This window comes from Nitrospira sp. (assembly GCA_024760545.1).
Taxonomy (GTDB): Bacteria; Nitrospirota; Nitrospiria; order Nitrospirales; family Nitrospiraceae; genus Nitrospira_D.
On record CP060501.1, the window covers coordinates 1,140,515 to 1,371,200 of the forward strand.

At 56.3% G+C, this 230,686-nt stretch carries 212 protein-coding genes, 1 tRNA gene, 1 other RNA gene, 1 pseudogene and 1 riboswitch (2 of these 216 cut by a window edge); of the genes and pseudogenes, 107 read left to right on the top strand and 108 right to left on the bottom strand.

Annotated elements, in window-relative coordinates; genetic code table 11:
• The 3 genes from H8K03_05480 to H8K03_05490 all read left to right on the top strand — a co-directional run.
• Positions 1-361 carry the 3' portion of a CHAP domain-containing protein gene (locus H8K03_05480; protein UVT21363.1) on the top strand. It extends 449 nt beyond the left edge of the window, so only the last 361 of its 810 coding nucleotides appear in the window; its start codon lies beyond the left edge, outside the window; the stop codon is at positions 359-361.
• A gap of 201 nt (positions 362-562) precedes the next feature.
• A complete protein-coding gene (locus tag H8K03_05485; GenBank protein ID UVT21364.1) occupies positions 563-994 on the top strand; it encodes a hypothetical protein in 432 nt (143 codons plus the stop codon).
• A 278-nt stretch (positions 995-1,272) separates the two neighbouring features.
• Positions 1,273-1,905: a hypothetical protein gene (locus tag H8K03_05490; protein ID UVT21365.1), complete on the top strand. Its 633-nt coding sequence runs from the start codon at positions 1,273-1,275 to the stop codon at positions 1,903-1,905.
• Between the two features lie 41 nt (positions 1,906-1,946).
• Here the strand turns inward: H8K03_05490 and H8K03_05495 are convergent, their stop codons facing one another.
• Positions 1,947-2,384 (bottom strand): DUF5069 domain-containing protein, encoded by a 438-nt coding sequence (locus H8K03_05495; GenBank protein ID UVT21366.1) that lies wholly within the window; start codon positions 2,382-2,384, stop codon positions 1,947-1,949.
• A 190-nt stretch (positions 2,385-2,574) separates the two neighbouring features.
• On the opposite strand from H8K03_05495, the gene H8K03_05500 reads away from it, so the two are divergent.
• The 5 genes from H8K03_05500 (at position 2,575) to H8K03_05520 (ending at position 7,653) form a co-directional block, all read left to right on the top strand.
• Positions 2,575-4,005, top strand: coding sequence for a cyclic nucleotide-binding domain-containing protein (locus H8K03_05500; protein ID UVT21367.1), 1,431 nt, complete (start codon positions 2,575-2,577; stop codon positions 4,003-4,005).
• Between the two features lie 2 nt (positions 4,006-4,007).
• Complete coding sequence (locus tag H8K03_05505; protein ID UVT21368.1) at positions 4,008-5,666, top strand: FAD-dependent oxidoreductase; 1,659 nt, start codon at positions 4,008-4,010, stop codon at positions 5,664-5,666.
• Positions 5,667-5,677: 11 nt separating this feature from the next.
• Positions 5,678-6,226 (top strand): DsbA family protein, encoded by a 549-nt coding sequence (locus tag H8K03_05510; GenBank protein ID UVT21369.1) that lies wholly within the window; start codon positions 5,678-5,680, stop codon positions 6,224-6,226.
• Between the two features lie 4 nt (positions 6,227-6,230).
• A complete protein-coding gene (locus H8K03_05515) occupies positions 6,231-7,205 on the top strand; it encodes a VTT domain-containing protein (GenBank protein ID UVT22380.1) in 975 nt (324 codons plus the stop codon).
• 220 nt (positions 7,206-7,425) lie between these two features.
• On the top strand, positions 7,426-7,653 hold the full coding sequence (locus H8K03_05520) for a hypothetical protein (GenBank protein ID UVT21370.1): 228 nt from the start codon (positions 7,426-7,428) through the stop codon (positions 7,651-7,653).
• A gap of 173 nt (positions 7,654-7,826) precedes the next feature.
• Here the strand turns inward: H8K03_05520 and H8K03_05525 are convergent, their stop codons facing one another.
• Both H8K03_05525 and H8K03_05530 read right to left on the bottom strand, forming a co-directional pair.
• Positions 7,827-9,131, bottom strand: coding sequence for an ammonium transporter (locus tag H8K03_05525; protein UVT21371.1), 1,305 nt, complete (start codon positions 9,129-9,131; stop codon positions 7,827-7,829).
• A gap of 287 nt (positions 9,132-9,418) precedes the next feature.
• Positions 9,419-10,567 carry an agmatinase family protein gene (locus H8K03_05530; protein ID UVT21372.1) on the bottom strand — a complete coding sequence of 383 codons (1,149 nt, stop codon included), beginning with the start codon at positions 10,565-10,567 and terminating at the stop codon, positions 9,419-9,421.
• A 270-nt stretch (positions 10,568-10,837) separates the two neighbouring features.
• Between H8K03_05530 and H8K03_05535 the strand changes: the two genes are divergently transcribed.
• The 4 genes from H8K03_05535 to H8K03_05550 all read left to right on the top strand — a co-directional run bounded on the left by H8K03_05535 (position 10,838) and on the right by H8K03_05550 (position 14,776).
• Positions 10,838-11,803 carry a hypothetical protein gene (locus H8K03_05535; GenBank protein UVT21373.1) on the top strand — a complete coding sequence of 322 codons (966 nt, stop codon included), beginning with the start codon at positions 10,838-10,840 and terminating at the stop codon, positions 11,801-11,803.
• Positions 11,804-11,810: 7 nt separating this feature from the next.
• Positions 11,811-12,611: a bifunctional hydroxymethylpyrimidine kinase/phosphomethylpyrimidine kinase gene (gene thiD, locus H8K03_05540; protein ID UVT21374.1), complete on the top strand. Its 801-nt coding sequence runs from the start codon at positions 11,811-11,813 to the stop codon at positions 12,609-12,611.
• Between the two features lie 10 nt (positions 12,612-12,621).
• The gene (locus H8K03_05545; protein UVT21375.1) at positions 12,622-13,947 is read left to right on the top strand and encodes a hypothetical protein; all 1,326 of its coding nucleotides are present in this window, start codon (positions 12,622-12,624) and stop codon (positions 13,945-13,947) included.
• A gap of 73 nt (positions 13,948-14,020) precedes the next feature.
• Positions 14,021-14,776, top strand: coding sequence for an alpha/beta fold hydrolase (locus tag H8K03_05550; GenBank protein ID UVT21376.1), 756 nt, complete (start codon positions 14,021-14,023; stop codon positions 14,774-14,776).
• Positions 14,777-14,826: 50 nt separating this feature from the next.
• Here H8K03_05550 and H8K03_05555 read toward each other — a convergent pair whose 3' ends face one another.
• On the bottom strand, positions 14,827-15,615 hold the full coding sequence (locus tag H8K03_05555) for a 3',5'-cyclic-nucleotide phosphodiesterase (protein ID UVT21377.1): 789 nt from the start codon (positions 15,613-15,615) through the stop codon (positions 14,827-14,829).
• A gap of 327 nt (positions 15,616-15,942) precedes the next feature.
• On the opposite strand from H8K03_05555, the gene H8K03_05560 reads away from it, so the two are divergent.
• The 5 genes from H8K03_05560 to H8K03_05580 all read left to right on the top strand — a co-directional run bounded on the left by H8K03_05560 (position 15,943) and on the right by H8K03_05580 (position 27,108).
• Complete coding sequence (locus tag H8K03_05560) at positions 15,943-17,709, top strand: C-type lectin domain-containing protein (protein UVT21378.1); 1,767 nt, start codon at positions 15,943-15,945, stop codon at positions 17,707-17,709.
• A 113-nt stretch (positions 17,710-17,822) separates the two neighbouring features.
• Positions 17,823-20,882, top strand: coding sequence for a filamentous hemagglutinin N-terminal domain-containing protein (locus tag H8K03_05565; GenBank protein UVT21379.1), 3,060 nt, complete (start codon positions 17,823-17,825; stop codon positions 20,880-20,882).
• A gap of 35 nt (positions 20,883-20,917) precedes the next feature.
• Positions 20,918-22,681, top strand: a complete 1,764-nt coding sequence (locus H8K03_05570) for a ShlB/FhaC/HecB family hemolysin secretion/activation protein (protein ID UVT21380.1) — start codon at positions 20,918-20,920, stop codon at positions 22,679-22,681.
• Between the two features lie 19 nt (positions 22,682-22,700).
• On the top strand, positions 22,701-25,088 hold the full coding sequence (locus tag H8K03_05575) for a CHAT domain-containing protein (GenBank protein UVT21381.1): 2,388 nt from the start codon (positions 22,701-22,703) through the stop codon (positions 25,086-25,088).
• A gap of 76 nt (positions 25,089-25,164) precedes the next feature.
• Positions 25,165-27,108, top strand: coding sequence for an adenylate/guanylate cyclase domain-containing protein (locus tag H8K03_05580; protein ID UVT21382.1), 1,944 nt, complete (start codon positions 25,165-25,167; stop codon positions 27,106-27,108).
• Between the two features lie 104 nt (positions 27,109-27,212).
• Here H8K03_05580 and H8K03_05585 read toward each other — a convergent pair whose 3' ends face one another.
• Positions 27,213-27,977, bottom strand: coding sequence for a DUF928 domain-containing protein (locus tag H8K03_05585; GenBank protein UVT21383.1), 765 nt, complete (start codon positions 27,975-27,977; stop codon positions 27,213-27,215).
• Positions 27,978-28,503: 526 nt separating this feature from the next.
• Here H8K03_05585 and H8K03_05590 point away from each other — a divergent pair.
• Positions 28,504-29,148, top strand: a complete 645-nt coding sequence (locus H8K03_05590) for a Crp/Fnr family transcriptional regulator (GenBank protein ID UVT21384.1) — start codon at positions 28,504-28,506, stop codon at positions 29,146-29,148.
• A 54-nt stretch (positions 29,149-29,202) separates the two neighbouring features.
• Here H8K03_05590 and H8K03_05595 read toward each other — a convergent pair whose 3' ends face one another.
• From H8K03_05595 to H8K03_05620, 6 genes are all read right to left on the bottom strand, one after another.
• Complete coding sequence (locus H8K03_05595; GenBank protein ID UVT21385.1) at positions 29,203-29,895, bottom strand: hypothetical protein; 693 nt, start codon at positions 29,893-29,895, stop codon at positions 29,203-29,205.
• A gap of 174 nt (positions 29,896-30,069) precedes the next feature.
• Complete coding sequence (locus tag H8K03_05600) at positions 30,070-30,396, bottom strand: hypothetical protein (protein UVT21386.1); 327 nt, start codon at positions 30,394-30,396, stop codon at positions 30,070-30,072.
• A 181-nt stretch (positions 30,397-30,577) separates the two neighbouring features.
• Positions 30,578-31,333, bottom strand: a complete 756-nt coding sequence (locus H8K03_05605; protein ID UVT21387.1) for a septal ring lytic transglycosylase RlpA family protein — start codon at positions 31,331-31,333, stop codon at positions 30,578-30,580.
• Between the two features lie 98 nt (positions 31,334-31,431).
• Entirely contained in the window at positions 31,432-32,094 is a 663-nt protein-coding gene (locus H8K03_05610; protein UVT21388.1) for a class I SAM-dependent methyltransferase, read from the bottom strand.
• Positions 32,095-32,152: 58 nt separating this feature from the next.
• Positions 32,153-32,632, bottom strand: coding sequence for an MOSC domain-containing protein (locus H8K03_05615; protein UVT21389.1), 480 nt, complete (start codon positions 32,630-32,632; stop codon positions 32,153-32,155).
• Positions 32,632-33,507 carry a 50S ribosomal protein L11 methyltransferase gene (locus tag H8K03_05620; GenBank protein ID UVT21390.1) on the bottom strand — a complete coding sequence of 292 codons (876 nt, stop codon included), beginning with the start codon at positions 33,505-33,507 and terminating at the stop codon, positions 32,632-32,634. The genes H8K03_05615 and H8K03_05620 overlap by 1 nt, the downstream gene beginning before the upstream one ends.
• 122 nt (positions 33,508-33,629) lie before the next feature.
• Between H8K03_05620 and H8K03_05625 the strand changes: the two genes are divergently transcribed.
• From H8K03_05625 to H8K03_05635, 3 genes are read left to right on the top strand one after another with little or no spacing between them, the layout of a single operon-like run.
• Entirely contained in the window at positions 33,630-35,477 is a 1,848-nt protein-coding gene (locus H8K03_05625; protein UVT21391.1) for a hypothetical protein, read from the top strand.
• Positions 35,478-35,486: 9 nt separating this feature from the next.
• Complete coding sequence (locus tag H8K03_05630; protein ID UVT21392.1) at positions 35,487-38,933, top strand: MFS transporter; 3,447 nt, start codon at positions 35,487-35,489, stop codon at positions 38,931-38,933.
• Between the two features lie 43 nt (positions 38,934-38,976).
• The gene (locus H8K03_05635) at positions 38,977-40,020 is read left to right on the top strand and encodes an amidohydrolase family protein (protein UVT21393.1); all 1,044 of its coding nucleotides are present in this window, start codon (positions 38,977-38,979) and stop codon (positions 40,018-40,020) included.
• A gap of 100 nt (positions 40,021-40,120) precedes the next feature.
• Here H8K03_05635 and H8K03_05640 read toward each other — a convergent pair whose 3' ends face one another.
• The gene (locus H8K03_05640) at positions 40,121-40,816 is read right to left on the bottom strand and encodes a hypothetical protein (protein ID UVT21394.1); all 696 of its coding nucleotides are present in this window, start codon (positions 40,814-40,816) and stop codon (positions 40,121-40,123) included.
• 290 nt (positions 40,817-41,106) lie between these two features.
• Between H8K03_05640 and H8K03_05645 the strand changes: the two genes are divergently transcribed.
• Both H8K03_05645 and H8K03_05650 read left to right on the top strand, forming a co-directional pair.
• Positions 41,107-41,982: an undecaprenyl-diphosphate phosphatase gene (locus H8K03_05645; GenBank protein ID UVT21395.1), complete on the top strand. Its 876-nt coding sequence runs from the start codon at positions 41,107-41,109 to the stop codon at positions 41,980-41,982.
• Positions 41,983-41,994: 12 nt separating this feature from the next.
• Complete coding sequence (locus H8K03_05650; GenBank protein ID UVT21396.1) at positions 41,995-42,255, top strand: DUF2024 family protein; 261 nt, start codon at positions 41,995-41,997, stop codon at positions 42,253-42,255.
• Between the two features lie 68 nt (positions 42,256-42,323).
• On the opposite strand, the gene lspA is transcribed toward H8K03_05650, so the two are convergent.
• The 3 genes from lspA to nadA form a co-directional block, all read right to left on the bottom strand.
• Positions 42,324-42,833, bottom strand: a complete 510-nt coding sequence (gene lspA, locus H8K03_05655) for a signal peptidase II (GenBank protein ID UVT22381.1) — start codon at positions 42,831-42,833, stop codon at positions 42,324-42,326.
• Positions 42,834-42,844: 11 nt separating this feature from the next.
• Positions 42,845-45,658 (bottom strand): isoleucine--tRNA ligase, encoded by a 2,814-nt coding sequence (gene ileS / locus H8K03_05660; GenBank protein ID UVT21397.1) that lies wholly within the window; start codon positions 45,656-45,658, stop codon positions 42,845-42,847.
• An 81-nt stretch (positions 45,659-45,739) separates the two neighbouring features.
• Complete coding sequence (nadA, locus tag H8K03_05665; protein UVT21398.1) at positions 45,740-46,843, bottom strand: quinolinate synthase NadA; 1,104 nt, start codon at positions 46,841-46,843, stop codon at positions 45,740-45,742.
• Positions 46,844-47,012: 169 nt separating this feature from the next.
• Positions 47,013-47,116, top strand: a riboswitch (TPP riboswitch).
• A 116-nt stretch (positions 47,117-47,232) separates the two neighbouring features.
• Between nadA and thiC the strand changes: the two genes are divergently transcribed.
• The 7 genes from thiC (at position 47,233) to H8K03_05700 (ending at position 54,457) form a co-directional block, all read left to right on the top strand.
• On the top strand, positions 47,233-49,143 hold the full coding sequence (gene thiC, locus H8K03_05670; GenBank protein UVT21399.1) for a phosphomethylpyrimidine synthase ThiC: 1,911 nt from the start codon (positions 47,233-47,235) through the stop codon (positions 49,141-49,143).
• 37 nt (positions 49,144-49,180) lie between these two features.
• Positions 49,181-49,981: a thiazole biosynthesis protein gene (locus H8K03_05675; GenBank protein UVT21400.1), complete on the top strand. Its 801-nt coding sequence runs from the start codon at positions 49,181-49,183 to the stop codon at positions 49,979-49,981.
• A 93-nt stretch (positions 49,982-50,074) separates the two neighbouring features.
• Complete coding sequence (locus H8K03_05680) at positions 50,075-50,590, top strand: tetratricopeptide repeat protein (protein UVT21401.1); 516 nt, start codon at positions 50,075-50,077, stop codon at positions 50,588-50,590.
• A 12-nt stretch (positions 50,591-50,602) separates the two neighbouring features.
• Positions 50,603-50,980, top strand: a complete 378-nt coding sequence (locus H8K03_05685; GenBank protein ID UVT21402.1) for a histidine kinase — start codon at positions 50,603-50,605, stop codon at positions 50,978-50,980.
• Between the two features lie 33 nt (positions 50,981-51,013).
• Positions 51,014-52,105 carry an aminomethyl transferase family protein gene (locus H8K03_05690; GenBank protein ID UVT21403.1) on the top strand — a complete coding sequence of 364 codons (1,092 nt, stop codon included), beginning with the start codon at positions 51,014-51,016 and terminating at the stop codon, positions 52,103-52,105.
• Between the two features lie 21 nt (positions 52,106-52,126).
• Positions 52,127-52,546, top strand: coding sequence for a group II truncated hemoglobin (locus H8K03_05695; GenBank protein ID UVT21404.1), 420 nt, complete (start codon positions 52,127-52,129; stop codon positions 52,544-52,546).
• Positions 52,547-53,524: 978 nt separating this feature from the next.
• Positions 53,525-54,457 (top strand): hypothetical protein, encoded by a 933-nt coding sequence (locus H8K03_05700; protein UVT21405.1) that lies wholly within the window; start codon positions 53,525-53,527, stop codon positions 54,455-54,457.
• Positions 54,458-54,592: 135 nt separating this feature from the next.
• Here the strand turns inward: H8K03_05700 and H8K03_05705 are convergent, their stop codons facing one another.
• The 6 genes from H8K03_05705 to H8K03_05730 all read right to left on the bottom strand — a co-directional run bounded on the left by H8K03_05705 (position 54,593) and on the right by H8K03_05730 (position 59,804).
• Positions 54,593-56,404 (bottom strand): ABC transporter ATP-binding protein, encoded by a 1,812-nt coding sequence (locus H8K03_05705; protein ID UVT21406.1) that lies wholly within the window; start codon positions 56,402-56,404, stop codon positions 54,593-54,595.
• A gap of 28 nt (positions 56,405-56,432) precedes the next feature.
• Positions 56,433-56,894 carry a lasso peptide biosynthesis B2 protein gene (locus H8K03_05710; GenBank protein ID UVT21407.1) on the bottom strand — a complete coding sequence of 154 codons (462 nt, stop codon included), beginning with the start codon at positions 56,892-56,894 and terminating at the stop codon, positions 56,433-56,435.
• A gap of 24 nt (positions 56,895-56,918) precedes the next feature.
• Positions 56,919-58,154 (bottom strand): nucleotidyltransferase family protein, encoded by a 1,236-nt coding sequence (locus tag H8K03_05715; GenBank protein UVT21408.1) that lies wholly within the window; start codon positions 58,152-58,154, stop codon positions 56,919-56,921.
• Entirely contained in the window at positions 58,151-59,188 is a 1,038-nt protein-coding gene (locus H8K03_05720) for a hypothetical protein (GenBank protein UVT21409.1), read from the bottom strand. Before H8K03_05720 ends, H8K03_05715 begins: the two co-directional genes overlap by 4 nt.
• 100 nt (positions 59,189-59,288) lie before the next feature.
• Positions 59,289-59,456 (bottom strand): hypothetical protein, encoded by a 168-nt coding sequence (locus H8K03_05725; protein UVT21410.1) that lies wholly within the window; start codon positions 59,454-59,456, stop codon positions 59,289-59,291.
• 6 nt (positions 59,457-59,462) lie between these two features.
• Entirely contained in the window at positions 59,463-59,804 is a 342-nt protein-coding gene (locus H8K03_05730; GenBank protein UVT21411.1) for a PqqD family protein, read from the bottom strand.
• Positions 59,805-60,363: 559 nt separating this feature from the next.
• On the opposite strand from H8K03_05730, the gene H8K03_05735 reads away from it, so the two are divergent.
• Positions 60,364-60,987 carry a hypothetical protein gene (locus H8K03_05735; protein UVT21412.1) on the top strand — a complete coding sequence of 208 codons (624 nt, stop codon included), beginning with the start codon at positions 60,364-60,366 and terminating at the stop codon, positions 60,985-60,987.
• Positions 60,988-61,186: 199 nt separating this feature from the next.
• Here the strand turns inward: H8K03_05735 and H8K03_05740 are convergent, their stop codons facing one another.
• Complete coding sequence (locus H8K03_05740) at positions 61,187-61,669, bottom strand: hypothetical protein (GenBank protein ID UVT21413.1); 483 nt, start codon at positions 61,667-61,669, stop codon at positions 61,187-61,189.
• Positions 61,670-61,777: 108 nt separating this feature from the next.
• Positions 61,778-63,247, bottom strand: coding sequence for an alkaline phosphatase D family protein (locus tag H8K03_05745; GenBank protein UVT21414.1), 1,470 nt, complete (start codon positions 63,245-63,247; stop codon positions 61,778-61,780).
• A 109-nt stretch (positions 63,248-63,356) separates the two neighbouring features.
• On the opposite strand from H8K03_05745, the gene H8K03_05750 reads away from it, so the two are divergent.
• A complete protein-coding gene (locus tag H8K03_05750) occupies positions 63,357-63,593 on the top strand; it encodes a hypothetical protein (protein ID UVT21415.1) in 237 nt (78 codons plus the stop codon).
• 16 nt (positions 63,594-63,609) lie between these two features.
• On the opposite strand, the gene H8K03_05755 is transcribed toward H8K03_05750, so the two are convergent.
• The 5 genes from H8K03_05755 to H8K03_05775 form a co-directional block, all read right to left on the bottom strand.
• Positions 63,610-64,056 (bottom strand): GNAT family N-acetyltransferase, encoded by a 447-nt coding sequence (locus tag H8K03_05755; protein ID UVT21416.1) that lies wholly within the window; start codon positions 64,054-64,056, stop codon positions 63,610-63,612.
• Between the two features lie 332 nt (positions 64,057-64,388).
• Positions 64,389-64,781: a nuclear transport factor 2 family protein gene (locus tag H8K03_05760; GenBank protein ID UVT21417.1), complete on the bottom strand. Its 393-nt coding sequence runs from the start codon at positions 64,779-64,781 to the stop codon at positions 64,389-64,391.
• Between the two features lie 1,119 nt (positions 64,782-65,900).
• Complete coding sequence (locus H8K03_05765; protein UVT21418.1) at positions 65,901-66,554, bottom strand: response regulator transcription factor; 654 nt, start codon at positions 66,552-66,554, stop codon at positions 65,901-65,903.
• Positions 66,551-68,008, bottom strand: coding sequence for a PAS domain S-box protein (locus H8K03_05770; GenBank protein UVT21419.1), 1,458 nt, complete (start codon positions 68,006-68,008; stop codon positions 66,551-66,553). The genes H8K03_05765 and H8K03_05770 overlap by 4 nt, the downstream gene beginning before the upstream one ends.
• 153 nt (positions 68,009-68,161) lie before the next feature.
• Positions 68,162-69,064, bottom strand: coding sequence for a DMT family transporter (locus H8K03_05775; GenBank protein UVT22382.1), 903 nt, complete (start codon positions 69,062-69,064; stop codon positions 68,162-68,164).
• A 131-nt stretch (positions 69,065-69,195) separates the two neighbouring features.
• Between H8K03_05775 and H8K03_05780 the strand changes: the two genes are divergently transcribed.
• The 3 genes from H8K03_05780 to H8K03_05790 all read left to right on the top strand — a co-directional run bounded on the left by H8K03_05780 (position 69,196) and on the right by H8K03_05790 (position 71,458).
• Complete coding sequence (locus tag H8K03_05780) at positions 69,196-69,588, top strand: hypothetical protein (GenBank protein ID UVT21420.1); 393 nt, start codon at positions 69,196-69,198, stop codon at positions 69,586-69,588.
• 225 nt (positions 69,589-69,813) lie between these two features.
• Positions 69,814-70,179, top strand: coding sequence for a YciI family protein (locus H8K03_05785; protein UVT21421.1), 366 nt, complete (start codon positions 69,814-69,816; stop codon positions 70,177-70,179).
• Positions 70,180-70,186: 7 nt separating this feature from the next.
• Positions 70,187-71,458 (top strand): RNA polymerase sigma factor, encoded by a 1,272-nt coding sequence (locus H8K03_05790; GenBank protein UVT21422.1) that lies wholly within the window; start codon positions 70,187-70,189, stop codon positions 71,456-71,458.
• A gap of 2 nt (positions 71,459-71,460) precedes the next feature.
• Here the strand turns inward: H8K03_05790 and H8K03_05795 are convergent, their stop codons facing one another.
• Positions 71,461-71,814 (bottom strand): hypothetical protein, encoded by a 354-nt coding sequence (locus tag H8K03_05795; GenBank protein ID UVT21423.1) that lies wholly within the window; start codon positions 71,812-71,814, stop codon positions 71,461-71,463.
• A 261-nt stretch (positions 71,815-72,075) separates the two neighbouring features.
• Here H8K03_05795 and H8K03_05800 point away from each other — a divergent pair, with 261 nt between their 5' ends.
• Positions 72,076-73,203, top strand: a complete 1,128-nt coding sequence (locus H8K03_05800; GenBank protein UVT21424.1) for an efflux RND transporter periplasmic adaptor subunit — start codon at positions 72,076-72,078, stop codon at positions 73,201-73,203.
• Between the two features lie 151 nt (positions 73,204-73,354).
• Positions 73,355-73,984, top strand: coding sequence for a methyltransferase domain-containing protein (locus tag H8K03_05805; protein UVT21425.1), 630 nt, complete (start codon positions 73,355-73,357; stop codon positions 73,982-73,984).
• Positions 73,985-74,040: 56 nt separating this feature from the next.
• On the opposite strand, the gene H8K03_05810 is transcribed toward H8K03_05805, so the two are convergent.
• From H8K03_05810 to H8K03_05820, 3 genes are all read right to left on the bottom strand, one after another.
• Entirely contained in the window at positions 74,041-74,400 is a 360-nt protein-coding gene (locus tag H8K03_05810; protein UVT21426.1) for a hypothetical protein, read from the bottom strand.
• A 99-nt stretch (positions 74,401-74,499) separates the two neighbouring features.
• Complete coding sequence (locus H8K03_05815; protein ID UVT21427.1) at positions 74,500-75,270, bottom strand: CBS domain-containing protein; 771 nt, start codon at positions 75,268-75,270, stop codon at positions 74,500-74,502.
• A 148-nt stretch (positions 75,271-75,418) separates the two neighbouring features.
• A complete protein-coding gene (locus H8K03_05820; GenBank protein ID UVT21428.1) occupies positions 75,419-76,855 on the bottom strand; it encodes a glutamine synthetase in 1,437 nt (478 codons plus the stop codon).
• A gap of 496 nt (positions 76,856-77,351) precedes the next feature.
• Between H8K03_05820 and aceE the strand changes: the two genes are divergently transcribed.
• The 6 genes from aceE to H8K03_05850 all read left to right on the top strand — a co-directional run bounded on the left by aceE (position 77,352) and on the right by H8K03_05850 (position 85,264).
• Complete coding sequence (gene aceE, locus H8K03_05825; protein UVT21429.1) at positions 77,352-80,033, top strand: pyruvate dehydrogenase (acetyl-transferring), homodimeric type; 2,682 nt, start codon at positions 77,352-77,354, stop codon at positions 80,031-80,033.
• 32 nt (positions 80,034-80,065) lie between these two features.
• Positions 80,066-81,403 (top strand): 2-oxo acid dehydrogenase subunit E2, encoded by a 1,338-nt coding sequence (locus tag H8K03_05830; protein UVT21430.1) that lies wholly within the window; start codon positions 80,066-80,068, stop codon positions 81,401-81,403.
• An 84-nt stretch (positions 81,404-81,487) separates the two neighbouring features.
• Positions 81,488-82,903 (top strand): dihydrolipoyl dehydrogenase, encoded by a 1,416-nt coding sequence (gene lpdA / locus H8K03_05835; protein ID UVT21431.1) that lies wholly within the window; start codon positions 81,488-81,490, stop codon positions 82,901-82,903.
• A 1-nt stretch (position 82,904) separates the two neighbouring features.
• On the top strand, positions 82,905-83,624 hold the full coding sequence (locus tag H8K03_05840) for a lipoate--protein ligase family protein (GenBank protein ID UVT21432.1): 720 nt from the start codon (positions 82,905-82,907) through the stop codon (positions 83,622-83,624).
• A 60-nt stretch (positions 83,625-83,684) separates the two neighbouring features.
• Entirely contained in the window at positions 83,685-84,050 is a 366-nt protein-coding gene (locus tag H8K03_05845; GenBank protein ID UVT21433.1) for a YciI family protein, read from the top strand.
• Positions 84,051-84,244: 194 nt separating this feature from the next.
• Positions 84,245-85,264: an alcohol dehydrogenase catalytic domain-containing protein gene (locus H8K03_05850; GenBank protein ID UVT21434.1), complete on the top strand. Its 1,020-nt coding sequence runs from the start codon at positions 84,245-84,247 to the stop codon at positions 85,262-85,264.
• Between the two features lie 114 nt (positions 85,265-85,378).
• On the opposite strand, the gene H8K03_05855 is transcribed toward H8K03_05850, so the two are convergent.
• The gene (locus tag H8K03_05855; protein UVT21435.1) at positions 85,379-85,693 is read right to left on the bottom strand and encodes a helix-turn-helix transcriptional regulator; all 315 of its coding nucleotides are present in this window, start codon (positions 85,691-85,693) and stop codon (positions 85,379-85,381) included.
• Between the two features lie 152 nt (positions 85,694-85,845).
• Between H8K03_05855 and H8K03_05860 the strand changes: the two genes are divergently transcribed.
• From H8K03_05860 to H8K03_05995, 28 genes are all read left to right on the top strand, one after another.
• The gene (locus H8K03_05860; protein ID UVT21436.1) at positions 85,846-86,595 is read left to right on the top strand and encodes a pirin family protein; all 750 of its coding nucleotides are present in this window, start codon (positions 85,846-85,848) and stop codon (positions 86,593-86,595) included.
• A 106-nt stretch (positions 86,596-86,701) separates the two neighbouring features.
• Positions 86,702-88,312, top strand: coding sequence for a Na+/H+ antiporter (locus tag H8K03_05865; GenBank protein UVT21437.1), 1,611 nt, complete (start codon positions 86,702-86,704; stop codon positions 88,310-88,312).
• Positions 88,313-88,403: 91 nt separating this feature from the next.
• Positions 88,404-88,865 (top strand): DUF5069 domain-containing protein, encoded by a 462-nt coding sequence (locus H8K03_05870; protein ID UVT21438.1) that lies wholly within the window; start codon positions 88,404-88,406, stop codon positions 88,863-88,865.
• Between the two features lie 163 nt (positions 88,866-89,028).
• On the top strand, positions 89,029-92,163 hold the full coding sequence (locus tag H8K03_05875) for a sigma 54-interacting transcriptional regulator (protein UVT21439.1): 3,135 nt from the start codon (positions 89,029-89,031) through the stop codon (positions 92,161-92,163).
• 227 nt (positions 92,164-92,390) lie between these two features.
• Complete coding sequence (locus H8K03_05880) at positions 92,391-93,122, top strand: DUF3313 domain-containing protein (GenBank protein ID UVT21440.1); 732 nt, start codon at positions 92,391-92,393, stop codon at positions 93,120-93,122.
• Between the two features lie 47 nt (positions 93,123-93,169).
• Entirely contained in the window at positions 93,170-94,156 is a 987-nt protein-coding gene (locus H8K03_05885; GenBank protein UVT21441.1) for a TerB family tellurite resistance protein, read from the top strand.
• Positions 94,157-94,233: 77 nt separating this feature from the next.
• Positions 94,234-94,533, top strand: coding sequence for a hypothetical protein (locus tag H8K03_05890; protein UVT21442.1), 300 nt, complete (start codon positions 94,234-94,236; stop codon positions 94,531-94,533).
• Between the two features lie 37 nt (positions 94,534-94,570).
• Positions 94,571-95,758 carry an efflux RND transporter periplasmic adaptor subunit gene (locus tag H8K03_05895; protein UVT21443.1) on the top strand — a complete coding sequence of 396 codons (1,188 nt, stop codon included), beginning with the start codon at positions 94,571-94,573 and terminating at the stop codon, positions 95,756-95,758.
• Positions 95,758-98,997 carry a multidrug efflux RND transporter permease subunit gene (locus tag H8K03_05900; GenBank protein UVT22383.1) on the top strand — a complete coding sequence of 1,080 codons (3,240 nt, stop codon included), beginning with the start codon at positions 95,758-95,760 and terminating at the stop codon, positions 98,995-98,997. Before H8K03_05895 ends, H8K03_05900 begins: the two co-directional genes overlap by 1 nt.
• A gap of 1 nt (position 98,998) precedes the next feature.
• The gene (locus tag H8K03_05905; GenBank protein UVT21444.1) at positions 98,999-100,465 is read left to right on the top strand and encodes an efflux transporter outer membrane subunit; all 1,467 of its coding nucleotides are present in this window, start codon (positions 98,999-99,001) and stop codon (positions 100,463-100,465) included.
• A gap of 37 nt (positions 100,466-100,502) precedes the next feature.
• Positions 100,503-101,543, top strand: coding sequence for a trypsin-like peptidase domain-containing protein (locus H8K03_05910; GenBank protein ID UVT21445.1), 1,041 nt, complete (start codon positions 100,503-100,505; stop codon positions 101,541-101,543).
• 155 nt (positions 101,544-101,698) lie between these two features.
• Positions 101,699-102,091: a YciI family protein gene (locus H8K03_05915; protein ID UVT21446.1), complete on the top strand. Its 393-nt coding sequence runs from the start codon at positions 101,699-101,701 to the stop codon at positions 102,089-102,091.
• Positions 102,092-102,256: 165 nt separating this feature from the next.
• Entirely contained in the window at positions 102,257-104,845 is a 2,589-nt protein-coding gene (locus tag H8K03_05920) for a sigma 54-interacting transcriptional regulator (protein UVT21447.1), read from the top strand.
• A 259-nt stretch (positions 104,846-105,104) separates the two neighbouring features.
• Positions 105,105-106,232, top strand: coding sequence for an efflux RND transporter periplasmic adaptor subunit (locus H8K03_05925; GenBank protein UVT21448.1), 1,128 nt, complete (start codon positions 105,105-105,107; stop codon positions 106,230-106,232).
• Between the two features lie 36 nt (positions 106,233-106,268).
• Positions 106,269-109,361: an efflux RND transporter permease subunit gene (locus H8K03_05930; protein UVT21449.1), complete on the top strand. Its 3,093-nt coding sequence runs from the start codon at positions 106,269-106,271 to the stop codon at positions 109,359-109,361.
• Between the two features lie 24 nt (positions 109,362-109,385).
• On the top strand, positions 109,386-109,691 hold the full coding sequence (locus tag H8K03_05935) for a hypothetical protein (GenBank protein ID UVT21450.1): 306 nt from the start codon (positions 109,386-109,388) through the stop codon (positions 109,689-109,691).
• Positions 109,692-109,702: 11 nt separating this feature from the next.
• A complete protein-coding gene (locus H8K03_05940; GenBank protein ID UVT21451.1) occupies positions 109,703-111,139 on the top strand; it encodes an efflux transporter outer membrane subunit in 1,437 nt (478 codons plus the stop codon).
• 68 nt (positions 111,140-111,207) lie between these two features.
• Positions 111,208-112,314, top strand: coding sequence for an alkene reductase (locus H8K03_05945; GenBank protein UVT21452.1), 1,107 nt, complete (start codon positions 111,208-111,210; stop codon positions 112,312-112,314).
• A 242-nt stretch (positions 112,315-112,556) separates the two neighbouring features.
• Positions 112,557-113,039: a VOC family protein gene (locus H8K03_05950; GenBank protein UVT21453.1), complete on the top strand. Its 483-nt coding sequence runs from the start codon at positions 112,557-112,559 to the stop codon at positions 113,037-113,039.
• 35 nt (positions 113,040-113,074) lie between these two features.
• A complete protein-coding gene (locus H8K03_05955) occupies positions 113,075-113,503 on the top strand; it encodes a YciI family protein (GenBank protein UVT21454.1) in 429 nt (142 codons plus the stop codon).
• Positions 113,504-113,622: 119 nt separating this feature from the next.
• The gene (locus H8K03_05960) at positions 113,623-114,081 is read left to right on the top strand and encodes an SRPBCC domain-containing protein (protein ID UVT21455.1); all 459 of its coding nucleotides are present in this window, start codon (positions 113,623-113,625) and stop codon (positions 114,079-114,081) included.
• 145 nt (positions 114,082-114,226) lie between these two features.
• Entirely contained in the window at positions 114,227-114,826 is a 600-nt protein-coding gene (locus tag H8K03_05965) for a DUF1579 domain-containing protein (GenBank protein ID UVT21456.1), read from the top strand.
• A gap of 73 nt (positions 114,827-114,899) precedes the next feature.
• Positions 114,900-116,084 (top strand): exo-alpha-sialidase, encoded by a 1,185-nt coding sequence (locus H8K03_05970; protein ID UVT21457.1) that lies wholly within the window; start codon positions 114,900-114,902, stop codon positions 116,082-116,084.
• Between the two features lie 65 nt (positions 116,085-116,149).
• On the top strand, positions 116,150-116,446 hold the full coding sequence (locus tag H8K03_05975) for a MoaD/ThiS family protein (protein ID UVT22384.1): 297 nt from the start codon (positions 116,150-116,152) through the stop codon (positions 116,444-116,446).
• A gap of 82 nt (positions 116,447-116,528) precedes the next feature.
• Positions 116,529-116,957 carry a VOC family protein gene (locus tag H8K03_05980; protein ID UVT21458.1) on the top strand — a complete coding sequence of 143 codons (429 nt, stop codon included), beginning with the start codon at positions 116,529-116,531 and terminating at the stop codon, positions 116,955-116,957.
• Positions 116,958-117,103: 146 nt separating this feature from the next.
• Entirely contained in the window at positions 117,104-117,568 is a 465-nt protein-coding gene (locus H8K03_05985; GenBank protein UVT21459.1) for a VOC family protein, read from the top strand.
• 83 nt (positions 117,569-117,651) lie between these two features.
• Entirely contained in the window at positions 117,652-118,014 is a 363-nt protein-coding gene (locus H8K03_05990) for a DUF1428 domain-containing protein (GenBank protein UVT21460.1), read from the top strand.
• 370 nt (positions 118,015-118,384) lie between these two features.
• On the top strand, positions 118,385-118,825 hold the full coding sequence (locus H8K03_05995) for a peptidylprolyl isomerase (protein UVT21461.1): 441 nt from the start codon (positions 118,385-118,387) through the stop codon (positions 118,823-118,825).
• Positions 118,826-118,954: 129 nt separating this feature from the next.
• On the opposite strand, the gene H8K03_06000 is transcribed toward H8K03_05995, so the two are convergent.
• From H8K03_06000 to H8K03_06020, 5 genes are all read right to left on the bottom strand, one after another.
• Positions 118,955-122,128, bottom strand: a complete 3,174-nt coding sequence (locus H8K03_06000; protein ID UVT21462.1) for a CHAT domain-containing protein — start codon at positions 122,126-122,128, stop codon at positions 118,955-118,957.
• A 96-nt stretch (positions 122,129-122,224) separates the two neighbouring features.
• The gene (locus H8K03_06005) at positions 122,225-123,061 is read right to left on the bottom strand and encodes a caspase family protein (GenBank protein ID UVT21463.1); all 837 of its coding nucleotides are present in this window, start codon (positions 123,059-123,061) and stop codon (positions 122,225-122,227) included.
• A 357-nt stretch (positions 123,062-123,418) separates the two neighbouring features.
• The gene (locus tag H8K03_06010; protein ID UVT21464.1) at positions 123,419-125,365 is read right to left on the bottom strand and encodes a tetratricopeptide repeat protein; all 1,947 of its coding nucleotides are present in this window, start codon (positions 125,363-125,365) and stop codon (positions 123,419-123,421) included.
• Between the two features lie 17 nt (positions 125,366-125,382).
• Entirely contained in the window at positions 125,383-125,946 is a 564-nt protein-coding gene (locus H8K03_06015; GenBank protein ID UVT21465.1) for a DUF4231 domain-containing protein, read from the bottom strand.
• A gap of 98 nt (positions 125,947-126,044) precedes the next feature.
• Positions 126,045-126,692: a class I SAM-dependent methyltransferase gene (locus H8K03_06020; GenBank protein ID UVT21466.1), complete on the bottom strand. Its 648-nt coding sequence runs from the start codon at positions 126,690-126,692 to the stop codon at positions 126,045-126,047.
• Between the two features lie 108 nt (positions 126,693-126,800).
• Here H8K03_06020 and H8K03_06025 point away from each other — a divergent pair, with 108 nt between their 5' ends.
• Positions 126,801-128,333 carry a carboxypeptidase M32 gene (locus H8K03_06025; protein UVT21467.1) on the top strand — a complete coding sequence of 511 codons (1,533 nt, stop codon included), beginning with the start codon at positions 126,801-126,803 and terminating at the stop codon, positions 128,331-128,333.
• On the opposite strand, the gene H8K03_06030 is transcribed toward H8K03_06025, so the two are convergent.
• On the bottom strand, positions 128,321-128,917 hold the full coding sequence (locus H8K03_06030; protein ID UVT22385.1) for a hypothetical protein: 597 nt from the start codon (positions 128,915-128,917) through the stop codon (positions 128,321-128,323). The genes H8K03_06025 and H8K03_06030 overlap by 13 nt on opposite strands.
• A 156-nt stretch (positions 128,918-129,073) precedes the next feature.
• Here H8K03_06030 and H8K03_06035 point away from each other — a divergent pair, with 156 nt between their 5' ends.
• From H8K03_06035 to H8K03_06080, 10 genes are all read left to right on the top strand, one after another.
• Complete coding sequence (locus tag H8K03_06035; GenBank protein UVT22386.1) at positions 129,074-129,505, top strand: transcriptional repressor; 432 nt, start codon at positions 129,074-129,076, stop codon at positions 129,503-129,505.
• 79 nt (positions 129,506-129,584) lie between these two features.
• Positions 129,585-130,652 carry an extracellular solute-binding protein gene (locus H8K03_06040; protein UVT21468.1) on the top strand — a complete coding sequence of 356 codons (1,068 nt, stop codon included), beginning with the start codon at positions 129,585-129,587 and terminating at the stop codon, positions 130,650-130,652.
• A gap of 16 nt (positions 130,653-130,668) precedes the next feature.
• On the top strand, positions 130,669-132,252 hold the full coding sequence (locus H8K03_06045) for an iron ABC transporter permease (protein UVT21469.1): 1,584 nt from the start codon (positions 130,669-130,671) through the stop codon (positions 132,250-132,252).
• A gap of 24 nt (positions 132,253-132,276) precedes the next feature.
• Positions 132,277-133,422, top strand: a complete 1,146-nt coding sequence (locus H8K03_06050) for an ABC transporter ATP-binding protein (GenBank protein ID UVT21470.1) — start codon at positions 132,277-132,279, stop codon at positions 133,420-133,422.
• Between the two features lie 79 nt (positions 133,423-133,501).
• Positions 133,502-133,927 (top strand): TonB-system energizer ExbB, encoded by a 426-nt coding sequence (gene exbB / locus H8K03_06055; protein UVT21471.1) that lies wholly within the window; start codon positions 133,502-133,504, stop codon positions 133,925-133,927.
• On the top strand, positions 133,920-134,294 hold the full coding sequence (locus H8K03_06060) for a biopolymer transporter ExbD (GenBank protein UVT21472.1): 375 nt from the start codon (positions 133,920-133,922) through the stop codon (positions 134,292-134,294). Before exbB ends, H8K03_06060 begins: the two co-directional genes overlap by 8 nt.
• Positions 134,291-135,223 (top strand): TonB family protein, encoded by a 933-nt coding sequence (locus H8K03_06065; protein ID UVT21473.1) that lies wholly within the window; start codon positions 134,291-134,293, stop codon positions 135,221-135,223. Before H8K03_06060 ends, H8K03_06065 begins: the two co-directional genes overlap by 4 nt.
• A 54-nt stretch (positions 135,224-135,277) precedes the next feature.
• A complete protein-coding gene (locus H8K03_06070; GenBank protein UVT21474.1) occupies positions 135,278-135,874 on the top strand; it encodes an RNA polymerase sigma factor in 597 nt (198 codons plus the stop codon).
• 100 nt (positions 135,875-135,974) lie between these two features.
• Entirely contained in the window at positions 135,975-136,970 is a 996-nt protein-coding gene (locus H8K03_06075) for a FecR family protein (protein UVT21475.1), read from the top strand.
• A gap of 184 nt (positions 136,971-137,154) precedes the next feature.
• Positions 137,155-139,707 (top strand): TonB-dependent receptor, encoded by a 2,553-nt coding sequence (locus tag H8K03_06080; GenBank protein UVT21476.1) that lies wholly within the window; start codon positions 137,155-137,157, stop codon positions 139,705-139,707.
• Between the two features lie 175 nt (positions 139,708-139,882).
• Here H8K03_06080 and H8K03_06085 read toward each other — a convergent pair whose 3' ends face one another.
• Positions 139,883-141,055, bottom strand: coding sequence for an FAD:protein FMN transferase (locus H8K03_06085; protein UVT21477.1), 1,173 nt, complete (start codon positions 141,053-141,055; stop codon positions 139,883-139,885).
• A gap of 910 nt (positions 141,056-141,965) precedes the next feature.
• On the opposite strand from H8K03_06085, the gene H8K03_06090 reads away from it, so the two are divergent.
• The 6 genes from H8K03_06090 to H8K03_06115 all read left to right on the top strand — a co-directional run bounded on the left by H8K03_06090 (position 141,966) and on the right by H8K03_06115 (position 148,703).
• Positions 141,966-143,459, top strand: a complete 1,494-nt coding sequence (locus tag H8K03_06090; protein ID UVT21478.1) for a hypothetical protein — start codon at positions 141,966-141,968, stop codon at positions 143,457-143,459.
• A gap of 60 nt (positions 143,460-143,519) precedes the next feature.
• Positions 143,520-143,975 (top strand): hypothetical protein, encoded by a 456-nt coding sequence (locus H8K03_06095; GenBank protein UVT21479.1) that lies wholly within the window; start codon positions 143,520-143,522, stop codon positions 143,973-143,975.
• Positions 143,972-144,643, top strand: a complete 672-nt coding sequence (locus H8K03_06100; protein UVT21480.1) for an FMN-binding protein — start codon at positions 143,972-143,974, stop codon at positions 144,641-144,643. Before H8K03_06095 ends, H8K03_06100 begins: the two co-directional genes overlap by 4 nt.
• A gap of 24 nt (positions 144,644-144,667) precedes the next feature.
• Positions 144,668-145,186, top strand: coding sequence for a hypothetical protein (locus H8K03_06105; protein ID UVT21481.1), 519 nt, complete (start codon positions 144,668-144,670; stop codon positions 145,184-145,186).
• A gap of 382 nt (positions 145,187-145,568) precedes the next feature.
• Entirely contained in the window at positions 145,569-147,299 is a 1,731-nt protein-coding gene (locus tag H8K03_06110; GenBank protein ID UVT21482.1) for a hypothetical protein, read from the top strand.
• 711 nt (positions 147,300-148,010) lie between these two features.
• Positions 148,011-148,703 (top strand): HD domain-containing protein, encoded by a 693-nt coding sequence (locus tag H8K03_06115; GenBank protein ID UVT21483.1) that lies wholly within the window; start codon positions 148,011-148,013, stop codon positions 148,701-148,703.
• Between the two features lie 534 nt (positions 148,704-149,237).
• Here H8K03_06115 and bfr (H8K03_06120) read toward each other — a convergent pair.
• Positions 149,238-149,708 carry a bacterioferritin gene (gene bfr / locus H8K03_06120; GenBank protein ID UVT21484.1) on the bottom strand — a complete coding sequence of 157 codons (471 nt, stop codon included), beginning with the start codon at positions 149,706-149,708 and terminating at the stop codon, positions 149,238-149,240.
• Positions 149,709-149,714: 6 nt separating this feature from the next.
• The gene (bfr, locus tag H8K03_06125) at positions 149,715-150,191 is read right to left on the bottom strand and encodes a bacterioferritin (GenBank protein UVT21485.1); all 477 of its coding nucleotides are present in this window, start codon (positions 150,189-150,191) and stop codon (positions 149,715-149,717) included.
• Between the two features lie 276 nt (positions 150,192-150,467).
• Between bfr (H8K03_06125) and H8K03_06130 the strand changes: the two genes are divergently transcribed.
• From H8K03_06130 to H8K03_06175, 10 genes are all read left to right on the top strand, one after another.
• Positions 150,468-151,052 carry a hypothetical protein gene (locus H8K03_06130; protein UVT21486.1) on the top strand — a complete coding sequence of 195 codons (585 nt, stop codon included), beginning with the start codon at positions 150,468-150,470 and terminating at the stop codon, positions 151,050-151,052.
• 113 nt (positions 151,053-151,165) lie between these two features.
• The gene (locus H8K03_06135; protein UVT22387.1) at positions 151,166-151,702 is read left to right on the top strand and encodes a hypothetical protein; all 537 of its coding nucleotides are present in this window, start codon (positions 151,166-151,168) and stop codon (positions 151,700-151,702) included.
• Between the two features lie 61 nt (positions 151,703-151,763).
• Positions 151,764-152,357 (top strand): hypothetical protein, encoded by a 594-nt coding sequence (locus H8K03_06140; protein UVT21487.1) that lies wholly within the window; start codon positions 151,764-151,766, stop codon positions 152,355-152,357.
• 79 nt (positions 152,358-152,436) lie between these two features.
• The gene (locus H8K03_06145) at positions 152,437-152,838 is read left to right on the top strand and encodes a copper resistance protein CopC (GenBank protein ID UVT21488.1); all 402 of its coding nucleotides are present in this window, start codon (positions 152,437-152,439) and stop codon (positions 152,836-152,838) included.
• Positions 152,835-154,859, top strand: coding sequence for a CopD family protein (locus tag H8K03_06150; GenBank protein UVT21489.1), 2,025 nt, complete (start codon positions 152,835-152,837; stop codon positions 154,857-154,859). Before H8K03_06145 ends, H8K03_06150 begins: the two co-directional genes overlap by 4 nt.
• Before the next feature lie 359 nt (positions 154,860-155,218).
• Positions 155,219-156,037: a methane monooxygenase/ammonia monooxygenase subunit C gene (locus tag H8K03_06155; GenBank protein UVT21490.1), complete on the top strand. Its 819-nt coding sequence runs from the start codon at positions 155,219-155,221 to the stop codon at positions 156,035-156,037.
• 118 nt (positions 156,038-156,155) lie between these two features.
• On the top strand, positions 156,156-156,998 hold the full coding sequence (locus tag H8K03_06160; GenBank protein ID UVT21491.1) for a methane monooxygenase/ammonia monooxygenase subunit A: 843 nt from the start codon (positions 156,156-156,158) through the stop codon (positions 156,996-156,998).
• Positions 156,995-158,254 (top strand): methane monooxygenase/ammonia monooxygenase subunit B, encoded by a 1,260-nt coding sequence (locus H8K03_06165; protein UVT21492.1) that lies wholly within the window; start codon positions 156,995-156,997, stop codon positions 158,252-158,254. The genes H8K03_06160 and H8K03_06165 overlap by 4 nt, the downstream gene beginning before the upstream one ends.
• Before the next feature lie 456 nt (positions 158,255-158,710).
• The gene (locus tag H8K03_06170) at positions 158,711-159,439 is read left to right on the top strand and encodes a hypothetical protein (GenBank protein ID UVT21493.1); all 729 of its coding nucleotides are present in this window, start codon (positions 158,711-158,713) and stop codon (positions 159,437-159,439) included.
• A gap of 249 nt (positions 159,440-159,688) precedes the next feature.
• Positions 159,689-160,384: an MOSC domain-containing protein gene (locus H8K03_06175; GenBank protein UVT22388.1), complete on the top strand. Its 696-nt coding sequence runs from the start codon at positions 159,689-159,691 to the stop codon at positions 160,382-160,384.
• A 109-nt stretch (positions 160,385-160,493) separates the two neighbouring features.
• Here the strand turns inward: H8K03_06175 and H8K03_06180 are convergent, their stop codons facing one another.
• The 13 genes from H8K03_06180 to ccmA all read right to left on the bottom strand — a co-directional run bounded on the left by H8K03_06180 (position 160,494) and on the right by ccmA (position 171,960).
• Positions 160,494-161,084: a NapC/NirT family cytochrome c gene (locus tag H8K03_06180; GenBank protein ID UVT21494.1), complete on the bottom strand. Its 591-nt coding sequence runs from the start codon at positions 161,082-161,084 to the stop codon at positions 160,494-160,496.
• Positions 161,085-161,086: 2 nt separating this feature from the next.
• On the bottom strand, positions 161,087-161,815 hold the full coding sequence (locus H8K03_06185; GenBank protein UVT21495.1) for a cytochrome C554: 729 nt from the start codon (positions 161,813-161,815) through the stop codon (positions 161,087-161,089).
• A gap of 164 nt (positions 161,816-161,979) precedes the next feature.
• Positions 161,980-162,954, bottom strand: a complete 975-nt coding sequence (gene haoB, locus H8K03_06190) for a hydroxylamine oxidation protein HaoB (GenBank protein UVT21496.1) — start codon at positions 162,952-162,954, stop codon at positions 161,980-161,982.
• An 80-nt stretch (positions 162,955-163,034) separates the two neighbouring features.
• Positions 163,035-164,813, bottom strand: a complete 1,779-nt coding sequence (locus H8K03_06195) for a hydroxylamine reductase (protein ID UVT21497.1) — start codon at positions 164,811-164,813, stop codon at positions 163,035-163,037.
• Between the two features lie 165 nt (positions 164,814-164,978).
• A complete protein-coding gene (gene ccmI / locus H8K03_06200) occupies positions 164,979-166,271 on the bottom strand; it encodes a c-type cytochrome biogenesis protein CcmI (GenBank protein ID UVT21498.1) in 1,293 nt (430 codons plus the stop codon).
• Entirely contained in the window at positions 166,268-166,729 is a 462-nt protein-coding gene (locus tag H8K03_06205) for a cytochrome c-type biogenesis protein CcmH (protein UVT21499.1), read from the bottom strand. The genes ccmI and H8K03_06205 overlap by 4 nt, the downstream gene beginning before the upstream one ends.
• Positions 166,726-167,253 carry a DsbE family thiol:disulfide interchange protein gene (locus H8K03_06210; protein ID UVT21500.1) on the bottom strand — a complete coding sequence of 176 codons (528 nt, stop codon included), beginning with the start codon at positions 167,251-167,253 and terminating at the stop codon, positions 166,726-166,728. Before H8K03_06210 ends, H8K03_06205 begins: the two co-directional genes overlap by 4 nt.
• Positions 167,250-169,241, bottom strand: coding sequence for a heme lyase CcmF/NrfE family subunit (locus H8K03_06215; protein UVT21501.1), 1,992 nt, complete (start codon positions 169,239-169,241; stop codon positions 167,250-167,252). The genes H8K03_06210 and H8K03_06215 overlap by 4 nt, the downstream gene beginning before the upstream one ends.
• Positions 169,238-169,720 (bottom strand): cytochrome c maturation protein CcmE, encoded by a 483-nt coding sequence (gene ccmE / locus H8K03_06220; protein UVT21502.1) that lies wholly within the window; start codon positions 169,718-169,720, stop codon positions 169,238-169,240. Before ccmE ends, H8K03_06215 begins: the two co-directional genes overlap by 4 nt.
• Positions 169,704-169,889: a heme exporter protein CcmD gene (gene ccmD, locus H8K03_06225; GenBank protein ID UVT21503.1), complete on the bottom strand. Its 186-nt coding sequence runs from the start codon at positions 169,887-169,889 to the stop codon at positions 169,704-169,706. The genes ccmE and ccmD overlap by 17 nt, the downstream gene beginning before the upstream one ends.
• Positions 169,889-170,650: a cytochrome c biogenesis protein CcsA gene (ccsA, locus tag H8K03_06230; protein ID UVT21504.1), complete on the bottom strand. Its 762-nt coding sequence runs from the start codon at positions 170,648-170,650 to the stop codon at positions 169,889-169,891. The genes ccmD and ccsA overlap by 1 nt, the downstream gene beginning before the upstream one ends.
• Before the next feature lie 9 nt (positions 170,651-170,659).
• A complete protein-coding gene (ccmB, locus tag H8K03_06235; protein ID UVT21505.1) occupies positions 170,660-171,343 on the bottom strand; it encodes a heme exporter protein CcmB in 684 nt (227 codons plus the stop codon).
• Complete coding sequence (gene ccmA / locus H8K03_06240) at positions 171,340-171,960, bottom strand: cytochrome c biogenesis heme-transporting ATPase CcmA (protein UVT21506.1); 621 nt, start codon at positions 171,958-171,960, stop codon at positions 171,340-171,342. The genes ccmB and ccmA overlap by 4 nt, the downstream gene beginning before the upstream one ends.
• Positions 171,961-172,176: 216 nt before the next feature.
• Here ccmA and H8K03_06245 point away from each other — a divergent pair, with 216 nt between their 5' ends.
• On the top strand, positions 172,177-172,731 hold the full coding sequence (locus H8K03_06245; protein ID UVT21507.1) for a DUF1269 domain-containing protein: 555 nt from the start codon (positions 172,177-172,179) through the stop codon (positions 172,729-172,731).
• A 76-nt stretch (positions 172,732-172,807) separates the two neighbouring features.
• Here the strand turns inward: H8K03_06245 and H8K03_06250 are convergent, their stop codons facing one another.
• The 5 genes from H8K03_06250 to H8K03_06270 form a co-directional block, all read right to left on the bottom strand.
• Entirely contained in the window at positions 172,808-173,437 is a 630-nt protein-coding gene (locus H8K03_06250; protein ID UVT21508.1) for a lipocalin family protein, read from the bottom strand.
• Between the two features lie 17 nt (positions 173,438-173,454).
• A complete protein-coding gene (locus H8K03_06255; protein ID UVT21509.1) occupies positions 173,455-174,750 on the bottom strand; it encodes a dicarboxylate/amino acid:cation symporter in 1,296 nt (431 codons plus the stop codon).
• A 107-nt stretch (positions 174,751-174,857) separates the two neighbouring features.
• On the bottom strand, positions 174,858-175,346 hold the full coding sequence (locus H8K03_06260; protein ID UVT21510.1) for a DUF2127 domain-containing protein: 489 nt from the start codon (positions 175,344-175,346) through the stop codon (positions 174,858-174,860).
• Positions 175,347-175,507: 161 nt separating this feature from the next.
• Positions 175,508-175,963, bottom strand: coding sequence for a PIN domain-containing protein (locus H8K03_06265; protein UVT21511.1), 456 nt, complete (start codon positions 175,961-175,963; stop codon positions 175,508-175,510).
• On the bottom strand, positions 175,957-176,175 hold the full coding sequence (locus tag H8K03_06270; GenBank protein ID UVT21512.1) for an AbrB/MazE/SpoVT family DNA-binding domain-containing protein: 219 nt from the start codon (positions 176,173-176,175) through the stop codon (positions 175,957-175,959). The genes H8K03_06265 and H8K03_06270 overlap by 7 nt, the downstream gene beginning before the upstream one ends.
• A gap of 207 nt (positions 176,176-176,382) precedes the next feature.
• On the opposite strand from H8K03_06270, the gene H8K03_06275 reads away from it, so the two are divergent.
• The 3 genes from H8K03_06275 to H8K03_06285 all read left to right on the top strand — a co-directional run bounded on the left by H8K03_06275 (position 176,383) and on the right by H8K03_06285 (position 178,357).
• Complete coding sequence (locus H8K03_06275; protein UVT22389.1) at positions 176,383-177,699, top strand: nucleoside permease nupX; 1,317 nt, start codon at positions 176,383-176,385, stop codon at positions 177,697-177,699.
• Between the two features lie 188 nt (positions 177,700-177,887).
• Entirely contained in the window at positions 177,888-178,073 is a 186-nt protein-coding gene (locus H8K03_06280; GenBank protein UVT21513.1) for a hypothetical protein, read from the top strand.
• Positions 178,061-178,357 (top strand): type II toxin-antitoxin system RelE/ParE family toxin, encoded by a 297-nt coding sequence (locus H8K03_06285; protein UVT21514.1) that lies wholly within the window; start codon positions 178,061-178,063, stop codon positions 178,355-178,357. The genes H8K03_06280 and H8K03_06285 overlap by 13 nt, the downstream gene beginning before the upstream one ends.
• 812 nt (positions 178,358-179,169) lie before the next feature.
• Here H8K03_06285 and H8K03_06290 read toward each other — a convergent pair.
• From H8K03_06290 to H8K03_06360, 15 genes and pseudogenes are all read right to left on the bottom strand, one after another.
• Positions 179,170-180,066: a tetratricopeptide repeat protein gene (locus tag H8K03_06290; GenBank protein UVT21515.1), complete on the bottom strand. Its 897-nt coding sequence runs from the start codon at positions 180,064-180,066 to the stop codon at positions 179,170-179,172.
• 82 nt (positions 180,067-180,148) lie between these two features.
• Positions 180,149-180,361 carry a type II toxin-antitoxin system HicB family antitoxin gene (locus tag H8K03_06295; protein ID UVT21516.1) on the bottom strand — a complete coding sequence of 71 codons (213 nt, stop codon included), beginning with the start codon at positions 180,359-180,361 and terminating at the stop codon, positions 180,149-180,151.
• A 10-nt stretch (positions 180,362-180,371) separates the two neighbouring features.
• On the bottom strand, positions 180,372-180,455 hold the full coding sequence (locus tag H8K03_06300; protein UVT22390.1) for a type II toxin-antitoxin system HicA family toxin: 84 nt from the start codon (positions 180,453-180,455) through the stop codon (positions 180,372-180,374).
• A gap of 100 nt (positions 180,456-180,555) precedes the next feature.
• Positions 180,556-181,812: an MFS transporter gene (locus tag H8K03_06305; protein UVT21517.1), complete on the bottom strand. Its 1,257-nt coding sequence runs from the start codon at positions 181,810-181,812 to the stop codon at positions 180,556-180,558.
• 112 nt (positions 181,813-181,924) lie between these two features.
• Positions 181,925-183,220, bottom strand: a complete 1,296-nt coding sequence (locus H8K03_06310) for an MFS transporter (GenBank protein UVT21518.1) — start codon at positions 183,218-183,220, stop codon at positions 181,925-181,927.
• 172 nt (positions 183,221-183,392) lie between these two features.
• Positions 183,393-183,998, bottom strand: a complete 606-nt coding sequence (locus tag H8K03_06315; GenBank protein ID UVT21519.1) for an acyloxyacyl hydrolase — start codon at positions 183,996-183,998, stop codon at positions 183,393-183,395.
• 89 nt (positions 183,999-184,087) lie between these two features.
• Entirely contained in the window at positions 184,088-186,427 is a 2,340-nt protein-coding gene (gene topA, locus H8K03_06320; protein UVT21520.1) for a type I DNA topoisomerase, read from the bottom strand.
• A gap of 94 nt (positions 186,428-186,521) precedes the next feature.
• Positions 186,522-187,640, bottom strand: a pseudogene (gene dprA / locus H8K03_06325) (DNA-protecting protein DprA).
• A gap of 101 nt (positions 187,641-187,741) precedes the next feature.
• Positions 187,742-189,250, bottom strand: a complete 1,509-nt coding sequence (locus tag H8K03_06330; GenBank protein UVT21521.1) for an Rne/Rng family ribonuclease — start codon at positions 189,248-189,250, stop codon at positions 187,742-187,744.
• Between the two features lie 162 nt (positions 189,251-189,412).
• Positions 189,413-190,534 carry a rod shape-determining protein RodA gene (gene rodA / locus H8K03_06335; GenBank protein UVT21522.1) on the bottom strand — a complete coding sequence of 374 codons (1,122 nt, stop codon included), beginning with the start codon at positions 190,532-190,534 and terminating at the stop codon, positions 189,413-189,415.
• Complete coding sequence (gene mrdA / locus H8K03_06340) at positions 190,531-192,402, bottom strand: penicillin-binding protein 2 (GenBank protein UVT21523.1); 1,872 nt, start codon at positions 192,400-192,402, stop codon at positions 190,531-190,533. Before mrdA ends, rodA begins: the two co-directional genes overlap by 4 nt.
• Positions 192,403-192,409: 7 nt before the next feature.
• Positions 192,410-192,910, bottom strand: a complete 501-nt coding sequence (locus H8K03_06345; GenBank protein ID UVT21524.1) for a hypothetical protein — start codon at positions 192,908-192,910, stop codon at positions 192,410-192,412.
• Positions 192,907-193,779 carry a rod shape-determining protein MreC gene (gene mreC, locus H8K03_06350; protein UVT21525.1) on the bottom strand — a complete coding sequence of 291 codons (873 nt, stop codon included), beginning with the start codon at positions 193,777-193,779 and terminating at the stop codon, positions 192,907-192,909. Before mreC ends, H8K03_06345 begins: the two co-directional genes overlap by 4 nt.
• A 13-nt stretch (positions 193,780-193,792) precedes the next feature.
• Entirely contained in the window at positions 193,793-194,824 is a 1,032-nt protein-coding gene (locus tag H8K03_06355; GenBank protein ID UVT22391.1) for a rod shape-determining protein, read from the bottom strand.
• Between the two features lie 83 nt (positions 194,825-194,907).
• Positions 194,908-195,366: an RDD family protein gene (locus H8K03_06360; protein ID UVT21526.1), complete on the bottom strand. Its 459-nt coding sequence runs from the start codon at positions 195,364-195,366 to the stop codon at positions 194,908-194,910.
• Between the two features lie 247 nt (positions 195,367-195,613).
• Here H8K03_06360 and H8K03_06365 point away from each other — a divergent pair, with 247 nt between their 5' ends.
• Entirely contained in the window at positions 195,614-196,312 is a 699-nt protein-coding gene (locus tag H8K03_06365) for a SurA N-terminal domain-containing protein (GenBank protein ID UVT21527.1), read from the top strand.
• A 21-nt stretch (positions 196,313-196,333) separates the two neighbouring features.
• Here the strand turns inward: H8K03_06365 and queA are convergent, their stop codons facing one another.
• From queA to H8K03_06440, 15 genes are all read right to left on the bottom strand, one after another.
• Positions 196,334-197,353 (bottom strand): tRNA preQ1(34) S-adenosylmethionine ribosyltransferase-isomerase QueA, encoded by a 1,020-nt coding sequence (gene queA, locus H8K03_06370; protein UVT21528.1) that lies wholly within the window; start codon positions 197,351-197,353, stop codon positions 196,334-196,336.
• On the bottom strand, positions 197,353-198,567 hold the full coding sequence (locus H8K03_06375; protein UVT21529.1) for a SpoIID/LytB domain-containing protein: 1,215 nt from the start codon (positions 198,565-198,567) through the stop codon (positions 197,353-197,355). Before H8K03_06375 ends, queA begins: the two co-directional genes overlap by 1 nt.
• The gene (locus tag H8K03_06380; GenBank protein UVT21530.1) at positions 198,564-198,818 is read right to left on the bottom strand and encodes a DUF2905 domain-containing protein; all 255 of its coding nucleotides are present in this window, start codon (positions 198,816-198,818) and stop codon (positions 198,564-198,566) included. The genes H8K03_06375 and H8K03_06380 overlap by 4 nt, the downstream gene beginning before the upstream one ends.
• A gap of 29 nt (positions 198,819-198,847) precedes the next feature.
• Positions 198,848-199,870 carry an aspartate-semialdehyde dehydrogenase gene (locus tag H8K03_06385; GenBank protein ID UVT21531.1) on the bottom strand — a complete coding sequence of 341 codons (1,023 nt, stop codon included), beginning with the start codon at positions 199,868-199,870 and terminating at the stop codon, positions 198,848-198,850.
• 7 nt (positions 199,871-199,877) lie between these two features.
• Positions 199,878-201,080, bottom strand: a complete 1,203-nt coding sequence (locus H8K03_06390; GenBank protein UVT21532.1) for a hypothetical protein — start codon at positions 201,078-201,080, stop codon at positions 199,878-199,880.
• A gap of 15 nt (positions 201,081-201,095) precedes the next feature.
• The gene (gene leuB / locus H8K03_06395; protein ID UVT22392.1) at positions 201,096-202,169 is read right to left on the bottom strand and encodes a 3-isopropylmalate dehydrogenase; all 1,074 of its coding nucleotides are present in this window, start codon (positions 202,167-202,169) and stop codon (positions 201,096-201,098) included.
• Positions 202,170-202,203: 34 nt separating this feature from the next.
• The gene (locus H8K03_06400; GenBank protein UVT21533.1) at positions 202,204-202,566 is read right to left on the bottom strand and encodes a cupin domain-containing protein; all 363 of its coding nucleotides are present in this window, start codon (positions 202,564-202,566) and stop codon (positions 202,204-202,206) included.
• 66 nt (positions 202,567-202,632) lie between these two features.
• Positions 202,633-204,180: a 2-isopropylmalate synthase gene (locus tag H8K03_06405; GenBank protein UVT21534.1), complete on the bottom strand. Its 1,548-nt coding sequence runs from the start codon at positions 204,178-204,180 to the stop codon at positions 202,633-202,635.
• A gap of 554 nt (positions 204,181-204,734) precedes the next feature.
• Positions 204,735-205,541 carry a CDP-diacylglycerol--serine O-phosphatidyltransferase gene (pssA, locus tag H8K03_06410; GenBank protein ID UVT21535.1) on the bottom strand — a complete coding sequence of 269 codons (807 nt, stop codon included), beginning with the start codon at positions 205,539-205,541 and terminating at the stop codon, positions 204,735-204,737.
• Positions 205,538-206,188, bottom strand: coding sequence for a phosphatidylserine decarboxylase family protein (locus H8K03_06415; protein UVT21536.1), 651 nt, complete (start codon positions 206,186-206,188; stop codon positions 205,538-205,540). The genes pssA and H8K03_06415 overlap by 4 nt, the downstream gene beginning before the upstream one ends.
• Positions 206,189-206,315: 127 nt before the next feature.
• Positions 206,316-207,329: a ketol-acid reductoisomerase gene (gene ilvC / locus H8K03_06420; protein ID UVT21537.1), complete on the bottom strand. Its 1,014-nt coding sequence runs from the start codon at positions 207,327-207,329 to the stop codon at positions 206,316-206,318.
• 47 nt (positions 207,330-207,376) lie between these two features.
• Positions 207,377-207,895 (bottom strand): acetolactate synthase small subunit, encoded by a 519-nt coding sequence (gene ilvN, locus H8K03_06425; GenBank protein ID UVT21538.1) that lies wholly within the window; start codon positions 207,893-207,895, stop codon positions 207,377-207,379.
• A gap of 78 nt (positions 207,896-207,973) precedes the next feature.
• Positions 207,974-209,749 carry a biosynthetic-type acetolactate synthase large subunit gene (gene ilvB / locus H8K03_06430; protein UVT21539.1) on the bottom strand — a complete coding sequence of 592 codons (1,776 nt, stop codon included), beginning with the start codon at positions 209,747-209,749 and terminating at the stop codon, positions 207,974-207,976.
• 228 nt (positions 209,750-209,977) lie between these two features.
• Positions 209,978-210,405, bottom strand: an RNA gene (gene rnpB / locus H8K03_06435) — RNase P RNA component class A.
• A gap of 90 nt (positions 210,406-210,495) precedes the next feature.
• On the bottom strand, positions 210,496-211,365 hold the full coding sequence (locus tag H8K03_06440) for a M48 family metallopeptidase (protein ID UVT21540.1): 870 nt from the start codon (positions 211,363-211,365) through the stop codon (positions 210,496-210,498).
• Positions 211,366-211,478: 113 nt separating this feature from the next.
• Between H8K03_06440 and rnhC the strand changes: the two genes are divergently transcribed.
• Positions 211,479-212,147 (top strand): ribonuclease HIII, encoded by a 669-nt coding sequence (gene rnhC / locus H8K03_06445; GenBank protein UVT21541.1) that lies wholly within the window; start codon positions 211,479-211,481, stop codon positions 212,145-212,147.
• Here rnhC and H8K03_06450 read toward each other — a convergent pair.
• From H8K03_06450 to rho, 18 genes are all read right to left on the bottom strand, one after another.
• Positions 212,144-212,917: a hypothetical protein gene (locus H8K03_06450; GenBank protein UVT21542.1), complete on the bottom strand. Its 774-nt coding sequence runs from the start codon at positions 212,915-212,917 to the stop codon at positions 212,144-212,146. The two genes, rnhC and H8K03_06450, sit on opposite strands and share 4 nt — an antisense overlap.
• A 53-nt stretch (positions 212,918-212,970) precedes the next feature.
• Positions 212,971-213,047, bottom strand: a tRNA-Ile gene (locus tag H8K03_06455).
• A gap of 155 nt (positions 213,048-213,202) precedes the next feature.
• Positions 213,203-215,017 (bottom strand): RNA polymerase sigma factor RpoD, encoded by a 1,815-nt coding sequence (gene rpoD / locus H8K03_06460; protein ID UVT21543.1) that lies wholly within the window; start codon positions 215,015-215,017, stop codon positions 213,203-213,205.
• 2 nt (positions 215,018-215,019) lie between these two features.
• Positions 215,020-216,843: a DNA primase gene (locus H8K03_06465; GenBank protein ID UVT21544.1), complete on the bottom strand. Its 1,824-nt coding sequence runs from the start codon at positions 216,841-216,843 to the stop codon at positions 215,020-215,022.
• A gap of 147 nt (positions 216,844-216,990) precedes the next feature.
• Positions 216,991-217,335 carry a histidine triad nucleotide-binding protein gene (locus H8K03_06470; protein UVT21545.1) on the bottom strand — a complete coding sequence of 115 codons (345 nt, stop codon included), beginning with the start codon at positions 217,333-217,335 and terminating at the stop codon, positions 216,991-216,993.
• 90 nt (positions 217,336-217,425) lie between these two features.
• Positions 217,426-218,094, bottom strand: a complete 669-nt coding sequence (locus tag H8K03_06475) for a bifunctional phosphoribosyl-AMP cyclohydrolase/phosphoribosyl-ATP diphosphatase HisIE (protein UVT21546.1) — start codon at positions 218,092-218,094, stop codon at positions 217,426-217,428.
• 4 nt (positions 218,095-218,098) lie between these two features.
• The gene (gene hisF, locus H8K03_06480) at positions 218,099-218,881 is read right to left on the bottom strand and encodes an imidazole glycerol phosphate synthase subunit HisF (protein ID UVT22393.1); all 783 of its coding nucleotides are present in this window, start codon (positions 218,879-218,881) and stop codon (positions 218,099-218,101) included.
• A gap of 1 nt (position 218,882) precedes the next feature.
• Complete coding sequence (gene hisA, locus H8K03_06485) at positions 218,883-219,620, bottom strand: 1-(5-phosphoribosyl)-5-[(5-phosphoribosylamino)methylideneamino]imidazole-4-carboxamide isomerase (protein ID UVT21547.1); 738 nt, start codon at positions 219,618-219,620, stop codon at positions 218,883-218,885.
• Positions 219,621-219,622: 2 nt separating this feature from the next.
• Positions 219,623-220,372, bottom strand: a complete 750-nt coding sequence (locus tag H8K03_06490) for a hypothetical protein (protein UVT21548.1) — start codon at positions 220,370-220,372, stop codon at positions 219,623-219,625.
• Complete coding sequence (hisH, locus tag H8K03_06495) at positions 220,363-220,971, bottom strand: imidazole glycerol phosphate synthase subunit HisH (GenBank protein UVT21549.1); 609 nt, start codon at positions 220,969-220,971, stop codon at positions 220,363-220,365. The genes H8K03_06490 and hisH overlap by 10 nt, the downstream gene beginning before the upstream one ends.
• A 210-nt stretch (positions 220,972-221,181) precedes the next feature.
• The gene (gene hisB / locus H8K03_06500; protein ID UVT21550.1) at positions 221,182-221,790 is read right to left on the bottom strand and encodes an imidazoleglycerol-phosphate dehydratase HisB; all 609 of its coding nucleotides are present in this window, start codon (positions 221,788-221,790) and stop codon (positions 221,182-221,184) included.
• Positions 221,787-223,070, bottom strand: coding sequence for a histidinol dehydrogenase (gene hisD / locus H8K03_06505; protein ID UVT21551.1), 1,284 nt, complete (start codon positions 223,068-223,070; stop codon positions 221,787-221,789). Before hisD ends, hisB begins: the two co-directional genes overlap by 4 nt.
• Positions 223,067-223,765 (bottom strand): ATP phosphoribosyltransferase, encoded by a 699-nt coding sequence (locus tag H8K03_06510; GenBank protein ID UVT21552.1) that lies wholly within the window; start codon positions 223,763-223,765, stop codon positions 223,067-223,069. Before H8K03_06510 ends, hisD begins: the two co-directional genes overlap by 4 nt.
• A gap of 9 nt (positions 223,766-223,774) precedes the next feature.
• Positions 223,775-225,043 carry a UDP-N-acetylglucosamine 1-carboxyvinyltransferase gene (murA, locus tag H8K03_06515; GenBank protein UVT21553.1) on the bottom strand — a complete coding sequence of 423 codons (1,269 nt, stop codon included), beginning with the start codon at positions 225,041-225,043 and terminating at the stop codon, positions 223,775-223,777.
• Positions 225,044-225,053: 10 nt separating this feature from the next.
• Complete coding sequence (gene prmC, locus H8K03_06520; protein ID UVT21554.1) at positions 225,054-225,932, bottom strand: peptide chain release factor N(5)-glutamine methyltransferase; 879 nt, start codon at positions 225,930-225,932, stop codon at positions 225,054-225,056.
• A gap of 14 nt (positions 225,933-225,946) precedes the next feature.
• On the bottom strand, positions 225,947-227,026 hold the full coding sequence (prfA, locus tag H8K03_06525) for a peptide chain release factor 1 (protein ID UVT21555.1): 1,080 nt from the start codon (positions 227,024-227,026) through the stop codon (positions 225,947-225,949).
• 98 nt (positions 227,027-227,124) lie between these two features.
• Positions 227,125-227,331, bottom strand: a complete 207-nt coding sequence (gene rpmE / locus H8K03_06530; GenBank protein UVT21556.1) for a 50S ribosomal protein L31 — start codon at positions 227,329-227,331, stop codon at positions 227,125-227,127.
• A 96-nt stretch (positions 227,332-227,427) separates the two neighbouring features.
• Positions 227,428-228,675, bottom strand: coding sequence for a transcription termination factor Rho (gene rho, locus H8K03_06535; protein UVT21557.1), 1,248 nt, complete (start codon positions 228,673-228,675; stop codon positions 227,428-227,430).
• A gap of 472 nt (positions 228,676-229,147) precedes the next feature.
• On the opposite strand from rho, the gene H8K03_06540 reads away from it, so the two are divergent.
• The 3 genes from H8K03_06540 to H8K03_06550 form a co-directional block, all read left to right on the top strand.
• Positions 229,148-229,564, top strand: coding sequence for a DUF2203 domain-containing protein (locus tag H8K03_06540; GenBank protein ID UVT22394.1), 417 nt, complete (start codon positions 229,148-229,150; stop codon positions 229,562-229,564).
• Positions 229,565-229,618: 54 nt separating this feature from the next.
• On the top strand, positions 229,619-229,897 hold the full coding sequence (locus tag H8K03_06545; GenBank protein UVT21558.1) for a hypothetical protein: 279 nt from the start codon (positions 229,619-229,621) through the stop codon (positions 229,895-229,897).
• A 97-nt stretch (positions 229,898-229,994) separates the two neighbouring features.
• On the top strand, positions 229,995-230,686 hold the 5' portion of the coding sequence (locus H8K03_06550; protein UVT21559.1) for a hypothetical protein. 565 nt of this gene lie beyond the right edge of the window; only the first 692 of its 1,257 coding nucleotides appear in the window; it begins with the start codon at positions 229,995-229,997; its stop codon lies beyond the right edge, outside the window.

The following is a 230,686-nucleotide window of genomic DNA, read 5'->3' on the forward strand; positions in this document are numbered from 1 at the left end:
CACATGGGATTTCAATGGCGACGGTAAGCTGAACGATCCGCTCACCCATGTAGGCGTCGTCGAGCACTCGGACCGCGACGGCACCGTGGTCTTCATCAGTCGAGTCGCCGACGCGATCGCGCGCTACCGAATGAATCTGAGTCAACCTCACATTCACAAGACCGCTGACGGCCACGTATTGAACGACTATATACGGCGGAAGCACCCGACCGACCCCGACAATGCGGCTCGATTGACCGGTGAGCTCTTCTCCTTCTACGGAAGCCTCTTAGATCCTCAGCGAAGCACCTCCTTGGCCGACACCTTCACTGGGAATCAGAGCAGGCAGCGGGCTTCCGTCTCGGCGGTACCCGAACGATGACGCCAATCGCCGGACCGTCTTATGACAATCCAACTCCACGGAAAAGGCCAGGATTTGCCAGCCGAAGAGAAACAGCACGATGATCTGGCTCACCACTACAGAACAAGCGCATGGTATCCGATAAGGGACATATCAAGGCGTCAATCATATGAGGACCGGCACTGAGTCCCAATTCTTCCATTGACCTGGTAAGATTATTCTATGGCTACCTCATCTAAACAAACACATGTCCGAGAAACTAACCCGCTCCGTCGAACTCTCACGGATGTTCGGCATGGTCTGCTGGGCCTGCATAAGGCTTTGATCGTAGCGGAGCAGCTGACCTATGAGCGGATCTATGGGCGCGTGGACTCCACGGGCCAACTCCTACAACTGGTGATGAACGATCCGTGGTTTACTTGGCTGCATCCGCTTTCCAACATGGTCGTTCGCATCGACGAGTTGCTGGATGGAGGCGAGCGGCTGACGGTCGACGATGTCGCCATGCTGTTGACCGAGGTGCGCGCGTTGATTCGCCCCTCGGAAATGGGCGATGGGTACGAGCGGAGTTACTATGAAGCGTTGCAGCGCGCCCCCGACGTCGTCCTCGCTCACTGCGAGATGAAGAAGTTGCTGACACTGCCATCGCTGTAGAACCCATCACCACTCCAAGCCGTGAAAAATGAGGGCGGCCGGCTGATAAGGGGCGTCCTGTTACCCTGAGCAGGTCGCCTTTCTTGTTGTCGCTTTCACCCTGCCGGCACTGAGCCACCTTGTTCCCCACCTCACAATTCTCTGATAAAGCTATTGAGCAAGATTGCTACAATCTGGCAAAGATGCCTCATCCATGCGATCGACTTTTCAGAGAGATACATAGGTTTGCCCTTTGCCTGATAAGGAGCATGAGCACAGCTCACTCGATAAGAAAGAAGATGACGTTCATCACACCCCGACCGATGCTTGCTCTAGCGCTTGTTCTTCTTCTCTCCCCTCATTCGGCTTTCGCCGAAGTTCGTTCTGTCGACGTCCTCGTCACGGTCATAAAAGACAGAGTCGTCGCCCTGCCGGGAGGAGGAAGTCCTGTTGAGGAAGCATTAGGAGTCAATGAAACTGTCGTCGCAACGGCGGCACGAGGGCCAGCCGGTTTTGCGCAGACGTCCCGCAGACTCTTGGGATTTTCTTCTGGTTTACGCCGATGGACTGAGGTGCAGTTGGGTGTCGAGGAGCAGGTCGAGCGGCATCATGTGCTACCGCGTCTGCTTTTCGTTCAGACCAACCGGCGAGTTCATGGGTTTCAAGAAAGCCGAGGTCATTGGTTCAGCGAGGCGCTGGGACCGAACGAACTCGTGAAGCAAGTCCAGGGTCGAGGCCATGTGGTCATCGCGATTACCTCCGAGCGAGCGCTGGCATTTTCCGCTTTCACGGGAGGATTCTTCACCGTGCGTTGGACGGCGAATGAACAGGTGCAAGCGGTGGATCAGACAAATGACGCCGCGATGGTTCGCACCTCAGCCCGGCACCTGACATTTCGTTCCCAAACAGGCGGATGGGCGGAGATGAGGTAAAGACCCGTCTACTTCCTCGGTCATGACGAATGTTCCCCACATCACAAGCGGTCTTCATCAAGTTCGATGACATCAGCCCAGGTGGTCACAAGTGGGAGTGTCTCAACCCGCACACCACGCTTGGTCGCAATATCTCTCAATCGGCCTTCAAGTCGCAGACGGGCTGCCTCATCCTTCGGGCAGGAGGCCAGCAGTCCTTGGGACCATTGCGCAACCTCCTGATCGGAGACCTTGCGGCCGTTGGCCTTTACCCAGGTGAGCAAGTCTTCATCCGTCCCACCGGCTAAAACCTGCTGCTCAAATACCTTCGCATCGATGCCCAGAAAATCGGTCAAATATTTATCGAACCCAACCGTGATGTAGTTGTAATCCTGAATATGCCCGCCGTTGCGTAGACGAATCTTGTCGATAAATCGCCCCAAGTGGGCGATGCCGCCAAGAAGAGCTTTCGGGCTGCGGGGATACATTTCATGGGGCATCGATTAGTTCTCCGATTTGAATGATTGCAGCACGATACAAATATAAAACCCGTAAAGTCTAGTCAGATTGCCCCTCCCCTTGACACTTCCTGTGTCTTGCCGAAGTCCATTGACGTGATAATCGTAACGGCATACCTTACCGGAGTCTCAATCTTCCGATACACCTTGCGGGAAAGTTCGTGAGAACCATATGAATCCAGCTGACCTACAAAAACTCCCGTTGTTCGCGGGCCTTACCCCAGAAGAGACTAGCTGTCTCGAACAAGGCGAGGAGCTACAGGTGCCGGCCGGTGAGATCATCGCCAGAGAGGGGGATTCCGCGACCGCGTTTTACGTGATTCTCGAAGGAGAGATTCGCGTCAGCAAGACCTACAGCGGTCAAGAAGTGGTGATGGCGGTCCATACGGCCGGAAAGTTTTTCGGTGAAGTGTCATTGCTGTTGGACATCCCGTACTTCGTCGATGCCCAGACGCGAATTCCCTGCCGGCTCTTGCGATATTCAAAAGAACAGTTCTGGTTATTGATGCGCCTGTGCCCATCGGTAGCGAAGGAAATCTTGCGGACCATGGCGGCGCGGCTTCGAGGGCTGGAGGGGTTTTCCCAACAACGGGAAAAGCTCGTCTCGCTTGGGACCATGGCGGCCGGCCTCGCCCATGAACTCAACAATCCGGCTGCGGCGGCACGTCGCGCCGCTGCCGACCTGCTCAGCGTCGCAGGCGGCTTTCCAGCCCTCGCCTGCCGCCTGAATCAGCGGCAGCTCTCAACGGGACAGTCCGAGGCGGTCGCGCAGATTCAGCGCGACATCGCCACACGTCCTCAACCCACAACGCCGTTGGATCCCCTGACCCGGAACGATCGAGAGGAGGAGGTGCTGACGTGGCTTGAACGGCACCACATCGCCGACGCATGGAAACTGGCCAGTATCTTGGTCGGTACGGGACTGGATCGAGCGTGGCTCGAAGGGATCAGCAAGCAGTTTCCCGAGGAGGCGATGGGCGATGTGCTGAGATGGATGACGGGAACCCTGTCGCTACAGGAGTTGACTCAACAGGTCGAACGTAGCACCAGCCGCATCGCGGAATTGGTGAACGCGGTGAAGGCTTATTCGTACGAAGGCCGCGCCCCGCTGCAGGAGATCGACATCCACGAAGGGCTCGAGAGCACGCTGACTATGCTGTCCCATAAGCTGAAAGGCGTCACACTGGAACGGGAGTACGATCGTTCGCTTCCCCCGATTCCCGCGTATGGAAACGAGCTGAATCAGGTGTGGACGAATCTCATCGATAACGCGACCGATGCGGTGAACGGAAAAGGGAACGTGAGAATCCGCACGCGTCGCGAGGATCATCAAGTGCTTGTGGAGATCCACGACAACGGATCGGGCATCCCCGAAGATGTTCGGCCTCACCTCTTTGAACCGTTCTTCACGACGAAAGGCGTCGGGAAGGGGACCGGCCTCGGACTGATCATCAGCTATCGCATCGTGGCGGACCGCCATGGCGGAGAGATCGAATTTGAATCGAAGCCGGGACACACGGTATTCCTCGTCCGCTTGCCGATGACGCGCAAACCGCCGGCGGCCGGCCCCGGACAGAGCGATCCGTCCAGGGAAAAGGCCTGAGCATGAAACCGTTTCTTGTCACGGTAGATGACGATCCCGAAGTTTCACGTGCGGTCGAGCGCGACCTCCGCCGCAACTATGGTGAACAGTACCGAGTCCTCCGTGCTGAATCGGGAGCCGACGCGCTCGCCTCACTGAAACAGCTCAAACTCCGAAATGAGGCGGTTGCCTTGTTTTTGGTGGATCAGCGGATGCCTCAGATGACGGGAGTTGAATTTCTCGCACAGGCCATCCCGCTCTACCCCAACGCGAAGCGAGCCTTACTGACCGCCTATGCCGATACAGATGCGGCCATTCGAGCGATTAATGACGCGCAAGTCGATTACTATTTGCTGAAGCCATGGCACCCTCCGGAGGAACGCTTGTATCCGGTCATCGACGACCTCTTGGACGACTGGCATGCCTCGTTCAAGGCCCCGTTCCAAGGAATCCGGGTGTTGGGCCACCGCTGGTCGCCTCACACGCATCAGATCAAGGAATTCCTGGCGAGAAATCAGGTTCCCTATCAGTGGCTGGATGTCGAGAAGGAGACCGAAGCGGAGTCTCTGCTTCAGTCCGTCCATGCCGGCCACGATCAACTCCCGGTGGTCGTGTTCCCCGACGGATCGTTCCTGATTCATCCGACCACGCTCCAGGTGGCGGAGAAAGTCGGCTTTCGGATGAAAGCCGAACAACCCCTCTATGACCTCATCGTCATTGGAGCCGGACCAGCCGGATTAGCCGCCGCCGTCTATGGCGGATCCGAAGGGCTCAAGACGGTACTGATCGAACGTGAAGCACCGGGTGGGCAGGCCGGCATGAGCTCTCGGATTGAGAATTACCTGGGCTTCCCAGCCGGTCTCAGCGGCCAGGATCTCGCGCGACGCGCCTTGACGCAAGCGCAACGCTTCGGCGTCGAATTGCTGAATCCGCAGGAAGCCGTCAGTGTGCGTGTGGCCGGCCCAGCGCGGATCGTCGCGCTTGCCGATGGCAGCGAGCTCAACGGAAAAACCGTCCTCATTACAACCGGTGTTTCCTATCGCACGCTGAACGTACCGGGAATGGCTCAGCTGACCGGTGCGGGGATCTATTATGGTGCCGGGATGACGGAAGCGTTTTCGTCAAAGGGGGAGGATGTCTATATCATCGGCGGCGCGAATTCAGCCGGCCAGGCGGCCGTATACTTTGCGCGCCATGCCCGTCAGGTAACGATGCTGGTCCGTGGCGACTCACTGACCGCCACAATGTCCTATTACCTGATCGAGCGCCTCAAGGAAACGCCGAACATCGTCGTCGAAACCAGCGTGGAGGTGACCGAGGTCCAAGGCACGTCCCGGCTCGAGTCGCTGGTTCTCCAACATGCCAAGACCAAAGACTGCCGCACGGTGCCGGCACAGTCCCTGTTCATTCTCATCGGCGCCCAACCGCATACCGACTGGCTAGGAGAAAGCGTCCTCCGCGATGAACACGGGTTTATCTTATCCGGTCCGGATTTAGTGCGGGACGGCTGTTTGCCCCCGACCTGGCCGCTCGAGCGAGCGCCGTACTTATTCGAAACCAGTGTGCCGGGAATCTTCGTGGCAGGCGATGCGCGACATGGCTCGATCAAGCGGGTCGCATCCGGGGTCGGTGAAGGCACTATCGCAGAAAAGATGATCGAGCGCTATCTGGATGAAGTTTAGGAGGGGGCGCCATGGCCAAGGACCCTGTTCATGCGCCGGCATTCGTCATCACGGAACATGATCACTCGGAGGGGGATGGTGCGGCTCGAATCACGCTCGTGGAATATGGCGACTTCGAATGCCCATATAGTCGAGAAGCGGTCAAGACCGTTCAGATTCTACAGCGCGACTTCGGCCATGACTTCCGATTCGTGTTCCGGCATTTTCCGCTGGCGCACAAGCATCCTCATGCCGTACAGGCCGCCGAGGCCGCGGAAGCAGCCGCCGCACAAGGGAAGTTTTGGCCAATGTATGCCATGTTGTTTGCCCACCAATGGGAACTTGAATATCGTGATCTCATGGACTATGCGGGCCAGCTCGAACTCGATAGAGTTCTATTCGGCGAGGGCCTAAAGCAACATCGCTATCTCGATCGCGTCCGCGCGGACGCGGCCTCGGGTCATCAGTACGGAGTGACGGGAACGCCGACGTTTTTTGTCAATGGCCATCGGCAGGATGGAGCGGACGACGTGCATGCGTTGTCGGTCGCCATCCGCAAAACGCTCGGCGCATCAGCCTAACGCCATGCAGCAGGCGCTCGAATTTCTGCTTTCTCACATCGAGATCGTGGTGTTCCTGACCGTCCTTGCCGAGCAGATCGGCCTTCCAATCCCCGCCGTCCCGGTCTTGCTCGCCGCCGGAGCCGTCGCAGCGGAAGGGGAAGCACATCTCGCCGTGCTGACCGGCCTCTCCGTTGCCGCATGCCTGCTGGGTGATATGGTCTGGTTCGAACTCGGCCTCCATCGCGGACGGCAGACCCTCAGCCTGTTGTGCCGGATTGCGCTTGAGCCCGACGCCTGCGTCAGACGCACAGAGAATCTTTTTGTCAGGCATGGGATCCGTGCGCTGATCCTGGCCAAGTTCATCCCGGGGTTGAGCACGCTGGCGCCCGCGTTGGCAGGCCTCTTCAAAGTCTCGATAGGGCGGTTCTTGCTCTTTAACGGCGCCGGATCGCTGCTCTGGAGCTTTCTGTTTCTTTTTCTCGGCTATATCTTAAGCGAACAGATCAGCTATCTAGCCGAACAGGTCATGCGGCTCGGGAAAACGGCTGGAATTCTGCTTGCTGTCATCCTTGGCGGATACGTGCTCTATAAGTATCTCCACCGGCAAAAACTGCTGCGGGACCTGCGAGTGGCTCGCATCAGCCCATCGGAGCTCAAGCAACTCATGGACGATGGTCATTCGTTGTCCATCGTGGATTTGCGGGGCATCGAGGACCATGTGGCCGATCCCTATACCATCCCGGGCGCCTTGCGAATCTCCGCCGAAGAGCTCGAGCAACGCCATGACGACATCCCACGGGACCGGGACGTCATTTTGTTCTGCGCCTGTCCAAACGAAGCGACGTCCGCGAGGATGGCATTGATGCTGAGACGAAAAGGGGTGACCCGTGTCCGGCCGCTCGTGGGCGGCATCGACGCCTGGCGTGAGTTGGCCTATCCGCTTGAGATAGACGATTCCAAAGTCGGTGTTGTGGTGACTACGGAAATACGAACCTGATCAGATTGCTCCCTCAGTGATTTTGTCTCATCGCTGTAACGTCCACGTTCCGTCACTCGCGATGCTCTTCCTTATCGGACTCTCACCGCACTTCTCCTGGATCACGAGTTCATCGATAACCTCAATGCGCGTTCACCTTTTGTCATGCCCCTGTAACATCGGCGTAATTCGAGTTTAACGCCATAGTGTCATAGTGACGCCTGAACAAGGAGGTCACACCATGATGTTGTCAGAAGATAATGGGCGGCCTATTTATCCGGCCGATCTTCCTGTGACACAGGCCCTTCGCGCGACACATCGCTCCCCGAGCTGGAAGTTGTTTGACGGGTGGCGCCCACGGCGTAAGAACCGGCAGGCCGGCCTGCTCGGCAGCGGGACGAGGAGAGGACAAGCGTTGTTAAAGAGGCTGGCGCAACGAGAGGGCACTAATCTGGCGAGAAATCACTAGCCGAGGCGTTCGGCTCTCGGCCTTGCAATGGGTTCCATTGACGCAGTGTGTGCTCCAATGAGGCAACGGATGAATAAAAGCCGTTGCCTCACTTGGAAAACACAGGGTAACGGCCTCTCCCGCTTCACCTACCGGCAGTCTCGTGACAAGCTGCCAAATGAGATGAAGCTGAGTTAGGCAATCGGTCTTGGTTCTTCCCTTCCGGAATGTATTTGTGCCGCCGTCCGAGTGAGCAGTGCCTTCTGCAGTGCCTCGATATCGGCCTTTGCTCCCAGCGCCAGCTCTTCAACCTTTCGTTCACTTTCCGGACCCGGCACATGGGAAAACTCATGGCTGTCTTCATAAGCCTGTTCCGTCGTGCCGGTCGCTCTGATCAGTGCACCGGTAATGAACCCTCCGATCAATGCGATCATCAGAGTAAGAGCGATTCCGGTCAGTTGTACACCGGCGACGCCGGGAACAACGAAGATCGCCGTGAGTCCACCCAGAAGCCCGGGCATCCCGTGTAGATTGTGCACGCCGCAGGTATCCACAAGCTTGATCTTAGATTCCAGCATGGGCTGAATGAACACGTAGCCGATGACCGACAGGGTACCTGCGCAGACACCGATGGTGAACGCGCCTCCGGCCCCGACGAGATTGCAGGTCGAGCCGATGGACACCCCACCGGCCAGTGCCGCATTGGCCATATCCACCATCGAAGTTTTTCCTTTATGGAAATAGGTGCTCAGAAAATACGTGGCGAGCGTCGCGCCGCTCAGGGCCAGGATCGTATTCACGATGGTTTGCGGCATTTGCTCGAACGGCACGATCGCCGTCGCAAAACTCGGCCAGAATAACCACAGCACCATTGACCCAAGCATGCCAAAACGATCAGACGTGGGATCGGACTCGATCGGCTGGCTCCGCTGTTGGGCGGTCGTAATGACCAGAGAGGCAGCTAACCCGAAATATGCGCCGAATGCATGAATGACGATCGATCCCGCGGAATCTTGAAACCCCTTCGTAAGCCCCGAGCCATTGTCCAACACCAGGTATTCGTTCAGCGCATAAATGGGCACCAGGAGCAGCGCGAGTATCGCATACTGAAACACGCGTAGCCTTCCAAGCACGGCCCCCATCGCGATCAGGGCGGTCGCCACGGAAAATTCGGCCAGCATCAGCGTTTCCACCGAATGCGCCTTCAACCCATGCCCGACCAGACCGTTGGCCCGTAGAAACATATACAGCGGCAATCCGGTCGCCACGACCAGATAGGTGCCCGTTGTTGCCCCGAATCCATACCTCCGGACGAACACCATGAGAAATCCGAATCCGACCACCAACATGGCCAGGATGTGGATCGAGTAATTGTACTGTGCGACCAGACGCGCTTCATTGATTCCGCCCGCGGGCTCTTCGGCGCTGACCCAGCCGGTGAGACACAAGAGAAACAGGCTTGCTGCGCTCAGCACCTTCAAACAGAAGCTGTTCTGCATTGAGTCCTCCTTGGACAATAGGAGTAATGGGGGCTATTGGGGTCGCAGTGTACCCCACTTGCAAGCGCCCTTGTCAAACCCCACCAAAGGTTTGTTCTAGGGGCTCCATCATCCGAGCAACGGTATCAATCAGTGAGGAGAGGGCTTTGCGGATGGGGATCTGGAAGAAACTCCTGCAGTTGATTGACTATACCATTAGAAGCGGAAGAACTCTCTCGACACGTCCTGATCGTTATCCACGCCGGCCCATAAGCAATTGATTTGCTTGGGCCGGCTTGTCTCGTTCCTCACCGTTTCTTTCTCGCTGCCAGGTGTCCGGATCGCACCTGACATGCCAAGACATCGCAGATCACCCGCGTGGCCATGAGACTCGTGATCTCAGCAGCGTCGTAGGGCGGTGAACATTCCACGATCTCCATCCCTGCCAGCGGCTTCGCGTCCGCGATAATTTGGAGGAACTTCAAGACTTCGCGAGGTAAAAATCCCCCCGGCTCCGGCCAGCCTGTTCCGGGGACAAAGGCCGCATCCAAGCAATCCACGTCGAAACTGAGCCAGACGGCATCGACCCCATCCCATGCCACCTCCAGCGCCTGTTTGGCGGCGTTCTCGATTCCCATCTCCACGCAATCCGTGACGGTCATAATGCTCGTTTGGCGATCACGGCCGCTCTTCACGCCCGGCCTCGGCGACTGCCAGCCACCGATCCCGATTTGCACCAGATTCTTGGCGGGAACGTTGGGGATATTCGTCGCGTGAAACCAAGGCGTCGTGTGCATGCGCTCATCGAGATCGGTATCCTGCGTGTCCACATGCCGGTCGAAATGGATGATGCCGAGCTTCTTACCGTTCAGATGCTGAGCCACTCCCCTCACCGTCGCGAAGCCCAACGAATGGTCTCCTCCCAACACCACGGGAAACGCGCCGCTGGAATAGACATGGCCGACCCCTTTGCTGACTTGGTCGAATGTCTTTTCGATGTTGGCGGGGATGGTAAAGACGTCGCCGAGATCGCACATAGACATCGATTCTCGCAGATCCACGCCGAGTTCGAAGCTATAGGTCCCGTACAACGCCGAGATCTTGCGAATACCCTGAGGTCCGAACCGGGTGCCGGAGCGGTAGGTCGTGCCGCCGTCGAACGGCGCACCGAGAATGGCGACGTCGTACTCGCCGCACTTCCGAACGTCTTCCACATAGGGCGACTTCACGAACGTGTTGATTCCGGCGAAATGCGGAAGCTCGCCACGGCTGAACGTGGGAATCCGGCGATCGACGATCGAATCAGCAGCGGGAAGACCCAATTGAAGGCCGCGCGCTATTTCCTCTTCGTGTTTGGTGGTCGGAAGCAGTGCTTCCGCCTCGACGGCATACTTTGCCTCAGGACCATATCGATCATGAAGGGGAACTTCGCCGCGATACTTTCGCTCCTTCGCCATGAAGATACCTCCTTGCTGAGATGTTTCACACAAACAGAATGGACAGAATACCCATTTACATGGTGGAAATCAGCAACGAATTGCGCGTGCCCAACGTGAGGACCATTCATCGCTTGACGGAGATGATGTCCCATCCAGCGGACCATCATCACGGTCTCCCGCCGATAAACCTCCCGCGCTTTTTTCAACCATCGAGGCGATGACACACCGCTTTTTACGGCCCGCTAGACAGCAGTGCTGTCCCGAGTATAATGACAACAGTTCATGTGTATGATCAGACTTCTGGCCCTGCTCCTCAGCCTCATATTGCCGTTCCCATATCCAACTTCCTCGTGGGCTGAAGCGGGTTATGAGGAGAGCCTCAAACAGTTGGCGGAAGGGGTGACAGAAAAATCCGCCAAAGCCAAAAAGCAGCGGCTCGCGATTCTCGACTTTACCGATTCCACCGGAGAGCCCACTCCGATAGGACGGTTCATTGCCGAGGAGCTCGGGACACAGATCATGGTGGGCGGGGAGCTAACGGTGGTTGACCGCACGCTCACATACTCGACACTGAAAAAGCAGAACGTGGATCACTTCGACTCGGCTGATACGAAAGTCCTACGGCGCGCGGCCAAAGCGATACGCGCCGACGTATTTGTGAAGGGTATGGCAATCGAGACTCCCGAGGGCCTGCAGGTCTCCGTGAAGCTCATCAGCCCGTCGAACGCCCACCCGGTCGGCGCTGCGCGCGGAACCATTCCAAAAGCCGGTCCCCTGAGTGCCTTTTTCAAGAAGGAGGAGCCGGCGCCACAACCACTCGTGATCATCGAGAGTCCGAAAGAGTCGGCGCCGCCGGCTGGGCTCGGAACGCACCGGAACGAACACTACGAGTTGGTCGTGACTTCGATCGAAAAGCAGGACGGGCGAACGAAGGTGGACGTGACCATAGAAAATCATTCTCCGCGCGATCTAAAACTCCTGTGTCACTTGCAGGACACACTGCTGAAGGACGATCATGGAACCGCCTGGCATCAAGGCGTCGAGGAGAATCGGGAAGGACTCTGTACGCGCGGGCTTGAACTCTTCTCTCGCCGAAAGGAACGGACTGTGCTCACGTTCACCGGCTCTCCGCATGTCTCGGTCGCTCAGTTCACGTTGCACTTCCACGAGAAATTGCCGAGACGGGACGCTTCCTTCGTGATCGATGGGCTAAAAGTCGGATCATCGTCAGAACCAGCGCAAGCTGTACCGTAGAGGGTATATGTCGAATACGTTAAAACAAGTGCTGACCATTGCTGGTTCAGACTCCGGAGGAGGAGCGGGAATCCAAGCCGACATCAAAGCCATGTCCGCCAACGGCGTCTTCGCCATGTCGGTGATTACAGCCATCACGGCTCAGAACACCGAAGAAGTGACGGATATCTTCGAACTGCCGTCCGCAATCATCGCGGCTCAGATCGACGCGATCTTCGATGATTTCGAGGTCGCCGCCGTGAAGACCGGGATGTTGTCTTCTGCTGCCGTCGTCGACGTCATCGTGAAAATGCTGACCCCCCAACACGTGGCCAATCTGGTTGTCGATCCGGTGATGATTTCCAAGAGCGGCCATCCTCTTTTGAGACCGGATGCAGTCGAGGCCGTCAAGACGACACTGCTTCCGCTCGCCTTGGTCGTGACCCCGAACGTGCATGAGGCACAACAACTTTCCGGGATCGAAATTACATCTTTGGCGGACGCCCGGCGAGCGGCCAAGGTGATTCATGGCTTCGGCTGCAAGCATGTGCTGATCAAAGGCGGTCATCTCCTCAATGAACGGGCAACCGATCTGCTCTATGACGGGAGATTTTTCAACGTCCTGAAGGGGGAGTTCATTGAGACCCGACATACCCATGGCACAGGGTGTACGTTCGCCTCCGCATTGGCCGCTCATCTTGCCCAAGGGCGGTCCGTCTTAGACGCGGCGCAGACCGCGAAGTCCTACGTCACCGAGGCGATCCGGCATGGATTAGCGATCGGCCATGGCCAAGGCCCGACCGATCATTTTTATTTCCTGGAGCGATAGGTTCAGGACAATGTTCGCACGAAGCTATCATCCACTTACGTTTTGCTTCATCGGTTTTGGCTGGCTGGCGCTCGCTTCGATCCTCGGGTTGGCGATGCTGGTCGGACTGGTCGGAGGCACTCCACTGCCGCCATGGGTGCGGGCGCTCCACGTCCACGCAGTGCTGGTCGGCGGGGTAACCCAGATCATGCTTGGCGGATTTCTCTTGCTTGTTTCACCACTACACTCAGTCGATCGAAGAGAATCGGCATCCCATCCCCTCACGCTCTGGGCCATGAACGGCGGTGTAATCGGAATGCTCGTCGGTTTCTGGCTGCATCAAGACATGGTCGTGGGCGGCGCCGGATTCGTGGTCATCGCCGCATTCTTGTCCGTCATACACACGATCTGGGGTCGGGTGCGCGAGACGTGGACGGCTTCGTTTGGATATTCATGTTATTACACGCTCTCCCTCCTCGCCCTAGTCAGTGGATCAGCCTTTGGGGAAATCGCAGCATTTGGGCTCATGCCGGAATCTTACGGCTATGTGCGGCTCGCGCATATTCATCTTGTTGTGCTCGGTTTTGTAGTCTTGGCCATTATCGGGATGACGCACCGCATCCTGTCGACGGTCTGGAATACTCCGCTCGTGAGACCCTGGCTTGCACAGGCAGTGATGGTCATGATGTCGATCGGTGTGACTGTTTTGATCGGCGGATTTCTGAACTCGTCCGTCCTTGTTGAAATGGCCGCCGGCGCTATCCTCTTCATTGGGGGAACGCTTCTAATCGGCGACTTGTTCAGTGCATGGCGTTCCTCAACCCATGGCGGCAGCGCCGCCTCGGACCATCTCTTGATCAGTGGCTTCTTTCTCCTGTTCACCATCATTCTGGGTGTGCTTGTCGGAGCCAATAACCTATCCAGTCCCCAAACGTTGCCTTATGGCAAACTGCACTTGATCGCCTATACACATGTGACATTCGTCGGCTTCGTCGTGAACGCCGTCATGGGCGCCTTCTCACACCTCGTTCCCGTTACCTTGGCAGCCCGTCGCATCTCTAACAGCAAGAAACGCGGCCCATATCTTGAGCACCTCACCGCAATCATGAATCGATGGAGAACCGTCCAAATCGCCGCCCTTTGCCTAGGAACCATGGGACTCGGCATCCTGGCGGCGCTGGCCTGGAATGTGCCGCTGAGCTCCATCTACATTCGAGTGACGATTTGGTCTTGTCTTGGCCTCATCTTGACCAGTTTCGTGATCTTCTCGGCCAAATTGACCGCGGTCGTGGCCAAACAACCAGAGGCTCTCGTCACCCCGCACGTTTCTCCCGAGGAGTTGAAGCTCACGGCCTAACCATTCAGATTCGCCGACCTTCACGCTGACCGCTCAAGCCGACTCTGATACAATCGCTCCCGTGGAAGAACGAATGTCATTTCCCGGTCCTCACGGACATCGAATAGCGTCCATTTTGACCGAGCCGAGCGGCGGGACCGATAAAATCGCCATCCTGTGTCACGGATTTTTGTCATCGAAAACCAGCTCGACAAACAACGCACTGACACGACTGCTCATCGGCCACGGTATCGCCACCTTCCGTTTTGACTTTTTTGGACAAGCGGAAAGCGAGGGTTCATTCGATCAGATCACCGTTACCCTAGCGGTCGAACAAGCACACGCAGCCGTGGATCTCATGAAACAGAGGGGATATCGCCGCATCGGCCTGATGGGATCCAGCTTCGGCGGTCTTGTCTCGATTCTGGCGGCTTCACAACGGACAGACCTGGCTTGCCTTGCCCTCAAATGTCCGGTCGTCGATTTTGCGGAAGAGCTACGGCTGGAGTTCGGAGAGGAAGGAATGGCGCAATGGAAGACGACCGACACCATCCCCAACATCATGGGGGGGCCTGATGCGATTAAGCTTCGCTATGCCTTTTATGAAGACTGCCTCCGGCAGATTGCCTACGATCCCGCGCAATCCATTACCGCTCCGACCGTCATCGTGCAAGGTGACCACGATGAACATGTCCCCCTGCACCAAAGCCGCCGACTCTATGAGGCGCTCCGGGTCAAGAAGCACCTTGAGATGCTGCAGGGAGCCGACCATCAGTTTACGAAGGGGGCGGACTTCATGCGGATGACGAATGTGATAGCTGACTGGTTGAACAGCTATCTCACCGGATAGGAGATCGGGATGCTGAAGCTAGCCAACCAGAGTAAAAATCTTGCGTGAGATTATACCGTGATGATCTGACCTTCCTCTAGAAACGCCACCCATTGGATACCCAGCCGGCTAATTTGCTCTTCAATCTGGTTACGAAATTCGGGCTTCATGTGATAGGCGTAGATGGGCAGTTCGGGACGCTCGAGTTTTTGAAACTCTTTGAGGAACAGCGAGGGGGTGAGGTGTTTGGATTTTTGTGCTAATTCCCCCAGTTCGTCAGGAAAGGATGATTCAAGGAAGGCGGCCTTGAGTTCGGGGATCATCCTGCCCAGGCTCCAAATCTCCTCCGTCTGATAGGTATCACCGCTATAGAGCAGGGCAGCTCCCCGGTCTTTCACGACATATCCCACGGTGGGGACTGTATGGTTGACCGGAATGGGAATGACTTCGAGATGGCCCAGCATGACCGGTTTTCCGGGGTGGAGAACTTGGGCTTGCAAGACCGGATGTTCTCGATGTGGCAGCTTGAAAAAATTCGGATAGACCTGGTCGTTAAACACATGGTCGATCAACCCTTGAATCACCGGTTCAGTGGCCGCCACGATAACAGGAGCAAGGAACCCTTCGGCTAGATTATCGACCAGTAGCGGAAGGCCCTTGATATGATCAAAATGAAGGTGGCTGAGGAGCACGAACCGGATACGTCGCTGCTCCGCTAATGTGAGTCGCGTTCCGATCGTTCCAGCATCCAGTAGCACGGAATCATCGATGAGGAATCCACAACTCTCCTGACGGACTAGCCTACCCGCTGCCTCCGCGAGACAATCCGCCCCGTGGCAACCCAACACACGTATCTTCATGTAATACCTCGATTATTTGAGGAGATGTGCTCCGCCCTAAAACCGCACCATACCACGGTGAGCTTCTCTCCGTCAGTTATCAGTCGATTCTCCTGAAAAAATCCGGCGAGTCCCACATACCAGCTTTGGTATCTCAATGTTAGTGGTTGCAAATGCATTTAAATGGGGCTAATGTCCGCCACTCTAGGTCCATAATTCTCAGGCCGTTCGGCCTACCTTGCAGTATTTTTCTAGCGCTGATTGACTACATGATTGGTGGAGTTGTTCTTCAGATGGGCCAGGCAGTGCGATCACCCCGAAACGAGTTGTCTAAGGTGGGAGGTCTCTATGAAGTATCTCCGGTGGGTTGGGTTGATGCCGAATCTGCTGCTCGTCGGAGCCATTGGAGAACTGATGGCGCCCCTGCCTTCGGAAGCACTGACCGTGACGATCGATGGGACGACTGTTCAAATTACTACAACATCAGCGGCTTGTACCTCGGGCTATAACCTCTGTTCGTTTATTCCTCCCGGTCGATACGGTAACTGGACCGTGGGGGACGTCTCTTCGACGAACAAGGCCAGAATAATGATTGGCGACAACAGCGCCGCGAACAGTCTCGACCTGCTGAAGTTGACCGGAATCACCTTCACGCCGGTGGTGACGGCAGGCACGAAGACAACCACGGTCGTCGTCACGCATACGTACAATGCCGGCGGCGGGAATCCCGCGGGCGACTATTCGTGGGGCTATGGGATGGCCGGGTACTTCGATCCCCCTGGTCCCTCCCCTACCGAGAACATCGTGGGGAATAGGCTTCGACAAATCGGCAGTGGAAACTTCGCCGGCGCAATTGTCCAACTGGGGTCGGGGATTGATACCGGTGTGTTGGCAACCCCCACAACCAACAATCTTAATGGGAGCGTCACGAAGACTAGTCCGGCAACCGTGGTCCGGCAGAATTGCAATACGGGCAGCGGCAGGTGCGCTCCGACGATCACGCAGACGTTCACCATCACCGTGGCTGGCGCCGACAAGTTGGTGCTGTCCGACAGCGTGATAGCCGCCGGAGGCACCTGTCATCCCCTCACGCAGGTGATCCCGATTCCGCCGGGCCTGTATGCGCAGATGCGTGCGCTGGACCCCACGGCGAAGAACGATGTCAACAAACTCAACGAGTGGTTGGCCACGAAGGGCCCGCTTCTCAAGATCCAGCAAGGGCTGAGGGCTCAGCTCCATCGGTTGCTAAAGGCGGCTGGTCGAGGGACCTGTCCTGAGATTCAGGAGGAGATTGACGAGGTCGTCGAAGACGACGTGCAGGCGGAATTGGTGGCTGCTGCAGCGGCGGGCGCCGTGCCCGCCGAGCCTGGCGGCACGATCACGATCATCAAGAATACGGGCCAAGTGACGAGCGATACCTTTACCTTCCATATCAGCGGCGGACCTTCTGCGTCGACCGAGACGATCTCAATGGGCGGTCAAAATTCGCAGTCAATCGTCGTTACGGTGGAGCCAGGGACCTACAATATCACCGAAAATCCGCTGTCCGGGTGGTCTTTGACCACTTCTTCGTGCGGCGAGGGGGGACCCACAACGGGTGTTGTGGTCGAGGTGAGTGGCAATGTAGATTGCACATTCAATAACACTGGTGGGGCGATATATAACGGTCATGAGTATCGTGTGATCAACCTACCTGGCGTGACGTGGAATGCCGCACGAGCGCAAGCCCAAGGTCTGGGTCCGGGGTGGGACTTGACCACAATCACTTCGCAAGGAGAACAGGAATTCATCCAGGGCCTCTTACCACCTAATCCTAGAGAACTTTCTGGCACTCATGATTACTGGATCGCAGGGGAACAACCAAGCGGATCGCAGGAGCCCGGCGGTACTTGGCGGTGGGCTACTGACGGCTTCGTCTTTTACAACAACGGCGTATCCGCGGGGTATGCGATCTGGGGAACTACCTCCACGGGTCCGGACAATGAGCCGAACAATCTCGGTAACGAGAACCATGTGACCTTGGATAATCGCTATGGGTGGGGCTGGAATGACCTCAACGGAAACGTAGGAACTCAAGGTTTTGTTGCCAAAAGAGTTCACATGGTGATTCCATAGGTGGATCTACTGTTCTGTCGGACTGACGGGTGAGATTTCCGCGAGACAGACGGTTATTCTGAGCGATGTGGGCAGCACGGGTGCTCCCCACATCGCATGAACGAGAGGGGAATATGGATGCACGCAAGCCGCCCTCGCGCCATCCATCATCCAGAAGACATCCCGCTCAGTGGGCGTTCCTCCTCATGCTTGCCGTGATTCCGATGTCACCGTCAGTTGGTGACACGCAGATCACTACGGACATTACCTCCTCCGGCCTAAACACACAGGTCAATCAGGTCAGCAATTCGTATAACATCACTGGAGGCACCAGGCCAGGCAATGGTCCCAATCTCCTTCACAGCTTTGGAAACTTCAGTGTGGGAGGCGGTGATCTCGCCAACTTTCTCAACAATACGGGGCTCCCGACCTCGAACATCCTGGGCCGTGTGACAGGCGGCAACATCTCGAACATCGATGGCACGATTCAAACCACCGGTTTTGGCAGCGCGAATCTGTTCTTGATGAATCCATCCGGCATCATCTTGGGACCAGGGGCTTCGCTCAACGTCGGCGGATCGGTCAGTTTCTCGACCGCACAGTACATCCGGCTATTCGACGGGGTCAGCAGTGCAAATTTTTATGCCAACCCCGCCAACGATGGGTTGGCCAACAGTCTTCTCACGATCGACGCGTCCGCCTTTGAATTTCTCTCGGCCTCCCCTGCTGGATACGGTTTTCTTACAGCGCCCGACCCGAATGCCACAATCACAATCCAGGGCAGTGCCCTTTCCGTGCCATCAGGGCAAGCGATCTCGCTGGTCGGCGGAAAAGTCGTGATCGAAGGGGGAGCGCAACTCTCTGCGCCGAACGGCACCATCAATCTTGCCAGCGCTGTTTCTCCAGGGGAATTCGACGTCACGGCGCTCGGTTCACTTCCCAATGTGGACGGGACCTCGTTTACCTCGAGTGGGTCGGTTTCCCTTGCTTCGGGTACGAGCATCGATGTCCATGGTACCGGCACAGTTTTCATCAAAGGCGGACAGCTTGTCCTCTCCGTGAATGAGGCCACCCTCTCCACATCTGAGGCCCCCGCCCCGCCGGATACGATAGTGCTCAGTCCCGGTAGTTCCATCGCAACGGCAAATTCTGGAACAGAGCCAGGTGCCGATGTGCAAATGACTGTTGGGAACTTCAGGATGGATGGGTCCAACATCACAACGATCACGTCGGGACTAGGGAATGGGGGAGCTGTGCATCTTCAGGCCAACAGTCTCACGATGGAGAATGGCGCATCGATCGTGACGGCAACGGTTGACGGGGGTGGCATTGGAGGGGACGTGGTCCTGAATGTGAGGGCAGTTGACCTCATGGGTGGGTCCTTAATCCAAAGCCAAAGTCAGAACTTCACCCCTGGGTTAGGCCAGGGTGGCAATGTGACGATCCAAGGGCTGTCGGGCGCGGAATTCGGCGCGGCGGAGTCGGTTTCCCTCTCCGGTGACAGCAGCCTATCGACTCAGACGTTTGGAAGCGGTGCGGGAGGACGAGTGACCATCCTGTCCAAAGCTTTGACGATGGATGGAGCAGCCACCACCGTCAACGCGCAAGCGACGGACGTGGGTCGCGGAGGAGATATCGTCGTAAGCGTCCAGCATGCCACACTTTCCAGTGGGGCGACCATTTTGACTTCCACCGGCAGCGCGGATCCTAATGCTCCAGCGGCTGCCACAGTCAAGGTGCAAGGGCTGTCGGGAGCGGGGAGCATGGCGGATTCTGTCGACCTTTCAGGATCAAATTCCGGCATCGTCTCCGATACAATTGGTACGGCTCGTTCCGGTGACGTGGCGGTGCATGCTAAGACGGTCATCCTGAGGGAGGGTGCCGTGATCCAAACCGGCACTTCGATCAACACAGGTGCGGGAGGAAATGTGACCATCGATGCGGACACGCTTGCTATTTCCAGCGAGGCTCGCATCACGAGTTTGTCCGCCGCTGGGAACGCGGGGCAGGTGGCGATCACGGCAAATCAGTTAACCATGAATAATGTTTCTATCGCGAGCAGTACCAGCAGTAGCGGCAGAGGCGGAGACGTGGTGCTGAACGTGGGAATTGTACGCCTTTTGAACGATGCCAAGATCAATAGCAGCACGTCTGAGTCTGGCCGGGCCGGCGACATTACGATGAACGTCGGCACACTAAGCCTTGCCAATGGCAGCAGCATCAGCAGTGCCAGCACCGGGACGGAGGTCATCACCCACCCAGACGGAACGACGCAGGCGTCGGGCACGGCAGGAAATGTTGTCATCACGGCTGCGGGCCGCTTCACAAGTGACGCGAGCACTATCGCCACATCGGCGGAGGCAAACCATGGTGGAGACGTCTCCATTACCGCTCACAGCGTGCAACTTTCCAACGGCAGCTTAATTACGGCGAACAGCAATGCGCCGCTTACAGTAACCAACCTTGTGTTGGACGCGAACGGCCAGCTGGTCGAACAGGTGGTTGGCCACGGCAACGCAGGCAATATCGTGATTAACAGCGGCTCGACATTTCTCATGGAGCACAGCTCTGTAACGACGGAAGCCAGCCATGCCAGCGGCGGACAGATTACCATCAACGCGCCGGATATGATCCGGTTGATCGAGAGCCCGATTAGTACCTCCGTCGCCGGCGCTGCTGGAGACAGTAATGGGGGCAATATTCGGATCGATCCGCAGTTCGTGATTCTCCAGAATAGCGAGATTCTGGCCCAGGCGTTTGCCGGATCCGGAGGAGCCATCGACGTGACCGCCGGTCTCTTTCTTGCCGATCCTTCCAGCATCGTGGACGCGACTTCCACACTCGGGGTCAGCGGCACGGTGCAAATCAACGCCGCGATCAACAACCTATCCAGCGTGGTCGCGCAACTGCCGGAGTCCTTGTTGGCGGTTCAGACGCTGCTACGGGCCGCCTGCGCGGCGAAGCTGGCGCAGGGAGCAACCAGCAGCTTCGTCGAACGCGGACGTGACGGCATCCCTGCCGGACCCGATGGATTACTCGCGAGTCCCTACCTGCCCATGACATCCGAACATTCCGAGCTGCGACATGGCAAGCCGTCGACCGGAATATCAGGGATCCGATTGCGTCGACTGTTTGAGAAGGAGATGCCTTCGTCAGTCACGCTCTTCTCAGATAACGCCGCCTGTTCGTCATGAGCAGGAAACTCCACCACGCAATGGAGCGAGGCTCCGTGCGTGTGGGTCGACGGCGGTTGCCGTGGGTTGTGGTGATCGTCATGATCGTCTGCCTTGTGGCACAATCCGCGTCGGCACAAGTGTTTCTCCCTCCAATCGTCGATCCAGGCGGGCGATCACGCGAAATTCCATCGCTTAAAGACGAGCCGCCCTCCCCGAAGCTCGCGCCGATGGAACCGGCCGCTCCAATGCCTCCCACCGAGACGCAAGAACGCCTCCCACCTGTTAGAGTCTTCGCGCGGGAATTCCAATTCGAAGGTCATACGGTCTTAACCGTGCAAGAACTGCAGGTTGTGGCGGCACCATATACGAAGCGCGAGGTCACGACCGAGGACCTGGAAAGCTTGCGGTCCGCAGTGACGCTGCTCTACGTTCAACGGGGTTACGTCACGTCCGGAGCGGTGATTCCCGACCAGGCCGTGACCGATGGTCTTATCAAAATTCAAATCATCGAAGGCACGCTGGCGGAGATCCACGTCGAAGGCGCACGGTGGTTGTGGCCTGGCTATTATCGTCGCCGCATTGCACTCGGTGCCGGGCCGCCGGTCAATATCTACACGCTGCAAGAGCGATTGCAGCTTCTCCAACAAGATCCACGTATACAACGCATCAATTCCGAGCTCCGTCGAGGCGTCGCGCGAGGTCAAAGTGAACTGAATGTGCGGGTATCGGAGTCTCGGCCGTTCAAAGCCTGGCTGGAGTTCAACAATTTTCAATCGCCGGCGGTCAGGGCGGAACGCTTGCTTGCGACTCTCGCCCACGAGAGTTTGACCGGGAACGGAGACCGGCTGCAGTTTACCTACGGGCAATCGATTCCCATAAACAACACGACCGGTGTGTTGCCGTTGATCAACGTTTCGTATGTTCTCCCGATCACTGCCTACGATACCAGCCTGGCTATCGCCTACCGTCGCTCCGATTTCAAAGTGGTCACCGAGCCCTTTAAGGCGCTGGACATCGAAGGCCATACCGAGATCTTCAGTGTCGCGCTGCAACAACCGGTGTATCGCACGCTCAATCATCAGGTGAATCTCGGCGTGCAGGGCGACTATCTGTACAATAAGAATCTGCTGCTGGGCCAGCCGTTCGACTTCTTCGCCGGTTATCAAAACGGCGTCGCGAACGTAGCCGCGTTGCGGTTTCTCCAAGATTGGACCTATCGGACGCAGGACTCCATCGTCGGGGTGCGCTCGCGTTTCTCCGTGGGATTGGACGTGCTGGATGCGACAATCAATTCTGGCCCGGTTGCCGATGGCCGCTACTTTTCCTGGGTTGGGCAACTTCAAGGATTGCACCGATTTGACCAGTATGCGGGCACGCAGCTGCTGGGCCGCATGGACTTACAGTTGACCAACGATCGATTGTTCCCTCTCGAACAGATGCCGATCGGCGGGCGCTACAGTGTGCGAGGCTATCGCGAGATCAGCCTGCTGCGGGATAATGCGTTTCTCTTCTCGATCGAGCCTCGTTTTCCCATAGCCCGATGGGTATTCGGAGCCAGGGAGGATTTGATACAAGTCGCCCCGTTCTTCGATTATGCAAGGGCCTGGGCCGCCAAGGGCTCAAACGAAGACCCCAGGAGTCTGATGAGCGTGGGTGTGGGGCTGCGGACCGCCTTCCTCCCCAAAAATCAAGGCTACTTTGAAATCTATTGGGGATATCGGTTGAGAGGTTCGGGAGCCAATGATCCTCCGTATATCACGACAGGCAACTTGCAGGATCATGGCATACATCTGCAGCTGGTCCTGCAGCCCTTCTAACGGGATGGAGGAGATGACCATGAACGACCCCTTCTCGCCCCAATACGCCTGCACACAAACCCGTGCGGGCATTCTCCGCCGTCATGGATGGTGCGCCCCAGTCGCAAAGATCGGTATCGCCATTGTCACATTGTGCATCCCATTGCTGGCCTCCTCGTCCGCACCAGCTCACGAGATAGAAACCGAACCTTCTTTTCCGCATGGATCCCTACTGCACGAAGGGTACGATACCTTCAGACGTGGGGCCTTCGAGCAGGCAGCCGAGATCTGGCAACAGGCGGTCCGGGCGTCTCACGACGCCGGGCGTGTTGTAGAGGAGAGCGACGCCCGTGTTGCGCTGGCACGAGCCTATCTCTCGCTGGGATTCCATAACCTTGCCGCACAGAATCTCGATGTGGTCGTCGTTCTCACCCAGGGGAACGACCGTTCTCGTCAGGCTGCGGCGATGGAACTGCTTAGTCAGGCCTATCTGGCGGGAGGACGTCCGGACGCCGCGTTGGACACGCTGCAGACTGCCCAACAGTTGGCAAGCGAAGCAGGCGATCAGATTCGAGTGGCCTCGATTGTCCATTCGCTTGGTGCCGTCCAGAGCGCACTCCAACAGGACAAAGACGCATTGGCCTCCTATTCGGAAGCGCGGCGCCTAGCAGCATCAGCGCATGCAGAAACACTATTGACGGCGGCGACGATCAACGGCGGCAAAGTGGCAGTCCGGATGAGAGAGTGGGAAGAGGCGCGGAAGTTGTTCGACGAGGCGCTATCGCAGGTGCATCGCTTTCCGGATTCGCACGACAAGGCCTATGACCTGATTTCAATCGGGTTGGGGTTCGAGAACCTCCACGCCCAGCTCCCGGATTCCGGCGGGCGTTTGCGTCTGCAAGCGGCCGCGGCCCTCGAAGCAGCCGGCGAGGTCGCCAAGTCGGTCGGCGACGTGCGCGCCGCCTCTTATGCCTTTGGGTATCGAGGCCACCTGTATGAGCTCGACCGACGCTACGACGAAACACTGCTGCTCACACGACTTGCCATCGGCTATGCCCAACAGGTGCATGCCCCGGAGTCCCTGTATCAGTGGGAATGGCAGTTGGGCCGTGTCTTGAGGGCTCAGGACAAGATCGATCAGGCGATCGTATCGTACCAGCGCGCCGCCGACCTCGTTCAAACGTTGCGTCCTGAAATGGCTGCCGGCACCGCGCTGTCGACAGCATCCTTCAGGGAAGCCGGTGGTCGGCTGTACTTCGAACTGGCGGACCTGCTGCTCCGACGTTCTGGCACGACTACGACTCGAGAAGAAGCACAACCCTATCTCATCAAGGCGCGCGAGGCCATCGAGCTGTTCAAAACGGCCGAGCTGCGCGACTACTTTGCCGATGAGTGCGTCGACGCGTTTCAAACCCGCCAGACAAAGCTGGAAGATGTCTCGCGCCAGGCGGCGATTTTCTACCCTATCATCTTGCCGGATCGAACGGAACTGCTGGTCAGCCTGCCCGACGGGATGCATCGTATCACCGTGGCTATCCAGCAAGAGGAACTCAAGGCGGAAGCCGTGGCCTTCCGCCGACTGCTGCAAAAGGAAACGACCCGCGAATACCTTCGCAAAGGCCAGCGTCTCTACGATCTCTTACTACGGCCGCTCGAGCCGGAGTTCGCGAAATTCGACATCAACACGCTGGTGGTCGTGCCGGACGGGCCACTCCGCATGATTCCATTCTCGGCATTGCACGATGGGAAGCAGTTCCTCATCGCCAAGTATGCAGTGGCGACGACTCCCGGCCTGAATCTGACCGATCCAAAGCCGCTCGGCCGCGAGGGGATCGAAGTACTCTCCGCCGGTCTCACAGAAGGCGTTCAAGGATTCCCGCCGCTCCCGAAAGCAGCGGAAGAGTTGGAGACGATCGGCGGGCTCTACAAGACGCATCGCCTCCTGAACCAGGATTTCCGAGTGCCTCAGCTGGAACGAGCGATGAAGGAGAGCCCGTTTACAATCGTGCACATTGCGTCCCACGGGAAATTCGAGCGCGACGCGAAGAACAGTTTCCTGCTGACGTTCGATGGGAAACTCACGATGGACCGATTGAGCCAGATCATAGGCTTTTTCAGGTTTCGGGACCAACCGCTCGAACTGTTGAGCCTCAGCGCTTGCCAGACTGCAGCTGGAGACGACCGTGCGGCGCTCGGCTTGGCGGGGATTGCGATCAAAGCGGGAGCCCGCAGCGCACTCGCCACGCTTTGGTTCGTGAACGACGAGGCTTCGTCGGCGTTGGTTGTGGAATTCTATCGCCACATGAAGGATCCGGGCAATTCAAAAGCCGTGGCCCTTCAGAAGGCACAGCTGAAATTGATGGAGAATCCTGATTTCCAGCATCCGATCTATTGGTCACCCTTTCTTCTGCTGAACAACTGGCTCTAAATAGGATAGAGTACGGGCGTCTTGGTACTTTTGCGATGAACAGGCTTGCCGGCTTCGCACTCGTGTATTTTCCTCCATGCAAAGCGTGCTGAAAACCGTCTACCTACCGTTTGCCATGACCCTTGTGACCGGCTTTCTTTGTGGGCTGGTCATCCTCGGGGTACGCAGCACCGGCCTCCTCCAACATCTGGAGCTCAGTGTGTACGATTGGCTTCTCCGATCGAGACCGGCAACGACCGGCAGCGATTCACGAATTACGTACATCGCCATTTCCGAGGAGGATATTCGTCGGCAGGGACGCTGGCCGATCACAGATGAGACCCTTGCGCATACGCTCCGCATCCTTGTCGAATACCGCCCACGGGCAATCGGAGTGGACCTGTACCGCGACATCGAAGTTCCCCCCGGACATGACGAACTTACCGCGCTGCTACCCAAGCATCCCCAAATCATCATGATTTCGCAACTTGGCGGCGGCACAGTGGCCCGCATCCCTCCACCACGGGTGCTGGAAGGAAGCGGGCAAGTGGGATTCAACGATATCCTGGTCGATCATGACGGACTCATACGCCGGGCTTTGCTCTTCCAAGACGACGGCGATGATGTCGCCTATGCCTATGCCCTCAGGCTCGCCATGCTGTATCTGGCGGGGGATGGAGTTATCCCGGAACAAGACCCGGCAGTGTCGGAGTGGATTCGCTTAGGAAAAACCACACTGAAGCCGTTCGCCTCTTCAGATGGAGGTTATGTGAATGCAGATGATGCCGGATACCAGATCTTGTTGGATTTCGGCGGAGCAGCCAAGCCGTTATACACCTTTTCGCTGACCGATCTGCTTGCCGGACGGGTTGAAGCCCGTTATCTCACGGAACGGGTCGTCATGATCGGCGTCACGGCTGAGAGCGTGCCGGATGTGTTCCACATCCCGGTTCGCTACGGATTGCGGGGTAGTGACCAATTCCCCGGTGTTCTCATGCATGGGATCATTACGGAGCAATTACTCGCCGCCGCGATTGATGGCCGCAGACCGATCCAGGCGATGAGCGAAACTGCTGAGATCGCCTGGACGCTGGTATGGGGGATGCTCGGAGGAGCATTTGGGAGTTTAGCACGATCCGCCTGGCGCTTTTCGGTTATCACTCTCGGAGGGCTCGTACTCATGACCGTGTCGGTCATCACACTATTCTGGTATGGATGGTGGGTGCCTGAGATCCCTGCCACCTTTACCTGGTTTCTGGCGATCGCGATGGTCGTGGCCTCGACCCTGGCTCGAGAACGGAAGGATCGGACCATTTTGATGCAACTGTTTTCACGGCACGTCTCGCGCGAGGTCGCCGACAAGATATGGCAGGACAGAGACCAACTGTTCGAGGGCGGACGCCCACGGCCGCAGGATCTCTTCGCTACTGTATTATTTTCGGACTTCAAAGGGTACACGGCCGTTTCGGAAACGATGTCTCCGCAGGCCTTAATGGATTGGATCAATTCCTACTTGGATTCCATGACGAAAGTCATTATGGACCATGGAGGGGTTATCGACGACTATGCAGGCGATTCAATTAAGGCTAACTTTGGTGTCCCGCTGAAGCGAGATTCCAAGGAAGAAGTGGCCACCGATGCGGTCAACGCAGTGACCTGTGCGCTGGCGATGGAACAGCACATGCTCAGACTGAACGAGGAACATGAACGGAACGGTCTCCCAACGGTGGGCATGCGCCTCGGAATCCATACCGGTCCCCTGCTGGCCGGATGTGTGGGGAGCGCTCAGCGCATGAAATATACCACCATCGGCGACACGGTCAATACCGCAGCGCACTTAGAAACGTTCAGCAGGGAGGCTATTGCAGAACCACAGGGGCGTCGCCCGTGTCGGATCTTGATCAGCGAGAGCACCGCTCAGCTGCTCGGCAACCGTTTTCAATTGGAATGTATCGGAGAGGTGCGCCTCAAAGGAAAAACGGAGTCTTTGCTGGCCTACCGTATCGTCACCACGGCGTGTGCAAAGGAGCCGAGAGAGTAATCCGTACATCGAACAGACTCGGAGCGAACCTCAAGACCAACATTCCAAGAGGGGAACAAGAAAGCTTCCTTATCGGGTGGCCTACTCACTCTTCCGGACAGTGCTTACTGGGGCTGAGATGTACGCATACCCTGTATGCTCGCGGCCACCTCTCCCAGTCCACCTTGCTCAAGCAACGACGCACGCTGCTGACGCAATTCCATGTCAGCTGGATTGGATTGCATAAGATCAGAAATAGCCATGAGAGCATCGTACCAAACTCCTGCTTCAGCATAGCGCTTCGGTGCATCCGCCTTGCTCACATCACTCGTCAGCGGCTGTTCCAGCTTGTCGCGATCCACACGCGCGATCGCTCCCTTTGCCACGACATTGGCGGAAGGCTCATCGGGGTCCATCACCAGCGCCACCGACCATTGATAACGCTCTCCAGGCACTAATTTCGCGTTATAGTCGGCAAGCCTGATCTGCTGAACACCAGGTCGGGCGGGGCTTGGAAGTTTCGCTTCCACGGCCGGAGCCTCGGCACTGTCGGCGATGAGAGTGAATTCATAGGACAGGTTATGTTTGGTCGGGGTGAACCAAAACAGCACTGGTTGCTCATGAATCGTTAACCCCACATGGTCAGGAGCCAACAGGCTGATCACCGGGAGACTCTTATTCGTGCCGCGTGTTCCTCCTCCCCTTCTGAGTCCAGGCGCCGGAGCCCCCTTTCGGGGTGGAACATACAACAACGGTTTAATGGTCGACTCGGACTTAGGTTGGGATGCGATAGTTTGGGGTGCTTTTCCTTGCCCCTCTTCTGCCAGGGAGAGCCACGGTAGTGGTAATGCGAGACCGGCGGCGATGCTTAAGATAATGAAGAGTCTCATACTGCTCCCTCCTTTGTTTGACACCTCAAATCCAGGCGAGAGATAATTTGCTCATATCATACCGACTACCGTCTCGGAAAGAAGCGCCTCAACGCAGCTGCTATTCTTAGCCGCATAAAAACACTGCGGTTTCTTGCCTTCAGAACGCTACAGTCATTCTCGAGTTTGATGGGGGGAGTAATATACGCCTACATTCCAATGTAAATCCATCTCCTAGTGGGATCACTCATCGATCCAGGCCGCTTGGCCAATCTCACATCGCAGCGAATATCCGTGAGAATCACTCCCCATCTCCCTTGGCTGCAAGCCGCCTTGGGTCTGCAACCAAACCGCTCTGGCGGGCCGCCATCGTCAGGTTCTCCTTCGAGGTCAAGCGGACCATGCATGGGTGCGGTGCTCAAACGCCTTGGTGGATTACACGGTGTGGATTTGGTTATCATACGCATCGCCGAATCGGGCAAGCTCGTTCATTCACCTTCTCCTTCTCCATTTTCATTCGAACTGGTGCTAGAGGAAATCACGGTCCATGCACTTCGACATCGTTACCATCATCGGCCTATTGGGATGCGTGTTCTATCTTGCCAGTCACTCGCAGAAAGAGATGATTTCTCTGCGCGTGCTGGCCGTGGCCAGCAACGTCGTCTTTATCATCTTCAGTGTGCTGCATGCACACTTGGACATCTCACAGTTGGTTGGCATGCCAGAATTTCTTTTGAATTTCGTCCTCTTGCCGATCAACACCAAACGGCTGTTAGAAATCATCCGGCTGACAAAGCAAATTGAACAGGCCACCGTGGAGTCCCCCGTGTCGGAATGGCTCTTGCCACACATGCATTTAAAGAAGCACCGCGCTGGAGAAGTACTTTTCCGAAAGGGTGACAGGGCCCACGAAATTGTTTATGTGGCCGAGGGGCGCCTCAAACTTCAAGAGATCGACCACTACATCGGCCCCGGCGAGTTGATCGGAGAGATAGGGCTCTTCTCAGGTGAAAAGGTACGCACGATGACTGTGATATGTGACACCGACTGCGAGCTATACAAGATGACTGACGAGATGATTTACCGCCTGTACTACCAGAATCCGAAGTTGGGCTTCTTCTTTATGCGGCTGATCGTCCAACGACTGCTAGCCGATGTGCGGCGCGGCGCCATCGAGCCAGGAACCGTGTAATTGAATGATCCTCGTGAAGCGGTCGACGCAACAACCCTGGCCCTATGAAACGGCTCAGGGGCGCTGGATTTCTTGGAGCGTGAATTGCTTCGGGAGCAGAACCGGCAAGATCACACCGATAGGATCACCGCGCTTGATGGTCGTGGGCTTGTGTAATTGAAGAAGGAAGTTGGCTGTAAACGCTTCGTAGTCGGGCAACCAGTCATACTGATTCGGCGTACGCTTGTACTCCTGTGTCTTGATACCTTCCCAGACAGTAAACGTTCGCTCCGGATGGTGATAGAAGTGGTTGGGCACATCCTTCATCATCAATCCGACATGTTTGGGATAGTACAAGCGGATCCCGCAGCAGAGCTTGGGATAGCCGCTGTTCAAAATCAGGTCGACGTACATGCCGGAGAACGTCTTGTAACCCAGCAGTCGCTCGTCCGGTAGAATCGGAGGTGATTGCCACTTGATGCCCTCCGCCGTGCGGCGCAACTTCACATCGGCCGGGCAGCGGATGAGCCAGCCGTAGTTGCCCGCCGTGCGAACCGGCCCACAGTCGTCAGGTAGCACCTTGTATCCGCCGGCGGCCAGTGCCCGTTGGTCATCCAGCGTCATCTGGTTCAACATCGGCCGGTGCGGATGAAAGTCTAGCTTGAGCCGCTCCGGTGGAAACGCAGTCGAATATTCCCGTTCCCAATAGATGACAATCTTGTCGGCGTCTTCCCCCGTGGTAGGAGATGTGATGGGTTCTTCTTCCATGAGCAGTGACAGTAATCGAAGGCGAGGGGCCGGCACAAGAGGCTAGGCAAGGCTAAGAGGTTACTTATCGGAATTGAATGCCCCTGTGAAATTGGTCTCCAGCTCCTCCAAGGCTGAAAAGGAATTTGCCTGGAGGTTGAAAAAGAGGGCCGGAATAGTTTTTTACCACGCGTTTCATCGGGACACGACTTTGAAGGTATCACCGGCGATGATGAGCCCCTCGGTGCCGTCTGCAAGCTTGACTTGGAAGGCGTCAAAATCTTTGCCGTGATACACGCCGATGGCTCGTGCCGTCTCACTGGCCTTCAGGATCGCAATCACTTTCCCTGGCTGAGGCCCCGCACTCGAGGATTCAGGAGCAGGCGCCGTCTGCTCTATGCTGTGCACCTCTGTTGGTTTTTCGATCACGAGGATCGTTTCACGATTGTCGCATCCAACGGGAATTACTGCGCTGAGAGCACAAAGAGTGACGACGGAGATATAGTCGCGGAATCGTCTCACAACAGTGTTCAATCACATTCGGTTTCAAACTTCACTTTCACCAAGCATCAACTGGAAAGGTGAATATACCAGTTAGGCGGCGCCTATTCATTAGTGATGGCGAAGAGCTCCAAGGATGCAGACCAACCGTGCGCTGGACGCGCCGGACACGGAAACCCTTTCCCCCCTTGCGGGCCTCCGCTTATGACTCTTCCAGTTGAATCGTCTCGACACGGACCAGGGCGACTCCTTTGTCGACAAACCCAAGCTGTTCGGCGGCTCCTTCGCTCAAGTCGATGATCCTCTTTCCGGAATCAGGATTGTGCTGACTGGGAAAGGGACCGCGGTCATTCACTCTCACAACGATCGACCTCCCATTTTCAAGGTTCGTCACCTGCACATGGATGGGAAGCGGCAGATACTTATGGGCTGCCGTCAATCCTCGTGGGTTAAACAGTTCGCCGTTGGCCGTCATGGATCCACTGTTCTGACGCACTGTTTCTTCCCCATACCAAGATGCCATGCCTGTCTCTCCATACGTCTGTGCACTCGAGACGCTCATCGGCACATAATACCGGCCATTGACGGTATAGGGAGCATTTTTTACGCGCCCAAGGCGAATCGCCTCCTTGACCGGGAGTCCATCGATGGTCTGAACGTCGTCCCTCACCAAGGGATACTCCAACGGAGCACGGACGACTTCAAAGGTAAACTTGCCGATGTGGTAAACGAGTTTGGTCGTCTCTTTTGTAAATTGATAGGTTCCTCGCACGACCCATACGGTCCCTTTCACGGCTCCCTTAATGACACGATAACCTGTTTTGATCGTTGAGAAGGTCGCGTCGATCACCGAACAGGAGGCAAGATTTAGGAGAGCGAGAAGGAGAAGCAGTGAGAGAAAAGTACCCGCTCGAAAGTTTTCACAATCACGCCGTAAGGGTAGAAAATATAATTTCATTGCCCAACACTTGACACCGCCACAGCTCCTTCCCTGCCAGCGAATCGCTACCTCGCATCGGCCAGCTATGTTTATGCAAATCCCATAAATGGTTTTGGTCAATAAATGATGCCGCCGACCACCCAGTGGCGGTCGTCCGGGATATCGATCAGCAATCGTGTGAGATTCATGCGCGCCAGCTGGGAGCCGATCTCATCCTCCGTAAAAGCAGCGAGCAGCGAGTTGTAGAAATCGCGGCGTAAAATATCCGGTTCATTGGCGGCGTACTGGTCCACAATGGCTTGCGCGGCTTCCGGCGATTCCGGGCGGAGCAGATCCATCACGAGCACCGGGGAGCCCGGCTTCACGAGTTGCCGAAGTTTTTGCCAAAACTGCAGGGGGTTGGGCAGATGGTGAAGCAGGCTATTGGAGATCGCTGCATCGGCAATATTGGCTCCGGCTACGGCATCGAGTCGTTCGCAACGCAGCGTAATGCGATCAGTCAAGTCAACTTGCTTCAGTGCCTGTTCGCCCAACTGGATCATCGGAGCCGAGGCATCAACCCCGATGATCTGGCAGGCCGGATACAGTCTAGCAAACCGGATCGGGATGTCGGCAGGGCCGCAGCCGAGATCCAAAACACGGCCTTGCGAAAACTCCGGGAAGTATTCCTTGAATCGATCGACGAATCCTTGATTCTCTTCGGCAAAGTCGGCACGCGCATAGACTTCCGCCTGCTTGGGATCGTCCATCAATTCCGGTTCGAGTATTCGATTCATCATCCGCACCCCCGTCATCCGTAAAGCATGTTCGCAAAAATCCTACGAACTCCCCGTCACTTCATGATTCCACGCTCACCGCATCTCCCGGTCGGACAATCCCTCCTTGCAACACTCTCGCATAGACACGACTCCAGCCAGGGTTTAACTTCTGCGAAATGCGCGAGAAATCCTCGTCCCTAAACCACCGCCGATTGTGACTGCAGGGAGTCGTATAGCTCGTGACCTCGAGTTGAATCTCGGGACCGATCATCAATCGCACACCCGGCCGTACCAGCTCCCAATCCAGGCCGGACAAAGTCAGGTTTTCGCCGGACGATCCGGGGTCGATCGGATGACCTTCTTCTTGAAGTTGTTCGATAAGCTCCAGCGAAAATAGACAGACGGCCCGGTCGGGTCCGCCGTGAACCTTGAGATTCCGCTGCCGATCGCCATCTAACCCGTGTTCGCCCACTTTTGCTTCCCAAACGGGAAGCTTCGGAACCCCTCCGTCGGAGACATTGATCTGGTGGACATGTGGATACGGCGGCCTGGTCGCCATCAGGCCTCTCCGTCGCAGGATTCGGGCCTGAGAAATTTCATCGCCACCCACCCCTCCTCCTGGCGCCGTTCCGAGCACGCCAAGCCAAGATTGGCAAATCGATCGACGATCTCGGCCTGCTGCTCGATGAGAATACCGGAGACCAGTATGCGTGCGCGTTCCGACGCCGAGCTTGCCACATCGCCGGCGAGATCCAAGATCGTTCGCCGGTCGAGATTAGCCAGCACCAGATCGGCAATCCGTCGCTTCTCCTCCGGCAGATCGTCCAACGTGCCTGTCATGATGTCGATCCGATCGTCCACATGATTCACCCCGAGATACTCTCTTGCACATTCCACCGCAACCGCATCATGTTCAATACCGATGGCCGATGCGGCGCCGAGCTTAACCGCCGCCATGGCCAAGATGGCGCTGCCGGCGCCCACATCCAAAACCCGCTCTCCGCCATGTATTTCCCTCTGCAACCATTCGAGCAACATCCGAGTGGTCGCATGGTGGCCGGTGCCGAACGCCTGCTTCGGATCAAGCACGATGTCGATATCGTTCGCCCCCAATACGACTGGCTCCCAACTCGGACGAATGACCAGCCGCCCGATGTGAAGCGGCCTCACGGAGCGAGCCCAAGCCTCGTTCCAATCCTGAGCCGGCACCTGTCGTACCGAGAGCGGAGTATCCTCGATCGATGGTGCAAGGTCGGCAAGAATTAGGCGAACCGAAGCAAGCCGATCCTCGTTCCACTGGTCCTCCGGCCAATAGAGATGGACCGCCCCCTCATCCTCCCATGCGCCTTGGAGGCTCGGATCATCGAGTCGACTAAGCAGTTCTCCCGCGTCGACGCACCCGTGGATACAGACGTCAATCCAATCGTTGGGCATGGCCATTTCGTGGTTGATGAAACGTGACAGGTCGTCCTTCCAACGCGAGCCTACAAGATCCGCTTCATGAAATTCACGTTGGTATTTGACGTCCCCGACCCGTTCCCAGTAAGGTCGCTGTCATGGCTCACTCTCGTATCACCCAGATCGAGACAATGGTTCGGTTGGCCGACCGGCTCATTGCTCGAGGAACCAGGACCAGCGCCACCTTCACGCGATGGCGGCTGGCCATTTTCCTCATCGGCCTAGTCGTCACGATCACCCTCTACAAGCTCGATTGGTATCACAGCGGCAACCTTGCCCTTGGAGTATTCCTGGCCATCTTCGTCACCGTCGCCGCGTATCATAACAAGGTGGAAACCCGGATTCACCGGCTTCGTCAATGGAAACAGATCAAGCTGATTCATTTGGCGCGGATGACACTGGACTGGTCTGCAATTCCTCCAAGGCCAGGCGAAACTCCAAAGGCTCACCCGTACGCCGCCGACCTGGATCTGTTCGGCGCGCACTCCCTGACGCATCTTCTCGACACGACCGTCTCGGACCATGGCAGAGAGCGCCTGCATCATTGGCTGTTGGAACAACCTCCCACTCCATCACAGTGGCACACGCGGCAGTCGTTGGTGAGAGAACTGGCGTCCCGCTCCTTGTTTCGTGACCGTCTGGCGCTCGAAGCCAAACTGACCGGAGACCAAGAAATCAATGGCAGACGCTTGGCCGCGGTGCTTGAGCATCCGGTCGGCTTGCCTCACTTGAATACCTTTCTTGCCGTCCAAAGCCTGCTTGCCCTGACAACTATAGGTCTTGCCTTCGCCACAATGTTCGGCCAGCTGCCCGGTTATTGGATGTTTTCGTTCGCAGCCTATGTGCTGATCTACTTTATGACCGATCAAGGGGAAGAGTTGCTGGAGCATGCCGTCGGACTTCACCATGAAACCGAGCGGCTGGCCACGGTTCTCGGCTACATCGAACGCCATGCAAAACGGCGGGACACGGCACTCGCTTCAGCCTGGACAAACCTGATCGGTGCGGCCAGTCCCACACGGCACCTCAACCGCGCGGCACGCACGCTCCATGCGATCAGCATCAAGGCCCACCCGCTCGTTCATCTGGCGGTTAACGCGCTGTGTCCGTGGGATCTGTGGTTCACCCGGCAACTGATTCACGTTCAGCACGAGATCAAGGATGCGCTCCCGCACTGGCTTGACTGTTTGGCTGAAATCGAAGCCGCGTCGGCATTAGCAACGTTTGCCCATCTGCATTCCGACTATGCATGGCCCACCCCGCTCGTCGCAACCGCCGAACTGAACGGCACGCCTCCGGCTCTCCATGCAAACCAGCTCGGACACCCGCTTCTCCCCGCCAAGACCCGCGTGGCAAACGACGTTCATCTGACAGAGCTCGGCTCGATCCACTTGATCACGGGCTCAAACATGTCCGGCAAGAGCACCTTCCTGCGAACGATCGGCATCAACCTTTGTCTGGCGCAGGCCGGAGGTCCTGTTTGTGCGCGCTCGTTTGAGTGGACCTGGAGCCGCTTGGCCTGTTGCATCCGCGTTGATGATTCGCTCGATGCCGGTCTGTCGTTCTTTTATGCCGAGGTCAAACGACTGAAAACGATCCTCGATGCCACCAAAGAAAGACACGCGCCACCTGTGCTGTTCTTGATTGATGAAATATTCAAAGGCACCAACAACCGGGAGCGGCTCATCGGCAGCCAGGCCTACATCACCGAACTGTCGCAAGGAAACGGCTTCGGCCTCGTGAGCACCCATGATCTCGAGTTGGCGGAGTTGGAACCAGTGGTGCCCCGGCTCATTAATGCACACTTCCAGGAAACCGTGTCGGCCGGCACACTGGAGTTCGATTATCGGCTCCGACCGGGTCCTTGCCCCACCACGAATGCGCTGCGCATCATGGAGCTGGAAGGGCTACCTATTTCCCCAAACATCAATAATCGGGCAAAATAGACTTCACGGATGACCACCTCGGCTGGTTCTGAAGCTCAACCTCGTTCACATCCACTCCGCGCCTTGCTCCTTGCCCAGTTTTGCAGTGCGTTCAATGACAATGCCTGGAAGTTGATGGTCGCCCTCCTCGCAATCCGTCAAATCGCGGTCACTGTCGGGCAGACCGGGCCCGCATTCGAAGCGGCGTCTCAAACCCAGGCGACTATCGCCTTCGTGGTCTTCACCCTGCCGCTCATGCTGTTCTCTCTGGTTGCGGGCGTATTCTCGGACCGGTTGAGCAAGCGCACCGTCATCATCGCGATGAAGGTCGTTGAAGTGCTGTTGATGGGAGCCGGAGCTGTTGTGCTCTGGAACAACCCCACCGGCGGCACGGCTCTCCTGGTCGTGCTCGGAGCCATGGGTGTTCACAGCGCAATTCTCAGTCCTGCAAAGTACGGAATCCTGCCGGAACTGGTCCCGTACGAACGGCTCTCGATCGGGAACGGGCTGCTGAAGCTCTGGACGTTTGTGGCCATCATTGCGGGCACATCATCCGGCGGTGTTCTGCTTCAGTACTCCCAAACTGCTCCTTGGCAAGCCGGTCTCATCTTAACCGTTGTCGCAGCCATCGGAGCGGCAGCTGCCTATGCAATACCTCCTGTTCCCCCTGCCAGAACCGAGGGCGGCGTGCGTATGACGCTGGCCGTAGCCTGGTCGACCATGCGAGCAGACCGCCTGCTGAGCCTTGCGATCGGAATCAACGTTATCTTCTGGACTATTGCAAGCCTGTTTGGACAAGACATGCTGATCTACGCCAAGAGCCGACTGGCGCTTTCGGACGCGCTCTCGGGTCTCCCAATGGCGGTGCTTGCAATTGGAATCGGGCTCGGCGCGGTGCTGGCCGGACGACTTTCGGGTTCAAAAATTGAAACAGGCCTGATTCCACCAGGTGCGATCGGGCTGGCCTTGGGGCTGTTCGTCTTAGGACTCATCCCACCGAGCCTGACCTGGACGCTAGTGCTCATGGGCATGCTCGGCATCGCCAGCGGGTTCATCAACGTGCCGATCAATGCGCTGATTCAGTGGCGAGCCCCGGCCGACCGCCGGGGTGCCGTCATCGCTCTCGGCAACACCTTTGTATTCGGAGGCATCCTCGCCGGCTCTCTGGGCGCCGGTCTTCTGTCGCAGCTCGGCTTGTCAGCCAGTGAGATCCTGCTCGCCTGCAGCATCTTTGCACTGATCGGAGCCCTGCTCGTCATATGGTTGTTGCCGGACAGCGTGGTTCGATTCGTCGTGGCCCTCCTGCCCCGAATAGTGTACCGCCTCACCGTGATCGGACTGGACCACGTCCCCCGCCAAGGCGGGGCGTTGCTCGTTCCCAATCACGTCTCCTTTATCGACGGCTTCCTGCTGATTGCCAGCCTCGATCGTCCAGTGCGATTCGTGGTTGATGAACGATATGCCGGGCATCCGCTGTTCAAGCCCTTTATGAACAGGCTGAGGGTCATCCCGATTTCCTCATCAGGCAACCCCCGCCTGATTCTTCGTACCCTGCGTGATGCCGGACGGGCGCTCGATGACGGCGAACTTGTCTGTATCTTCCCTGAAGGTCAGATCACCCGTACGGGAACGCTCCTGCCGTTTCGACGGGGATTTGAACGAATCATGAAGGGCCAAACGGTTCCAATCATTCCCGTTCATCTGGATCGCGTGTGGGGCAGCATCTTCAGCTTCAATCACGGCCGCTTTCTCTGGAAAGTGCCCGAACAACTTCCGTATCCCGTCACCGTTTCGTTCGGCTCACCGCTGCCGCCGAGTACATCGGCGCACGAGTTACGCGAGAAGATCCGCGAACTCGGCGAAGCAGCCTGGCAGCTCAGGAAACCGAGCCGGCGGCCGCTGCATCGCGAATTTATCCGTTCGATGCGTCGCTATCCTTTCCGCCTGGCCATGGCCGATCACAATCGCCCCCACGTCTCATCCTTACAAGCGCTTATCGGATCAATCGTTCTTGCGCGGACGCTGCGGCCGTATTGGAAGGACCAACAACGGGTGGGTGTCCTGCTGCCACCCACGGTCGCCACGGCGCTGGTAAATGTCGCCGCGCCCCTCTGCGGCAAGACCGTCGTGAACCTGAACTACACGGTCGGGAAATCCGGTCTAGAGGCTGCCGTGGAACTTGCGGGTCTGCGCACTCTCGTCACGAGCCGCACCTTCGTTGAAAAGGCCAAACTCGAACTGCCGGATGGCCCGTCGGTGATCTGGCTGGAAGACCTGGCTAAGACGATCGGAGCCGGCCAGAAAGCGCTGGCTGCCCTGCTGGCTTTGTTCGCGCCCTGCCGTCTCATCGAACGCGCCTGCGGACAGACAACTCCGCTCACCCCCGACAGCATGGCCACGATCATCTTCAGCAGCGGCAGCACCGGTGAACCGAAAGGGGTCATGCTGTCGCACTTCAACATCGATGCCAACAGTCAAGGGGCCACGCAGGTACTCCATTTCTATCAGGGCGAACGGGTCCTCGGCATCCTGCCGTTCTTCCATTCATTCGGATACATGGTGTTCTGGTTCGTGATGTCCAATAATGCCGCGATGATCTTTCACCCTTCGCCCCTCGACGTGGCGGCAATCGGTGAGATCATTCGAAGGCATCGGATCACGTTTATCGTCACTACACCGACGTTCCTGCAACTCTACTCCCGCCGCTGCACGCCGGAACAGTTCAGCTCGGTGCGCGTCATCCTCACCGGGGCGGAAAAACTGTCGGCTCGGCTCGCCGAGGCCGTGGAGGATAGGTTCGGCATCGGCCCAATCGAAGGCTATGGCGTCACGGAGTGTGCTCCCGTCATCGCCGTCAACTGCCCGGACTTCCGAGCCGCCGGCTACTATCAACCGGCATCGCGCCGCGGCACGGTCGGCCAGCCGCTCCCCGGTGTATCACTCAGGATCGTCGATCCTGACAGCTACACTCCACTGCCACACGGCAGTCCCGGTATGTTGCTCGTGAAAGGCCCCAATGTGATGAAAGGCTACCTCGGGCGAGAAGATCTCACGACCCAGGCGATGCGGGACGGATGGTACATCACCGGGGATATCGCTTCCTTGGATGAAGATGGATTTTTGACGATCACCGACCGGCTTTCGCGTTTCTCAAAAATCGGAGGTGAGATGGTCCCGCATGGAAAAGTCGAAGAGGCCTTGCAACATGCAGCCGGAGCAGATACCCAAGTCTTCGCCGTGACCGGTCTTCCGGACGAGAAAAAGGGGGAGCGGCTGGCCGTGCTTCATACCCTTGACGACGACCTGATTCCGGGAATTCTGGCAAAGGTGTCGGCCAGCGGCCTTCCGAATCTGTTCATCCCCTCTCGGAGCCAGTTCGTCAAGGTCGATGCCTTGCCGGTGCTCGGCACCGGCAAGCTGGATCTGCGGGGCGTGAAGCGCATCGCGACGGAACGACTTCGAGGACAGGACGCATGAAGCATATTTCGTGAAGTGTATCTCGCAAGATAAGATCGCAGCGATGAGATCGCGCGGCGAACTGATGGCTCTTTCCAAACACGACTCCACGCGCGGCACTTCACGACATACGGCTCAGAAATCACTCATCGACTGTCATGTCCATCTTGCGGCATTGCCGGATGGCGACAACGGCTGTTTCATCTCGCCGAAGCTGCTCCGCAGCCCGCTCTTTCGATTTCTCTTGTGGAAGCACGACCTCTCCCCTGCCCATCCACGGGCGGCAAATCAGCACTACCTCGATCACCTTCTGACGGAGTTACGCGCTTCACGGCATGTCTCGAAGGCAGTCCTACTCGGCATGGACGGGTTCTACGATCAAGCGGGATCGCTCAATCGCCAGCACACCGACTTTCTCGTCAACAACGATTACGTGTTCAAGGTAGTGCAGACCTACCCCGATGTCTTTTTGGCCGGCCCTTCGATCAATCCGCAGCGGGAGGACGCGATCGACGAAGTTCATCGTTGCGCCGATGCCGGTGCCGTTCTGATCAAAGTCCTACCGAATGCCCAGCACTTCAACCCGGCTGACGAGCGATACAAACCTTTTTATCGGGCGCTGGCGCAACGGCGCTTACCCTTCTTGAGCCATGTCGGCTACGAATTCAGCTTGATCGGCAAGGACCAATCACTCGGAGATCCCTCTCGGCTCCGCCTGGCCCTGGAAGAAGGCGTGACCGTCATCGCCGCTCATGCCTGCAGTTACGGCCTCATGTTTTACGAAAAATTCATTCCGACCTTACGAGAATTGTGCGGGGGTTATCCAAATTTCTATGCCGACATTTCCGCCCTCACCCAACCCCATCGCTTGAAAATGCTGCTGCACCTCAGGCACCACCCTGAGATTCAAGCTCGGTTGCTCTTTGGAACAGACTACCCGCTGTCGGTCTTCCACTTGCCCGCCTGGGGCCGAGTCGGGTTCCGGACGCTTGGGCAAATGATCCGCACGAAGAACCGCTTCGACCGCCAGGTGGAGGTCTGCACAGGTTTGAACCTGAATTTTCAATCCTTCGGCGACCTTGTTTCGGGCCGGAGTTCGAATAGTTGACGATGCGGAACCGGGATGCGCGTGCTGTCTCTCCAAACAAAAAGGCCGTTCTCCGCGAGGAGAACGGCCTTTTCCATGTCCGTGGAATCTATCGCGCGATCTATGGATTAACCGAGATTCGATCCTTGATCAAGTCGAAGGTCTCTTTGGGGACGACATTCTTCGCCACCAATTCGCCCTTCACGCGATAGGGACGATTGTTCACGATTCGATCGGCTTCGTCTTGTTTCAGTCCCAAGAAGAGAATCATGTCGCTCGCTGACACCTTATTGATGTTCATCGCCGCGGAAGCGACCGGAGTGGCTGGAGCCGCTGCAGGAGCGGTTCCAGATGGCGCCTGGCTTGGGGTCAGCGTTGCTGTCTGTGCCGACGATCCCGACTGAGAGCGGTCCTTGAGCTCTTTTTGATAGCGAGCGACCAACGATTTCAGCGTATCGTTATGACGCTTCACGTCCTGATATTCCTGCCGTACATTTCGATTTTGCGCCGATAACGCCTTGACCTTGTCTTCCAGCTCCTTCGTCCTTCCTTCGACCGTGCCCCGCTCTGTGTCACGCCCATGCTCAATGCGCTGGAGTTCGTCCCGAGCCGCCTGCGCTTCATTGCCGAACTTTACATTCATTTCTTTGAGCGTTCGAACCTGTTGCTCCATGGCATTTTTCTGTTGGCGAGCTTTCTCCAGCTCCATCTTGGCATTGTCCGACTCGGCCAACGCCTCTTGGTATTTCTTGTTGGATACGCAACCCGTGGTTAATACCGCTCCAATCAACACTATCGCCGTCCACTCGCGTCTCATGCGATCCTCCCTCCATCAAATCCTACGACTTGACTGCGCTTCATGTGGATCTTCACTTCCATCCGACTGTGAGAGTCGTTTTTCCGTTTACCTTCTCTGTGTGTATGCCAACACCCGGACGTTGTCAACATAATTGCTTTTGTGCGAGGCCGTCCCGCCGAAACACATATGAGGACAAACTATCCGGCGCTTGACGGATCAGCGTCGCTCTGTGATTATCGCTCACATTCTATCAGACATGGCCATGGGGATTGATACCTCCGCCCTACTATTCCAGGAGTGGTGTACGCATGAACGAATGGGGTCCGGCGCTCGCGGTGATTCTTGGGGTCGTCGAAGGACTGACGGAGTTTCTGCCCGTTTCATCTACCGGACACCTTATTCTGGTCGGCCATGCCCTCGGTTTCACCGGCGACGTGGCCGCAAACGCGGAGATCTCCATCCAGTTGGGGGCGATTCTGGCCGTCATCGTATTCGAACGGGAAAAAATCGGACGGCTTCTCACCGGCGCTTGGGAGGAACAAAAAACGTTGCGATCGTTCTCACAAAACCAGCCGGCTGCCGCGTGGACCAACCGCCTCAAGATCTCGATGCAAAGTCATCCCAACCTATGGTTTCTGCTCGGACTAGGGATCGCCTTCCTGCCCGCTGCCATACTCGGTCTGTTGGCTCACGGATGGATCAAATCTTATTTGTTCACTCCCCTGACGGTGGCGTTGACATCGATCCTCGGTGGCATCATCATCCTCATCGTTGAAGCCACGAAACGAACCAGCCGTGCGATGCGTCTGGAGCAGGTGTCGGCAGTCCATGCATTCTGGATCGGTCTCGCACAGTGCGCCTCCCTGATTCCCGGAATGTCTCGATCCGGCTCAACCATCATCGGAGGCCTGCTCGCCGGGTTGGATCGCAAAGTTGCCACGGAGTACTCCTTTTTTCTGGCCCTTCCAACCATCATCGCGGCAACGGTCTACGAAACGTGGAAGGCACGGGGCTCGTTTACCGAGCAGGATTTTCTGGCGCTCGGCCTCGGCATGGTCATCTCCTTTCTGGTGGCCTGGGCGGTCATCGCCGCCTTTTTGACCTATGTCCAACGGCATACCTTGCGCGTCTTTGCGTACTATCGTATTATCCTCGGAATTGTGGTCCTGTTGGTCGTCCGCTGAAAGGAGTTGTTCATGTCCTCGGATACGATTCATGTTTACGATACGTGGGTCAACGGCAAGAGCGGTCGCATTCACTTCGATGTGATGACGACGGATGAAGCCACCGCCCTCAAGCTCGCTCAGGAGTACCTCATCAGCATCGGGGAACCGAGTGCGACGGTGACCACGAGAGAGTGCCAATTCTGTCACAGCGAACCGCTGTTCATGTTCTCGGCAGAGCAGCAGAAACAAGCCAAAGAAAAAGGCGGATTTATCGTAAGAATGCCGGCCTAGCGAGTATCGCAACCACGGGTGGTCGTTTGGATCTCGTATGTCGGTGAAAGGGACACGCGCTTCACGTGTTAGGGAACTGAGGAGGTCTCCGAAGCAGTAGGGGGATCGGCTCGTTTCTCAAAGGCGAAGTGAATGATGAGGACGATCACCCCGACGGTAATCGCAGAATCCGCCACATTGAATGCAGGCCAGTGGTAGTTGTCGATATAGACATCCAGAAAGTCGATCACTTCTCCAAAACGCAGCCGGTCGATGAGGTTCCCGATCGCGCCACCGAGAATTCCTGCAACACTGACACGCCCCATCCAATCCTCTTCCGGCATCCGTAGCAGAATCGTGCCCAGCAGGCCAAGGGCAAAAATCGACGTCAACCCAAAGAAGACCATCCGAAACGCGTTGCTGCTCCCGGCCAGCAAACCGAATGCCGCACCGGGATTTCGAATGTACGTCAAACTGAAGAGGTTGGGAATGATGGGGATCGATTCATGGAGCCGCATGGTTTTCATGATCTGCTGTTTCGTCAGTTGATCCAGGAAAATGATGCTGCCGGTCACCGACGCCAAGGCCAGATTCCGCAAGGTAAGGCCACTCAACGGATTGCCTCCAGGCACCGGTCACAGAGGGTAGGATGGTCGGGGAAGGTTCCGACAGCCGGCCGGTAGTTCCAGCAGCGCTCGCATTTGCCATGCGCCGACTTGGTTACGGAGACGGCGAGATCGGACGTCGCATCGGGCCGTTGATCAACGCTCACCTGCGAGACGATAAACAAAGCGCCCAAATCCTCGGGCGAGATATCCAGCCACTGACCGGTCGGCACATCGGTGGTGAGATGAACATGCGCTTCGAGCGAAGAGCCAATGACTTTCTCGCGGCGCCGTTCCTCCAAAACTCCTTGGACCTGCGCACGATATTTCAGCAGTCGCTCCCACCGTTCCGCCAGCCTCGCATCGGCCCAAGCCGGATCCGGCTCGGGAAACGAGGCGAGATGCACGCTCGTGGTTTCCATCCCTCCGGGTACCTGCGCGGCCAGCGTCCGCCAGATTTCTTCCGCCGTGAAACTCAATACCGGCGCCATGAGTTTTGACAGCGTCACCGCGACTTCAAACAGGACGGTCTGTGACCCTCGCCTCAAAGGTGAGTCGGCGCGGAAGGTATAGAGTCGATCCTTGAGAATGTCGAGATACACGGCGCTGAGGTCGACCGCGCAAAAATTGTTCAGGGCATGGAAGATCGTGTGGAACTCGAAATCTTCATACGCTCGTCGCACCTTCGTAATCAGTCCACCAAGACGCAGTAGTGCCCAACGGTCCAACTCGGGTAACTGCTCGTAGGGAACACGATGCGCCGCCGGATCAAAATCGTACAGATTGCTCAGTAAGAAGCGGGACGTGTTGCGGATCTTCCGATAGGCCTCGATCAGATGATTCAAGATCTCCTGCGAGATGCGGAGATCCTCACGATAGTCTTGAGCCGCCACCCACAAGCGGAGGATTTCCGCGCCCGACTGCTTGATGACGTCCTGGGGCGCGACGACATTGCCGGCCGACTTGGACATCTTCTTGCCCTGCCCGTCCACGACGAAGCCATGGGTCAATACCGCTTGATACGGCGCCCGATGATCGGTTGTGATTCCGGCCAGCAGGGCGCTATGAAACCAACCGCGATGTTGGTCAGAACCTTCAAGATACAAATCAGCCGGCCACCACTTCCTCGATTTCAAGACTGCCGCGTAACTGACGCCGGATTCAAACCACACATCGAGAATGTCACGTTCCTTCTCAAACTTGGTACCTCCGCACTTCGGACATGCCGTTCCTGCGGGCAATAAATCAAGCGCAGATCGTTCGAACCAGACATCCGCCCCCTTCGATTCCATCAACGCGGCGACATGCTCGATCACGACAGGGTCGGCAAGGACATGATGACAGGTATGACACGTAAACCCAGGAATCGGCACGCCCCACACCCGCTGACGCGAAAGACACCAGTCCGGACGGTTTTCAATCATGCCGAAGATCCGATCGCGGCCATAGCTTGGGATCCATCGGACCCGTTCGATTTCCACCAGTGTTTCTCTTCGCAAATCATTCGTCTCCATAGAGACGAACCACTGCTCGGTCGCACGAAAGATCACCGGATTCTTGCACCGCCAACAGTGCGGATAGGAATGGTTCAACAAGCCATGACCGAGCAAACGTCCATTCGCCTTGAGGTATTCGACAATCTTTGGATTCGCCTTCAAGACATGCTGTCCGGCGAATTCCTTCACGACCGGCGTGAATCGCCCGCCATTGTCGACCGGCGCCAGGATTTCGAGTCGTTCACCTGGTGACGCCTTGGCGTTGTGTTCCAGGACGAGGAGATAGTCCTCCATCCCGTGGCCAGGGGCGATGTGTACGCAGCCGGTTCCCTGCTCGAGGGTTACAAAGTCTCCGAGTAGGATAGGTGACAAGCCGGTGGAAAGGGGGCGTTGTGTCTCCAACCCCTCGAATCCTTCTCCGCCTTTCTTCACCCCCACCGCGCGATAATCAGTGAGCCCACAAGACTTGGCAACGCTCTCCAGAAGTTTCTCCGCCACAATCAGCAGTTCATCACCGACTTGGACGAAGACATAATCGAAATCACGATGGAGACAGACCGCTTGATTGGCCGGTAAGGTCCAGGGTGTTGTCGTCCAGATGACGACGGAGACCAGCTTCATTCCTTCCGGAAAGGAGATCCCGGGAAAGGCCTTTGCCAAAACAAGGGGCGAGGTGACGACCGGAAACTTCACATAGATCGATGGCGAGGTGTGGTCATCATACTCGACTTCCGCTTCCGCCAGTGCCGTTTGATCGTGGGTGCACCAGAGTACGGGCTTGAGGCCCTTGTACACCCCTCCATGCTCGACAAATTTCCCGAACTCGCGAATAATCGTCGCTTCATAGCCAGGGGTCATGGTGAGGTACGGGTGGTCCCATTCTCCCAGCACTCCGAGTCGCTTGAACTCATCTCGCTGGATGTTGACGTATCGTTCGGCATACTCACGGCAGAGCCGACGAATCGCCGACACATCTAAGTCCTTCTTCTTGTCGCCCAGTTCCTTCATGACTTGATGTTCGATCGGCAACCCGTGGCAGTCCCATCCGGGCACATACGGCGCGTGGAAGCCTGCCATGGTTTTGGACTTGACGATGATATCTTTCAGAATTTTGTTGAGGGCATGTCCGATATGAATTCGGCCGTTGGCATACGGAGGGCCATCGTGAAGTACATACCGAGGCCGTCCCGCACCCGTCGCTTGGATTCGGTCATAGAGCTTCTGTTGCTCCCACCAGACCAGCATCTCCGGTTCCCGCTGCGGCAAGTTGGCCTTCATCGGGAAATCGGTTTTGGGAAGGTTAAGTGTTGACTTATAGTCCATAGACACTGGGATCCACGCTCTCACCAGGTAATCATACAGAATTGAGGGAATATACCGGAACGGAGGGGGGAGGCACCAGTCTTAACTGACGGCCATCATGCGATCGAGCGCGACCTTCGCCCAACGCTTGTCGTCCTCCGCTACCACGATATGGTTTATAACCTGACCTTCGGCCAGATTCTCCATGGCCCAGCAGAGGTGTGCCGCATCGATCCGGAACATGGTGGCGCACTGACAGACCGTGGAGGACAGGAAGAATACCTTTTTATCGGTGAGTTCATGCTTCAATCGATTGACAAGATTCAGTTCTGTACCGACCGCCCACGTCGTGCCGGCCGGTGCGGCAGTCACCGTACGAATGATGAACTCGGTTGATCCGATAAGATCCGCTTTATTCACGACGTCTTCATGGCACTCAGGGTGAACGATAACCGTGCCGTTCGGGTACTGTTTACGGAAGTGATCCACATGAACCGGTTGAAACATCTGGTGGACGCTGCAATGGCCTTTCCAGAGAATCAATTTGGCTCGCTTGATGGCGTCTTTGGTGTTCCCGCCGTTCGGCTGGTAGGGGTCCCACACGATCATCTGGTCTCGCGGGATGCCCATCTTGTTTGCCGTGTTGCGACCCAAGTGCTCATCGGGAAAGAAGAGAATCTTCTCTCGCCTGGCCCAACACCACTCAATCACGGCTTTGGCATTGGAGGACGTGCAGGTGATCCCGCCATGTTCGCCACAAAACGCTTTCAGCACCGCTGCCGAGTTCACATAGACCGCCGGTATCACGGTGTCTTCCACGGGAACTACGCGCCCCAACGCTTCCCAGCACTGGTCGACCTGTTCAATCGCCGCCATATCGGCCATCGAGCAACCGGCGGCCATATCGGGCAAAATCACCGTTTGCTGAGAGCGGCTAAGGATGTCCGCTGTCTCGGCCATAAAATGCACACCGCAAAAGACGATGTAGGGTCGCTCGGACCGTGCAGCGGCCAGCTTGGCGAGCAAGAGCGAATCACCGCGGAAATCAGCATGCTGAATCACTTCGTCCCGCTGGTAATTGTGGCCCAGGACCATCACCCGTTCACCGAGCACTCGCTTCGCCGCCAGTGTCCGACGGTATAATTCTTCCGTCGATAGCGCTTGGTATTCGATGATCGGTCTGGGTAACGTCGCAGTAGCTGTCACACCTTCCTCCGAATGAAAAGGAATGTCATTCTACGATAGGCTCCCCGCACAATCAACGAAGAGCCCTACGAGGAAAAGTCCTAGTCAGCCGCCCCAAAGGATAGTAGACGGAATGGGGCTAATAGCCGATTGACTTCGCTCATCTCCGAGTACTACGATCAGGACCAGTAGTTAGAGCTAGGGGTGCCTTGAGGCTGAGAGTCCGAACGAATCGGACGACCCTCACAACCTGACCTGGGTAATACCAGCGTAGGGAAGCCGGACGACAGCGGATCTTGTGAGGATTCAGCCGCGTTCCCTACTCCCGGGAAAGCGGCTTTTTTTATTGGCGGCAGATGCTGCAAGCATTTGGCCTCACAGATTCGGCCACTTACGAAAGGATCTCACATATGAGCATCCATACTGATACGAACGGATCCGTCAACGGGACTGAGACGACTATCCCGTCTTCTCCATTGACCACGACGCCCTTTCCGGCATCGCGCAAAGTCCATGTGGATGGCGCACAGCCCGGTGTGCGCGTACCGATGCGAGAAATCACCCTCACTCCCACCAAAGGACCGGATGGGACGAAGTCTCCTAATACCTCTGTCATCGTGTACGACACCTCAGGTCCCTATACCGATCCCTCTATGGCGATCGATGTTCGTCAGGGTCTCACGCCGTTGCGGCGGACCTGGGTGCTGAGCCGTCGGGATGTTGAAGAGCTCTCTGAAGTGAGTTCGACCTACGGCCGCATGCGCGCGACCGACCCGAAGCTGGCCGAACTCCGGTTTCAACACATCCGCAAGCCCATGAGGGCAAAGCCGGGGATGAACGTCACGCAGTTGCACTATGCCCGAAAAGGCATCGTGACTCCGGAGATGGAATTTATCGCCATCCGCGAGAACCAATCTCGCCAAGCGGCATTCGAGACGGCGTCGCCAAACGGTCATGGCGGTGGTGTGACACAACATCCAGGGTTCTCTTGGGGCGCCAACATTCCCCGGGTCATTACACCGGAGTTTGTGCGTGATGAGGTCGCCCGCGGCCGCGCGATTATCCCGTCCAACATCAATCATCCGGAAAGCGAGCCGATGATCATCGGCCGCAACTTCCTGGTGAAGATCAACTCGAACATCGGCAATTCTGCCGTTGCCTCCTCTATCGAAGAGGAAGTCGAGAAGATGATTTGGTCCACACGCTGGGGCGCCGATACCGTCATGGATTTGTCGACGGGCAAGAACATTCACGAAACACGGGAATGGATCATCCGCAATTCGCCGGTGCCGATCGGAACGGTGCCGATCTATCAGGCACTCGAAAAAGTGAACGGCAAGGCAGAAGACCTGACATGGGAAATGTTCCGCGACACGCTGATCGAACAGGCTGAACAGGGCGTCGATTACTTCACGATTCACGCCGGCGTGCGCTTAGCCTATGTGCCTCTGACCGCAAAACGAACGACCGGAATTGTGTCACGCGGCGGATCGATCCACGCGAAATGGTGCCTGGCCCACCATCAGGAGAACTTCGCCTATACGCACTTCGAAGAGATCTGTGAGATCATGAAGGCCTACGACGTCGCCTTCAGTTTAGGCGACGGGCTCCGGCCGGGATCGATTGCCGACGCCAACGACGACGCGCAGTTCGCCGAACTCGATACATTGGGCGAGCTGACCAAGATTGCGTGGAGGCACGATGTGCAGGTCATGATCGAAGGCCCCGGCCACGTTCCCATGCACATGATCCAGGCCAATATGGAAAAGCAGCTTGAGACCTGCCATGAGGCGCCGTTCTATACACTGGGGCCGCTGACGACCGATATCGCTCCCGGCTACGATCACATCACCTCCGGCATCGGGGCCGCCATGATCGGGTGGTACGGCTGCGCCATGCTGTGTTATGTGACCCCCAAGGAACATTTGGGCTTACCGACACGAGAAGACGTGAAGACAGGCGTCATCACCTATAAAATTGCCGCGCACGCGGCCGACTTGGCCAAAGGCCATCCTGGCGCCCAAGCGCGGGACAACGCCCTGTCGAAAGCACGATTCGAGTTCCGCTGGGAAGATCAGTTCAATCTTTCCCTTGATCCGGAGACCGCGCAGCAATTCCACGATGAAACACTCCCGGACAACGCCGCCAAGGTTTCGCATTTCTGTTCGATGTGCGGCCCACACTTCTGCTCGATGAAAATCACCCAAGACGTCCGCGACTATGCCGCACAATTGCAGATAGACGAACAACAGGCGATTCAAATCGGCATGAAGGAGAAAGCCGAGGAATTTAAGAAGACTGGTTCTGAGATTTATCGTTAGCTATGGATACAGAAGACGGATGCTGAAGGAGCGCCCTATGGCCAAACCACGACCAGCCCCCTTGCGTGAACGGGACATCACCCGGCAGATCGCCCGTGAATACTATAAAGAGTTCGATCAGCTGATCGAGAGCGACGTGATCATCGTCGGCGCAGGTCCATCCGGGCTTATCTGCGCGCATGACCTGGCGAAAATGGGATTTCGAACGCTGATTGTCGAGCAAAGCCTGGCTCTGGGGGGTGGATTCTGGTCAGGCGGGTATCTCATGAACAAGGCCACCATCTGTGAACCGGCAAATGAAATCCTCGAAGAGATCAGCGTGCCCTGCAAGAAGATCAAAGAATGCGAAGGGATGTACATGGTCGATCCTCCGCATGCCACCGGTGCCCTGATCGCTGCTGCATACAATGCCGGCGCCAAGTTAATGAACCTGACGAGAGTGGTGGACCTGATCCTCCGCAACGACGGCTCGTTGGAAGGGGTCGTCGTCAACAGCACCACCGTCGAAATGGCTGGTCATGACATCATCCATGTGGATCCCATCGCCCTTGAGAGCAAGATTGTGGTTGATGCAACCGGCCATGATGCCGTCGTGGTCGAGCTCTTGCACAAGCGGAACCTCTACAACAAGGTTCCGGGAAACGGTGCCATGTGGGTTGCACGATCTGAAGAAGAAGTCATGGACCGGACTGGAGAGGTGTATCCAAATTGCTTTGTCATCGGCTTAGCCGTCGCCGCCGTGTACGGCACACCGAGAATGGGGCCCGCCTTCGGCTCGATGCTATTATCCGGCAGGTACGGCGCGGAATTGATTAAGAAGAAGCTCAAACAGGAGTAACGAGTCCAAGTAACCCCAAGCGGCCGGCAGTCTGACGACAAAGATCATCCGGCAACGAGCACGACGCTGGTAACTCTTTTCAGCAACCTGATCATGGACATGCAGGATTTTTTGTTACAAGGTGAAGGCCGCGAGGAAGATAAGCGCGAGGCCTGGAATCTATTTCAACAGGCCTTTGAGCGGCAAATGAAGGGGGATCTCGAAGAGGCGGTCAATCTCTATAAGAAGTCGATCGCCTCTCATCCGACGGCCGAGGCCTACACGTTCCTGGGCTGGACGTACAGCTTCATGGGACGCCTCGATGACGCCATTGAGGAATGTCACAAGGCCATCGCGCAAGATCCTGACTTCGGCAACCCCTACAATGACATCGGCGCCTATCTGATCGAGAAGGGCGAATTCGACGAGGCCATCACCTGGTTCCAGAAGGCGATGCAAGCCAAGCGTTATGAAAGCCCGGCGTATCCGCACCTCAATCTTGGACGCGTGTACGAACGCAAGGGGAACTGGACGGAGGCCATCGATTCGTACAAAAAAGCCCTCGCTCTGGACCCCAATTATGCGCTTGCCAGAAAGGCGCTGGGACGGCTGATCAGCTCACTGAACTGAAATTACACCTCCATGCCAACAACTATTCTCGTCGCCATCACCGACCTTTTCTTCTATACCAAAGTCCGGGACGCGTTACGGCAGACCAATTACCACATTGAGAAGGCCCGCGTGCAGCAGGATATCATCGACAAATCCGTTTCTACCGACCCAGGCATGGTCATTTTCAACATGAACGACCTGACCCTCGATGCCTTTCAGGCGCTGGAAAAACTGAAGGCCGATCCTCTGCTGAAGGGCATTCCGACGCTGGCATTTGCCAATCACGAAGAAGTTGAGACTTGGAACCGGGCCAAGGCGCTTGGCGTGACAAAGATCGTCTCCCGCAATGAATTTTCTGCTCGAACCAAAGACCTCGTAGACGAAGTTCTTGCCGCCACCTCACGGTAACCAGTGTCGGACGGGAAGTCGAAGGAGTAATCGATGAAACGATCCCGGCTTTACACACAACATACCCAACTCGGGGCAACCTTTGAGGAACTCACCGGCTGGGAAGTGCCCTCCCATTATGGCGATGCCACTGCCGAGCATCGCGCCGTCCGTCAGGCCGTGGGGCTGGCTGATCTTTCCCATCGTGGCAAGATCAGAGTAACGGGAGAGGATCGCGTGAAGTGGCTGCAGAGCGTCATCAGCAATGACATTCTCCCGCTTCAACCAGGCCAGGGTCGCTATTCCAGCCTGTTAACCCACAAGGGCAAGATGCTCACGTACTTCCGCCTGTATCTGCAGACCGAAGCGGTCATGCTGGAAGACGTTGGTGAAATCGGAGACACGACATTTCATGCTCTCCGAAAATTCCTGCTCTACGGCACCAAAGCCAAGATTGAAAACTGCGCCGAGAGTTGGGGACTACTCCTGATCAGTGGACCGAAAGCCGCTCAGGTGGTGCAATCAGCCTTCGGCGTCGAAGTCTCGGACTTAAAACCGGTTGATTTCGTCACCGCACAGATCGGAGGGCATCAGGCCCTCGTGTTGCGCACGGAAGAAACGGGAGAAACGGATGTCGAAGTGCTGCTCCCCATAGATGGCCTGTCGACTGCATGGACCAATGCCATGCAGGCCGGAGCGAAATTTGAGATCAAAGCCATCGGAAGTCAGGCACGGGAAGCCCTGCGCCTGGAGGCCGGCATTCCCAAGGCCGGACCCGATTTGAATGAAGAGATTGTCCCGCCTGAGGCCAACCTCGAAGGCAAAGCCTTCAGCCTGAATAAAGGGTGCTATCCAGGACAAGAAGTTGTCGCGCGTATGGATACATACGGCAACGTCCGCCGTAAGCTCGTGGGCCTGGTGCTCAAGGACTCCCTCGTCCCGCCGCATGGGGCTAAACTCCATAGCGGCGATCGTGAGGTGGGCTGGATCAGTAGTGCCGCTCGCTCCCCTCAGCTCAATAAAGTCATTGCGCTCGGATTTCCTCTGCGTGACTTCAGCAAACCCGACACTGTCCTCTCGGTCGAGATCGACGGGGTACCGCACGAGGCCATCGTTCACACCTTACCCATCTATACCAAGCCGTAACACCATATCCCGCGAATATTTATGCCACCTCATGAGCAGGAAGATGACGTCCGTACGACCCCATACCAGGAGGCCGGAGAACTGGCGGGGATAACCCGATTAGTTGATGCATTTTACATGAATATGGATACACTGCCGGAAGCCGAAACCATCAGAAACATGCACCCGCCTGACCTCTCAGAGTCGCGCAAAAAATTGACCTATTTCCTGTGTGGCTGGCTTGGAGGCCCCAAGCTCTTTCAACAACACTATGGCCCAATCAGCATTCCGGCGTTCCACAAACAGTTCGCGATTGGATATGCAGAGCGTGATGCATGGCTCTACTGTATGGAACGAGCGCTCGCCGTCCAGCCATACAACGACCAATTTAAGGATTACCTCTTGGCCGCCCTCAGTATCCCGGCAGAACGAGTCAGAGAAGTCAACGCGGGAGAGTATTAGGACGGGACGCACCTTCTTGAGCCTCCGATGTTCACGTTGAGATACAGAGCTGGATCTTTCCAGATACAGAGCTCGGATCTGCATCAAGATGTGAACTCCACATTCTCTTTCAAAATCACCGCGATGAACAGACAGCTCTAGCTCCACAGACACAATCTTCTCGTGGCATCCTCCTTGCTGTTGTAAAGAGAGAGTCAAAGCAAGGTCCCGGACAGAGCCTCCTCGATCAGGTTTAAGCGAGTCCTCCAGAATCACTAAAACAGCGCAGGCCTACGAGTGAGGTATAGGTTGCAAGAAGTGCGGTGTTGTAAGCTGGGAATCGTAAAAAGATCATTTCGGGGTAGTCGCGCTACGGCATACTAGGGAGACGACGTCACCGTGATCTTCTCATCCAATTCTTCTCACCGAGAGCGAACCCCTCCGATTCATGCAGAACAGAATTCGATGGGATGCGAGGCCTGGATAGACGTAAGCCGGTTTTATGCCAGAGACACGCCCTCGTACCAGACCACCGGCGATGCTAAGCACTCTGGAGCCCCCTCACGTTCAACTGCTTCTCATAGTTCCCTGACAAAGTCATTCGCCCTCCTGCGTAAACGGCTACGTCGCAATTCCTCCGAGAACCAAGACTAAACCTCAGATCGAGAACCTCTTTTTCTGCATTCATCACTCCACGACTCTGGTTGACGAACCCACCGCAATGTCGCCCTTGACTGAGCCGAAACAACCGCTCTCCATATCTCCTCGCAGTTCCACACCTTGCACAGACGCAACTTGACAACGTTTCGAGAAGTGCGGATAGTGCCGAAGACTTTGTTCCACCGTCGGTGATGCTTTGTTGAGGACTCAACTCTCAGGATGCAACTTCGCTCTATATTTCAGCATTCAACGTAGAGTTCGCGGCGAGAAGGGCGGCTCAGCTATAGACCATGTGTTGGCACGATAACACCCTGACCGGCTGATCAGAAAGGAGTTGCGATGAAGACACCACCCAGCAGAGAACAAATCGGCGAACGGGATGTGATGACCGCCGTCCAATCCTTGAAGGTCGCATCATTCAACTCACGATTCATCCGGACCGGCTGCAACGCTGCCGATCCAAAATGGAAATTGCCCAACGGCCAATCAATTCAAAAATATGTTCGCAATCAAATGAATGGGTTTCGAAAAGATGTGCTTCCCGTTCGTGGTCAACGCTTACACGGGGGTGTCTTCCACAAAGTCAATTCCTCGACGATACTGACGATCGCACATCACAATTTATTCAAGCCGGTTATCCCAACCGCGCGGGATTTATTCCATGTTTACGGGCCTGACCGTAACAACACTAAGGATTGGACACGGTATTATCGTTACGCCTGGAAGCAACCAGGACCGCACGCAATTATTTATTCGAAGGATTCGCAAATCGTCCAGGAGGGAAAACTTTCGTGCAACTCTTATTCATACTCCGGCCAGAGCTCTTACGCGATCGTCGGCGCCGGCATGTTCTTCCTGCCTGAGTTTGGCGATGCGCAAGTCAGCATCCGGCCCTATGTGCAATGGCTGACAAGCGCCAGCTTTACGGGCACCGAGAGCGCGCCAGCTTCGGCTACCGCTTATCTTGGCATTTATGTCGAGAGTTGGGCGCGAAGCGGCGGCATGCACTATGTCGATCGTGACTACTGGATTCCGGTCTGGTCACAGAACACGCAGAGTTACGTGACAAACCTGACGGCGGGAGGTGCTGCCACTATCGGCGATGGGTTAGCCACCGACATTCTCGCCGTCAGTCAGCGCAAATACGCGATTTATGTGTATGCATATCTCGAGACGAGTGCGGGACCGCAGCAGCAAAAGAATGAACAGCGTTTCGTTACGATTGATATCGACGCCACTGTTCCTTATGTCGTGGTGGAAGAAACGCTGTAGCGAGCCGGCCCCCAAGTGTCTCTTGATCTCATCTTGGCGCTGACGGTGCCAACGACGTTTCTTGGGCATTGTCCGAGACGTGTGCCGGGAAAGGCGCATTAGACTATGGCCCGCTGGATTTACGAAACACCACGGTTATTGGTAATGCTGGGCTTGGGTCAGAAAGAGGCTGGCGTACAGTCCTTGCCGTCGCATCAGTTCATCATGCGTCCCTTGTTCCACGATTTGGCCCTCATCGACAACAAAGATCCGATCCGCCATTTTCACTGTCGACAGCCGGTGACTGATCAAAATGGCAATGCGACCTTGGGCCAGCTCATGAAACCGCTCGAACAGCTCTGCCTCCGCTTTGGCGTCCATCGCACTGGTGGGCTCGTCGAGCACGAGAATTTGCGAATCTCGCAGTAACGCTCTAGCCAGCGCCACTTTCTGCCATTCCCCGATGCTCAGTTCAGACCCACCATCGAACAGCTTACCGAGCAATGAGTCATACCCTTGCGGCAAGCGTTGGATGACCTCATGGACTCCGGCTTGCTTGGCTGCGTGGATGACGGCGGAATCGTCAACTCCGGAAGATCTCACACCCATGACGATGTTCTCTTTTGCCGATAGCTGAAACTTCACAAAATCTTGAAAAATACCGCTGACCATACCTCGAACATCAGTGATAGGGTAGCCCCGCAGATCCGTTCCATCGATTGTGATGCGCCCACCTGATGGATCGTACAGACGACACAACAGCTTCACCAATGTCGTCTTTCCGGCGCCGTTGGCCCCGACAAACGCCACATGCTCGCCGGGCTCGATTGAGAACGTGAAGTCTCGAATCGCCACACGTTCTTCATGTGGGTATTGGAATGACACATGATCGAACACAATACCCTGCGTGATTGAGCGAGGCAGCGGTTTCGGAGGTATTGCCGTCGGCAAACGAGACTGAATACTCAAGAACTCATCCAATGTGGTGAGAAACAGATTGCTCTCATAGAGGCTTGCCACACTCTGCCCCAACCCCTCCAGAAACCCCGAAGCCCGCTGCACGGCCTGAAAACAAATGACCAGGTCGCCCACAGTGAGTAACCCATGGAATGTTCGGACCGCTACAAAGCTGCAGATTCCGAATACACCTGCGACACCAATGATTTGGGCGATAAGAGTTTTGACCGCCCAACGTTGCTCTAAAGCAATGAATTCCCGACGTAACACTGATCGGGTCTCTTGGAACCATTCTCGCAACCTAGGCCCCAGGTTGAACAGCCTGATTTCTTTCGCTGCCGTGGCCTGCGTCAACAGTGTATTGACGTACCAGGCCTTGCGCTCGAGTGGGATGCGTTCGCGCTCCCAAGCATAGAGCAGGTTGGATTGCTGCACCCTCACCAAGAGGTAGGGAATCGCCGTCAGTACTAAGACTGGAATTATCCCCCAATGCAGCCACCACAGTATGACCACCATTGAGAGCAATGAAATGCTGTTTTGCCCCGATTGAAGCAAGGCGTTGAGAATGGCAATCGGTCGGTAGGGAGCCTCTTGTTGTGCGTGATGCAATGTATCTTGATACTGCGCATTTTCGTAGTATTCAAGATCGACCTCAATCGACTTTGCCTGAAGGAGCCCGTACATGTGATCCGTGACGGTTTGAGCTTGTATCTTGGAAATCAGGCCTGCTGCCACATTCAGCATGGCACTAACGCCCGCAACACCCGCTAACCCCGCAAGGATCATGATGATGCGAGTCAAGAAAGATTCGTCCGAGGGAGTCTTCAGTCCTTCGGTCACGGTATCGATCAACAATTTCGTGAGATACAGCATCATCAACGGAAGAAGTCCCTGGATGACGCGCAGCACGATGCTGCTGATAGCTAATGTTGGACTGCTCTGCCATACGAATGAAAGCGCACGGCGGACCGTAATCAGAAATGGAGCTATGCGATTCATCATGATAGTCATGGGCAACGGAACCACGGAGCAAAAGTCTTCAGGACTTCATGGTTCTGAGTTGTGGACCGTGACTGGCAGACACCCGGCTCACGCCCGATATTGAATCGGAAGGATACGAAAAAGTTATGGTGAAGCATCGCCACTGCTTCCCCGGCTCGTAGAATGCCTCGGAATCCAACGTGAGCCATGCATGGCCGTCGAGATTCGACGATTCTTTCCTGACTCCACAGTGAAAACGAACCGGGTATCCCAGTTGCCGAGCAAGTCGATATAGCGCCAATGCCCGCGGAAAGCAGTTTCCCCTTTCGTTATAGGGAAACAGTTGGAGCCAACGATCCACATAGTAGATGAGACTCCTCATCGTAGCATCATCAGACCGTCCGGCCCGTGAACGCAGGCTTAAACGCTCCAGCACCAGCGGCAAACTGTTGAATCGCAACAAGATACGAACCCACCCTACGATCAGACCTACTCGAAGCACAGTCCAGTACTTTTTCACGAGTAGACTCATAAAGGATGCTATCTAACCACCTTGTGCGACCCAACGATTGATCGCTCCACGAATTTCAGGTGAAAGAAGCCGCTTGATCGTTCGATGAAGGGGAACAATCAAGCAAGAGAGACAAGAGAGGGCAGTGCGCCAGCGAAACCACCGAGGAGGAGTTGCCGCCACAGGGCTATGAGCACGACACAGCAGTAAGCCAAATCGCCACCGCTCCCACCATGAATCTTTTAGGGAAAAATAGAGTGCAGCCGTCTGTTCTTCCCAGACTCCATCACAGCCGTTCGTCAGTAAGGAAGCCGGCATTCGGTGGGCAAGTGCTTGTACATCTGTATCAATCCTGAGCCTCGCAAGCACCCCCTCAGGGAGAGGAGCATCAAGCATCAGGTGTGCAAGCGACAATCCCATATAAACCAGGCGTCGGCAGTGCCAATCCGACGCATCTCGGACAATCCTCTCCCAGTCGAGATCGGGCTGGGCGCGAAGGAGTTCGGCCACATCACATACCCATTTGAGATGTTCCCAGGCATGCTTCGATCCATGAACACACAGTACAATCAGCAAATCTTCTGGTGCCAATCCTGAAACCGTGTGATTCTCGAACACCACAGAGGTCCACCGCTTCCAGAATTCCGGGCGATCTAATCGAAAGACAAAGTGTTGATGGGCCATCTGCCATTGCAGATCCACTCGACACAGCGTCCGAGGCTTCACGAACACATGATGCGGCCCGTCATCATGATGCGCATTACCCAGCTCCGCCTTTGCCATTCTTCGCTCGTAGCCCAGCGTCGATAGGATAGCCTGTGCCTCCGCAATGGAGCCTTCGGCAACAAGCAGGTCGAGGTCGGTAAAATCGCGAAGAGCCAGATCGCCATACGCCAATACGGCTAGAGTGGCCCCCTTGATCGGAATGATCGGGACTCCACGCGCGTTGAACGTTTCACATAGCGTGATGAGTTCTTGGGCGAGCGACCAATTAAGTAGTGCGCCGACCTTGGTTTTGTGCCGTAACCGGCTTAATGATTCGGCCGGCACGAGGTCGGGCGCGACTGCGGAGAGATTCCTGTACAATAGTGGGATGACGCCATGATATTCCGCCATCTCACCGAGGATCGACCAGTCCAGCAATTCTTGCACTCTTTGCCTGATACGTGTCTTTAGATCATCGGTCATAACCGTACGGGCACACCAGACCAGGAGTTCGGATTCTGGTGACAGCGGGAACTGACGGTCGATGGGCCGTTCCATCATCATCTCGCCTGCTCAAGAAGTGGGGTGATTAATTGCGGGAGGTCAAGGATATCTCGTCCAAAGTGCAACCGGTAGCAATCCACCTGCTGAACGAGTTTCGCCAAGACCCGGAATTCTCGTCTCGCGACCTCAGAATCATAGACCAGCAAGGCCTGGGGAAGGAGGAGTTCCATTGCACGGCTCTTTGGAAGGGGTTCCAAATGGCTGTGAGTGGAGTGGACGACATGGGGGAACAGCATGATGGCTGGGTGGCAACACTCACCCACTGAGGTCGGGTAGAGCTCCTCCGCGTAAAACCCCCGCTTGGGGAAACCTGGATGCAGTATGTGATCAGGCGCATTTCTCAGTTCTGGGAAAAACGCGATTGTTTCTTCGGTCACGTTGATCTTGATTGGGAAGGGCAGAATATCGACATGTGTGCCGGCATCTCTGATCAACGGATGATCGTCGGAAAGATAGCGATAGCCTGATCGAAGCAGCGAGATAAATGATGTCGTCTTACCGCGTCCGCTATTCCCTGGAATCAAGACCGCCCGGCCATATTTCTCCAGCGCGGTTGCATGAACAGTATAGAGCTCCTCGTATCGCAGGAGTTCGATCAAGGCGAGGTGAAACAAGTACTCAATCAGACCTTCGTGAATAGTCTCGGGATTGATCAAGTAGCCATCGGCTTTCTGTTGCTTGGCATCAATCACCAGCACTCCAACATCGGAAAAGTCCGCTATTAGACGTCCTTCGTCATAAAATACCTCGTACGGCAACCCTGTCGGCCGTTGATCCCCGAGCTCTTCGCCGGTTCCAGAATATAGTCGACGCGCCAGCGGCGACATGATCAGAGGAATATCAGCTCGGTTCTTAGCAGCCTGGAACCACAGAGTGAGCGGAGCGGATTCGTCAAGCGAGGTTCGCTGAAAGTGTTTCAGCAATTCATTCACTGGGGCAGCAAGGAAGGGAGACATCGTGACATAGCGCACTGACTTCCCATAGAGAGAAAATAGATACTCGGTCATGGGCTGATTGACTACACAACTCGACATGCTTCTCCTCAAGTCGACGTCTATACTCACTTACTCGACGTGGATTGAAAGGTAGACTGGCTGCTTCTTGCGAAACAGCCAGCTCCCGGCCCATCAAACTTTAGTGACGGCCACCCCGATGACCAAAATTTCCAAAATTTCCAAAATTGCCCCAATTCCCGAACTTGTTCTTATGTCCATTGCCCGAACGTGTTGCGGTGATATCCCGCAATAGTTCGTGCTTGGCAAGAACTGGTTGGGCATACGATTCTTTCTGTTGTGCCTTCATGCTGTTTCACCTCCTTTCTTGTTGAAGTAGCCCTTCCTCGATCATCTGGGTTACCAGAGTGACGAGATCATCAAGGGCCCGATCTGGAGCGACATCAAAACGGTCACAAAGGACCGCATGGATGTTGCCGATTGTGTTGCCGCCAGTACATTGCTCCCAAATGACGCTACCTAGCCGGTTTAACGTGTAGTACCGGCCGGTACTCAGATCCAACAGCACTGTCTCGTCGTCCATGTTCGTACCTTGCACATCGCTGCTGGGCCGGAGAATGATTCGATTAAGCATTTCCTGACTGCCGAGGTGATTGGGCGCGATAGGAAGTGCGGGCGCATGTGAGGCGTCTGACATGGTGACTCCCTCCTTAGGCGGCTGTAACTACCGTGATCTCGTCGATAGCAGAATATGATATTCGGCCTGGACGGAAGAGGCTGATCTCCCCTGCGTTGGATTCAAAAATACATCAGTTTTGACGAACCAAATATGCTGCTTTTGGAGGGGCAGTAAGGTCCGCATACTGCACACTTTTGAACGTTCTCAGCATCCAGGATGGCTCCGTCAGGCGGGAAAGACCAATGAATTGTTCCGTTGAAGCAGCGGAGATGCCCCTGCAAGGGACCGTCGTTACAAAGAGAAAGTGATGTGAGCCAAATCGACAACTGGTTCGGCAGAAAGGGAAATCCTTGGGGAAAGATGAATTCAGCTTCAAACACCCGGTCACAAACACTTAATGATAAGTTGCTGGTGGATGAACCCTCTTAGGCAAGGTCATGAGGCAATCAGCCTCACAACCAGGCTCGCTAACTTTTCCCTTGCGAACGGAGCAGATTGATCGCAACATTGCCCGGCGGGGAGACAAGGGGCTCTACAAATCGGTGACTGTGATGATGGCCTCCATCCCGAACCACAAATGACGGATCCTAGCCAGCCCAGTTCCAACAGCGAGCACCAACAAGAGCAATTCGATCATGACAATCGGAAGAGCATCCTAAACAATCCCAAGTACGTTGTGGTCAGCTTGGTCACTCTCCTCGCAGTCGTCCTGATGACGGTTTCTCTGATCCTGCTGATGAGGAACACAACGCATCCTGCTGATGAGCGTGCGTGGGTGAAGGTGCAGGAGGCGACCATTGTCGGCCCTCTCGTCCAACATAACGTCCCACAAGCAACAGTGTTCTTTAACAATACCGGCTCCTCCCCCGCACTGAAGACTAAGATTCGTCTGGTGATGACGGTCTGGCCTTCGAACAAGCTCCCTGACTGGGAGATGCCGTTGAAGTTGGCAACTGATAGTGAAAGCATCGGTGAAATTGATCCAGGCTCTATCGTGTCTCGAACTGTTTCCTTGCTGGCTCCACTGACCGACGAACAGGGTATGTATCTAGAGCGCAAAGACTGGTTCATTGTGACGCTGGGAGTCGTCTCATACGTGGATACATTTGGCAACCGCCGTGAAACCAAGCTGTGCCTGATCTGGCGAGATACCTCCATCGAGCGTCTGAATCCCTGCGAGAAATGGAACAACGCCGACTAATGCAGGGGTTTCTCGGCGAATGCATTGAATCTTGTGTGACGAAACGATGGGCGGCGACCGCCCGAAACACGGCATCCGACGTTTTCTACCATTGAGGGAATTGCGACTATCGTGGAGGTATCGAAGCGTTCCTCCCTGAATACTACCTATTCAGCGAGACCTGACCTAACCAGAAAGGACCAACCACACGATTACAGAGTTACCGTTCTGGGTTTCGTGCTGCCGTCACAGCCGATGCAAACCTCAGGAGGCTCGCACGCTCGTCGTCGTCCAAGGCCAACAGAAGATGCGCTTCATCCCCGTGCATGAGGCGCAAACTCAAAAAAGGCTCTTCCCGGCGTTTTTCTTTATTGTCCCACATCGCATCGATCAGCTGTACTTTATCCAATTGCCCGACCGACACAACATCGTAGCGGAAGTAGGTATCCCCGATAACGATATCGAACAAGACGTTGCCGGCCGTCAACAGCGCCAGATTGAACCGACCTTGATCTTCGTACCCTTCCGGCAGAAACCTATTGACGTGGCAGAGCGCAACTTTACGGTCGCCCAACGCCTTGCGAAATTTCTCCCTCAGTGCGTCATAGTCGATCTGCAGAGCTTTTTCATCAGGCCCGGTTGCTGCTACAGCCGCCGCTTCTGCTTTGTCAAAGATCTCATCGGCGGACATCATTCCTGACATAACATTCTCCCCTTCTTTGTCGTTGGCGTAGATTTGACCAATGCCTTTGGGAGTCGTACGGTACCCGGCCATCTGTAGCAATTGCAAGAGGGCTGAGCGGTGGCAAACCTACGGACGAGCCTCCACGACGTGAAAAAATCGCTTCTCGCCTGCCTCGTCCACCACCGTCACTTCGAACGTGTTCTTCGTGACACGGATCAGGCCGAAGTTCTGGTATCCCGATTCGTTGATCAGCCGCCTTGGATGCAGCGTCTCACTGGCCGCAGTCATCCTTCCAGGCCGGGCCGAGAGAGGTCCAACCATATACTCGTGAAAATCAATGATACCGTCCTGATCAGGATCATAGGCATTGGCCTGTACCCAATGCACATCCCCCGCAAGGAACACAACGTTCTTGATCTTGTGTCCAAGAATTGCGTCGACAATCACCTGCCGTTCGCGCTCAAAGCCGGTGCCGTTCGGTTCACCGCCCCACCCATCGTTGCCCACACCACCTTTCACCACCGACAGCGGAACAGAGGTCACAATGACTTTCCAAGTTGCCGTGGACGCACGGAATCCGTCGAGCAGCCATCGCAATTGCGCAGTCCCGAGCATTGTTTTAGAAGGACCGTCTTGATCCTCGTTCCGGCTCCGATACTGTCGCGTGTCCAGAATAAAGAGCTCAAGATCGGCCCCGTAGCGAATGCTGCGATACATCCGATTCGGATCATCATCGGGAGAAGCGATGGGCCAGTATTCCCGAAGCGCCTGCCGACCACCGGGCATTTGCTCATCAAACGGGCCTGAGAAATTGTCACGAACCTCATGGTCATCCCAGACCACATAAACAGGCACCGTCCTCAAAAATCGCTGGAGCGCCGCGGCGCCGCGTTGATAGCGATGGCGCACTCGATAGGTCTGCAGCGTCGTGGCTTTGAAATCGGCTCCGGGCTCGTTTGGCGGCGAGGGGCAAGGATTATCGCCATAGACGGTATCACCGAGGAATAGAAAGAAGTCGATCTCCTGTCGCTGGATGACGTCAAAGATAGGATAGCCACCTGCTCCTTGGCGGCATCGTCCTTGGCCACCAAGGTCTCCGCTCCAGGCAAACGTCACGGGCGCGGAGGTCTTCTCATCCGGCAGGGTGAGAAATTCTCCCCTTGCTGCAAGCTTCCCCGCCAGCTGCTTTCCGGTCTGGTCGGCTGAACCGCTCAAAATATGATAACGATAGCGTGTCGAAGGGCTTAGACCGTCAAGAGGGATGGTCAGCGTGTAATCCGCTTCCGCGGTCGTCGTCACGTATGTCGTCCTCGATGCGAGAGCCACTACCGACGCCAGTTTCGAAGCCCGTTCCCACATGGAGACTGGTGCCCACTCAACCTGAATCGATGCCGGCCCATCAGTACGCAGCCAGAGTAAAGCCCCGTGTGAGCTGACATCACCAACAGCCAGACCTTGGGGCAAGAGATCCGATGCTAGGAAGGATTTCTCCTCAAATGAGCTACTCGACCGAATAGTCTCCCTGGTGAAGGCAGCACAGCCGACGGACAGAGCGACAAGAGCGAGAAAACCACCCAACAGGAAGAACCTGCGCATCGGGCACTCCTACCCTATGCTGATGAAGAAGGTCAAGCAAGAGACCGGCATCGGGCTTGATAATCGATAGATCCGAACGGCATACTGGGCAGAGTCGAACGAGGATCAGGTGCAAGACATAAACTGCTGCGTGCCAAACTGCCTAGCGAGACCCTATGCCCCGGCCGGGACCCGATCCGTCTGCAAAGACCATTTCCTCAACTTTCTCACGTGGCGACGCCGCCGCGGGCCGCAGATGTTCCACACCTATGCAGGCATGGCAATGGAGGAACGAGACACCATTGCCACCGAATGGATGAAGACCATTCGCATGGACGAAGTACCCGTCGCTGCTCCAAAACTTTGACCATCATTGTCCTGGGCTACAGCGATAGGCCGTACTGATAGAATTTGTCCCGCTGCCACCCTAACGCCTCATAGAGCCGTCGCGCCGAAGTATTCGTGATGGCTGTCGCCAGTTCCACACGAACCGCTCCAGCAGCACGAACAGTATCGACAGCTGATTTGAGCAACAAAGTCCCGATGCCTCTTCGCCGTACATGAGATGCAACGAACATGTCGCTGAGCAGATACATCCTGGCTGCGAGGATCGATGAAAAGGTCGGGTAGAGCTGGACAAAGCCAACTGCACTCCCAGCGCGGTCTTCGGCTATGAGGACTACCGATTCATCGCGAACGAGACGATTACTCAAATATTCACGGGCGACCATAATATCCGACTGCTGCCCGTAGAACTGACGGTAGGCGTCAAATAGTGGAATGAGTTGGTCAAGTTCGTGAAGCGTGGCTCGGCGAATGGTATGGGTCATGAGCACGTTGCGATAGAATTGTCGCCTCGTTTTTGCGACGCCGACTCGTTTCTTTCTCTCCCTTTTTCTTCAGCGAACGGCCTAGTGGTTTCCTAACTGCGCGCATTGAGCCAGCACCGTCATTCCTCTTCCTTCCGCTTTCCACTGTGGCCTGGCAGAGTGCAGAGTACCGTCGCCGAAGGAGCGGGGACCCGTCGAGACTCAGCCAAGAAGGAAAGCGGAAACTGACCGAGTCCGCGAGGGAATTTCCGAAGGCTTCCGCCTGGCGGAGTCCGAACGGATCGCTCCGAAAGGCGCTGGCGCGACTGCGCTCTGCCAGGCCCACCCTCCCCTCACCCCATCACCGGCGACCCGTGATGATGAATCATCAGCCACTCGTTACCGATGAGCTCGTAGAGGTTCGTGGCTAGCACCTTGGCTTGTTGCGGTTCATCGGACTGTTGCGTCGTGAGATTCTCGACACAGATAACCCATGCCATATCACCTGCCACCTGAACCATGACATCGGTGAGTTCGAACTTCATCGAGAAGGTATTGTTGAAGATCAGCACCCAGGAATCACGCACGGCAGGCCACCCGGAACGAATGGTCCAGCCCGGGTGAATACAGGTGACATATTCTTGATGCGTCCAGACCTCGTCCATCTTCCCAATGTCAAGACTCTCAAAGGCTTCGTAGAATTTCTGGTTGGCTTTAGTGACGTCTTCGATGCGTTGTTTCAACACAGAACGCCTCTCAGTCAGCGAAGTCGTATCATACTGCAACCGGATGGAGCACGGCGAGGACATTTCTCACAGGCATCAACGCGACTGCGAGCGGGAAAATGACGAAAAATCGAACCGCATCGACGGATGGAGCTACAGTACGGGTTGTGCGCTACCGTCTGGCCAAGTCGGTACGGTACTGATGGACTGACAGAACTTTCCATGGGAAAGGAACGATGCCGCAACCACTCCGGTTCTAAGGGAGGCGTTGCGGAAGGTTAGGGTGGGGTGGATCAGCTTCAGACTTTCAGGTTTGGCACAGCTTTACTCATAGTCCGGTCATCGCTCAGGTCGCCTCTCTCAACCGATATGGCCTGGCTCAGGCAAAAACACTCCGGCGACGCCCATCAAGTCACGCGAAGGGTATACCATAGATAAATCGGTTCATAGGCATGAAATCCCTGCGGCACCTCAACGATCTCGCAGTGGGCAATCAGCTCTTTATCGCCAGCGTGCAATGACCGCCCGACTCATCCATCGGGCCATCCAATCGTTAGACACCCTTCTTCACCCTCGTTACCACAGTTTCAGTGATCTGGCTCAATGGAACTCTCTTCCACAATCCCTAAGCATGTGTCGCAGGCGCCACACAGGAAGAAGCGGCATCTATGCTCGATTGGTCTTGGGAGACTAATAAACAAGTCATGAAGCGTGGTCAGCACTCCGCCAACCATCCTTCGAAGCTCCGGTTCCGTATACCGTAGAGGAACCAGTCGCCGCCGCTGCCAGCCCCTCAGAACAAAGGTCTTCCCCGATTCTGCATAGGGCTGTTGACACACCATCACGAGCTCTCTCCCCTGGTCATCTTCAATGATAAATCCCTTTACATTCATATTTATGCCACCTTCCTTTTTCGGAGATCTCGCTGTCGGCACTTAAGGATGCTGAGTAGCTGACTGCTTCCGCAGCTACCTACTCATCAATGTGCAAAGCGATGTACCCAATCATCGGGCTACAGACTGTCAGAAGAGAGAGGATCGGCCTATCGGGGAAACCCTTAGAGAGAGGTGAAATGCCTCCTGAGAAACCCTAGCAAGTTCACGGAACGATCGTGGAAATGTGGAGGACCTGGGATGAGGACTAAGAGTAGGGCTGGATGAGCCCGACACGGATAGCAAAACGGACGAGCCCAGGCACATCGTGAATTTCGAGCCGCTCCATCAGCTGCGATCGATGGGTTTCGACCGTTTTGACGCTCAAATTGAGATAGTTGGCGATTTCTTTTGTCGTGCGGCCTTCCGCAATGAGTTGCAGGATTTCGCGCTGACGCATGCTGAGCTTGGCCAGCGGACCGGATGGCCCTTCGGACTTTCCCCGATACGCTTCGATCGCATACTTGGCAACGGCAGGAGTGAGGTATCTCTCACCTTTACCCACCGTCCTGATGGCCAACTCGAGTTCAGCCAGTTCCGCACCTTTCAATAGATAACCGGACGCACCCACCTGCAAGGCTTGCTGGAGGTACTCTTCGTTGGCATGCATCGACAGCAGAATCACCCGCGTGTTCGGGGATTCCTTGACGATCCTCGATGTGGCATCAAGCCCGTTTAATCCCGGCATCGCAATGTCCATGAGTACGAGATCGGGAGCATCCGTTTGCACGGATTTGACAGCTTCCCATCCATCTCCCACATCCGAGATGACTTCGAGGCCGTTGATTTTTTGCAGGAGAGCCCGCATCCCGGCTCTCACCAACGCATGATCTTCCACCAGAAGCACCCGGAGGCAACTCATGGTGACATCACCTCAACCTGTCCATGCTGATTAGCCTGATCGTGCTGGGCGAGCGGGAAACAGAGTTGGAGTCTGGTCCCATGATCGGGCGTTGACGAAATCGCCAAGGTGCCACCCGCCAATCGCACACGCTCTTCCATGCCGAGCAACCCCATGCTTTCCCCTCCACGGGCACGTTGCCGCGCCAACATCACGTCAAATCCTACCCCGTCGTCTTGGATAATGAGGATGACTTCTTGATCTTGCCGACGCAGCGTAAGGTCGATGGTCCTCGCTCTCGCATACTTCGAGATATTGGTCATCGCCTCCTGCACGACTCGAAAACAGGCGACTTCCAGGGGAACCGGGACCCGCCCGACCATTCCTTCAACGGAGAAAGCAAGAACCCATCCATTACGCTCTGCCTGCCGGTTCGCATACCATCGAAGCGCGGGAACCAAGCCCAAATCATCGAGGAGTGACGGTCGTAGATCCAGCGCCAAGGTCCGCACTTGAGTCAACAGCCGGTCCAGCAACTGAAGACTATCCGTGAGAGAACCTGAACGGACCTCTCCGGGCCCACGACTCTGGATTTCCTGCAGATCGATTTTCAGTGCAGTGAGCAACTGTCCGATTTCGTCGTGCAGGTCACGTGCGAGCCGGCTTCGCTCCTCCTCCTGCACCTGCATAAGCCGGCTGGAAAGTTCCCGCAGGGAATGGTTGGCATTGCTCAATTCGAAGGTTCGCTCATGAACTCGTATCTCCATTGAGGCATGCGCTTGTTGGAGGAGTGTCTCCGCCCGCTTCCGCTCGCTGATATCCCGAATGACTTTCGACACACCCACAAACTGACCGACTGTGTCCTTGAGCGGCGATAATGTCACCGACACATCGATACGGCGGCCATCCTTGGTCAACCGGACTGCATCATAGGTATGAATATTCTGGGCTCCCCGCACTGAGGCCAGCAACCGGACTTTGTCCTGATGAAGATCGGCTGGAACAAGTGTCAGAATCGAACGACCGATCATCTCGCTGGCGGTATATCCGAAGATACCCTCGGCACCTGCATTCCATGTGGTCACGAATCCATCGGGTGTGACACTGAGGATGGCATCACTGCTGCTCTCCACGATAGCCCCCAGCCGCCTGGTTGCGTCGTCGAGTTTTGCCCTTCTCGCTCGCGCCACCAGCCCCGCCGTAATCCAGAGGAGAGCCATGCCCAAAACACGATTGAAGGTCGCGATGTCTTGCGGGATCCCCGGAGGAGACAACGTGTATCCAATTTGCAGGAGTACGGTCCCGATGCCCGCGACAATGTAGGGAGCACTCGGCCATTCGATCCAGAGCGCCAACAGCACAGCGAAAGCATCCCCAACAACCCACGCCGCATACCCCCATGGCATGAACATGTCGACAAGGAAGGTCCCGACGAGGATTAGCGGAATCAGGACTCGGGCGTAGTTAGTGCTCATCACCGTCCGTGACGTGAAGAAACACGACCATCTGCCATTCGACGACTACTAGACCACGAAGCAACAGAAGATCCCGCGTCGCCAGGAACCGTATCATACCTTAATTGATGGACCAGGATCGAGACCGAGAGTGATGAGATCAATGTAAGGGTTTTAGCTGTTTAGCTCGGCTGTTTGACGATTGACGACATAAACACCGGCCAGGATGAGGCCAATACCGATAAATTCAATCAAACCCACTGATTCTTTTAAGATTAGCGCGGACAGCCCCACTGCCGCGACGGGGGTCAGATTGCCCAGAACCGAGGCTCGAGAGGGACCGATACCCTTGACACCGAACAGCCAGGCCTGCTGCGCCACGGCCGTGGCAAAGACAATAAGATACCCCAATGCGAGCCAGTCGGACGTCGTCACCGAACCGAGACCGGCAGTCATCATTTTTTGATCTGCCCATAGCAGTGGGATCTGCAAGACTGTCGCGACCATCAACGTGGTCCAATTCACGGTCAACGCCGAAATCCGTTCCATGATAGTGCGGCTGCCGATACTATAGAGCGCCCAACTCACGACCCCAAGAAAGACCAACGTACTCCCCAGTAGCGGTCGCTCGCCGGCCGCTTGGAAACCTGCCACGGAAACCAATCCGACACCCGCGAAGGAGAGCAGTGCGCCGGCCCAGAGCGCCCGCAACGGTACATCCCGAATCAACATAGCCGAGAGCAGAGCGGTGACGACCGGGCTCGACCCGATGATCACTCCACCGACCGCGCCACTGACGTAGTTCAACCCCATGAGAATGAGCAGATGATTTCCCAACACGCCAAGACCTAAAAGGCCGAGTAAGCCGATGTCGCCGCGGCTTATCTTGATCGCGCCGCCTTCTTTCGCCCACCACGTTGCCAGCAGAATGGCCAATCCTCCGATATCGCGTAGAACCGAGGCTTCGACCGCCGAAAACGACCCCAAAGCCATCTTCTGCGCCACGATCGAACCGCCCCACAGAACCGCCGCAAGGACAACGGACCCATAGGCCATGGAGGTGGATGGCTGACTCATGGCCTCTGGGATACCGTCGTTCCCGCTCGCCGTCAAGCAGTATTCCTCGCTCAAGACATTTTCTTGACGGCGTTTACAATTCTGCGTAGCCTTCGTCCTACACATAAGGCCGGTTACAAAGGAGGTATTTCATGATCCGGAAGCAGGCTCTCCGCGGATGTTTGGCAATAGCAGCAAGCGCATCTCTCCTCTTTGCAGGCTGCACGACAGCTCTTGTCCATGATGACGTCAAATACCCGCAAACCGGTGTCCATTGCTCAGGCTCTCAGGGTGTCGACGACTCTTCCATCGCCGTGTTGCCCGTCCCCCTGGTCGCATTTTTTGTTCCTCACGCGAACCTTCATGAGATCAAGGCCGATGATTACCTGAAGCGCTGTGGAGACCCGACCAAGTTGATCAACCGCAAGGTAGAGGTCAACCGCACAGCTTGCATCCCGGCGGGATTGACGCGCATCATCACCCTCGGTATCTGGCAATGGTGTCCGGCCAATGTGTCGTGGGGAGCAGATGTAAAGGCTTCGTGAACGAAGAGGCGTACCGCCGTTTCCACCGCGGTACGCCCTTCACCACCGAATTCGAACCTGCATACTCTCCGTCTATCTCTCCCGCTCAAGACGAGTTATCGTAGACCTTCTCTCGATGGAGGGACTATTGGGTCTACGGCGAGTGCCTTGTCGATTTCTTGTTGCTTCGACGACTATCAGATAAGTGGTCATTCCACCATTTCTAACCATCATGAGGAGCCTCCTATGAAATACCTCTGTCTCGTCTACGTTGAAGAGAAGATCCTCAACGCCCTGCCGAAGCCCGAACGGCAAGCGCTCTCGGACGAATCGATCGCCTATTGTGGGGAATTGCAGAAGCTCGGCCGGTTTATCGCCGCCTCCCCACTCCATCCGGTGGAAACTGCGACGACGATCCGAGTCCGCGAGGGAAAGACCTCGACCACCGATGGACCATTTGCCGAAACCAAGGAGCAGCTGGGTGGGTTCTTCATGATCGACGTGAAGGATCTGAACGATGCCCTCCGCGCCGCCTCGAAAATCCCGGCCGCCCGCATCGGCAGCATTGAAGTGCGACCAATGCGCGAGCTGGAACACGGCTGCGCCGACTGAAATCGCCATGAGTGACGATCGTAGCAAGCGGGCACAGGCGAGGGTCGATGAAGTGTATCGATCTGACTCCCGCCAAGTCCTGGCAACTTTGATCCGCTTGCTAGGCGATTTTGACGCAGCGGAGGAGGCGCTCCATGAAGCCTTTGCCGCGGCGATGGAACAATGGCCGCGTGACGGGGTCCCGGGCAACCCCCGAGCCTGGCTTGTCTCCACCGGCCGCTTCAAGGCGATCGATGGCATGCGACGGCGCGCCCGTTACGACGCATCTCTGAATGAAATGGCCAAACAGATCGAGACCGCGACCGGCGATCCACTGGAGCAGGAGGACGAACATATCGAAGACGACCGTCTCCGGCTGATCTTCACCTGCTGCCACCCTGCTCTCAAACCGGAAGCACAGATGGCGTTGACGCTCCGCGAGGTCTGCGGCCTCACGACCGAAGAAATCGCGCGGGCCTTTCTCTCTACCCCGTCCACCCTGGCCCAGCGGATCGTCCGCGCCAAGGCGAAGATCCGCGATGCGCGCATCCCCTATGAAGTGCCGCCACCGTCAGATTTTCCTGACCGACTGGATATGGTGCTGCATGTCGTCTATCTCGTCTTCAACGAGGGGTACTCGGCTTCGTTCGGTCCCTCACTGACACGGGCCGATCTCTCCGGTGAAGCGATTCGCCTTGGCCGGCTCCTTTTGCAACTGTTACCTGAACCGGAAGTCATGGGCCTCCTGGCTCTGATGCTGTTGCACGAATCGCGACGCACCGCACGCACATCGACAACAGGAGATCTCGTGCTGCTGGAACAACAGGATCGGTCATTATGGAATCGTGGTCACATTCAAGAAGGTGTGACACTGATCGAACGAGCGCTGGTCTCACGGCGCTTTGGGCCATATACGCTGCAGGCAGCGATTGCCGCGGTCCATGCCGAGGCACCCGGCACCATTGAAACGGATTGGGCTCAAATCGTCGCGCTCTACGACCTCTTGCTGAGAGTGGAGCCGTCGCCGATCGTCGAGCTCAATCGAGCAGTGGCGGTCGCTATGCGTGATGGGCCGGAGAACGGCTTGGAGTTGGTCGATGAACTCCTGGCCCGTGGCGAGTTGGCGAACTATCACCTGGCACACGCTGCACGGGCCGATCTCTGCCGACGACTGGGAAAGAACGCGGAGTCCCGTGCCTCGTACGAAAAGGCTCTCGCTCTCACCAAACAGGAACCGGAACGACGGTTCTTGGAGAAGCGCTTGGCCGAGTTGGGCGTGAAGAGTACAGAGCAGAAATAGCGTTAACAGGGGATATCAATCACCGGATCACAGAAGAGAGGGCCGACCGTCGGGGGTCGCATGAATGGAGTCGTCGGATCACGCATGCCCGATGCAACTCCTCCGCTTCTGCCACGAACAACGTTCGAACTGCTGCGCAACTCTGAAGTTGCCGAGCGGTTGTTGGTCGATGGCGTAATGAGTTTCGCCGAAACGCCACTTGTTGGCGCGACGAGTGGTTGGAGTTGGGAAATCACGGCTGGGGTCTGTGGCTGAACGGAAGGGGTGGTGGAATCAACCTGGGCGAATCCCGTCGACCATCCGCTCAACATACCGACAACACTTACAACAATGAGTACCGTCAACAGCTGAGGCATCGGCGGACCTCGCCGAAAATTTTCATGAGTCTATTTCATACTCTATCTAAGCACTGTCACCATTGTGCGATACCTGGTTAATCCCCTAGGTCGATATATACTCGATTCAATCTTCAATCAGCCTTCATCATGCCAGACTGGAAGTCAGGGGTCAGAGAGAAAGAAGCGCCAGGAACGCTATAAATCTGGTAACATCATCGGACCTGCCCACGCTCATTAAACTAGAGAACGTTTTGGTTGGGAGGCTTTTAGCGATTTATCGTGAATAAAAACAATTGGATCGGATCAGTTCTCCTCGTCACCGTGGTGATCCTCATCGGGGTCGGTCTAGCAGCCTGGAAGTACGAATCATTCCAGAGCGAGCAGGCCGGTTCGGCCAATCAGCCTGAGCCAATGGAGGCGGTGACGATCGCTGTGGCACACGCCATCGACCACCGCCAGGCCACCACGTCGATCGGAACGGTCCTCGCATTGCGTTCGATCACGCTGAAGAACGAATTGGCCGGAACGGTTCGGGAAGTCCGACTGACGCCCGGGCAGATCGTCGAAGCGGGCACACTGTTGGTCGCGCTGGATGTCTCGGTCGAGGAGGCTGAACTTCGGGCGCAAGAGGCCCAAGCCGCACTCACGAAGACGGTCCTCAATCGCAGGCAAAACCTCAGCCATGAACTCGCCACGACCCAAGAAGAAGTAGATCGCGCGCGCGCAGACCTGGATATCGCACAGGCCCAGATCGCGCGCACTAAGGCGATCATCGCCCGCAAGACTATCCGTGCCCCATTCCGGGCGCGTGTCGGCATGGCGGATGTGCATCCCGGTCAATACCTGGATGAAGGAACACTTCTGACAACCCTTCAGGGCGTTGGTGAAGCGGTGCACGTCGACTTCACGGTTGCGCAACAGGTGGCAACGGGTTTACGCGTCGGCGAGACCGTCGAAGTATTCGCGGCCGGTGATTCCCCCGTCATCCAGGCGAAGATCGTCGCCCTCGACTCACGAGTCGATCCGACGACTCGGAACGCGTTGGTGCGCGCCAGAATTGAGGGGATCCGAAGTATCCCCGCGCCCGGAGCCTCGGTACGCGTTCGAATCCCGGTCGGCCCCGCACGGAACCTCGTGGCCATCCCGGTCAGCGCGCTCCGCAAGGGGCCGGGAGGAGACCAGGTGTTCATCATCGCACCAGATAAAGATGGCCGGACAAGAGTCCATGCCCGCCACGTCGAAAGCGGACCGATGATCGGCGACGAGATCGTCATCTATACCGGCGTGACTCCCGGCGAGCGGGTCGCCGCTTTGGGCTCCTTTAAGCTCCGCGATGGGATCCTGGTTGCGATCGCGGACACCGCTGCGAATCCGCCCCAAGAGCATCGCGAGGCGGAGAAACCGTAAACGGATCACGATGCGCTAGGACACAACCAGGCCATTGTTCACGGACCTGTTTATCAAGCATCCTATGCCGTCAAACGTCGTATGAACATCTTCTTTCATGAAGTATCGGCGTCAGTCGATGTCGAAAACAATTCCAGGAAAGGATAATGACATGAACCAAATAGTCCCCTACAAACGATTTGGAGTACTGCTGGTCGCAGTTCTCTGTCTGGCCGGTTGCGCCGAGTCAACGTATCAGCGTCTGAATGATCCCTCTCGGGACGCGTGGCAGAAGCCGCAAGGAGTGGTTGAAAAACTGTCAATCGCCCCCGGGTCACGGGTTGCAGACTTAGGCGCCGGCGGAGGCTATTTCACGTGGCATCTAGCCAAAGCGGTCGGCGCACGAGGAACCGTTTACGCCGTTGAAGTCAACGAGACGGCACTGAACATGATCTTCAAGGAAATGGTCGCCCGAGGGACTCCAAACGTGCGGCCGGTCCGAGCCGAACCCCACGATCCCAGACTTCCCGAGCCTGTCGACCTGGTATTCAGTTGCGATACGTACCATCAGATGGAAGATCGAGTGGCCTATTTTCGTTCCCTTGGGTCGTCGCTGAAGCCCGGGGGGCGAGTGGCAATTCTCGACTTTCATCCCCGCGGACTCGTCGCCGGTCTGTTCGGCCACAGAACCGCAAAAGAAGATGTTCGACTCGAAATGGAAGCAGCCGGCTACCGGCTCTTGAACGACTACAACCTACTGGAGCAGCAGCATTTCCAGGTGTTCGCGAAGCACGAAGGGTGAGATCCGGTTACTCTCGGTGGGCGGCAGGGACAGAGGTTTTGTCTGAGCAAACCTTCCTACGTTTCCATCATTTCCAACCGAGCATCAAACTCATGTCCGCAAGCCATGCACCGGATGCAATCCGACTCAACCGTAAATTCGTCGGAACGAATCCCCATGCCGCCGCAATCTGGGCACCGGGCGAGGTGAACTTTCTGATCGTCCACCATCTCGTATTGCACGCCACGAAGGCAATACACCGGTTTTCCGTCAAGCTGCCATGACCGGCCGGCATTGTCGATGACCGGTAAGACGAGGTAATGATGGTTCACGTAGTCCTCCATCTCGCGGCGACTCGCGAAGCCGTCTTTGATCAGTTTGCCGGACACTGCACCGTACAGCCCTCCGTCTTTTACGATCACTTTGGTCGGTCCCATCAGTCCACCTCCCGGCAAAAATCATAGTGAGTGTAGAGGCACCCCAAAAACCTGTGCCCTCGATCTCGTTGCACTTCAGATACAGCGAGTCCCATTTTGTTAGACGACACCGGAGTAGTATCGCAGAATATTGGAGACCGAGATGATGCCGATAATCTGTCCGTCTTGCGTGACGGCGAGGTGCCGGGTGGCCTGCTCCTTCATAAGCCGCACGGCATCGATGATCGGACGATCGCCTGCAATGGCCACCACCGGTTTGCGCATGCACGCTTTGGCCTGTGCGGTATTCGCGTTGACGCCGTTGGCGACCACTTCACGCGCAAGAATCGAATCCGTGATGAACCCCACGTACGATTGGTCGTCGGTCAGAAGCAGCGAGCCCACTTTCCATTTCTGCATCATCTGTCCCGCCTCCCGCAGGCTGGCTTCTTGCGAGAGACTCTGGATCTCGGGAGTCATGTGCTCCACCACTTGGGGTCCGATCAGGGTCCGCCGACTGGCCTTCACTCCTTTCGGTTCGGTCACGCGGCGGGCTTCCAATTCCGAGACGCAGCTTTCCAACACCCGGCTCCGCTGGAGCATGCTGTATCGTTGACCGTCCATACCGGCGCTTTCCGGTGCTTCGTCCGTCATGTTCACAAGGCCAGCCGCCTCACCCAGTTCAGCATATTCATAGGCATTGAGGAGATCGGAGGTCTGGCCAAGGAGATCGCCGATCAATCGCTCCGTGTCCAGATCGAACTCTTCCAAATTACGGGTCGGTGTGCCCCTGCCCAGAAACGTGGCCAGTTCAGCCAGCTGTTTGCGCATGCGTTCGATACTGCGATCAAGCGAGATCCGTTGTTTTGTGGAAGCGGTGCGTGTGGTCATGGCACCTCCGCTACTAATAAGATGGGGGAGGGGATCATACCTCCATCGGAATCTGCGAAGCAAGCCGATCGAGCTTGTGTCGTTTCACGGCGCGTGCGGACCTCTGCGGGAAAGCGAGACGGGAGAGCCCATGATGCCTCGACGTCGGCTAGAACTGATTCCAGAGCATTTGATTTGTGACTTCGTGGTGAAAGAGAACTTCCGAAGCCTTCACAATTGTGCCAAGTTCTTTCGGAGAACGATCCGCCACTAGCTGCTTGAAGCTAGAATATTTCTGCTTGCTATCCTCGCCGAGGATATCGGTGATAAATTTCGACTCATTAAAGAGCGCGATCGCGTCATTGATATTACTCGGAAGGAATCGAGCGCGGTCGCCGGCTGTCTGTTCCTTTTCCAAGCGCTCTCCTTCGAAACCGGTCTTAAGCATCGTGTACAGTACAAGGTAGGGGTTCGCATCGGGAGCGACCGAACGCAGTTCGATGCGCGCCGTTTTTTCATTGGCCATTGGAATGCGGATCATGGAGCCACGGTCGATCGCTGAAACCTTGACCTGGTTCGGTGCTTCAAAGTGCGGATCGAGACGGCGATACGCATTGACCGACGAGTTAAACACGAGGCAGATCTCCGGTGCATGGTTCAAGAGTTTGAGAATGAAGTCCCATGCCACATCGGACAGCCCATCCTTCCCCTTCGCGTCGTAGAAGATATTCTTGCCGTTCTTGCTCAAGGAAAAGTTGGTGTGCATGCCGGACCCATTGATCCCGACGAATGGTTTCGGAAGGAACGTGGCTGTGTGCCCCATGGATCGAGCCACTTGGCGGCAGATCAACTTGTAGAGCTGCACGTGATCTGCCGCGCGAACAACGTCGGCATAGGAAAAGTTCATCTCGAACTGTGACGGCGCGACCTCCGGATGATCTTTTTCGTTCTTGAAGCCCAGTGCGCGCTGCGCCTCCGCCGACTTATCAATAAACTGGCGGAGCGTGTCCATCGGGAGCGAGTGATAGTACCCACCCGTTGAGATAAGTTTGAACCCATTCTCGCGGTACCGTTGTTCGGCGTTCTGCCCTTCCACAAGAAAGCCTTCTATTTCACTGGCAGCATATGCCGTAATGCCCTTCTTCTTGAGATTCTCCGTGTACGATTTCAGCATACCGCGGAAGTCACTGCGATACGGCGTCCGATCGCTGTTCAATACAGACGCAAAGAAGATCACCTTCCCGGCTCCAATCACATCGGCCGGAAGGTAGCGGATGGATGACCAGTCGACGGCAAGACGGAGGTCCGACTCATGTTGTGGCGTAAACCCGCGAATGGACGACCCGTCAAAGGTAAGATTGCCCAACGACTCCAGTAAGAACTTCTTGTCGTAGTCGAGCATGTGGAGACGCCCCTCGATGTCTGAGAAACACAACGTCACGGCCTTGATGTGCTTCTCCTTTTTGAGCCAGGCCGTATATTCCCGCTCGAGCTCTCTTGCGCTGGCCTTCTTGGCGCGATCGGCCGCCTTGAGATTCATTTCTTCGAGCTCGTCATACGGGATCTCGAGAAAACTCTTAAGCTCCGCGGTGATATTTGTATCCATCGTTCACCTCTGGTTTTTTGCGCGAAAGGGTAGACTTGGCTCCTCATCAAAAAACAGCGATGCAGTAAGGCTTCTTGGACTGACCAACACCCTTTCGTAAGTTCGCCAAGAAAAAGCAACCCAGTAGAGGTTCAGTCTGTCATACCTTCTTGAGGCACGCAATATCGGCCGTAAAGAGTCCGCTTAGATTACATTCTTCCAAGCTACACCCTTGCCGTAAGTACGAAGACGCTCTGCTCGTCGATTTCGACTTATCAATACAGCTATCCTTATGCCACGGGAAGCATGCCATAAAATATCTACTGCTGGCTCACCACCACGAAGACCTGTTCAATAGAATCCCAAAGACAAACGAAAAGGAGATGTCGGCGGAACCGGCCACTTGGAGAGGGACCGCTGGTAATATGAAAAATCCGATGACCCTGAGATTGGAAGCGACTCGAAAGCCGACGATAAGGTAGGATGTAATGCACCACATGACTTACTGAAGGCGCGCATGAGCGACGACGACCGCATACCTCGACCGCAAGTCGACACCGATCCCCAGGAAACGCGAGAGTGGCTGGACTCCCTCGACTACGTGCTCGAGCAGCACGGCGTCGAGCGGGCAACATATCTCTTCGAACGACTCCGTGACCGGCTGGGCGAACGGGGTGCGCAGGTTTCCGCCGCGGTCAACACGCCGTACATCAATACGATCCCCGCATCGCAGGAGCCACCCTACCCGGGCAAGCTCGAACTCGAACGCCGCCTCCGCAGTGTGATTCGTTGGAATGCGATGGCCATGGTCGTGAAGGCCAACAAGGAGCGACCGGGGATCGGCGGACACATTTCCACTTATGCGTCGGCCGCGACCCTATACGAGGTCGCCTTTCATCATTTTCTGCACGGCAAAGACGCGCCCCAGGGTGGGGACATCGTCTACTTCCAAGGCCACGCCGTGCCCGGCATCTACGCGCGCAGCTTCGTCGAGGGCCGCCTCTCTGAGGAAGCACTGCTCCGCTTCCGAACCGAAGTGACCGCAGGGGGACGAGGCTTATCCTCGTATCCGCATCCCTGGCTCATGCCGGACTACTGGGAAATTCCAACCGTGTCGATGGGCTTGGCGCCGATCATGTCGATCTACCAAGCGCGCTTCAACCGCTACCTGCAAGACCGCGGCCTGAAGGACACAAGCCTGAAGCGTGTGTGGGCCTTCATCGGTGACGGCGAGACCGACGAACCGGAAAGTCTCGGTGCCCTCACCCTTGCGTCACGCGAGCGTCTCGACAATCTTATTTGGGTGGTGAACTGCAATCTCCAGCGTCTCGACGGCCCGGTGCGCGGCAACGGCAAGATCATTCAAGAACTGGAAGCGATCTTCCGCGGCGCGGGCTGGCATGTGATCAAAGTCATCTGGGGCAGCAGCTGGGACCCGTTGTTGGCGCAGGATGATGAAGGCCTCCTGGTGAAGCGCATGGGAGAAGTCGTAGACGGATGGTACCAAAAATACACCGTCGAAGGCGGCGCCTTCGCACGCAAGCATTTTTTCGGCGAGGACCCTCGGCTGCTTAAGATGGTGGAGAGCTATTCTGACGAACAAATTCATAAGATGCTGCGGGGCGGTCACGATCCGCGGAAACTCTACGCGGCCTACAAGGCCGCGGTGGAGCACCGCGACCAACCGACAGTCATCCTGGCCAAGACGATTAAGGGCTACGGCCTGGGTGAAGCGGGCGAAGGGCGCAACATCACTCATCAACAGAAGAAGATGAACGAGCGGGAACTGCGCGAGTTCCGAACAAGGTTCAGCGTCCCGGTTCCCGACGAGCAACTGACTGCGATGCCGTTCTACCGGCCTCCGGCCGGAAGTCCCGAGGCGGCCTATCTCGTCGAGCGGATCAAGGCGATGGGTGGTTCCATCCCTGAGCGGAGGGTGAAGGTCGAGTCCCTCGACACACCCGAACTCGAGCAGTTCAAGGAGTTCCTCGAAGGATCGGGTGAGCGTTCAGTCTCCACCACGATGGGGTTCGCCCGCATGCTGGGCCGTTTACTCGGCATCAAGGGGTTCGGACAACACCTCGTACCGATCATTCCCGATGAGGCGCGCACGTTCGGACTCGAAGCGCTCTTCAGACAATACGGTATCTATTCACACATCGGGCAACTCTATGAGCCGGTCGACAAGAGCTCCCTCCTCTATTACCTCGAGGCGACCGACGGGCAAATACTTGAGGAAGGCATCACCGAAGCGGGCGCGATGTCCTCCTACATCGCCGCGGGAACTTCCTACGCGACGCATGGGGTGAACACGATTCCCTTCTACATTTTCTATTCGATGTTCGGCTTTCAACGGGTCGGCGATTTAATATGGGCCGCCTCCGACATGCGCACCCGCGGCTTTCTGCTGGGTGCCACGGCGGGCCGCACGACATTGGAGGGCGAGGGCCTGCAACATCAGGACGGGCACAGCCACCTCTTCGCCGGCGCCTATCCGACGATCGCTTCCTACGACCCGGCCTTTATGTTTGAGCTTGCGGTCATTCTCCAGGACGGCATGAAGCGCATGTACCGGGACCAGGAGGAATGCTCCTACTACATCACTCTCTATAACGAATCCTATAAGATGCCCGCCATGCCGGCTGGCGCAGAAGAAGGGATTCGCGAAGGCATGTACCGCTTCCGTCCGGCACCCGAGCGTGCGAAACACCGGACGCATTTGTTGGCCAGCGGCGCGCTGGTCAACGAAACGTCACGGGCGCAAGATCTTCTTCTGCGATACGGTGTAGCCGCTGATCTGTGGAGCGTAACGAGTTACAACACGTTGCGCACTCGTGCGATGGAGGCTGAGCGCTGGAACATGCTGCATCCGCAAGAGTCACCGCGCATGAGTTATCTCCACAAGACGGCGCAGGCACTCGACGGCCCTTGTGTGGCCGTGAGCGACTATGTGCGCATGGTACCCCAACAAATTGCACCCTGGATTCCCGGAGGCCTGCTCGTCTTGGGTACAGACGGCTTTGGCCGGAGCGACAGCCGCAAAGCGTTGCGCCGGTTCTTCGAAATCGACGCCGAGCATGTGACCGTGGCGACGCTCTATGCCTTGTTTCGTCGGAAAATCATCGATGCGCACCTAGTCACGCAGGCAGCGCGGGATCTTGGAGTCTCAGCTGATGAAGAAGCTCCCTGGCGCCGGTAACCAGACCCGCGCCCACCTGTGAAGGATATGCCATGAATGTGGAACTACCGTTTCTTGCGGAAGGCGTCGAAGGCGGTGACGTCGTCCAGCTCTTGGTGCACGAGGGCGATCAAGTGACCGAAGGACAAGCGCTGATCGAGCTCGAGACCGAAAAAGCGACAGTGCCGGTGCCGGCACCGGCAGCCGGGAAAGTGGTTCGTCTGCTTGTCCGGCAGGGTGATCACGTGAAGGTCGGACAAGCGCTTCTTGAACTCGACGGTGCAGATCACGTAGCGAAACCGGCCGAGAATCAGGAGCCGGAAAGACCGGCCGTCCCCCCTATTTCCCACCCGCCGCCAGCCGTCGAAGCGTCGGATGTGAGACCCGTCGAGCGACCGAAAGAGCCGAACGCCTCGCCGTCCGAAGCGCCGGTGGACATGGAGCAGCCGACCGCAGTGCAGGCTCCATCCGCACCACCATCGGCGGGTTCGTCGTCCAGCGGCTCCGCAGTTCCTGCATCCCCGTCAGTACGCCGGCTCGCACGCGAATTGGGAGTGGATCTCGTACAGGTAAAAGGCTCCGAAAGCGGAGGCCGGATCACCGCCGAAGACATCAAATTGTTCGTACGGCAACGAAACAGCCGTGGCAGCGCACAAGCTGAAAAAGACCGTGTCCTCATGACGATGTACGGACATGAGCGCCGAGAAACACTGCCGTCAATCCGGCGTACGATTGCGGCCAACATGACACAAGCCTGGACGACCATCCCACATGTCCATCAATTTCAGGATGCCGACATTACGGATCTGATGACGCTCCATAAACGATACGCGCCCGAATTCAAGAAGAAGGGCGCCACACTCACGCTGACCAGCCTCGTCCTCAAAGCGGTGGTCCATGCGCTCAAGCAATATCCGCAATTGAATGCGTCGCTCGACCTCACGAATGGTGAAGTGATTTTCAAGGATTACTACAATATCGGCGTAGCAGTGGATACACCGGCAGGGTTGATTGTACCGGTGATACACCACGCGGATCAGAAAGATCTTCTGCAACTCTCCCTTGAACTTGCCGATCTTGCCGAGCGCACCCGCAAACGTGAAGTGAAACTGGAAGAGCTGCGCGGCGCAACCTTCACAGTGAGCAACATGGGCGGGATCGGCGCCGGTCCGTTCACGCCCATCATTTATCCGCCTCAGGTCGGTATTTTAGGCCTGGGCCGGGCCCGCATGACGCCCGTGTATCGTGACGGCCAATTCGTACCGCGCCGGGTCCTGCAACTGTGCGTGGCCTACGACCACCGGCTGGTGGATGGAACCGTCGGTGCGCGCTTTACCAACGAGATCGTCAAAGTGCTGGAAGACTTTCAAGCGATGTTCCTCGGGCTTTAGTGGCTGAACCATATCTCGTGAAGCGTCGCTCGTGCACATCGGAATCCAGCGAGATACAATCGACAAGATAGCTGGGAGGAATCGATGGCAGAATCCAACTATGACGTTGCAGTGATCGGCGCAGGGCCCGGCGGCTACGCGGCGGCCTTTCAAGCATCTGATCTCGGATTGCGCACGGCATTGATTGAGCAGGACCCGCAGTTGGGCGGCACCTGTCTGTTGCGGGGATGTATTCCGTCGAAAGCGTTGCTGCACGCTGCCCGTCTCCTCACCGATGCGGAGGAAGCGGACGCGTGGGGCATCCACTTCGACAAGCCGCGCCTGGACCTCGCAGCGTTACGCGGACGTTTGCAGTCGATCGTCGGCAAACTCAGCAAAGGCGTGCAGACCTTGGCAAACACTCGCAAGGTAGACGTCATTCAAGGCAAAGCTTCGTTCAAAAACTCGAAGACACTACTGCTGTCCGGCCCGGATGGGACGCGCGATCTGTCGTTCGCCCATGCCATCCTCGCCACCGGCTCGCAGCCGGCTATTCCCACATCCCTCAGGCTCGACGATCCGCGTGTAATGGATTCCACCGGCATGCTCGGCGTGCCGGATGTCCCCGCCCGTCTGCTGGTCGTCGGAGGAGGCTACATCGGGTTAGAGTTGGGAACCTTCTACCAAGCGCTCGGATCGGCCGTGACGATCGTCGAAACGCTGCCGCGTCTCTTGGCCGGCACCGATCCGGATCTCGTGCGGCCGCTGCAACAACGTATGCATCGCCGCTTCAAAGCGATCAGGCTGAACACCACGGTCGAGAAGCTGGAGACGCGAGATGAGGGAGTGGCTGCGACCTTGACGGGTTCCGAGGGAATGAGCACCGAGATCTTCGATCGCGTGCTCATTGCCGTGGGACGAAAACCGAATACGCAACAACTTGGGCTCGAACGGACAAGGATCGAGATCTCACCGAAGGGTTTCGTGCAGGTCGATCGGCAGATGCGCACGGCCGAGCCGACCATCTTCGCGATCGGCGACGTGGCGGGAGAGCCGATGCTCGCCCACAAAGCGACGCATGAAGGGCTGATCGCCGCCAGAGTGATTGCCGGCCGCCAGGCAGCCTTTGATGCCGCCGCGATTCCGGCCGTCGTCTTCACCGATCCAGAAATCGCTTGGTGCGGGCTTACGGAAGAAGGGGCGAAAGCGGCCGGGCAAGCGGTGAAGATCGCGCGGTTTCCCTGGGCGGCAAGCGGCCGCGCCGCGACGCTGGGCAGGACGGAAGGACTCACGAAGCTTATCCTCGATCCTGAATCCGGCCGTGTGCTCGGAGTTGGGCTCTGCGGTGTCGGCGCGGGAGAGCTCATTTCAGAGGGCGTCCTGGCCATTGAGATGGGGGCGCTCGCCGAAGATCTCGCCGCCTCGATTCATCCGCATCCGACGTTGAGCGAGACGGTCATGGAGGCGGCTGAATCGTTCCACGGATCGCCGACACATCTCTTCATTCCCAAACGGTCCTAGCATGCGTGCGCTCCGTTTGCTCGATCTAACCCTCCCCTTTCCCGTTGAGAATCTTGCGCTCGATGAGGCCTTACTGGATGAACTGGATGAGCGGGGCGGGGATCCCGTGCTCCGGTTTTGGGAGAGCAGCCGTCACTTTGTTGTGCTGGGTCGCGCCTCTCGATTAATCGACGAGGTTGACCTAGCCGCCTGCCAAGGGGACGGCATCCCTATCTTGCGGCGCGCGAGCGGCGGGGGGACTGTTTTGCAGGGACCGGGATGCCTCTCGTATGCCTTCGTGCTGCCGCTCGATCTGCATCCTGAGCTCGCGACTATTCGCACCACGAATCGATTCATTCTGGAACGGATCGCCACCGTACTGCGTCGATGGGAGCCTGCCACGACATTCCGAGGCATCAGCGACCTCGCCATCGGCGGGATGAAAATTTCCGGCAACGCGCAACGGCGAACGAGGAAAGCGCTGCTCTTTCATGGCACCATCCTGTATGACATGCACGCGGATCTCATCGCACGATATCTAAAGCAGCCTCTGCGACAACCGGACTACCGTTCGGATCGATCCCATGGCACATTCCTTCGGACGATCAACGTTCCGTCGAACACCATCAAGCAGGCCATTGCCGCTGCCTGGGACGCGGAGTCGACAGGCGACTTGTGGCCCTCCGCCCGCATGCCGCACACCATCGCGGCCGTCCTTGCGCGAAGTCCGGAAGAATCATAGAGCGATCCAGGCAATACACGAAACTGTCGAGACGGCCATTTCTGTCACCGGAGGTATCCCATGAAATTTCTGCTCCTGGTTCACCACAATGAAACCATGTTCAACAGGATCCCCGAAGACACACGGAAGGACATGCTCGCGGAATCAATCCAGCTCTGCCACCAACTCCACGACAAGGCGCAGTACGTCCATGCCTCACCGTTACAACCAGAGGCCACCGCAGCGGTCGTGCAGGTGCGCGACGGCAAACAGATGGTGACTGACGGGCCGTTCATGGAAACGAAAGAGCAGCTCGCCGGATATTTTCTCATTACGGCTGACGACTTGGATTCGGCCGTTCGTATCGCCACGCAAATACCCGGAGCGCGTATCGGTACGGTCGAGGTGCGGCCGGTCAGAGAGATCTCGGGTCTGCCGAATGAATAGCCACACAATAGAGCCTATTGATAGTGGCACGGCTGGCATCCAATCTTGAGCCACGATCATCGATCGGTCATACTCACTTAACACGCATACGGGTCGGCATGCAGACGTCTCTACCCAGATTCAGTCGATCTCTTGCAATGCTCCGACTCGATCGGAGCTCGCTCCCATTTGAACGTTGAGATAGGAGGTACATCATGGCTCGGATGCAAGCGGTACAAGCGAGTAAACCCGGCGGTGAGTGGGAGGTCGTCGAGCGCGAGGTTCCGGAACCCGGTCCAGGGCAGGTTCGAATCAAGGTTGAGGCTTGCGGGGTTTGCCATAGCGACATGTTTGTAAAAGAAGGCTACTGGCCGGGACTTCAATATCCCCGCATTCCCGGCCATGAGGTCGCGGGACGGATCGACAAGGCCGGACCAAACGTCACGGGGTGGAAACAAGGGCGACGGGTCGGAGTCGGATGGCATGGCGGGCACTGCGGCCGTTGCGAATCATGCCGCGGCGGCGATTTCATTCTCTGCCGTTTCGGGCAGGTCTGTGGCATCAGCTACGACGGAGGATGGGCCGACTACCTCGTCGTGCCGGTGGAAGCTGTGGCGCTCTTGCCGGATGAACTGGCGGCGGAGGAGGCCGCCCCACTGCTCTGCGCCGGCATTACCACGTTTAACAGCCTCCGGAACAGTGGAGCGCGAGCCGGTGACCTCGTCGCTGTGCAGGGGATCGGAGGACTGGGACACTTGGGAGTGCAGTATGCAGCCAAGATGGGATTTATGACAGTCGCCATCGGCCGAGGGAAAGACAAGGAACCTCTGGCGAAAAGACTGGGAGCCGGGCATTACATCGATGCGGCCTCGGCCAATCCAGCCGAAGCACTGCAACAACTGGGTGGAGCAAGGGTCATCCTGGCCACAGCTCCTGACGGCAAAGGGATCTCGGCACTATTGGAGGGGTTGAGCCCCAGCGGCACGTTGTTGGTCGTGGCAGCCCCAGGCGACCCCATTACGGTCAACGCCGCCACGCTGATCCTGAAGCGCACCTCCATCCAAGGTTGGCCCTCCGGCACGGCCAAAGATTCCGAGGATACGTTGCGCTTCAGCACACACGCTGGAGTGCGCCCCATGATCCAATGCTACCCACTGGCCCGGGCAGGTGAGGCCTATCAGCAGATGATGAGGAGCGAGGTGCGGTTCCGTGCTGTCCTCACTATGAATGCGTAACGCTTGCAGGATGTCTGGCCGAAGCGTTCCGCTTCGGCCAGACGCGCGCCCGATTTATAGACTGCTCAATACCACGATCATGATGCAGTACAAGATGACCGTCCCGCCGTCGGCTTATTCGGGAGGTCTGTGATCAACTCCCCATTGGTGCATGGCCTCTACGACGGGTTTGAGACTTAAACCCATGGGCGTGATCGAGTACTCGACTTTGGGAGGAACTTGGGCGTAGACGGTCCGTGTTACGATGCCATCCCGCTCCATGTCCCTGAGCTGTTGCGTCAATACCTTCTGCGTAATTCCGGTGAGCGCCCGTTGCAGCTCGGAAAAGCGTTTGACGCCCCGGAAGAGGTACCACAGAATGACGATCTTCCACCGGCCGCCGATGAGTTCGACCGTCGATTCCGCCGGGCATGTCCGTTTCTTGGCCATCGGCTCTCCATTACACCGCTCGGTATCCAGTTGGTGCCTGCCGCACCGAATGGTGCCGTCTTGTTTTGGTCGCGATCCGTCTTATACAGAATCGGGTGTGACGAACCAAGATCAAAGTGGCGATGCAGGGATCGCCGGAAAGGAGCGGGGCCATGATCAGAGATACGCGGGCGACGAAGACAGCGGTGAAAATCCGTCGCGGACAGGAACGCTTCCATACTCAAGCAGGCTGGTTGGATTCTCGGCACAGCTTTAGTTTCTCGCATCATTACGATCCGACCAACACGCACCATGGCTTGCTGTTGGTGCACAACGATGATGTGGTCAAGCCGAACACCGGGTTCCGTACTCATCCCCATCGAGACATGGAGATCGTGACCTGGGTTCTGGACGGAGAACTGGAGCATAAGGACTCGGAAGGTCACAGCGGGATCATCTATCCGGGGTTGGCCCAGCGGATGAGCGCCGGAACCGGAATTTGGCACTCCGAGATGAATCCGCAAGGCGAGAAGGACGTCCACTTCATCCAAATGTGGGTGCCACCTGATCAGGAGAGTATAAAGCCTGGCTATGAGCAGCTCGACATCAACGGACAGTTGAACAAAGGAGGGCTCGTTCCAATCGCCTCCGGACGAGGGCACCAAGCCGCCATTTCGATCAGACAGAAAGGAGCCGTGCTGTGGGGCGGAAAGCTTAGGCCCGGAGAGGCAGCGCAGGTTCCCGATGCCCCGTACATTCATCTGTTTGTGACAAAGGGCTCTGCGGAACTGGAAGGCGCAGGGCATTTGGAAGCCGGCGATGAAGCGCGGCTCACCGCAGCCGGAGCCAGACGGCTGACAGCCGGGAAGACTCATGGAGCGGAAATCTTGATCTGGGAGACTGATCGGGCGCTAGAGGTGTGACCACAGGACTCTCGAATGAGGGCTACGGCGGTTGCACTGACTGTGTGTGCCCAAGGCACTATGCCGGAGACGGGAACGCAGGCCGCTGTCTTTAAGGAGCACCGCGATGGGAGGGTTGCATCAAATTGAGACTATCATTCTCCTACTGACGGCGGTCCTAGCGCTGACGACGGCTGCGCATAAGCTCCTGATTCCGTATCCGATTCTGCTCGTCATCGGCGGTTTGATACTGGGTTTGATACCGGGTCTTCCGGCCGTCCACCTGGATCCCGATCTTGTATTCTTGGTCTTCCTGCCGCCAATCCTCTGGGCGGCCGCTTATTTTACGTCCCTTCGTGAATTTCGAAACAATATCCGCCCGATCTCAATGCTTGCGGTCGGCTTGGTGTTGGCGACGACAGCGGCGGTCGCCGCCGTGGCTCACGTCGCGTTGCCGGGAATAGGCTGGGCGGAAGCTATAGCCCTGGGAGCCATTGTTTCGCCCCCGGATGCAGTCTCGGCAACGGCCATCGCCAAGCGTTTGGGCATCCCCAACCGCCTCGTGACGATTTTGGAAGGCGAAAGCCTGGTGAATGATGCAACCGCGCTGATCCTCTACCGGACCGCCGTTGCGGCAGCGGCAAGCGGAACATTCATCCTTCGCGACACGCTTCTCCAGTTCGTGTTGGCCGGACTCGGTGGCATTCTCGTCGGTCTGGCGGTCGGTCTGATGGCGCGATTGGTCCTTAGACAATTGACGACCGACAGCCTCACCGAAATTGCCGTCACACTGTTGGCCCCCTACATAGCTTGGGTGATGGCCGAACAAGTGCACTCCTCCGCTGTATTGGCCTGCGTCGCTGGCGGGCTGTATCTGCGGCAGCATTTTAGCGCGGACGTAGCGCCAATCACCCGCATTCAAGGACGGGCCGTTTGGGAACTGCTGGTGTTCATCTTGAACGGCGTCATCTTTATTCTTATCGGGCTTCAACTGAGAACGCTGAGCGAGACAATCCCAGCCGATCAGTTTGCACCCCTCGCCTTTACCGGGGTGGTGATCAGCGTCACCGTGATCGTGGTTCGTCTGCTCTGGGTTCCCTTGGGAGCCATCGTGCCGCGACTCGTCAGCCCGTCGCTTCGCCGTCGCGATCCCATGCCGCCATGGCCACATCTGCTGATCGTAGGATGGACCGGGATGCGTGGAATCGTTACGTTGGCGGCCGCTCTTGCATTGCCCGTGACCACAACCGCCGGAACTTCCTTCCCGTACCGAGCGGAAATCATCTTACTCAGCTTCTCGGTGATTCTTGCCACGCTCGTTCTGCAAGGTCTCTCCCTTGCCCCCTTGATCCGCGCCTTGAAACTGGAAGAAGACCGGAGTCTCGAACATGAGGAAATGGGGGCACGCGCGCACGCCGCTAAAGCCGCATTGACTCGTTTGGAGACATTCGCCGATGATGATCGAGTCATGCCGGATCACCTTGACCGGTTGCACACACATTATCAGCAACGGCTTCAACGCTATGAGCCGACCGGTCCGGTTGATTCCGATTGCACCAACGAAGTGGCTGAGGCGTTTCGACTGCTCCGGCATGAAACCATAAGCGCCGAACGACTCGCGTTGATCAAGCTGCGCAATGATGGCACCATCAGCGACGAGGTGCTGCACCGATTGGAACATGAGCTCGATGTAGAATCGGTCCGCCTGGGCTTGGGAGATCGGCGCTTTGCCGGCTGATGCGCCGGAACCCTTGGGTTTGACATGAGGTTGTCTCACGCCGAAATGAGAATGTTACCCGGCTGCCAGGAACAGAGAAAGGAGAATGTTGATGAGGACCGATCTTGAGAAAGTAAAGGCGCTGGCCAAAGATCTTCGCAAAGGCTATCCCCGCAGTCCGCGCGAAAAGCTCGGCGGCTACGTGATCGCGGCCCGTTCCGTCGACAAGTGCCGGGCGTTCTTGCTGGGCATGAACGGCGAATACAACTATTGGCCCTGCTCATTGGCCGGACAGTGGTTTGCGTTCACCGGCATCACGCCGGAGCAGCTCAAAGACGTCGTCGCGACAGGAGCCGCAGATAGCGAACTGGCCGACTGGATCGGCAAGCACTCCAAAGTGCAGAATCCCGATGACGTTCTGAAATGGAACAACAAGATGCGCGACATGCGGCTCAGCGAGATGACGCTCCAGGCGCAAGAGTATTTGGAGGACTACATCCCCAAGTTTGTCCCCAGCCATCGCCCTGTCTATGTCTGGTTCGATGTATACGACTTGGAAGAAAAGCGGATGTAAACGAACGGTGGCCGCGGGTTGACGATCAACGACCTACCGGCGCTCTGTCCGGAGTTGACCTGGAGCCAGGTCTTCCTTACCATACCGGCGGCTATTTTGAGTATCCCGGTAAGGCTACACCGCCTGCTTCTCAACGCTCCGAACAGGCAACCACGTCGTCGCTATGAATGAGCGATTACCAGGGGCCATCATCGGATCTGAGCCGGCTCAGTATCGCGCCCTCCTCGAAGTTACAGAGTCCATCGCGGTACACCACGACTTGGCCGGGCTGTTCCGCGATCTTCTCCAACGCCTGCCTCGAATCATCACTTGCTCATCCATTTCCATGGCGTTGCATAACCCTGATCGTAATACGCTGCAGATGCATATCCTTGAGCACGTGGGACCAGGCCCGCTCGCTCCAGGAATGGAACAACCCGTCGAGGATGTTCCAGGTGGGTGGGTCTTGCAACATCAGGAGCCTCTTGTCTGCACGAACGTCGACCAAGAAACTCGATTTCCCAAAGTGATGCCGATGGTTCGGCTGGCTGGCATCAAATCGTTCTGCGTGGTTCCGCTCACAACCGCACGCCGACGGCTAGGCGCGATGGGAGTTGGGAGCAAGGAGGAACATCACTATGAAGGAGCGGAGCTCGACTTCCTGCAACAGGTCGCCAAGCAAGTCGCCGTTGCGGTTGAAAACACTCTGAACTTCGAGCGTGCGCACCAGGCAGAGGAGGACGCGAGACGCAGGTTCGAGCGTGAGCGGCTGATGTTGGAAATCAATAACGCTGTCGTCTCGCAACTCGATTTGCGAGAACTGGTACGGGTCATTTCTTCTTCCCTCTGCGAAGCTTTAGAAATCAATGCCGTGGGCCTCTCGCTTTATGAGCCAGAGTCGGCGTGTTTTCGAGTCTATTATTACGACTTGCCGGATACGATACCGCCGATGGAAGCAGGGGCGACGATTCCGGCCGAAGGCAGCATCGGCGGCCTGGCTCTCACTTCGGGCCGACCCATCCTCATCAATCGCGCTAGTGAGGCAGAGGCCTTCCCTGAATCCAAACGACGTTTTTATGATCACGGGTTCAATGCCGGCGGCTGTGTGCCGCTGATCATGCAGGGCCGCAAACTCGGCGTGCTGGGTCTTCTCAGTTTTCGGGAGGACGCGTTCCCTAAAGAAAGTCAGCAGTTGCTCTGTCAGATCGCAGACCAGATTGCCATTGCGACGGAAAATGCGCTGAGCTTCGAACGTGCACACCAGGCAGAGGAGGAGGCACAACGCCGATTTGAGCGTGAGCGGCTCATGTTGGAAATAAACAACGCTGTGGTCTCGCAACTCGATTTGGGAGAACTTCTCAAGTCGATCTCAGCGTGCCTCCATCGCGTCATCCCTCACGATCTCGCAGCATTTTGTATTTATGATGCCGCCACCAACCAGCTGCGAGGCCATTCATTGGATTTCCCGAGCAATCAAGGGTTTGGTGGGATCGGCGATCCTATTCCGCTAGAAGGAACCCCGGAAGGGATGGCATTCACTTCTCAAAAGCCGGTTCTTATCAAGAAATTGAGCCTTGTAGAGTTTTCTGCGGAGGTCGTCAAACGGGGGGCAGCTGCAGGATTAAAATCCGGCTGTGCGGTTCCCCTCCTTGCGCACGGGCGAGCATTGGGTACGCTCAGCGTGGTGAGTCTTAGCGAGAATGCGTTCAGCGAGCAAGATGCAGAGTTGCTCGGCAATATCGGGACGCAGGTCGCGATCGCGGTCGAGAACACGTTGAATTTCGAGAGCGCACAGGCTGCGAAACGGCAATTCATGAAAGAACGCGATCGGCTGCGGTTGCTCATCGACGTGGCGAACAATTTGACGTCCAACTTGGAACTTCGCGATCTCCTTCAAGCGACCGTGGCCGGTGTCCGCCGGGTCATGCAATGCGATCTCGTGACAGTTCATCTGCCTAATCCGGAACGGACTCAGCTTCAAACGTACGTCATGGATTTTTTCGACAGCCGCTGGACCCTGCCGGACAACCAGTGGCAACCCGTGGAGGGGACACTTGAAGGCAAGGTGTTTCGGTCAGGGACACCTATAGTCGCTGCCCGGCTTGACTCAAGCGAGTTTCCGAGGGAGGCAAAAGTTCTGCAGGACCTGGGGATCGTCGGCGGCTGTATCGTACCTCTGCTCCACCGTGGGCAAGTCCTCGGAAATATGGGATTGGGGAGAAAGGAGGAGATCGCCTACACGGCGGAGGAGGTCGATTTCTTGATGCAGTTCGGCACGCAAGTGGCCATTGCAATTGAGAATGCCGTCGCGTATGGCCAGATTGCCGACTTGAAGGATAAGCTTGCGCAGGAGAAGCTCTATCTCGAAGATGAGATTCGAAGCGATTTTGAAGAGATCGTCGGCGAGAGCGCTCCAATCAAGCAGGTACTAAAGCAGGTGGGAATTGTGGCGCCCACCGATTCCACGGTCCTGATTCTGGGCGAGACCGGTACAGGCAAGGAATTGCTCGCCCGAGCCATCCATGATCGGAGCAAGCGGCGGGAAGGAACCTTCGTCAAGCTGAACTGCGCGGCAATTCCCACGGGATTACTCGAAAGTGAGTTATTCGGTCACGAGAAAGGCGCCTTTACCGGAGCAATTGCCACGAAAGTCGGGCGATTCGAACTCGCGGACGGTGGAACCCTATTTCTCGATGAGGTGGGAGACATTCCCCTGGAACTGCAGTCGAAGCTGCTTCGCGTCCTGCAGGAACAGGAATTTGAACGACTCGGCAGCACGAGAACCATTAAAGTCAAGGTCCGGTTGCTTGCAGCCACCAACCGCGATCTTCTGGAGATGGTGGAGCAGAAGCAGTTTCGCAGCGATCTCTATTACCGCCTGAATGTGTTTCCTATCGTGAGTCCTTCGCTTCGTGAGCGAGCCGGAGATATTCCACTCCTCGTCCGCTACTTTACGCAGCGGCTCTCACGCCAAATGGAAAAGCGCGTCGAACGGATTCCCTCCGATACGATGGATGCCCTCTGTCGGTATCGTTGGCCAGGCAACGTTCGTGAACTGGAAAATCTCATCGAGCGCGCCGTGATTCTCTCCCAAGGCACCGAGTTGACCGTCCCGCTTGGTGAACTCAAGATTGCAGCACGCGAGAGTCCGTCAGCGGTTGCGACGCTGCACGAGGCGGAACGCGATCATATTCTGCGTGCCCTCCAGGAATCCAATTGGGTGATAGCCGGTCCATCCGGTGCAGCGACCCTGCTCGGCATGAAGCGATCCACTCTCCAATCGAAGATGATCAAGCTCGGAATCTCTCGCCGGCCCTAGTACCGACATTTCGGTAATTACCGATATTTCGGCACTTCGGCTTTCGGCACCGCGACGGCTTCAGTCCATCAAATCTCCTAAATACTCACATATTCAGTCATACTTTCAATCATTTATGAATGAGTCTGGTAAGCGCCGCCATACTGGAATGCCTCCTGCTATGACCCTCCACCGAAGACAACAGCGACATCGGCACTCAACATTCGAACTCATAGAAAGGACAGATCATGGTTCCCACACAGATGATGCTCTTCGGTGCGTTGGCGGTACTCACGACAGGTTGCGTCTCCACCATGCATGCACGCGACGTTCAACAACACGGTCCCATCACTGAACATCAGGCGCTGCTTACCGATGTGAAGGACGATCGTGCCGCACTCAAGGGATACCGCAACCCGGTGGCCAACTGGCGCGCATACGACAAGATTCTCATTGAGCCGGTCGTGATCAGTGACGACTTCGTGTCGACACTCAACGCCGAACAACGCGACGACCTCAAGAAATTAACAGAGAGTTTTTACGCCAAACTCCGAGAGAATCTGTCGAAGCAATATCAAATAACCGACACGCCTACCGCCGGCACCATGCGATATCGTGTGTCGATTACGCACGCCGAGCAATCTTGGATGACGCTAGCCGTACTCACCAAAGCCGTCTGGCAACTCCAAGCAGCGAATACCTTGTGGGCGGTGACACGGGGGAAACCTGCATTCGCAGGAGAAGTCACGGCCGAGTTCACAATCACCGACGCCGTCACGGGAGAATTACTCGAAGTGGGAGTGGACCGGCGAGTCGGCGGGCAAAACCTGCTCGATAGAGAAGTGTTCAATTCATGGGGCGATGTAAAAAACAGCCTAAATTATTGGGCTGACTCCTCCGCTTATCGGCTCTGCGGCACCCGTGGTGACGCGAACTGTGTCGAGCCAAAGGCCGGCTGGATGGACATACTTCATTTCTGAAACCAAACAACTCAAGGCGATCGATGATCGCGATCAAGGAGGTCACAATGGAACTGAAAATGCCGAATCATGAACAAGCGTACTGGGGGTTGCGCGCCATGAAAACGATTGCCATGGCGGACGGAGTGCTGAATGAATCCGAGCGACACATGCTGTCATCAGTCCAGCAGGTCATCGGTACGACCTATGACATCGAGGAATTGATTCCCATTACACCCATGGAACTGGCCCAGGCGCTTCCCGATCCCCAACTGAGAAAACAACTGGTGCAGGGATTGATCGTGGTGTCCCTGATCGACGGAAAACCGGATGAGGCGGAGGTCAATCTGGTCGAGCAATTTGCGCAGGAACTGGAGGTCAGCGCTCTCGAGATCAAGAACCTTCGGCATGTCCTGAACCGAGAGATTGTTCAATTGCGCCTCGATCTGGTGCGCCGGTTCTGGTTGCGGCCAAAAATCAATGAGCTCTGGAACAAGGAGGGGATCAAGGGGCTCTACAAGTTCGTCCGCGGGATGATGGGAAAGTATGAGAACAAGGAGTTGGCTGCCCGCTACCAAGCCCTGGAACACTATCCAACCGGTTCCCTGGGACGTTCGTACTATGAGTATTGCCGGACGAACGGTTTTCCCTTACCGGGGGAAAAGGGTGGCTCGCCTGAACAGATCCTCTTTCATGACTGCGCTCATGTCTTGTCCGGTTATGGAACGGCTCCGGAAGAAGAGGTCCAGGTCGCCTGCTTCAGCGCAGGTTTTCAACGGCGTGAGCCCTGGCTATTCGTCTTCTTCGTTTTGCTGCAATTTCACGTCGGCATCCGCATGACGCCCATTACCACGGCACGGACAGGCATGTTCGATCCGTTGAAGGCCATGGTCGCCGTCCGCCGTGGGGCAGCGATGAATATCGATCTCAATAACGGCTGGGATTACTGGCCCGTGATGGGTGAACAGGTCGAAGAGCTTCGCCGACGATATAACATTCTGCCGATTGAAGCGTTCATGCCGGCCAAGCAACAGATGGTCGGGAGCGCGGCATAGTCGATAGGGCGTGATGCAGGGCCGGCTGCTTTCGCGCAAACAAGTCAGGGAACACAAGCTAGAGGAGACTGATCTGTATGCTGAAGGTTACGGCACAGACAACTGATGGAACGACAGCCTTGCATCTCGAAGGAAAACTGACGAACCCATGGACGGATGAATTGAACCGGTACTGGCGAGACGTCCCGGGATCACAGAGGAAACAGGTTCTTGTTGATCTCGCTGGGGTGACCTTCATCGATTCCGACGGGAAAGCGCTTCTGACTGAGATGTGGGAACAAGGGGCGACGTTTCGCTCAGCGGGATGCCTCAACACTTCGATCGTGGAAGAGATTACAGGCCGGGCCGATTCGTCAGGCCCGACCACAACCAAATAGTGAAACCGACAAGACGACTGATGGAGTAGGAGCCGTGATGACGCTCTCACATATTCGACAACTAGCGTTCTGTGTTTTGTTTGGTACGGGGCTGGCGGGCTTAGCCGGCTGCAAAGAGGCGGTGGAACCCGTCGAACCGCCACCGCTTGAAGTCCAAGTACAGAAGGTCGAACAGGAGGATGTACCGATCTTTTTCGAATGGATCGGGACAACGGACGGACTCGTGAACGCAAAAATCCGGGCACAGGTCACCGGATACCTTCTCAAGCAGCACTACCGGGAGGGGGCCACCGTTAAAAAGGGCGACCTCCTCTTCGAGATCGATCCGCGCAAGTTTCAGGCTGCGCTCAAGCAGGCAGCGGGTGAGCTCGATCGGGCACAGGCCCAGCGCATCAAGGCCGAATATGATGTGGTCCGCAACGAACCGCTGGCCCAGGAAGGCGCCATCAGCCAGAAGGAGTTTCAAGACTCCGTCCAGACGAGCCGGGCTGCAATCGCTTCGGTAGAGTCCGCCGCAGCCTCGCTGGATCAGGCGAAACTCAATCTCGAATGGACGAAAGTCGTCGCTCCGATCGATGGTGTCGTCGGAGTGGCCAAGGCGCAGATCGGCGACTTGGTGAATTCCAGCGACGAGCTGACGTCCATGTCCCAACTTGATCCGATCCGAGTCTATTTCCCCGTCAGTGAGCAGGAATATCTCAGATTTTCTTCGCTCGTGCAGGAACGATATCGTGCAAAAGAGGATCCGAGAATAATACGGGACGACGGCCGCATCGAAATGGTCCTGAGCAATGGCGAGGTCTACCCGCACAGAGGATGGTTCTTCCTCGCGGATCGTCAAGTTGATGCCAAGACCGGCACAATCCGCATAGCGGCTCTGTTCCCGAACAGCGAAAACGTGTTGCGCCCCGGCCTGTACGCCAAGGTTCGTACCGCACTCGCGGTGCGCAAAGGCGCCCTTCTGGTCTCTCAACGCGCAGTAAGCGAAACACAGGGGCGTTACCAGGTCGCGGTCGTCACGCCGGAGAACAACGTTGAAATTCGCTCAGTCACTGTCGGTGAACGCGTGGGATCACAGTGGATCATCGCACAGGGACTTGCACCGGGCGAGCAGGTCCTCGTCGACGGGCTGCAGAAACTGAAGCCCGGGGTGCCGGTTCACCCTGTCCCATTTTCCGACAACTCATCCATTGCCAATCTACAGTCCCTCCCGAGGAGTAAATGATGGCCAGATTTTTCATCAATCGTCCGATCGTCGCCATGGTCGTCTCGATTCTGATGACGCTCATCGGCGTTGTCGCCATGGTCCAGCTTCCCATCGCCCAGTTCCCGAATATCGCGCCGCCTGAAATCCAGCTGCAGGCGACCTATCCGGGAGCGGACGCCGTCACGCTCGAACAGTCGGTGGCCACGCCGATCGAACAGCAGATGAACGGTGTCGACAACATGATCTACATGTATTCGGTCAACGCGGGCACTGGACAGACGACACTCCGTGTGAACTTCGATGTGGCGACGAAAGCGAACGACGATCAAATTCTGACGCAGATGCGCTACTCGCAGGCCGAATCTCAGTTGCCCCAAGAAGTGCGGAACTACGGCGTCACCGTGAAGAAAGCGACCACCAGCCCGCTGGCCCTCTTTTCCCTCTATTCTCCCAACGAAACCTACGACAACATCTGGCTGGCCAACTATGCGTTCATTAACATCAACGATCCGATGTCGCGTGTACCGGGCATCGGGCAAGTCACCATCTTCGGCGCCGGACAGTATGCGATGCGGTTCTGGGTAAGGCCCGATGTGCTGGCTAAGCTGGGGATCACGGTTCCCGAAATTCTGGATGCGGTGAAGAAACAGAACACCGTCAATCCAGCCGGCCAGGTGGGGGCTGAGCCGATTCCAGCCGGCCAGGAATTCACCTACAGCGTGCGGGCGCAGGGACGCCTGCTCACGCAGGAAGAATTCGAGTCCATCGTCGTGCGGGCGAACAACGATGGTTCCTTGGTGCGGCTGAAAGATGTGGCTCGGGTCGAGTTGGGAGCGCAGTCTTACAACATGATCGGTCGCATGAACGGCAAGCCCGCAGCCATCGTGGCCATCTATCAGCTGCCGGGTTCGAACGCCATTCAGACCATGGACCAAGCCAAACAGCTGATGGAAACACTGAAAAAGCGGTTCCCGACGGATTTGGACTACGTCATCTCCCTGGACACGACGCTCTCGGTTCGGGAAGGCATCAAAGAGATCGTCGATACGCTGTGGGAGGCGCTGCTGCTGGTCATCATCGTGGTATTCATTTTTCTTCAAGGCTGGCGCGCGACGTTAATCCCGCTTCTGGCCGTTCCCGTCTCGCTCGTCGGCACCTTCATGCTGTTTCCGCTGTTGGGATTCTCGATTAACACGCTCTCGCTCTTCGGGCTCGTGCTGGCCATCGGTTTGGTCGTGGACGATGCAATCGTGGTCGTGGAGGCGGTCGAGCATCATATCGAGCACGGCCTCTCTCCCAAGGAAGCGACTCTCAAAGCCATGCAACAGGTTTCGGGGCCGGTCATGGCCATTGCACTCATCTTGGTAGCCGTATTCGTGCCGACGGCATTCATCCCCGGCATTACCGGCCGGCTGTACCAGCAGTTTGCGATCACCATCGCGGTGTCGGTGATCATCTCCGCGTTCAACGCCCTCACGCTAAGCCCGGCCCTTTCCGCGCTGCTCCTTCGGAGAAAGACGCAGCGCCGAGGCCCATTGGGGTGGTTTTTTGGGTGGTTCAATCGCGTCTTTGGCCGTGCAACTGATTGGTACGTGCGCGTCTGCGGCGGACTCATACGCAAAGCGGCCTTCTCGATGCTCTTCCTGGTGCTGGTGGCTGTGGCGTCAGGTTGGTTCGGGTCGAAACTGCCCAGCGGGTTCCTGCCGATGGAGGACCAGGGCTACCTGTTCTTGAACGTCCAATTACCGACGGCGGCATCCCTGCAGCGTACAGATGCGGTCTGCGAGAAGATTCAGGCCATCCTGAAGGAAACGCCCGGCGTTCAGTACGCCACGTCCGTGGTCGGGTTCAGTCTGCTGAGCACCGTCAGCACGACCTACAACGCATTCTTCTTTGTCACACTCGCCCCATGGGAGGAACGGCATCAGCCGGAAGAGAAGCTGCTCGGGATCTATCAACACATTAAGGGCAAATTGGACGGACTATCAGAGGCGCAGGCCTTTGCATTTCCACCGCCCGCCATTCCAGGGATCGGCACCTCAGGCGGTGTCTCGTTCATCCTTGAGGATCGTGCCGGAAAGGATGTTGCGTTTCTCGCGCAACAGACACAAACCTTCATGGAAGGGGCACGCAAGCGTCCGGAAATCGAAAGAATCAATACCACCTTTATTCCCAACGCTCCGCAGCTCTTCGCAAAGGTGGATCGCGAGAAAGCGTTGAAACAGGATGTCAACCTCGGCGATGTCTACCAAACCGTGCAGGCCTTTATGGGCGGTGTGATGATCAACTACTTCAATCGATTCGGTCGCGTCTGGCAGGTCTACGTGCAAGCCGATGGGGAGTTCCGAACCCGCTCCGAAAACGTCGGCCAGTTTTACGTGAGGAACGCGTCCGGTGACGCGGTGCCCCTTTCCACCCTCGTGTCCATGGAACCGGTGGACGGACCGGAGTTCACGATGCGCTACAACGGATACCGCAGCGCCCAGCTCTTCGTTGGCGCAGCACCCGGCTACAGTTCGGGCCAGGTGATGCAGGCGCTGGAATCGGTGTTCAAGGAGACGATGCCCGGCGAGATGGGCTACGACTACATCGGCATGTCGTTCCAGGAGAAAGTCGCGGCGGAAGGCGTGTCGGCCGGTGTGATCTTCGGCTTTTCACTCCTGTTCGTGTTTCTGATTCTTGCGGCGCAGTACGAAAGCTGGACGCTTCCCTTCAGCGTCTTGTTGGTGACACCGGTCGCCGTTTTCGGGGCATTGGGAATCTTGTGGCTGCTTAAGCTGATCGCGCCGCAGGCCAGTGAGAACGACGTATTCGTCCAGATCGGCCTCGTCATGCTGATCGGCCTCTCCGCGAAGAACGCGATTCTCATCGTGGAGTTTGCAAAGGCGGAGCTGGAACAAGGCAAGACGGTCATGGAGGCTGCGCTGACCGCAGCCCGTCTGCGCCTCCGGCCAATTCTCATGACGGCGTTCGCCTTCATTCTCGGGGTGGTGCCGCTGATTCTCTCGTCCGGTGCCGGCGCTCACGCTCGCGTCCTCCTCGGCCTTACCGTATTCGGCGGTATGACGGCTGCGAGTCTGATTGGTATCTTTCTCATTCCGGTATCATTCTATGTCGTGGAAACGCTCACTCGACGAAAGACATCTCTGCTCCGGCCCGCACGGCAAGAGTATGAACCTCTGGAACTTGGCCCCCAACCGGACATGCATCAAACATCAGTGGCGACGGTTCACAGTCGCATAGAGGGAGGGTCCTGACATGACAAGACTGCTGATCGCCGCGCTATTCATGGTCTCGCTGTCCGGTTGCCTGATGGGGCCGGATTACAAACGACCGGACACCCCTCAAGCCGAATCCTGGCGCATGACAGAAGCATCATCCGGTTCGATTGCGAACTTGCCCTGGTGGGAGTTGCTCAAGGATGAATCGCTGCAGCAATTGATCCGCACGGCATTACAGGAAAACCTAGATCTTCAGATGGCGGCCGCAAACATCGATGAGTATCAAGCTCAACTGACCATCTCCCAATACGACTTGATTCCATCCCTTTCCGCCTCGGGCACCGCGTTCGGATACCGGAACACGAATAACAATGTCCTGCCGATTCCGGGCGCCGGCGCCGTTCCCATCTCATCGGGGCGTGACGGCACCACGCTGTCCCAATTTTCGGGTGTCGTTGGTCTCAAGTGGGAAGTGGATCTCTGGGGCCGCATCCGCCGCTCGGTCGAAGCAGCCAGAGCGCAGCTGCTGTCGAAACAGGAGAATCAGCGAGTCGTGATACTCAGCCTGGTCGGTAACGTGGCAGAGAGCTATTTCGATCTCCGCGCGTTGGATTTCCAGGTGGACATCACCAAACGAACACTCAAAGCCTGGGACGATTCTGTTCGGCTTTCACGGCTCCGCTATCAGAAAGGGGACATCCCCAAGCTTGACCTTGACCGGTTCGTGGCGGAACGGGAAGGCACAGCGGCACAATTAGCCGATCTCGAACGGCAGGTCGTTCAGCGAGAGAACCAGATTAGCGTGCTGCTGGGGCACAGACCCTCGGCGATTTCCAGGGGACGGGTCCTCACTGAACAACCTATCCCTCCGGAAGTTCCGCCGGGTCTGCCCTCCGAGCTGCTCCAGCGGCGACCGGACATCATCCAAGCCGAACAGGAGCTGGTGGCTACGACAGCCAACATCGGCGTGGCCCAAGCCATGCGCTTTCCCCAATTGGCGCTCACCGGGCAGACTGGAGGCGCACAGGTCAACATCTCCGACATGTCCTTCAACCCCTACGCCACATTTGTAGGAGCGGCTGCCTTAACCGCTCCCCTGTACAACGCAAGCGCACTCGGATATCACGTTAAAGTCGCAGAAGCGCGGGGAAACCAAGCCATTGCACACTATCGAAAGGCGATTCTTCAAGCGTTTCAGGAGGTGGAGGACGCGTTGATCTCGGTTCAGAAAACCCGGGAGCAGCGGGACGCGCAGGAACTGCAAGTCCAAGCGTTGGAATCGTCTTTACGGCTGGCTGAACTCCGCTACCAAGGAGGGCGAGCCAGTTATCTCGATCTTCTGACGGTTCAGCGCTCGCTGTTCGATGCGGAATTGGCGCTGGCAAAGACGCGTCGTAATCAGCTCGTCTCGGTCGTCAAGCTCTACAAGGCTCTGGGAGGCGGCTGGTCTCCGAGCGGCGCGGGAGAAAACAATTCCTCTTCGACGACACAACAACCAGGATAGGCGTCGTTCAAAGCTACGGTTTAGTTTGGAGGTCGTTATGGCAAAGTACAGTATCGTCATCCTCATGGTAGTTCTGGCAGGCTGGCCTTCGTTTTCCATGGCCGAGAGTCCGAAGTCGCTTCGTGAGGTGTTCAGACAAGTGGATCCATCGGTTGTCGTGGTCGAAACCAACAACCGACACGTTGTGACAGGACCGAAGATGCAGTTGGCCACCCTACCGGGCCTCGGCTCAGGCGTGCTCATCTCGTCTGACGGAAAGATCCTGACTGCCGCGCACGTCGTACAGACGGCCGATGAAATCAAGGTTCAGTTTCTCAATGGAGCCGAGTCACCCGCCACTGTACTCGCATCGGATCCGGCGGCGGATATCGCGCTGCTGCAACTCAAAGAGGTCCCAGCAGGCGTCACAGCGGTCAAACTTGGCAATTCAGAGGAGACGGAGGTCGGTGACGAAATCTTCGTCGTCGGCGCCCCACTCGGTATGAGTCATTCATTGACCGTCGGTCATATCAGTGCCAGGCGAAAACCCCGTACGATGTTCGGCGACATGTCCAGAGCGGAATTCTTTCAGACTGATGCAGCCATCAACCAGGGAAATTCAGGCGGGCCCATGTTCAATATGGCGGGGGAAGTGGTCGGCGTCGTCAGCCATATCATATCCAAATCGGGCGCTTCCGAGGGATTGGGATTCGTCGTCACGTCAAACCTTGCGCGCCGGCTCCTTCTCGATCAGCATCGATTCTGGAGCGGCGCCGAGAGCTACATGCTGTCCGGCGATCTGGCAAAGGTATTCTACCTCCCGCAGAGCGCAGGGATGCTGGTCCAGCGAGTTGCATCGAACTCCCCTGCCGCACAGATAGGCCTGAAGGCTGGAACCATGATGGCCGTGATCGAAGGGGAACAGATGCTCGTCGGTGGAGACATCATTCTCGAAGTCCAAGGGATCCCGGTTACCAGTGACGGTGCAGGATACCTGGTCATCAGAGACCGATTGAGCAGCCTCCGTTCGGGCGACACGATCACGGTTATCGTTTGGCGTAACGGCAGAAAAGAAACGCTGACGGCAAAACATCCGTGATGAGAGCAAGGGCCGTAACGTGGATCCCATCGGCAACCATTGGAAATCTGTTGTCGAACAGCCTCTAGATCATGGGTTCGGACTGCCCTGTCGATTTTTGCCCGTTCCAACGACTACATGGTAAAGCAGTCGAACGAATGTAGGAGGAGAGGCCGATGAAATACATCTGTTTAGGATACCTGGACGTCACGCAATGGACTACGTTGTCCGTTGATGTACAGAACAGCCTGATCGATACGTGTTTCGTCTATGATGATAAGCTTAAGAAGGACGGGCACTGGGTATGGGGAGAGGGGCTTCAGAGCCCCGATACCTCCACGACCCTCCGATACCAACGTGGGAAGGTGGCCGTCACCGATGGCCCCTTTGCCGAGACCAAGGAAATATTGGGAGGACTTTTGATCATCGAGGCCAGAGATCTCAATCATGCCATTCAGCTGATGTCGAATCATCCGGGTGTGAAAATGGGCCCATGGGAAATTCGTCCGGCGCAGGATCTGACCGAGATGATTCGCGAAAGTGAACGGCGGCGCGCTGTTGCCAAATGAAGGGGGATCGCGGATTTAATGCAGAGTCCGAGGGGCGTCGCGCCGGGCATTCATGCCCCGTTGGCCTGATGAAGGAACACCACGCAACGTAATCATCCCATGAAACGAGTCTGTAACCTGTACCCCCCTTGAGCCGTAACATCCGTTGCGCCATACTGAAAGACTATGAATTCGGCGGCCGTTCGGTTGTATGAAACGATGGAAGATCGGTACCGCACCTTGTTGGAGGTGGCGGAAGCGATTTCCGCGCATCGCGATTTGCACGAGCTTTTTCGAGATCTCGCCCAGCGACTGCCCCGCGTCGTACATGTCAATTTCGTCGGCCTGTCTTTATACGACCCTGTGCGTCATACGATGCGATTGCATACCATTCAGGCAAACGTGCCGGCCGATCTTGTGGGCGGGCATGAAGGACCGGTCAACGAGAGCCCTGCCGGATCGGTGTGGCTGACGCAGCAGTCGATCCTGGTGTCCGATCTTGCCGAGGAACGTCGCTGGCCCACCGTCACCGAGTGCATGAAAGAAGACGGAACGAATTCGTTTTGCTTCGTTCCTCTCACCACCGCCGTACGACGCTTGGGAGCCATGGGATTCTCGAGTCTGCAGAAGGCGGCCTACGATGAAGCAGATCTGGAATTTCTCCAGCAAGTCGGTCAATTGGTCGCCGTCGCGGTGGACAATGTGTTGCATCACCAAGACCTCACGCTTGACCGGGAGCGCCTACGGCTCTTACTCGAGGTATCCGAATCCATCGCGTCACACCGCGATCTGGCCGAGCTGTTCCAGGATCTCGCTCGACGACTCCCCCACGTGGTTCCGTTCGACTTCATCAATGCGGTGCTGCATGAACCGGCGCGCGATGTCATGCGCTTGTGGCTGTTGGTCTCCTCGGAGCCCTGCACGATTCAAACAGGTCTGGAATTGCCGGTCGATGAATCTCCCGGAGGATTGGTGTGGAAGACGCAGCAACCGATGACCGTCGATGACGTCATGGAGGAGAGCCGCTTCCCCAAGTTGATGACATTATTGCGGGAGAATGACGTGCGATCCTTCTGCGTGGTACCGCTCACCACGGCACAACGCCGTCTCGGCGCCATGGGATTCGGGAGCCTGCAGCGTAGGGCTTATCAGGACCGGGAAATCCAGTTCATGCAACAGGTGGCCAAGCAGGTGGCCGTGGCCATCGACAATACACTGAATTCCAAGACTGCCCTCGACTATCAGGCACAGCTCACTCGTGAACGCGACCGGCAGCAGCTCCTGTTGGACGTGAACAATGCCGTGGTGTCCCATCTAGATCTGGATGCGCTCTTCACCGCCGTAAGCACCTGCTTGCGGAAAATTATCCAGCATGACGGCTCCAGCCTCCTGCTCTACAACGGCGAGACCGGCCAGTGGCGCATTCATGTCTTGGACTTCGAACGAAATGAAAGCTTCGTTGAGGAAGGAGAAGCCGAGGAAGGTGCCGACTCCCCATCATGTCGCGCAATCTCATCGGGTACGGTCGCATTGTTCAGGGAATCGGACTTGAAAGAAATGGCGAGCTCCTCACCCTGCGCGCAGGACCTGCTCAATCGTGGCGTCAAGTCCTTCTGTTCCTTTCCACTCCTTGCTCATAAACGCATGCTGGGCGCGCTGAACGTCGGCCGTCGACAGGATGATGGTTTTGCGCCGGAAGACGTCGAGCTGCTCAGCCAAGTCGCGCAGCAAGTCTCGATCGCCGTCGAGAACGCCATAGCCTACCGGGAAATCGCCGCGTTGAAGGATAAACTGACGAAGGAAAAAGTGTATCTCGAGGAAGAAATCCAGACGAAGTACAACTTTGAGGAAATCATCGGTGATAGCCGATCGCTCAAACAGGTTCTCAAGGAAGTTCAAACGGTCGCCGCGACCGACTCCACCGTGCTGATCCTCGGGGAAACGGGCACCGGGAAAGAACTGATCGCGCGGGCTCTTCACAATCACAGCGATCGTCGAGACCGAACATTCGTGAAGCTCAATTGTGCGGCCATACCGACAGGCCTGCTTGAGAGCGAGTTGTTCGGACACGAGAAAGGGGCATTCACCGGGGCCATCGCCACAAAAATGGGCCGATTCGAACTGGCCGACTGCGGTACGCTCTTTCTTGACGAGGTCGGCGAGATCCCATTGGAACTGCAGGTCAAGCTCCTGCGGGTTCTCCAAGAACAAGAATTCGAACGGCTCGGCAGTACACGCACGATTCGCGTCAACGTGCGGGTCATTGCGGCAACCAACCGCGATCTCAGTCAGATGGTAGAAGAACACGAATTCCGGAGCGATCTGTATTACCGGCTCAAGGTCTTCCCGATGACCGTCCCACCGTTGCGCGAACGGCCGGAGGACATCGCGCTGTTGGTGCGACACTTCGCTCAGAAATTCGGGATGCGGATGAAGAAACGCATCCAAACGGTTCCTGCCCAGGCGATGCAAGCCATGCAGGCCTACGCTTGGCCGGGGAATGTGCGAGAGCTGGAAAACTTCATCGAGCGGGCGGTCATCCTGTCGACGGGCCCTGACCTTGTCGTCGCACTGTCTGAGCTCAAGTCAGCATCCACGGGATCTGCTGAATCGGCTGTGACGCTTGAAGCGGCGGAGCGCGAGCACATTCTGAAAGTCCTGCGAGACTCGAGGTGGATCCTCAGCGGCTCTGCGGGTGCCGCAGTCAAGCTGGGGATGAAACGGACAACCCTCCATTCCAAGATGCGAAAGCTCGGTATCGTTCGTCCATCATAGCCGTACTTCCCGTCCGGCGTTCCCAGACCATCCTCTGTCGATATTTCGTCATCTGACGAGTGAACGACTTCGTCACGTCAATGACTCTGCGTTGGTCTTCAATACCTACTCTTCGACAATTCATAATTATATCCAATAGTTAAGTGAAATTATTGGATTCCAACCTGACTGGAACGGTCATTGCTGTTACCGTCGAAGCAAATGCGATTGCAAAGATTCGGCATGGTGTTCGATATAGGGAATTTGGAGGGCAGCTCTCATGAATCGCCGTAATTGGATCGGAACAATTCTACTTCTCGCATCGGTGTTGCTGACGGGCATCGGGCTGGTCGCATGGAAATATGAATCCATTCAAGATTCCAGCGCAGCCTCCGCAAACCAACCTGAACCGATGGAGTCCGTCACTGTTACCGTTGCACGCGAGATGGATCATCGCCAGACCACCACATCAATCGGCACGGTTTTGGCCTTACGTTCGGTCATGCTGAAGAACGAGCTCGCCGGGACTGTCCGTGAAGTGCGTCTCACGCCGGGACAGATCGTGGAAGCCGGTACCATGCTGGTCGCGCTCGACGTGTCCGTCGAAGAAGCCGAATTGAAGGCACAGGAGGCCCAAGCCGCTCTTACCAAAACGGTGCTCAATCGCCGGCAGAACCTCAGTCAGGAGCTGGCGACCACTCAGGAGGAAGTCGACCGGGCTCGTGCCGACCTGGATATTGCCCAAGCTCAGATTGCCCGCACCAGGGCGATCATTGCCAAGAAGACCATCCGTGCGCCGTTCCGGGCGCGCGTCGGTATCGCCGATGTTCACCCCGGCCAATACTTGGACGAAGGAACCTTGCTTACGACGCTGCAAGGCGTCGCCGAAGCGGTACATGTGGATTTCACGGTGCCCCAGCAAGTCTCGGCCGGCTTACGGGACGGCGAGACAGTCGAGGTGTTCGCGGCCGGCGATGCTTCCGTCATCAAGGCCAACATCGTTGCGCTCGATGCGCGCGTCGATCCGACGACTCGGAATGCCATGGTGCGGGCACGGATTGACGGCTCCCGCCATGCTCCTTCCCCCGGTGCGTCGGTTCGGGTTCGAGTTCCCGTTGGTCCCTCGCGCAAGGCAGTCGCCATCCCGGTCAGCGCGTTGCGCAAAGGACCCGGCGGCGATCAGGTATTCGTGATCGCGCCGGACCAGGATCACAAGAATCGGGCACACGTGCGGCAAGTGGAAAGCGGGACGATGATCGGTGATCAGGTCGTGATTCAAGCCGGGCTTGATGCCGGTGAGACCATTGCCGCGTCAGGGTCGTTCAAGTTGCGTGAAGGCGTGCTTGTCGCTACCCAGGATGACGCCTCAGAGAAACAGGCCCGAGCACAAACTGTCAGCAAAGACTGAACCGATCACTCGTCGAAGAAGGATCAAGGACATATCATGCGTTCATTCACCGACATCTTCATCAAACACCCGGTGCTGGCGGTCGTCGTCAATCTCGTGATCGTGCTGGCAGGCTGGAGGGCACTGATGACCCTGCCGGTGCAGCAATACCCGAAGATCGAAAGCTCCTCGGTCATCATCACGACTGTCTATTACGGCGCGAGCGCCGAGACTGTGCGCGGATTCCTCAGCACGCCGATCGAACGGGTGGTCTCCGCGATCAGCGGCGTCGATTACGTGGAGTCGACCAGCCGGGCCGGTGTCAGCACCGTGACTGTGCATTTGAAGTTGAACCACAGCAGCACGGCAGCCCTGGCCGAAGTGACTGCGCGACTCCAGCAAGTCCGGTCCGAACTGCCGACTCAGGCCGAACCGCCGGCGATCGAAGTGCAGCGGGCCGATCGGCCGTACGCCTCGTTCTACCTCAGCTTCACTTCCACGGACCGCACTGTCCCGGCTCTCACTGATTGGCTCTTGCGTACACTGCAACCGCAATTCTCGACGCTGTCCGGTGTTCAGAAGGTGACCATTGAGGGCGGCCGTCAGATCGCCATGCGCATCTGGATCGATCCTGATCGCCTCGCCTCATTCAACCTTTCCCCCGGTGATGTGCAAGGTGCGCTTCTCCGTAACAACTACCTGGCTGCGGTAGGACGGACGAAGGGCAACTCCGCCCAGATCAACCTGCTCGCAAATACCGATCTTCGTTCGGCACAGGAATTCGAGGAGCTCATCGTCGCCGACCGGGGTGGGGCCATCGTCCGGCTGAAGGACGTCGCGAAGGTCGAGCGTGAGGCTGAAGAAGCGGACATGGTGGCAAAGTACAACGAGGCGCAAGGTGTGTATCTCGGGATCTGGCCGGTACCGGGGACGAACGAGATTGACGTCGCTCATCGGCTCCGCGACGAGATGGACCGCATCCGGCCGACTCTGCCAACGGACATCGACATGAAACTCGTGTGGGACGGCACGATGTTCATGCGAAACGCACTGGCCGAGATTACCAAGACGTTGTCGGAGACGATTCTCATCGTAGCGGTGGTGGTGTTTCTCTTCATGGGTTCGGTGCGCACGGCGCTCGTGCCGCTCGTCGCCATGCCCGTTTCGCTGGTCGGGGCGGCTATTTTCATGTTTGCGTTCGGCTTTAGCCTCAATTTGTTGACATTGCTCGCGATCGTCCTCTCGGTCGGGCTGGTCGTGGACGATGCGATCGTCGTCGTCGAGAACGTCGAACGGCATGTCCGTCTGGGGCAATCGCGGATTGAGGCGGCGTTGGCCGGCGCGCGCGAGCTCGTCGGCCCGATCATTGCAATGACGATCACGCTCGCCACAGTCTATACACCCATTGCCTTTCAGGGTGGCCTCACCGGCTCACTGTTCCTGGAATTTGCCATTACTCTGGCGGTCGCCGTGGTCCTGTCTGGTGTCGTCGCGATCACGCTCTCACCGGTCATGAGTTCACGGTTCGTGCATCCACAGGGCAAGGAAGGTCGGTTGACCGCCTTTGTCAATCGACGCTTCGACGAGGTGCGCCGTATCTATGCCCGGCTGCTCGACGGGGCGCTGACGATGCGCTGGGGCATCGTGGCGGCGGCGCTCTTAATCATGGTTGCAGCTTGGCCGCTGTATCTGTTTTCGCGCCAAGAACTCGCCCCTGTGGAAGATCAGAGCCACATCAGCCTCTTCTTCGAAGCTTCACCTGACTCCACATTGGCTGCCACAAACCGTGAGCACCTGCAGATCGTACGAGCGATCACGGCATTTCCCGAAACGGAATTCACGTGGGGGCTTACCACTGCATGGGGCGGATTCGGCGGGTTGGTCGCAAAAGACTGGCACGCTCGGACACGCTCGACCGAGCAAATGTACGGCCAAGTCTATGGCGCCGTATCGCAGGTGCCGGGCCTGCGCGTATTTCCTCGATTAGATCCGCCGCTGCCTACCCCCGGCCAATACGATGTCGAGCTGGTATTGGAAAGTGACTTGCCGGCCGAGCAGCTGCTCAACACGGTCGGCGCCGTGCTCGGCGCCGGCTGGCAAAGCGGCAAGTTCATGTATGTGGACACCGACCTCAAGATCGATCTCCCTGAGGCGCGCGTCATCCTCGATCGCGAACGTCTGGCCGACTTGGGGTTTGATCTGGCAGGGGTCGGCCGGGAGCTCGGCACGATGCTTGGCGGGGCTTACGTCAACCGGTTCAACTACTTTGACCGCAGTTATAAGGTCATCCCACAACTCGGGGACAGTGATCGTGCAACGGTCGGTCCCCTGCTCGACTTGAAGATCAAGACACCGGGAGGCCAGCTGGTGCCGGTATCGACGTTCACGCACATCGAAACGAGTACCGCCCCGCGCACCTTGAACCGGTTCCAGCAGCGGAACGCCGTCCGGATCTTCGGCGGCGTGAAACCAGGTGTCACGAAAGAAGAAGGATTGCGTGTGTTGGAAACCGCGGCGGCAACAGGTGGGTCACGCATCACCCTCGACTACGCCGGCGAATCGCGACAACTCCGCCAGGAAGGAGCCGCTCTCACGGTCACACTGGGTTTTGCGGTGGTCCTGATCTATCTGGTGTTGGCCGCCCAATTCAAAAGTTTCCGTGATCCATTGATCGTTCTATTGGGGTCCGTGCCGCTGGCCATCTCCGGCGCTCTGGTGTTCAGCTTCCTGGACCTGACGACGATCAATATTTACTCACAAGTGGGATTGATCACACTGGTCGGGTTGATTGCGAAGAACGGCATTCTCATCGTGGAGTTTGCCAATCAGTTACAGACTCGCGGGCTCACCAAGGCACTGGCAATACGGGAAGCCACGTTGACCCGGTTGCGGCCGGTGCTCATGACTTCTGCGGCCACGGTCTTTGGCCATCTCCCTCTTGTGCTGGCGACGGGACCCGGTGCCGCCGCCCGCAACAGCATCGGCATGGTTTTGGTCACGGGGATGACGGTCGGCACATTCTTCACGCTGTTCGTTGTCCCTGTGTTCTACTCGTTGATCGCTGCGCAACACCAGCGGGATCTGGAGCCTGAAGCGATCGCGATCGATGCCCAGGATGAGGAGTTGCTCGCAGCGGGAGCTCACAACTGAAGGACGGTTCCACGGATACCTAGCATGCTTAAGATTACTTCCGAGAACCATCGCAATTCGATCCGACTCAGACTGGAGGGCAGCCTGACCGGACCTTGGGTCGGTGAACTCGAGCATGAGTGGCGATCCATCCGATCGGCAGGAGCGGTTCCTCTCGTCGTGGATCTCACGGGCGTGACCTTTGTCGGAGAGGATGGCAAGGTTTTATTGAAGCAGCTGTGGCGAGAGGGGGCTCAATTGATCGCAACAGGCTGCTGCATCGGTCATCTTGTCGAGGAAATTGCCGCATCAGAATCTGCCACGTCCAGCATCCGATACGGGACGAAATGAGAGGAAGCATCATGCGCACAGTGAGTCTATTTATCGGGGCCATCTTCCTGGCCGCCTGCGCCGTTGGACCGGACTATTCCCGGCCCGACCTGTCATCACCGGCGTCGTTCAGGTCGGCTGCTGCCCAGGCAGAAGCCGAATCGTTCGCGAACTTGCCATGGTGGGACCTGCTCCAAGACCCGGCGCTTCAAACACTGATTCAGACGGCGCTCAGGGAGAACAAGGATCTCAAACGCGCGGCCGCCTCTGTCGAAGAATTCCAAGCTCGTCTTTTGGTCGCCAAGATGGACTTTGCCCCGAAGGCCGACATTACGGGCAGCGCCCCCCTCATGGGACGGAAAGCGCAATTTCTGTTTCCTGGCTTTCCGAACGCGTTCAACTATTACCTCCAAGGCAATCTCGCCTGGGAGCTCGACATCTGGGGCCGCATCCGGCGGTCCAATGAAGCGGCACGCGGCGATCTCCTGGCACGCGAGGAAGCCAGGCGCGCCGTGGTCTTGCAGCTCGTCAGCGGCGTCGCTGAATCCTATTTCGACCTGTTGCAGTTCGATCGACAACTGGAGATCGCCAGACGCACGCTTCAATCATGGCAAGAATCGGTGAGGATTGCGCAGGCACGTTTGCGGGAAGGGGTCATTGCCAAGCTCGATCTGGATCAATTCACGTCGGAGCGGGCCAACGCGCTGGCGCGGGTCGCCGAGTTGGAACGGCAGATGGTCCAGAAAGAAAATCAGCTGGCCGTGCTGCTGGGGCGAGACCCGGGACCCATCGCGCGGGGACGGTCGTTGACGGATCAAGTCCTACCGCCTGCGATCCCCGCCGGCCTCCCCTCTGAACTCTTGCAACGGAGACCGGACCTCGTGCAGGCCGAACAGGAGCTGGCGGCGGTGACGGCGAGAATCGGTGCGGCCAAGGCAGACCGATTTCCCAAACTCACCATCACCGGCATTTTGGGCGTCGCCAGTCCCCAGTTTTCCCGGCTCATTGCAAACGAAACGGCATTCGGCGTCGCCGGTCCCAGCATCGCCGGCCCGTTGCTCAATGCACAAGCCCTCGGGTTCCAACAGAAAGCCGTCGAGGCGCAGGCGAGGCAAGCGCTTGCCCAGTATGAACAGTCGGTTCTTGTCGCGTTTAGAGAGGTTGACAACGCGTTAGTCGCAGTGCGGACTACCCAAGAGCAACGGAATGCCCAGGCCGAGCAGGTCGAGTCGCTCCAGTCTGCCTTTCGCCAAGCGACGCTCCGCTACAAGAGCGGGCTCGCCAATTATCTGGACGTCCTGATCGCCCAACGCAATCTGTTCGAGGCCGAACTGTCATTGATGAGCACTCATCGTCTCCATCTCGTCTCGGTTGTGCAATTGTACAAAGCCTTGGGCGGCGGCTGGTCGCCGTTGGACCCAGCCCAGCAGATGCCGACGGCAACAGTCGCAGAAGTAAGCAAGGGTTAAGGAGTCACAAAGGCCGAACAAGCTAAACAGTTCTCTATTTTCTGGACCACATAAAGAGAGGATCTCGCATGAAGACTCGTGACGGTCTGCTTTCCTCAGTGCGTGTCGGCCCTTATACGTTGCACAATCGGTTGGTCATGGCGCCGATGACGCGCAATCGCTCCAGCCGCGCCACCGTTCCGCAGCCGATGAACGCGTCGTATTATGCTCAACGCGCCTCGGCTGGTCTCATTGTGACCGAAGGAGCGCAGGTATCTCCGCAAGGTGCGGGCTATCCTTACACCCCCGGCATTCACAACGCGGAACAGGTACAAGGCTGGCGGTCAATCACAGAGGAAGTACATCGAAACGGCGGCCGCATCTTTCTGCAACTGTGGCACGTCGGACGAATCTCACATCCCTCATTGCAACCGAATGGCGCATTACCGGTGGCGCCCTCCGCCATAAAACCCGAAGGTGAGGCTCATACCTATGAGGGCCGAATGCCGTTCGTCACGCCACGAGCCCTTGACCTGGAAGAAATTCCAGAAATCATCGCACAATTTCGGAATGGGGCCATCCATGCACTCGACGCCGATTTTGACGGGATGGAGATTCATGCAGCCAACGGGTATCTGATCGATCAATTCCTTCGCGACGGCACGAATCGGCGCACTGACGCCTATGGCGGATCGGTAGCCAACCGCGCTCGTTTCCTCATGGAAGTCGTCAAAGCGGTTGCACAAGTTTGGGGAGCCAACCGGGTCGGGGTGCGGCTGTCGCCGGTCAATCCCTTTAACAATATGTACGATTCGGACCCCCAAACGACCTTCGAATATGCGGCCGAACAGCTGAGCCCCGTCGGACTCGCGTACCTCCACGTTGTCGAGGCTGACGAACACGGAGAAACAACACATCCAACGGTCAATTTTCGCCGAATCCGTGATGCATTCGAAGGGACCTATATCGCCAACGGAGGCTTTGACCACGAGCGGGCAAGTGCATATCTCGCTCAGGGACACGCCGACCTGATTTCTTTCGGACGGCTGTTTTTAGCCAACCCGGACTTACCGGAACGTTTTGCTCAAAGCGCCCCATTAAACGTGCCGAATCCTGCTACGTTTTATGGAGGTGATGAACGGGGATATACAGACTACCCCTCGTTAGAAATGAGATCCGTTTGTTGCCATGGTTAGGCAGAAATCCAAGTCGGCGATCAACACACCCAGCCTGTCGTGGTTTTCACACCAAGAGAAGAGATGATGACCGTTTCTTGTCGCGGCCATGGCCCGCGGGTTCGGACTCTCGTGATCTCCCCAGGGATGTGACGAAAAGACAAAGCTTTTTTGTGAATCGGAAAATTGTGACTCGCTGTCGATTGATGGCCCACCTGTTCGACTACTAGGTAGGCACAGGTAACAGAAACAAGGAGCTCATCATGCAACAACTCACGCCCTGCTTGTGGTTCGATGATCGGGCCGAAGAGGCGGCACAGTTTTACGTGTCCATCTTCAAGAATTCCCAGTTAGGACCAATCACGCACTACGGTGAGACGGGCGCCAAGACCTCGGGAAGGCCGAAAGGGTCTGTCATGACCGTGACGTTTATGCTTAATGGCCAAGAATTCGTGGCGCTGAACGGCGGACCGCTCTTCAAGTTTACCGAAGCGGTCTCCTTCATGGTGAAGTGTCATTCCCAGGAAGAAATCGACGAGATGTGGGCCAAGCTGTCGGAAGGTGGAGAACCGGGACCGTGCGGCTGGCTGAAGGACAAATACGGGCTCTCCTGGCAAATCGTGTCCCCCGAGTGGGACAAGATGTTGCAGGATCAGGATACCAAGAGGTCCGAACGGGTGATGGAGGCCATTCTCCAAATGACCAAGCCCGATCTCGAAGCGATTCAACGAGCGTATGCAGGATAACCGGCGACAATGCGGTAACCCAAAGGAGGTTCGTCATGCGGTTCATGGTCATTGTGAAAGCTACCAAGGAGTCGGAAGCCGGTGTGATGCCGAGCACGCAACTCTTGACTGATATGGGAAAGTTTAATGAAGTCCTCGTGAACGCCGGCGTGCTCCTCGCCGGCGATGGGCTGCATCCCAGTTCCAAAGGGGCGCGCGTAAGGTTCTCGGGCACCAAGCGTACGGTGATCGACGGCCCTTTTGCCGAAACCAAGGAACTCATCGCCGGCTACTGGCTCTGGCAGTGCAAATCGAAGGAAGAAGCGATCGAATGGGTCAAGCGCTGTCCGAATCCCCACAACGAAGACAGCGAAATTGAAATTCGTCAGGTCTTCGACGCCGAGGATTTCGGGACCGAGTTCACGCCAGAGTTGAGAAAACAGGAACAGCGCGTATTCGAACAAGCGAAGGCGAACGCCCGGTAGCCACAGGAGCAGGAGGCTGTCGTTCATTGCCGGAAGCATCGCGTGCTGATCAGCACCTCCTAGGCTTGCTGCAAATAAGGCCACTATATTTCGAATAAGAGGAACTGAGCAGAGGGAACATGGTGGACATTATTCATAGAATTGGAATCAAGGCACCGATATCGAAGGTGTACGCCGCGCTATCGACGGTCGAGGGCATCGCCGGTTGGTGGACCAAGAAAACATCCGGATCATCCAAGGTTGGGGGTACGATCGGGGTTCGGTTCCTTTCTGTGGGTGGGAAAGAAATCGGCTGCATGAACATGGAAGTCATTGCGCTCGATCCCAACAGGAAGGTGCATTGGCGCTTCAATGCGGGGCCGGAGGAATGGATAGGAACGGACGCGGTATTCCTTTTATCCCAGGAAGGTGATTACACGATCATACTCTTTGGTCACAAAAACTGGCAGGAGGCGAGCGAGTTCACCGCTCATTGCAGTACGAAATGGGCCACGTTTCTATTGAGTCTTAAAGGTCTTGCCGAAACCGGTAAAGGTATGCCCTCACCCGATGATCTCAAGGTGGACAACTGGAATTAGCCATCAGCTGAAGAGAATGAGGGGGCTGGTACACGGCGAAGCTCATGAAAGCCGAATGTCGATTTTCCAATCACGGAGCGACTATCGTATGACAGTCAACAGCCGAACCAGAAATCAAGGCTTGATACCTTACAAGGAGGCCACTATGCGTTTCATGTCTCTTACCGTTACGACGTTGTGCATCACGTTACTGGGCTTGCCAGTTCTGGCTAAAGAGAAAAAACACGCCGCGCCTATGGATGAAAAAGCCATGATGGAGATGTGGCAAAAACTAGCCACGCCCGGAGAACCGCACAAGCAATTGGAAAACCTGGCCGGAAGCTGGACGACACAGACCAAGGAATGGATGGAGCCCGGTAAACCGCCGATGGAATCAAGTGGCACCGTCGAAATGAAGGCCATCTTAGGCGGGCGGTTTCTTCAACAGGAATATACCGGCAGCATGATGGGCCAGCCGTATTCGGGTGTCGGGACGACCGGGTATGACAATCTGCGCAAGAAGTATGTGTCGACCTGGATCGATTCGATGGGCACGGGAATTTTCTTGATGGAAGGTACGGCCACCGCGGACGGTAAGACGATCACGCTCAAGGGAGGGCATGACGAACCGGGTGGCGGGCACATGACCCATCGCGCAGTGTGGAAGCTCGTCGATCAGAACACCCAGATCTTTGAGATGTATGGGGCCCACAAGGGCGAGAAAGAAATGAAGGGAATGGAAATCACCTATACGCGGAAGCAGTAGTCGGACGACGAGTGGACAAAGCGGCTGGTGGCCGGCCGCTAAAAACCGGGGCATAGCGAGAAAGGAGTCCTACATGAGCAGGGTACGGCTGCTGGTCGGCACCAGAAAGGGAGCGTTCATTCTGACATCGGACGGCTCACGCAAACAGTGGGACGTGCAAGGGCCACACTTCGGAGGATGGGAGCTCTACCACATCACGGGTTCGGCGGTCGATTCGAATCGATTGTATGCCTCGCAGACCAGCAGTTGGTTCGGGCAAGTCATTCAACGCTCGGATGACGGCGGGAAAACCTGGAACGCCCCCGGCACCAAACCCGAAGATCTGATGGGGTCCGACGGCATGCCGAAGGGTGAGAGCAACATGTTTCGCTACGACACGTCCGCGGAAACAGGGAAACCGCTCACGACACACCAACATTATGACGGCTCGCAGCGCCCGTGGGAATTCAAACGAGTGTGGCATCTCGAACCGTCATTGACCGATCCCGATACGGTGTACGCCGGAGTCGAGGACGCGGCCTTGTTCCGGTCGACCAACGGTGGGCAGACGTGGCACGAGCTTGCCGGACTACGCGATGTGAAAGGAAATCTGTGGCAACCGGGTGCCGGTGGGATGTGCCTGCATACGGTTATGTTGGATCGGACGAATCCTCAACGTATGTATATTGCCATCTCCGCGGCCGGCGCGTTCCGCACAGATGATGGTGGCCAGACATGGCGGGCGATCAACCGCGGTTTGAAATCGCAGTATGAGTTGCCCGATCCGGATGCAGATGTCGGGCACTGCGTGCACAACATCGCCATGCATCCATCACGCCCGAATGTGTTGTTCATGCAGAAGCACTGGGACGTGTTGCGGAGCGACGACGCCGGCGAGTCCTGGCACGAGATCAGCGGCAACTTGCCGAGCGATTTCGGATTCCCGATCGCCGTCCATGCCCATGAACCGAACACAGTCTACGTCGTGCCGATCAAGAGCGACTCCGAACACTATCCTCCGGAAGGCAAGCTGCGCGTATATCGCAGCCGCACGGGAGGCGACGAATGGGAGGCGCTGACAAAGGGCCTGCCGCAGGAGAATTGCTATGTCAATATTCTGCGGGACGCGATGACCGTCGATCGGCTCGATCCCTGTGGCATTTATTTTGGAACGACCGGCGGCCAAGTCTATGGCTCGGCCGATGGCGGCGACAGCTGGGCGCCAATTGTCCACGACCTACCGGCGGTCTTGTCAGTCGAGGTGCAGACACTCCAGTGAGACGTGAAGCGTATTTCGTAGGAGACCGCGGTCGTCTGAAACGAGATACGAACGACGGAGAAGAGATGGTTCGTGTGATTCTTCCGCAACATCTGCGAACCCTGGCGCACGTCAACGGTGAAGTGACCCTTGAGGTCAACGGTCCGGTGACGCAACGTGCAATCCTCGACGCGCTTGAAGCCCGCTATCCGATGTTGCGCGGGACGGTGCGCGATCATGTGACGCGCAAGCGCCGGGCGTTCGTGCGCTTCTTTGCCTGCGAGCAAGACCTCTCTCACGAATCGCCCGATACCCCGCTGCCCGAAGCCGTCGTGACGGGAAACGAGCCGTTCCTGATTGTGGGGGCAATGGCCGGCGGATAGCGGCGAGTTGAGGCGCATGGCCTACAGCTGATTGCAAGAATCCGAAAACGAAGCGCCCTTACTAACGTCAAAGGAGAAACACATGAGTACGCAATCCAAAGCCAAGTCGACAACAAAGCGGAAAGGTACGAAAAGCATCCGCGCCTCAGCGAGCATCTGCTGGTTCGACGTCCCGGCGGACGATCCCCAGCGTGCCAAGAAGTTTTACAGCTCGTTGTTCGGGTGGAAGATCGAGCAGTTTCCCGGAGCGGAGGATTACTGGCACATCGACACAGGTGGCCTCGACGGGACACCGGATGGTGGATTGATCGTGCGCAAGCACCCCAAGCATTCCATCACCAACTATATGGCGGTGTCCTCAGTGGACAAATCAGCGGCGAAGGTCGAGAAGCTTGGCGGCACGATCTGCAAGCCCAAAACGGCGGTACCGAAGATGGGCTATTTCGTAATATGTCGAGACACGGAAGACAATGAATTCGCGCTGTGGGAACCGAACGACCGCGCCAAGTAACGCTCCGGCTATCGCCGTGGCACAGCGAGAAGCGCATCGCTGTGCCGCGCTTCGAGGCGGTAGGCCTCCCGTCCAATTGAGCGTCGCCCTAACATTGAGAGCCAAGAAAAGGTAAGACGAGCCGTTTCAACCGAAAGGAGAAAGCCATGAACAAGCAGGTCAAGCCGATTCCCGATGGGATGCGTACGGTAACCCCGCACTTGGTGTGCGCCGGTGCCGCGGATGCGATTGAATTTTACAAGAAGGCCTTCAATGCGGTGGAGCTGGGAAAGGTCCCCGGACCAGAGGGAAAGCTCCTGCATGCCCTGATCCGAATCGGGGACTCTCCCGTCATGCTCGTCGATGAATTTCCCGGTCATAACTCGTTCGGGCCCAAGTCGCTCAAAGGTTCGCCCGTTACCATCCACCTCTATGTCCACGATGTGGAGGCGGTCTTCAACCAAGCCGTCGCTGCCGGCGCGAAAATCACGATGCCGGTCGCCGATATGTTCTGGGGAGACCGGTACGGCCTGCTCGAAGACCCCTTCGGACACCACTGGTCGATCGCCACGCACGTTCGCGATGTGAATCCGACCGAGCTTCAGGAGCAGGCGCGGAAGGCTTGCGGCTAGCCGATGGCATTCAACACACAAACGGTGCGGGAGCGAATATCTATTCGCTCCCAGCCAGTTACACGCAATCAAAGGAGGTCCGTATGGCCCGCTATGTCGATGGATTTGTCTTGCCCGTTCCGAAGAAGAAATTGAACGCCTACCGCCGTCTGGCACAGAAGGCGGGGGAAATTTGGCGCGAACATGGCGCGCTCGACTATAAGGAGTGCGTCGGTGACGATCTCAACATTAAGATGGGCGTTCCATTCCCGCGTCAAATGAAGGTCAAGTCCGGCGAGACGATCGTGTTCGCCTATATTCTCTACAAGTCGCGGGCGCATCGAGACCGCGTCAATGCCAAGGTCATGAAAGACCCGCGCCTGGCAGACATGTGCGACTCCAAAGACATGCCGTTCGACTGCAAGCGCATGGTCTACGGTGGATTTAAGGTTCTAGTCGACACCTAACGCACATTATTCCAGCAACATCTCACCTACTGGACGGAGAACATGCACACCCCGATCGTCATCGTTAATTTTCGCTCGTGTTTTGATCGTTCTGTATCACAATTGAACAGCTAGTAACTTGCCGAGTGGCCCCACACGAGTGAATGCAGTAGCGTGAACAATATCCAAATCACCTAGCCTGGAACCGATCGCTCGTCCTCACACGTTCGTCCCGCGACCTTTCCAGTCTATATACGAACCACTTCTCACAGGAGGTTAGCCTATGAGACATCCATATCTATTGTTTCAAGCGGTGTGCGGTTGGTGCGCGGTTCTATTGCTCTCGGCCGTTTTTGCTTCGGCAGGAGAGTCCAAGAAAGGGGCATACGCAATGACTGTCTCACATGGTAAGCAAGTCACCTTGGAGTACACGCTCAAGCTGGACGATCAATCGATCGTGGATACGAACGTGGGTGGGGAACCGTTGAAGGTCACACAGGGCAGTCATCAACTCATTCCGGGTGTCGAAAAGGCGATTGAGGGCATGGCGTCCGGAGAGAAAAAGAAGTTTACGGTCCCCCCCACCGAGGGCTATGGCACCATCGACCCCAAAGCGTTTCAAGAAGTGGACAAGAAGATGGTACCGGCTGATTCCCGGAAAGTGGGGACACAGTTGGAGGGGAAAACCGCCGATGGACGAAAGGTTTTTCCGCGTATTTCTGAGGTAAAGAACGATACCGTCGTGCTCGACTTCAACCATCCCCTCGCCGGCAAGACACTCTATCTCGACATCAAGGTCCTGGACGTCGCGATGGCACCGATATCAGAGTGATACTCCTCGCGTGCGGGGTGGTCACACGCCCCGCACGATCGACCCCAGCCATAGCTTTGGCGGCGGTAGCGATTTCAAGCCGTTCATCCAGCTTCACCACCCAAGAATCTCCTCCACATGTCCACGAGACTACGAGGCGCTTGTGCCGTTCTTCTTTGACAGGGCGATCAGTTTCGCGGTGGCTTGACCGTAGTGTTGATAGGCGCCCCATGTCGACCCACTCATAAGGATAGCTGCTCTGGCCTTCGATAGAGAGCTCCCAAGATCATTGCCGGACAGCGCTTCCGTATAAAAGACCTTCGCAAACTCTAATGCCGCTGCGTCATCCACAGGCCAACCGGTCCCAATGTAGTTCTGGACGCCTCGCTCAAAAAAAGCTTGGGCCAACCCCGCAAGGCTTCGATTCGATTCCTGCAGCGTAAAGGGCTTCCCGGATCGAACGACGCCGGAGAAGCAGGCGTTGGCAAAAATCAGGCGCGGCACGTGCCGCGCTCGAAACACATCCCTCGCGGACAGCACGTTCTCTTTGCCGAAAATCCATCCGCTCTTGGAAGGATTTTTTTCGTCGAAGTCGCCATGCCCCGAGTAATGAATCAAATCGAACTCCTCGCTCAGGATCAGCGCAAGCAGTTCGACCGGATCACATTCATTCGCCCCGATCCGTTGCTCGATTGAGATATTCAGGCCCTGTCTCTCCTTCATGCTTTGCAGAACTTTCACCACAGTGCGACCTTCCTCCCGCGCTCCCGGCAATTGCAGGTCGACCTCCGGAGCCGGGTCAGCGATGACCAGCACGCGCAGGCTGTCGGCAGTCGTCGTCGCAACCAGTCCCGGCGGGCCAGACAAGGTGGTGCGGAATTGCCGCGTCAGTTGCCGGCCAGGCCCATAAAAAATGGCTTTCCCGTGTTGTTCGAATGCAGCCATCTCCCACGGGAATGCCGCTGTGGAACGGTCAACCATGAGGGTGAGCGGCGTGATATCGACCATATCCTGGAAGTCTTCCGGCATGAGGTAGCTGTGTAAGAGCTTTCCGTATTTCTGCTGATCCTCCAAACTTCGAGACTCCTTCAGGAGTTCGGCCGCTCCTTCTGCATACGAGGATTGAATCGTGATTTCTCGGACTGGAATAACCGCCTGTTCCCTGATGGCTGAGAACCGGAACACGTCATGGTCGCGTTCGATCGTAATCCGGCTCCCCTTCATCGTATCCTGGTTGGCCGGCTTCGATTGTTGTCTGCGATGCGTACGCTTCGGCAACTGCCGCTCCATCACGCGCAATTTCAAGCCATCGTTCTGGTTCTGTGAGATTCTATTCAACAGCTCCTTGATCACCTTCAAGCGATTTGTATCGTACTCCACGATACGCAGGGTCTCGAGATGCCCTTGGTCCTTCAGTTGTCTGAGCGCTGACCCTACGCCTTGCAGCATGCCTTCGATCGCCTGCTCCAAGGACAAATTACCTTCCCCCGAGCCGACTACAACCGTGGCGAATTCACGCCATCCGAGCGCAGTGACGCCATAGGTGACATTGGCGAAGAGGAGATCCAGGTCCTCCCGATTGAAACGCCCGTATTCGCCCATGCCGGCGAGGATCACGGCATTGGCAGCAAGAGATTTGCGCACATTGGGGATGAGAAATACTTCGCCGAGCCCGCCACCGATGATGCCGCGTTTGACGGCCTTGGAAATCCAGAACTCCAGCGCCTGGTCCAGCGCTCCAACCGCACGCACGGGTGGTACCCCTCTGTAGTGCCCGACCACGACCGCCGTCGTCTTGATATCGCGAATGTCACCCTGAACGATTTCAACGTTTAGGGAGATAGGCTTCTCTCTTTGTGTCTTCTTTTTCCGCACTGCGTAGGTTTCGGCCGGGACTGAATCCGTCACCGCCCGGACCTTTGAAGAGGCCTGCACCATGACAGCTTGCCTGAGCAATCGCTCTGCCCGACGGCGCTCTGCGGCGCTGCTTTGGTTGGCATTCGTCGCTTCCGCGATTTGGCGAATCTCCTCGGCATCCTGTCGATCTTGCACGGCACGAACACGCGAGGACGGCACCGAGCGGACTGCGCGGGCGGTGACTGGTTCCGTCGCCAATACGCCGGTCTTGCCGGTTCGCAGGATCTCATCGATGGCCTCAAGCACCTGTTCATGCTTCTGCAGGTCACCATGGATCTCGTCGACATAATATGTCGGCACACCGGGAAGCAGCCCCAGTGCGTGCGTGACGCGACCATCGCCTTTCAAGGTGATGTCAAACTCGAACATGCCGGGCGCATCGATCCTTACCCCGCACACCGTTTCCTGATTGCAACCGGCGATATAGGTCATCCGCTCCGGATCGGTCGTCGCCGACACATCGAGGTCCGTGTGGAACTTGCGCGCCCGATTGAGGTGGGAGGTCAGGATGGGATACCGGCCCCAAGTGCCTCGATCGTAGAGACTTTGTTCTGGGACAGAGAGCTTTGCGTATGCAGGGAGTAGCTGGTAACTCCCCACGAATCCATTCAGGACGTCTAGCACTTCGTCCAAGTCGTGTCGTAGATCTGCCGCTGCCAACCACTTCACAAGCTTGTCTTTCGCCACCATCGCTTGCGCAATGGCATACGAACCGTAGTTCGGCGTGCCCAGCATAATGAGGCGACCGCCCTGTACCTTCTTCGGCTCCGACATGGCTTTCCACGTCTTGGGATACAGCCGAATAAAATTCCGGGACACGAGACCTCCCATGGAATGGGCGACAAGGTGGACCGGTTGGTCTTTGAACTTCGATTCCACGAGACCTTTCAAGCCTTCCGCCGCCTGATCCAGATCTTTTCGCCAGTCGTAGGCAAAGGGCTCAACGTTCCAGTTCGCTTTCAGCCACAAGATCGCCTCTGCATAGCTATCTTTGTCGAGCCCACTGGGATAGACACGCAAGGTTGAATCGGCTTCCCGCGAACCGTCCGGAGCTAGTTGTAGCTTTTTGATTCCCCCTCCCATGAGCCGCAAGAAACTGACCCACACGGTGTCATCATCGCCATCTTCCGTGACGGTCAACTCGGACCCCATGATGCCGGGGATAAAGATGATATTGCCTCGCAGTACGTCGCGCTTTTGTCGAGCCGATCTCGCACGATCGGCTAGACGTTGCAGCCGTTCGAGCTTCTCGGACCCGAAGTGCTCCCTCAATGCCTGGTCCGATACTGTTCTAGACTTGCTTCGGCGCGCGGAACCGGAGAGCTGAGTTTCAAACTCCTCCCAATCCATGTCATGGATCCGACGGTCCGGCTCGCGCTGCATGATCCGTTTCTGTCTTATGCTCATCGCCGAATCCTTCCTTAGAGAGAACCGGTCGGGTAGCCCAACACCATGTTTGAAAGTGACGGCGGCCCGATGGCCGCCCTCACCGTCCTGGTCTCACTAACTCAGAAAGAATCGATCGAACGACGTGCGTTGCCCTTCGAGCTGGGGTACTTGATCGAAGTCGTTCTTCTTCAGTTTCGCGACGGTACGTTGATGCAGCTCTCGGTAGGTCAGCTTGCCCTCGGCCTCTTTGATCGACTCGACGAGATAATAGGTCAAGGCCCCGTTATACGAGCCACCGATGTGGGCATCGGCGGACGTTTGCGTATCCCGGCACCCGGTGATGAGCAGCTCTTGGATATCGGCATTGACAATATCGCTCTTCCGCTTACGCCCGCGAGGCGCTTTTCCTAGTTTCCCGCTAACCGTCCCACGCAGTTTTCGACCAGACTCGGTGCCCATGAGATCCAACGGGCAAGGAAGGAATCGCTCTTTCCTGGGAGCATTCGGCGGGATAATGGCACGCGTGATAGTGCCGGAATGGCAGCAGTCCATAATAACAGTCAGACTCACGCCCTTGCGAAGCTTGTTCAAGGTCTTTCGGAGCCAATCATCCCTGAATGGATCGTTCCAATCTAGATCAGTGGGACATAAGATCTCGTCGCGCTTATCCGCTTCGTCACCGTTATCATCCGGCACGTTCGACCCATGCCCCGAATAATGGAGCAGCAGAACATCGCCCTTCTTCCCGCCTCCAATCAGCTTTTTAATGGCGGCTTGCATCGCCTTCTTCGTCGCCTTCAGATCGGTGAGCGTCGTCATGTCCTTTTCGGTAAATCCATAGTAGGTTTTCAGCGCCTCACTCAAATTTGTCACGTCATTGACACACCCACTAAGATCCGCCCCGGGGATTTGGTATTTGTTGATCCCGATCAGCACCGCTCGCTTTGCCATAACAACTCCTTTCTGTGGTGGTGTCGACTAATCAGGCCATGGCTACAAACGTGCCCACCAATCTTGTTGCCTTGGCCCTCCTATCTGCGTGCAATGCGCGCAACAGATACGGGCAATGCCCGAAAGACGTGTTGACAATGCGCTGAGCAAACATCTTGCCACTCAGGATTTGGATGCTTCCACGGCACGATGTCATTGCTAGGGCGTATTCCGGCAGGAAGAATACAGTATTTTCATGTTTCCGGATAGATCGGATGAGTCAGCGGAGGGCTATATGAGTGCTTGATCAAAACCGATGGAGAATCTAAACCGATACAGCACTGTATCGAAATAGGCTAGGGTCGGTGTGCTCCCAAGCTACAGAGTCCGGCTATCGATCCAGGTCACCTGACCAGTCCGACGGTTCACTTCCTGATACATATGCGCTGTGCCACCACGGCCATCACCTCCACCACCGTCCCAGAGACAGACAAACTGAACCTTGTCGATGCCATAGGACAGGGCAGTATAGAGGAGCCAGAGGTTACAGCGTTCATAGGGATCAGCATCTTTCGGAGGAGGGCCAAGACTTTCCGGAGTTGAGCGAACAGTCGCCATGAGCTTGGCTTTGGCCTTGTAATATCGCTCGCGCCACGATTCGCCGTGACAGACCACCGACTTCTGGATAAAAGTTGGTTCGTCGAATGGCTGGAGCCACTGAACCTTGACCCCTCGCTGCTGACAAGCCTCGGTAAAGAGCAGATCGCCGCCACACGCACCTTGCGTCAGAGCCAGGTCTTCCGGACCGGCGTCGAGGTTCTGCAAGGCCTCGGCAATCTTCTGAGCCGCAACCGGTTCTTTGGAGGCAGGAAACCGAGGCGGTTGCCGTCCCGGTTTATCGATCATGTGTCCGCTGAAGAGGAAAACCCGTCGCGGCGAAAACGGCGGGGTCGCTCGCCGGATCTCGGCCTCAACGATTGCCAGTGCGGCGGCGGTCTCCTCAGACCTGAATTCGAGATCGCGCAGCAGTTCCAACGTCTGCCGGGATGAATCGAGCGCAAACCAGTCTCGGTCGGCAGCGGCCATCGCGGCGCGGTACTCACGAATCACTGTGTCCCTCGGGTTGACCAGGAGGCACACCTCGGCGTAGCTCGCCCGCGCCCAATAATCTTTCTTGTCTCGTTCTTGCGCCGTAAGGCTCGCCCATAGTACGCCGCCAATCAGGTTGTCGATCACGGTTCGGTTCGGTTGTCCGCCGAGATGCTCAAGCAGCAGATGCAGCGTCAGCGAATTGATGCCCGAGTAAAAGTGGGAAGGATCGGCAATGAACGCTTTGTGGTACGGCTCGATGGCTTGTTCGAGGCTCGCCTGCTCAGCCGCCGCCGCGGCACGCATCTGTGCGGGAGTGCTGTCGGGCCTGCGCCAACGCTGGACCCAGTTGTCCTTCTCCACTCGCCCCGCCAACGCCCAGACTTCTGAATCAGAGGGGTAATTCTCCGTGAGCTGACGCGTGTACTCCCGTGCCTCTTCGTAGCGGCCGAGTCGCCCCAGGCACACGGCTTTCTTCTCGCGGCTTGGCTTGTCCTCGGCATCGAGCTTTAGCGCCGACTCGAACTGCTCCAGCGCGAAATCGAACTGCCGTAGTTTGATCAGGCTATTCCCGGCAGCGCGGCGCGATTCTATCCACAGCGCCTGCGTCGGCGTTTCGTCGGCAAGCACCAGGATGTCGCCGACGTGGTTTCTCTGACGCGCCACTTCCATCCGGCTCTTCCACGCCTCATAGGCCATGCTGAACTCGTTGCGCTTGGCGAGCAGGAGATCTCGCCACTGAGGCTCTTGCAAGTGATCGAGCAGGGAATACACCGGGCTGACCTTGCGTCCCTGCCACGATTCCATTGTGGCCTTTACCATATTGGCCAATTTCGATCTCTCTAACTCCAAGGCCGCCGGGTCCGGTCCACGATCCTTGATGGAGTAGCGCAGTTTGCGATCGGTATAAAGGTCAAATGCCGTCGGCACCTGTCCGCCGCTGATCAGCACGACACCGCGTGCCCGCAGCGCATGTCTCACACCGAGCTCGTACCAGACATTGGGATTGTCAATCGTCAGATCAGCAACAACGAGGTCGGCAATGAGCAGCTCCTGGAACATATCGGGCAAAATCCCTCCGGCGCGCTGCTCTTCATCTGCCCGGAACACCTCCAGCCCCGCCGACTCCAACGCCGGCTTGATCAGCTCCGTATAGACGCGATTGAAATCAATGTCGTTGCCTTGGCTGTCCTTCTTCACACCAAACGGCATCGCGACAAATGCATGGGGTTTCATACACGTTCCTCTTCTGATCAATCCGTCTTACTTCGTCCTGCCACGGAGGAGGCACTCTCGTCCTTCTCCTTTTTTTCTTTCACCACCTGCGTCGTGTAAGTCTCGACCTCCTCACGGCTGAGCTCCTCGACTCGCGCGGCAAATCCCGGATAGGCCTGAACATGGCTCAGGTTCACGTAGGGTCCACTGAGCTGGAAGAACTGCCAGCCTTCGCTCTTGAGCGATTCGACCGTGCGCCGATAGTGGCGCCAGCGTTCGCCATAGTGAAAGAACTCTTCCACGGCGGCACTCAGCGCCACCACCAAACTGACCGCGAACGTGATCATTTTGATCGCACCGTCGGCACCGTTGCCCAAGTTCAGACTGACCAGCGCCGGTACGATGACGCCCCCGATAATCGTCGTGAGCCGCAGAGTGTAATACCACCGGACAGAATCCCACGCCTTGTCTTCCATCCAAATGACCTGTTCCAGCCACCGCGCTCGAAGGAACTGTTTGTTCAGGTCCGGCAACTCCAGCGCCACAATGAGCTTGTTCATCTCGGCCCGCATGTGCTCATGGTCTTGCGGCTTTTTGAGCATGGGTACCTCACAGCAAAGAGTTCAGACGCTGAACGCAGCGGTTTGAACTCTATACCTAGCAAATGGAATGATCAACGCGTTTGGACAGGAAGGATAACCTAGTTCCGAGCCCGTCTCACCATCAGGATTCCGTCCCGAATCGTGACCAGTACCGCGCTCACACGTGGATCCGCCGAGACCGTCCGGTTCAGCTCCTGAATGGCGGCGGTAGACTCATCCGGCGGCTGCTGCTTCAAGACCTCTCCGCTCCACAGCACGTTATCGATCAAGATGACACCGTTTGGAGCAAGCAGCTCGAGCGAACGCCGGTAGTAATTGAGGTAATTCGCTTTGTCCGCATCGATGAAGATCACGTCGAACGGGCCGGTCAGTGTTCTCATGGTATCAAGGGCCGGGCCCATTCGAATGTTGATCTTGCTTCCAAACGGAGCGTTTGCAATATGGCGCCGGGCCAATGCCGCGGACTTTTCGTCGATCTCGCACGTAAGAACAGCTCCATCAGGGGGTAGGGCTTCCGCAAAACACAACGCGCTGTAGCCCGTGAACATCCCGATCTCGAGTACCTGTTTTGCGCCTACCAGCTGCGTCATGATTTTCAGAAATGCCCCTTCCAGCGGGCCGACCAGCATCTGGGGATACGCCATCGTTCGATGGGTTTCTTCACGGAGGGCCCGACAAACAGAAGACTCCGGGATGGAATGCGCTTCGGCGTACGCTTCGATCTCGGACGGAACAAGTTTGTTCATCAGAATGCCTTTCGATCGTTTGAAAAAGATTGCTGTGCTGCGTACACTGCGAAGGTCCGCGCCAGCGGATTCGGATATTAACATACGTGAAACGAGAAGGAGGCCGGATTGAAGACCCTCGCCACGCTAGAACCTCTCACGACCAGACTCCTGGAAATTCAGCGTATCAACAGCGCTGCGTCGGTCCTTTCATGGGATCAGGAAACGTACATGCCTGCCGGTGGAGGCGAAGCGAGGGCTGAGCAGATCGCGGTGCTTCAGGGTTTGGCCCATCAGAAGCTCGTCTCCTCGGAGGTTCAGGACCTCCTGTCACAATGGGTGGATCCTGCGACCGGCCAGGCAGCCGACCAGGCCGGTGAAATCTGGGATGGGCCGTCGCGGTCGCTGTTGCGGGAGATATGGCGGGATTTCAGCCGTGCGAAGAAACTGCCGTCTGATTTCGTCGTGACACTGAGCCGCGAATGTTCCCTCGCGCAGCAAGTATGGGTCGAGGCGAAAGAACAAAACAAATTTTCCCTGTTCCTCCGGAATCTCCGGACCGTGCTCCAGCTCAAACGCGAAGAAGCGCACTATCTCGGCTATCAGGAGTCACCCTATGACGCGCTCTTGGACGTCTATGAACCGGGTGCGACCATTGCCGGCCTCCAGCCGGTATTTGCTGCGCTCAAATCCCGTCTGGTGCCGTTGCTGAAACAAATCACTCAGAGCCGGGTTCACATCGATGACAATATCCTGAATCACTCCTACGATCAGGATCGGCAGCTGGAGTTCGGCCGACTGGTCCTGATCGCAATGGGGTATGACTTCAAGCGGGGTCGATTGGATCTCTCGGCACATCCCTTCACCACCTCGTTCCATCCGACCGACGTACGTGTGACAACCCGCGTGCATGAACATGAATTGCAGTCCTGCCTTTTCAGTTGTATCCACGAGGGTGGCCACGGGCTATACGATCAGGGCCTGGATCAACAGTACTTCGGCACGCCGCTGGGCGATTCGGTTTCCCTCGGCATCCATGAGAGCCAATCCCGTCTCTGGGAAAATTGCGTGGGGCGATCCCGCCCCTTCTGGCGATTTTTTTATCCAATTCTGCAGCAAACCTTTCACCAGCAGCTGCAGGGAATCGATGTCGACCGGTTCTATGCCGCGATCAATCGTGTGAAACCGTCGTTGATTCGCGTGGAAGCCGATGAGCTAACCTACAATCTGCATATCATGCTGCGGTTCGAGATCGAGCGAGACCTCGTGGAAGACAAGACTCAACCGGACGATTTACCGGAGATCTGGAACGACAAGATGAAAGAATACTTGGGCCTCGTTCCGCCTTCCGAGGCCGAAGGGGTGTTGCAAGACGTGCACTGGTCGTTCGGCGCCTTCGGGTATTTTCCGACCTATACCCTCGGGAATCTCTATGCCGTACAGTTCTTTGAGCAGGCCAAGCTGGAGATGCCCCATTTGGAGGATGAGATTGCGGCGGGGCGATTGATGATGTTGCGCCGGTGGCTCGAGCAAAAAATCCACCGTTGGGGCCGCATGTTCACACCGGAGCATCTTGCCGAACGGGTGACCGGTTCCACGGTAAGTCCTGGGCCTTTCCTGAAGTATGTGGAACAGAAGTACGGCGAACTCTACCAACTGTGAATGTCCACCGCCGGCCGGCTATCGTATCCCAGCGCGGCATTCAGCTTCGACAAGCTTGCCGTGGTCAAGGTAAATTCAGCCTGCACGTCGATCCGATGGGGTACCAGCAGAGTCGTATGGAAGACAATGTCTCGAATGGGGATCTTGAATTCCGGATCCTGCGGCGTACTGAGCTGGACTAATTCCACCGAGTTCGTAATCGTGCTGCTATCTTGAGGGCCATATGTGGTCACAACAGCATCGATAATATCTTTCACCTTCTCGTTGGCCTCTACCCCTTCGATCCCCTTTAACAACAAGGGAATCGCCTCGTCCTTGGCTTGATCCGACACGATGAAGTTTTCGACCCTTCCTTTCCTGCGAAGGGACGTCAGGTCGTTATCGAGATCTTTACTGAAGGCGCCATAGGCAAACCGAAAGAATTCAAAGTGGAATGCGCGCACGCCCTTGGCAAAGGTTTGGAGCTCGCAGAGAAAGCAGAGTTGCTGCAACTTGACATCGCTCAGTTGGCCGTGGCGTTCCGCAAGCTGCAGGACATACAGCAACAGCGCCCGGTCGACGGTAATCTGATTGGGTGTTCGCAACGTCGCTCCACCAATGAGTTTGACGGCTTTACTATAGACAGCCGGAGAGCAGCCGTCAAAGGCAGCTGAACTCCTGGATAAGTTCGTATGAAACACTCTTGACCGGCTGCTCCATTTCGTCTTTAATCCCGGTCTAGGAGGCGGAGTCTCATGGCGATGTCCAAACATACCAAAGAAATGGGAGTACTGAAGGACCATCTGGGGAAACACCAACTCAAGTTTACTCGGCAGCGTGAACTGATCCTGGATGCGTTTCTCAAGCAGGAGCACATCACGGCCGAGGAGATGTACCACCAGCTGGCACGAAAAGATCCGCACCTGGGTTTGGCAACGATTTACCGCACGCTCAACCTGTTTTGTGAGGCCGGTCTGGCCCAGGCCCGGCACTTCGGCACGCAGACTCAGTACGACAACATCTCACACAAAGGCCATCACGACCATCTCATATGCACCGGCTGCGGGAAGATCGTCGAATTCGAGAACTGCGACATTGAGCGCCTGCAGGAAGAGGTTGCATCACGGAACGGCTTTACCATCCAAACTCACCGCCTGGAACTCTATGGTCTCTGTTCCCGCTGCCGTCATTGATCCCCACCTCTTTTTTCTGGTATTTTTTTGAGGCAGCTTATTCATTTCAACTTGCCTCCCTCTGAAATAAGGATCCTTCATGTATCGATGGCCCAGACAATGCTCTCGCACGATCGGCGTTCCTGTACGCCTCAACTTTGCCGGCGTGTTTGCGGCATGTCTGCTGGCGGTCTTATGGCTTCCAACTCCCCCTGAAGTCTCCGCCGCCGATAAGCTGATCGTCTATTCCGGACGATCGGAACGCTTGATCAAGCCGGTCCTGGATGCGTTCACGGCAAAAACCGGCATTCAGGTCGACTTGCTGTCATCCGGCACGACCGAGTTGGTGAATCGGTTAAAGGCGGAAGGCGGCCGGAGTCCAGCCGATGTGTTTATCAGTAATGATGCCGGAAGTCTGGAGATGGCACGCACCGCCGGACTCCTTCGTCCCTTGAACATGCCGGAGGTTGAACAGGCGATTCCCCCTCAATTTCGCGCGGCGGACAACAGCTGGATCGGCTTGTCGGGTCGGTTTTGGATCATCGTGTGCAACACCACGATGGTGACGCCTGACCAGATCACATCATTGCTGGACTTGGCCGATCCTAGGTGGAAGGACAAAATTGCCATTCCGAACGCCGGCAGCGAATACTTGCAAGCGGGCGTCTCGGTCATACGCGCCAGTTTGGGCGACGATCAAACTAAGAGGTTTCTCGAGGGTCTCCGGAATAATGCCGGAACTCACGTCTACCAGAAGAGCTCGCAAATCGTCGAGGCGGTTGCGAAAGGTCAGGTCTCGGTGGGCGTGGTGAACCATTACTATGTCTATCGACATCTCGCCGTTCAACCGACCGCACCACTTGGTGTGATGATGCCCGATCAACAGGCAGGCGGGATGGGGGCCATCATGAACGTGGCAGGGATCGGCATCTTAAAACACACGTCCCGCTTTGACGCCGCCAAGCTGCTGGTGGAGTTTCTTGTCGCGGAGGTTGGTCAAAAGATGTTCGCTGACCTCGACAAAGAATACCCGCTCCATCCTGAGGTCAAGGCCGATTCGTCGCTTGTCGAACGGAAGCGCTTCCGGACGGCCTCGGTGCCGTTGACCAAACTCGCCGAACTTCGAGAGCCTACGCTTCTACTCATCGAGCAAGTGGGGATGCGGTAGATCGCCGCGTAGATTTGTGATTGCCGTACGCCGATTATCTGTCTCATCTCTGCAACTCGCAGTACTGGCGAGTACCGCGCTGATTCTTTTACCGTTGGGCTATGTCACCGCCCTGGCCTTATCGGCCGACTCCACAATCTGGCACCGTCTCTGGACAACTCGTGTCCCCGAACTCCTGCTCAATACGGTCTCCCTGGCGGGCGCCGTGGCCTTGCTCGCGCTCGTGCTCGGCGTATCGACCGCCTGGATGGTCACACGATTCGAGTTCCCAGGCCGACGTCTCTGGGAAGTCGCCCTCGTGCTTCCTCTGGCGATGCCGACCTATGTCTTGGCCTATGTGTACAACTACCTCTTGGGTTACGGCGGTCCTGTGGAACATCTCTGGCAAATGGTCACAGGTCCGCAATCGAGAATCCTCTCTCCCCAAAGTTTTTGGGGAGTCACCATCGTCATGACGCTCGATACGTTTCCATTCGTCTACCTGCTCACACGCAGCGCGCTTTTGAGCTTCAACGTCTCGTTTGAAGAAGTGGCTCGGACGTGCGGCGCATCCCAGCTGCGCACCATGCTACATGTGACTCTGCCGTTGTTACGCCCCTCGATTGTGGCCGGCGTCGCACTCGTCGTACTCTATGTCGTTTCGGACTTCGGCGCCGTCTCCCTACTGCGCTATCAAACATTGACCTACGCCGTCTTCCAGCAAATGACCGGACGCTCGGACAATCAAGCGGCGAGCATCCTGAGCATCTTGCTGGTCGTGCTTGCGCTGCTGTTTTTGTTGACCGAACGCTGGTTTCGCCGTAAGAGTCGGTTTTACCAGACAACAGGGCGCTATCGAGCGCCTCAACGAATCCAGTGTGAATGGTGGCACGCGACGGCACTGACGGCCTGTCTGGCGACCGTCACCGGCTTGGCCTTTGGGATCCCTGTCTATCTGCTGGCGATGTGGAGTCTGTCCTCGGAAGCCCAGGCGATTCTCGATGCTCGTTTCTTCGGTTTTATTTGGAACAGCGCTCTACTGTCCAGTCTGGCCGCGACGGCTGCCGTGTTGGGTGGACTGCCGCTCGCGTATCTCGCCAGCCGGAAACCGACCTGGCTCAATCTCGGTTGTTTGCAGGCGGCCTATGCCGGCTATGTTCTGCCGGGACCCGTCGCGGCGCTTGCGGTACTGGTCCTGTTTTTAAACGTCATGCCGTTCTTGTATGGCACTGTGATCGTGTTGATCGTCGCGTATGTGCTGCATTTCCTGCCCGCCGGCCTCCAATCGCTCGAGCCGTCGATCCAACAGATCACCCCCAATCTCGAGGAGGCCGCCCGTACTTTAGGACTCGGAGTCCGGGAAACTTGGCGACGTGTCACGCTGCCGCTGATCCGTAACGGGATGATTGTGGCATGGGTCCTCATTTTTCTGCAGACGATGAAGGAGCTTCCTGCGACGTTGCTGCTGAGGCCTGTGGGGTTCGACACATTGGCCATCCGTGTCTGGCTGGAAGCAAGCGAGGAGTATTATCAACTGGCGGCTCCATCCGCGCTGTTGATTGTGCTCGTTGGCCTTCCGGCACTGTCCCTCCTGCTATCGCGCGATTGGCGGGCCGCGTAGAACACGATGAACTCACCATCACACATGACTCAGAAAGAGACTGGTCAGCGTGACGGGCAAGCCGATCTGTACCAACCGACGTCTTCTATTTTGGAGCTCCGTTCCGTGTCCTGCGCGTACGACCCACGCCGGCCAGCAATCCAGGGTATCTCGTTTTCGGCGCGAGAAGGTGAAATCCTCTGTTTGCTCGGTCCGTCAGGTTGCGGTAAGACGACCGTATTGCGCGCCATCGCCGGATTTGAGCCGGTGCGATCCGGAGAAATCTTTTTGTCGGGCCGGTCAGTTTCATCTCCCTCCGAAACCGTTCCAACCGAAGAACGCCGAGTCGGCATGGTCTTCCAAGAATATGCGCTGTTTCCTCACCTGCGTGTGGCTGACAACATCGCCTTTGGACTCCATCACCTCTCGCGGGCCGAACGGACGGGGCGCATCCAAGAGATGCTTCGTTTGACGGGGCTCGAAGGGCTCGAACGTCGCTATCCGCATGAATTGTCAGGAGGACAACAGCAACGAGTGGCCCTCTCGCGAGCATTGGTACAGAACCCGGTCTTACTCCTCCTGGACGAGCCATTCAGCAATTTGGATCCCGACATGGCCGACCGAATGCGGCAGGAGGTTCACGCGCTTCTCCATCGGACGAAGACCACAACGATATTAGTGACCCACGATCACGAGGAAGCCTTTGCAATGGCCGATCGCATCGCTGTGCTGAATCACGGATACCTCGAACAACTCGATTCACCCGAACTTGTCTATCACATGCCGGCTACCCCATTCGTCGCGGACTTTGTGGGACAAGCCGACTTTATTCCTGGGCAAATCCGACAAGGCATGGTCCATACCGAACTCGGAGAGTTCCCTAATCCCCTCAACCGGGCGGAAGGAACCTCCGTCGCGGTCATGATTCGCCCGGACGACATTCACCTGATCCCCGACCAATCGGCGGGTCCCCGGATCGTGGGTCGCCAGTTCCGAGGCTCTGAAAATTTATACACCGTCCGACTCCCCTCCGGCCAAGTTATCCACAGTAGCGAAGACTCGACCAGTGTCTACCAGGAAGGAACACCGGTTGAGGTGCGGGTGTCGGCGACGCATACCGTCCTGTTTGATGCCGCCGCTCTCCCGCACTCGCCCAACATCAGTCTCCCGGGGGATTCCAAACCAGACTGAATTTTTCCATTGACAGAGTCGAAGAACGGGTGGTATTGAGAAGCATTATCAAGAAGATAAGAAGGGGAGGCATGTCGTCTTGGACGCGCTGAAAGAAATCGTGGATTACGGAGTTATCGGCCTGCTGCTGATCCTCAGTGTATGGGCAGTAGCCGTGGCTGTCGAACGGTGGCAGTTTTACCGGCGAATTGACCCTTCTCTCTACCCCAATCAGCAGCTTTTCGAAATCGCCCTGACGAAGCGATTGGTCATTATCGGAACAGTGGCAGCTAATGCGCCATATATCGGGCTTTTGGGAACAGTCCTCGGAATCATGCTGACCTTCCACACCATGGGAACTTCAAAAACCATTGCCGTCAGCTCCGTCATGGTCGGGTTGAGCCTTGCACTCAAGGCCACGGCTGTCGGGCTTCTAGTGGCTATTCCCTGCGTGGTGATGAACAACGCCCTCCGGAGACGCGTCGCTGAACTGATCACCCTCTATAAAACCCAGCAGCATGGATGAGGAGTTGAACCAAATCAACGTCATCCCCTTGGTTGACGTCATGCTGGTCTTGCTGGTGATCGTGTTGACGACGGCCACGTTCATCAGTACCGGCCAAATTCCTGTCGATTTAGCCAAAGCGACTGAAGCTTCCGATAGGAAAGACGTCCCGCTCGTCATCACGTTAACCTCGCGCGGAGAGATGTATCTGAACGATTCCGCCGTTCCTGAAAATGGATTGCGAATGGTGCTTGAGCAGCAACCGAGGGAGTCGCTGGTGGTCGTCCGTGCCGACAAAGTGACGATCCTGGAACGGTTCGTCCAGGTGGTCGATGAACTAAAAGGCCTCGGCTTTGGACAAGTCAGTCTTGAAGTAGTGAAATCGTGACTTCGCTCTCCTCTCACTATCCGGACCAGACTCACCTGCAACGTCAGGGTTGGGTGTATTCTGTAGTTTTCCATGCGCTGATGGGCGCTGCCGCTCTCGCGCTGATGCCCGTATTCACATCGTCGCTTGAACCCGACTCATTCAAGTGGAACGTGGCACTGTTGGAATCTCCGAGCTTCCAACCAACATCGGATCCTCCCGCCCCGGCAATTCCGACTCTTCCACCGAAGCCACAGTCGATGAAATCCCGATCGACACCGGTGGGGGCAACAACGAAGCAGATTCAGCCACAGACGGCTCAGCATGGGCCCACTCAAACCATCCAGGAGGTTACCCCGGTCAATCAAACCGCCTCTACTGCTATTGCGAACACCGTCGAATATCATGAAGTCAGCCGAATTGAGACGCCGGTAACACCTCAGGAAAGGGTCGTCGAAGAACCGGCTCCCGTAAACGAGGAAGCCTTCAATGAACCCGTGACGCCGGCCGCGACACCGGTCCCCAGCCAATTGATCACCGATTCAGTCGTCCAACGACCCACCATCGAGACGGCAAGCGAGACATCGGCGCAGCTCCAGCAGCCTGCGACCGAACAGATCGTGGCTTCCGCAGCTCCCCTAACGGCGGCGCCCGCAGCCAAGGCGGACTATGGGTGGCTGATGAGGGCATTGCAAGGGCGAATCAATGAGCTCAAGAACTACCCCGTCATGGCTCGAATGAATCGCTGGGAAGGCAGAGTGGTCCTCCGCGCCGTCATCAGAGACGATGGTCAAGTGTTAATGGTCAACGTGCAAGAAAGCTCCGGGCGGTTGATTCTGGATAATGACGCGATTGAAACTCTGAAAAAGGCCTCTCCGCTAAAACTGGACCATCCCTTGGGGAAACCGCAAGTAGCGATCTTGATGCCGATCAGCTATTCCCTTCGGTAACGTGCAACCGACGCGTTCCTTTGAGATCGCGGCCCCCTTTGATAGGCGAGATCGATGTCTGATTCATGTGATGAGATCGGGGTGACTCATTTCCCCCTGTCCTGCCCGGCTGTCACCGGTACCCCGTCAACGGGCGCATCCCGTCTCGACTCACTTGTGGAATTTGCCAAGACCGAACACACCGAGCTGCTGCACTTTCTCACGCGAAGAGTACGTTGTCCTTCGGCTGCGGCTGATTTGGTTCAAGAACTCTATTTGCGTATCGTTACCCTGACCAGGCCGGAGACGATCCGCGACCCACGAGGCTTTCTTTACACCACTGCCAAAAACCTCGCGATTGATTATCTGCGGAAGAAAGATCGCGCGATGCCTCGTTCAGAACCGCTGGAAAAAGCGCTGACCGTGCCGATCGCCACTCCTGATGCCGAAGCGGCCGTCGACGCAAAAAGGCGCCTGGCTGTCGTGCTCAAGGCGATCGACGAACTACCCGCTCGGCGTCGCGCCGCATTCGTCATGTTCAAGTTTGAGCATAAAACCTACGAGGAAATCGCCAGGGAATTACAAATATCCGTGAAGACGGTAGAGCACCATCTCAGCAAGGCCATCGCTTATTGCCGGGCCCGTTTTGAAGCCTTCGATGGCCGGTTGTGAAGAAGCAGAAAGATTTCCATTGAGTCGGCACAACACTCCTGACTATCATAGTGTGGGTTCCTTCCATGTACCGGGTTGGTTGTCACACGATCAAGCGGATATGTCGACGCAACATACCTCTTCAGACCACAACAAGCACTCGTGCGTATCGGACGAAGCCAATACATGGATTCTGCGCGTCCATTCAGGCCTCATGTCTGCCGAGGAACAGCGAGAGTTTGAAGCCTGGCATGCGCGAAGTCCTATGCACCAAGCACAGTTCCGGGATGCCGAGCGGTTTTGGCACGCCCTTGATGGATTGACCGGCCAAGTCACACGCGAGAAACATGAATCGGCACCAGTCGGGTTCGCTACACGCCGTGTGTCCTCTCTGATCTTTGGATCGGCCACTCGATTGCGCTGGCCCGCTATAGCCGCTACGTTTGTCGTCATTATCACCACTATGTTACTTTGGTCCACGCTCACTGTCGGGTTGAGCGACTATAAGACTGCGACCGGCGAGCAGAAATCCGTCGCCCTCGCGGACGGATCGACCGTCTTTTTGAATACACATTCGGCATTCTCAGTGAACCTATCCGAACGCCGTCGATCCTTGACTCTCACACAAGGAGAAGCGCTTTTTGAGGTCGCCCCTGACGCCGCGCGACCATTCGAAGTCACGGTGGATGGATGCGTTGTACGGGCGGTCGGCACGACATTCAACATTGACCATCATGCGGACAACATGACGGTCACGGTGATCGAGGGCGCCGTTCGACTGCTTCACGATGATCATGCGTGGGACATACCGGCGGGCTACCGGATGACCTATGACGAGCATCAGATCCTGAACGAACCGGAACCAGCGGATGTGCTCAAGATTACGTCCTGGCGCAAAGGTGAATTTTCATTCACGGACATGCCCCTGAGCATGATTGTCGAGGAATTGAATCGCTATCGACCCGGCCGGATTGTGATCGCCACTACCTCATTACGAGACCTTCGCTTATCTGGCAGCGTTTCCCTAAACGACCCCGACCAGTCTCTCAAAATGCTCAAAAGTGTCCATCCGTTTCGAGTGACACCAGTTACCTCATACCTCACCGTAGTTTCCTAATAACGCATTGATAATATAGATTTTCTATCGAACCGGCAGGTCCAGGTCTCAATATGAGATCCGTCCATTTTGAGATTGATTGTAAAAATTATTCATAACTAATAGGGAATTCCTCTCCTTCGTTTCGTCCTTCTTCATAGAACTCACTCCTGCACTATTGCCGACGATGGAAAAGGAGATACACATGGGTCGAATCAAGGCGTCATGTTTCGTTCTCGTTGGATTATTATTTCTGGGATTGGGGAATCTCCCAAAGGCGGCTGCTGAGATCCCGGTCGAGTTGCCTCCTGAGGCTGTGACCTTCGATATACCGCGTCAACCGCTTCCACAGGCGCTCGAATCATTTCGAAGCCAAAGTGCCGTCCGTTATTTGGCGAGAACGGACCTTATTCAAGATCAACAATCCGCTGCTGTGGTTGGCCAATACTCCCCGGAAGTCGCGCTGAGACTACTCCTTGTTGGAACAGGCCTGACTTATCGTGTTGTTGGACCGGATTCCGTTACCATTGAAAGTGCGCCAGCAGCCCAAGCTCTCGCTGAAGAAGTGCTTCCACAGCCACCCATAGAGGATCAAAAGCCGCTGAAGATTCCATTGACTGAAATTATCGGGACTGCACCGACAGCCCTGGACCATATCCCCGGTTCGGGGAAGGTGATCACGGCAGAGTCCATCCAGAACAACCACCGATTTACGATCAACGAAACCTTGAGAGAGGTGCCGGGCGTTCATGTGCGCGACGAGGACGGCTTAGGCATCAGGCCCAACATCGGTATCCGTGGCCTAGATCCGACCCGTAGCCGAAAGGTCCACATCATGGAGGACGGCGTCCCAATCATGCTCATGCCGTACGCCGATCCGTCGTCATATTATTTCCCGCCGATTTTCCGGTTTGACCGAATCGAAGTCCTGAAAGGCAGCGGCCAATTGCTCTATGGACCCCAAACGATCGGAGGTGTCATTAACCTCATTACCCGTATGCCTCCGAAGACTCCAGAAGGTCATTTTCAGGTCTGGGGCGGCAATCTGAACTACTTGAACACGCACTTCGATTACGGAGGAACCTGGGGAAGAGGCGGCTACCTGGTCGATTACACCCACTATCAAACCGAGACGCCACGATTTACCAACATCCGCGCCAGGGTGGATGACTTGACTCTTAAGACAGTCCAGGAATTGAGTGATCGGACACAAATTCTAGCCAAGTTTAACTACTATCGCGAGAACTCGGGGATCGGCTACCAGGGGCTCACGCAGGCGGATTGGGCCACCCGAGGCGGAGAGCGGCAGACCCCCTTCACGAACGATCACTTCGACTTTCTGCGACTCGGCTATCATGTAGCGGTGAACCACATGTTCTCGGCAAATTTGACCTCGACCACCAACTTTTTCGGGCATTACATTCAACGGGACTGGTCTCGGCAGTCTCAGCAAGGTGTGAACGCCAACGGCGCTGCGGTCGGCGGCATACAAAACGGTAACTCTCTCCCGGCAGACTCCTTCAGTGTTGTACCGGCAAACCGGCGTTTTACGAATGAGCGGGAATATTGGGTCTGGGGCATCGAACCCCGATTCCACTATCTGCACTCATTGTTGGGAATAAAAGGCGAGGCAGATTTTGGAGCTCGGTATACCTTCGAGCAATCCGACCGCAAGCAGCTGCTCAATAACCTATCGGGTACAGGATTACCTTCAAGCTGCGTCGTCCCTGCCCCTGGGACCACTTGTTTGGGAGAAAATAACTTCCGCACGACGAACGCCTATGCTTTTTTTGCTCAAGAGCGGTTGTTCTTCGGCCCATTCACGGTGACACCGGGATTCCGCGTCGAACACATCAGCTATGATCAAACAAATCGCCTGGCGAACAGCGGCCAGGGAACATACGGAAAAACCAACTTCACCGAAGTTTTGCCGGGAGTCGGCGTGACTTACTCTCCCTTCACGAACAACACGATCTTTTTCGGTGCCCATCGCGGCATGTCACCTCCACTCATTTCAGACGCCATTACCGGCACTGGACAAGTAGTCGACCTTGGACCGGAACTGAACTGGACCTATGAATTGGGGGTGCGGGGTAACCTGACGCCGTGGTTCGGATATTCAATTACCGGGTATCAGATGGACTTCGACAATCAAATTATTTCTCAATCCGTTGCCGGTGGCACCGGCGCGACCTTGACCAGCGCCGGGAAAACGCAACATCGTGGAGCCGAAGTTGCCGCGCAGCTGGATATATTGGACGCCGTGACCGGACGGAATGACGATCAAGATATCACCCTCGATCTCAACTACACCTGGGTCGCTCAAGCCGACTTTAGAGGAATACGTAATAGCTCCCTCGCGGCTTCCGCCCTGCTGCCCGGTGAATCGGCAATCTTCAATACCAGTGGAAACCGCCTGCCCTACTCTCCGGAACACTTGATCTCAGCCGGGATCGGTTATGCCAACCGAGCCTTCAGCCTCGGGGCGTTTAACGCCAGAGTAGAAACCCAATGCGTCAGCGATCAATTCGCCGACGACCGCAATACCGTCATTCCGACCCCAAACGGACAACGTGGTATTGTGCGGGGTTGGTGCATGCTCAACGCCTCCGTCAATCAACACGTCAAGAGGATCAATACGACCTTTTTCTTCACGGGGAAGAATATGCTCGGACAGGACGTCATCATGGACCGTACCCGAGGTATTTACCCCGGCCTCCCGGCGCTCTGGCAAGCCGGAGCACGTTGGACATTCTAATGGATGGACCGTCGGGCAGCCGCAAGCATGTGGCTGCCCGGTACGAACCTGCGCCGCTATAAAATTTCAATCACTTTCCATCACGGATGGGGCTCATGCCCTCGGGGAGGTTTACGGTCTCTGCAAGCAACCGGTTGGATGCTTTTATTGTCCTATGCGGACATAGACCCATTTTTCATGGGGCACGCAGCCTGTCTTGAAGCCCAGACGATACGGTCACCCTTCCTTCACCATCGATAATGATAGCTTCAACGTCCGGTAAGTGCTCCACCAAAGCCATTCCTCGCTCAGGGCCCAACACAAAGATCCCCGTATCCAGTCCATCGGCCATCACGCCTTCCTTGGCAATGACCGTGACGCTCTGACAAGCACGTGCCGGTTGCAACGTGTGTGGATCCAAGATGTGATGATAGCGGACTCCATCCCGTTCGAAGAACCGTTCGTAATCACCTGCCGTTGAAATCGCTTCATCCTTTAAGTCGATGACGGCGATCAATGTACCTTCTTCACGTGGGTGCCTGATCCCTACCGAAAACCCGGCTCCGTCCGGCAAGCTGCCGAAGGTCTTGATGTCTCCCGATAAGGCAACCACGCCGCCCCTGGCCCCTACCCGCTTCATCTCCTCCACTGCCCGATCGGCCGCATACCCCTTGCCAATCCCGCCGACATCGATGCGCATCCCCTTAAGCGGCAGATAAATCGTTCTTCGCTCTCTATCAAATTGAATACTGGTCCAATCGACGAGCAGCTTCAGCTGTTGCAACTCCTTATCACCGGGAATGCGTTGCTCCTCGGTCACACTCCAGGCTTCAACCGCAGGGCCAAGAGCAATATTGAACCCACCATGTGTGAGCGCTGCGATATCCAGAGCTTTGAGCACCAATTGGAATGTATCAGGGCTCACCTGCACCGGCCGATGGCCCGCCTGTGCATTCACCTGCGAGAGTTCACTGTCAGAACGCCAGGTGCTCAGTAACTGTTCAAGCCGCTTGATTTCATCGAATGCGGCCTGTACGGCCCGATCGCCCACGTTTTTGTCGGAAGCGACAGCCGTGACTGTAACGAGAGTGCCCATGTGCATCTGGATACGTTTCGAGACAATGGGCGGGGACGCGGGTCGTATTTCTACACAGCTGGCCACCATAGGAATGATGAAACAGAGCATGCTTACGGAAATGGTATGAAGATGAGGCATTTTCATTGTGACCTCGTCCTTACCACCAGTGCCGGCGGAAATATCTCGAATACCGAGGATAAGGCATGACCTCGTAAAGCCGCGCTTCCATCTGTGACGGCTGCGGAAGCGTTTCGACCATGGAACGCTTATCGAAGATCGGATACTGATCATCGAGAAAATCCCGCACCCCTGCCGTTTCTGCTTGATCAGCAACCACAGAGACCGTAACCATCCGCCCGTAGCGTGGCGAATCGACTCCGAATCGCCAGGTCCCAACATACGTAATAGCACCGGCGTCAACGGAAAGTGCCATAGACAAATCGGCCATGGACATGAACGGGCCTTCCCTAATCTGGACTCGGGTGAGTTGATACCTTCCGGGAGGCAAACTGACCGCAAAGCGTTGATCTGGAGACTCGATCTCCACCTGAAAGCGCTTTAAAGAATCCTGGTTTTCCAATTCAAGAAACCGAACTTGAGGCATATACCGACGAGACCGTTCCCCTGTTAGGACAGTAAAGACCCTCCCCACAACCAAGTTGCCCGTGACCTGATCTTGATGGACCAGTGAAGGCAATTCCGTCGCGCAGCCTGCCACACTCAGAATTAAGCCCCCGAGTAAACCTCTTTGCAACATCGGGATCGTCTTCATACGAAAATTATAAGACAAGCTGCCAGGGAATGGCAGGTCGCTCAATGAAAATTAATCACTTGACAGACGAATACTGATGGAGATATTAATAATCGTTCTCAATTTAGGGGCGTCAGTCACCGCGCACGATGGCTATCACAAAAACTCCCTCACTGGAATGCAATCACGCTTTGGAAACACGCTGTGAGTGTGGACAATTGATCGCCAAGGTTTGCGGGCAAGGGCTGGAACTGAAATGTAAACGTTGCAAGCGTATGGTCATGATCCCCTTTTCATCCATCGAAGGATGGGAGGCTTTTTCAGCCTAGTCCCAAGTTGTTCAAGGAGGCCTATGTAGCTGCTCCAATCATTTCATTCCGCTATTGCACAAGACCAGAGACCACCGAGTCCCGAGTCACACCACAACTTTAAACACGCTGGAGGATACCGATGAAGATGCGGTCAATCCTCGGGACTCTCGTGATCATCTGCTTACCGGCTATGCCGGCACTAGCGGAAAACTTGACCCCTGAGGAAATCAAAAAAATGGTCGACGAAGCAGTGGAAAAACGTTTGCAAGAACATGAACGGCGGGAAGGATCTATGGAACGCCGAGAAGGGCCGGCCGCACCAACCGCTGAACCCGGAATCGGTGCCCTTCCAGAGGTTGGCAGAGAACGCCGGGCAGATCAGCCACAGCCCTTATCGTTTGGAACAAGCGGATCTGGACGGCTCATCTACGCCAAACCATTCGTGTCGTTCCCGAAGGCCATCGTCGGCGGCTATTTTGACATTCAATATCGTGCCCACCGTAAACCGGTGCTTGAATCAGGATTTGAAGACATACGAAATAGTCAGGGGACAACGAATGGCTTCGATCAGCAACGATTCGTTCCATTCATCTATGCGGACATCACCGAACATGTGAAATTTGCTTCTGAAATTGAGATTGAACACGGGATCAGAGCGACGAATGACGTTGAAATCAGCTTAGAGTTCGCCCACATCGACTACTTGATCCATGAAAAGGTCAACCTGCGAGGCGGGATCATTCTGATTCCCCTCGGCAAGTTTAACTTGCTGCACGATTCACCGCTAAACGACTTGACCGATCGGCCGATGGTCAGCCAATTCATCATCCCATCAACTCTGTCAGAGACGGGCGCCGGTCTCTACGGAACGTTCTATCCCGGTCGAACCGGCAAACTGGATTATGAGGTCTATGTTACGACCGGTCCCTGCGGCTATGGCAATGATGGGGAGCCGAGAGTAAACGAAGAAACCGGCACAAAAGAAGCCCGCCAGCGAAAATGTGGCTCCGCCGATGGACTGGACATTAATAACGGGAAAACGGTTTCCGGTCGTCTGGCTTTTAGCCCTGTGCTAGGGGTCGAAATCGCTGGGTCCGGTTATTTTGGAAATCGATCGCCCACCAGCTACAACCCGCTGAGTATTTTTGCCATAGACTGGACTCTTCAAAAGGGACCGTTTGAACTCATCGGTGAAGCAGCCTGGGCGTATGCGAGAAATAACACGCGAGCTATTCCGGGAAGTACGTTCCAGGGTATTTCTCCAGGAAGCTTACTGACTGGCGTGGGCACACTGAACCCACTGGGCACCCCCCCTGAAAGGCTGCAGGGATTTTATGTCCAAGGCAACTACCACTTCATGCCTTCGTTTTTGACAAAACTCTCGCCAAAGCGTTTCGGGGAAGGTTCGACATTCACCGGTGTGATCCGATACGACAGAGTCAATTTGAACTTAGGGAACAAGGGAGAGAACATGGGTGAGCTCGAGCAAATTTCGTTCGGCTTGAACTACCGACCGGTCGAAGATGCGGTGTTCAAGATAAGTTATCAATACCTGCCCAAATCGTTTAATCCAAACAACGGGCAACGCGTTCATGACAGTGCACTTGTCATTTCGGCAGCAACATATTTTTAAGAACTCAGGGAGGCCGGCCCGTACCGGCCTCCCCTAACCCGAAATCATGAGAATTGATCCATGCGAGTGATTGTTCTCCTTCTGTGTTTAACGTTCGCAGCCTGTGCATCCTTAAGCGGTGGGCGGGATCAGTATTTTGTCTGCCCATACGACACCGTCTGGGAAGCGACTGCGGAAACGATGAAGGGCTATTCGGTCACGTCTGAAAATAAAAGCAATGGAACGATTGAGACCGCCTGGGTCGAAATGGAAGGGAAAAGACGACCCTATGGAATTTTTGGACGGGAGGGATTCGGCAACCGCGAACGGGCGCGGCTGACGATCGCCGTCAAGCAAGATCATGACGTGTCTTCGGTGAATGTGCTGGAAACCCGTCAACGATGGCATGCCAGGGGCGGGGTATCTCAGCAGGCAACACGATGGTGGCCGGTCGAGCCATCGGAAGAAGTGATGGAAGAGGTCACTGAAAAACTCAATGTGCGTCTCAAAGAAAAAGGTTGCGCGGTGTCACCATGATTATCGGCTTCGTCTGCTTGTTCATCACCTTGTCCCTGATGCCGACTCCATCGATCGGTGCCGAACGGATTTGGGACAGCGATCTTAAGCGCTATTTGACCGACCAAGAAATGAACATGGCTGAGGTCTACTTAAGGGAGGAAGAAGGCATCAAGCTCATGCTGCCGAACTCCGAACGGATTCGGAAGGATGTCATCAGGCTCGGCTCCGAGAAAAAGTCTCTTATCCAGGACCGGATCGGCTGGAAGTTTCCGGAAGAGTCTTTCGAGATCTACATCGGTGAAACCGGAGATCAGGTCGACGGCTATGCGGTCGTCCAAAATACCATCGGCAAACATAAACCGATGACGTATATGGTCGGTGTCGATAACAAGGGTTTGGTATCCGATATTGAGCTCCTTGTGTTTCGGGAAGCGCGTGGGAGCGAAGTTCGTCAGAAGCGATTCAACGCCCAGTATGAGGGCAAATCCGTTCTCGATCCGGTTCGGATCAACAAAGACATCATCAATATCAGCGGCGCCACAATGTCCGTGCGTTCAATGAGTGCAGGCATTAAACGCGTCCTTGTGTTGATCGATGAGTTCTACTTGAAGCCGGCCGGGATCGGCAGCGACACACTGGCCGCCAAAAAAGACAGGGGTTTGTTGCCGTCCATATTTGGGAACTAGATCGAGCGGACCCCGCGTCCCTGCATGCGAAACTTCAACCAGAAATTTAAGCTGCGCGATTCCGATCGCCATATTCGGTTGCTGTACACATTGTTCTTGCTCTTGATGTTCGTCGGGTTTTGCTTTTCCTTTTTTTGGGCCCATAGCATGACGGGATTGTCACCTCAAGGCATCGCTGAGCACTATCGAGGGTCCGATACGACATTTGGAGAACCCATGTCGTTTCGAGAACTCGCGGAAATCACCCACTTCCATCTCTTTACGATGCCGGTCGTGTTCATGATCTTGATCCACGTCATGTATCTGACCGGTGCAAGCCATACGTTGAAAGCGGCAATTACTTGGGCAGGGTTCGGCGGCGTGATTCTCGATCTCCTGTCGCCATGGCTGATCAGCTATGTCTCACCCATATTCGTCGTTTCGATGCTGATAGGGGATACGCTGATGACCATCAGCTTTCTGGTCATGATGGTCGTTCCATTGTATGAAATGTGGGTACTTGGGCAGCCGCTCATGGGAGGCAAACCACCGCAAGAATTGTAACCACCGAAGTCACGCACACGTTTTCAGCGGCCAGAGGTTGTGTACACCCAGAGCCCAGGATCACACAGAAGGTCCTGGGCTCTGCCGTTTTTTTACGGAGGCAAGTCATGCGTATCGATGCTACAGATCATGTTGAGCCGGCGAGCTTGGCACTCCAGACCATGCTCCTCAAGATTGCCTGGCTTCATGTTCCCGCGTTGCCCCCAGGAAAGGACGAAAACTGTAACCTTGCGATGAGTATTTCACTGGCAACAACTCCAGCGTGCGACCAACGCCGGAATCGAAACGGGAGGTTCGCCTCTCCCACTTTATCGGCGAGGGCCTTCACCTCCCGAAGACCCTCGCTGCCTATTGACGTTCCATCAACAGAAAGTGATGCACCATGAGTCATACCCACATCCTGAGCCACACGCGAACCTCTCTCAGTTTTCTCTCTTCCATTCTTATCCTCATCGGTGTGGCTGCCTGCTCAGGCGGTGAAAGCTCGCCTACACCCTCCACCATCACTGGTACGGCAGGTGCCGAAGAAGCAATCGGCGAGCGGCTGTTTCTTGAAACGCGATTTGCCCAGGCGTTCAAAGTCTTCATGGACAATGGGGGCGACGTCAATAATTCCAAAGCCGGTGATGGCGTGGTCGATACGGTTGAAACCTTAGGAGCACCGATCAATCCTGGACCGTTCAAAGGGCTGTCGATGAATTGTCGGGCCTGCCATTTGGTGGACGATGTCCTGTCGTCTCCCGGCGGCGGCATGCGAACCTATGCCGACTTTGCGCGCCGAAGTCCTATCCCTGCACGAGCCGACGGTAAGACGCACGCGCCGAGAAACTCTCCTCCTCTGGTTAATGCAAGTCTGAATCGGCCCGGAGGCGTTTTGTTCCATTTCGACGCGGAATTCAATTCTATGGAGGAACTGGTCACGGCGACATTTACCGGCCGCAACTTCGGCTGGCTTCACGGCGAAAAAGCTCAAGCGATCGCGCATGTCGCAAAGGTGGTCCGAGGAGACGATGGTTCCTTTGACCTAACCGACACCGGCCTGCCTTACCGAGTCTTGTTCACCGGCACCGACCCGAACATTCCTGAGGAGCTGCGTCTGCCTCCCCAATTTCGCGCGTTCGTCGGATCGGCCAGCGACCAAGAAATCTTCGACGCGGTCGTGAGAGTGGTCTCAGCTTATGTGAAAGGTCTTCTCTTTTCACAGACCGAGGACAGCGGGGCGTTGATTCGGTCACCATTCGATGTCTTCTTGGCGATCAACGGCTTACCTCAGCGGCCTGATCCAAATGAATCTCCGCTAGCCTATAGCCGACGGCTCCGGGCGCTCATCAACGCACCGGGCTTCTCCGCTCGATTCGTGACGTCCAATCCTAACCGATCGAATGGACAGTTCCAGTTTCATACTCAAGTGTTCGAGTTCGGCGCGACAGAGTTGGCCGGTTTGAAGATGTTCCTAGCGGAGCCGGCGACGTTACCCGCTTCACCGGGCGAGTTAACCGCAGGCAAGATCGGGAACTGTCTCGCGTGCCATGCCGCACCTAACTTTACCGATTTCAAGCTGCACAACACGAGCACGACACAAAAAGAGTACGACGGCATTCACGGTGCCAACACATTTTCCGCTCTCGTGATCCCCGATCTTGCCACTCGTAATGGAAACTACGATGCCTTCCTTCCCGGCACGGAGAACCATCCCGCCGCCTCAGAACGTTTCCGAGCGATTCCTGTGCTGAGCAATCCTGCCTTAACCGATCTGGGCGTATGGAACATTTTCGCCAACCCCGATATGCCAAGTACGCAGACAAAAATCAGAGTCATTCTGTGCGATGACCAGGTGCCGTGCCCTCTATCCGATTCAACGTTGCTGGATCGAGCCATAGCCAGATTCAAGACACCAGGCCTTCGCGATTTGAGCCATTCCGCGCCCTACATGCACAACGGACAATTCGATACGCTTGAGCAGATCGTGGAGTTCTACCGAGAGGTATCTGATCTCCAACGCGCAAATAGTCTTCGGAATGGAGATCCGGAGCTTGGTGGAATAGCCGTGACCAGCCAAGATGTCAGTTCGCTCGCCGCTTTCCTCAAGGCATTGAATGAAGACTATCAATAGCCGGCGGTGATTCACCGAACACGGACCGTACTGAATACAAGGGCAGCCATGCAGGAATCGGCACCTTGGAACTGCCCTTATACCCACAATCAGATACGAACATAGATCTCTGGCAGTGCACGCAGTCGATGACGAATTTCTGATGGTGGAACCATCCTCCCACGTCATCGACTGTGATATTTCCGGACGATCCGACTCGTTCCACTCCCAAGAGTTTTCCGCTTGACAACCAAATACCTATTAAGATATTAATAATCGTTCTCATTATCATTTCATACTCCATCAGAACTATGGCTATTGCAAGAACTGCTTCGTTGGACCGCTCTCAGGCCCTTGAGACTCGTTGCGAGTGCGGACAATTGATCGCCAAGGTATGTGGACAAGGGCTGGAGCTGAAATGTAAGCGGTGCAAGCGCATTATCGTGATCCCATTTTCAGCAATTGAAGGCTGGGGGACCGGAACACCATGACTTATCTTGGAAGAAGGAGTGGCCGGGCTGGTGCTATCCCAATGCCCTTGAGCTTCCTGATCATGTTCATTCCCTTGCGTGCATGTGGGCGCCCGGAAGGTCTTCCGATGAGAGATACACGACCTCAAGAATAATAGGCACCAGCGCAAGTCGTAGACGTTTTGTGCGGCCAGCGGTTATTCACCCAGAGCCCAGGATCACGCGGGTGGTCCCGGGCTCTTCGTTCTTACGGAGGCGAGTCATGCGCGTGTACACGCCAGATAAAGTTGAGCCAGCCGTTCTGAGTATTCAAGGCATGCTCAGAAAGATCGATCATCTTTATCTGCCACATACATCCCGCCGCGACCTCGAAAGCATCCTCGTCCGGCAGGTAAGCAAGGAGCTCGATCTACTGCTCCCTTGGCAAGCAGGACATGGGCAAAAGACGGCCGACATCGCGCTTTTGATCGGGGAAGCCGCGCATCTCGATGCCGTGACTTTACACCAGCTGAAACTGGCCGCCCTGCTTCACGATGTCGGCCTTCTCATGTTGCCGCTCCACTTACAATCCGAGCAAGGGTCGCTCGATCCGGAATCCTACGTGGCGATTCAAAACCACCCGCGGCTCGGTGCCACGTTACTTGAACCCTTTTCCTTCCTCCGCGATGCAACCATGATGATTGCACACCACCATGAGCGTTGGGATGGGTCCGGTTACCCGTATGGTCTAAGAGGAGAGTTTATTCCCTTGGGAGCGAGAATCCTGGCCGTTGCGGATGCATTCGACGCCATTGATATTCCCGGTGTCGCTGATCAAGGTCTCCGGGATCACATCGCGCTTCGAATCCTCCGAGTAGCCTCAGCAACGCAATTTGACCCTTTTGTCGTCAGTCTTTTGGGTGAACTCTTAGGAAAGATCGAGACTACAGGTTTGAATGAAACTCTTCACCTCTAACACAGGCGGCCTACCGTATACACCGGTCCCGAAGTGGGAGCCCCCATCCCTCCCACTTTACAGGCAAGGGGCCTCACCTCCCGAGGACCCTTGCCCCCCTCACTCAACCGGCGGAATGTTGAAGAAGGACTCCCGAGAGGCACCGCACACGCATTCGACAGCGGACCGTGCTCTCCGTTGAGAGAGTGGAGCCGGTGAATCACACTTTCAATGCAGAAACGCTTATCATGATCTGCCAGCGATGCAACCAACCGACCGGGCATCAGATCCCCTCGCTGTGGTGCCTCAAGTGCCGCTCATTCCAGCGTCAACGAGGACAGGCACGGGGACTTGCCAGGTCGGTTCGAACGCGACGACTCAAAGCATGGCTGAAAACACTGGGCGCGTGATCGCGAGAGCTCCGCGATCATGCCGACTTGAGCATCAGGCATGTTTGACTTCATGGCGCCCGTAAGCAGCCGATGTTGTAAGCGATGGGGCTCTCGCCCTTAGGGCTTTTGTGAACCGCACGTACCGAACAGGATGGACGAGTCACTACTTCTTGATGTGCTCCGAAAGAAATCGATCGAGACCGACCTGCTCGATCGTCCGCAGTTGCGTTTCGAACCAGTCAACGTGCTCTTCCGAATCCTCAATCATATGCTCCAGCAGGTGACGCGTTGTGAAATCATTCACCTTGGCGCAATGTGCGATCGCCTTTCGGAGCAATTCAACATCTTCACGTTCGAACTCCAGGTCAGCTCGAAACAGGGCCACTGCATCCCGCCCCTGTGCGACCGTATCGAGCTGTTCCACATCCGGCGTCCCGTCTAGGTACAAGATATGGTCCATCAGCCCGGCTGAATGTTGCACTTCTTCAGTTGCCAGATGGCTGAAGTGCTCATGCAGCCGTTCATATCCCCAATTCTTGCACATAGCGGCATGCAGCAGATACTGGTGCACAGCCGTTAATTCGGCTTGTAATACCTGGTTGAGACGTTCAACGACCCCTTCTTTGGCTTTCATGCTGCCTCAGGATTCTTTCTTGATTTGTTCGGCGAGGTAATTCTCCAGACCGACTTGTTTGATGGTATCAAATTGGGTTTCGATCCAATCGATATGGGCGTCGACATCTTTCGCCATGTCTTCGAGCATGTGCCGCGTCGTGAAATCGGTGACCTTGGTGCAATGCACGATGCCTTCATTCAGTAAGCTCAGCATCTCCTGCTCTGCCTTCAAGTCCAATTTAAGCTGTTCAGGAACGGTCTCACCGACCTGGACAGCGTTCATTCGCTGCATATTGGGCACACCTTCCAGGTACAGAATATGACCGATGAGTTCATCGGCATCCTTCATCTCATCGATGCTCCGTTCGCGCACTTTATGCTGGAGGCGTTCATACCCCCAGTTTTCGCACATTTTGGCATGGACGAAATACTGATTGATGGCGGTCAAATCCGCCGTCAGGATTTTGTTGAGGATGTTGACGACCCCTTCTTTTGCTTTCATGATACGTTCTCCTTTCTTGCTACGCCCGCTGTCTTATTGCCATTATCACCACGTCTGATCGATATCGTCAACTCGAGAAATAGTTCCATTTCGAGTTTACTTCTCAGTTTCAGATGACATGAATTCTCAGTCTCACAGGCTGCGCCCATAGCAGAAGTGAGGCCGTCTTCTAGTGCGCACCAAGACGCGTGGTTCGACTACTTGAAAGAGCGGTCTGCAGGATGGTAAATTCCGTCGAATATCGACCGTCTGAAATTTGACACGACAGATGACCTCATGATCAAGCAGGCAAGACGTATCGGCCCGCTTCTTTTTCTATTCGTTCTCGCGGCGACATTGAACCCCGGCACCATCATGGCGCACGGAAACGTGTCGATCGAAGAGGACACCTGTGTGCGCAGAATCGGTGGCAACCTGGTGCACTTCAGCGCATACCAACCCCAAATTGAGCCGAAAGCTCAATACTGCACGGACATCCCTGATGTGGGCGATACCTTTCTGGTCGTGGATCTGGTCGACCCAAGCCTGCGGACACTGCAGGTTGGGGTCAAAATCGTCCAAGGGGTCAATGAAAACGAGCAAGACGAGGCCAAGACAGTGGCGTTTTGGAAGCCGGCTTCTCACCCGGACGGTGTCGTGAGGGGCGAAGCCAAATTGGACAAGGGTCTGTATAAGGTCATCATCACTGCAGAAGGGCTGAGCCCTTCATCGTATTTGCTGCGAGTGCAACAGGTCGACTATTCAAAACTCGGACGCGCAGCACTGGGGCCTTTGGCATTGCTGCTGGTACTCGGGATAGTCGGGTATGAGCTCTCGAAGTCGGTCAAAGTGCGGGGTTGGTTTGCCCGACGCCGCACATGAACAGCCGGGCATGACATGTCAATATCTAAGCATTCACTTTACCATTCCAGAGAGGGATCGTCATGAGGCCTTTCGTAAACCTAAAGCTGACGGTTGGATGTGCAGTATTTGTTATGGGTGCTCTCTTGTCTTCACAAGTCCATGCTCACGGTGGGCTATCCATGGCCGAGGACATGTGCAAACTCACGGTTGGGCCCTTTATGATGCACTTCAGCGGCTACCAACCTGAGAACACACAGGAAAAGCAATTTTGTGAAGATATCCCGGCGACTGGCCAAACGATTGTCGTCCTAGATTACATCGAACAAGAACTTCGCACGCTACCCGCCGAAGTTCGCATTATCAAGGACACCGGCTCGGAGGACAATCTTGAGGCGAATACGGTCTTCCACCTTCCAGCAAAGGTGTATCCCAATGGTTCCATCGATTTTACGTACACTTTTGACAAGCCGGGGAAATTCGTCGGCATGGTCACCGTGGGCGACAAGCAGCAGCATATCTCCCGGTTTCCATTCTCGGTAGGAGAGCCGAAGTTTTTTTCAAAATTCCTTAACATCTATATGGTTCCCGTAGCGGCCGTGATCATCGTAGTGGGGATTGTGTTTTTCATGCGCGATCGCCGCAAACCGTCGCAGATAGCGGTTTCCTAAGGTAGCAACTGCGACAGAGTCGCTACGAATGATAGGGACCAGAGAAAGAAGAGGTTTGAAAATGTCCCGTCACTTTCTGATTCGTGTATGGGTGTGTTGTTTGTTGATTCTGGTCGCAGCTCCGTTCTCGGCGCTGGCCCAGCATGGACACGAATTGGCGACAGACACCTGTGTCCTGCATATCGGACCCTACAAGATGTACTTCAACAGCTACCAGCCTGACAGCTATTACGATAAGCAATTCTGCCAGGAACTACCGGGGCTGGGAAACACGGTCCTGGTTCTTGATTATGTGGAACAGGAGCTTCGCTCGATCCCGGTGGAAGTGCGTATCATCAGAGATACCGGCTCGGAGGACAATCTCGAAGCCATCACCGTCACACACCTCCCTGCCAAGGTTTACCCAACCGGATCCATCGACGTGAAATACAACTTTGACAAGCCCGGTAAGTTCGTCGGACTGGTATCAATCGGCGAAAAGCGCGAGCACGTCTCACGCTTTCCTTTCTCAGTCGGTGAAACAGGAGCCGTTTCACACCTGCAACACTATATGATGCTTATTCTGCCTGTCTTGGTCGGTATCGCTGTCGTTGTATTCTTCGCCTTTCGCGATCGTCGTAAACCTTCGGAAATCACCCGTGCCGTAGGCGGCTGACCCATCGCTGAAGCGATATTCTAAACAGCCAGACGCGTCACGTTTTCTCGGGTGCAGCAATCGGGCACGAGGAGGAATAATGATCGGCTCACCACGCAGGCGTACGTTTGTGCGCTTCATTTTGATCGTGACATTCGCCCTGGGAATGCCCATCACCTCGGCCTTTGCGCATTCTATGCTGGTCAAGGCGGAGCCTCCACGACGAGCCGTCCTCACCAAGTCGCCGACTCAAGTGCGGTTGTGGTTCAACGAGAAAATTGAAGGTGATTACGCCTCGCTCGTGGTCCTCGATGCCAAGAAGCAGCCGATCACCGACTTGAAACCCACCCTCGCCCCGGATGACCAAAAATCGATTCTACTGCCATTACCGGAGTTGGCACCCGGCAAGTATTCTGTAAAATTTCGTGTCCTCTCCGTCGATGGTCACGTAGTCGAATCTGCCTTCGACTTTACCGTAAAGGGCGAAGTTCAAAGGAAATGATCGAGGCTGCCGGTGCGCTGTTCCGCTTTCTGCAACTAGCGTCCAACATGATATTGATCGGTGGTTGCATCTTTTTAGCAATCGCCGAGCAGACATTCGCCGGCTCCGGACATCCGTGGCCGACCCACCTAAAAAAGACCTTTCCCTGGCTGGCACTTGCAATTCTGATTGGGCTATTCGGTCTTTTGGCGACCACCACTGCGCAAGCGACCGGAGTCCCTGAAAATGCCTGGAATCCACAAGCCTGGTTGGATTTCTTGCAAAAGACCAGAATCGGCCTTATTTGGGTCCTACGTGCGACCAGCGCTCTCGCGGTTCTTGCGATTGTCCTGTACGTTCTGAATGCGTCCGCGGCACGATGGCGCTACGTCCTGTGTGCATCAGCCGCTGCGCTGACCTTGGCCCTCGGCTCACTCGCCAGCCATTCGGCAGCCGAAGAACAAGCGCTGCTCGCTACCTTGTCCTATGCCGTGCATCTTATCGTGGCCAGCGCCTGGTTCGGCGGCCTCCCGGGAGTCATCCTGGTCGCCTCTTCATCCGCCGGCGCCACGACAGGCTCGACCGAACAAAGAACGCGCGCCAGCGACGTGTTGAACCGGTTTTCAGCGATAGCTCTCCCCACGATGATCGCCGTCGTCGCGTCAGGCGTCGTCGTGGCCAATCGTATGATTGACACCAATTATGCCGGACTGGTCGCAACCACTTATGGCTGGCTCCTCATCACAAAGGTGACGTTACTTGCCGTCATTCTTTCCATCGCCTCGCGAGCAAAGTCTGTTTGGGTACCATCACTCAAGCAGAGTTCTGAAACAGCCGTAGCGGCCGGACAAAAGCTCACGACATGGGTCAAAATCGAGTTTCTCCTCGCCATCCTCTTGGTGATCGTTGCGACCTTACTGGCCAATGCTGTCCCCGCCAAGCATGACATCATTGATAACTGGCCCTATCCATTCCGTTTCTCGATCGACGCCACGTGGGGCGACTGGCTTGTACGGACTCTCGTAGGGGTTGGAATCGTGTTCCTCATGCTAACCGCCGCGACGATCATTCTCGGTCGTCGGAAAAGCTGGAAGGCCTCGTGGCGGATCGCGGTGCCGACAGTCCTGGGGATCTTCGGACTCGCCGCAACCTTCTATCCCATCGCCGTGCAATCGTACCCGGAAACGTATAGGAAAACCCCGGTACCGTTCGATGCCATTTCCATCGCAAACGGTGTCGAGCTCTTTACCGGAAATTGCATTCCTTGTCATGGACCCCAAGCAAAAGGGAACGGTGTGCTGGCCAAGACGTTACCGAAACAACCGGTAGACCTTCTCACGGAGCCTCATACCGCCATGCACACGGCGGGCGATTTCTTCCATTGGCTGACCTACGGGCGATTCAACGGGATCATGCCGCCCTTCGGCGAAAAATTCTCCGAGGAGGAGCGCTGGGATGTGCTGAACTTTCTTCATGCCAATTCCCGAGGGTATCAATCGAGAATCATTACCCCCCGCATTCTCCCTGAGCAACCGTTCATGGCTACGCCCAACTTCTCGTACACGGGGCACGACGGGTCGAGCGGCACCTTGAAGGATTTTCGCGGGAAACAAGCCGTGCTGCTCGTTCTCTTCTCCTGGCCGGAGTCGCGCGGGCGGCTTGACCAATTACGCACGGCTGCCGCCACGATCACCGGAAAGAATACGGCCATCTTGGCAGTTCCCATGACCGACCTGCCTCCGGATGAACTTGCCGCGGCCATTCACGGTATGCCCTTTCCTGTCGTCACGCAGGGCGCACGAGAGATCGCCCGCAGCTATGCCCTCTTCCGTCGAACCCTCTCCATTCCGGACCTGTTCGGTGAAGGGACACGCCCGAAGCACATGGAATTTCTCTTTGACCGCTACGGGTATTTGCGGGCGCGATGGATCCCTGATGGCGACGGGTCGGGATGGACGGATATTGCTTTCCTGGCACAGCAGATCACCCAACTCAATCAAGAGCGAGAGATCTTGCCTCCTCCCGGCGATCACGTTCATTGAAGAATGTTCTTGTGTAGTCGACCGGACCATTTCCGTTTAAACAGAACACCCTACATAAGACTGGTCCGCAGGCAGAACTGGGGCAAGAAACCACACCGGCTCACCTTGACTTCCAACACCTACAAGAGTATACCTGCGGGCGCACAAGCCAGACCTTCCATTTACGCTGTCTGCAAAGGGTTTAGCTGGCCTCACCCATGATATTTTGCTTGACTCGTCTTGAAGCTTTGTCGGATACTTGTTCACCTTTTCGCGGGTCCTTCCACTGGAATAAATTCATAACGTGTGGCGGGATCTTTTCTCTGGAATCTAGCATTCGGTAGCTGCACACTTTCATTTAACACAAGGAGGTAGGGGACATGGCAGCTGACAGTTCGGGGCGAGGGTATGACATTTCGCAGTGGTATGACTCGAAGCCGGTGAAGTTGGGCTGGCTGGCGATTCTGGGGATCGGGGTGTTTTGGGTGCTGTATCAACGGGCGTTCGGGTACTCGCACGGGTTAGACTCCATGACCCCCGAGTTCGATTCGGTGTGGATGGGGCTGTGGCGGTTTAACATCTTAGCGAACGCGGTGTTCTTTGCGACGACGATCGGGTGGATCTGGGTGACGCGGGATCGGAACCTGGCGAACCTGGACCACAAGCTGGAGCTGAAGCGGTACTTTTACTGGATGGGCTGGCTCGTCTGCTACATCTGGGGGGTGTACTACGCGGGCAGCTACACGTTAGAGCAAGATGCGGCGTGGCACCAAGTGATCATCCGGGACACGAGCTTCACGGCGAGCCACATTGTGGCGTTCTACGGGACGTTCCCGTTGTACATCACGTGCGGCGTGGCGAGCTACCTGTATGCGCAGACGCGGTTACCGCTGTACGCCCAGGCGACGTCGTTCCCGCTGGTGGCGGCGGTGGTGGGGCCGATGTTCATCCTGCCGAACGTGGGGTTGAACGAGTGGGGGCATGCGTTCTGGTTCGTCGATGAATTGTTCTCGGCCCCGTTGCACTGGGGCTTTGTGACGTTGGGGTGGTGCGGGTTGTTCGGCGCGGCAGGCGGCGTGGCGGCGCAGATCGTGAGCCGGATGTCGAATCTGGCGGACGTGATCTGGAACAACGCGCCGAAGAGCATCCTGGATCCGTTCCCCAGCCAGGTGGGCCCCGGGCACAAGACCGTGTACTAAACGGGAATGGCGAGCAGTCCAAATAACCATGAGGTCGGCATGAGAGGGTGGTTTCGGCGCTCGAAGTACTGAGCGTCGGGCCAGCCTCAGCCGGCTGGAATGACGGAGGATGTCAGTTATGTTTAGAACCGATGAGATTATTAAGGCCTCGAAGTTGCCGCCGGAAGGCGTGGCGATGTCCAGGCACATCGATTACATTTATTTCATTCCGATCTTGTTTGTGACCATCGTGGGCACGTTCCACATGCACTTCGACCTGCTGGCGGGCGACTGGGATTTCTGGATTGATTGGAAGGATCGGCAGTGGTGGCCGATCGTGACGCCCGTCACGGCGATTACCTTTTGTGCGGCTCTCCAATATTACAATTGGGTGAACTATCGCCAGCCCTTTGGGGCGACGATCACCATCCTGGCGCTGCTGGCCGGGAAGTGGGTGACGATCGTGGCCGCCTGGTGGTGGTGGTCGAACTATCCGTATAACTTCGTCATGCCGTCCACTCTGCTGCCGAGCGCGCTGGTGCTGGACATCGTCTTGTTGTTGACCCGGAACTGGACGTTGACGGCGGTGATCGGCGCGTGGCTGTTTGCCGCGTTGTTCTATCCGACCAACTGGGCCATCTTCGCCTATAGCCATACGCCGCTCGTCATCGACGGCACCTTGCTGTCGTGGGCGGACTACATGGGCTTTGCGTATGTTCGGACCGGGACGCCGGAGTACATTCGGATGATCGAAGTGGGCTCGCTGCGCACGTTCGGCGGGCACAGCACCATGATCTCCTCGTTCTTCGCGGCGTTCGCGTCGTCGTTGATGTACATCCTGTGGTGGCAGTTCGGGAAGTTCTTCTGCACGTCCTACTTCTACCTGACGGATGACCGGCAGCGGACGACCAAAGTGTACGATGTGTTCGCGTACGCCACGTTGGCGAACCAGGACAAGGCCAAAGTCGGAGGGAAAGCATGAACGCCAAACACGCCTTTAAACTCTGGATAATGGGAATTTGCGGGGTGGCGACGCTGGCATTCACGCCGGTTCTCGATATCACTCCTGCATTCGCTCACGGAGAGCGATCGCAGGAACCATTCCTGCGGATGCGTACCGTGAATTGGTACGACACTGAATGGGTTGGAAAGTCGACCAAGGTTAATGATGTGACAGAGCTGCGGGGCAAGTTTCATTTGTCCGAGGATTGGCCTCGTGCGGTTGTCAAACCGACACGGACGTTCCTCAACATCGGTTCTCCCAGTTCCGTCTTTGTGCGTCTCAGCTCAAAGATCAATGGGACGCCAATGTTTGTTGCGGGTCCCATGGAAATTGGCCGAGATTACGAGTATGTGGTCGTCTTGAAGGCTCGACTCCCCGGCCATCATCACATCCATCCGATGTTTGCCGTTAAGGATGCCGGTCCGATCGCAGGGCCAGGTGGATGGATGGACATCACGGGTCGATATGAGGATTTCACCAATCCGATCAAGACCCTTACCGGAGAAACGTTCGACTCAGAAACGATGGGTACTGCCACCGGTATCATGTGGCACCTGTTCTGGGCGGCCGTGGCCATCTTCTGGGTCGGCTTCTTCATGATCCGGCCGATGTACCTGGTCCGTGCACGGGTGCTGGCAGCGTATGGGGATGAGATTCTGCTTGACCCCATCGATCGGAAGGTCGGAGCTGCGGTGTTGATCTTCGTGTTGGTCGTGGTGGTCGTCGGATACTTGGCGGCAGATTCACGCCATCCTGTCAGTGTACCGCTTCAGGCCGGTGAGACCAAGGTCAAGCCGATGCCGATCAAGCCGAACCCGTTCGTGGTGGAAGTCACTCACGCTGAATACGACGTCCCAGGCCGGGCCTTGCGCATGACTCTTCATGCGACCAACAACGGAACCGAGCCTGTGACCATCGGTGAATTCACGACCGCTGGTATCCGGTTTACCAACAAGATGGGGGCAACCAAACTTGATCCAAACTATCCGGCTGAGCTAGTCGCATCAGCCGGCTTGACGATGGACAATGAAGCCCCAATCCTGCCTGGTCAGACGGTCGACATCAAGATTGAGTCCAAGGACGTTCTGTGGGAAGTGCAGCGGTTGGTGGACATCCTCCACGATCCGGATCAGCGCTTCGCAGGATTGTTGATGTCCTGGACCGAGAAGGGTGATCGACTTATCAATCCGATCTGGGCTCCGGTTCTCCCTGTCTTTACACGACTGGGCGCCTAGAGCACTGTTCGTCTAGTAAGACGCCGATCCGTCCCTATCGCAAGATAGCAAGGCGGGTCGGCGTTTTTCTTTCCTCTCTTACTCGTGATGCTGGTTCCTTCCTTCAACATAATCTCCCTTCAGATTCGATACTCGTACGGTTCTTCCAAAGGGCATAAGCGAAAATTAGTTTCATTTATGACATTTCAGATGTCCGGGTTGAAGGACGATCGATGACTTCACCAGATCTTGCCCGTTCGTCGAGGGTCCTGTATGATACCTGCGGAATTACACAATCTGGCTTCACCAAATCCCATTATTCTTAAGCAGCATATCGCACATGCGCTCTGCTCTATAGACTCCATTTGACCCATGGACGCCCCTTCGAGTACCCCTCAGCTTGGAACTTGGTTCAATGCCGCAGAGCGGATTGCCCTCCGGCATTTTCCAAAATCAGGCACCCTTGATGCGCATCGAATGCGTGATTATGTGATTGCCGCATTTACATTCCTCTGCGTTGGTGTCAGTTCTCTGTTTGAGATCAGCGCGAGCGTTGAGCGGCAACAGACGTTAGGAGTGCTCGCGTGGCTTTGTCTTGGAGCGTTGTTGTTTGGAGAAAGCAGAGAGACCCGAATGCAGGTCGTGATTGCCGTTCTGTTTGCCACGGTCGGCGAGCATTTTGCCTCTATCTATATGGGTGGTTACACATATAGGTTTGAGAACGTGCCTGCCTACGTCCCGCCAGGTCACGGAATGGTGTACCTAACTGCGGTCGCGTTAGCGCGATCGGGCCTGTTTGTACGGCATCCCGGAAGAATAGCGATCTTCGTGGTGGGAATATGGGGCACCTGGTCTCTCTGGGGGGTCAGTGGGTTCCCTGACCGCGGAGATGCGGTCGGCGCCTTGCTGTTCTGCATATTTTTAGCATGGCTGATTATCGGCCGTTCGCCGATGGTATACCTTGCCGCCTTTTTCATTACGACATGGTTGGAATTGATCGGTACTGCCGTCGGCGCTTGGCAATGGGCGGCTATCGACCCGCTATTGGGATGGCCTCAGGGGAATCCGCCCAGTGGAGTTGGTGCCTGGTACTGTTTGGTAGACGCAGTCGCTATTGGAGGCGCAGGACCTACCTTACGTGGAATCAAACGTATCTGCGAGTGGTACAGAGCCGGAAGAATCTTGAATAGAACCGGTAACTCCTGAAGCTCGTTCCGGGGTGAAAGACCTCACCATAGACTTTTATCTTCGCTGCACCACATATCATTTTTAACTAAGACCTCCTGCTGCAGCAGGATTCAAATACTGTCGTACGAGTTATGGGTGAGAACCTCCTATAGCATGGGACTCCTAGGTGTCATCTCATGTATCGAGGTCATATTTATGATTATCCGACCGATTTATTGAGCTCAGGAGCTGATCTTGAACGACTCCAGCGCCGCAAAAGTGCTTTCTGTGCAAGTTGGACTACCGAGGACCGTGGGGAACGGCGACTCGCCGAATCCTCTGGATCAGGTCTGGACCACAGGGTTTTTTAAGGAGCCGACTTCTGGATTTGTGTGGCTGGGACGGACTAATCTCTCCGGTGACGGGCAGGCAGACCTTGAGAACCACGGCGGGCCAGAAAAAGCCGTCAATGCCTACCCTATCGAGCACTACCTTTATTGGACAGAGGCCTTAGCGTTATCAGACCTCCCTCTTGGAGCCTTTGGTGAAAACTTCACAACTGAGGGTCTATTAGAGAACACTGTTTGTATCGGAGATGTGTTTGAGATTGGGGATTCCCTGGTCCAAGTATCCCAACCAAGACAACCATGTTGGAAATTGGCTCGCCGCTGGCGGGTAAAGGATTTAGCTGTTCAGGTCCAAGAAACAGGTCGGACAGGGTGGTATTTCCGGGTGCTCCGGGAAGGCCGAGTTCAAGCGGGAAGTACATTGACCCTGATTGAACGGCCATGCCCACGATGGACCGTGGCAGCTGCTAATAGGGTGATGCACGACGATATGAACAATGTGGATCTTGCCAGAGATCTTGCGGACTGCACCTACCTCTCTCCAAGATGGCGAAGCAAGCTCACGCGACGTGCAGACACTGGGACAATCGAGAATACGTCATCAAGGCTGGATGGGCCAAAGGGAGGGAGCAAGTAGCGAGCTAATCTTTCCGCGTTCGCGCAAATGAGAAAGCCAGGACTGCATCACAATGATTGTGTCCAGTCCTGGCTTCTCGGCAACCCGCAACTATTTCGCTTAGCTTCTCTTATTCGTCTTCGTCGTCGTCATCCTTCTTCTTTTTGACCTCTTTCAGCACAGGACGTCCCTGAGCAAGGCTCGCGTTCAGATCGTGCTCTGGTACTTTCTTGTGCACCAGATTTTGATGACAGTCTATACACGTGGCCCCTTCGCTCTGCATCTTGGCATGCGCGGCCTTGGCTGAAGCACCTGGCGGTTTCGTGTTCTTATGGCAAGCTCGGCACGTCAGGCTGTCCCACTCCTTCAGCTTCATACGAGCCCGGTAAGCAGCCTCTGGGCGATGCTCATTGAACTTTTCGACAGTTGAATAGTCAGTGGTAAATTCCTTGATCAGGAATGGCACGCCGTCTACCACGTGCGTATAAATGGCCTTGTGGAAATTGGACAGGCCCTGTGGCACGTGACAATCCTTACAGCCTGGATCCATCCCTATTGCCCCCCAATGCGAAGACTTCTTCAGCTCCTCATAGGGGTAAATTTCGGAATGGCAGCTGATGCAGAATTCCGTTCGAGAGACAGCCGCCTCACCGCCAAATACCACAACGATGAAAACAATCGTGAGAATTGCGCCTGTTACAAGAGTCCCCATCTTCCCCATCGTTAGTCATCCCCCGCCTTGTCTGACTTCACCGGAGGCTTGGCTGATTTCTGGAACTCTTCATGGAACTTCGGCATGGGTGGACCCGTGAAGGTACCCGCCAGCTTGAAATGCGCATGCATGGCCTTGTCATCACGGACGGACTTTTCAAAATCAAATTCATACTTCTTATCCACCTTGGGTGTGAATGGAGTGTACGGCTTCTTCACACCTTTCCACGGCGATCCTTCATAGTTCAGGTGGCAGGCATTGCACTTCTCCTGAAACTCAAACTCCTGGCCAGCCTCAACAAGATTGGCCCGCTCCATCGTCTTCTGGGACTTTTCAAAAGCTTCCCCTGCTTTTCTATGAATCTTCCGGTAATCGCTACCGGCCCCGTGGCAGGATTCGCAACCCACACCGGTCAAGAACTTCTCCGGTTCTTCGATGACGTAGCCACCTTCCTTACCGAACCCATCAACGTGGCATCCAACGCAATCCTTGTCTTTTGTATAGTCCTTCTTAGGGTCCAGCTTGGCCTTGACCATCGCCTCGTCCTTCTTCTTGCCTCTGCTGGGCTTGAGCGACTCCATCGCCTTACCATGGAGAGTCTTTTCCCATGCCTCACCCTCGCCTTTATGACAGTTGAAGCACTTTTTCCGGCCTTCAAATGTCCCTTCGGCAGAAGCTGTCCCCGCCACTACTAGAAATACCGCCGCAGCGGCAAATGCGAACACAATGCGACGATTCACGGCATCTCCTTTCCGATGAATGTATGATTAATGTCGGTGATCATCCTTTTATCTCGTTGATCTGGATCTTTATCTAGTCTCTTATTCTGAATCTCCAGCTTCATGTCTTCCGCTCGATGCGAGCTCAGTTTACCATGAGCTATGCGGGACTGCTACTCAGATAATTAGGATTTATTGTCATTCACACTGCTTGAGGCAGATGGAATTTTGTAGACCCAGTATCCACCTTGTTTGTGGACAACTTGTAACGCTTCAAAATCAACCGGCTTTGAATTCATTAGCGGGAGCATTTGGGACAATAATGTCTTCCCTTTTTTACTTTCATTTAAGAAGTAGGCACGCACCGCTTTTTCCGACAGAGACTGAAGCGTGTAGGTATCGTAGCCATTCTCCTTCATCCATGCCTTTACCTGCCCAACCAGTCCATGGACGTTACCCGTCAATGGAAAATCTTTAAAAGCAATGTCGAGCCGATCCGGTCGCATGAGGCCAAGCTTATAGAGGTCAGCCGGATGAACGACGATATAAGCTTCCTGGGAGCCGACAAATTCTCGAAGCATGGCTGCCCCTTTGCTCGGCTCAGAGGCTAATATATCGGCAAAATTCTGGAACCTCTTCTGCTCCTCAGCGGATCCTTCCGCTCCCCAGAACTGTCGTTCGTACTTGCTGATAACCTCAGTTCGTTCCTTCCAATAAGAAGGAGTGATCAAAGGCTGCCCCAGATGAGATGTGAAGACAGTATGTCGATCGGATAACAGCCCGAGTTGACGTGATGTGTCCCACCAGGCGAGAAGGACGGCGTCTTTTGGAACATGTTTCGTAATATCAACGGCGACTGCAGCCAATTCAGGAAGATCGCCCCCCATCGCCCCAATTGGCTCAGAAAGCAGATTCTCCCAGTTTAAGAAAACTGACGATCCAGCGCCTCTACTTGCGCGGTAGGCAATGGCAATGGGTTTGTCCACTGATTGAACGTGAAGTTCATATTTACTGATTTTCAAATCCGGCCAGTTCTGCAACGCAAGATTGTCAAATTTGGTCACAGGACCTTCATCGACCAGCTGATAGCTATACGGAGCAGGCGCGGGTTTAAACCAAAGATACGCAACCCATCCGCTCAGAAAAAGACCTCCCGTCACCAGGAGGAGTCCCAGTGACGGGAGGAATTTAGCCCCTGACGGATGTGACACGGGCGCGCCCAGAGACGGAGCGGATGAGATCAATTATCCTTCCTTCCGCGCCTCCGCCATCCGGCAATTGCGATCGTCCCGGCCAACATCATCCCGCCCCCGATCCCGCCGAGGGAGAGCTTGCCGGTTTCACTGTCCAGATCCAGCATGCTGTGCTTGACCTGACTCTCGAGCTTCGCCACCCGTGCTTGGAGGGCGAGATTCTCTTTCAGCCGCGTGTCGTCATCCATGATTTCGACATAGGCGCGATTCATGGCCGCCCATCCCACCGTATAGGTATAGCCCCAATACTGGTGGGCCAAGCTCACGTGCAATTGCACCAGGTGATCTTCGGCCATTTCGAACAGTTTCAACTCATTGGCCGCCGGGTTGTTCCCCTTCGACCAATAAATCTGGAAGAACTTCTCAAACCCATCGGTCTCCGGGGCCGGGGGCGCCGGACGGTTGGTCTTCTGCCCGGTCAAGAGGCCCGCCTTGTACTGCTCTTCGACAGTATGATGGGCTTCATCGTACTTATCCAACCCGGAGAAGGTCCCGTTGTCCATGAACTCCAACCAGGCCCGGGCGTACGTCTCGGAGTGACATTGCGTACAGGTCTTCACCCAGGCATCGTTCCGCTTTTCGGCCCAGTCGGTCTTGATGTTCTCGCGGATGCCGGGCACGAAGGGATAGTTGGCCCAGCGCACTTTCCGCACGACGTTGTGGGCAATCTTGCCCTGATATTCCATGTGGCAGTACTGACAGGTCGGCGCGGTGGCCGCCCCTTTGCCGATCGCGTCCTTGATGGGGATGTTGAAGTTCCAATGCGCTTTGTCGCGTTGATACTTCAAGCCATGTTTGGACAGGTTGTAGGCTTCCCAGTTGTTGTGGTCGGCCCCGCTGTGGCACTGGGCGCAGACTTCCGGCTTGCGCGATTCGGCCGCGGAAAACTCGTGCCGCGCATGGCAGGTATCGCACTTGTTCTGATTGACGTGGCAGCCCGTGCAGCCGTCGGCGATTTCCCGCTGCGGCATCCCGGCATAGACTTCCACTTCGACGTTGGCGCGATAGTCCAACGCATGGGAGGGCCGGCCCTTCGGCCATTGATCCTTGGGCCACGTGATGGTGTCCCGCTCGGACTCGCGTTCCGCAAACTCTTGTAAGTGGCAGGTGCCGCAGGTGTCGGCGGTCGCCAATCGAATGTCTTTGCGGTGATCGGCCTTGTTCTTGGTGTTGATGTCGAAGTGACAGTCGATGCAGCCGACTTCCTTGAGGTTCTCGCCTTTGCCGAGCTTGCCGATCGAGCGCAGGTTGTCTTCGATGGCCTCCAGCTTGGCCTTCTTATAGAAGGTCTCGTCTTTCGGCGTGAGCTTCCGGACCTTGTCCAGGTTCGCGTGGGTGCTCTTCTTCCACGCGGCCACCCAGCCCGGGGATTCGTCGGTGTGGCACTTGACGCATTGTTCCCGGCTCGCCACTTCTTTCACCGCTTGGGGCGGCTTATAGAAGGTATGCGGGTCAAAGTACTTGCTGAAGGAGACGGGCTGCCAATACTCCCCGTACTTCCCCTTCCCGACCCCGTTCTGCGCCGGATCCATGTACCGCTTCAGCAGCGCTTCGTACAGGTCCTTCGGCGAGGCTGACCGCTCGATCTTCAGCGCCTCATACGTCTCCTTCGGCACGGTGGGGAAATCCGCCTGCGCTTGGGCCGCTACCAATACGCCGCAGACCACCAAGGCATACTTCACCAAATGCTTGACTCCCACAGTAGTACTCCTTCCGTTTGAGAGGCAGTGCGCACTTTTCTTCAAAAAAATGTTCGTCGAAAGCATATTCATTTTCGGCAGTAAGGTCTTTCTAGAGTTCGTTGTTTCAACTTCCTGAAATGGCGCGAAAATATAGCTTAGGTCCAAACAAACTGTCAAGAGAATTCCTGCAGATATTGACGGACACAGACATCCAACAAATTTCCAATGAATGCACGATCAACATGAAAATTACGGGCGCTCTCGATCGATGACCACGGTGATGTTTTCCGTCCCCGGCTTGATCGGCTGACTCATGCCTTCCAGATCACCGCTCTCAGCCATCGCTTTACCGGATTTCGACAGGCGTGCGACGATCACAACCGTGTCGATGTCGGATAGTTTCCTTGACGGCATGGGGCTGGTGGAATCGTCGAGTCGAAATGTGAACGGTAAATCTTTTTTCGACGCCCGTACGATAGACACCGGCATCGGCGGGCCGGCGACGTCTTTCGCAAACACAAATAAGGTATCCGGAAGAGACGTTTTGCCGGCCAGATTCGGCCCTAACACAACCTTGCCCGTAATCGCGCGAGACTGTCCGGATTGCGCCGCAGGCTTGGCGGGCTTCGTCTGTTCCATTGGAGGATTAGCAACCAACATGTTCATACTGGGACCGCCACCGAGACGGCGTTTAGCTTCGGCAATACTGGCTTTTAGTTGTTCGGATGACTCCTGATCATCGGGAGGAAGATACGTATGCGCAACCTCCCACTCCTTGGCGGCACGCGCAAAATCTTTTCGGTTGTACGCGATCGTCCCCGACAACATGAGCGCCTTCACGTTGTGCGGATCGAGCTTCAACGCCTTTTGAATCAAGGTTTCCGGTCTTCCGTCCAGTTTGCGCCCTTGATGAACACCGAGCGCATCGGCGTAGTCGGCCAGGAGACTCGCGTTATTGGGATCGAGCTTCGTCGCCTTCTCAAAGATCGGCACCGCATCGGCGTACCGTTCCATGGCCATATAGGATCGCGCTAAGAGCCCCCACCCTACTGCATCATTCGGATTCTGCTCGAGCCTCTTTCTCAACTGCTCGATCAGCGAATTGAGACTATCCGCCATCTGAGGATCATCGCCAGGGCCGCCTTGTGAAGCCATCGTGGGAACCGCCGGGTGCGTCATCGCGGCAGGATTGCCCAATGTCCAATAGAGCACGCCGCTGGCAGCCGGAATGAGCATACCCAGCAGGAGGGCGACGAACCGAAGATTCAACACACCTCCGGTGGGTCCGGCCGGCGCTTCCATTGCGCCCGTCTCTTCCAATACACGGCGATCCAGTTCACTTCGCGCCGTTCGATACTGTTCCTCCGTCAACAAACCGTTGGCGCGATCCTGCTCCAATTCTGAGAATTGCTGCCGGTAAATGGGCAAGGTTTTTTCTTGTTCACTGGTCGAGGCAGACGGACGTTTCAACAACGGTCTCAAGAGAAGCGCCAGGACGCATAGAGTCATGGCCGAGACGATAAACCAGAATGTAGCGGTCATGAGCGCTTGCCTCCTTCTGACAATAGTTGTTCGACTCGTCGATGCTCTTCGTCCGTCACCGGCACATCGATTACCTTGGTCGAACGACGCCGCAGACTCACGACGAGCGCCGTTGCGCCGATAGCCAATAAGACAAACGGTCCCACCCAGAGGAGCGAGGTCGTCGCCTTGAGCGGCGGCCGATAGAGCACGAAATCTCCATAACGCGCGACGAGAAAATCGATGATCTCCTTGTCGCTCATGTCTTTGGCGATCATTTCCCGCACTTCACGGCGGAGGTCTTCTGCCAGCGGCGCATTGGAATCGGCCAGTGTTTGATTCTGGCAGACCAAACATCGAAGTTCGACGGCGAGATGTTTCAGCCGGGCTTCAGCGACAGGATCGTCGGCCAATGGCCGAGCTTCTCCGGCCCACGCCGGCACGGAGACAAGCACCATGATGAACGCCAACCAGATCATTGCGATTCCAACTGCTTCACGAGTGGGATAATTTTCTTGGCCACCGTGTCGGTATCCAAGGGTCCGATCTGCTTATAGCGGATCATGCCCTGCTTGTCGATGACGTAGGTCTCCGGAACCCCGTACACTCCGTAATTGATGCCGACTCGTCCCGCATCATCTACGCCGACGATCGGATAGGGGTTTCCCCAACGCTGCAACCAGGTCAAGGCTTCTTCCCGTCGATCCTTGTAATCCATGCCATAAATCGGGACCTCACCGGACCTGGCCAATTCCATTAATACCGGGTGTTCGGTCTTACAGCCGCTGCACCATGAGGCCCAGAAATTCAGCAACCAGACCTTGCCTTTCATATCTGCCGGTGAAAACACCTGTTCTTGATTGTACAGCTGAGGCTGAGAGAAATCCGGCGCAGCCTTTCCGATCAATGGCGAGGGAATCTCTCGTGGATTGAGCGTCAGTCCGATACCCAGAAAACCGACGACCACGACGAAGATAGACAAGGGCAGGAGAAACCGATTCATGCCACTTTTCGCCTAGCCGGACGTGTCGAAGCAGGCACGGCCGGCTCTTGTCGGCGCCAGGCAAGTCGGTACCGGCGATCACTGACGGCCAGCACGCCGCCCAACGCCATGATCAGACATCCGCCCCAAATCCAATCTACAAACGGCTTGTGGTAGAGCCGCACGCTCCAGGCTCCATCATCGAGCGGTTCGCCTAAGGAAACATAGAGGTCACGCAGCAGCCCCGGATCGATGGCGGCCTCGGTCATGATTTGATTCTGAACGGGGTAACGCCGCTTCTCCGGATACAAGACCGCGGCTTCGCGACCATCCAGACTCACACGGAAGGTGCCACGCGCCGCCGTATAGTTCGGACCCATGACGTCTTGCGCGCCATCGAACCGGAACGTATAGCCACCGATGGTCGCCGTCTCCCCCACGTTCATCCGTACATCTTTTTCAGTTTCGAATCCCTTCACCATCGTGACGCCGACGACAAAGACCGCAATGCCACAATGCGCCACGAGCATGCCCCAGTACGATCGGGGCACCGCAGCCAGACGACCGGTGAGACCTTGGCCATCGACGTGGGTCAATCGCTCGCGCAAACCGACTAGAGCGGTCGTCACGATCCAAATCGCGAGCAGAAGACCGAGACTCAGCAAAGGAGTCCAGGTTCCGATGACAAACGGTAAGGCAATCGCCGTCGCAATGCTCACACCGAAAGCCCAACGCAACCGCTTGGCCAAATCAGGTAAGTCGGTCTTCTTCCATTGGGCCAGCGGACCGACTCCCATTAAGAAGAGCGCCGGCGCCATCAACGGAACGAATACCGAGTCGAAATACGGCGGCCCGACGGAAATTTTCCCAAGGTCCAATGCATCCAGAAACAACGGATACAAGGTCCCCAGCAAGACCGAGCCCATGGCCGCGACCAGCAACACATTGTTGGCCAACAGCATCCCTTCTCTGGAGGCTATCGCGAAACTCCCACCCAATCCCACACGCGGAGCCCGCCACGCGTAGAGGATCAACGACCCCCCGATGACGATGGCCAAAAAGGCGAGGATGAAGAGACCTCGTTTTGGATCGGTGGCAAATGCGTGGACGGAGGTCAAGACACCGGAGCGTACGAGAAACGTTCCAAGGAGGCTTAAAGAAAATGCCATAATGGCAAGAAGCACGGTCCACACCTTGAATCCACCTCGTTTGTCTGTCACTGCCAGCGAATGGACCAGGGCCGTACCGGCCAGCCAGGGCATGAATGAGGCGTTTTCAACCGGGTCCCAGAACCACCACCCTCCCCATCCCAACTCGTAATAGGCCCAGCCGCTTCCCATCGCGATTCCGACGGTCAGAAAACACCACGCGACAGTGGTCCACGGCCGAGACCAGCGCGCCCAGGCCGCATCAAGGTTGCCTCCTAATAACGCGGCGATCGCGAATGCAAAGGCTACCGAGAAACCGACATATCCCATGTAGAGCATCGGCGGATGGATGACCATGCCAGGGTCTTGCAAGAGGGGATTCAGGTCACGTCCATCCGGAGCGGCAGGAATCAACCGTTCGAATGGATTCGAAACCGACAACATGAACAGGAGAAATCCCAAGCTGACCAGGCCCATGACCCCGAGAATGCGCGAGCGCATCGTTTCGGGAAGATGCGCGGAGAAGAGCGTGACCGCGAACATCCAGACGGTCAGGATGAGAGTCCACAACAGAAGCGACCCTTCATGAGCGCCCCAAATGGCCGCGAGACGATAATGCAGCGGGAGTTGGGAATTCGACGTCGACGCGACATACAACACCGAGAAATCTTTATCGGCAAACGCATACCCAAGACAGCAAAATGCCGTTAAGACCAAAAGAAACTGTCCGCGCGCCGCAGGCTTGGCGATAGACATGAGGGCCGAGTTCCCGATTGCGGCACCATAGATGGGGAGAGTGCCCTGCACCACGGCGACGCAGAGCGCAAGGATCAAGGCAAAATGACCGATTTCAGGGATCATAGCGAATCTTTCCTACCTTGAGGAACAACGAGTGACTTGCTTTGCTGCGCCCCGGAGGCCTTCGCCTTCGCCAGCGCTTCCGCCGCTTCCGGAGGCATGTAATTTTCATCGTGTTTCGCCAGGACTTCACTGGCGACGAAGGTACCGTCGGCGACCAACTGCCCCTGCGCCACCGCACCCTTCCCTTCCTTGAAGAGGTCCGGCAGAATCCCTTTATACGTGACGGGCACACGCTTCGCCGTGTCCGTCACGATGAAATGGACCGTGAGGCCGTCGTTGTCGCGGACGAGACTCCCGTCTTCAACCATCCCCCCGATCCGGAAACTGCGCCCTTTCGGCGCTTCACCGCCGACGACTTGAGTGGGCGTGAAAAAGAACACAAGGTTGCTCTGAAATGCGTTCAAGACCAGCACGGTCGCCACGCCCAAGACCAGCAGCCCCAGCCCGATAAAGGCGAAGCGTTTATGCCGCGGTTTCATCGGTGCCTCCTAACAACATCGCGCGCTGTTCAGCCCGCGCAGCAGCCCGTCGGCGCCACAGGGCCAGCACTTCCCACACCATACACAACGCCGTGGCGATGAACGACGTCCACACATAGAGCCCATAACCCCCCATCGCAAAGAATTCCGACGCGCTGCCCCACTGCATCAGCGAGCCTCCACCACATTCTGGATCACGGCCGGTTTTTCTTCCCACACGGGTTGCGATTCCCGCTCGACCACGATACATCGCGCCCGCGCGAGGATCACCGCGATGCTGTACATCCAGAACGCCACCGTCATGATCAGCATCGCCATCAGCATGGTTGCGGCCATTTTCGACCCGGTGGACATGCTGACCGATGCGCCTTGATGCAAGGTATTCCACCACTGGACGGAAAAATAGATGATTGGAACATTGACGACCCCGACCAGCGCGAACACCGCGCTCGAACGGTCCGCACGGCGCAGATCATCGATCGACGTCCGTAAGAGCATGACTCCCGCGTACTGGAACAAGAGGATCAGTTCCGAGGTCAATCTGGCATCCCATACCCACCAGGCTCCCCACGTCGGCTTGCCCCACATCGCCCCGGTCAGCAATGCCAAAAACGTAAACATCGCCCCGGTGGGAGCGATCGCCTGAGCCATCATGAAGGAAAGACGTGCATTGAGCCCCAGCCCGATGCCGGCCCATACCGCCATGACGACATACAGGAACATGGACATCCAGGCGGCGGGGACATGGACGAAGATGATCCGATACGAATCGCCCTGTTGAAAATCGGTCGGGGCGACGAAGAATCCCAGATAAAGCCCGATCCCCATCAGGGCAACCGCCACGCACGCGAACCATGGAATGAGACGGCCGGCCAGGGGATAAAAAGCCTGCGGTGATGAATACTTCAGCCAGTTGATGCCGGTACTCATGAAACGGTTTTACTCCAACGCAATGCGCAAGGCTGCCGCGGTGGCCCAGGGTGCCAAAAAGAGAGACAACACCAGACAGGCCCCGAGTAGCGACAGATTTGCTTCGCCGCCGATACCGGCCATGCTGCTGGTGACGGCGCCGGCCCCAAAAATCAACACTGGAACGTAGAGTGGAAGCACCAGGAGGGCAACCAGTAGACCACTCCCCCGCACGCCAAGCACCAACGCGGCGCCGATCGCACCAATCATACTCAACGTGGGCGTCCCAAGCAAGAGCGACATCACGAGAACTCCCAATGCTTCCCCGCTCAAGCCGAACTGAAGACCGAGGAGGGGTGAAAGCAGTACGACGGGCAGACCGGAGATCAGCCAATGCGCAAGGACCTTTCCTGCCACCAAGACCGCCAGAGGCTGGGGCACGAGGAGCATCTGTTCAAGGGCGCCGTCCAAGTAATCCGCGGTAAACACCCGTCCTAACGACAAGAGGCAGGCCAACAAGGCCGCCACCCACAAGACGCCGGCACCGATCGTCCTCAGGACCGCCGGTTCCGGCCCGACGCCCAATGGGAACAGGCTGACCACAATGACCAAGAAAAAGACCGACATCGCCGCGTCCGAACGTCGGCGCATGGCCAGAAGCAGATCCCGCCGGACGACTCCGCCGACAGCTTCCCACATGCTGGAGCGATTCATCCGGTCAGCCTCAGTCGTTGCACTGTCTCGGCCGGCAGCGCGACCTCTTGGTGCGTCACCACGACCGCCAGCCCGCCTCGTTGCAGATGTGCGTGCAAACGTTGCGTGACGACACTCGTTGCCGCTGTATCGAGCGACGTGAAGGGCTCATCCAACAGCCATAGCGGACGCGTGGATAACCAGAGCCGCGCCAGGGCAACCCGGCGCTTCTGTCCTTGTGAAAGCACTTTAGACGGCAAGGAATGAATCTGTCGCTTCAAACCGATCGACTCCAAGGCTTCCTGTGCTTTGGCGCCTGAACATGGTTCACCAGCCAGCGACATGGAACTCGTCAGATTTTCAAGCGGCGTGAGATCGTCCTTGATGCCATTGAGATGCCCGATATAGGTCAGTTGGCCCGCATATAATTCTTTCAGCTGATGGATATCCTGCCCTTCCCAGAGAATCGAGCCTTGCTCGGGAGGCAAGAGACTGGAGAAGATACGGAGCAGACTGGTTTTCCCACTGCCATTCTCACCCACCACGGCCAATAGGGTCCCAGGCTCGACCTTCACATTGAGGTCGGAAAAAAGCCGACGCGATCCTCGACTGCAACCAAGTGCAACAGCTTGTAACATAAGAAGCTACTCGATGAGAAAGCGTCGAGAGTAAGGGAACAGAGCGTGGAAAAACAAGGGGCCAGGATAGGCTTGGCCGCTACCCCGTTCAGGGCACGGCTGGAAAACCCACCTTGCTCTGAGAGTAATCCAACTGTTATCTAATTCATGCGCCACAAGGTTGACCGTCTGTCTCAATGAAACGTGTCTGCTCACATAGAATAAAGGAGAGCGATCATGAGTGAACTGGTCTGCATCGCGTTTAAAGACTCCAGCACGGCCGATCGGGTGCTGAACGAACTGCGTGCGTTGGAAACAGAATATGTCCTCGATCTGGAAGACGCCGTCATTGTCGTCCGCGACACGGATGGAAAAGTCCACCTGAAGCAGTGCGTCGATGTGTTCGGAGGTGCCACCAGACATGGAGTGGCCATGGGAGTGTTATGGGGAGGATTGATGGGGCTGCTCTTCATGAATCCCTTGGCGGGTCTGTTAGGCAGCATCGCCGGAGGCGCAGGGGGTGGCGCCATGACCACCGCTGCCAGTGAATTCGGGCTCCTCAGCGATTACGGAATCCCCGACAACTTCATCAAGGACTTGGGCAGCACGATCACGCGAGGCACCTCGGCAATCTTCCTGCTGATCCGGAGCGTTGACCAAGACAAACTGTTGGCCGGAATCTCAAACTATGAGGGAACCATCCTCAAGACATCGCTCAGCAAAGAGCAGGAAGAAAAGCTGCGCGTGGCCCTCACACACCACCACGATCAAAAAACAATCAGCAAAGGGTAGTGGAAGGCTCGGGGAATTGGGCAGGGAGTGTGATTTTCGGGTAATTGATTATAAGACTGGATCACCGCCATGTGGGTTAAGATGATGGGCTGGGGCGCTGGTCACGGATAAGACGCTCGACGGGATAGCCGAACCTTCGCGCCAGTTGCACGAGCTTCCGGTAGTTGTCGTCGTCGATTCTCGGCGCACGGGCTAGAATCCACATATATCGACGATCAGGCGTACCCACCAACGCGGTGCGATACTCGGGATCGAGATCGAGAATCCAGTAATTCCCCTCGCGGGACGATCCAAACAGCCGCGCAAACCAGTTGTCGAATACCACCATGAGCCGTGCATTCGTCTGGGTATCCACCACGGTTGCTACACCCTCCGCCGTGTCCAGCCTGCCGCCGTCGGTGACGCATTCGTTGTGCACCCCAACCCGTCCATCCGATCGAACCGTGTAGACCGCTTTTGAATCCACGCAATGTCGTTGGAACCACATCGGTAACCGCGCGATCTCATACCACGTTCCGGCATAACGACCCAGATCGACTGAAGGCACCGTGTGGAGACTTTCTTCCGACTCAATTCCTGCGCAACCGCCGAGCAACCCGTTCAGCAGCACAACAATGAACCAGAGGTTTACGCGTGAACTCGTCTGATTGCAGAACCGCACGGTTACCTCACAAGGATGTGCTCCGGAACAACTCGGTAAAGACATAACCGGGTCGCAATGATTTAAGTCGCGTCAGACCGGAACTGTGTTTCGCTCCTCTGCTTGCCGTCTAAGAGACAGCTGACGTTCATATCTCCCATAACATTGATCGCAGTGCGACAGCGATCGAGAAACCAATCCACTGTCAGCAGCACAGGAATGTATTCCACGGGGAGACCGACGGCAGTAAAGACCATGGTCATGGTCACCAACCCCGCTTCCGGGATGCCGGCGGCGCCTACTGAAGCGATGATACTCGTGAGGACGACCATCAGCTGCTGCTGAACGCTTAGATCCATCCCGATCATCTGCGCGATGAAGAGGGCCGCCATCGCCTCGTACAGCGCCGTGCCGTCGTTGTTGAAATTCGCGCCGACCAGCGCGCCCATGCTGGCGGACTGCTCGCGTAATCCCACGCGATCTTTGAGCGCGGCATACGTCACCGGCATCGTCGCCGTCGAACTGGCCGTGGAAAAGGCCATGACCAGCGCATCGCGGCCGCCGCGCAACAACGCCCCGGGAGACACCCACGACCCGAAGCGTACGCGAACGAGGTAATACGTCGCCTGGATCGCCAGCGCGAGCAACACGCTGAGCACGAAGATGCCAAGCGCCTTGAACGGCGCGAAGCCCTCCGTTCCCACGATGCTGGCCACGATGCCGAAGACGGCGAACGGCACGAGCGCGATGATCCAATGCAAAATCTTGATCAGCGATTCCAGGAAGAGTTCAACCAGGTGCCCTACCGTGCCGAGGGGACGGTGGCGTTCCTTGCGCAAGGCCATCCCAAACGCCACGGCAATGAAGATGACCCCGATCACCTTGCCGTCGTCGGCGAGCGGCCCGAGCAGACTCTTGGGCACGTTCTCCAAGAAGGTCGCCAGCGGATTGGCAGCCTTGGCGGTTTCCTCATGCGGGGCCGGCGGCGTAATACCTGCCCCATGCCCGGGTTGAATCACGTTGGCAACTGTCAGCCCAACGGTAATGGCGACCAACGTATTCAGTAACAACAAGCGGGGAAGGCGAGCCGCGAGTGGACCGCCGAGGTGAGTCGTCATGAACGTGTGCACAATCGCCGCAAGAATCAGCGCCGGCGCGAGCGCGCCAAGCAGGCGTAAGACAAGCCTGCCGGGCACCGCGAGAACAGCCGCCTCGCTCCCCAGCGCCAGGCCCGCTATCACGCCGAGCACCAAGGCCATCACAATGCGCGCATAGAGCGGAATGCTCTCCCACCGCGCAATTAGGCCATTGCTCGGCGTAGTGGTCGATGGTTCTACCGAGGTCTGTTCATCCACTCGCTGGAAATCCCTTTCTTCCATCCATGGTCGCGAGACGAGAAGAGATCGCCGAATGTATCACAAGGGGGGTGACCGATGAGTTTCGATGAACCGTGCGAGGAAGATGGTGAGCGCAGTCGGCTCACTTGTCACCTTCCTAGAGATTGTTGACCCTCCGGTTGGAAAGTATGCTGTTTCAATTGGACGATAAGATAGAGCACGATGACCAGATTCAGCAGCAGCACACCGACGCGAAGCACCGACACCCGGTCGAGCACTTCGTAGAGCTCGAACGGCAACAGCAGACTCGTCGAGATGACCGTCAGATACGCGGCCCAAGAGCGCTCCAGCCACAGCCCGACTCCTTCCAACAACAGCATCGCTGCATAACCCAGACTGACAAGTCCGGCCATGAGGACGCTGTGCGGCTGCAACGCATCGACTTTCAGCACCAGCGCATGAATGATCCGTGAGTCGGCATTCAAATGCAGCGCTTCGATCAAACGCGAGAACAGCGTCGCAATCTCCGCATGCATTAATTTCAATAAGCCCAACCCAACGACGACCAACAGCACGCCCTTCACGAGCTTGAACACGGCGATCGCGGCGAGACCGGTCTGGTGAAAGCGCGTCGTCATCGAGTGAAGAGAAGACTATCTCCCAAGAAGAGAAAGCAACTATGGTGGACGGTACCGTTGTAGGCCTCGGATGTGAAGCGACTGAAGGATTGAATGGCCAGGAAATACTCCCAACCCTTTTTCATTCGCCTCCGTCGCGTCACGTAAGAAAAATGGTGAGACTAAACCAGGTCATCCACAATGATGCACTCAATCTCTTTGACGCGCTGTAATCCACGATCATTCCCGTAAAAACGCGCGGCTTTGTGGCCGATGGCAGTCGCCAGTTGTATGGCATCAGGCGTGCTGAGACGGTAGTTGGCACGCAACTCAGCCGCTCGATCAGCCAGATTCATCGTCAACGGGACCCACTCGATCTTGGGGTAGGTGCTGGTCAGGGCAAAAATCTTTTGTGCCAATTCATCCTTCTGGCCACGATAGGGCTGAACCAACAGTTCCAGAAGCGTCACCGTCGAAGTGACTGCGGCATTCTGCCCCCGTTCGATCAATTCAAACAAGGCAGCACACCAGGCTCCATATCGTGGGTGGTCTTCGAGAAGATAAATGAAAACATTGGTATCGAGACCGATGCGTTGTCGTTGGACAGGAAGGCCTTGAGATGAGAAAGGCCCTACCACGACCGGCGCTCTCGTTTCAGGTAGTCAGCAGGATAGGTTCCCTTCGCTAGCCCCTGTAAAACCTTTGAATACCGTTTAGGCTTTGGCATGACAAGTGTCAGATCATCTTTCACAACCACCAGCAATTCATCGCCACCCTTGACGCCCATCGCTTGTCGGGCTTCTTTCGGAATAACAATTTGATTCTTGCTGCTGAGCTTCTGAACAGCCACGGAACACCTCCTTCACAAGGCTTTACATTACCATACTAAAGTAAAGCGCAGCAACGGACCGGCATGAATAGGCACTTGAGCATAAGGTCAGAGATCAGACACATCTGTCTTTTGTCTGTGTGATGGCACGCTCCTATTTTATTTCTTGACGGCAGCCGACCCTCAGCGTAGCCTCCGCCGGGCCTTCATCGGAAGGAGGACATGACGGTGGAGGAATGGCCGTATCGCCTGCTGGCGTGTATTGGATTCATGACGATCGCATTGCTGGCTTGGCTGACGGGGAAGCGCAGTCGACCGAACTGGACGACGATTGGCGGCAGCGCGGTCTTAGCCTGGGGACTCGGCATCGTGTCCTTTTGGTTTCCAGGCTCCCGCTGGTTCTGGAGCATCATTAACGATATGGTGGTCGCGGTGCTCCACGCCTCGCACAAGGGCACACTCTTCCTACTCGGTCCGCTCGCGCTCGACCCAGGCCAGAGACTCCCAGATGGGACAGTCTCAGTGGGCTTTATCCTAGCTGCGCAAGCGCTGCCGGCGGTCGTGTTCTTTGCCGCATTGATGGCAGGTCTGTACTATTTGGGCGTCATGCAAGCGATCGTGGGTCTGTTTGCCCGGCTCTTTTACCGGACCATGGGCTTATCGGGAGCCGAGTCTCTGTCCGGCGCAGCGAATATCTTCGTCGGCATCGAGGCGGGCTTGATTGTTCGTCCCTACCTCACAGCCATGACGCAATCGGAACTGCTCTTGGTGCTGACGTGCATGATGGCGACCGTGGCGAGCACGGTCATGGGCATCTACGTGTCGGCTCTGCAGCATGTGGTGCCTCAGATCGCAGGGCATTTGATTTCTGCGTCGGTGATTTCTATTCCTTGTGCGGTTCTCATCAGTAAACTCACGTGGCCCGAAGATGGACAGCCCGTGACGTTGGGCGGCGTGCCTGCGGTTCCCACCGACCCGAACCCATCGCCTTTATCCAACGGTGAAACAATCCAGCCGCCCTCCAACCTCATTGTCGCCTTGATCGACGGGGCGGGGCAGGGAATGAAAATGGCGGTCGGCATTGCCGCGTTGCTGATCGTGTTTCTTGGATTGGAAGCGTTGGTAGATTTGGCGCTGGCCCAGCTTCCTGCGATCGGAGGAGTGCCTCTCTCCGCCACACGGGTCCTCGCCTGGCTGACCTGGCCATTCGCCGTTCTCCTCGGTCTCCGTCCGGAGGAATGGCAGATCGGCGCGGACTTGCTGGGGTCGCGGTTTATCGAGACGGAAGTCGCGGCCTATTTCAAGTTGGCCGCGGTGCAATCCGCGTCTCCGCCGCCGCTCTCTCCACGGTCCCTCACAGCCATGACCTATGCCCTCTGCGGATTCGTGCATGTGGCGAGCATGGGCATCTTTGTCGGCGGCATCTCCGCCTTGGTGCCGCATAGGGCAAAAGATATCTCGGTCCTCGGGCTGCGCGCCTTGTGGACCGCCTATTTGACGACGTTGCTGACCGGTTGTATTGCCGGAGTCCTCGCCTCTTCCTAGAAAGCGGCGCTCACCGATCCCTCTCTCCATCCCACAGGATGAACCCTTCTTACGTAAGCCCCCGCTCTCACCGCACCAACGCATGAATGATCCGAGAACATGAGGCCTAGTCGCTTGTAAAACGGGAGGCTTACCGCTATCCTTGTAACTGTCGACAGTAGAAATCGACGTCTCTCTAAGAGGTGATCATGCCCTCCGCAAAAGAACAGATCGCCAAGATCCTTCAAGATCAGCCGGATGACAGCTCCTATGATGAGCTTCTACGAGAATTAGCGTTCGCAAGAATGATCGATAGAGGACTTGCTGACTCTGACGCAGGAAAGACAGTCAGCCATGACGAGATGGGACGACGCATCAAGACATGGCAGAGCTGACATGGACCGCCGAAGCCGAACGATGGCTGCGTGACATTTACGACTACATCGCACTTGATAATCCATCCGCTGCCGCCCAAACTATCGAAACCATCTATCTGAAAGCCGAAATCCTTCGAGAATTTCCAGAATCAGGATACCGCTACTGGCAGAAGCCAGACCGACACATCCGTATTCTGCTTCACGGACATTATCGTATCGCTTACCTGATCAAGAACTCAGACGCGATTGACATCATCGGCGTCTTCCATGGAGCACTCAATATCGACCGGTATTTACTCTAGGACCCGCACCGAACAGCCTGCGCCCCGCCATGAGGACACTGTGCGGATGCAAGGCCTCTACTTTCAGCCCCAGCGCATGAATAATCCGAGAATCGGCATTCAGATGCAGCGCTTCAATCAAACGCGAGAATAGTGTCGCAATCTCGGCATGCACTATCTTTGGCACCAGCTTGGCCCCAGTCAATGATGTCGTACGCCTTTCCGGCAAGCAGATGGAAAAGCTGAGAGGGTGAAGCTGAAGGAGGTAGGGTAATCTGCCTTATTACGCTAGATGCCCCAATCAGGCACAAGACCTTCAGATTGTGCCCACCGTTTACCCTTTTCAGAGATGCGGAACCGGTCTCGGTGTTTGGGTATGCTTGGCCAAGGGACGATATACCCCAGACTCAAAAGCTGCGAATACCCCTTCTATGAGTGCAACTTTTAACGGATTCCTTTCTCCCAGCCCTTGCCATGCTGCATTGAAATCATCAGTGGGTTCAAAAGTATGTCCGAGGCGAGAAAGTTCTCTCACTGTCCCTGTCATCCATTCACCGAAGGATATTTCGTCTGGCGCACCAAAAGAATTTAGGGTGTTGCGCATAGCACCAAGAACGGAACCGAGGGGAATAGCTGATGCTGGAGGGTGTGACATGGAGGCAGAGCAAGAGGATAAATTGCGACAAAGCAACGACGACCGTAAGCTCAGGCAGTCCGCTGAGTCTTAATCAGCGGACGCAACTTATCTGTGGTTCTGCCTGCTTTGCGGTCTACTGCACAATATAGTAGTGCCGAGAAACATCGTTGGCCCAAGAATTCCCTTACCATCCCATTCAACACTTCGAACTATCCATCCGGCAGGCTTCGGCGCGGCTGTCGAATCCTGAATTCCTGAGGCTGTCGATGACCCGTTGCTGCCGTTCCATTTCTTGATCGTAGGGCGTTTTCCCGCCGCCGCCTGAATCGTACCCGCCGCCCCCTCCTCTTCGCGGCTGCCTCGCAGACAGCACTTTGTTCACTTCCGTTTCATAGTATCCGCGCGTTTGGGGATCGGGATCCTTCTGGTAACAGGTATTCAGAAATTGCCGGCCTTCCTGATCGTGGCCAAGGGCATAGTGGGCGAAGCCGACGTTACAGTAGGCGTTGGGTGTGTCCGGATCGAGTTTCAGGACGATTTCTGAATCCTGGAGCGCCTGTTGATACTGTTCGAGATGACTATAGGCTTGGGCGCGGTAGAGATGGGCGCCGACGTGGTCGGCATCGAGCTTGATCGCTTCGGTGAAATCGTTCAGCGCCTCTCGGTGCTTCGCTCCTCGAAACTCCCGCAGATAGGTGAGCCCTCGTCCATAATAGGCCTCGGCGGTGGGACGGAGGGTGATCGCAGCGCTGTAATCTTGAAGGGCCTGTGGAATTTGGCCGAGCATCTTCAAGGATTTTCCGCGCACAAGATGGGCCTCAGCCTGCTTCGGCTCGCGCCGGAGAACGTCACTCGCATCCTGAGCGGCCTGGACGTAGTTTCCAAGGAAATACTGGCAGCGGGCACGGGCAAGGAGCGCCGGGGTGTTGTCCCGATTCTTACTGAGCAGGGCACTGAGGGATTGAAGTGCTTGCGGGTTCCCGGCAGCATTGGCTTCGCAATGCGGCGCACTGAAGGACTCACCACAGGCCGCAATGAAACTCACGCCGATCAGTGCAACTGTCAGACATGCGACTCGACCGACTCCCCTCATGCGCCCTCCCAGAACCGGCGCATTATCGAATGTGCAGGAAACGGCGTCAAGAATGAGGGTCGGAAGCGGAGGCAGTGACCTGTTAGGCAGAGACTTCGATGTACTCCACTTGGCTGCTGGGTGGAGGAATGGGTAGGCTGTCGGCACGAAGGCCTTCCAGATGGAATTCGATAGCCTCGCGGATCATGGTTTCAGTTTCTTCAATCGTCGCTCCAGTTGCCACGCATCCAGGCAAGTCCGGCACATAGGCGGCATAGTTCTGAGGAGCTTTTTCGATCACAATCGCATAGCGCATGATAAGTCCTCTACTTCTTCCACCCAGCTTGCTTGAAGATACTGTTCAACGTTCCAGGCGGTAAATCGTCGCTCGGCTTGCCTGCGACCGTCACCTATATATCACGGGCAGACATGAGCCAGGAGAGTAAATGCAGGCTATTGCCGCTCAGCTTCGGAATTCGGATTGAGGGGATGTAATGAACGGAAGACGCACTACCCGACTGAAAGGTGCTCTTCCTCGACACGTCGGCGAAACCACACGCTGGATGTCGCGAGGGCAAGCAGGACTGCGCCGATGCCGACCAGACTTACGGACTCGCTGGATATGTCGATGAGCCAACCGAAGAAGGTCATGCCCGCCATAGATGTGGCCGTGGCAATCGCCGTGTAGAGCGCCATGACCCGCCCCACCATGTGGGCGGGCGAGATTTCCTGGATGATCCCCCAAGCGATCGGTGTCCAGGTCCCCAACCCCATACCGACCAACACCACGAGCAGGGTGGCCACCACGATGTTCGAAGTCCAGACCAGCGCGCACAACGCTAACCCCCCGACGACACTCGACCACGTGATGATCGAGATCCGGCGCCGAAGATCCCATTCGGTGAACCTCACGAGACAGAGCGATATGAGGAGGAAGCCCACGCCGAGCCAAGACCAGAGGTATCCCACCTCTATCGGACCGAGTGAAAGGAGCGCCTTTCCGAACACCGGAAACAGTGTGGTGAATGCTCCGCTGCCAAACGTATAGAGCGAGGCCAATAGGATCAACACCAGAATGGTGCGCCGAGATATCAACGTATAGCGAATACCGTCGAACAGATCCTGAATCGCCGTGGTTCGCGGTCTCGCCGACGGAGCAGTCGTCATCCCTGCTGAAAGTCGAAGAGGGAACAGGAATGCCGCGGACGCCAGATAGGTCACCGCATTGAGACAGAGCACATCCTGAGACCCGGTAAAGGCTATCCCCAGTCCGCTGATGACCGGGCCGATGACGATGCCGAGGCTCGTCGTGCCTTGGAGGAGGGCATTGGCAGCGGTCAACTGTTCTTTCTTCACCATGAGCGGCACCGACGAGGACAGTGTCGGCACGAACATGGCAGTGGCAATCCCGTAAAGGAACGTCAGCACATAGAGCGATTGGATCGTAAACGATTCGACAGATACCCAACAGGGGATCAAGCCGATCAAGAGGGCTCTGGCCAGGTCGCTGCCGATCAGGATGGCCTTCTTGGGCAATCGATCGACCACCACGCCGATCACGGGTCCGAAGACGATCGGAGGCAATGTTTGCATGAGGCCGATGACCGTGGTCTTCAGCGCCGACCCGGTGATGGAATAGACAAACCACAGGAGAGCCAACTTGCTGACACCGTCGGCCACCTGCGACAGTACCTGGCTCCACCACACCAGACTGAAATCACGCGTGAGGAGCCATTGTCTGCGACGGATGATTGAACGTTCCGTCATACAAGACTTCTCTTCCTCCTGATCAATCGTAAAGGTTATATCGGAATGGAGCGGATAGGAAGGCGGAACGATGAGTGAAACGACTGGGGCGCCGCGCAAGCTGATTCAAAGTCTAGGTCGCAACCTGTTGAGTCATGACCGCCCGGCGCATGAACCGGATCGCAACGGCTGCCGTCAGTAACAGGACCAAACCAAGTCCGATAAGGCTTTGCGCCGGGCCGACGGTCTCCGCAATCCATCCAAAACCGGTCATCCCGGCCATCGCGGTGGCCATCGATCCCGTGCTGAACGTCGTGAGCACGCGTCCCATCAAGTGTTCCGGAGTAGTCTCTTGAAGCAACGCCCATACGACGGGATTCATGATCGCCGTGCTCCCACCGACTACAACCACCACCGCCGTCGCGACCAACGGCGTCTCGAGCAGGCTCAGACTGCAGACCGCCAGTCCCCCCACCGTCATGCCACGAGCAATGAGGCGCAAACGGCTGTGCAGATCTCCCTGGTGCCTCGAGGCGAGCCATGTGGACACCGCCAGCATACCGACCCCGAGACCGGACCAGAGCCAGCCCAGTTGAACCGGACCGACCTGGAGAAACTCTTTCGCATACACCGGCAGAATGAACACAAACGCGCTCGCACCCAGATTGTACAAGGCCGAGATCACGACCAGAAGGAACACCGTCGATTGTGTGCCGAAGACGAATCGAAATCCGACGATCAAATCATCCAGCACTGAGGGAGACTTGTTGCCGGCTTCTTTATCGATCTTGAGCGTTTCATGCAATCGCATGGGGATGAGACACAAGGCCGAGACGAGGAAGGTGACCGAATTCACATACAGGACATTCTCGACGCCTATCATCGCGATGAGCACGCCGCTGATCGCGGGTCCCAGTAACAACCCAATGTTATTCGTGCCTTGAATCAAGGCATTTGCTCTCACCAATTCGGACGGACGGACCAGGCGCGGGACAGCTGACACCAAGGCCGGTCCAAAGATAGTCGAGACAATCGATGTCAAGAAGATCAACACATACAAGCCTTCAAGGGAAAGGAGATCGAGAGCAAATAGCGCCGGAATGAGAAAGGTCATGAAGGCACGAATCAAGTCTACCCACACCATCACGGTCTTCTTCGGCAGGCGATCAAGAAAAACACCGATGACGGGGCCCAACAGCAAAGGCGGAACGGTTTGGAGCAATCCGACGATCGTCACTTTCAGGGCCGAACCGGTGAGGGTATACACAAACCAGAGTAGAGCGACTTTATTGAGCCCTTCCCCAATTTGAGAGACGACCTGTCCCCACCATAACAGCCCAAAGTCCCTGGTGCGGATCAGATACCAGCCCCGACTCTCACGTTCGCCGCCGTCCTCCACGTCTTCGCTCCTGGATATTGCCTGACTCATCTGTATCAACCTATTTACAATCACAATAATGCCTATCGATGAGAAGGGAAGACTCGGAAAAATCCTAGTCGGATTCGGACAAAAATCCGGCTCACAAAGGATTTTTGTCCAATGAGACAGTCACAGTGCGCGGTGTAGCAGCAGAAACGTTGGAGCTTTTTCTCAGGTAACCCTAGAAGAGCTTCGTGGAGATTCCGATAAACGGCAGGAGGTAATTGAGCCCACGATTCGGACTACCGGTATCGGCATTGGAAATGTGGCTGAACCGGACTCCGGCATTGAGCGACCATCGTGCGGTCAGCTCCCAGTTTGCGCCCGTGCCGCCCCAGACCAGAAAATTGAAATCCGTTCCTTGTTCGGGAATACGGCCGTCGAAATTCGTCCAGAGCGGACCACCGCCGCCCTCGACATAGGGCTTCAACCGACCAAACGAAGTGAACGTATAGACGATCTTGGGCGTCACACCCACGCCGTACGCGCCGGTCGGTTGGGTGATTCCTAACAGCGCCAACTCGGCCCCAAGCGCAATCGAGCCGCTCCACCACCCGTCACCGATCGTATCGGTCAGCACGATTTGCCACGAGGGATGCACGGCCACCCCGTTCAACTTCGACGATTGCGCATCCATCAGTCGAACAGGGAGCATTCCGCCGACCACGAACCCGACACTCTGCTTTCCGTCCATGTTAGGGGATGGTGCTTCTGCTGAAACCGGTGACAGCCAGGCCAGGCCCACACACAACGACAGCGCCACGGCGCGGATGGGATGAATGGACATCGATCTTGCCGGGTTAATCGTCGTTCACGTGAAATACGAGGTGTGGCGATTGACGGACTGCGAGGAAGATGGAAGGACCATTCGAGTCGTCACCCGGCTTCGCGGTAGCCGCAGTCCTGATTGCGGCATTGAACGCTCCGGCCGTCTTGCTTACTGACTTTTTCTATCAAGAATGGAGCTTGGCAGGTTGGGCAAGCCTTGGGCACAGGACGGTCCCAGAGAGCATATTCACACTTGGGATAGTTACTGCAGGCGAAGAACGATCGGCCTTTGCGCGTTCGCTTCTGCACGAGATCACCGCCGCAGTCGGGCTGCGGACATTTGACACCCAACGCCAGGGCTTTCGTGGTCTTGCACTGCGGATAGCCGGAACAGGCGATGAACTTGCCGAAACGTCCTGTCTTGACGACCATTGGACTGCCGCATTTATCGCAGACCTGATCGGTCGTAAGCTCCTGCTTGGGCACGATCTTGATGGTGCCGTCCGGCAGCTTTTCAAAGTTCTGCGTATTCTTGCAGGGCGGATCGTCTTTGTACGCCGGGCAAGCGAGGAACTTGCCGTTCCGTCCCCATTTGATTTCCATCATCCGGCCGCACTTCTCGCATGGGATGTTCGTCGGAGGCTCGACCGTATCCTTGGGGCCGGGAATCGTCTTGGCCTTCTCCAGATCCGCCGCAAACGGGTTGTAAAAGTCCCGCACTGAATCGACCCATTGTTTGTTGCCTTCCTCCACTTCGTCGAGCTCTGCTTCCAAGTGCGACGTAAAATCGACATCGACGACGGCCGGAAATCCCTTCAAAAGGAAATCGTTGACCGTGCGGCCCGTTTCCGTCGGGATGAACCGCCCTTCGGTCTTTTCGACATATTTGCGGTCTTGGATCGTGGAGATGATCGTGGCGTAGGTGGACGGACGCCCAATCCCTTTTTCCTCCAGTTCCTTGATCAGGAGGGCTTCGTTATATCGGGGCGGCGGCTGCGTGAAATGCTGCTTCGAGGTCAGACCCGGAGCCGACTGCCCTTCCTGCTCGGCGAGCCGCAACCGCTCTCCTTCGGACAGAGCCGGCAGCTGGCGCTCGTCATCATCCGCCTCCTGATCGGCCTTCGGTTTCTGTGAAGGCAATTCCCTATCGATCCCTTCCATATAGACGATCGTGTGCCCGGGGAACTTCACGACGGTCCCGGTGGAACGGAAGAGATAATTTTCCTTGGTCTCAACCGGTGTTGAATCGATGCGGGTCACGTCCAAAATCGCCGGAACCATCTGCGAGGCGATGAATCGATTCCAGATCAACTTGTAGAGATTGTATTGATCCTGATCCAAATACTGGCGGATCGATTCAGGGTCGCGTCCCGCCGAGGTCGGCCGGATCGCTTCATGGGCTTCTTGGGCCGCCTTCGACGTCTTATAGACATTGGGCGTCGCGGGAAGATATTGCGCGCCGAAGCGCGACTGAATTACCTCGCGCGCATCGGCCGTCGCCTCATTCGAGATGCGAGGCGAGTCGGTTCTCATATAGGTGATGAGACCCGTCGCGCCTTCTGCGCCGATTTCGATCCCTTCATACAGTTGCTGTGCGAGCGTCATTGTTTTCTTGGGCGAGAAGTGCAGTTTTCGCGCCGCTTCCTGCTGCAGACGGCTCGTGATGAACGGCGCGACGGGGTTGCGCTTCTTTTCCCGACGCTCGATCGATTGGACGACGAATGCCTTCCCTTGAATATCGGCGACGATCCGGCCAGCTTGCTCACTGTTCTCGATCGACGCTTCCGCTCCGTTCATGCTGTGGAGCTTGGCCTCGAATGCGGGAGGATTGGCCCCGGCGAGCAGCGCGGTAATCGACCAGTACTCTTCGGTTCTGAACGCTTCCCGCTCCGCTTCGCGTTCGCAGATCAGCCGCATGGCCACCGACTGCACACGCCCCATGCTGAGTCCGCGCCGGACTTTATTCCAGAGCAACTGGCTGCCTTGATAGCCGACGATGCGATCCAAGATACGGCGCGCTTGCTGCGCATTGACCAACTTCATATCGATCTCGCCCGGCGACTGCAACGCCCGCTTGATCGCCGATTCCGTAATCTCATTGAACAGGACCCGGAAAATCTTTCCGTCCTTCTTTTTCTTTTTCGATTTGCCCAACAGCTCCTGTTCGAGGTGCCAAGCAATCGCCTCTCCTTCTCGGTCAGGGTCCGGCGCCAGAAAGACTTTGTCTGCCTCCTCAGCCTTCTTCTTGATTTCGGCTAACACCTTCGACTTGCCTTTGATGGTGACGTACTGCGGTTCGAAATCGTGTTCGAGATCGACACCCAATTTGCTGGTCGGCAGATCCTTGACGTGTCCCACCGACGCCATCACGGTGTACCCGCGGCCCAGATACTTCGTGATCGTTTTGGCTTTCGTCGGCGACTCAACGATGATCAGAGTTTTTGCCATGACAACTCCGTCTGTCTCACAAGGATTGTATCATCCGTACCAAATATCCGGGATTCGTGCAACTAGAATGGTGCTCGCCGCAGAAAAACACGGGCTAGAGACGAATGTAGTGTTGGCCAGGCAGCTGGCGAATCCGGCCGTTCAACTCGAGCGTCAGCAGCGTCGCCGCCACTTGCGCGGCGCTCAGTCCTGTCGTTTCGATCACGGCATCAACGGAACACGCCTCATAAGAGAGCGCTTCATACACCAACGTACCGTCGGTTCCTAGCGGCGCCTCCGCTTCGATCGCTGCACCATCAAAATGGAGCATCGTCCGTTGACGGGCGTCGATTTGTGGAAGGATCTCATCGAGGACATCCTGAGCTCCCTCGATCAGTTTCGCACCCTCCTTGATGAGGCGATTCGATCCACGGCAGGCCTCTTCTTTGATGGAACCAGGCACGGCGAAGACCTCTCGGCCTTGCTCCAGCGCCAACTTGGCTGTAATGAGCGAGCCGCTGTTGGTCGCCGCTTCACTGACCAACACGCCCAGCGAGAGTCCGCTGATGATCCGATTCCTCCGCGGGAAGTGATGACTTTACGGAGCCGCGCCGATCGGCAACTCAGAAATGACGGCTCCATGTGATTCGATGCTCCGCCTGAGCGCCTGGTGCTCCGAGGGATAGGTCCGATCGATGCCGCACCCCAATACGGCAATCGTGCGGCCCTTTCCCGCCAGGGCCCCTCGATGCGCCGCCGCATCGATTCCACGCGCCAGACCGCTCACGATCGTCACACCACATCCGGCGAGTTCTTTCGCAACCTCTTCCGTGACGATCCTTCCGGACGGAGTGGCCCGTCGTCCACCCACAATCGCCACCGCCACCTCGTCCTGCGGCAACAACGTCCCACTTACATACAACAACGGCGGGGGATCGGGAATCGCTCTGAGCCGCGCAGGGTATGATCGATCAAAGGTCGTGATCGTGTGAATCTTCAGGCGTCCGACGATCTTGACCTGACGATCGATCTGCCGCCGGATGTTCGACTCGGGCCCCTGCCGCACCGATTCGGCCAATTCCGGACTGCACCCCGCCAACCTCAAATCGTCCATTGCCGCTGACAGCACCGCATCGGGAGATCCAAACCGTTGCACCAATTTGAGGAGTGTGCGATCCCCGACGCCGTCGACGGCTTGGAGCGTGAGCCACGAGGTCAGTGACGCTTCGTCCATGTCGGTCTCATTGAACGATGGGGAATTGGTCTCAACGGCAGGAAGGTCGCACCCTGCTGAACGCGCTTCCGACGGAACGTGCCGGCCTGTACCGCACGAGACTAGAGAACGACCAGATCGTATTGCTCGAGATGCAATTGACTATCCGGCGTGATGATGATTTTCGCCGAACAATCGCGCTCCAGTACTTCCACCCCATGGCGCTCTTCGTCTTGCAGCAACTCGGCCACCGTCGGATGGGCTCCCACGATAATCCGTTGCTGATCGGACGCGGGTTCAATCCGTCGGATCTCGCGAAAAATTTCGTACACCACGGTCGTCGGAGACTTCGTATAGCCACGGCCTTCACAGTAACGGCAGGGCTCGGACAGCGAACGCAACAGATCCTCCCGGACACGCTCGCGGGAAATCTCGATCAAGCCGAGATCCGAGATCCTGGAGATCCTCGTCCGCGCCTTATCCGACGCCATGGCATCCACCAGCGCGTGGTAGACCTTATCCCGATTCTTTTCACGCTCCATATCGATGAAGTCGACGATGATGATGCCGCCGATGCCGCGCAGTTTGAGCTGATAGGCGACTTCCTTCGCCGCCTCCAGATTGTTCCGCAAGATGGTCTCTTCCTGATCCCGCTTTCCTACAAACCGCCCCGTATTGACGTCGATCACCGTCATCGCTTCGGTATGATCGATCACCAGATAGCCGCCCGATTTGAGCCACACCTTCCGGCTCATCGCGCGCGCGATTTCCTGTTCGACCCCCAGATGATCGAATAACGGCTCTTCCTTGTCGTAAAAATGAATCCGTGAGGTCTGCTCGGGGGAAAATCGCTGCACGAAATCCCGAATGGCTTCGTATTCCTCCCGCGAATCGATCCAGAGTCGATCCACCTTTTTGCCGAACAGGTCTCTCACCACCCGGAAGCTCAGGCTCAAATCCGAATGCAGCAATGCGGGAGCGGGCAATTGTTCCCGCTTGGTCAACACGTCCTGCCAGAGCACGTGCAAAAAATCGACGTCGGATTTCAGTTCGTCTTCTTTGACGCCTTCACTCACCGTCCGCACGATGTACCCGCAACCCTGGCGGCGAACCCGGCGCATGATTTCTTTCAGCCTGGCCCGTTCTTCATCCCGCGGAATGCGCCGAGACACGCCGATATGGTCGACGTTCGGCATAAAGACGAGGTATCGTCCGGGCAGCGAGACATACGTCGTGACTCGTGACCCCTTGGTGCCGATCGGCCCCTTGGAAATCTGCACCATCAGCTCTTGGCCTTCACTCAACAGCTGTTCGATGGGCTTCGCGCTCTGGCGTTTGGGCCGCAGCATGTCCGAATCTTTTTCGTCTTCATCGTCCTCGACCAACATATCTCCCGGCTCCGCATCAACCAAGAGATCGGAGACATGCATGAACGCGGCTTTTTCCAAGCCGATATCCACGAACGCGGCTTGCATTCCGGGCAATACCTTGGCGACTCTTCCCTTATAAATGTTTCCGACAAAGTCTTTGTGCTTGGCGCGGTCTCCGAACAAATCGGTGACGACCCCGCCGTCGAGCACGGCCACGCGGGTTTCTTCCCGCGAGACGGTTATCGCGATCTCATTTCCCATACTGACTCCTTTGATCTGAACGCCGCCGCAGTTCGGAGGACGCGATGGACGCGGGCCTACGCCCAGGTCCACAGCGCATACCACCCCGCACACTTAGCCGACGTTCGATAATATCCTTCTCCGAACGGTGGGACATAATTGTTCCGCGCGTTCGGTCTTCGCTCAATAAAATAGGCTTAACCGCTTTCGTTTGACGTTCAACAGCAAACCCAACGCCGCCATGGTCATAATCGTGGCGCTTCCGCCGTAACTCACCAGAGGCAAGGGGATGCCGACGATCGGAAACATTCCTGCCGTCATGCCGATGTTGACCACGACGCAGAAGCACAGCATCGCCACAATCCCTACGGCAAGCAAGGCGCCAAGCTGATCCTTCGCCTTGGAGGCGATCTCCAGAGATAACCAGATCAATCCGATAAACAATGTCAAGAGCACCAGCACCCCGAGAAATCCCCATTCTTCCGCAAATACGGCGAACACAAAATCGGTGTGGCCTTCGGGAAGAAACTTCAGCTGACTTTGGGTGCCGCCATAAAGTCCCTTGCCCAGGAGTTCCCCAGACCCGATTGCAATTTTCGATTGTAGGGCATGATAGCCCTTTCCACCCGGGTCATAATCCGGGTCGACGAACGCCATAATGCGCTGTCGCTGATAATCATGCAAGGACCCCCACAGCCCCTCCCAGGCAAATGGAAACAGCATAATCCCAAATAAGAGAATAAAACCCAAGGCTTGCGAGCGAACCCCTACCATGAGCAGCATCGCCGCGTAGACCGCGACAAAGCTCAGTCCACTCCCTAAATCGGGCTGCTTCAAGATGAGAAGAAGGCCGGGCAGGACCAAAAGCCCCGGCAGGATGACGCGCTGCAGCCATCCGACACGAGGGGCCTTCGAGTAATAATGCGCCAGCACCAACACGAGAATGAGCTTGGCGAACTCGGACGGCTGAAAACTGAGCGGGCCCAGTGCGATCCATCGCTGCGCCCCTTTGCTCGTGCGTCCCTCAAAGAGAACAAACAGCAGCATCAGGAGAATAAACGCATAGGCAGGATAGGCAAACCGCGCGAGGTGATGGTAGTCCGACGCCCACATGACGATGAACGCCGCCGCGCCCAAACCGATCCACATCAACTGTTTGAGATAGAACGGCGCGATCCCGCCCTGCTGCCCTTGCGTCACGCTATAAATGGACAGCACCCCGATTCCCAGAATGGCCAGAATCAAGGCAACATAGCGGATATCGAAGCTGTCGAGGCCGCGATTCTCAGTCAGACGATCGATCATGAGTCTTTCGAGGGGCGCCCCGGCTGGGCCACGCCGGAAAGATCCGACGTGACAACGGGAACCTGCGGGGTGAGCTTCATGTATGTTTCGATGACTTCCTTGGCCAGTGGGGCTGCGGCGGCTCCACCGTGTCCCATATGTTCGCCCAGCACGGCCACGGCGATCTTCGGCGATTCCACCGGTGCAAAGGCCACAAACCAGGCATGGTCTCGGTACTTTTTGGGGATGTTTTCCTCCGGCCCGGTCCTGAGGGCCGCCACCTGAGCCGTCCCTGTCTTCCCACCGATCGTCACCAGGGAGGACTTCGCCCTCGTCGCCGTTCCCTTCGTGACGACGTCAGCCAAGGCATCCTTGATGATGCGGAACGTGTCCGGCTTGGCGTTGAGTTTTCCGCGTGGAACGGCCGGTAACTCTTGAAGATTCCCCGTCGTTCGATCCATGACTGCCTGCACGAGGCGGGGACGATAACTGACACCGTCATTGGCGACCGTACCGACTAGACTGGCCATCTGCAATGGCGTCACGGTCACATAGCCCTGTCCAATGGCCGCCGAAATGGTCTCACCAGGCAACCAGGATTCGTTCTTGGCTTTTTGCTTCCAGGCGGTGGACGGCATGATACCGGATCGTTCCGACGGCAATTCCACTCCCGTGGCCCGTCCAAGCCCGAAGTCCTTTCCGAACTCCGCCATCACATCGATCCCCATACGCTGCCCGATCGTATAAAAGTACACGTCACAGGAATGGACTAAGGCGTCATGGAGATCGACATAGCCATGTCCACCGACTTTCCAGTCATGATAGAGCCGCTTGCCGAACTGATAGCCCCCGTTACAGTGCACGGTACTGGAAGGTGTCATGGTCTTGGTTTCCAGGGCGGCGATAGCCATCGGGATTTTGAACGTGGAACCGGGAGGGTACTGCCCCTGTGAGGCTCGATTGTTCAACGGACGCCCTTCATCCTGGACGATCTCGACCCATTGTTTCGCCGTCAGTTCTCGCGACAGGAGGTTCGGATCGAAGGCGGGCCGGCTGGCCATGGCCAAAATATCACCGTTGGTCGGATCGAGCGCGACAATGGCGCCCTGTTCTACGCCCAGGAGATCCTCGGCAAGTTTCTGGAGACGCACGTCGATAGTGAGATAGAGGTCGTTCCCCGCTTGCGGCCTCTCGACGACCGAAGCTTTCTTTTCATGACCGAGCGCGTCGACTTCCACGCTCTTCTGACCGGCCAGTCCACGCATGTGCCGATCGTAGGACTTTTCAACTCCATATTGCCCCACGATGCTCCCCTGATGGAGATCGATGAACTCCGGTTTCTCGAGTTGATCCGCCGAGATCTCACCCACATAGCCCAAGAGATGGGCCGCCGTCACACCGCCCGGATAGTTGCGTTGGGACTCTACTTGAATCATGACGCCGGGCATATCGAGTCGGTGAGATTCGACCAGCGTGGCATCGCGCAACGTCATCCGGTCTTTAATCTTACGGGGAAGCAGTTTGCTGCCTCTGATCATCAGTTTTTTTCGCACGAGAGCGGGGTCCAGGCCGAGGAGATCGGTCAACTGCTGGATCAAGACTTCACGATCCTTCACGTCTTCCAATGTGACATAGAGGCTGAAGCTCGGTACGTTATTCGCGAGGAGAACCCCATGCCGGTCGTAGATCAGGCCCCGCGCCGGTTCCAACAGCACCTGTCTGGTGCGATTGTTTTCCGACAAGTCTCGATAGTACGGCCCTTCTCGAATCTGCAAATGCCACAGTCGGAGGCCGAGCAGCGCCACCACCAGCAAGAGTCCCACGCGCAGAATGAAGAGTCTGCGATGGAGATCACCGAATTCTGTTTCCGGATAGTGTGCACTCGCCATACGATACCTAGACCCGATACTCGGAAACCCATTGCTCAATATTCAGGCGACTCCACATCAGCCAATAAATAGCTCCTCCGATCACGGCATCGAGACAGGCTTGCGGCAACACAACGGTCCAGACAGCCCACCAGAGATCTTGTTCCACACTGAGTTTCAGCGCAAACGGGGTGACCAGTCCGACGAGAAACGAGACGAGGAGAAGTCCCATCACGAGCACGACGGGGCTTAGATAGACCACTTGCCGGCCGGCCAGACCGGCCATAAAACCCACGGCCCCCTTCATCATTGCCGCAGAGAACGGATCTTGAGCAGAAAACAGACTCATCGCCCAGCCCAGAACGAGACCCATCAGCAATCCATCAAGCTCCCCGCCAATGAGGCCGATCAAGCAGACGACCACGAAGCCGAGATCCGGCTTCACTCCCCACAAACTGATATGCGGCAGGAGTACGGCTTGAATCGGGACAAGACCGACGATCAGCGCGATGTAAATCAGCGCTTTCATGGCTTCCGCTTCGGAGCGCCGATTTGGGCTCCCTCCGTCGGAACTGCGGAAGACTGAATTACCAGCACTTCCTCGACACGATTCGGATCGACCTCCGGAGACAGCTCCGCAGATTGGAACAACGCTTCCTCTTCCTTGTCGATCTTTGTGATCGTCCCGATCGGCAGGCCACGGGGGAATCCCCCGACCAATCCTGACGTGACCACACGATCGCCTGACCGAGCGCTGGACAACAATGGAATATACTTGAGGCTCGCCAACCCTTGCGTGGTTCCTTCGACAATGCCTTCATCTCGCGTTCGCTGGATCAATCCGGCAATCGCATTGTTCGGATCCGTCACGAGCAACACCACGGCAGTGGATGGAGTCGTCTTGACGATGCGACCGACCACACCGGCGGGCGTAATCACGCCCTGGTCCGACTGGAGGCCATCGGACGACCCTTTATTGATGATGATCGTCTTGTACCAATTGCCGGTATCGCGGCCGATCACTTGGGCGGCCACCAGCGTGGGAAGCGCTTGTTTCTTGAATTCCAGCAGGTTCACAAGCCGCTCCGTCGCCGCCGAAGCTTCTTGCAACTGCCCATTTTGCTCCTTGAGTAGATCCAGCTCTCTCCTCAACTGTCTATTTTCTTCTTCGACCCCCTGGAGCGCCACAAACCGGCCCCAGAGGTCGGCGATCCGATCATGGATCCCGGCAACGGCTTGAAGAGGCCAACTGAGGGCCCACCCGACCGGACTGCCCATCTGCTGAAAGACGCTCTGAAGTTGGCCCGGTACAAGAAGGAAGCCGAGCACGAGAATGACGGCGAGAGCGAGGGCAAGACGTTTAGCGTTATACGATGCGCGTAAATTGACCATCCGCATGAGGGATGGGACCTTACCGGAGATTATTCGCTTGGGACATAACCGATACCTTCCGGAGCAGATCCAGTTCATCCAAAATCTTGCCCACCCCCAACACCACGGAGGTCAGCGGATCGTCCACCGTAATGATCGGCAAGTTCGTTTCTTCACGGAATCGTGTGTCCATGCCCTTGAGAAGGGAGCCGCCACCGGTCAACACGATTCCGCGATCGATAATATCCCCGGCCAGTTCGGGCGGAGTGTTTTCCAACGCGATCTTGATGGCATTCACAATCGTTCCAATCGGCTCTTGCAGCGCTTCGCGGACCTCGGCGTCATCGATGACCAATGTCCGCGGGATACCTGAAATCAAATCTCGGCCTTTGATCATCATGGTCTTCCGCTCCTCGAAGGGATAGGCGGACCCAATCTCGAATTTAATCCGTTCCGCCATATGCTCCCCGATGAGCAAGTTGTACTTTTTCTTGATGTAATTCATGATCGCTTCGTCCATGCGGTCGCCGGCGACCTTGACGGATTCGCTGTACACGATCCCGCCCAACGAGATGACGGCGATGTCTGTCGTCCCGCCTCCTACATCGACCACCATGTTTCCGGACGGCTCCGTGATCGGCAATCCCGATCCGATGGCCGCGGCGACAGGCTCTTCAATCAGATAGACCTCCCGCGCCCCGGCCAATTCGGCGGAGTCGCGCACGGCCCGTTGCTCTACCTGCGTGATACGGGAGGGGACCCCGATGATGATCCGTGGTCGAACAAACGCGCTGCGATTGTGCGCCTTCCGGATGAAATGCTTCAGCATTTGTTCGGCCATCTCGAAGTCGGCGATCACGCCTTCCTTCATCGGCCGAACCGCAACGATATTGCCCGGCGTGCGTCCAAGCATTTTTTTGGCGTCCGTTCCGACGGCCAGCACTTTTTCGCTTTTCTTTTCAACCGCGACAACGGAGGGTTCGTTGAGGACGATCCCCTTCCCGTGGACATAGACGAGGGTCGTCGCAGTGCCTAAGTCAATCGCTAGGTCGTCGGAGAACCAACCGAACACATCTCCCGGAAACCCCACGGCGTCTCTCCCTTCATCTTGGCCGGACGACTCAGCGCCCAGCCTGTGCGCTTGTTCTATCTTACCTAATCCGGGACTGCGAGTTGACCCGCATCCAACACCTGCGTTCGAGCCACTTCGTCGCCGAGTCGACGACCCTGCTCATTCCCTATGATCAAAAAACTTTCGAAGGCTAAAATGGCTAGGGATACGAGCCATCCAATGTATGGGACCGCATACGCGATCTGCGCGCCGCCCAACGGAAGATTCCGGATGATCGACTCTCGAAAGCCAGCCGTATCCCGCCCATCCAACCGCATGGTTTGCAGACCGACCAACCGTTTGCCGATACTTCGTCCCCCCGCAAATCCATCGGCGATCAAGATGTAGGCCAGACCGGAAAGAAAGCCGACCGGAGGAGCGACTTCGCCTGCGGCGACAATAATGAACAGGTCGATCAACTTCGCGATGAACCGGTTCAGGACATGGGCCTTCGGATAGACTCTTGATTCAAACGACGCCGAGGTCAGCCCCTCCCCTGCCAAGGGATCTCCTTACCTAATTAGTGACAAAGTATAACAAAACGCATCATCTTGCACAAACAAAGACCAATCTTTTTCAGAGCCTCTTTTTGGGTGTCCTTGCGAGTCGTCCAGTGCTCTCATTGCGACATCGACGGGAAGTATACGCGAATTCGGGGGACCCGTTTCTGGATCTTTTCACCGATTGCCGCTCTTGCCTTTCGTTTTGTCCGCAAGTACACTTTGGATTTTACACAAAAAGAGGATCGACATGATTAAGACGATGCGCGACGCATCTCACAACTACCCTTGGTTGCTCAAATCCATCATGGGCATTTTGGCTGTTGCCTTCGTGATTACGATGGGATGGTGGGGATTCGGGGAGCAAACCGGCGGACCCGTCGCCAAAGTCGGGGAGCAATCGGTTTCACTCGACGAGTTTAAACGCACCTATGAAAACATGCGTCGCATCTACAAGGAAAACGTCACCGGTGACTTCAAAGAGGAAGAGTTCAAAGAATTCGTCATCGGGCAACTCGTCGACAGTCGCGTCTGGATCATCGCCGCTGAAGAAATGGGCGTGAGAGTCTCCGATGCCGACTTGCGCGAGCTGATCATGCAAACTCCGGTCTTTCAGAAAAACGGAGCCTTCGATCCGGAACTCTACCGCCGCATCCTGGCGGCCAATCATTTGACACCGGCTTCGTTCGAGGCGATCCAGCACCAGGAAGTGTTGGCCAATAAGGCTCGTATGATCGTTCGCGATTCTGTTGCGCTCACCCCTGCCGAAATTGCCGAGGGGCAATCTCTCATGACCAGGCCGCAGGACACCGATCCCGCCAAAGCTGCCGAAGCCAAGCAGCGGGTGTTGGACGACATGCTCTTGCAAAAACAGCAACGAGCCCTGGTCTCATTTCAACAGTCTATGAAAGCCAAGCTGCCGGTCACCGTCCGCCGCGAGATGCTGTAAGTCTTTCTGCTCTCGTTGAGCCTAATTGATCAGCATCGCGTCGCCGTAACTGTAGAAGCGATAGCGCTCTTTGACGGCTTCTTCGTAAGCTCTGCGTATCAGCTCGGTGCCTGCGAACGCTGACACCAGCATCAAGAGCGTCGTTCGTGGAAGGTGGAAATTCGTCATGAGCCCATCGACGGTCTTGAACTGAAATCCCGGTGTCACGAAGAGCCGGCTCTCACCGGACGTAGGAACCATCATCCCCTTCTCCTTCATGACGGTTTCAAGCGCGCGGACGACCGTGGTACCGACGGCCATCACCCGCCCACCGGCGCGTTTCGTCTGCCTGATCGCGTCGGCTGTTTCCTCACTGATGGAAAATGCTTCTGCCCCCATCTGATGGTCTTCTATTCGTTCGGTCGTCACCGGTTTGAAGGTGCCTGGACCGACATGCAGGGTCACTGTGGCAACCTTGACCCCAGACGCGACCAGTCGTCTAAACAGTTCTTCGGTAAAGTGAAGCCCGGCGGTCGGTGCTGCAATCGCCCCTTCGTGTTTGGCAAAGACCGTCTGATACCAGCGTCGATCATCCGGAGTCGCGGCGCGCTTGATGTAAGGCGGAAGCGGCATAGCCCCCTGCGTTTCGAAGAGTCGTGTCACAGGATCCGGGCTTTCCACCGTCACCTCGGTACCGGACGCGTCGCGTTTCACGATCGTTGCGCGGGAATGTCGATCGAATTCGATCACCTGGCCGATACGGAAGGTGCCTTTCACCATAATTTCCCACCGTCCCTTACCGAGATCCTTCACGAACAATACCTCAACCGGTGTTCCGGTCGGTCTCTTGATTCCCGACACCCGTGCAGCCAAAACCTTGGTATCGTTTACGACGAGCAGGTCGCCCGGGTTCATCAATTCAGGGAGATCGGCAACCTGACGATGTGCAAATTGTTGCGTCTTCCGGTCCAGGACCAGCAATCGCGCCCGATCCCGGGGAATGATCGGCTGCACCGCGATCAGTGCAGGATCGAATGGAAAGTCATAATCTGAGCGTTGCATTACGAAGGAGGAACCGAAGGGGCAGGAGGAGCCTGGGTCAATGAAGCATCGCGAAGCTCGGTCCCAGGATAGTAGTAGCGAAGAATGCTCGAAAAGGAATAGCCCAACTCTGCCAGTTCTTTCGCGCCCCACTGACAGAGGCCCACTGCATGGCCTGCTCCATACCCGGAAAGGATGACATCCCGGCCGACGGACTCGATCGTAAATTGCGTGCTGGGCACCACCGTATACCCTACCGCCTTACGCAGATCTTCTCCCCGCAGAACGAGTTCACCCAGGGAGTGCGAAATCTGCAACGTGGCCACGCGTCCTGCACGACTATAGGTAAGCGGTGCGATTGCCGTGATCGTTCCCACCGCAAATCCTTGTTGCCGTAAATTCTTCTCCAACACATCGATCGTAAACGACGCTTTCCACTGATAGTGCGGAGACTCGATGTCGAACGGGCATTCAACGCCTTTCAAATAGGGCAGATCCTTCGACCACACAATCGTGGCATCTTCCGTGATCCCTGCGGCCGTCGATGAGAAGGCGGCATAGATGGGAGCCCCCTGATGGGTCACGACCATGCCTCTCGTGGATTCCACGGCCTGGATGACCCGTCCATCGATACCCTGGCGGCCACGATACACCTGATCTTGGGTCCCGGCAACCACATCATAGTCCCGAGCAGCGCTGAGCATGTGTTGGTACAACGCATAGGTCCTGGCCGCGACTGCCTGAACTTTCAACATCTCGGGATGCCAGGCGGGATTCACCTCGGCCGGCACCACACCTTTGACGTACTCCTCCAAATCGACATAATTGACGACGAGCAAGCCTTTCCCTCGCCGAACGAGTTGGATCGACCCACTGACCTGGACCGCACCTTTCTCATCGCCTGCGCGCAGGACTGCCTTATTGCCGTTCCCATTCAACCAGATTTTCACGTCATGACTTCCCGCCCGCACCATCAGCTGATCGCTCGTCACCGGTTTGCCGTTGAGAAGCAGCACCTGGCCCTGCGCCTTGATCCGGAGCGCGGACCGATACGCCCACGCCTGATCACGCTCATCAGTCACCCAAAGGGTCTGATCGGTATACACTTCCAACTGCCGAACATCTGATGCCAACAGAACACGAATCGATTGAGCCGCTTGGGCCTCCGGCATCATGAGACAGCCGAGGCAGAGTCCCAGTCCAGCCGTGCAGGCCAGGAGCCATCTTGCTATCATCTTCGGAAGAACCATCCTAGGAGATAGAATAGCAGACTCAGAAGGATGCTGAGGACGATACTGGTCCCGATGGGGAAATAGAAGCTGAAGTTATCACGTTTGACGGAGATATCACCCGGAAGCTTTCCCAACCAACTGAATGCGCTTCCGAGGCCGGGAATCCGGTCCACCAGGACCAACAGGACCCCAAGCCCGACGATGCCAAGCCCTATCCCGATTAAGATCTTGCCGAAGGTATTCCATTCCGGCATCAACTTTCATCCCAGTTGGCAGAATGCTGCTAGCTGTTGACTAGACACTCGGCGATCTGAATGGCGTTCAACGCCGCGCCCTTGCGAAGATTGTCGGACACGACCCAGAGGTTAAGGCCGTTCGCAATCGATTCATCTTCCCGCACACGGCCGATGTAGACCTCATCTTTTCCGGTTGCATCGAGGGGCATTGGGTACAGCTTTTTCACCGGATCGTCATAGACGATCACGCCGGGCATCGCTGCCAGCGCGGCACGCGCCTCGTTTGAATTCAACGGACGTTCCAATTCAACATTGATCGCTTCAGAGTGGCAACGGAGTACGGGAACGCGCACCGTCGTCGCCGTAACCCGAAGGTTCGGTGTACCGAGAATCTTTCGGGTCTCTTTCGCGATCTTGACTTCCTCCGAGCAGTCGCCTCCCTCATTGAACGAGCCGATGTGCGGCAACAGATTGAAGGCGATCTGATAGGGATAGACCTTGGTCGTGACGTCGCGAAATGCCAGCAAGTCTTTCGTTTGATCCATCAGTTCGTCCATGGCCGCGGTGCCGGTTCCGGACACCGATTGAAAGGTCGTGACCACCACTCGCTTCACCCCCACCGCATCGTGAAGGGGCTTGAGCGCCATAACCAAGGGAGTGGTCGTACAGTTTGGAATCGAGACGATTCCCCGAGGCATTGAACGTAAGGCTGCGGCATTCACCTCCGGAACCACCAAAGGAACCTGATCATCCATACGGAATACGGCACTATCATCAATCACCGCAATGCCGGCCGCTCCCAATCGTTGACCGTATTCTTTGCTGATGGCGTCCGTCGCGGAGATAAACGCCAGATCCACCTCATCGAACGACGAGGATTCGGTCAACTCTTCAACCGTCCACTCCTTACCCTGGCAGGTCATTACCTCGCCGGCCGATCGCTTGGACGAAAAGAGCCTGAGTCCCGCCAGCGGAAATTTCCGTTCTTCCAAGATGTCGAGCGTTTCCTTCCCCACCGCGCCGGTCGCGCCGAGGATTGCCACGATGTATCCGGGTTTCTTCTTGATCATGAGACGCTTACTCCAATGCCAACATGCGAATACGATGATTAAAGGTGTCCGCTACCAACAACGTTCCATCGCGACCAGTTGCAATACCGAACGGGTAACATAGACTTGCCTCTCGTGCGGCTGCCCCATCTCCCGAATAGGCAGGAATTCCAACACCCGCAACACAGAATGCCACCCCATCCGCCGAATCCCATTGCCGGATGAGGTGACTGTCGGAATCGGTCAGAAAGAGGTTTCCCTGATGATCGACGGCAATTCCCGTTGGGCGCGAAAGACTCGGCGACGGCGGATCCGACGGCGATTCGTACCGATAGGCTCCGCCATCACCCGCCACAGTGGAAATCAGACCAGATGAGAGTTGAACACATCGGATTCGGCCGTTGAAGGTATCGGCTATGTACAGTCGATCGGCCGCCAAGGCCAATCCACTGGGACCCGCAAGGGCTGCGTCAACAGCGTGCTGCCCATCTCCGTCGTACGTTGCTGTCCCGGTTCCCGCAACCGTGTGAATCACGCGAGTCTTAAGGTCTACCACACGCACACGATGATTGCTTTGATCGGCGATATAGAGCCTGCCTCCATCGTCGACGGCCAAGGCCGAGGGTTCATTGAGCGCAGCGTGATGCGCGGGACCGCCGTCGCCGGAAAAACGAGCCTGACCTGTCCCTGCCAGCGTCGAGATCATCCCGGTTGCCGTTTCCACCATCCGCACACGATGATTCATCGTATCGGCGATATAGAGATTCCCCTCCCGGTCCACAGCCACCGCTGTGGGGAAGTTGAGATCCGCGCTCACCGCCGGCCCGCCGTCCCCACCATACCGTTGTGAAGTGGGTGCCCCGTTGGTCCAATATCGGACGGTTCCGCTCAAATCCGCCTGCTGTGTAAATCTCTCCGTGGTGGTTCGACCACTATCAGCGAACGGGTCTTCATCCGTGGGCTGGACACCTGCTTCCCGTCGCACCGGTGCATGGGTCTGATCGTCGCTGGGTCTCCCGGCTACGGTCGAGATGATACCGCTGACGCCATCGATTTTTCGAATGACCTGATTTTCTGAATCGGCCACATACACGTGTCCGCGATGATCGATCGTGACGCCTTTGGGTTCATTCAAACAGGCCCGATCCGCCGATCCACCGTCTCCCGCAAAACCCGCCTCGCCGTTACCTGCGAGTGTTTTGATCATCCATGTGGAAAGAATGGTTGCCATAGATCAGGCCGCTGACTAGTTCAGATTTCTCACGATGGCCTCGCCCATCTCGACGGTCCCCACGATCCGCGCTCCGGGGCTCTGAATATCTTTCGTGCGATACCCGAGGTCGAGCGTTTTCACAATGGCTTGCTCGATGGCTTCAGCCTCTTTTTCAAGGTGAAATGCGTACGACAACATCATCGCAGCCGAGGCAATCGTGGCGATAGGATTGGCGATATTCTTGCCTGCAATGTCAGGGGCGCTCCCATGAATCGGCTCGAAGAGCCCGACTTTCGCCCCGATGCTGGCTGACGGCAACATGCCGATCGAACCGGTCAGCATCGCTGCTTCATCGCTGAGAATGTCCCCGAACATGTTATTGCAGAGGAGCACGTCGAACTGTCGAGGGTTCCGCACCAGCTGCATGGCGGCGTTATCGACGTAGATATGCCCCAGTTCAACATCCGGATAGGACGCGTGGACGTCGATGACGACCTTTCGCCACAGCTCCGAGGATTCCAACACGTTCGCCTTATCGACCGAGGTCACCTTCTTGCGCCGTTTCCGCGCCGCTTCGAATGCGACCTTGGCGATGCGCCGAACTTCCTCCGTGGAATAGACCTCCGTATTGAATCCCCGTTCTTCGCCATTGGGCAGCTTTTCAATGCCCTTGGGTTTGCCGAAGTAGATTCCCCCGGTGAGTTCGCGAATCACGAGGATGTCGATCCCCTCGACAACCTCACGCTTCAACGTGGACGCATCCACCAGATTGGAGTACAGCTTCGCCGGCCTCAAGTTGGCATAGAGCCCTAAGGCCTCTCGGATTCCGAGCAGCGCGCGTTCTGGCCGCAGGCTGTACTCTAACCCTTCCCACTTGGGGCCACCGACGGCTCCCAGCAAGACCGCATCACTCTGCTTCGCGAGCGCCAATGTATCCTTCGGCAGCGGAACTCCGGCCTTATCGATCGCTTGACCGCCGATATCAGCCGCGGCAAATTCGAACGAATGCCCATATTTATCCGCGATGACCTTGAGAACCTTCACAGCTTCAGGAACGATCTCGCGTCCGACGCCGTCACCGGCCAGCACTGCAATCTTGGCCTTCACCATTGCTCCTTTCGATCTTCAATCCGCCCATGGTCTATTCCAACACGCGTTCATCTTCAACTCGCCAGGCCGGATCCACGAAACACAAGAATTCGATATCCGTCGTGCCGGTATTTTCGAGAAACTGTTGCCCTCCAGGGGGAACATAGACCGTCGTCCCGGCTTCGACCGGCGTGACGTGGTCATCGATCGTCAATCGGCCACAGCCCGATATGAAATAATAGACCTCGGACGACGCCAAAACATGTCGCTTCGATCGTTGACCGGAAGGGAGAGTGCCGTGGGCAAGACTATAATTCAGCTTGAGCTGATGCTTTGCCGGGTGAAAAATCTCCCGCAAGCGAGTATGGTCGCCGGCTAGAAACTCGGGGCGATCCGCCAGCGTGACTTTGAACACGGACAAGCCCCCTCAACCTCAACACGCTAAGTCACGGAAATTGAGACTGTATCGTGGAGAGCGCCGTCAAATCAAGTTCACCTTCTGTTCCCCTTGAGCCTGCTTGGTCGCCAGATAGGCCAGCTTGTTCAATGCGCTTAAATAGGCCCGGGCAGAGGCCGTGATGATATCGGTATCGGCCCCGTGGCCCGTCACCGTCCGGCCGTCTTCCTGAACCCGCACCGACACTTCGCCTTGCGCATCGGTCCCACCGGTAATGGCTTTCACGACATACATCAGTAACTTGCTCTTGGTCTGCGTCATCGCGGCAATGGTGCGATAGACGGCGTCCACCGGCCCATCGCCTGTGCCGGTTTGAGCGATGGACTTCCCATCGATCTCCAGTTCGACCGTGGCCGTTGGGACCTGGTCCGTTCCGCTCGAGACGTGAAATGTTTTGAGCGCAATACGGTCGGCCATCTTCGACAACTCTTCCGAGACAATGACTTCGAGATCTTCCTCGAAAATCTCCTTCTTTTGGTCGGCGAGTTTCTTAAATCGCTCGAACGCGTGGTTGATCTCTTCCTCGCTGAGCGCGTAGCCCAGCTCTTCCAGGCGCTGCCGAAACGCATGACGCCCGGAGAGCTTGCCCATCACCATCTGGCTCTCGACCAATCCGATCGACTCCGGGCGCATGATTTCGTAGGTCGTCTTCTCTTTGAGCAATCCGTCTTGATGAATGCCCGACGTATGGGCAAAGGCATTGGCTCCGACGATCGCCTTATTGGGCTGCACCACCATCCCCGTGATCTTGCTGACCAAGCGGCTGGTTTTCGCGATCTCTTCGGTTCTAATCCCGGTATCGGCTTGGTAGAAATCTCTCCTGGTCCGCAGGCCCATGACGATTTCTTCCAAAGAGGTATTACCCGCGCGCTCGCCGATTCCGTTGATCGTGCACTCGACCTGGCCCGCCCCATTGATAATGGCCGACAGGCTATTGGCCACCGCGACACCCAAATCGTTGTGGCAGTGGACGGAAATGACGGCTTGTTTCGCGTTAGGGACCTTGTCGCAAATTCCCTTGATCAGTGCGCCGAACTCTTGTGGGACCGCATACCCCACCGTGTCGGGAATATTGACGGTGCCGGCCCCGGCGGCGATGACCGCCTCGATCACTTCGTAGAGATATGACGGATCCGAACGGCTCGCATCCATCGGTGAAAACTCGACGTCATCGACATACCCACGCGCCAGCCGGACCATCTCCACCGCACGCTGTTTGGCCTGCTCGCGCGTCATCCGAAACTGGTGCTTCAGGTGAATATCCGACGTCGAGAGAAAGGTATGGATTCGGACCTTCGGCGCCCCTTTGAGCGCCTCCCAAGCCCGGGTGATATCTTCGGGACGGGCCCGCGCCAGGCTGCAGACCGTCGGCCCTTCGACCTCCTGCGCAATGCGCCGCACTGCTTCGAAATCCCCGGGCGAGCTATAGGCAAACCCGGCCTCAATAATGTCCACGCCGAGCCGCGCCAGTTGTTTGGCCACCATGACCTTCTCTTCCACGTTCATGCTGGCGCCGGGCGATTGCTCACCGTCCCTCAGGGTCGTATCGAAAATTCTGATCATGCGTGCCATGACTCACCTCCGATTCACAAGCTGCTCAAAAAGTCCTTCCGGCAAGGCCGCAAGGAGTGAGGACCCCGAGGCGTACGCGTGTTGGTACGCTGAGGGGTTCGAACGACTGAGAACGCAGCGGGAAGGCTTTTTCAGCAGCTTGTAAAACAAAAGCCTTCATCCCATCGCAAACAGGGACGAAGGCTTGACGCGCTCCGTGGTACCACCCTGATTCAGCCTGAAGATGTTCAGGCCCTTCATTTGCCTCTTACGGAGACAAGACGGAATCTCCTACTTCATGTTCGGAGATTCGGCTCAGAGGCGAGTTCGGCGACGTTTAGGCTGGTTTGCACCATCCACCAGCTCTCTCCAGAATGTTGAAACCGGTTCCCCGCTTCGTTCTCGCATCGTTCAAAGGCTCAACGTACATCTACAACCGTACGCCTCGTCTTTTCACTCACTGCGGCCTCGCTGGATAACCGCTTTTAACATTCTGTTATTCTAGACTGCTCGCGTACTACTCCTCGTCTTAGCCGTTCATGAGAATTCCAGTTCCTCCCGTCGATTGTTCGCAGCTACGGTTTTGACTCGATCGGCGACGGCTCGACTTTCCCAATGTTCCTTTTTCCGCCGGCCGGGGCAACCAGCCAAAATACTTTTTCAGCCGGCCCCATCAATGCGTAACCGGCAAAGATGACAAATAACATAACCGCCGGCCAAGCTGCCACCATCATCAGTGTGAGAATACCCCAAACCAGATAGGTAATCTGCCGGTGGCCTTTAAATTTCAGCTCCTTAAAGCTTCGATACTTGATCGTGCTGACCATCAAGAACGAGAGGGCCAGCGTCATAAGCAGCACCACGATTGGCCGGGTCTCTGCTCCCATCTTCAGGAGGTAGTGATCAAAGACCACCAGAGAAGCGACGACTCCGGCAGCCGCAGGAATAGCCAACCCGGTAAAATATTTGCCGTCAGACAAGGCGACCGTGGAGTTGAATCGCGCCAACCGCACGGCTCCCATGGCAACGTAGGCGAACATAACCGCCACGCCAAATGTACCCTGTCCGCTCAACGCCCATGAATAGATCAGCAGACCCGGTGCGACACCGAACGAGACCACATCGGACAGCGAATCGTACTCCAGACCGAATTGGCTCGTACTGTTGGTCAGGCGGGCCGATTTCCCGTCCAAGACGTCAAAAATCATCGCGACGAGGATTGCAATCGCCGCCTCCAAGTAGTTCGCGTTGAAGACGGACAGTATCGCGAAGATTCCGCAAAACAAATTACCGGTCGTGAAAAGATTGGGGATGAGATGCATGGCGGCTTTCCGCCGCTTCCCCTCTTTCCCGAACGAATTCCTGAAGCCTGCCGTTTTCATGGCAATTCTCCTAGGATAGTTTCGCCACCCTTTACCCGTTGCCCGACAGCCACCCGAAACGTGGTACCGATCGGGAGAAAGGTATCCATGCGCGACCCAAAACGGATCAACCCATACCGCTCACCTCGGACAGCCTGATCCCGTGGCGAGACCCAACACACAATGCGCCGGGCGATCAATCCGGCCACTTGCACGCACAAGACCTTGATGCCTTCAGGTGTCTTGATCATCAAGGCATTCTGTTCGTTCATGAACGTGGCTTCCGGCTTACTGGCCACCATGAAAAGGCCCGGTTGATACTGCACATTTTCGATCACGCCGTCACAGGGCATCCGATTGATGTGGACGTCGAACACATTCAAAAAGATCGTGACCCTGACGCTGCGCTCTTTCAGGTATCTCGGCTCAAACTCTTCCTCGATCGCAATCACTTTTCCGTCACCGGGAGCGACCACAAGATTCGGACCTTGTGGGATAACTCTGTCCGGATTGCGAAAAAACCAGGCACAGAACAGCGTCGCAACGGCACCGACAAACGCGACGACCGGCCAACCCAGCAATCCCGTCAACAGTGTAACGCCGGCGGGAACCGCAATGAAGGGAATTCCTTCTTTGGCAAAGGGAACGCCGACCGCACGATCTGCCACGGAGTTACCTCAGTCTATGAAGGATGCCACGCCTCTCCGAAGAACTAAGGTCGCAGGGGAAAGGCGAGACGTATATGATCATTGTACGTCAAATCGTTGAACGATGCGAGACCAGAACCGGCAGTCCTTAGTTCTTTGTCTTATCGACGAGCTGATCTTTCTTGAGCCACGGCATCATTCCCCGCAGTTTGGCTCCGACCGCCTCGATGGGATGCGCCTCGCCTTTGGCAAGCAGCGCATTGTAGACCGGCCGATTGGCTTGATTTTCGAGGACCCATTCTTTGGCGAACCGCCCTGTTTGGATCTCTTCAAGAATCCGTTTCATTTCCTGCTTGGTCTGTTCGGTGACCACCCGCGGGCCTCGAGTGACATCACCATACTTTGCCGTGGTGCTGATCGAATAGCGCATATTGGCGATCCCGCCTTGGTAGATCAGGTCGACAATGAGCTTCACCTCATGCAAACATTCGAAATACGCCATTTCCGGCGAGTACCCGGCCTCGACCAGCGTCTCGTACCCTGCCTGGATCAAAGACGTAAGTCCTCCGCAGAGCACCGCCTGTTCACCGAACAGGTCGGTCTCGGTTTCCTCACGAAAATTCGTTTCGATCACACCGGCGCGTCCACCCCCGATCGCGCTCGCATAGGCCAATCCCACTTGCCTGGTGGCGCCGCTGGGATCCTGATGAATCGCAAGGAGACAAGGGACTCCGCTGCCCTTCGTATACTCCGAACGAACGAGGTGTCCCGGTCCCTTTGGGGCCACCATAAAAACATTGATTGAGGCCGGCGGCACAATCTGCCCAAAATGAATATTGAACCCATGACCGAACGCCAAGTACGACCCGGCTTTGAGGTTGGGCGCGACTTCCTGTCGATAGATAGCGGCCTGCGCCTCGTCAGGCGCCAGAATCATCACCACATCAGACGCCTTGACCGCATCGGCTACCGGCATGACTTTGAGTCCGCTCTGTTCGGCTTTTTTCCAAGACGCGCCTTCACGCAACCCAATGACGACCGTTACGCCGCTTTCTTTCAGGTTCAGCGCATGGGCGTGGCCCTGGCTCCCATAGCCGATCACGGCCACAGTCTTACTTCGGATCTGCTGAATATCGGCATCCTTATCGTAGTAGATTTTCATGACCAACCCTTTCCCTTCTCTAGCAATTCTGCATACTCAGCAGGACGTTACTCGCGGGCCACTTTCTTCGTCTGGACCGCCGCAGATCGGACCGGTTCTCGTGCGACGGCCACCCGGCCGGTGCGTACCAAATCCTTGATTCCAAGAGGTTGTAATAAGTTGATGATCGCTTCGATTTTCTTGGGATCTCCGGAGACTTCGATCGTGTAGGTACTCGGCGTCGAATCGATCACGTTCGCCCGAAAGATATCCACGATTCTGAGCGCCTCGGCCCGATCCTCATCCTTTGTATGGACCTTGATGATCGCGGTCTCTCGTGAGACAAACTCCGTCTCATTCAAGTCCACGACTTTGATCACGTCGATGAGTTTATTCAACTGCTTCACGATCTGCTCGATGATCCGTTCATCACCCGTGGTCACAATCGTCATCTGCGACATGGACGGATCAAGCGTCGGCGCAACCGACAAACTTTCAATATTGAACCCCCGACCGCTGAATAGCCCCGCGACCCTTGACAGAACCCCGAACTTATTTTCAACCGTTACCGAGATGATATGTTCCATCTTTTTCAGTGCTGAGACTCGAGTACCGAGAGCTGAGCCGACCACCCAACACTAAGCACCCACCACTCAGACCTTCCTTTAAGCCGTGAGCACCGTATCTTTATCTTCCGGCGTCACTTTCGCCGCACCGGATTGTTTCTTCTTCAACTCCGGCGGATCTTCCAAAATCATTTCATGATTACACCCGCCGGCCGGAATCATCGGATAGCAGTTCTCAAACGGATACGTCGGAACATCCACAATGACCGGTTTATCCGTAGACAAGGCTTCTTTCAGCACGGCATCGAGATCGTCGGCTTTCTTGACCCGCAATCCCACCGCTCCATAGGCATCCGCCAGTTTGACAAAATCCGGAGTCGTATCCAGATAACTCGACGCGTAGCGCCCTTCGTAGAATAGATCCTGCCATTGCCGGACCATACCGTGAAATCCGTTGTTCAAGATGATGATCTTCACCGGCAGTTTGCTCACCACGGCCGTCGCCATTTCCTGCATATTCATCTGGATGCTGCCGTCTCCCGCAATACAAAGCACCAGACGATCCCGGAAGGCGGCCTGAGCACCCATCGCGGCAGGGAAGCCAAAGCCCATCGTTCCAAGTCCCCCCGAGGTCAACCACCGGTTCGGCTTCGCCAATTTGAAATACTGCGCGGCCCACATCTGGTGCTGTCCGACATCGGTCGAGACGATCGGATCCCTATCCTTAGTCAGTTCATACAACCGCTTGACCACTTGCTGTGGCTTGATCGGCCCGTCCTTGTCTTGGTGATACATCAACGGATGGGCCTGTTGCCATTCTCGGATCTGATCCCACCACGGCTTCCGCAGTTCTTTCTGCTCGCCGTTTACCGTCGCACGCAAGATTTGGTTCAGCTCGCGAAGGACCGCCTTGCAATCGCCGACGATCGGAATGTCGACGTGTATATTTTTTCGAATGGACGTCGGGTCGATATCGATATGGATCACTTTCGCATAGGGACAGAACTCCGACACCTTCCCCGTCACTCGGTCGTCGAACCGAGCGCCGACCGCGATCACAAGGTCGGAGTAATGGACAGCCATGTTGGCCTGATAGGTCCCGTGCATCCCCATCATGCCCATGGAGAGAGAATGTTCTCCGGGAAATGCACCCAAGCCCATCAGCGTCATGTCTACTGGAATCTGTGTCATCTCGGCCAGTTCGAGCAGTTCTTGCGAGGCTCCTGAAAAAACCACGCCGCCGCCGACATAGAGAATCGGCTTTTTGGCCTTCATGATGGCTTCGGCCGCCTGCTTGATCTGCCATTTGTTCCCTTCGTATGTCGGGTTGTAGCCTCGGATCGAGACAGAATTCGGATAGGTGAATTCCGCTTTGGCCATCGACACATCTTTTGGGATATCGACGAGAACAGGCCCGGGACGGCCGGTGGTCGCGATATAAAATGCCTCTTTGATCGTAGCCGCCAAGTCGTTCACATCTTTCACGAGAAAATTGTACTTCGTACAGGGTCGGCTCAAGCCCACATTGTCCGCTTCCTGAAAGGCATCGTTCCCGATCAAACTGGTCGGGACTTGGCCGCTAAAACAGACCAATGGGACGGAATCCATATAGGCATCGGCTAACGCCGTAATCACGTTGGTCATACCGGGACCGGAAGTGACCAGGCACACGCCGGCCTTCCCGGTGGCCTTGGCATAGCCTTCTGCCATGTGCCCCGCGCCCTGTTCATGGCGCGTCAAGATCACCTCAACATCTTTCTGTTGATGGAGCGTATCGAAAATCTTCAAGACCACTCCACCGGGAAGCGCAAAGACCGTTCTGACTCCCTCTCGCTTCAGGCATTCGATGAAGATTTCAGCACCGGTGAGTTTCATGACAACCCTCCCTACGACCGCAAGATCCGGTCTGCCGTCAAAGGATCAGACCTCAAAAGACACGCCTTGCGAAAGACGCATCATCGTGCACAAATGTGTTTGAAATCAAGGGGAAAGATTCGAGATCCTAGCATCCTCAAGGACGACCGTCAATACGAGGCCCCACGGAACGCCCGGAGGAAGAGACTTGAGATCGTCCGGAAGATATGGCGTTCGCCCCAAAAGGGCGTGGGCGGAGAACCTGTAAGCCGGATTCTGTCCCGCAAAGAAGTTTCCCCTTTGCCTGGATGATCATTTCTCTGGGATTCGAGTTACCTCGAACCTCAAGCGACCTACCCGAAGACCTCGACCGGGCCAGTCGGTGTGCAACAGTCCGCGAGGAGCGCTGCACATGTCTTCCTATTTGGCCTTGCACCGGGCGACGCTTACCATGCCGGTGATGTCACCACCACCGCGGTGGGCTCTTACCCCACCGTTTCACCCTTACCTGTGCCTCAGCGACCAGATGGGATCCATTCGCCTTGGCCATCGGCGGTTTGATTTCTGTGGTGCCGGTGTCGGATTACTCCGCCTGGGAATTACCCAGCGCCCTGCCCATGGAGTCCGGACTTTCCTCCCGATACCAACAAGCACCGAGCGACCATCCAGTCCTCCACCCACGCGGGTTCAGTATACGAAAGGCCGTAGGCGGAAACAAGGAGAGCTGTGGATACCATGTGCGATTGGGTCGACGGAACTCGCGCCGACTATCGCCCACTTACCTCCGGCAACGGTACAGCGGGCACCGGAGTTCGTTTCTGATAGAGGGCCATGGCTTCCGGCATCCAACTCTTCAATTGGTCAATTCTGGTCTCGTGGCCGGGATGGGTGGATAAAAATTCAGCCGGTCCGCCCCCTCCCGAGGACTGTGCCATCCGCTCCCAAAGGGCAACCGACTCACGCGGGTCATACCCCGCATCAGCGGCCAAGAGAATGCCTATGTAATCCGCCTCCGATTCATGTTTTCGGCTGAAGGGAAGGAGAACGCCGACCTGCGCTCCCACTCCAAGCGCCGCCATGGTAGCCTGACCAAGCATAGGGTTCCCGCCGCTCATTCCAATCGCCGCACCGGCAGCTTGTAACCCGATATTCGTCAGCTGCCCTTGACTCATGCGTTCCGCACCATGGCGAGCCAACGCATGCACGACCTCATGCCCCATGACGGCTGCCAAGCCCGCTTCCGTCTTGGCCATGGGGAAAATACCCGTGTAGACCGCCATTTTTCCACCAGGCAGCGCAAACGCATTGGCCGTTTTGTCATCTTTGATCACGGACACTTCCCACTGAAACTGCTTGGCCATCTCGGCATATTTTGAGCGTTTCGCGGCTTCGACGATCCGAGCGGCCACTCGTTTCACCGGTTCGATTTCACGGGGATCTTGGGACAGTTTCATCTTCGGATCGGTTTTGATCTGATTATACGCCTGCGCCCCCATTTGCATCTCTTGACCGACCGACGACATCAACAACTGCGACCGGCCTGTGTAGGGGTTGGTCTCGCACCCTGCCACGCCGAACCCAGCCACCACGAGACATGCGATCATGGTCCTTTGCCTCAATAGCGGGGCGTGCATCATACATCCTCCAACCACATGCGTCTTCTGGATCCGTCGTACTTGATTGACCACCCTGCATTCCATTGGTAGATTACGCCGCCCTAGACAGGATTTCCAGAGGGGAGAACAGCCTCATGTCAGCGCGACATCCCCACAGCACAAGTTCAATTGAGCGCATCGGCATCGACGAATCCGGGAAAGGCGACTACTTCGGTCCGCTCGTCATCGCCGCCGTCTTTGTCGACGCCACGACACAAGGCGAGCTCGCGCTCATGCAGGTCCGAGATAGCAAAAAAATCTCCGACGGGCGCATTCTCGAAATGGCTCCCGACATCAAGACTATTTGCCCACACAGCGTCATCGCCATTGGACCGAAGAAATACAACGAGCTCTATGGGAAGATTCGCAACCTCAATCGTCTGCTTGCCTGGGGCCATGCCAAGGCGCTCGAGACCTTGCTTGAACGCGTGACATGCGAGCGAGCCATCTCCGACCAGTTCGGAGACGAGCGATTAATCCTCAACGTGCTGCAGGAAAAGGGCCGGAAGATCGTGCTTGAACAACGGACGAAAGCGGAATCGGATCTTGCCGTCGCTGCAGCGTCTATCCTGGCTCGGGCCGAATTTCTATTCCGATTGAAGCGATTGTCAGGCGAAGTCGGCACCACCCTACCGAAAGGCGCCTCCCCGGCCGTCGAACTCGCCGCGAAGATGATCATCAAGAAACACGGGCGGGAACGGCTGGACTCAGTGGCAAAGCTCCACTTCAAAACCACCCAAGCCATCCTGGCGGGACTACCCTAGACCGATTCTCCCACTTCGAGGTCCGATGGCTTCCCTCCTGGCACTGAGGGAGCTTCTGCGGCCGGCTCGCCTTCCCAGTACAAGATACGACGGCAGTAGGGGCAGAAGTGTAAATTGTCGGAGCGTTTGACTTGCGCAATGAGCTGCGGCGGGATCTGAAGGCGGCACCCGAGACAGATGCCGTCACGCACCGCGGCAAGCGGCTGATCCTTCCTCGAGGCCTTGACCTGGGTGTAGCGATCAAGCAGGGACTTCTCAACCCGAGCCGATGCTTCGCGATGGTGCGTTTCGAGTTGAGCCAGTTCCACAGCGAGTTCCTTGTCCTGCGTATCCAGCCTTTCCTTCTCTTGGACAAAAACCTTCTCGAGTGCACGATGTTTCTCTTGAAGCTCTTTTGCGGTCCTCTGAAGCTCGTCGATCTTCTCCATCGACAACAGAATCTTTTCCTCGAAATCTCCCCGCTTCTTGTTCGCCAGCTCCAGCTCGAATAAATGTGCCTGATATTCTTTGTTGGTCTTCAGACTTGCCGCATGCGACTTCATCTTCTCGGTCTGTGCCTCATGAGCTTCGAGATCTTTTTCGTGGGAACGCCGCTCCTTGGTGGCAGCTTCAACGGCTGCCTTCGTATCATTCAGGAGCTGAGCTGCTTCTCGGAGCGGAGATTCGGCGGCATGGAGACGTTCAGGGATTTTTCTGCGGATCTCAGTGACCTCCATGATACGGAGATCGAGCTTTTGCAGTTCGATGAGTGGGGAGAGTTTTTGATTCAACGTGTCCTTTCCATCACGACTGGCGCCCTGAAGGCATCAGGCGCGCTTCCGGCTGGTGGGCCCACTAGGACTTGAACCTAGGACCAGCTGATTATGAGTCAGCCGCTCTAACCACCTGAGCTATGGGCCCGATCGGAAAGGGTTCGAGCTCAGGCTGACGTCTGAGTGAGCACTTGCGCCTGACGACTTCGTCGTCCTCAATCTCGGTATTTGCATCAACCTGAACCTGGATTCTAGGCCGTCCCTCCGAATAGAGTCAAATCAGACCACCGTGAGATTGGCCCCCTAGAGACTCTCGACAAAACTCCTCAGCTTCTTACTGCGGCTCGGATGCCGCAATTTCCTCAGGGCCTTGGCTTCGATTTGTCTGATACGTTCGCGTGTCACTTCGAAATCCTGGCCGACTTCTTCCAACGTATGGTCGGTCGCTTCTCCGATACCGAACCGCTTTCGCAAGACTTTCTCCTCACGCGGGGTCAGGGTTTCCAAGGCACTGTTGATCTGCCGCTGCAAGTCGTAACGAATCGCGGCTTCCAACGGAGACACCGCCTTCTTGTCTTCGATGAAATCACCGAGATGGCTGTCTTCCTCTTCTCCGATGGGAGTCTCGAGTGAGATGGGTTCGCGGGCGATCTTGAGAATCTTCCGAACTTTGTCCAACGGCAAATCCATGCGCTCGGCGATCTCTTCGGGAAGCGGTTCCCGCCCCAGTTTCTGCACGAGATGCCTGGAGGTCCGAATGAGTTTATTGATCGTTTCGATCATGTGTACCGGGATCCGGATCGTTCGCGCCTGATCGGCAATGGCCCGGGTAATCGCCTGCCGAATCCACCAGGTGGCATAGGTACTGAACTTGTACCCGCGCTTATACTCGAATTTGTCCACCGCCTTCATGAGCCCGATATTGCCTTCCTGGATGAGATCGAGGAACTGCAGGCCCCGGTTGGTGTACTTCTTGGCGATGCTGACCACGAGACGCAGATTCGCTTCGACCAACTCCGCCTTCCCGCGCTTGACCTTCTCTTCGGCAATGTCCAGATGTTTGACCGCGTCCTTGATTTCTTCCGCCGGGACAAGCGCTTCTTCCGTTTCGAGTTGGCGGACCTTCCCTTTGGCGGCTTGATAGACTTTCCGAATCTCCAGCAGGGTCTCTTCCGACACTCCGGTTTTCCGTTTGACCGCCAAGAAATCTTGACGACTCCGGCACATCTTTCTCAGAAGCTCGGCCCCGGCCTCTCCACCCACCCCAATGCGGCGCTGGCAACTGACCGCCTCCCGTTCCGCCACCCTGATCTGAACCGCGAGATCCCGAACGCGCTGGACCATCCGGTCTTTCAAGACACCATGGAGGTTCACCGATTCAATCTTGTTCACCACTTGCTGGCGGATTGCATCGAATTGCTTCTTGTACTTCTTTTGTTTAACCGGATCACTGCCGATATGCTTGCCCTTCTCCGCCAGCGCCTTGAGCGCAAGCGAGACCTTCCGAACGGAGTTCAATGCCTCCAGCGTCTTCACCCGCAGCTCTTCGTAATCCCGCTCCACCGGTTGCTGCTCTTCCTCAAAATCCTCCTCGGTCTCTTGAACCGGCACGATTTCGCGCACATCGATCTTGGCGTTCTTGAGCTGATCCCGAAGAGCCAGGACGAACTCGATGGTCATCGGCATACCGTAGATCACCGAGGCGATATCTTTTTTGCCCTCTTCAATTCGCTTGGCGATTTCGATCTCGCCTTCACGGCTGAGCAGCGCCACGCTCCCCATTTCTTTGAGATACAGCCGCACAGGGTCGTCAGTACGGCTGAGTGCGCCAGGCGTCAGATCGATCGCCTTATCGTTCTCTTCCTCGGCCTCCGCCTCGACGTCCTCCACATCCTCGCCCACCTCGCCTTCAGATCGTTTCTGAAGCCGCTCCCCCTCCGCTCCTTCGACGATTTCGATGTCCATTTCACCGAACATCGCCATAATGCTGCCGAACTGGTCCGAAGACACCACTTCAGCGGGCAAAGTGCTATTGAGCTCGTCATATGTCAGGAAACCTTTTTCCTTCCCGATCGTAATCAGCTTCTTCACCTCACCGAGCAACTCTTGTTTCGGCATGACTACTCCTTCACCAATGAAACCACACCGGCGGTCTGCGTGCCGGCTTTCCGCATCCGTACTTCGTTGATCTTCACGTTCAGCAGACGCGCATCGTCCACCCGACCTTCGCGTTCGGCCGTTTTCAGTCCCGCAATGAGTTCCCTCAGCGCCTGTTCCGATCGCTTCCGGTCCAGACGATCCAGACAATCGTTAATGTGAGCCGGCACGTCGTCGAAATGATCATCACGAAGCGACAGCTCCGTGGCCAAGGTCCCGCAATCGGGGTCTTCCACTGACTCATCCAATACCGGCTGGATCTGGATGCGTCCGTCGCGGCCCACGTGGGTCAACGCCAGCTCCACAAGCTTGCGACAGGCTTCGACTGTAAACTTCTCAGGCTGCAGCCGCCGGACATCAGTCGCCGAGAGCTTGCCACCCAACATGAGGAGCACCAAGTCCCGCTCTTCCGGCATACCTTTGAATAGGAAATCTACCGTTTTACCGGTACCCCCCGGTCGCGCTGTCCCGGAATCCTGCCTCTGCCGGACAATGAGTGCCGGATAGCGTTCGATCAAACGCGACTGATTGATTCCCAACCGTTCGGCCGCAACTTTGAGGCGCTCCTCCCGCTCGATCGGATGTTCGCTCCTCTGTAGAATACGGAGGATCTCATCCACGCTGCGGATTCTGCCCTCGATCGTACTCGCTTCCGTCGCCTTGAGACTATGCTCCAACGCGAAGTCCAGTAGACTCGGCGCCTGTTCCTCCAAACGTACGAACGAGTCGGGACCATGTTTTCGAACATACGTGTCGGGATCCTCGCCTGCCGGTAACGTGACGACTTTGACCCCCAACCCGCTGTTCACGAACAAATCCAACCCTCTCAAGGCTGCTCGCACACCTGCTGCGTCCGGATCGAAGAGCAGAACGACATTGTCGGCAAAGCGCCGCATGATTTGTACATGTTCAGGGGTCAAGGCGGTGCCCAGCGTGGCGACGGTATGTGCAATGCCGGCTTGATGCAGCGCAATCGCGTCAAAATATCCCTCGACCACAATCACCGTTTTCGTTCGGCCGACGGCGTCACGCGCATGGTCGAACGCAAAGAGCGTCTGGCTCTTCTTGAACAGAGGGGTGTCCGGTGAATTAAGGTACTTGGGCATGCCCTCGCCCAGCACGCGCCCGCCGAACCCCACCACGCGCTTGCGAAGATCAGTAATCGCAAACATCACTCGACCATGAAATTTGTCGCAATAGCCGGAGCCATTTTTTCTGGGACTGATCAATCCGGCGGTAAGAAGTTCGGCGGTTGAAAAGCCTCGCTTCGTCAATGCTCTGAGCAAGCCATCCCATTCCGACGAGCCGACGCCGATCAGAAAGCGATCAATAGTAGCTTGTTGAATTCCACGGGCTTCCAAATACTGGCGTCCACCGGTCCCGATTCGACCGTCCCGCAGGTTTTGCTGGAACCAGAGCGCCGCCGCCTGATTCAGCTGCTCAAGCCGTTGTAGCTGTGACATCTGAGCCTGGGCATGCGGAGAAGCCTCCTGAACCTCGATCCCCACCTTTCGTCCAAGATCCCGAACCACGTCCGGGAAACTTTCACCGGTCAGCCTGGTCAGAAATGTAAAGACGTTCCCACCTGCGCCACAGGCAAAGCAGTGAAAAATTTGCTTGGAAGGACTCACCGTGAAAGAGGGATTTTTGTCCGCATGGAACGGGCAGAGCCCTTTGAGATTCTGTCCGGTTCTGGTGAGGGAGATATGCTGTCCGACGACATCGGCAATGTCGACGCGATCCCTGATCCGGTTAATCACATCTTCAGAAATCAAACCTCTACCCACGAGAGCCGGGCTCCTTCATGCCGTCTCGCACGACCGGACGGAACGGTTGCTAAATGACTAGAATAATTGACCGAGTAGACTAACAGACGAAAACGAAAGGTGTCAATTGACTGAGAACGAAGCCGGCGGGCATTTTCACCATCGGGTTCAGCCTGGAGGCCAACTCATGTGCCGCCCGCCGAGCACGTGGAAATGGAGATGAAAGACCGTCTGCCCTGCATCTCTCCCGGTATTCGTCACCAGCCGATAGCCGGACTCCTGAAGCCCTTTAAGGGCTGCGACTTTTGTACAACTCATCAGCAATCGCGCCAGCAGGGACTCATCGCCAGCCCCTAGATCCTGAATGGCCGACACATGCCGTTTGGGGATCACCAGCGTATGGACGGGCGCTTGAGGATGAATGTCGTCAAAGGCCACAGTGTGTTCATCCTCTTGGACCAGCTTCGCCGGGATCTTCTTTTCCACGATCTTACAAAAGAGACAATCGCTCATATCGACCTCATGAAGCAGGTTTCTTTTTCCAATATGGGATGCCTGATCCAACCATCGAACCAAGCAGCGCTCGTCGAGGATGACCGATGCCTACTTCTCGAACCGCAAGCCCGACTTCCCAAATCTTCGTCCCAACTCTCCATAAATGTCCTGTAACGAGATATCGTGGTACCCCAAGACCATCAGCGTATGGAAAAACAGATCGGCGATCTCGTACACGATCTCCTCTTTCTTACCGCCTTTCGACGCCAACAGGACTTCCCCGGCTTCTTCGGCCACCTTTTTGAGAATTTTGTCATGCCCCCCCTCGAATAGCTTCGAGGTATAAGAGCCTGCCTGCGGAGTGGAGCGGCGATCTTTGATGGTCCGGAGAACACTTTCAAGAATTCCACCCTGGGCATCTTGTGAGTTCGGACGAACGACGCAGCCTTCTTCATCTAATCTCGAAAAAAAACAGGCCCGTTCCCCTGTATGACAGGTCGGCCCGGCCGGTTGAGCTTTCACGAGAATGGTGTCATCGTCGCAGTCAATGAAGAGCTCTTTCACATGAAGCGTATGACCGGACGTTTCCCCCTTCTCCCATAGCTTGTTTCTGGACCGGCTCCAAAAATACACCCTTCTTGTGGCAACCGTCTTGGCAAGCGCTTCTTGATTCATATACCCAAGCATCAACACCGTCCCATCGAGCCAATCCTGAATCACCGCCGGGAGAAGGCCTTGCTCGTTAAATTTAAAGCGATCAACCGCTATTTGGTTCATTCGATCACGCGACTCGAGCGATATTATGATTGATGCGGACTGGGACACCACGTTCCTCTAGATAGGCCTTTGCTTGGGAGATGGTATAGGTCCGAAAATGAAAAATGGAGGCGGCCAAGACCGCGTCCGCTTTTCCCTTCACAAAACCATCGTAGAGATGGTCGAGCGTCCCCACTCCACCCGACGCAATCACAGGAATCGGGAGGGCTCCCGATACGGCGGCTGTCAGGTCCAAATCGTACCCGGTCTGCCGGCCATCCTGATCCATGCTGGTCAATAGGATCTCACCGGCGCCGTACTGTTCCATCCGTTTTGCCCACTCGACCACATCGAGTCCGGTCGGTTGCCGACCGCCGTGGGTGTAGACTTCCCAGTGACCGCCCGTTGCTTGCTTTGCGTCGATGGCCACGACGATGCATTGCGTGCCGAACCGCTGAGCGGCCTCTTGCACGAACTCAGGCCGTCGGACTGCTGCGGTATTGATGCTCACTTTATCTGCCCCTGCATTCAGTAAGGCCCGAATATCGTCAAGCGTTCCCACGCCGCCGCCGACCGTCACCGGCATGAATACACGGGCCGCCGTCCGCTCGACGACGTCGATGATCGTCTTCCGATTTTCATGCGAGGCTGTGATATCCAAAAAACAGAGTTCATCCGCCCCTTCGTGATCATACCCCACAGCTGCTTCAACCGGATCACCGGCATCGCGGAGATTCACGAAGCTGACACCCTTGACCACCCGGCCCTCTTTGACATCAAGACAGGGAATGATGCGCTTGGTCAGCATGTCACCCGGCGATGGGGTTGTGAGTAAGAGCGGCGACTGCGGCCCGATAGTCCAGCTTGCCATCGTAGAGTGCCTTGCCGACAATCGCTCCCTCAATTTTGGGACCAAGCGACTGGACCGCACGAAGATCCTCTAGGCGAGCAATTCCTCCCGAGGCGATCACCGGAAATGGCGAGGCCTCCACGATGTCTTTCAAGGCAGACAGATTCGGCCCGCTCAGCATGCCGTCCCGCGCAATGTCGGTATAGATCACCGCCCCAATCGCACAACTCGAGAGGTCTTTCAGGAGTTCGATCGCCTTGACGTCCGACACGGCTGTCCAGCCCTTGACCGCCACTCGGCCGTCCCGCGCATCGAGCCCAAGCACGATTCGCTGTGGAAATTCACGGCAAGCCTGATCGAGAAAGGCCCGATCCATAAGCGCGGCCGTGCCGAGCACCACGCGTGAGACGCCGGCACTCAGATACTGCCGAACCGTTTCCAGAGTTCTGATGCCGCCACCGACCTGGATTGATGCACGGACCGACCTCATGACGCATTGGATCTGCGGCAGATTCTTGGGCTCACCGTCGACCGCTCCGTTCAAATCCACGACGTGGATGAGACTGGCTCCGCTCTGGTCCCACCTGCGTGCGACCTCCGCGACATCGTCAGAATAGATCGTTTCGGCAGCCATATCGCCTTGCCGGAGCCGTACGCAACGTCCGTCCTTCAGGTCGATGGCAGGAATAACCAACATAATTACTTGTCCTCGCCTGCGCCGAATGGAAACTCCTTCAGGATCTCATCGACGCCGTATTCTGCCAGTTCCTCCGCCGTGACGAAGGCCCATCGCTGTAAAAATCCCATGAGGTCTTCGGTCATGGGCCGTTGCCGCTCATAGTATCCCCCAGCCCAGAGCACTTGTCCGTCCGCCGCCACCACCTTGACATCGAAGCCGACGGTCGCCGGAGGATTGGCCCCTAATCGACTGCCGACCCGCTCTTGGTACACGGATACGAGACCTATCAGGGCGGCATCCGCATTCAGGCGTTTAGCAACTTCGGCTGCGGCATTTTCCGGCCTCATTCCAGCCAGCGCTCCATTACCCAAGGAAGCTCTCGCCGAATCGGCAGGAGACAGCACACGAACACCTTTTCGGTCTTGCAGGCGTCCCCAAAACAGCTCTGTCACCTTCTCAGCCGCGTATCCCGGCACAACCATCGTTTGCCTCGAAGGGGGTTGCGTATTCGGCGGAATTACCAAAGAAATATCGGATCGGCGGACGCTGTCGGGAGTTGGGAGATAGAGTTCGCCTTGATCGGGCGCTTGAGGCGTCGCAATCGATGTAAACGGTATGAAGGCGATGGATCGAATGGCATACCGCGAGAGTTCCTTGGATAACTTCGTCTCAACTTTTGGCCCGCTGCAGCCTATCTCAATGCCTCCCAGCGCCACGAGACCGATCGCCAGGATCATGCGGAACAGCCGGACATGCCGCATCACTTCCATGCTCCAAAATTCTTGATCAGTTGCAGCCCTACCGCCTGACTCTTCTCCGGATGGAACTGGCACGCCACCACATTGTCCTTCCAGATACTCGACGTGAAGGGGACGCCGTATGTCGTCGTCGTGGCCGTGATCTGTTTGTCGCGTGGATCCACAAAAAACGAGTGGACGAAATACCAATCGGCCCCATCGGGGATATTCTCGAACACGGGACAAGGCCGTTCGATGTTCACCTGATTCCAGCCCATGTGAGGAACCTTGAGGGCGCGTTCCCTCGAAAAGGGTCGGACTTTCCCCGGAAGAATGTCGAGCCCCTCATGAGTGCCGAACTCCTCACTTTCCGTAAACAGGAGCTGGAACCCCAGGCAGATTCCCAAAAACGGCTTTCCCGACTGAATCGTGGTCTTGATCGGCTCGATCAAACCATACTGTCTTAAGTTCGCCATGCAGTCCCCGAACGCCCCGACACCCGGCAACACCACATGACTGGCATTCTGAATGGTCGATGAGTCACGGGTGACAATCGCCTGGTGTCCTACAGCCTCAAAGGCTTTCGAAACACTGCGCAAATTCCCCATCCCGTAGTCAATAATGGCAATCATGTCAGTCACAGGTAAGAGGTCGTAACAATACCGCAACTGGACGGTTCCTGCCACTTCGAATTGACCATGCCGACGTATGGATTTTCCGCATTCGCCCCTCTTGTCGAAGACTCAGGTGTCAGGTGCTCCCCACAACCAAAATAGCAAGGGGGCAACCTTGTGAGAAGGCTACCCCCTTACAGGATGTCAGTTCTTATTCGCGTGAATGGACTACAGCATACCCTTCGTCGAAAGTACCTTCCCGGCCAGCCGCTCCTCCAGCATCGTCGCTTGGTCGAGCGCCTTGGCCAGCGCCTTGAAGATCGCTTCCATGATGTGGTGCGGGTTACGGCCATAGAGGAGATTCACATGGAGGTTTAGGCCGCCGTGGGTGACAAAAGCCTGAAAGAAATCCTCGAACAGGCCGAGATCGAACGCCTTGATCTTTCGATCCGGCAGATTCACGTTGTAGACGAGGAATGGTCGGCCGCTGAGATCGACGGTGACTTGAGCCAATGTTTCATCGAGCGGCGCCGAGGCAAACCCAAATCGCTTGATGCCCGCCTTCTCGCCCAACGCCTGATGCAGCGCCTTCCCCATCACAATGCCGACATCTTCCACCGTGTGATGTTCGTCGATGTCGAGGTCACCCTTTGCCTGCACCGTCAGGTCGAAAAACCCATGTTTGGCCAGCAGCTCCAACATATGATCGAAAAATCGAATTCCGGTGTCGATCTTCCCCTGTCCGCTGCCGTCCAAGGTCCACTCGACACGGATGTCGGTCTCCTTGGTGGCGCGTTGGATGCTGGCTTGTCGCAGTGCCGACCCGTTTTTCTTCATGAGAACCTGATCTGTGCCGACTTGGCATGCGCGTCGAACCCTTCGATCTGCGCCAACCGGACCAACGGATCTTTGACCTTGGCCAGTTCTTGTTTCGTATAGTGTACGATGTTGCTGACCTTCACATAGTCGTTGACGGACAGCGGCGAAAAGAAGCGCGCCGTGCCACCAGTCGGCAAGACGTGATTCGGCCCCGCCACATAATCGGCGACCGCCGGGGGCGTATAACGCCCCAAGAACAATGCGCCGGCGTGACGGATCTTCTCCAAATAGTCGAATGGGTTATCCACTGAGAGCGTGAGATGTTCCGCCGCGATTTCGTTGGCTACCGCTATGGCTTCGTCCATGGTGGGCACGACAAACGCCACGGAATGATGCGCAATCGACTTTGACGCGATCTTTTCTCGTTTGAGCCCTCTGAGTTGATCCTCGATCGATTTCGACACATCCTTGGCCAACCGCTCGGAGGTCGTGACAAGAAACACCTGCGCATCTTCGTCATGTTCGGCTTCACAGAGTAGATCGGCAGCCACATGAGCCGGTTTCGCGTCCTCGTCAGCCACTACCAGCAGTTCACTCGGACCGGCGACCATGTCGATTCCCACGGTGCCATAGAGCAGTCGTTTGGCTGTAGCCACGTAGATATTCCCAGGCCCGACGATCTTATCCACTCGCCCGATCGTGTTCGTCCCGTAGGCAAGGGCCGCGACTCCTTGAACGCCACCGACACGATAGATTTCCGTGACTCCGGCGATGTCGGCCGCAACCAGCAGATACGGGTTAATCCCGCCCTTTTGAGGCGGCGTGACCATCACGATGCGCGGCACACCGGCTACTTTGGCCGGAATCGCGCACATCAGCACAGACGACGGATAGACAGCCTTCCCTCCGGGCACATACACCCCGACGGCGTCGACCGGTCCGACGACTTGCCCGAGAGTGGCATCCCCGTCCTGATACATCCATGTTTTCGTCCGCTGCCGCTCATGGAAAGAGGTAATCCGTTGGGCTGCCAGACGCAGCGCGTCCCCTTCGTCTTTCCTGATGTGAAAGTAGGCGTTCTTGATCTCTTCCGGCGTCACACGTAGCGCGTCGGCTTTCAGCGCCACCTTATCGAATTGCTTGGTGTAACGAAGAACAGCTTTATCGCCCCCTCGCTCGACCGCTTGCAGGATTGTGCGCACGATCTTTTCAACAGCCGCGCCGGTTGTTCGACCTCGAAGAGCGGCTTTCTTCAAGGACGGGAGGAAACTGCGATCTGCCTGCGTGACGATCTTCATGAACGAACCATCTTTTTCCTCCGCGCGCCGACGGCCGATGGGCGACCGTTACCGGATGGAGAACGCTGGTTCGGCACCACGGCCCGAAGCTTGCGAATCAACGTCATCAGTGGTTCCTGCTTGAGTCGAAGGCTCGCCCGATTGACGATGAAACGAGCCGTCGATTGGGCAATGACTTCTACTTCGACAAGATCATGCGCCTTGAGTGTGCCGCCGGTCTCGACCAAATCCACGATTCGATCCGCCAGTCCCACCACCGGAGCCAACTCAATGGAGCCGTATAACTTGATGATTTCAACCGGAATCCCGCGCGTGTTGAAATAGCGCTCGGTGATCCGAGGGTATTTCGTGGCGATGCGAATCTTGGACGACAGACGATCATTCGATGCCTCTCCCTGGAGCGCGGCGACGGAGATTCTACACGCTCCGAATCCCAAATCCAATGGTTCGTATACGTCACTATCCTGCTCCATCAAGACGTCTTTTCCGACAATTCCGGCATCGGCGCCCCCATACTCCACATAGGTCGGCACATCGCTGGGGCGAACGATGAGAAACGTCATATCATTCTCCGGACTGACAAAGATCAGCCGGCGGCTCTCCCCTGACAATCCGGCAATTTTGTACCCGGCTCGGCGGAAGAGACCTAGTGCGGATTCTATGAGTTTTCCCTTGGACAGTGCGATCGTCAACATGGACAGCCCCTAGTGAGTCTTCGCCGTAACCTGCCGGCGCCGAACGTCGGCCCCTAACGCTCCTAATTTCTCTTCGATCCGCTCATACCCTCGATCAAGGTGATAGACGCGTTGGACTTGAGTCGTCCCCTCTGCCGCCAAACCAGCGACAATCAGACCGGCACTGGCACGAAGGTCGGACGCCATGACCGGAGCGCCGGTGAGTTTCTTTCGCCCGGTCACGACCAGTCGATTACCCTCCACACGGATATCAGCCCCCATCCGTCGCAATTCTTCTACATGCATGAACCGGCTCTCAAACACCGTTTCGGTTACCACACTTGTACCTTCGGCCAGGCTCATCAAGGCAACCATCTGAGCCTGCATATCGGTGGGAAACCCGGGAAACGGCAAGGTTTTCACGTCGGTTCCCCTCAGTTTGTCAGGCATGGTCAAACGCACCATGTCCTTCTCCTCCTGTACATCAGCCCCCATCTCGCGCAACTTCATCAGCACGGCCTCAAGGTGCCCCGGACGGCAGTGCCTAGCCGTCACATCGCCGTGGGTCATGGCAGCCGCAGCCAGGTAGGTGCCGGCCTCAATGCGATCAGGAATCACTTCGTGGTCTCCGCCATGGAGCTCACGCACGCCTTCGATCGTTATCACGTCTGTTCCGGCCCCTTGGATTCTGGCGCCGCGCTTCACGAGAAAGTCGGCAAGGTCCACGATCTCCGGCTCCTTCGACGCATTTTCCAGTACAGTCACGCCTTCGGCCAGCGATGCCGCCATCATGATGTTTTCGGTGCCGGTTACCGTCGGTGTATCACAGTAGATGTGTCCACCTCTCAATCGTTTCGCCTTGGCTGTGATATAGCCATGTTCGATCGCGATGTCAGCTCCTAATTTCGCCAATCCGGCCAAATGAAGATTCACCGGCCTGGAGCCAATCGCGCAACCTCCGGGAAGAGACACTTTGGCTTCGCCCCACCGGGCAACTAAGGGTCCAAGCACCAACACGGATGCGCGCATGGTCTTGACAAGATCGTAGGGAGCCTCGGTCGATTCAATCGCACCGGCTTGGATGACCGCGCGATTCCCTTCGTGCGATACCTTGGCACCGAGAATTCCCAGGAGCTTTCCCATTGTAAGCACGTCAACGACCCTTGGCACATTGGTGATCACACATTCACCGCCGCCCAGAATGGTTGAGGCCAGAATCGGGAGCGCGGAATTCTTTGCACCGCTGATGAGGACTTCCCCGTACAGCCGTTTGCCGCCGCTGATGAGAATTTCATCCATACAGTGGTTCCTACCCTGCCCGCCTCGCGATGAAGACTCGTTCAATGCCGGCCTCATCTTTCACAGTTTGAAGTCCCGTGTAGCCTCCGGCTTGTTCCGCCGCCTGTCGCACAAGCGATCCCTGTCCCAGACCAATTTCCATGACGAGCAATCCATCCGGGACAAGGAATTCCTTCGAGTCTTGGAATAGCCGTTCGTGGACCTCCGTTCCTCGTGGTCCGGCAAGCAAGGCACCTCGAGGCTCGAAATTCCGCACCTCAGGTTGAAGTCGAACCCATTCCTCGTCAGAGATGTATGGAGGGTTGGAGACAATGACATCAACCGCTCTACCCACATCACGATCTCGAAGCGGCGATAAGAGATCCCCTTCTATCCAGGCAATCTTGTCACCCACTGCATGTCGCTCTGCATTACCCTTTGCGACCGTCAGCGCAGCAGCGGAACAATCGAGAGCAAGAATTCGCACCCCCTCGAGAACGGTCGCGATCGTCACGGCGATACAACCGGATCCGGTACCAACATCAACAAGCGTCGCACCTGCGGCAAGCCCACCCTCCTTGAGAACAGCCTGGACCAGCAGTTCTGTCTCCGGTCGAGGAATCAGCACCGCTGGGTTCACACGAAACTCGAGCCCGCAAAACTCTTGCGTGCCTAAAATGTATTGCAAGGGTTCTCGTTTTATTCGCCTCGACACCAACGCTTCTGTCCGCGCCAGTTGATCGGGCGTCACCGGTTGTTCCACCCGGCTTGCCAACTGATGATGTTCCATGCTCAGAGCATGGGCCAACAGCCATACGGCTTCCTGTGCTGAGTTGGTTGTCCCGGAGTGATCCAATGCCTGGCGCGTCCACGCCATAAGCGTACCGACCGTCTTCAGCTCTGTATTCATGGAGACTTCCGCACCTATACCTTCGCCGTTTCAGCCTGCTGCTGTTGAGCCTTCAGTGCCTGAACGATCTCATCAAGGTCGCCTTCCATCACCAATTCCAGCTTGTGAAGCGTCATACCGACTCGGTGATCCGTGACCCGGTTCTGTGGAAAGTTGTATGTGCGAATCTTCTCGCTCCGTTCGCCGCTTCCCACCTGCGACTTTCTGTTCTGAGCGATCTCCGCATCTTGCTTTTCCCGTTCAGCCTCTACGATCCTGGCACGCAAGGTCCGCATGGCCTTGGTCCGGTTTTTCAGCTGCGACCGCTCATCCTGGCAGGTCACGACGACACCGGTTGGAAGATGCGTGATTCGAACGGCTGAATACGTCGTGTTTACGCTCTGCCCTCCCGCCCCAGATGAACAAAACGTATCGATTCGTAGATCCTTCGGATCAATCTGCACGTCCACTTCGTCGACCTCCGGCATGACTGCCACGGTCACGGTGGATGTGTGAATGCGGCCGCTCGCCTCCGTCACGGGGACCCGCTGCACTCGATGCACACCGGCTTCATACTTGAAGTGGCTGTACGCTCCCTTGCCCTCGATCAAGGCAACAATGTTCTTGTAGCCGCCGATGCCCGTCTCGGATGCTTCAACGGTATCAACCTTAAACCCTTTCTTTTCAGCATATTTGATGTACAGCCGAAACAGCTCGCCGGCGAACAATGCCGCCTCGTCTCCGCCGGTTCCGGCTCGAATTTCAAGCACCAAGCTCTTCTCGTCCCGTGGATCTTTTGGAATCAAGAATTCTCTGACTTGCCCTTCTATTTCCTCCCGTTGTCGCTCCAAGTCGGCTTTCTCTTCCACCGCGAGCTTATGCAACTCGCTGCCGGCAGAGGGGTCGGCAAGAATTTGCATCGCGTCTTCCAGTTGTTTCGCGTATTCGTGGTAAGTGCCCAAAAGTCTGACCGCCGGTTCGAGATCAGTCCTCTCCTTACTGAGCTTGTGTAACAAGGTCGGTTGGCTGACAACGGACGGATCCATGAGCTGATCGGTCAACTCCTGAAACCGTGACGCGAGGCTCTCCCATTTCTTGAGTAACACCGCTTCCATCGTTCCTACCTTTAATCTTACACGGTCACATCGAGGGAATAAAAAAAGAGACCCTGCTTCGCTCACGAAGCAGGGTCTCTTTCATACCGGGTGCTGCGCTACTTGCCCGTCTTCGCGTACTTCTTTTTGAACCGCTCAACGCGTCCTTCAGTATCCACGATCTTTTGCGTACCCGTGAAGAACGGGTGGCAATTGGAACAGATATCAACGCTGACGTCACCGATGGTAGTACGCGTCTTGAACGAGTTTCCACAGGCGCAGTGGACGGTCGCCTCACGATAGACCGGATGAATACCCTTCTGCATGACTTACGACTCCTTACCGAAAAATTTCAAACGCGAGTGCCCCATTCCTAAAAGGACAATACTTTATCTGAAGGAAGCCCAAGAAACAAGCACCGCCTATCGGTTCATCGATTGGAGAAACTCTTGATTGCTCTTGGAGCCACTAATCTTATCCATCAAGAATTCCATCGCTTCCATCGTGCCCAATGGGCTGAGCACTTTGCGCAGAATCCACATTTTATTGAGCCGATCCTTGTCCACCAACAATTCTTCCTTTCTCGTCCCGGACTGACTGATATCGATTGCGGGGAAGAGACGCTTGTCGGCCAGACGGCGATCCAAGTGAACTTCCATATTCCCGGTTCCCTTGAACTCTTCAAAGATAACGTCATCCATACGGCTGCCTGTATCCACAAGCGCGGTCGCCATGATGGTCAGGCTGCCGCCGTTCTCAATGTTGCGAGCCGCTCCGAAGAAGCGCTTCGGCCGTTGTAGCGCGTTGGAATCTAGACCGCCGGAGAGCACCTTCCCGCTGGGCGGCGCTATGGTGTTATAGGCACGAGCAAGGCGCGTGATGCTGTCCAGGAGAATGACGACGTCCTTCTTGTGTTCAACAAGACGCTTTGCCTTCTCCAACACCATTTCAGCAACTTGGGCATGCCGCTGAGCCGGTTCATCAAAGGTGGAACTGATGACTTCCGCCTTTACCTGTCGTTGCCAGTCGGTGACTTCCTCCGGTCGTTCGTCAATTAGCAAAACAATAAGAGTCACTTCCTTGTGATTCTTGAGGATCGCTCGGGCAATCGCCTGCAGCAGCATCGTCTTCCCGGTCCGGGGGGCCGCCACAATCAACCCCCGTTGGCCTTTACCGATCGGAGTGGTCAAATCCATCACGCGGGTACAATATTCCTCGCGGTCGAATTCCAGATTGAGTCGCTCTTCGGGATACAAGGGGGTGAGGTTATCGAATAGAATCTTATCCCGCGCGACTTCAGGGTCTTCGTAGTTGACCTTCTCGACCTTGAGCAGGGCGAAATATCGCTCGCTTTCTTTCGGGGGACGGATTTGGCCCGACACAATGTCGCCTGTGCGAAGGTTGAACCGGCGTATCTGTGACGGCGAGATGTAAATGTCGTCGGGACCCGGCAGATAATTGGAGTCCGGTGCGCGGAGAAAACCAAATCCATCGGGAAGAGTCTCCAGCACCCCTTCTCCGAAGACCACCCCATTTTTTTCGGTCTGAGCTTGGAGGATCGCAAAGATCAACTCCTGCTTTCTCAGATTGGCGGCTCCTTCGATTTTCAGTTCCCGAGCCACATCGTTCAGGTCGGCAATGGATTTCTGTTTTAACTCTGCAAGATGCATTACTTCCCCCCTAGCTACTGACATACAACTCCTCTCCATCCTTGGCTCGGATACCGTCTAGAAGAATTCGCCCAAGCTGATTGGCCATGCAAAGCGCGTTTTGGTCTCGGCGATGAGCTTAATTAAGTTTTGGTTTGTCGGGTTGGAAGAACTCGTGGAAGTTCGTTGTCTATTTTTCTTCTCAGGAAACTATGGCTGCCCAAACAAAGTCTGCTGGTCGGCTTGCTGATGACTACACTCACACTGCTGCTAGGTTTGATTCGAGATAGGTTCCGGAATTGAATTCTAAATGGGAGAGAATCAGCTCGCTCTAGATCCTTTGGCAATGATACCCACGCACCAATCGGTTGTCAACTAGCATTTGGATTTTTGTTTCCTGCAAGAATTTTCCCGTCGCAGCCAATCGACATTATCATATTCTCGACTTGTTCACAGAATGTAAAGTATGTTACACAGACAAGACGATTACCATATGGCACGGGACGAAAACGAAACCAGCCCAGATCGGGTCTTCTCCCTCTTCGAGGCGAATCAGTTAATCCCTCAGCTCCAGGCGCACCTGTCGACCGTCCAAGAAAGTAAGGCCGTGCTTCTGCGAACCCGTGAGGAAGTGAGCAAAGCCTCGGCCAAGGCTTGTTTTGGAGGGGGGACACCCGCCGGAGTCCCGTATGTGAAAAGCCTCCAGGACATCAGCACCAACCTCCACGCTATCCATGAGTTGGGAGTCGTTGTGAAGGACATCGACCTAGGGTTGTGCGACTTTCCGCATATCCGCAACGGCCGAATCGTCTACTTGTGCTGGAAACTCGGCGAAAAGGAAATCCGTTGGTGGCACGAAGTTACAACCGGATACAACGATCGTTGTCCCATTGAAGAAGAACCTACCTAGTCCGATCCCTCGGCCCGATAGAACAGGGACAAACCTGATCAGCAAACCAGTGATATGAAGTTCGTCATCATCGGTTACGATAGCCCAGAGGGAGAAGCCAAGCGGAAGGTGCATCGTCCTGCTCATTTGGCCAACCTCGAACCGCTGGATAAGGAAGGGCGAGTGGTTTTGGCCGGCCCCCTGACGGATAAAACCGGAAGCTTGCTGGTATTGGAGTTCGAGACTCAGGCGGAGGCCGAAGAGTTCGCCCGCAATGACCCATATACGGTTCAAGGTGTCTTCGAAAGACTTGAAATTCACCCATTTATGCAGGTTTTTCCCAAACAAGCCTGACGCTCCCCTCGTGCGCTGTACAAGACTTGCCCTTCACTTTAGAAGCATTGTCTGACCTGAACCCGAGCGGTATAGTTGTGGCATGACTTTTCGCCACATGTCGGGTGTGATTTCAATCATCACTGTCTCAGTACTCGCTCTGTATCAATACACGAATGCTTCGGAAACCACCATCGTGGCTGAAGGACACTATGTGATGGGAGATGGTGACACGCTGGCCCTAGCTGAGGAACGAGTGCTCCAGCGAGCCCAACGTAGAGCGGTTGAAGAAGCAGGATTATACATTGAGTCAACCTTTCACGACCTAGAAAGAATCGAGGCCGGCACGAATTTCCAATCAAGTTCATTGGAGGTTCGCACTATTGCTGCCGCAATAACAAAAACCGAAATTCTGGAGTCACGCCGCTCTTTCGTAAATGACCGGCCTAGTTTCTATACTCGTATTCGCGCGGTCGTCGACCTCGATAACCTTCAAGCAGCAGTTCAGCGATGGCAGTCCGAACAGCGTTTGGCCGAACACTTTCGTCGTCTTCAGAAAGAGAATACCGAACTCAAAGCGCAGCTCGATGAGCTGAGGACCTCTCCTATTAGAGCGCGGACTCTTATTATCGAGCCCCTTGGCCGCACTAATAAGGCCCGTGAACAGGCTCGAACCTTGGTCGAGAAAGCAATTCTCGCTCAGCTTCTTCCCCAGAAGCTTGACTTGACCTCGCAGGCGGCTGCCTTGGACCCTCAATCCGTCGAACCTTTGATCGTACGCGGCCAAACATACTTGCGGCTCGCTTCCGC

Coding starts and splice junctions, on each gene's coding strand:
- H8K03_05485 (UVT21364.1), top strand. CDS start 563: ATGGCTACCTCATCTAAACAAACACATGTCCGAGAAACTAACCCGCTC.
- H8K03_05490 (UVT21365.1), top strand. CDS start 1,273: ATGACGTTCATCACACCCCGACCGATGCTTGCTCTAGCGCTTGTTCTT.
- H8K03_05495 (UVT21366.1), bottom strand. CDS start 2,384: ATGCCCCATGAAATGTATCCCCGCAGCCCGAAAGCTCTTCTTGGCGGC.
- H8K03_05500 (UVT21367.1), top strand. CDS start 2,575: ATGAATCCAGCTGACCTACAAAAACTCCCGTTGTTCGCGGGCCTTACC.
- H8K03_05505 (UVT21368.1), top strand. CDS start 4,008: ATGAAACCGTTTCTTGTCACGGTAGATGACGATCCCGAAGTTTCACGT.
- H8K03_05510 (UVT21369.1), top strand. CDS start 5,678: ATGGCCAAGGACCCTGTTCATGCGCCGGCATTCGTCATCACGGAACAT.
- H8K03_05515 (UVT22380.1), top strand. CDS start 6,231: ATGCAGCAGGCGCTCGAATTTCTGCTTTCTCACATCGAGATCGTGGTG.
- H8K03_05520 (UVT21370.1), top strand. CDS start 7,426: ATGATGTTGTCAGAAGATAATGGGCGGCCTATTTATCCGGCCGATCTT.
- H8K03_05525 (UVT21371.1), bottom strand. CDS start 9,131: ATGCAGAACAGCTTCTGTTTGAAGGTGCTGAGCGCAGCAAGCCTGTTT.
- H8K03_05530 (UVT21372.1), bottom strand. CDS start 10,567: ATGGCGAAGGAGCGAAAGTATCGCGGCGAAGTTCCCCTTCATGATCGA.
- H8K03_05535 (UVT21373.1), top strand. CDS start 10,838: ATGATCAGACTTCTGGCCCTGCTCCTCAGCCTCATATTGCCGTTCCCA.
- thiD (UVT21374.1), top strand. CDS start 11,811: ATGTCGAATACGTTAAAACAAGTGCTGACCATTGCTGGTTCAGACTCC.
- H8K03_05545 (UVT21375.1), top strand. CDS start 12,622: ATGTTCGCACGAAGCTATCATCCACTTACGTTTTGCTTCATCGGTTTT.
- H8K03_05550 (UVT21376.1), top strand. CDS start 14,021: ATGTCATTTCCCGGTCCTCACGGACATCGAATAGCGTCCATTTTGACC.
- H8K03_05555 (UVT21377.1), bottom strand. CDS start 15,615: ATGAAGATACGTGTGTTGGGTTGCCACGGGGCGGATTGTCTCGCGGAG.
- H8K03_05560 (UVT21378.1), top strand. CDS start 15,943: ATGAAGTATCTCCGGTGGGTTGGGTTGATGCCGAATCTGCTGCTCGTC.
- H8K03_05565 (UVT21379.1), top strand. CDS start 17,823: ATGGATGCACGCAAGCCGCCCTCGCGCCATCCATCATCCAGAAGACAT.
- H8K03_05575 (UVT21381.1), top strand. CDS start 22,701: ATGAACGACCCCTTCTCGCCCCAATACGCCTGCACACAAACCCGTGCG.
- H8K03_05580 (UVT21382.1), top strand. CDS start 25,165: ATGCAAAGCGTGCTGAAAACCGTCTACCTACCGTTTGCCATGACCCTT.
- H8K03_05585 (UVT21383.1), bottom strand. CDS start 27,977: ATGAGACTCTTCATTATCTTAAGCATCGCCGCCGGTCTCGCATTACCA.
- H8K03_05590 (UVT21384.1), top strand. CDS start 28,504: ATGCACTTCGACATCGTTACCATCATCGGCCTATTGGGATGCGTGTTC.
- H8K03_05595 (UVT21385.1), bottom strand. CDS start 29,895: ATGGAAGAAGAACCCATCACATCTCCTACCACGGGGGAAGACGCCGAC.
- H8K03_05605 (UVT21387.1), bottom strand. CDS start 31,333: ATGAAATTATATTTTCTACCCTTACGGCGTGATTGTGAAAACTTTCGA.
- H8K03_05610 (UVT21388.1), bottom strand. CDS start 32,094: ATGATGAATCGAATACTCGAACCGGAATTGATGGACGATCCCAAGCAG.
- H8K03_05615 (UVT21389.1), bottom strand. CDS start 32,632: ATGGCGACCAGGCCGCCGTATCCACATGTCCACCAGATCAATGTCTCC.
- H8K03_05620 (UVT21390.1), bottom strand. CDS start 33,507: ATGCCCAACGATTGGATTGACGTCTGTATCCACGGGTGCGTCGACGCG.
- H8K03_05625 (UVT21391.1), top strand. CDS start 33,630: ATGGCTCACTCTCGTATCACCCAGATCGAGACAATGGTTCGGTTGGCC.
- H8K03_05630 (UVT21392.1), top strand. CDS start 35,487: ATGACCACCTCGGCTGGTTCTGAAGCTCAACCTCGTTCACATCCACTC.
- H8K03_05635 (UVT21393.1), top strand. CDS start 38,977: ATGAGATCGCGCGGCGAACTGATGGCTCTTTCCAAACACGACTCCACG.
- H8K03_05640 (UVT21394.1), bottom strand. CDS start 40,816: ATGAGACGCGAGTGGACGGCGATAGTGTTGATTGGAGCGGTATTAACC.
- H8K03_05645 (UVT21395.1), top strand. CDS start 41,107: ATGAACGAATGGGGTCCGGCGCTCGCGGTGATTCTTGGGGTCGTCGAA.
- H8K03_05650 (UVT21396.1), top strand. CDS start 41,995: ATGTCCTCGGATACGATTCATGTTTACGATACGTGGGTCAACGGCAAG.
- ileS (UVT21397.1), bottom strand. CDS start 45,658: ATGGACTATAAGTCAACACTTAACCTTCCCAAAACCGATTTCCCGATG.
- thiC (UVT21399.1), top strand. CDS start 47,233: ATGAGCATCCATACTGATACGAACGGATCCGTCAACGGGACTGAGACG.
- H8K03_05675 (UVT21400.1), top strand. CDS start 49,181: ATGGCCAAACCACGACCAGCCCCCTTGCGTGAACGGGACATCACCCGG.
- H8K03_05680 (UVT21401.1), top strand. CDS start 50,075: ATGGACATGCAGGATTTTTTGTTACAAGGTGAAGGCCGCGAGGAAGAT.
- H8K03_05685 (UVT21402.1), top strand. CDS start 50,603: ATGCCAACAACTATTCTCGTCGCCATCACCGACCTTTTCTTCTATACC.
- H8K03_05690 (UVT21403.1), top strand. CDS start 51,014: ATGAAACGATCCCGGCTTTACACACAACATACCCAACTCGGGGCAACC.
- H8K03_05695 (UVT21404.1), top strand. CDS start 52,127: ATGCCACCTCATGAGCAGGAAGATGACGTCCGTACGACCCCATACCAG.
- H8K03_05700 (UVT21405.1), top strand. CDS start 53,525: ATGAAGACACCACCCAGCAGAGAACAAATCGGCGAACGGGATGTGATG.
- H8K03_05705 (UVT21406.1), bottom strand. CDS start 56,404: ATGACTATCATGATGAATCGCATAGCTCCATTTCTGATTACGGTCCGC.
- H8K03_05715 (UVT21408.1), bottom strand. CDS start 58,154: ATGATGATGGAACGGCCCATCGACCGTCAGTTCCCGCTGTCACCAGAA.
- H8K03_05720 (UVT21409.1), bottom strand. CDS start 59,188: ATGTCGAGTTGTGTAGTCAATCAGCCCATGACCGAGTATCTATTTTCT.
- H8K03_05725 (UVT21410.1), bottom strand. CDS start 59,456: ATGAAGGCACAACAGAAAGAATCGTATGCCCAACCAGTTCTTGCCAAG.
- H8K03_05730 (UVT21411.1), bottom strand. CDS start 59,804: ATGTCAGACGCCTCACATGCGCCCGCACTTCCTATCGCGCCCAATCAC.
- H8K03_05735 (UVT21412.1), top strand. CDS start 60,364: ATGACGGATCCTAGCCAGCCCAGTTCCAACAGCGAGCACCAACAAGAG.
- H8K03_05740 (UVT21413.1), bottom strand. CDS start 61,669: ATGTCAGGAATGATGTCCGCCGATGAGATCTTTGACAAAGCAGAAGCG.
- H8K03_05745 (UVT21414.1), bottom strand. CDS start 63,247: ATGCGCAGGTTCTTCCTGTTGGGTGGTTTTCTCGCTCTTGTCGCTCTG.
- H8K03_05755 (UVT21416.1), bottom strand. CDS start 64,056: ATGACCCATACCATTCGCCGAGCCACGCTTCACGAACTTGACCAACTC.
- H8K03_05765 (UVT21418.1), bottom strand. CDS start 66,554: ATGAGTTGCCTCCGGGTGCTTCTGGTGGAAGATCATGCGTTGGTGAGA.
- H8K03_05770 (UVT21419.1), bottom strand. CDS start 68,008: ATGAGCACTAACTACGCCCGAGTCCTGATTCCGCTAATCCTCGTCGGG.
- H8K03_05775 (UVT22382.1), bottom strand. CDS start 69,064: ATGAGTCAGCCATCCACCTCCATGGCCTATGGGTCCGTTGTCCTTGCG.
- H8K03_05780 (UVT21420.1), top strand. CDS start 69,196: ATGATCCGGAAGCAGGCTCTCCGCGGATGTTTGGCAATAGCAGCAAGC.
- H8K03_05785 (UVT21421.1), top strand. CDS start 69,814: ATGAAATACCTCTGTCTCGTCTACGTTGAAGAGAAGATCCTCAACGCC.
- H8K03_05790 (UVT21422.1), top strand. CDS start 70,187: ATGAGTGACGATCGTAGCAAGCGGGCACAGGCGAGGGTCGATGAAGTG.
- H8K03_05795 (UVT21423.1), bottom strand. CDS start 71,814: ATGCCTCAGCTGTTGACGGTACTCATTGTTGTAAGTGTTGTCGGTATG.
- H8K03_05805 (UVT21425.1), top strand. CDS start 73,355: ATGAACCAAATAGTCCCCTACAAACGATTTGGAGTACTGCTGGTCGCA.
- H8K03_05810 (UVT21426.1), bottom strand. CDS start 74,400: ATGGGACCGACCAAAGTGATCGTAAAAGACGGAGGGCTGTACGGTGCA.
- H8K03_05815 (UVT21427.1), bottom strand. CDS start 75,270: ATGACCACACGCACCGCTTCCACAAAACAACGGATCTCGCTTGATCGC.
- H8K03_05820 (UVT21428.1), bottom strand. CDS start 76,855: ATGGATACAAATATCACCGCGGAGCTTAAGAGTTTTCTCGAGATCCCG.
- aceE (UVT21429.1), top strand. CDS start 77,352: ATGAGCGACGACGACCGCATACCTCGACCGCAAGTCGACACCGATCCC.
- H8K03_05830 (UVT21430.1), top strand. CDS start 80,066: ATGAATGTGGAACTACCGTTTCTTGCGGAAGGCGTCGAAGGCGGTGAC.
- lpdA (UVT21431.1), top strand. CDS start 81,488: ATGGCAGAATCCAACTATGACGTTGCAGTGATCGGCGCAGGGCCCGGC.
- H8K03_05840 (UVT21432.1), top strand. CDS start 82,905: ATGCGTGCGCTCCGTTTGCTCGATCTAACCCTCCCCTTTCCCGTTGAG.
- H8K03_05845 (UVT21433.1), top strand. CDS start 83,685: ATGAAATTTCTGCTCCTGGTTCACCACAATGAAACCATGTTCAACAGG.
- H8K03_05850 (UVT21434.1), top strand. CDS start 84,245: ATGGCTCGGATGCAAGCGGTACAAGCGAGTAAACCCGGCGGTGAGTGG.
- H8K03_05855 (UVT21435.1), bottom strand. CDS start 85,693: ATGGCCAAGAAACGGACATGCCCGGCGGAATCGACGGTCGAACTCATC.
- H8K03_05860 (UVT21436.1), top strand. CDS start 85,846: ATGATCAGAGATACGCGGGCGACGAAGACAGCGGTGAAAATCCGTCGC.
- H8K03_05865 (UVT21437.1), top strand. CDS start 86,702: ATGGGAGGGTTGCATCAAATTGAGACTATCATTCTCCTACTGACGGCG.
- H8K03_05870 (UVT21438.1), top strand. CDS start 88,404: ATGAGGACCGATCTTGAGAAAGTAAAGGCGCTGGCCAAAGATCTTCGC.
- H8K03_05875 (UVT21439.1), top strand. CDS start 89,029: ATGAATGAGCGATTACCAGGGGCCATCATCGGATCTGAGCCGGCTCAG.
- H8K03_05880 (UVT21440.1), top strand. CDS start 92,391: ATGGTTCCCACACAGATGATGCTCTTCGGTGCGTTGGCGGTACTCACG.
- H8K03_05885 (UVT21441.1), top strand. CDS start 93,170: ATGGAACTGAAAATGCCGAATCATGAACAAGCGTACTGGGGGTTGCGC.
- H8K03_05890 (UVT21442.1), top strand. CDS start 94,234: ATGCTGAAGGTTACGGCACAGACAACTGATGGAACGACAGCCTTGCAT.
- H8K03_05895 (UVT21443.1), top strand. CDS start 94,571: ATGACGCTCTCACATATTCGACAACTAGCGTTCTGTGTTTTGTTTGGT.
- H8K03_05900 (UVT22383.1), top strand. CDS start 95,758: ATGGCCAGATTTTTCATCAATCGTCCGATCGTCGCCATGGTCGTCTCG.
- H8K03_05905 (UVT21444.1), top strand. CDS start 98,999: ATGACAAGACTGCTGATCGCCGCGCTATTCATGGTCTCGCTGTCCGGT.
- H8K03_05910 (UVT21445.1), top strand. CDS start 100,503: ATGGCAAAGTACAGTATCGTCATCCTCATGGTAGTTCTGGCAGGCTGG.
- H8K03_05915 (UVT21446.1), top strand. CDS start 101,699: ATGAAATACATCTGTTTAGGATACCTGGACGTCACGCAATGGACTACG.
- H8K03_05920 (UVT21447.1), top strand. CDS start 102,257: ATGAATTCGGCGGCCGTTCGGTTGTATGAAACGATGGAAGATCGGTAC.
- H8K03_05925 (UVT21448.1), top strand. CDS start 105,105: ATGAATCGCCGTAATTGGATCGGAACAATTCTACTTCTCGCATCGGTG.
- H8K03_05930 (UVT21449.1), top strand. CDS start 106,269: ATGCGTTCATTCACCGACATCTTCATCAAACACCCGGTGCTGGCGGTC.
- H8K03_05935 (UVT21450.1), top strand. CDS start 109,386: ATGCTTAAGATTACTTCCGAGAACCATCGCAATTCGATCCGACTCAGA.
- H8K03_05940 (UVT21451.1), top strand. CDS start 109,703: ATGCGCACAGTGAGTCTATTTATCGGGGCCATCTTCCTGGCCGCCTGC.
- H8K03_05945 (UVT21452.1), top strand. CDS start 111,208: ATGAAGACTCGTGACGGTCTGCTTTCCTCAGTGCGTGTCGGCCCTTAT.
- H8K03_05950 (UVT21453.1), top strand. CDS start 112,557: ATGCAACAACTCACGCCCTGCTTGTGGTTCGATGATCGGGCCGAAGAG.
- H8K03_05955 (UVT21454.1), top strand. CDS start 113,075: ATGCGGTTCATGGTCATTGTGAAAGCTACCAAGGAGTCGGAAGCCGGT.
- H8K03_05960 (UVT21455.1), top strand. CDS start 113,623: ATGGTGGACATTATTCATAGAATTGGAATCAAGGCACCGATATCGAAG.
- H8K03_05965 (UVT21456.1), top strand. CDS start 114,227: ATGCGTTTCATGTCTCTTACCGTTACGACGTTGTGCATCACGTTACTG.
- H8K03_05970 (UVT21457.1), top strand. CDS start 114,900: ATGAGCAGGGTACGGCTGCTGGTCGGCACCAGAAAGGGAGCGTTCATT.
- H8K03_05975 (UVT22384.1), top strand. CDS start 116,150: ATGGTTCGTGTGATTCTTCCGCAACATCTGCGAACCCTGGCGCACGTC.
- H8K03_05980 (UVT21458.1), top strand. CDS start 116,529: ATGAGTACGCAATCCAAAGCCAAGTCGACAACAAAGCGGAAAGGTACG.
- H8K03_05985 (UVT21459.1), top strand. CDS start 117,104: ATGAACAAGCAGGTCAAGCCGATTCCCGATGGGATGCGTACGGTAACC.
- H8K03_05990 (UVT21460.1), top strand. CDS start 117,652: ATGGCCCGCTATGTCGATGGATTTGTCTTGCCCGTTCCGAAGAAGAAA.
- H8K03_05995 (UVT21461.1), top strand. CDS start 118,385: ATGACTGTCTCACATGGTAAGCAAGTCACCTTGGAGTACACGCTCAAG.
- H8K03_06000 (UVT21462.1), bottom strand. CDS start 122,128: ATGAGCATAAGACAGAAACGGATCATGCAGCGCGAGCCGGACCGTCGG.
- H8K03_06005 (UVT21463.1), bottom strand. CDS start 123,061: ATGGCAAAGCGAGCGGTGCTGATCGGGATCAACAAATACCAAATCCCC.
- H8K03_06010 (UVT21464.1), bottom strand. CDS start 125,365: ATGAAACCCCATGCATTTGTCGCGATGCCGTTTGGTGTGAAGAAGGAC.
- H8K03_06015 (UVT21465.1), bottom strand. CDS start 125,946: ATGCTCAAAAAGCCGCAAGACCATGAGCACATGCGGGCCGAGATGAAC.
- H8K03_06020 (UVT21466.1), bottom strand. CDS start 126,692: ATGAACAAACTTGTTCCGTCCGAGATCGAAGCGTACGCCGAAGCGCAT.
- H8K03_06035 (UVT22386.1), top strand. CDS start 129,074: ATGTCCAAACATACCAAAGAAATGGGAGTACTGAAGGACCATCTGGGG.
- H8K03_06040 (UVT21468.1), top strand. CDS start 129,585: ATGTATCGATGGCCCAGACAATGCTCTCGCACGATCGGCGTTCCTGTA.
- H8K03_06050 (UVT21470.1), top strand. CDS start 132,277: ATGACTCAGAAAGAGACTGGTCAGCGTGACGGGCAAGCCGATCTGTAC.
- H8K03_06060 (UVT21472.1), top strand. CDS start 133,920: ATGGATGAGGAGTTGAACCAAATCAACGTCATCCCCTTGGTTGACGTC.
- H8K03_06070 (UVT21474.1), top strand. CDS start 135,278: ATGTCTGATTCATGTGATGAGATCGGGGTGACTCATTTCCCCCTGTCC.
- H8K03_06075 (UVT21475.1), top strand. CDS start 135,975: ATGTCGACGCAACATACCTCTTCAGACCACAACAAGCACTCGTGCGTA.
- H8K03_06080 (UVT21476.1), top strand. CDS start 137,155: ATGGGTCGAATCAAGGCGTCATGTTTCGTTCTCGTTGGATTATTATTT.
- H8K03_06085 (UVT21477.1), bottom strand. CDS start 141,055: ATGATCAGTATCCGATCTTCGATAAGCGTTCCATGGTCGAAACGCTTC.
- H8K03_06090 (UVT21478.1), top strand. CDS start 141,966: ATGAAGATGCGGTCAATCCTCGGGACTCTCGTGATCATCTGCTTACCG.
- H8K03_06095 (UVT21479.1), top strand. CDS start 143,520: ATGCGAGTGATTGTTCTCCTTCTGTGTTTAACGTTCGCAGCCTGTGCA.
- H8K03_06100 (UVT21480.1), top strand. CDS start 143,972: ATGATTATCGGCTTCGTCTGCTTGTTCATCACCTTGTCCCTGATGCCG.
- H8K03_06105 (UVT21481.1), top strand. CDS start 144,668: ATGCGAAACTTCAACCAGAAATTTAAGCTGCGCGATTCCGATCGCCAT.
- H8K03_06110 (UVT21482.1), top strand. CDS start 145,569: ATGAGTCATACCCACATCCTGAGCCACACGCGAACCTCTCTCAGTTTT.
- H8K03_06115 (UVT21483.1), top strand. CDS start 148,011: ATGCGCGTGTACACGCCAGATAAAGTTGAGCCAGCCGTTCTGAGTATT.
- bfr (UVT21484.1), bottom strand. CDS start 149,708: ATGAAAGCCAAAGAAGGGGTCGTTGAACGTCTCAACCAGGTATTACAA.
- bfr (UVT21485.1), bottom strand. CDS start 150,191: ATGAAAGCAAAAGAAGGGGTCGTCAACATCCTCAACAAAATCCTGACG.
- H8K03_06130 (UVT21486.1), top strand. CDS start 150,468: ATGATCAAGCAGGCAAGACGTATCGGCCCGCTTCTTTTTCTATTCGTT.
- H8K03_06135 (UVT22387.1), top strand. CDS start 151,166: ATGGGTGCTCTCTTGTCTTCACAAGTCCATGCTCACGGTGGGCTATCC.
- H8K03_06140 (UVT21487.1), top strand. CDS start 151,764: ATGTCCCGTCACTTTCTGATTCGTGTATGGGTGTGTTGTTTGTTGATT.
- H8K03_06145 (UVT21488.1), top strand. CDS start 152,437: ATGATCGGCTCACCACGCAGGCGTACGTTTGTGCGCTTCATTTTGATC.
- H8K03_06150 (UVT21489.1), top strand. CDS start 152,835: ATGATCGAGGCTGCCGGTGCGCTGTTCCGCTTTCTGCAACTAGCGTCC.
- H8K03_06155 (UVT21490.1), top strand. CDS start 155,219: ATGGCAGCTGACAGTTCGGGGCGAGGGTATGACATTTCGCAGTGGTAT.
- H8K03_06160 (UVT21491.1), top strand. CDS start 156,156: ATGTTTAGAACCGATGAGATTATTAAGGCCTCGAAGTTGCCGCCGGAA.
- H8K03_06165 (UVT21492.1), top strand. CDS start 156,995: ATGAACGCCAAACACGCCTTTAAACTCTGGATAATGGGAATTTGCGGG.
- H8K03_06170 (UVT21493.1), top strand. CDS start 158,711: ATGCGTGATTATGTGATTGCCGCATTTACATTCCTCTGCGTTGGTGTC.
- H8K03_06180 (UVT21494.1), bottom strand. CDS start 161,084: ATGGGGAAGATGGGGACTCTTGTAACAGGCGCAATTCTCACGATTGTT.
- H8K03_06195 (UVT21497.1), bottom strand. CDS start 164,813: ATGCTTTCGACGAACATTTTTTTGAAGAAAAGTGCGCACTGCCTCTCA.
- ccmI (UVT21498.1), bottom strand. CDS start 166,271: ATGACCGCTACATTCTGGTTTATCGTCTCGGCCATGACTCTATGCGTC.
- H8K03_06205 (UVT21499.1), bottom strand. CDS start 166,729: ATGATCTGGTTGGCGTTCATCATGGTGCTTGTCTCCGTGCCGGCGTGG.
- H8K03_06210 (UVT21500.1), bottom strand. CDS start 167,253: ATGAATCGGTTTCTCCTGCCCTTGTCTATCTTCGTCGTGGTCGTCGGT.
- H8K03_06215 (UVT21501.1), bottom strand. CDS start 169,241: ATGATCCCTGAAATCGGTCATTTTGCCTTGATCCTTGCGCTCTGCGTC.
- ccmE (UVT21502.1), bottom strand. CDS start 169,720: ATGAAACCGCGGCATAAACGCTTCGCCTTTATCGGGCTGGGGCTGCTG.
- ccmD (UVT21503.1), bottom strand. CDS start 169,889: ATGCAGTGGGGCAGCGCGTCGGAATTCTTTGCGATGGGGGGTTATGGG.
- ccsA (UVT21504.1), bottom strand. CDS start 170,650: ATGAGTACCGGCATCAACTGGCTGAAGTATTCATCACCGCAGGCTTTT.
- ccmB (UVT21505.1), bottom strand. CDS start 171,343: ATGAATCGCTCCAGCATGTGGGAAGCTGTCGGCGGAGTCGTCCGGCGG.
- ccmA (UVT21506.1), bottom strand. CDS start 171,960: ATGTTACAAGCTGTTGCACTTGGTTGCAGTCGAGGATCGCGTCGGCTT.
- H8K03_06245 (UVT21507.1), top strand. CDS start 172,177: ATGAGTGAACTGGTCTGCATCGCGTTTAAAGACTCCAGCACGGCCGAT.
- H8K03_06250 (UVT21508.1), bottom strand. CDS start 173,437: ATGTCTTTACCGAGTTGTTCCGGAGCACATCCTTGTGAGGTAACCGTG.
- H8K03_06255 (UVT21509.1), bottom strand. CDS start 174,750: ATGGAAGAAAGGGATTTCCAGCGAGTGGATGAACAGACCTCGGTAGAA.
- H8K03_06260 (UVT21510.1), bottom strand. CDS start 175,346: ATGACGACGCGCTTTCACCAGACCGGTCTCGCCGCGATCGCCGTGTTC.
- H8K03_06280 (UVT21513.1), top strand. CDS start 177,888: ATGCCCTCCGCAAAAGAACAGATCGCCAAGATCCTTCAAGATCAGCCG.
- H8K03_06285 (UVT21514.1), top strand. CDS start 178,061: ATGGCAGAGCTGACATGGACCGCCGAAGCCGAACGATGGCTGCGTGAC.
- H8K03_06290 (UVT21515.1), bottom strand. CDS start 180,066: ATGAGGGGAGTCGGTCGAGTCGCATGTCTGACAGTTGCACTGATCGGC.
- H8K03_06295 (UVT21516.1), bottom strand. CDS start 180,361: ATGCGCTATGCGATTGTGATCGAAAAAGCTCCTCAGAACTATGCCGCC.
- H8K03_06305 (UVT21517.1), bottom strand. CDS start 181,812: ATGACGGAACGTTCAATCATCCGTCGCAGACAATGGCTCCTCACGCGT.
- H8K03_06310 (UVT21518.1), bottom strand. CDS start 183,220: ATGAGTCAGGCAATATCCAGGAGCGAAGACGTGGAGGACGGCGGCGAA.
- H8K03_06315 (UVT21519.1), bottom strand. CDS start 183,998: ATGTCCATTCATCCCATCCGCGCCGTGGCGCTGTCGTTGTGTGTGGGC.
- topA (UVT21520.1), bottom strand. CDS start 186,427: ATGGCAAAAACTCTGATCATCGTTGAGTCGCCGACGAAAGCCAAAACG.
- H8K03_06330 (UVT21521.1), bottom strand. CDS start 189,250: ATGGGAAATGAGATCGCGATAACCGTCTCGCGGGAAGAAACCCGCGTG.
- rodA (UVT21522.1), bottom strand. CDS start 190,534: ATGATCGATCGTCTGACTGAGAATCGCGGCCTCGACAGCTTCGATATC.
- mrdA (UVT21523.1), bottom strand. CDS start 192,402: ATGGCGAGTGCACACTATCCGGAAACAGAATTCGGTGATCTCCATCGC.
- H8K03_06345 (UVT21524.1), bottom strand. CDS start 192,910: ATGAAAGCGCTGATTTACATCGCGCTGATCGTCGGTCTTGTCCCGATT.
- mreC (UVT21525.1), bottom strand. CDS start 193,779: ATGCGGATGGTCAATTTACGCGCATCGTATAACGCTAAACGTCTTGCC.
- H8K03_06365 (UVT21527.1), top strand. CDS start 195,614: ATGATTAAGACGATGCGCGACGCATCTCACAACTACCCTTGGTTGCTC.
- queA (UVT21528.1), bottom strand. CDS start 197,353: ATGCAACGCTCAGATTATGACTTTCCATTCGATCCTGCACTGATCGCG.
- H8K03_06375 (UVT21529.1), bottom strand. CDS start 198,567: ATGATAGCAAGATGGCTCCTGGCCTGCACGGCTGGACTGGGACTCTGC.
- H8K03_06380 (UVT21530.1), bottom strand. CDS start 198,818: ATGCCGGAATGGAATACCTTCGGCAAGATCTTAATCGGGATAGGGCTT.
- H8K03_06385 (UVT21531.1), bottom strand. CDS start 199,870: ATGATCAAGAAGAAACCCGGATACATCGTGGCAATCCTCGGCGCGACC.
- H8K03_06390 (UVT21532.1), bottom strand. CDS start 201,080: ATGGCAACCATTCTTTCCACATGGATGATCAAAACACTCGCAGGTAAC.
- H8K03_06405 (UVT21534.1), bottom strand. CDS start 204,180: ATGGCACGCATGATCAGAATTTTCGATACGACCCTGAGGGACGGTGAG.
- pssA (UVT21535.1), bottom strand. CDS start 205,541: ATGAAAACGGCAGGCTTCAGGAATTCGTTCGGGAAAGAGGGGAAGCGG.
- ilvC (UVT21537.1), bottom strand. CDS start 207,329: ATGAAAATCTACTACGATAAGGATGCCGATATTCAGCAGATCCGAAGT.
- ilvN (UVT21538.1), bottom strand. CDS start 207,895: ATGGAACATATCATCTCGGTAACGGTTGAAAATAAGTTCGGGGTTCTG.
- ilvB (UVT21539.1), bottom strand. CDS start 209,749: ATGAAACTCACCGGTGCTGAAATCTTCATCGAATGCCTGAAGCGAGAG.
- H8K03_06440 (UVT21540.1), bottom strand. CDS start 211,365: ATGATGCACGCCCCGCTATTGAGGCAAAGGACCATGATCGCATGTCTC.
- rnhC (UVT21541.1), top strand. CDS start 211,479: ATGTCAGCGCGACATCCCCACAGCACAAGTTCAATTGAGCGCATCGGC.
- rpoD (UVT21543.1), bottom strand. CDS start 215,017: ATGCCGAAACAAGAGTTGCTCGGTGAGGTGAAGAAGCTGATTACGATC.
- H8K03_06470 (UVT21545.1), bottom strand. CDS start 217,335: ATGAGCGATTGTCTCTTTTGTAAGATCGTGGAAAAGAAGATCCCGGCG.
- H8K03_06475 (UVT21546.1), bottom strand. CDS start 218,094: ATGAACCAAATAGCGGTTGATCGCTTTAAATTTAACGAGCAAGGCCTT.
- hisF (UVT22393.1), bottom strand. CDS start 218,881: ATGCTGACCAAGCGCATCATTCCCTGTCTTGATGTCAAAGAGGGCCGG.
- hisA (UVT21547.1), bottom strand. CDS start 219,620: ATGTTGGTTATTCCTGCCATCGACCTGAAGGACGGACGTTGCGTACGG.
- H8K03_06490 (UVT21548.1), bottom strand. CDS start 220,372: ATGGAAGTGATGCGGCATGTCCGGCTGTTCCGCATGATCCTGGCGATC.
- hisH (UVT21549.1), bottom strand. CDS start 220,971: ATGATTGCCATTATTGACTACGGGATGGGGAATTTGCGCAGTGTTTCG.
- hisB (UVT21550.1), bottom strand. CDS start 221,790: ATGAAGAAAAACGGGTCGGCACTGCGACAAGCCAGCATCCAACGCGCC.
- hisD (UVT21551.1), bottom strand. CDS start 223,070: ATGAAGATCGTCACGCAGGCAGATCGCAGTTTCCTCCCGTCCTTGAAG.
- H8K03_06510 (UVT21552.1), bottom strand. CDS start 223,765: ATGTTGACGATCGCACTGTCCAAGGGAAAACTCATAGAATCCGCACTA.
- murA (UVT21553.1), bottom strand. CDS start 225,043: ATGGATGAAATTCTCATCAGCGGCGGCAAACGGCTGTACGGGGAAGTC.
- prmC (UVT21554.1), bottom strand. CDS start 225,932: ATGAATACAGAGCTGAAGACGGTCGGTACGCTTATGGCGTGGACGCGC.
- prfA (UVT21555.1), bottom strand. CDS start 227,026: ATGGAAGCGGTGTTACTCAAGAAATGGGAGAGCCTCGCGTCACGGTTT.
- rpmE (UVT21556.1), bottom strand. CDS start 227,331: ATGCAGAAGGGTATTCATCCGGTCTATCGTGAGGCGACCGTCCACTGC.
- rho (UVT21557.1), bottom strand. CDS start 228,675: ATGCATCTTGCAGAGTTAAAACAGAAATCCATTGCCGACCTGAACGAT.
- H8K03_06540 (UVT22394.1), top strand. CDS start 229,148: ATGGCACGGGACGAAAACGAAACCAGCCCAGATCGGGTCTTCTCCCTC.
- H8K03_06545 (UVT21558.1), top strand. CDS start 229,619: ATGAAGTTCGTCATCATCGGTTACGATAGCCCAGAGGGAGAAGCCAAG.